241 protein-coding genes, 6 tRNA genes, 2 rRNA genes and 1 pseudogene (1 of these 250 running past the window's edge) are annotated in these 221,719 nt (G+C 51.6%); 126 read left to right on the top strand and 124 right to left on the bottom strand.

Annotation, left to right across the window (positions count from 1 at the left end; translation table 11 throughout):
* Positions 1-27 precede the first annotated feature (27 nt).
* From TON_RS10645 to TON_RS06465, 4 genes are all read left to right on the top strand, one after another.
* A complete protein-coding gene (locus tag TON_RS10645; protein ID WP_012572235.1) occupies positions 28-198 on the top strand; it encodes an endonuclease/exonuclease/phosphatase family protein in 171 nt (56 codons plus the stop codon).
* 84 nt (positions 199-282) lie between these two features.
* Positions 283-1,446, top strand: a complete 1,164-nt coding sequence (locus TON_RS06455) for a M48 family metalloprotease (RefSeq protein ID WP_012572236.1) — start codon at positions 283-285, stop codon at positions 1,444-1,446.
* Between the two features lie 194 nt (positions 1,447-1,640).
* Positions 1,641-2,495: a hypothetical protein gene (locus TON_RS06460; protein WP_012572237.1), complete on the top strand. Its 855-nt coding sequence runs from the start codon at positions 1,641-1,643 to the stop codon at positions 2,493-2,495.
* A 37-nt stretch (positions 2,496-2,532) separates the two neighbouring features.
* A complete protein-coding gene (locus TON_RS06465; RefSeq protein WP_012572238.1) occupies positions 2,533-3,075 on the top strand; it encodes an RNA 2'-phosphotransferase in 543 nt (180 codons plus the stop codon).
* On the opposite strand, the gene TON_RS06470 is transcribed toward TON_RS06465, so the two are convergent.
* The 5 genes from TON_RS06470 to TON_RS06490 all read right to left on the bottom strand — a co-directional run bounded on the left by TON_RS06470 (position 3,059) and on the right by TON_RS06490 (position 9,632).
* Entirely contained in the window at positions 3,059-4,297 is a 1,239-nt protein-coding gene (locus TON_RS06470) for an MFS transporter (protein WP_012572239.1), read from the bottom strand. The genes TON_RS06465 and TON_RS06470 overlap by 17 nt on opposite strands.
* A 173-nt stretch (positions 4,298-4,470) precedes the next feature.
* Positions 4,471-5,532: a galactokinase gene (locus tag TON_RS06475; protein ID WP_012572240.1), complete on the bottom strand. Its 1,062-nt coding sequence runs from the start codon at positions 5,530-5,532 to the stop codon at positions 4,471-4,473.
* A 63-nt stretch (positions 5,533-5,595) separates the two neighbouring features.
* Positions 5,596-6,756 carry an NAD(P)/FAD-dependent oxidoreductase gene (locus TON_RS06480; RefSeq protein ID WP_012572241.1) on the bottom strand — a complete coding sequence of 387 codons (1,161 nt, stop codon included), beginning with the start codon at positions 6,754-6,756 and terminating at the stop codon, positions 5,596-5,598.
* 6 nt (positions 6,757-6,762) lie between these two features.
* Positions 6,763-8,247 carry an FAD-dependent oxidoreductase gene (locus tag TON_RS06485; protein ID WP_012572242.1) on the bottom strand — a complete coding sequence of 495 codons (1,485 nt, stop codon included), beginning with the start codon at positions 8,245-8,247 and terminating at the stop codon, positions 6,763-6,765.
* Between the two features lie 218 nt (positions 8,248-8,465).
* The gene (locus TON_RS06490; RefSeq protein ID WP_012572243.1) at positions 8,466-9,632 is read right to left on the bottom strand and encodes an OBG GTPase family GTP-binding protein; all 1,167 of its coding nucleotides are present in this window, start codon (positions 9,630-9,632) and stop codon (positions 8,466-8,468) included.
* A 118-nt stretch (positions 9,633-9,750) separates the two neighbouring features.
* Here TON_RS06490 and TON_RS06495 point away from each other — a divergent pair, with 118 nt between their 5' ends.
* From TON_RS06495 to TON_RS06520, 6 genes are all read left to right on the top strand, one after another.
* Positions 9,751-10,203 carry an Lrp/AsnC family transcriptional regulator gene (locus tag TON_RS06495; RefSeq protein WP_012572244.1) on the top strand — a complete coding sequence of 151 codons (453 nt, stop codon included), beginning with the start codon at positions 9,751-9,753 and terminating at the stop codon, positions 10,201-10,203.
* Positions 10,204-10,279: 76 nt separating this feature from the next.
* Positions 10,280-10,780 (top strand): deglycase PfpI, encoded by a 501-nt coding sequence (gene pfpI / locus TON_RS06500; protein ID WP_012572245.1) that lies wholly within the window; start codon positions 10,280-10,282, stop codon positions 10,778-10,780.
* 79 nt (positions 10,781-10,859) lie between these two features.
* Positions 10,860-11,585 carry a hypothetical protein gene (locus TON_RS06505; RefSeq protein ID WP_012572246.1) on the top strand — a complete coding sequence of 242 codons (726 nt, stop codon included), beginning with the start codon at positions 10,860-10,862 and terminating at the stop codon, positions 11,583-11,585.
* 44 nt (positions 11,586-11,629) lie between these two features.
* Positions 11,630-12,055 (top strand): PspC domain-containing protein, encoded by a 426-nt coding sequence (locus TON_RS06510; protein WP_238516382.1) that lies wholly within the window; start codon positions 11,630-11,632, stop codon positions 12,053-12,055.
* A gap of 1 nt (position 12,056) precedes the next feature.
* A complete protein-coding gene (locus tag TON_RS06515) occupies positions 12,057-12,284 on the top strand; it encodes a hypothetical protein (protein ID WP_012572248.1) in 228 nt (75 codons plus the stop codon).
* Positions 12,285-13,181 carry a triphosphoribosyl-dephospho-CoA synthase gene (locus TON_RS06520; protein ID WP_012572249.1) on the top strand — a complete coding sequence of 299 codons (897 nt, stop codon included), beginning with the start codon at positions 12,285-12,287 and terminating at the stop codon, positions 13,179-13,181.
* Here TON_RS06520 and TON_RS06525 read toward each other — a convergent pair.
* From TON_RS06525 to TON_RS06535, 3 genes are read right to left on the bottom strand one after another with little or no spacing between them, the layout of a single operon-like run.
* Positions 13,165-13,446, bottom strand: coding sequence for a family 4A encapsulin nanocompartment shell protein (locus TON_RS06525; protein ID WP_012572250.1), 282 nt, complete (start codon positions 13,444-13,446; stop codon positions 13,165-13,167). The genes TON_RS06520 and TON_RS06525 overlap by 17 nt on opposite strands.
* Before the next feature lie 43 nt (positions 13,447-13,489).
* The gene (gene snatA / locus TON_RS06530; RefSeq protein WP_012572251.1) at positions 13,490-14,131 is read right to left on the bottom strand and encodes a neutral amino acid NAAT transporter SnatA; all 642 of its coding nucleotides are present in this window, start codon (positions 14,129-14,131) and stop codon (positions 13,490-13,492) included.
* A gap of 40 nt (positions 14,132-14,171) precedes the next feature.
* A complete protein-coding gene (locus TON_RS06535) occupies positions 14,172-14,579 on the bottom strand; it encodes an OsmC family protein (protein WP_012572252.1) in 408 nt (135 codons plus the stop codon).
* A gap of 58 nt (positions 14,580-14,637) precedes the next feature.
* Here TON_RS06535 and TON_RS06540 point away from each other — a divergent pair, with 58 nt between their 5' ends.
* The gene (locus TON_RS06540; protein ID WP_012572253.1) at positions 14,638-15,480 is read left to right on the top strand and encodes an SPL family radical SAM protein; all 843 of its coding nucleotides are present in this window, start codon (positions 14,638-14,640) and stop codon (positions 15,478-15,480) included.
* Here TON_RS06540 and TON_RS06545 read toward each other — a convergent pair.
* Together TON_RS06545 and TON_RS06550 are read right to left on the bottom strand one after the other, a co-directional pair.
* Positions 15,407-16,240, bottom strand: a complete 834-nt coding sequence (locus TON_RS06545; RefSeq protein WP_012572254.1) for a gamma-glutamyl-gamma-aminobutyrate hydrolase family protein — start codon at positions 16,238-16,240, stop codon at positions 15,407-15,409. The two genes, TON_RS06540 and TON_RS06545, sit on opposite strands and share 74 nt — an antisense overlap.
* Positions 16,241-16,302: 62 nt before the next feature.
* Positions 16,303-17,559, bottom strand: a complete 1,257-nt coding sequence (locus tag TON_RS06550; protein WP_012572256.1) for an aminotransferase-like domain-containing protein — start codon at positions 17,557-17,559, stop codon at positions 16,303-16,305.
* 238 nt (positions 17,560-17,797) lie between these two features.
* On the opposite strand from TON_RS06550, the gene TON_RS06555 reads away from it, so the two are divergent.
* Positions 17,798-18,766 carry a ribose 1,5-bisphosphate isomerase gene (locus tag TON_RS06555; RefSeq protein ID WP_012572257.1) on the top strand — a complete coding sequence of 323 codons (969 nt, stop codon included), beginning with the start codon at positions 17,798-17,800 and terminating at the stop codon, positions 18,764-18,766.
* A 54-nt stretch (positions 18,767-18,820) separates the two neighbouring features.
* Here TON_RS06555 and TON_RS06560 read toward each other — a convergent pair whose 3' ends face one another.
* Positions 18,821-19,603 (bottom strand): hypothetical protein, encoded by a 783-nt coding sequence (locus TON_RS06560; RefSeq protein WP_012572258.1) that lies wholly within the window; start codon positions 19,601-19,603, stop codon positions 18,821-18,823.
* 68 nt (positions 19,604-19,671) lie between these two features.
* Complete coding sequence (locus tag TON_RS06565) at positions 19,672-20,928, bottom strand: hypothetical protein (protein WP_012572259.1); 1,257 nt, start codon at positions 20,926-20,928, stop codon at positions 19,672-19,674.
* 298 nt (positions 20,929-21,226) lie between these two features.
* Here TON_RS06565 and TON_RS06570 point away from each other — a divergent pair, with 298 nt between their 5' ends.
* From TON_RS06570 to TON_RS06590, 5 genes are all read left to right on the top strand, one after another.
* Positions 21,227-22,489 carry a hypothetical protein gene (locus TON_RS06570; RefSeq protein ID WP_012572260.1) on the top strand — a complete coding sequence of 421 codons (1,263 nt, stop codon included), beginning with the start codon at positions 21,227-21,229 and terminating at the stop codon, positions 22,487-22,489.
* A gap of 5 nt (positions 22,490-22,494) precedes the next feature.
* Positions 22,495-23,175: a fibrillarin-like rRNA/tRNA 2'-O-methyltransferase gene (locus TON_RS06575; protein ID WP_012572261.1), complete on the top strand. Its 681-nt coding sequence runs from the start codon at positions 22,495-22,497 to the stop codon at positions 23,173-23,175.
* A 172-nt stretch (positions 23,176-23,347) separates the two neighbouring features.
* Entirely contained in the window at positions 23,348-24,400 is a 1,053-nt protein-coding gene (locus TON_RS06580; RefSeq protein ID WP_012572262.1) for a hydroxymethylglutaryl-CoA synthase, read from the top strand.
* 10 nt (positions 24,401-24,410) lie between these two features.
* Complete coding sequence (locus TON_RS06585) at positions 24,411-25,571, top strand: thiolase domain-containing protein (protein ID WP_012572263.1); 1,161 nt, start codon at positions 24,411-24,413, stop codon at positions 25,569-25,571.
* Between the two features lies 1 nt (position 25,572).
* Positions 25,573-25,977: a Zn-ribbon domain-containing OB-fold protein gene (locus tag TON_RS06590; protein WP_012572264.1), complete on the top strand. Its 405-nt coding sequence runs from the start codon at positions 25,573-25,575 to the stop codon at positions 25,975-25,977.
* A gap of 105 nt (positions 25,978-26,082) precedes the next feature.
* Here TON_RS06590 and TON_RS06595 read toward each other — a convergent pair whose 3' ends face one another.
* Positions 26,083-26,376: a hypothetical protein gene (locus tag TON_RS06595; RefSeq protein ID WP_012572265.1), complete on the bottom strand. Its 294-nt coding sequence runs from the start codon at positions 26,374-26,376 to the stop codon at positions 26,083-26,085.
* Between the two features lie 18 nt (positions 26,377-26,394).
* A complete protein-coding gene (locus TON_RS06600; RefSeq protein ID WP_012572266.1) occupies positions 26,395-26,898 on the bottom strand; it encodes a GNAT family N-acetyltransferase in 504 nt (167 codons plus the stop codon).
* Between the two features lie 70 nt (positions 26,899-26,968).
* On the opposite strand from TON_RS06600, the gene TON_RS06605 reads away from it, so the two are divergent.
* Entirely contained in the window at positions 26,969-27,502 is a 534-nt protein-coding gene (locus TON_RS06605; protein ID WP_012572267.1) for a multiprotein bridging factor aMBF1, read from the top strand.
* Positions 27,503-27,506: 4 nt separating this feature from the next.
* On the opposite strand, the gene TON_RS06610 is transcribed toward TON_RS06605, so the two are convergent.
* Positions 27,507-27,914, bottom strand: a complete 408-nt coding sequence (locus tag TON_RS06610; protein ID WP_012572268.1) for a DUF356 domain-containing protein — start codon at positions 27,912-27,914, stop codon at positions 27,507-27,509.
* Positions 27,915-28,127: 213 nt separating this feature from the next.
* On the opposite strand from TON_RS06610, the gene TON_RS10295 reads away from it, so the two are divergent.
* The 5 genes from TON_RS10295 (at position 28,128) to TON_RS06625 (ending at position 30,736) form a co-directional block, all read left to right on the top strand.
* Positions 28,128-28,667 carry a DUF505 family protein gene (locus TON_RS10295; RefSeq protein WP_012572269.1) on the top strand — a complete coding sequence of 180 codons (540 nt, stop codon included), beginning with the start codon at positions 28,128-28,130 and terminating at the stop codon, positions 28,665-28,667.
* Positions 28,577-28,912: a DUF505 family protein gene (locus TON_RS10675; RefSeq protein WP_012572270.1), complete on the top strand. Its 336-nt coding sequence runs from the start codon at positions 28,577-28,579 to the stop codon at positions 28,910-28,912. Before TON_RS10295 ends, TON_RS10675 begins: the two co-directional genes overlap by 91 nt.
* Positions 28,837-29,025 (top strand): DUF505 family protein, encoded by a 189-nt coding sequence (locus TON_RS10650; protein ID WP_238516384.1) that lies wholly within the window; start codon positions 28,837-28,839, stop codon positions 29,023-29,025. Before TON_RS10675 ends, TON_RS10650 begins: the two co-directional genes overlap by 76 nt.
* Positions 29,026-29,129: 104 nt before the next feature.
* Positions 29,130-29,708, top strand: coding sequence for a TATA-box-binding protein (locus TON_RS06620; RefSeq protein WP_012572271.1), 579 nt, complete (start codon positions 29,130-29,132; stop codon positions 29,706-29,708).
* A complete protein-coding gene (locus TON_RS06625) occupies positions 29,702-30,736 on the top strand; it encodes a histone deacetylase family protein (protein ID WP_048055083.1) in 1,035 nt (344 codons plus the stop codon). Before TON_RS06620 ends, TON_RS06625 begins: the two co-directional genes overlap by 7 nt.
* 14 nt (positions 30,737-30,750) lie before the next feature.
* On the opposite strand, the gene TON_RS06630 is transcribed toward TON_RS06625, so the two are convergent.
* From TON_RS06630 to TON_RS06640, 3 genes are read right to left on the bottom strand one after another with little or no spacing between them, the layout of a single operon-like run.
* Positions 30,751-31,359 (bottom strand): indolepyruvate oxidoreductase subunit beta, encoded by a 609-nt coding sequence (locus tag TON_RS06630; protein ID WP_012572273.1) that lies wholly within the window; start codon positions 31,357-31,359, stop codon positions 30,751-30,753.
* Positions 31,356-33,302, bottom strand: a complete 1,947-nt coding sequence (gene iorA / locus TON_RS06635) for an indolepyruvate ferredoxin oxidoreductase subunit alpha (protein ID WP_012572274.1) — start codon at positions 33,300-33,302, stop codon at positions 31,356-31,358. The genes TON_RS06630 and iorA overlap by 4 nt, the downstream gene beginning before the upstream one ends.
* An 11-nt stretch (positions 33,303-33,313) precedes the next feature.
* Complete coding sequence (locus tag TON_RS06640; protein ID WP_012572275.1) at positions 33,314-34,693, bottom strand: acetate--CoA ligase family protein; 1,380 nt, start codon at positions 34,691-34,693, stop codon at positions 33,314-33,316.
* Between the two features lie 186 nt (positions 34,694-34,879).
* On the opposite strand from TON_RS06640, the gene TON_RS06645 reads away from it, so the two are divergent.
* Positions 34,880-35,554, top strand: a complete 675-nt coding sequence (locus TON_RS06645) for a metal-dependent hydrolase (RefSeq protein ID WP_012572276.1) — start codon at positions 34,880-34,882, stop codon at positions 35,552-35,554.
* Positions 35,555-35,599: 45 nt separating this feature from the next.
* Positions 35,600-36,598, top strand: a complete 999-nt coding sequence (locus TON_RS06650; protein WP_012572277.1) for a cell wall-binding repeat-containing protein — start codon at positions 35,600-35,602, stop codon at positions 36,596-36,598.
* Positions 36,599-36,671: 73 nt separating this feature from the next.
* Here the strand turns inward: TON_RS06650 and TON_RS06655 are convergent, their stop codons facing one another.
* The 9 genes from TON_RS06655 to TON_RS06695 all read right to left on the bottom strand — a co-directional run bounded on the left by TON_RS06655 (position 36,672) and on the right by TON_RS06695 (position 43,751).
* Positions 36,672-36,818 (bottom strand): C2H2-type zinc finger protein, encoded by a 147-nt coding sequence (locus tag TON_RS06655; RefSeq protein ID WP_012572278.1) that lies wholly within the window; start codon positions 36,816-36,818, stop codon positions 36,672-36,674.
* A 48-nt stretch (positions 36,819-36,866) separates the two neighbouring features.
* Positions 36,867-37,679 carry a hypothetical protein gene (locus tag TON_RS06660; RefSeq protein ID WP_012572279.1) on the bottom strand — a complete coding sequence of 271 codons (813 nt, stop codon included), beginning with the start codon at positions 37,677-37,679 and terminating at the stop codon, positions 36,867-36,869.
* Between the two features lie 43 nt (positions 37,680-37,722).
* Positions 37,723-38,364 carry a membrane protein gene (locus TON_RS06665; protein ID WP_012572280.1) on the bottom strand — a complete coding sequence of 214 codons (642 nt, stop codon included), beginning with the start codon at positions 38,362-38,364 and terminating at the stop codon, positions 37,723-37,725.
* Entirely contained in the window at positions 38,364-39,080 is a 717-nt protein-coding gene (locus tag TON_RS06670; RefSeq protein WP_012572281.1) for a creatininase family protein, read from the bottom strand. Before TON_RS06670 ends, TON_RS06665 begins: the two co-directional genes overlap by 1 nt.
* A gap of 10 nt (positions 39,081-39,090) precedes the next feature.
* Positions 39,091-40,233, bottom strand: a complete 1,143-nt coding sequence (locus TON_RS06675; protein WP_012572282.1) for a glycosyltransferase family 4 protein — start codon at positions 40,231-40,233, stop codon at positions 39,091-39,093.
* Entirely contained in the window at positions 40,234-41,022 is a 789-nt protein-coding gene (locus tag TON_RS06680) for a UbiA prenyltransferase family protein (RefSeq protein WP_012572283.1), read from the bottom strand.
* A 42-nt stretch (positions 41,023-41,064) separates the two neighbouring features.
* The gene (speE, locus tag TON_RS06685) at positions 41,065-41,913 is read right to left on the bottom strand and encodes a polyamine aminopropyltransferase (RefSeq protein WP_012572284.1); all 849 of its coding nucleotides are present in this window, start codon (positions 41,911-41,913) and stop codon (positions 41,065-41,067) included.
* A gap of 51 nt (positions 41,914-41,964) precedes the next feature.
* Positions 41,965-42,438: a pyruvoyl-dependent arginine decarboxylase gene (locus TON_RS06690; RefSeq protein ID WP_048055084.1), complete on the bottom strand. Its 474-nt coding sequence runs from the start codon at positions 42,436-42,438 to the stop codon at positions 41,965-41,967.
* A gap of 164 nt (positions 42,439-42,602) precedes the next feature.
* Positions 42,603-43,751, bottom strand: a complete 1,149-nt coding sequence (locus TON_RS06695) for a cation:proton antiporter (RefSeq protein ID WP_012572286.1) — start codon at positions 43,749-43,751, stop codon at positions 42,603-42,605.
* Between the two features lie 78 nt (positions 43,752-43,829).
* On the opposite strand from TON_RS06695, the gene TON_RS06700 reads away from it, so the two are divergent.
* Entirely contained in the window at positions 43,830-44,237 is a 408-nt protein-coding gene (locus TON_RS06700) for an ACT domain-containing protein (protein ID WP_012572287.1), read from the top strand.
* Here the strand turns inward: TON_RS06700 and TON_RS06705 are convergent.
* From TON_RS06705 to TON_RS06740, 8 genes are read right to left on the bottom strand one after another with little or no spacing between them, the layout of a single operon-like run.
* Positions 44,220-45,722: a proton-conducting transporter transmembrane domain-containing protein gene (locus tag TON_RS06705; RefSeq protein ID WP_012572288.1), complete on the bottom strand. Its 1,503-nt coding sequence runs from the start codon at positions 45,720-45,722 to the stop codon at positions 44,220-44,222. The two genes, TON_RS06700 and TON_RS06705, sit on opposite strands and share 18 nt — an antisense overlap.
* Complete coding sequence (locus TON_RS06710; RefSeq protein WP_048055085.1) at positions 45,719-46,009, bottom strand: cation:proton antiporter subunit C; 291 nt, start codon at positions 46,007-46,009, stop codon at positions 45,719-45,721. The genes TON_RS06705 and TON_RS06710 overlap by 4 nt, the downstream gene beginning before the upstream one ends.
* Positions 46,002-46,403, bottom strand: coding sequence for a Na(+)/H(+) antiporter subunit B (locus TON_RS06715; protein ID WP_012572290.1), 402 nt, complete (start codon positions 46,401-46,403; stop codon positions 46,002-46,004). Before TON_RS06715 ends, TON_RS06710 begins: the two co-directional genes overlap by 8 nt.
* Positions 46,400-46,642, bottom strand: a complete 243-nt coding sequence (locus TON_RS06720; RefSeq protein ID WP_012572291.1) for a hypothetical protein — start codon at positions 46,640-46,642, stop codon at positions 46,400-46,402. Before TON_RS06720 ends, TON_RS06715 begins: the two co-directional genes overlap by 4 nt.
* Entirely contained in the window at positions 46,639-46,869 is a 231-nt protein-coding gene (locus TON_RS06725; protein WP_012572292.1) for a hydrogenase subunit MbhD domain-containing protein, read from the bottom strand. Before TON_RS06725 ends, TON_RS06720 begins: the two co-directional genes overlap by 4 nt.
* Positions 46,850-47,164: a monovalent cation/H(+) antiporter subunit G gene (gene mnhG / locus TON_RS06730; RefSeq protein WP_012572293.1), complete on the bottom strand. Its 315-nt coding sequence runs from the start codon at positions 47,162-47,164 to the stop codon at positions 46,850-46,852. The genes TON_RS06725 and mnhG overlap by 20 nt, the downstream gene beginning before the upstream one ends.
* Entirely contained in the window at positions 47,157-47,429 is a 273-nt protein-coding gene (locus TON_RS06735; protein WP_012572294.1) for a monovalent cation/H+ antiporter complex subunit F, read from the bottom strand. Before TON_RS06735 ends, mnhG begins: the two co-directional genes overlap by 8 nt.
* Positions 47,405-48,010, bottom strand: a complete 606-nt coding sequence (locus tag TON_RS06740) for a monovalent cation/H+ antiporter subunit E (RefSeq protein ID WP_012572295.1) — start codon at positions 48,008-48,010, stop codon at positions 47,405-47,407. Before TON_RS06740 ends, TON_RS06735 begins: the two co-directional genes overlap by 25 nt.
* 196 nt (positions 48,011-48,206) lie before the next feature.
* On the opposite strand from TON_RS06740, the gene gcvH reads away from it, so the two are divergent.
* On the top strand, positions 48,207-48,611 hold the full coding sequence (gene gcvH, locus TON_RS06745; protein ID WP_012572296.1) for a glycine cleavage system protein GcvH: 405 nt from the start codon (positions 48,207-48,209) through the stop codon (positions 48,609-48,611).
* 77 nt (positions 48,612-48,688) lie between these two features.
* Positions 48,689-49,027 (top strand): DUF7132 family protein, encoded by a 339-nt coding sequence (locus TON_RS06750; RefSeq protein WP_012572297.1) that lies wholly within the window; start codon positions 48,689-48,691, stop codon positions 49,025-49,027.
* 277 nt (positions 49,028-49,304) lie between these two features.
* On the opposite strand, the gene gltA (TON_RS06755) is transcribed toward TON_RS06750, so the two are convergent.
* Both gltA (TON_RS06755) and TON_RS06760 read right to left on the bottom strand, forming a co-directional pair.
* Positions 49,305-50,756 (bottom strand): NADPH-dependent glutamate synthase, encoded by a 1,452-nt coding sequence (gene gltA, locus TON_RS06755; RefSeq protein WP_012572298.1) that lies wholly within the window; start codon positions 50,754-50,756, stop codon positions 49,305-49,307.
* Positions 50,756-51,622, bottom strand: coding sequence for a sulfide/dihydroorotate dehydrogenase-like FAD/NAD-binding protein (locus TON_RS06760; RefSeq protein ID WP_012572299.1), 867 nt, complete (start codon positions 51,620-51,622; stop codon positions 50,756-50,758). The genes gltA (TON_RS06755) and TON_RS06760 overlap by 1 nt, the downstream gene beginning before the upstream one ends.
* Positions 51,623-51,787: 165 nt before the next feature.
* On the opposite strand from TON_RS06760, the gene TON_RS06765 reads away from it, so the two are divergent.
* Positions 51,788-52,000, top strand: a complete 213-nt coding sequence (locus tag TON_RS06765; RefSeq protein WP_012572300.1) for a hypothetical protein — start codon at positions 51,788-51,790, stop codon at positions 51,998-52,000.
* Here the strand turns inward: TON_RS06765 and TON_RS06770 are convergent.
* On the bottom strand, positions 51,987-52,748 hold the full coding sequence (locus TON_RS06770) for a tRNA (adenine-N1)-methyltransferase (protein WP_012572301.1): 762 nt from the start codon (positions 52,746-52,748) through the stop codon (positions 51,987-51,989). The genes TON_RS06765 and TON_RS06770 overlap by 14 nt on opposite strands.
* A complete protein-coding gene (locus tag TON_RS06775; RefSeq protein WP_012572302.1) occupies positions 52,729-53,367 on the bottom strand; it encodes a DUF257 family protein in 639 nt (212 codons plus the stop codon). Before TON_RS06775 ends, TON_RS06770 begins: the two co-directional genes overlap by 20 nt.
* Positions 53,368-53,424: 57 nt before the next feature.
* On the opposite strand from TON_RS06775, the gene TON_RS06780 reads away from it, so the two are divergent.
* The gene (locus TON_RS06780; protein ID WP_012572303.1) at positions 53,425-53,769 is read left to right on the top strand and encodes a signal recognition particle protein Srp19; all 345 of its coding nucleotides are present in this window, start codon (positions 53,425-53,427) and stop codon (positions 53,767-53,769) included.
* Here the strand turns inward: TON_RS06780 and TON_RS06785 are convergent, their stop codons facing one another.
* Entirely contained in the window at positions 53,770-54,015 is a 246-nt protein-coding gene (locus TON_RS06785) for an Lrp/AsnC family transcriptional regulator (protein ID WP_012572304.1), read from the bottom strand. It abuts the gene before it with no gap.
* Between the two features lie 138 nt (positions 54,016-54,153).
* On the opposite strand from TON_RS06785, the gene TON_RS06790 reads away from it, so the two are divergent.
* Positions 54,154-56,334, top strand: coding sequence for an ATP-dependent DNA helicase (locus TON_RS06790; protein ID WP_012572305.1), 2,181 nt, complete (start codon positions 54,154-54,156; stop codon positions 56,332-56,334).
* A gap of 47 nt (positions 56,335-56,381) precedes the next feature.
* On the top strand, positions 56,382-56,939 hold the full coding sequence (locus TON_RS06795; protein WP_012572306.1) for a dephospho-CoA kinase: 558 nt from the start codon (positions 56,382-56,384) through the stop codon (positions 56,937-56,939).
* Here the strand turns inward: TON_RS06795 and TON_RS06800 are convergent.
* Positions 56,925-57,734, bottom strand: a complete 810-nt coding sequence (locus tag TON_RS06800; protein ID WP_012572307.1) for a ZIP family metal transporter — start codon at positions 57,732-57,734, stop codon at positions 56,925-56,927. The two genes, TON_RS06795 and TON_RS06800, sit on opposite strands and share 15 nt — an antisense overlap.
* Positions 57,735-57,804: 70 nt before the next feature.
* Between TON_RS06800 and TON_RS06805 the strand changes: the two genes are divergently transcribed.
* Positions 57,805-58,212, top strand: a complete 408-nt coding sequence (locus tag TON_RS06805) for an RNA-binding domain-containing protein (RefSeq protein ID WP_012572308.1) — start codon at positions 57,805-57,807, stop codon at positions 58,210-58,212.
* A gap of 10 nt (positions 58,213-58,222) precedes the next feature.
* On the opposite strand, the gene TON_RS06810 is transcribed toward TON_RS06805, so the two are convergent.
* Genes TON_RS06810 through TON_RS06840 form a run of 7 tightly spaced genes read right to left on the bottom strand, consistent with a single transcriptional unit; the run spans position 58,223 to position 61,906 of the window.
* Positions 58,223-59,500, bottom strand: a complete 1,278-nt coding sequence (locus TON_RS06810; RefSeq protein WP_012572309.1) for an ABC transporter permease — start codon at positions 59,498-59,500, stop codon at positions 58,223-58,225.
* A complete protein-coding gene (locus TON_RS06815) occupies positions 59,497-60,255 on the bottom strand; it encodes an ABC transporter ATP-binding protein (protein ID WP_012572310.1) in 759 nt (252 codons plus the stop codon). The genes TON_RS06810 and TON_RS06815 overlap by 4 nt, the downstream gene beginning before the upstream one ends.
* Positions 60,236-60,418, bottom strand: coding sequence for a hypothetical protein (locus TON_RS06820; protein WP_048055086.1), 183 nt, complete (start codon positions 60,416-60,418; stop codon positions 60,236-60,238). The genes TON_RS06815 and TON_RS06820 overlap by 20 nt, the downstream gene beginning before the upstream one ends.
* A complete protein-coding gene (locus tag TON_RS06825; RefSeq protein WP_012572311.1) occupies positions 60,411-60,617 on the bottom strand; it encodes a helix-turn-helix transcriptional regulator in 207 nt (68 codons plus the stop codon). Before TON_RS06825 ends, TON_RS06820 begins: the two co-directional genes overlap by 8 nt.
* An 11-nt stretch (positions 60,618-60,628) precedes the next feature.
* Positions 60,629-60,928 carry a DUF2178 domain-containing protein gene (locus tag TON_RS06830; RefSeq protein ID WP_012572312.1) on the bottom strand — a complete coding sequence of 100 codons (300 nt, stop codon included), beginning with the start codon at positions 60,926-60,928 and terminating at the stop codon, positions 60,629-60,631.
* Positions 60,929-61,297 (bottom strand): hypothetical protein, encoded by a 369-nt coding sequence (locus TON_RS06835; protein WP_012572313.1) that lies wholly within the window; start codon positions 61,295-61,297, stop codon positions 60,929-60,931.
* Complete coding sequence (locus TON_RS06840) at positions 61,298-61,906, bottom strand: hypothetical protein (RefSeq protein ID WP_012572314.1); 609 nt, start codon at positions 61,904-61,906, stop codon at positions 61,298-61,300.
* A 99-nt stretch (positions 61,907-62,005) separates the two neighbouring features.
* Here TON_RS06840 and TON_RS06845 point away from each other — a divergent pair.
* The 5 genes from TON_RS06845 (at position 62,006) to TON_RS06865 (ending at position 69,797) form a co-directional block, all read left to right on the top strand.
* Positions 62,006-62,093 (top strand) — tRNA-Leu (locus TON_RS06845).
* Positions 62,094-62,560: 467 nt separating this feature from the next.
* Complete coding sequence (locus tag TON_RS06850; RefSeq protein ID WP_012572315.1) at positions 62,561-63,688, top strand: tungsten cofactor oxidoreductase radical SAM maturase; 1,128 nt, start codon at positions 62,561-62,563, stop codon at positions 63,686-63,688.
* A 209-nt stretch (positions 63,689-63,897) separates the two neighbouring features.
* Positions 63,898-65,715, top strand: coding sequence for an aldehyde ferredoxin oxidoreductase (gene aor, locus TON_RS06855; protein WP_012572316.1), 1,818 nt, complete (start codon positions 63,898-63,900; stop codon positions 65,713-65,715).
* 310 nt (positions 65,716-66,025) lie between these two features.
* Entirely contained in the window at positions 66,026-67,996 is a 1,971-nt protein-coding gene (locus tag TON_RS06860) for a S8 family serine peptidase (protein ID WP_012572317.1), read from the top strand.
* 40 nt (positions 67,997-68,036) lie between these two features.
* Positions 68,037-69,797, top strand: a complete 1,761-nt coding sequence (locus TON_RS06865; protein WP_012572318.1) for a prenyltransferase/squalene oxidase repeat-containing protein — start codon at positions 68,037-68,039, stop codon at positions 69,795-69,797.
* 1 nt (position 69,798) lies between these two features.
* Here the strand turns inward: TON_RS06865 and TON_RS06870 are convergent, their stop codons facing one another.
* Both TON_RS06870 and bpsA read right to left on the bottom strand, forming a co-directional pair.
* On the bottom strand, positions 69,799-70,470 hold the full coding sequence (locus TON_RS06870; protein ID WP_012572319.1) for a nucleotidyltransferase domain-containing protein: 672 nt from the start codon (positions 70,468-70,470) through the stop codon (positions 69,799-69,801).
* The gene (bpsA, locus tag TON_RS06875; RefSeq protein ID WP_012572320.1) at positions 70,467-71,519 is read right to left on the bottom strand and encodes a N(4)-bis(aminopropyl)spermidine synthase; all 1,053 of its coding nucleotides are present in this window, start codon (positions 71,517-71,519) and stop codon (positions 70,467-70,469) included. Before bpsA ends, TON_RS06870 begins: the two co-directional genes overlap by 4 nt.
* Before the next feature lie 110 nt (positions 71,520-71,629).
* Between bpsA and TON_RS06880 the strand changes: the two genes are divergently transcribed.
* The 3 genes from TON_RS06880 to TON_RS06890 all read left to right on the top strand — a co-directional run bounded on the left by TON_RS06880 (position 71,630) and on the right by TON_RS06890 (position 73,299).
* Positions 71,630-72,370 carry an ATPase gene (locus TON_RS06880; RefSeq protein WP_048055172.1) on the top strand — a complete coding sequence of 247 codons (741 nt, stop codon included), beginning with the start codon at positions 71,630-71,632 and terminating at the stop codon, positions 72,368-72,370.
* 63 nt (positions 72,371-72,433) lie between these two features.
* Positions 72,434-72,964: a metal-sulfur cluster assembly factor gene (locus TON_RS06885; RefSeq protein WP_012572322.1), complete on the top strand. Its 531-nt coding sequence runs from the start codon at positions 72,434-72,436 to the stop codon at positions 72,962-72,964.
* A gap of 131 nt (positions 72,965-73,095) precedes the next feature.
* Positions 73,096-73,299, top strand: a complete 204-nt coding sequence (locus tag TON_RS06890) for a ferredoxin (protein ID WP_012572323.1) — start codon at positions 73,096-73,098, stop codon at positions 73,297-73,299.
* A gap of 184 nt (positions 73,300-73,483) precedes the next feature.
* Here the strand turns inward: TON_RS06890 and TON_RS06895 are convergent, their stop codons facing one another.
* Positions 73,484-74,656, bottom strand: a complete 1,173-nt coding sequence (locus TON_RS06895) for a nicotinate phosphoribosyltransferase (protein WP_012572324.1) — start codon at positions 74,654-74,656, stop codon at positions 73,484-73,486.
* 303 nt (positions 74,657-74,959) lie between these two features.
* Complete coding sequence (locus TON_RS06900) at positions 74,960-75,862, bottom strand: MBL fold metallo-hydrolase (RefSeq protein WP_012572325.1); 903 nt, start codon at positions 75,860-75,862, stop codon at positions 74,960-74,962.
* Between the two features lie 72 nt (positions 75,863-75,934).
* Here TON_RS06900 and cas6 (TON_RS06905) point away from each other — a divergent pair.
* Positions 75,935-76,243, top strand: a pseudogene (gene cas6, locus TON_RS06905) (CRISPR-associated endoribonuclease Cas6); the annotation flags it as partial.
* Here cas6 (TON_RS06905) and TON_RS06910 read toward each other — a convergent pair.
* Positions 76,200-77,108 (bottom strand): MraY family glycosyltransferase, encoded by a 909-nt coding sequence (locus tag TON_RS06910; RefSeq protein WP_012572327.1) that lies wholly within the window; start codon positions 77,106-77,108, stop codon positions 76,200-76,202. The pseudogene cas6 (TON_RS06905) and the gene TON_RS06910 sit on opposite strands and share 44 nt — an antisense overlap.
* A 55-nt stretch (positions 77,109-77,163) precedes the next feature.
* Here TON_RS06910 and TON_RS06915 point away from each other — a divergent pair, with 55 nt between their 5' ends.
* Together TON_RS06915 and TON_RS06920 are read left to right on the top strand one after the other, a co-directional pair.
* A complete protein-coding gene (locus tag TON_RS06915; protein ID WP_012572328.1) occupies positions 77,164-78,486 on the top strand; it encodes an HAD-IA family hydrolase in 1,323 nt (440 codons plus the stop codon).
* Positions 78,487-78,491: 5 nt separating this feature from the next.
* The gene (locus TON_RS06920; RefSeq protein ID WP_012572329.1) at positions 78,492-78,857 is read left to right on the top strand and encodes a DUF2304 domain-containing protein; all 366 of its coding nucleotides are present in this window, start codon (positions 78,492-78,494) and stop codon (positions 78,855-78,857) included.
* Here the strand turns inward: TON_RS06920 and TON_RS06925 are convergent.
* The 3 genes from TON_RS06925 to TON_RS06935 are packed head-to-tail and all read right to left on the bottom strand — an operon-like array spanning position 78,854 to position 80,553.
* Positions 78,854-79,393: a deoxycytidylate deaminase gene (locus TON_RS06925; RefSeq protein ID WP_048055087.1), complete on the bottom strand. Its 540-nt coding sequence runs from the start codon at positions 79,391-79,393 to the stop codon at positions 78,854-78,856. The two genes, TON_RS06920 and TON_RS06925, sit on opposite strands and share 4 nt — an antisense overlap.
* A 5-nt stretch (positions 79,394-79,398) precedes the next feature.
* On the bottom strand, positions 79,399-80,181 hold the full coding sequence (locus TON_RS06930; protein ID WP_012572331.1) for a M48 family metallopeptidase: 783 nt from the start codon (positions 80,179-80,181) through the stop codon (positions 79,399-79,401).
* 6 nt (positions 80,182-80,187) lie between these two features.
* Positions 80,188-80,553 carry a BlaI/MecI/CopY family transcriptional regulator gene (locus tag TON_RS06935; protein ID WP_012572332.1) on the bottom strand — a complete coding sequence of 122 codons (366 nt, stop codon included), beginning with the start codon at positions 80,551-80,553 and terminating at the stop codon, positions 80,188-80,190.
* Positions 80,554-80,707: 154 nt separating this feature from the next.
* On the opposite strand from TON_RS06935, the gene TON_RS06940 reads away from it, so the two are divergent.
* Positions 80,708-80,785: transfer RNA gene (locus TON_RS06940), tRNA-Arg, on the top strand.
* Positions 80,786-81,399: 614 nt separating this feature from the next.
* On the opposite strand, the gene TON_RS06945 is transcribed toward TON_RS06940, so the two are convergent.
* Positions 81,400-81,477: transfer RNA gene (locus TON_RS06945), tRNA-Val, on the bottom strand.
* A gap of 42 nt (positions 81,478-81,519) precedes the next feature.
* Complete coding sequence (gene dph5 / locus TON_RS06950) at positions 81,520-82,314, bottom strand: diphthine synthase (protein ID WP_012572334.1); 795 nt, start codon at positions 82,312-82,314, stop codon at positions 81,520-81,522.
* Positions 82,315-82,671: 357 nt separating this feature from the next.
* On the opposite strand from dph5, the gene TON_RS06955 reads away from it, so the two are divergent.
* A complete protein-coding gene (locus TON_RS06955; protein WP_012572335.1) occupies positions 82,672-83,403 on the top strand; it encodes a helix-turn-helix domain-containing protein in 732 nt (243 codons plus the stop codon).
* Between the two features lie 10 nt (positions 83,404-83,413).
* Here TON_RS06955 and TON_RS06960 read toward each other — a convergent pair whose 3' ends face one another.
* On the bottom strand, positions 83,414-84,199 hold the full coding sequence (locus tag TON_RS06960) for a 4-phosphopantoate--beta-alanine ligase (RefSeq protein ID WP_012572336.1): 786 nt from the start codon (positions 84,197-84,199) through the stop codon (positions 83,414-83,416).
* Between the two features lie 204 nt (positions 84,200-84,403).
* On the opposite strand from TON_RS06960, the gene TON_RS06965 reads away from it, so the two are divergent.
* Both TON_RS06965 and gltA (TON_RS06970) read left to right on the top strand, forming a co-directional pair.
* Positions 84,404-85,252, top strand: coding sequence for a sulfide/dihydroorotate dehydrogenase-like FAD/NAD-binding protein (locus TON_RS06965; RefSeq protein ID WP_012572337.1), 849 nt, complete (start codon positions 84,404-84,406; stop codon positions 85,250-85,252).
* Positions 85,253-86,701, top strand: coding sequence for an NADPH-dependent glutamate synthase (gene gltA / locus TON_RS06970; protein WP_012572338.1), 1,449 nt, complete (start codon positions 85,253-85,255; stop codon positions 86,699-86,701).
* Between the two features lie 15 nt (positions 86,702-86,716).
* Here the strand turns inward: gltA (TON_RS06970) and TON_RS06975 are convergent, their stop codons facing one another.
* The gene (locus TON_RS06975; protein ID WP_012572339.1) at positions 86,717-87,181 is read right to left on the bottom strand and encodes a hypothetical protein; all 465 of its coding nucleotides are present in this window, start codon (positions 87,179-87,181) and stop codon (positions 86,717-86,719) included.
* Between the two features lie 205 nt (positions 87,182-87,386).
* On the opposite strand from TON_RS06975, the gene TON_RS06980 reads away from it, so the two are divergent.
* The 6 genes from TON_RS06980 to TON_RS07010 all read left to right on the top strand — a co-directional run bounded on the left by TON_RS06980 (position 87,387) and on the right by TON_RS07010 (position 94,229).
* Positions 87,387-88,490, top strand: coding sequence for a tyrosine-type recombinase/integrase (locus TON_RS06980; RefSeq protein WP_012572340.1), 1,104 nt, complete (start codon positions 87,387-87,389; stop codon positions 88,488-88,490).
* A gap of 61 nt (positions 88,491-88,551) precedes the next feature.
* Positions 88,552-88,731, top strand: coding sequence for a hypothetical protein (locus tag TON_RS06985; protein WP_048055088.1), 180 nt, complete (start codon positions 88,552-88,554; stop codon positions 88,729-88,731).
* A gap of 6 nt (positions 88,732-88,737) precedes the next feature.
* Positions 88,738-91,140, top strand: a complete 2,403-nt coding sequence (locus TON_RS06990; RefSeq protein WP_012572341.1) for a hypothetical protein — start codon at positions 88,738-88,740, stop codon at positions 91,138-91,140.
* Entirely contained in the window at positions 91,137-92,738 is a 1,602-nt protein-coding gene (locus tag TON_RS06995; protein WP_012572342.1) for a UvrD-helicase domain-containing protein, read from the top strand. The genes TON_RS06990 and TON_RS06995 overlap by 4 nt, the downstream gene beginning before the upstream one ends.
* A 388-nt stretch (positions 92,739-93,126) precedes the next feature.
* Positions 93,127-93,495 carry a hypothetical protein gene (locus TON_RS07005; RefSeq protein WP_048055090.1) on the top strand — a complete coding sequence of 123 codons (369 nt, stop codon included), beginning with the start codon at positions 93,127-93,129 and terminating at the stop codon, positions 93,493-93,495.
* Between the two features lie 407 nt (positions 93,496-93,902).
* Positions 93,903-94,229 (top strand): hypothetical protein, encoded by a 327-nt coding sequence (locus TON_RS07010; RefSeq protein ID WP_048055091.1) that lies wholly within the window; start codon positions 93,903-93,905, stop codon positions 94,227-94,229.
* A 67-nt stretch (positions 94,230-94,296) separates the two neighbouring features.
* Here the strand turns inward: TON_RS07010 and TON_RS07015 are convergent, their stop codons facing one another.
* Positions 94,297-94,704, bottom strand: coding sequence for a hypothetical protein (locus TON_RS07015; RefSeq protein WP_148202373.1), 408 nt, complete (start codon positions 94,702-94,704; stop codon positions 94,297-94,299).
* 155 nt (positions 94,705-94,859) lie between these two features.
* A complete protein-coding gene (locus tag TON_RS07020; RefSeq protein ID WP_187146221.1) occupies positions 94,860-95,561 on the bottom strand; it encodes a recombinase family protein in 702 nt (233 codons plus the stop codon).
* 538 nt (positions 95,562-96,099) lie between these two features.
* On the opposite strand from TON_RS07020, the gene TON_RS07025 reads away from it, so the two are divergent.
* Together TON_RS07025 and TON_RS07030 are read left to right on the top strand one after the other, a co-directional pair.
* A complete protein-coding gene (locus TON_RS07025; RefSeq protein WP_012572344.1) occupies positions 96,100-97,284 on the top strand; it encodes an AccI family restriction endonuclease in 1,185 nt (394 codons plus the stop codon).
* 48 nt (positions 97,285-97,332) lie between these two features.
* Complete coding sequence (locus TON_RS07030) at positions 97,333-98,904, top strand: HsdM family class I SAM-dependent methyltransferase (RefSeq protein ID WP_274378403.1); 1,572 nt, start codon at positions 97,333-97,335, stop codon at positions 98,902-98,904.
* A 230-nt stretch (positions 98,905-99,134) separates the two neighbouring features.
* On the opposite strand, the gene cas6 (TON_RS07035) is transcribed toward TON_RS07030, so the two are convergent.
* Complete coding sequence (gene cas6, locus TON_RS07035) at positions 99,135-99,611, bottom strand: CRISPR-associated endoribonuclease Cas6 (RefSeq protein WP_012572346.1); 477 nt, start codon at positions 99,609-99,611, stop codon at positions 99,135-99,137.
* 233 nt (positions 99,612-99,844) lie between these two features.
* On the opposite strand from cas6 (TON_RS07035), the gene TON_RS07040 reads away from it, so the two are divergent.
* A complete protein-coding gene (locus TON_RS07040; RefSeq protein WP_012572347.1) occupies positions 99,845-101,041 on the top strand; it encodes a proteasome-activating nucleotidase in 1,197 nt (398 codons plus the stop codon).
* Here the strand turns inward: TON_RS07040 and TON_RS07045 are convergent.
* Positions 101,028-102,155, bottom strand: a complete 1,128-nt coding sequence (locus tag TON_RS07045; RefSeq protein WP_012572348.1) for an MFS transporter — start codon at positions 102,153-102,155, stop codon at positions 101,028-101,030. The two genes, TON_RS07040 and TON_RS07045, sit on opposite strands and share 14 nt — an antisense overlap.
* An 83-nt stretch (positions 102,156-102,238) precedes the next feature.
* Here TON_RS07045 and TON_RS07050 point away from each other — a divergent pair, with 83 nt between their 5' ends.
* The 3 genes from TON_RS07050 to TON_RS07060 are packed head-to-tail and all read left to right on the top strand — an operon-like array spanning position 102,239 to position 104,249.
* The gene (locus TON_RS07050) at positions 102,239-102,790 is read left to right on the top strand and encodes a hypothetical protein (RefSeq protein WP_012572349.1); all 552 of its coding nucleotides are present in this window, start codon (positions 102,239-102,241) and stop codon (positions 102,788-102,790) included.
* Positions 102,791-102,832: 42 nt separating this feature from the next.
* Entirely contained in the window at positions 102,833-103,768 is a 936-nt protein-coding gene (locus TON_RS07055) for a serine/threonine-protein kinase RIO2 (RefSeq protein ID WP_012572350.1), read from the top strand.
* Positions 103,758-104,249 (top strand): hypothetical protein, encoded by a 492-nt coding sequence (locus TON_RS07060; RefSeq protein ID WP_012572351.1) that lies wholly within the window; start codon positions 103,758-103,760, stop codon positions 104,247-104,249. The genes TON_RS07055 and TON_RS07060 overlap by 11 nt, the downstream gene beginning before the upstream one ends.
* Here TON_RS07060 and TON_RS07065 read toward each other — a convergent pair.
* The 4 genes from TON_RS07065 to TON_RS07080 all read right to left on the bottom strand — a co-directional run bounded on the left by TON_RS07065 (position 104,239) and on the right by TON_RS07080 (position 108,275).
* A complete protein-coding gene (locus tag TON_RS07065) occupies positions 104,239-105,186 on the bottom strand; it encodes a radical SAM protein (RefSeq protein ID WP_012572352.1) in 948 nt (315 codons plus the stop codon). The two genes, TON_RS07060 and TON_RS07065, sit on opposite strands and share 11 nt — an antisense overlap.
* A 2-nt stretch (positions 105,187-105,188) precedes the next feature.
* Complete coding sequence (locus TON_RS07070; protein ID WP_012572353.1) at positions 105,189-106,373, bottom strand: MFS transporter; 1,185 nt, start codon at positions 106,371-106,373, stop codon at positions 105,189-105,191.
* Complete coding sequence (locus tag TON_RS07075) at positions 106,374-107,294, bottom strand: isoaspartyl peptidase/L-asparaginase family protein (RefSeq protein WP_012572354.1); 921 nt, start codon at positions 107,292-107,294, stop codon at positions 106,374-106,376.
* A gap of 66 nt (positions 107,295-107,360) precedes the next feature.
* The gene (locus tag TON_RS07080) at positions 107,361-108,275 is read right to left on the bottom strand and encodes a phosphate signaling complex PhoU family protein (protein WP_012572355.1); all 915 of its coding nucleotides are present in this window, start codon (positions 108,273-108,275) and stop codon (positions 107,361-107,363) included.
* 89 nt (positions 108,276-108,364) lie between these two features.
* On the opposite strand from TON_RS07080, the gene TON_RS07085 reads away from it, so the two are divergent.
* Positions 108,365-109,531: an MFS transporter gene (locus TON_RS07085; RefSeq protein ID WP_012572356.1), complete on the top strand. Its 1,167-nt coding sequence runs from the start codon at positions 108,365-108,367 to the stop codon at positions 109,529-109,531.
* Between the two features lie 3 nt (positions 109,532-109,534).
* On the opposite strand, the gene TON_RS07090 is transcribed toward TON_RS07085, so the two are convergent.
* Entirely contained in the window at positions 109,535-110,116 is a 582-nt protein-coding gene (locus TON_RS07090) for an indolepyruvate oxidoreductase subunit beta (RefSeq protein ID WP_012572357.1), read from the bottom strand.
* 135 nt (positions 110,117-110,251) lie between these two features.
* On the opposite strand from TON_RS07090, the gene TON_RS07095 reads away from it, so the two are divergent.
* Entirely contained in the window at positions 110,252-110,938 is a 687-nt protein-coding gene (locus TON_RS07095; protein WP_012572358.1) for a class I SAM-dependent methyltransferase, read from the top strand.
* Between the two features lie 5 nt (positions 110,939-110,943).
* On the opposite strand, the gene lysS is transcribed toward TON_RS07095, so the two are convergent.
* Positions 110,944-112,524, bottom strand: a complete 1,581-nt coding sequence (lysS, locus tag TON_RS07100; protein ID WP_012572359.1) for a lysine--tRNA ligase — start codon at positions 112,522-112,524, stop codon at positions 110,944-110,946.
* A 132-nt stretch (positions 112,525-112,656) separates the two neighbouring features.
* Between lysS and TON_RS07105 the strand changes: the two genes are divergently transcribed.
* Together TON_RS07105 and TON_RS07110 are read left to right on the top strand one after the other, a co-directional pair.
* The gene (locus tag TON_RS07105) at positions 112,657-113,532 is read left to right on the top strand and encodes a hypothetical protein (protein WP_012572360.1); all 876 of its coding nucleotides are present in this window, start codon (positions 112,657-112,659) and stop codon (positions 113,530-113,532) included.
* Positions 113,533-113,602: 70 nt separating this feature from the next.
* Complete coding sequence (locus TON_RS07110; RefSeq protein ID WP_012572361.1) at positions 113,603-114,211, top strand: diacylglycerol/polyprenol kinase family protein; 609 nt, start codon at positions 113,603-113,605, stop codon at positions 114,209-114,211.
* On the opposite strand, the gene TON_RS07115 is transcribed toward TON_RS07110, so the two are convergent.
* The 9 genes from TON_RS07115 to TON_RS07160 form a co-directional block, all read right to left on the bottom strand.
* The gene (locus TON_RS07115; protein ID WP_012572362.1) at positions 114,208-114,774 is read right to left on the bottom strand and encodes a DUF366 family protein; all 567 of its coding nucleotides are present in this window, start codon (positions 114,772-114,774) and stop codon (positions 114,208-114,210) included. The genes TON_RS07110 and TON_RS07115 overlap by 4 nt on opposite strands.
* 77 nt (positions 114,775-114,851) lie before the next feature.
* Complete coding sequence (locus TON_RS10375) at positions 114,852-115,163, bottom strand: HAD family hydrolase (RefSeq protein ID WP_337998377.1); 312 nt, start codon at positions 115,161-115,163, stop codon at positions 114,852-114,854.
* A gap of 212 nt (positions 115,164-115,375) precedes the next feature.
* Positions 115,376-118,405: ribosomal RNA gene (locus TON_RS07125) — 23S ribosomal RNA — on the bottom strand.
* 120 nt (positions 118,406-118,525) lie between these two features.
* A tRNA-Ala gene (locus TON_RS07130) sits at positions 118,526-118,602 on the bottom strand.
* A gap of 52 nt (positions 118,603-118,654) precedes the next feature.
* A 16S ribosomal RNA gene (locus TON_RS07135) occupies positions 118,655-120,141 on the bottom strand.
* The 16S and 23S rRNA genes sit together here with 1 tRNA gene alongside, the layout of an rRNA operon.
* Positions 120,142-120,519: 378 nt before the next feature.
* Positions 120,520-120,786 carry a hypothetical protein gene (locus tag TON_RS07140; RefSeq protein WP_012572364.1) on the bottom strand — a complete coding sequence of 89 codons (267 nt, stop codon included), beginning with the start codon at positions 120,784-120,786 and terminating at the stop codon, positions 120,520-120,522.
* Positions 120,787-121,078: 292 nt separating this feature from the next.
* Positions 121,079-121,918, bottom strand: a complete 840-nt coding sequence (locus TON_RS07150) for a ribose-phosphate diphosphokinase (RefSeq protein WP_012572365.1) — start codon at positions 121,916-121,918, stop codon at positions 121,079-121,081.
* 66 nt (positions 121,919-121,984) lie between these two features.
* Positions 121,985-122,689 carry a DUF1614 domain-containing protein gene (locus tag TON_RS07155; protein WP_012572366.1) on the bottom strand — a complete coding sequence of 235 codons (705 nt, stop codon included), beginning with the start codon at positions 122,687-122,689 and terminating at the stop codon, positions 121,985-121,987.
* Entirely contained in the window at positions 122,679-123,059 is a 381-nt protein-coding gene (locus TON_RS07160) for an ASCH domain-containing protein (RefSeq protein WP_048055095.1), read from the bottom strand. The genes TON_RS07155 and TON_RS07160 overlap by 11 nt, the downstream gene beginning before the upstream one ends.
* A 102-nt stretch (positions 123,060-123,161) precedes the next feature.
* Here TON_RS07160 and TON_RS07165 point away from each other — a divergent pair, with 102 nt between their 5' ends.
* Together TON_RS07165 and radB are read left to right on the top strand one after the other, a co-directional pair.
* A complete protein-coding gene (locus tag TON_RS07165) occupies positions 123,162-123,797 on the top strand; it encodes an MBL fold metallo-hydrolase (protein WP_012572368.1) in 636 nt (211 codons plus the stop codon).
* A gap of 11 nt (positions 123,798-123,808) precedes the next feature.
* Complete coding sequence (radB, locus tag TON_RS07170; protein ID WP_012572369.1) at positions 123,809-124,483, top strand: DNA repair and recombination protein RadB; 675 nt, start codon at positions 123,809-123,811, stop codon at positions 124,481-124,483.
* Positions 124,484-124,554: 71 nt separating this feature from the next.
* Here radB and TON_RS07175 read toward each other — a convergent pair whose 3' ends face one another.
* Both TON_RS07175 and TON_RS07180 read right to left on the bottom strand, forming a co-directional pair.
* Entirely contained in the window at positions 124,555-125,970 is a 1,416-nt protein-coding gene (locus tag TON_RS07175; protein ID WP_012572370.1) for an Rne/Rng family ribonuclease, read from the bottom strand.
* On the bottom strand, positions 125,936-126,682 hold the full coding sequence (locus TON_RS07180) for a hypothetical protein (RefSeq protein ID WP_012572371.1): 747 nt from the start codon (positions 126,680-126,682) through the stop codon (positions 125,936-125,938). The genes TON_RS07175 and TON_RS07180 overlap by 35 nt, the downstream gene beginning before the upstream one ends.
* Before the next feature lie 130 nt (positions 126,683-126,812).
* Here TON_RS07180 and moaA point away from each other — a divergent pair, with 130 nt between their 5' ends.
* From moaA to taw22, 3 genes are read left to right on the top strand one after another with little or no spacing between them, the layout of a single operon-like run.
* Complete coding sequence (gene moaA / locus TON_RS07185; RefSeq protein ID WP_187146231.1) at positions 126,813-127,736, top strand: GTP 3',8-cyclase MoaA; 924 nt, start codon at positions 126,813-126,815, stop codon at positions 127,734-127,736.
* A 38-nt stretch (positions 127,737-127,774) separates the two neighbouring features.
* Complete coding sequence (locus TON_RS07190; protein ID WP_012572373.1) at positions 127,775-128,722, top strand: DUF835 domain-containing protein; 948 nt, start codon at positions 127,775-127,777, stop codon at positions 128,720-128,722.
* Positions 128,658-129,671 carry a tRNA (guanine(37)-N1)/4-demethylwyosine(37)-methyltransferase Taw22 gene (taw22, locus tag TON_RS07195; RefSeq protein WP_012572374.1) on the top strand — a complete coding sequence of 338 codons (1,014 nt, stop codon included), beginning with the start codon at positions 128,658-128,660 and terminating at the stop codon, positions 129,669-129,671. Before TON_RS07190 ends, taw22 begins: the two co-directional genes overlap by 65 nt.
* 4 nt (positions 129,672-129,675) lie before the next feature.
* On the opposite strand, the gene TON_RS07200 is transcribed toward taw22, so the two are convergent.
* Positions 129,676-131,178 (bottom strand): replication factor C large subunit, encoded by a 1,503-nt coding sequence (locus TON_RS07200; protein WP_012572375.1) that lies wholly within the window; start codon positions 131,176-131,178, stop codon positions 129,676-129,678.
* On the bottom strand, positions 131,178-132,158 hold the full coding sequence (locus tag TON_RS07205; RefSeq protein ID WP_012572376.1) for a replication factor C small subunit: 981 nt from the start codon (positions 132,156-132,158) through the stop codon (positions 131,178-131,180). Before TON_RS07205 ends, TON_RS07200 begins: the two co-directional genes overlap by 1 nt.
* A gap of 146 nt (positions 132,159-132,304) precedes the next feature.
* On the opposite strand from TON_RS07205, the gene TON_RS07210 reads away from it, so the two are divergent.
* On the top strand, positions 132,305-133,492 hold the full coding sequence (locus TON_RS07210) for a glycine C-acetyltransferase (RefSeq protein ID WP_012572377.1): 1,188 nt from the start codon (positions 132,305-132,307) through the stop codon (positions 133,490-133,492).
* Positions 133,493-133,515: 23 nt separating this feature from the next.
* Here the strand turns inward: TON_RS07210 and TON_RS07215 are convergent, their stop codons facing one another.
* From TON_RS07215 to TON_RS07230, 4 genes are read right to left on the bottom strand one after another with little or no spacing between them, the layout of a single operon-like run.
* The gene (locus tag TON_RS07215; protein WP_012572378.1) at positions 133,516-133,911 is read right to left on the bottom strand and encodes a hypothetical protein; all 396 of its coding nucleotides are present in this window, start codon (positions 133,909-133,911) and stop codon (positions 133,516-133,518) included.
* Complete coding sequence (gene endA, locus TON_RS07220; RefSeq protein ID WP_012572379.1) at positions 133,911-134,426, bottom strand: tRNA-intron lyase; 516 nt, start codon at positions 134,424-134,426, stop codon at positions 133,911-133,913. The genes TON_RS07215 and endA overlap by 1 nt, the downstream gene beginning before the upstream one ends.
* On the bottom strand, positions 134,423-134,926 hold the full coding sequence (gene rimI, locus TON_RS07225; protein WP_012572380.1) for a ribosomal protein S18-alanine N-acetyltransferase: 504 nt from the start codon (positions 134,924-134,926) through the stop codon (positions 134,423-134,425). Before rimI ends, endA begins: the two co-directional genes overlap by 4 nt.
* 37 nt (positions 134,927-134,963) lie before the next feature.
* Positions 134,964-136,532: a Rossmann-fold NAD(P)-binding domain-containing protein gene (locus TON_RS07230; RefSeq protein WP_012572381.1), complete on the bottom strand. Its 1,569-nt coding sequence runs from the start codon at positions 136,530-136,532 to the stop codon at positions 134,964-134,966.
* Positions 136,533-136,788: 256 nt separating this feature from the next.
* On the opposite strand from TON_RS07230, the gene herA reads away from it, so the two are divergent.
* From herA to thrC, 9 genes are read left to right on the top strand one after another with little or no spacing between them, the layout of a single operon-like run.
* On the top strand, positions 136,789-138,549 hold the full coding sequence (gene herA, locus TON_RS07235; protein WP_012572382.1) for a DNA double-strand break repair helicase HerA: 1,761 nt from the start codon (positions 136,789-136,791) through the stop codon (positions 138,547-138,549).
* A 9-nt stretch (positions 138,550-138,558) separates the two neighbouring features.
* Positions 138,559-139,929, top strand: coding sequence for a DNA double-strand break repair protein Mre11 (mre11, locus tag TON_RS07240; RefSeq protein WP_012572383.1), 1,371 nt, complete (start codon positions 138,559-138,561; stop codon positions 139,927-139,929).
* Positions 139,926-142,580: a DNA double-strand break repair ATPase Rad50 gene (rad50, locus tag TON_RS07245; protein ID WP_012572384.1), complete on the top strand. Its 2,655-nt coding sequence runs from the start codon at positions 139,926-139,928 to the stop codon at positions 142,578-142,580. The genes mre11 and rad50 overlap by 4 nt, the downstream gene beginning before the upstream one ends.
* On the top strand, positions 142,573-143,907 hold the full coding sequence (nurA, locus tag TON_RS07250) for a DNA double-strand break repair nuclease NurA (RefSeq protein WP_012572385.1): 1,335 nt from the start codon (positions 142,573-142,575) through the stop codon (positions 143,905-143,907). Before rad50 ends, nurA begins: the two co-directional genes overlap by 8 nt.
* A 40-nt stretch (positions 143,908-143,947) precedes the next feature.
* On the top strand, positions 143,948-144,964 hold the full coding sequence (locus TON_RS07255) for a FecCD family ABC transporter permease (protein ID WP_012572386.1): 1,017 nt from the start codon (positions 143,948-143,950) through the stop codon (positions 144,962-144,964).
* The gene (locus tag TON_RS07260; protein WP_012572387.1) at positions 144,964-145,686 is read left to right on the top strand and encodes an ABC transporter ATP-binding protein; all 723 of its coding nucleotides are present in this window, start codon (positions 144,964-144,966) and stop codon (positions 145,684-145,686) included. The genes TON_RS07255 and TON_RS07260 overlap by 1 nt, the downstream gene beginning before the upstream one ends.
* A gap of 35 nt (positions 145,687-145,721) precedes the next feature.
* Positions 145,722-146,324, top strand: a complete 603-nt coding sequence (psmB, locus tag TON_RS07265; RefSeq protein WP_012572388.1) for an archaeal proteasome endopeptidase complex subunit beta — start codon at positions 145,722-145,724, stop codon at positions 146,322-146,324.
* Between the two features lie 39 nt (positions 146,325-146,363).
* Positions 146,364-147,452, top strand: a complete 1,089-nt coding sequence (locus TON_RS07270; RefSeq protein ID WP_012572389.1) for a hypothetical protein — start codon at positions 146,364-146,366, stop codon at positions 147,450-147,452.
* A 7-nt stretch (positions 147,453-147,459) separates the two neighbouring features.
* Positions 147,460-148,593 carry a threonine synthase gene (gene thrC / locus TON_RS07275; RefSeq protein ID WP_012572390.1) on the top strand — a complete coding sequence of 378 codons (1,134 nt, stop codon included), beginning with the start codon at positions 147,460-147,462 and terminating at the stop codon, positions 148,591-148,593.
* Here the strand turns inward: thrC and TON_RS07280 are convergent.
* Positions 148,577-148,858 carry a hypothetical protein gene (locus tag TON_RS07280; RefSeq protein WP_148202374.1) on the bottom strand — a complete coding sequence of 94 codons (282 nt, stop codon included), beginning with the start codon at positions 148,856-148,858 and terminating at the stop codon, positions 148,577-148,579. The genes thrC and TON_RS07280 overlap by 17 nt on opposite strands.
* A 113-nt stretch (positions 148,859-148,971) precedes the next feature.
* Here TON_RS07280 and TON_RS07285 point away from each other — a divergent pair, with 113 nt between their 5' ends.
* On the top strand, positions 148,972-149,760 hold the full coding sequence (locus TON_RS07285) for a DODA-type extradiol aromatic ring-opening family dioxygenase (protein WP_012572392.1): 789 nt from the start codon (positions 148,972-148,974) through the stop codon (positions 149,758-149,760).
* Positions 149,761-149,819: 59 nt separating this feature from the next.
* Here TON_RS07285 and TON_RS07290 read toward each other — a convergent pair whose 3' ends face one another.
* Positions 149,820-150,275, bottom strand: a complete 456-nt coding sequence (locus TON_RS07290; RefSeq protein ID WP_012572393.1) for an alanyl-tRNA editing protein — start codon at positions 150,273-150,275, stop codon at positions 149,820-149,822.
* Positions 150,276-150,483: 208 nt separating this feature from the next.
* Here TON_RS07290 and TON_RS07295 point away from each other — a divergent pair, with 208 nt between their 5' ends.
* Entirely contained in the window at positions 150,484-151,830 is a 1,347-nt protein-coding gene (locus TON_RS07295; RefSeq protein ID WP_012572394.1) for a cyclic 2,3-diphosphoglycerate synthase, read from the top strand.
* An 89-nt stretch (positions 151,831-151,919) separates the two neighbouring features.
* A complete protein-coding gene (locus TON_RS07300; protein ID WP_012572395.1) occupies positions 151,920-152,162 on the top strand; it encodes a PLDc N-terminal domain-containing protein in 243 nt (80 codons plus the stop codon).
* Positions 152,163-152,353: 191 nt separating this feature from the next.
* Here TON_RS07300 and TON_RS07305 read toward each other — a convergent pair whose 3' ends face one another.
* The 3 genes from TON_RS07305 to TON_RS07315 are packed head-to-tail and all read right to left on the bottom strand — an operon-like array spanning position 152,354 to position 153,934.
* Positions 152,354-152,767 carry a secondary thiamine-phosphate synthase enzyme YjbQ gene (locus TON_RS07305; protein ID WP_012572396.1) on the bottom strand — a complete coding sequence of 138 codons (414 nt, stop codon included), beginning with the start codon at positions 152,765-152,767 and terminating at the stop codon, positions 152,354-152,356.
* Positions 152,754-153,047, bottom strand: a complete 294-nt coding sequence (locus TON_RS07310; protein ID WP_012572397.1) for a VanZ family protein — start codon at positions 153,045-153,047, stop codon at positions 152,754-152,756. Before TON_RS07310 ends, TON_RS07305 begins: the two co-directional genes overlap by 14 nt.
* Positions 153,044-153,934, bottom strand: a complete 891-nt coding sequence (locus TON_RS07315) for a thiamine-phosphate synthase family protein (RefSeq protein ID WP_012572398.1) — start codon at positions 153,932-153,934, stop codon at positions 153,044-153,046. The genes TON_RS07310 and TON_RS07315 overlap by 4 nt, the downstream gene beginning before the upstream one ends.
* Positions 153,935-154,053: 119 nt before the next feature.
* Between TON_RS07315 and pyrB the strand changes: the two genes are divergently transcribed.
* Genes pyrB through TON_RS07330 form a run of 3 tightly spaced genes read left to right on the top strand, consistent with a single transcriptional unit; the run spans position 154,054 to position 157,054 of the window.
* On the top strand, positions 154,054-154,986 hold the full coding sequence (gene pyrB, locus TON_RS07320) for an aspartate carbamoyltransferase (RefSeq protein WP_012572399.1): 933 nt from the start codon (positions 154,054-154,056) through the stop codon (positions 154,984-154,986).
* A 2-nt stretch (positions 154,987-154,988) separates the two neighbouring features.
* On the top strand, positions 154,989-155,444 hold the full coding sequence (pyrI, locus tag TON_RS07325; protein ID WP_012572400.1) for an aspartate carbamoyltransferase regulatory subunit: 456 nt from the start codon (positions 154,989-154,991) through the stop codon (positions 155,442-155,444).
* Positions 155,445-155,491: 47 nt separating this feature from the next.
* Entirely contained in the window at positions 155,492-157,054 is a 1,563-nt protein-coding gene (locus TON_RS07330) for a D-glucuronyl C5-epimerase family protein (RefSeq protein WP_012572401.1), read from the top strand.
* Here the strand turns inward: TON_RS07330 and TON_RS07335 are convergent.
* Positions 157,031-157,624, bottom strand: a complete 594-nt coding sequence (locus tag TON_RS07335; protein WP_012572402.1) for an ECF transporter S component — start codon at positions 157,622-157,624, stop codon at positions 157,031-157,033. The genes TON_RS07330 and TON_RS07335 overlap by 24 nt on opposite strands.
* Before the next feature lie 133 nt (positions 157,625-157,757).
* Here TON_RS07335 and TON_RS07340 point away from each other — a divergent pair, with 133 nt between their 5' ends.
* The 5 genes from TON_RS07340 to TON_RS07360 are packed head-to-tail and all read left to right on the top strand — an operon-like array spanning position 157,758 to position 162,025.
* The gene (locus TON_RS07340) at positions 157,758-158,558 is read left to right on the top strand and encodes a hypothetical protein (RefSeq protein ID WP_012572403.1); all 801 of its coding nucleotides are present in this window, start codon (positions 157,758-157,760) and stop codon (positions 158,556-158,558) included.
* Entirely contained in the window at positions 158,555-159,127 is a 573-nt protein-coding gene (locus TON_RS07345) for an AAA family ATPase (RefSeq protein ID WP_012572404.1), read from the top strand. The genes TON_RS07340 and TON_RS07345 overlap by 4 nt, the downstream gene beginning before the upstream one ends.
* A 26-nt stretch (positions 159,128-159,153) precedes the next feature.
* Complete coding sequence (locus tag TON_RS07350) at positions 159,154-160,893, top strand: tetratricopeptide repeat protein (protein WP_187146222.1); 1,740 nt, start codon at positions 159,154-159,156, stop codon at positions 160,891-160,893.
* Positions 160,850-161,443 carry a hypothetical protein gene (locus tag TON_RS07355; protein ID WP_148202376.1) on the top strand — a complete coding sequence of 198 codons (594 nt, stop codon included), beginning with the start codon at positions 160,850-160,852 and terminating at the stop codon, positions 161,441-161,443. Before TON_RS07350 ends, TON_RS07355 begins: the two co-directional genes overlap by 44 nt.
* A gap of 6 nt (positions 161,444-161,449) precedes the next feature.
* Positions 161,450-162,025, top strand: a complete 576-nt coding sequence (locus TON_RS07360; RefSeq protein ID WP_012572406.1) for a hypothetical protein — start codon at positions 161,450-161,452, stop codon at positions 162,023-162,025.
* Here the strand turns inward: TON_RS07360 and glmM are convergent.
* The 6 genes from glmM to TON_RS07385 all read right to left on the bottom strand — a co-directional run bounded on the left by glmM (position 162,022) and on the right by TON_RS07385 (position 166,990).
* Positions 162,022-163,371 carry a phosphoglucosamine mutase gene (glmM, locus tag TON_RS07365; protein ID WP_012572407.1) on the bottom strand — a complete coding sequence of 450 codons (1,350 nt, stop codon included), beginning with the start codon at positions 163,369-163,371 and terminating at the stop codon, positions 162,022-162,024. The genes TON_RS07360 and glmM overlap by 4 nt on opposite strands.
* Before the next feature lie 58 nt (positions 163,372-163,429).
* On the bottom strand, positions 163,430-163,813 hold the full coding sequence (locus tag TON_RS07370; RefSeq protein ID WP_012572408.1) for a hypothetical protein: 384 nt from the start codon (positions 163,811-163,813) through the stop codon (positions 163,430-163,432).
* Between the two features lie 4 nt (positions 163,814-163,817).
* Positions 163,818-165,521, bottom strand: coding sequence for a CGP-CTERM sorting domain-containing protein (locus tag TON_RS07375; protein ID WP_012572409.1), 1,704 nt, complete (start codon positions 165,519-165,521; stop codon positions 163,818-163,820).
* 39 nt (positions 165,522-165,560) lie between these two features.
* Positions 165,561-165,911 (bottom strand): hypothetical protein, encoded by a 351-nt coding sequence (locus TON_RS07380; protein WP_148202378.1) that lies wholly within the window; start codon positions 165,909-165,911, stop codon positions 165,561-165,563.
* 38 nt (positions 165,912-165,949) lie between these two features.
* Positions 165,950-166,081: a hypothetical protein gene (locus tag TON_RS10680; protein ID WP_274378400.1), complete on the bottom strand. Its 132-nt coding sequence runs from the start codon at positions 166,079-166,081 to the stop codon at positions 165,950-165,952.
* A 123-nt stretch (positions 166,082-166,204) separates the two neighbouring features.
* On the bottom strand, positions 166,205-166,990 hold the full coding sequence (locus tag TON_RS07385) for a BtpA/SgcQ family protein (protein ID WP_012572411.1): 786 nt from the start codon (positions 166,988-166,990) through the stop codon (positions 166,205-166,207).
* A gap of 19 nt (positions 166,991-167,009) precedes the next feature.
* Here TON_RS07385 and TON_RS10485 point away from each other — a divergent pair, with 19 nt between their 5' ends.
* Both TON_RS10485 and TON_RS07390 read left to right on the top strand, forming a co-directional pair.
* On the top strand, positions 167,010-167,147 hold the full coding sequence (locus TON_RS10485; protein ID WP_187146223.1) for a hypothetical protein: 138 nt from the start codon (positions 167,010-167,012) through the stop codon (positions 167,145-167,147).
* Positions 167,148-167,225: 78 nt separating this feature from the next.
* Positions 167,226-167,801 carry a PH domain-containing protein gene (locus TON_RS07390; protein WP_012572412.1) on the top strand — a complete coding sequence of 192 codons (576 nt, stop codon included), beginning with the start codon at positions 167,226-167,228 and terminating at the stop codon, positions 167,799-167,801.
* 33 nt (positions 167,802-167,834) lie between these two features.
* On the opposite strand, the gene TON_RS07395 is transcribed toward TON_RS07390, so the two are convergent.
* Genes TON_RS07395 through TON_RS07410 form a run of 4 tightly spaced genes read right to left on the bottom strand, consistent with a single transcriptional unit; the run spans position 167,835 to position 173,412 of the window.
* Complete coding sequence (locus TON_RS07395) at positions 167,835-169,991, bottom strand: alpha-amylase family glycosyl hydrolase (protein ID WP_012572413.1); 2,157 nt, start codon at positions 169,989-169,991, stop codon at positions 167,835-167,837.
* 40 nt (positions 169,992-170,031) lie between these two features.
* A complete protein-coding gene (locus TON_RS07400; RefSeq protein ID WP_238516385.1) occupies positions 170,032-170,712 on the bottom strand; it encodes a DUF257 family protein in 681 nt (226 codons plus the stop codon).
* Between the two features lie 46 nt (positions 170,713-170,758).
* Positions 170,759-172,054, bottom strand: coding sequence for a TldD/PmbA family protein (locus TON_RS07405; RefSeq protein ID WP_012572415.1), 1,296 nt, complete (start codon positions 172,052-172,054; stop codon positions 170,759-170,761).
* Positions 172,051-173,412: a TldD/PmbA family protein gene (locus TON_RS07410; RefSeq protein ID WP_012572416.1), complete on the bottom strand. Its 1,362-nt coding sequence runs from the start codon at positions 173,410-173,412 to the stop codon at positions 172,051-172,053. The genes TON_RS07405 and TON_RS07410 overlap by 4 nt, the downstream gene beginning before the upstream one ends.
* 82 nt (positions 173,413-173,494) lie before the next feature.
* On the opposite strand from TON_RS07410, the gene TON_RS07415 reads away from it, so the two are divergent.
* Both TON_RS07415 and TON_RS07420 read left to right on the top strand, forming a co-directional pair.
* Positions 173,495-174,004, top strand: a complete 510-nt coding sequence (locus TON_RS07415) for a winged helix-turn-helix transcriptional regulator (protein WP_012572417.1) — start codon at positions 173,495-173,497, stop codon at positions 174,002-174,004.
* On the top strand, positions 174,001-174,255 hold the full coding sequence (locus TON_RS07420) for a hypothetical protein (protein WP_012572418.1): 255 nt from the start codon (positions 174,001-174,003) through the stop codon (positions 174,253-174,255). The genes TON_RS07415 and TON_RS07420 overlap by 4 nt, the downstream gene beginning before the upstream one ends.
* Here TON_RS07420 and TON_RS07425 read toward each other — a convergent pair.
* Genes TON_RS07425 through TON_RS07435 form a run of 3 tightly spaced genes read right to left on the bottom strand, consistent with a single transcriptional unit; the run spans position 174,252 to position 176,537 of the window.
* The gene (locus TON_RS07425) at positions 174,252-174,701 is read right to left on the bottom strand and encodes a universal stress protein (protein WP_012572419.1); all 450 of its coding nucleotides are present in this window, start codon (positions 174,699-174,701) and stop codon (positions 174,252-174,254) included. The genes TON_RS07420 and TON_RS07425 overlap by 4 nt on opposite strands.
* Positions 174,702-174,704: 3 nt before the next feature.
* Positions 174,705-175,982 carry an ArsB/NhaD family transporter gene (locus TON_RS07430; protein ID WP_012572420.1) on the bottom strand — a complete coding sequence of 426 codons (1,278 nt, stop codon included), beginning with the start codon at positions 175,980-175,982 and terminating at the stop codon, positions 174,705-174,707.
* Between the two features lie 9 nt (positions 175,983-175,991).
* Complete coding sequence (locus tag TON_RS07435; RefSeq protein WP_012572421.1) at positions 175,992-176,537, bottom strand: universal stress protein; 546 nt, start codon at positions 176,535-176,537, stop codon at positions 175,992-175,994.
* 117 nt (positions 176,538-176,654) lie between these two features.
* On the opposite strand from TON_RS07435, the gene TON_RS07440 reads away from it, so the two are divergent.
* The gene (locus tag TON_RS07440) at positions 176,655-178,571 is read left to right on the top strand and encodes a S16 family serine protease (protein WP_012572422.1); all 1,917 of its coding nucleotides are present in this window, start codon (positions 176,655-176,657) and stop codon (positions 178,569-178,571) included.
* Here the strand turns inward: TON_RS07440 and TON_RS07445 are convergent.
* The 6 genes from TON_RS07445 to TON_RS07470 form a co-directional block, all read right to left on the bottom strand.
* Positions 178,566-179,843, bottom strand: coding sequence for a phosphoadenosine phosphosulfate reductase domain-containing protein (locus tag TON_RS07445; RefSeq protein WP_012572423.1), 1,278 nt, complete (start codon positions 179,841-179,843; stop codon positions 178,566-178,568). The genes TON_RS07440 and TON_RS07445 overlap by 6 nt on opposite strands.
* A 90-nt stretch (positions 179,844-179,933) precedes the next feature.
* A complete protein-coding gene (locus TON_RS07450) occupies positions 179,934-181,040 on the bottom strand; it encodes a M20 family metallopeptidase (protein ID WP_012572424.1) in 1,107 nt (368 codons plus the stop codon).
* Between the two features lie 342 nt (positions 181,041-181,382).
* Positions 181,383-181,460 (bottom strand) — tRNA-Ala (locus TON_RS07455).
* 107 nt (positions 181,461-181,567) lie between these two features.
* Complete coding sequence (locus tag TON_RS07460; protein WP_012572425.1) at positions 181,568-182,491, bottom strand: hydroxyacid dehydrogenase; 924 nt, start codon at positions 182,489-182,491, stop codon at positions 181,568-181,570.
* A complete protein-coding gene (locus tag TON_RS07465; RefSeq protein ID WP_012572426.1) occupies positions 182,488-183,135 on the bottom strand; it encodes a TIGR00153 family protein in 648 nt (215 codons plus the stop codon). Before TON_RS07465 ends, TON_RS07460 begins: the two co-directional genes overlap by 4 nt.
* Before the next feature lie 34 nt (positions 183,136-183,169).
* Positions 183,170-184,069 (bottom strand): 2-dehydropantoate 2-reductase, encoded by a 900-nt coding sequence (locus tag TON_RS07470; protein ID WP_012572427.1) that lies wholly within the window; start codon positions 184,067-184,069, stop codon positions 183,170-183,172.
* Positions 184,070-184,114: 45 nt separating this feature from the next.
* Here TON_RS07470 and TON_RS07475 point away from each other — a divergent pair, with 45 nt between their 5' ends.
* The 5 genes from TON_RS07475 to TON_RS07495 are packed head-to-tail and all read left to right on the top strand — an operon-like array spanning position 184,115 to position 188,059.
* On the top strand, positions 184,115-184,834 hold the full coding sequence (locus TON_RS07475) for an RNA methyltransferase (protein WP_012572428.1): 720 nt from the start codon (positions 184,115-184,117) through the stop codon (positions 184,832-184,834).
* A complete protein-coding gene (otg, locus tag TON_RS07480; RefSeq protein ID WP_012572429.1) occupies positions 184,821-185,360 on the top strand; it encodes a methylated-DNA--protein-cysteine methyltransferase in 540 nt (179 codons plus the stop codon). The genes TON_RS07475 and otg overlap by 14 nt, the downstream gene beginning before the upstream one ends.
* On the top strand, positions 185,336-186,373 hold the full coding sequence (locus TON_RS07485) for a tetratricopeptide repeat protein (protein ID WP_012572430.1): 1,038 nt from the start codon (positions 185,336-185,338) through the stop codon (positions 186,371-186,373). The genes otg and TON_RS07485 overlap by 25 nt, the downstream gene beginning before the upstream one ends.
* A gap of 33 nt (positions 186,374-186,406) precedes the next feature.
* A complete protein-coding gene (locus TON_RS07490; RefSeq protein WP_012572431.1) occupies positions 186,407-186,886 on the top strand; it encodes a CBS domain-containing protein in 480 nt (159 codons plus the stop codon).
* Between the two features lie 6 nt (positions 186,887-186,892).
* Positions 186,893-188,059, top strand: coding sequence for a cation:proton antiporter (locus TON_RS07495; RefSeq protein WP_012572432.1), 1,167 nt, complete (start codon positions 186,893-186,895; stop codon positions 188,057-188,059).
* A 24-nt stretch (positions 188,060-188,083) separates the two neighbouring features.
* Here the strand turns inward: TON_RS07495 and TON_RS07500 are convergent, their stop codons facing one another.
* Positions 188,084-188,836, bottom strand: coding sequence for a hypothetical protein (locus TON_RS07500; protein WP_012572433.1), 753 nt, complete (start codon positions 188,834-188,836; stop codon positions 188,084-188,086).
* A gap of 106 nt (positions 188,837-188,942) precedes the next feature.
* Here TON_RS07500 and TON_RS07505 point away from each other — a divergent pair, with 106 nt between their 5' ends.
* A complete protein-coding gene (locus TON_RS07505) occupies positions 188,943-189,278 on the top strand; it encodes a nascent polypeptide-associated complex protein (RefSeq protein ID WP_012572434.1) in 336 nt (111 codons plus the stop codon).
* 40 nt (positions 189,279-189,318) lie between these two features.
* Here the strand turns inward: TON_RS07505 and TON_RS07510 are convergent, their stop codons facing one another.
* On the bottom strand, positions 189,319-189,678 hold the full coding sequence (locus TON_RS07510) for a carboxymuconolactone decarboxylase family protein (protein WP_012572435.1): 360 nt from the start codon (positions 189,676-189,678) through the stop codon (positions 189,319-189,321).
* 109 nt (positions 189,679-189,787) lie between these two features.
* Between TON_RS07510 and hflX the strand changes: the two genes are divergently transcribed.
* A complete protein-coding gene (gene hflX, locus TON_RS07515; protein ID WP_048055180.1) occupies positions 189,788-191,074 on the top strand; it encodes a GTPase HflX in 1,287 nt (428 codons plus the stop codon).
* On the opposite strand, the gene TON_RS07520 is transcribed toward hflX, so the two are convergent.
* Positions 191,054-192,016 carry an inorganic phosphate transporter gene (locus tag TON_RS07520; protein ID WP_012572437.1) on the bottom strand — a complete coding sequence of 321 codons (963 nt, stop codon included), beginning with the start codon at positions 192,014-192,016 and terminating at the stop codon, positions 191,054-191,056. The two genes, hflX and TON_RS07520, sit on opposite strands and share 21 nt — an antisense overlap.
* Before the next feature lie 229 nt (positions 192,017-192,245).
* Between TON_RS07520 and TON_RS07525 the strand changes: the two genes are divergently transcribed.
* From TON_RS07525 to TON_RS07565, 9 genes are all read left to right on the top strand, one after another.
* Entirely contained in the window at positions 192,246-192,803 is a 558-nt protein-coding gene (locus TON_RS07525; RefSeq protein WP_048055181.1) for a pyruvate/ketoisovalerate ferredoxin oxidoreductase subunit gamma, read from the top strand.
* A gap of 38 nt (positions 192,804-192,841) precedes the next feature.
* Positions 192,842-193,159, top strand: coding sequence for a 3-methyl-2-oxobutanoate dehydrogenase subunit delta (locus TON_RS07530; protein WP_048055100.1), 318 nt, complete (start codon positions 192,842-192,844; stop codon positions 193,157-193,159).
* Positions 193,160-193,169: 10 nt separating this feature from the next.
* The gene (porA, locus tag TON_RS07535) at positions 193,170-194,357 is read left to right on the top strand and encodes a 2-ketoisovalerate ferredoxin oxidoreductase subunit alpha (protein WP_012572440.1); all 1,188 of its coding nucleotides are present in this window, start codon (positions 193,170-193,172) and stop codon (positions 194,355-194,357) included.
* A 5-nt stretch (positions 194,358-194,362) separates the two neighbouring features.
* Positions 194,363-195,298: a 3-methyl-2-oxobutanoate dehydrogenase subunit beta gene (locus TON_RS07540; RefSeq protein WP_012572441.1), complete on the top strand. Its 936-nt coding sequence runs from the start codon at positions 194,363-194,365 to the stop codon at positions 195,296-195,298.
* Between the two features lie 62 nt (positions 195,299-195,360).
* A complete protein-coding gene (porD, locus tag TON_RS07545) occupies positions 195,361-195,678 on the top strand; it encodes a pyruvate synthase subunit PorD (protein ID WP_012572442.1) in 318 nt (105 codons plus the stop codon).
* An 11-nt stretch (positions 195,679-195,689) separates the two neighbouring features.
* The gene (porA, locus tag TON_RS07550; RefSeq protein ID WP_012572443.1) at positions 195,690-196,874 is read left to right on the top strand and encodes a pyruvate synthase subunit PorA; all 1,185 of its coding nucleotides are present in this window, start codon (positions 195,690-195,692) and stop codon (positions 196,872-196,874) included.
* 10 nt (positions 196,875-196,884) lie between these two features.
* The gene (gene porB, locus TON_RS07555; protein WP_012572444.1) at positions 196,885-197,880 is read left to right on the top strand and encodes a pyruvate synthase subunit PorB; all 996 of its coding nucleotides are present in this window, start codon (positions 196,885-196,887) and stop codon (positions 197,878-197,880) included.
* Between the two features lie 130 nt (positions 197,881-198,010).
* Positions 198,011-198,928, top strand: a complete 918-nt coding sequence (locus TON_RS07560) for an Mrp/NBP35 family ATP-binding protein (RefSeq protein ID WP_012572445.1) — start codon at positions 198,011-198,013, stop codon at positions 198,926-198,928.
* A 127-nt stretch (positions 198,929-199,055) separates the two neighbouring features.
* Positions 199,056-200,423: a hypothetical protein gene (locus TON_RS07565; RefSeq protein ID WP_238516387.1), complete on the top strand. Its 1,368-nt coding sequence runs from the start codon at positions 199,056-199,058 to the stop codon at positions 200,421-200,423.
* Here TON_RS07565 and TON_RS07570 read toward each other — a convergent pair.
* From TON_RS07570 to TON_RS07585, 4 genes are all read right to left on the bottom strand, one after another.
* Positions 200,407-201,141 carry a DUF2110 family protein gene (locus TON_RS07570; RefSeq protein ID WP_012572447.1) on the bottom strand — a complete coding sequence of 245 codons (735 nt, stop codon included), beginning with the start codon at positions 201,139-201,141 and terminating at the stop codon, positions 200,407-200,409. The genes TON_RS07565 and TON_RS07570 overlap by 17 nt on opposite strands.
* A 41-nt stretch (positions 201,142-201,182) precedes the next feature.
* Positions 201,183-201,719, bottom strand: coding sequence for a transcription factor E (tfe, locus tag TON_RS07575; RefSeq protein WP_012572448.1), 537 nt, complete (start codon positions 201,717-201,719; stop codon positions 201,183-201,185).
* Positions 201,720-201,861: 142 nt separating this feature from the next.
* Complete coding sequence (locus tag TON_RS07580) at positions 201,862-202,146, bottom strand: hypothetical protein (protein WP_012572449.1); 285 nt, start codon at positions 202,144-202,146, stop codon at positions 201,862-201,864.
* Between the two features lie 111 nt (positions 202,147-202,257).
* The gene (locus TON_RS07585) at positions 202,258-203,151 is read right to left on the bottom strand and encodes an ADP-dependent ribose-1-phosphate kinase (protein WP_012572450.1); all 894 of its coding nucleotides are present in this window, start codon (positions 203,149-203,151) and stop codon (positions 202,258-202,260) included.
* A 141-nt stretch (positions 203,152-203,292) separates the two neighbouring features.
* Between TON_RS07585 and TON_RS07590 the strand changes: the two genes are divergently transcribed.
* Entirely contained in the window at positions 203,293-203,886 is a 594-nt protein-coding gene (locus TON_RS07590) for a hypothetical protein (protein ID WP_012572451.1), read from the top strand.
* On the opposite strand, the gene TON_RS07595 is transcribed toward TON_RS07590, so the two are convergent.
* Positions 203,876-204,151, bottom strand: coding sequence for an acylphosphatase (locus TON_RS07595; protein WP_012572452.1), 276 nt, complete (start codon positions 204,149-204,151; stop codon positions 203,876-203,878). The two genes, TON_RS07590 and TON_RS07595, sit on opposite strands and share 11 nt — an antisense overlap.
* Positions 204,152-204,224: 73 nt before the next feature.
* On the opposite strand from TON_RS07595, the gene cutA reads away from it, so the two are divergent.
* Positions 204,225-204,539, top strand: a complete 315-nt coding sequence (gene cutA, locus TON_RS07600; RefSeq protein WP_012572453.1) for a divalent-cation tolerance protein CutA — start codon at positions 204,225-204,227, stop codon at positions 204,537-204,539.
* Positions 204,512-205,120: an endonuclease dU gene (locus TON_RS07605; RefSeq protein WP_012572454.1), complete on the top strand. Its 609-nt coding sequence runs from the start codon at positions 204,512-204,514 to the stop codon at positions 205,118-205,120. The genes cutA and TON_RS07605 overlap by 28 nt, the downstream gene beginning before the upstream one ends.
* Positions 205,121-205,213: 93 nt before the next feature.
* Here the strand turns inward: TON_RS07605 and TON_RS07610 are convergent, their stop codons facing one another.
* Positions 205,214-206,050 carry a universal stress protein gene (locus TON_RS07610; protein WP_012572455.1) on the bottom strand — a complete coding sequence of 279 codons (837 nt, stop codon included), beginning with the start codon at positions 206,048-206,050 and terminating at the stop codon, positions 205,214-205,216.
* On the opposite strand from TON_RS07610, the gene TON_RS10770 reads away from it, so the two are divergent.
* The 7 genes from TON_RS10770 (at position 206,000) to gor (ending at position 212,188) form a co-directional block, all read left to right on the top strand.
* Entirely contained in the window at positions 206,000-206,140 is a 141-nt protein-coding gene (locus tag TON_RS10770; protein ID WP_167710906.1) for a hypothetical protein, read from the top strand. The two genes, TON_RS07610 and TON_RS10770, sit on opposite strands and share 51 nt — an antisense overlap.
* 12 nt (positions 206,141-206,152) lie before the next feature.
* Positions 206,153-207,349 carry a glycine cleavage system aminomethyltransferase GcvT gene (gene gcvT, locus TON_RS07615; protein WP_012572456.1) on the top strand — a complete coding sequence of 399 codons (1,197 nt, stop codon included), beginning with the start codon at positions 206,153-206,155 and terminating at the stop codon, positions 207,347-207,349.
* Positions 207,350-207,381: 32 nt separating this feature from the next.
* Positions 207,382-208,209, top strand: coding sequence for a DMT family transporter (locus TON_RS07620; protein ID WP_012572457.1), 828 nt, complete (start codon positions 207,382-207,384; stop codon positions 208,207-208,209).
* Between the two features lie 42 nt (positions 208,210-208,251).
* A tRNA-Trp gene (locus TON_RS07625) sits at positions 208,252-208,392 on the top strand.
* Positions 208,393-208,598: 206 nt separating this feature from the next.
* Positions 208,599-208,835 (top strand): hypothetical protein, encoded by a 237-nt coding sequence (locus TON_RS07630; RefSeq protein ID WP_012572458.1) that lies wholly within the window; start codon positions 208,599-208,601, stop codon positions 208,833-208,835.
* 107 nt (positions 208,836-208,942) lie between these two features.
* Positions 208,943-210,070, top strand: coding sequence for a fructose-1,6-bisphosphate aldolase/phosphatase (gene fbp / locus TON_RS07635; protein ID WP_012572459.1), 1,128 nt, complete (start codon positions 208,943-208,945; stop codon positions 210,068-210,070).
* Between the two features lie 156 nt (positions 210,071-210,226).
* On the top strand, positions 210,227-212,188 hold the full coding sequence (gor, locus tag TON_RS07640; protein ID WP_012572460.1) for a glyceraldehyde-3-phosphate:ferredoxin oxidoreductase: 1,962 nt from the start codon (positions 210,227-210,229) through the stop codon (positions 212,186-212,188).
* Between the two features lie 102 nt (positions 212,189-212,290).
* Here the strand turns inward: gor and TON_RS07645 are convergent, their stop codons facing one another.
* Complete coding sequence (locus TON_RS07645) at positions 212,291-213,955, bottom strand: prenyltransferase/squalene oxidase repeat-containing protein (RefSeq protein ID WP_148202380.1); 1,665 nt, start codon at positions 213,953-213,955, stop codon at positions 212,291-212,293.
* Positions 213,956-213,999: 44 nt separating this feature from the next.
* The gene (locus tag TON_RS07650; RefSeq protein WP_012572462.1) at positions 214,000-214,851 is read right to left on the bottom strand and encodes a hypothetical protein; all 852 of its coding nucleotides are present in this window, start codon (positions 214,849-214,851) and stop codon (positions 214,000-214,002) included.
* Positions 214,852-215,082: 231 nt separating this feature from the next.
* Here TON_RS07650 and TON_RS07655 point away from each other — a divergent pair, with 231 nt between their 5' ends.
* The 5 genes from TON_RS07655 to arcS all read left to right on the top strand — a co-directional run bounded on the left by TON_RS07655 (position 215,083) and on the right by arcS (position 221,070).
* Positions 215,083-216,345: a phytoene desaturase family protein gene (locus TON_RS07655; protein ID WP_012572463.1), complete on the top strand. Its 1,263-nt coding sequence runs from the start codon at positions 215,083-215,085 to the stop codon at positions 216,343-216,345.
* 120 nt (positions 216,346-216,465) lie between these two features.
* Positions 216,466-217,413 (top strand): carbamate kinase, encoded by a 948-nt coding sequence (arcC, locus tag TON_RS07660; RefSeq protein ID WP_012572464.1) that lies wholly within the window; start codon positions 216,466-216,468, stop codon positions 217,411-217,413.
* 47 nt (positions 217,414-217,460) lie between these two features.
* Positions 217,461-218,303, top strand: coding sequence for an SDH family Clp fold serine proteinase (locus TON_RS07665; protein WP_012572465.1), 843 nt, complete (start codon positions 217,461-217,463; stop codon positions 218,301-218,303).
* Between the two features lie 148 nt (positions 218,304-218,451).
* On the top strand, positions 218,452-219,354 hold the full coding sequence (locus TON_RS07670) for a coiled-coil protein (RefSeq protein WP_012572466.1): 903 nt from the start codon (positions 218,452-218,454) through the stop codon (positions 219,352-219,354).
* 9 nt (positions 219,355-219,363) lie between these two features.
* Positions 219,364-221,070, top strand: coding sequence for an archaeosine synthase subunit alpha (arcS, locus tag TON_RS07675; protein WP_012572467.1), 1,707 nt, complete (start codon positions 219,364-219,366; stop codon positions 221,068-221,070).
* Here the strand turns inward: arcS and TON_RS07680 are convergent, their stop codons facing one another.
* Positions 221,071-221,719 carry the end of a Piwi domain-containing protein gene (locus TON_RS07680; RefSeq protein ID WP_012572468.1) on the bottom strand. Its footprint extends 1,652 nt past the window's final position, so the window shows 649 of its 2,301 coding nt (coding positions 1,653-2,301); its start codon lies off the right edge, out of view — the gene reads right to left on this strand; its stop codon occupies positions 221,071-221,073.

The following is a 221,719-nucleotide window of genomic DNA, read 5'->3' on the forward strand; positions in this document are numbered from 1 at the left end:
TACTTACGCGCAACTACTATAACTCCTTTGAGAAGAGGCTGCCATACACTTTCAAACTGGGGCAACATCGACATCGAAAACATCGACCACATCCTGCTCAAGAAGGACTGGCCGGCAAAGGTCAAAGACTACGGATGCCTCTGCGATGTGGAAGTTTCCGACCACAGGCCGATATGGGCCGTCATCGAGCTACCGTGAGGTTTTTACTCTTCCAACCTTTTTTGAAAATTGAACCACAACTCTTAAATTCCAAACCAGACGTATCTCCGCCCGGTGAAAAATATGAAAGAGATTTCATTGGTTCTGGTGTCCATTGCAACCGTTATTATTCCTCCCCTCGTCATGAGACACTGGGGCCGCAAAATCCTGAGAGAAGAGCTACCAAAGAAAGAGAAAAACTATAATCTGCTGAAGGCTGAGGTGGTCTGCATTTTCGGGGCATTCATACTCTACTTGCCTGCGATGATAGCCCTCGGAGCCCTTGACTGGGCCTCTGACGTGGTAGATAAGCTCCCCCTACCTGAGATATTCAGGGTGTTTGCATTTGCAGCAATCCTGATCTTCCCGCTTCTGCTGTCAATCTTCCTCATCATCTACGAGACCGTCAAAGTAGGGATAAATATTACAGAGGAAAAGATTGAAAATCCAAAAAAGGAGGTTCTGAAAGTTCTCGCACTTATTCTTGGTCCAACAGTTGGCTTTGCCTTTATCTGGCTGCTGCTGATGATCTATCTGCCAGAGAGTTTGACCTCAAAGTGGTGGTTTGACCTGCTCATGTACTCAACCCTAATACTCGCTTTCTTTGCGCTCTTTCCACTCATCCTCATTAGAGTTGGGACAAAGAGCGAGCTCGACCCCGAGCTTAAGGCCGAGCTCATGAGGTTCTGTGAGGAGCATGGAGTTAAAGTCAGGGGCATCATCGTTAAAGGAAAGCCCGGTCAAAAGCTCGCAAACGCCATGGTTACGGGTATAATCCCCCGCTACCGCTACGTTGTTTTAACCCGCTATCTGGTTGATAACTTCGAAGAGGACGAGATTAAAGCGGTCTTAGCCCATGAGATTGGGCACATAAAAGGAAAGCACCTCTGGATAAACGCGGCTTTGAGCATCGGTTGGTTCATCTTCTGGATAGGACTCATCTACATCCTCCACAAATTCAACGTTCAGCTGTTCTCATCGCCGTGGGTTTTCTTCGGCGTTTTCTTCTTTGCATTCTACTTCTGGCTCTTTGTTATTGAATCAAGGATAGCCATAAGGAACGAGTTCAAGGCAGATGAGTTCGCGGCGAATGTCGTGGGGCTTGAGCCAACTCTAATGGCACTTAAAAAGCTGGCTGAGCTCAACTTGCTGCCGGAAAAAACAGGGAAATGGTTTAACCTGTTGAACAGACACCCTTCGATTGAAAAGAGGATAGAGCATTTAAAAGAACTGGAGGGTCGGAGATGAAATTGCTTCAGTTTGTTAAAGATGACCCTGGAAGGACGGTGATTATCTGCGGGCTTTTCCTAATGGTTCTGGGACTCCTCTTTCGTGACGGCAGTGCGCTATCTCTGAGCGTGATGTTTCTTTCGACTGGTTTAATCCTTCAGCGGAGGGGATGGCATTGAGACAAAATTATTGATTAAAAAGGAGGAATAAAAATGAAAAAGCTCGGCATCCTGTTGCTGGTCGTTTTTCTGGTTGGGATTGGTGCTGGATGTATATGGGAGAACACGGGGACATCCACTACGCCCGCGGCAACGTCAAACACAGCATCTCCAAAAGTAGTCCTCCAGCCCAAGCACTACCCGACGGAGGAGCTTCTCAAAAACATGGGGAGTATAAAGCAGTTCACCTACCTCGAGAACACAAGCATGATACTTCACGTCAGGATCTCTCAGGGGAACGTTACCCGGGATGGGGGCAACGTTACTGTGATTTACAAACGGAAGGGCTATATCGATCTTGATAGCAAGGAAGCCGACGTCAATACCACGACCAGAACCTTTCCGGGAGGGGCCGCCGTTTTCTCGCGCCAGATTATAAAGGACGACGAAATCTATGTCTTTTCAAGCGGAACATGGCAGAAGATGACGAACGAGACCCTCGGAATTGATCCGGAGACCATTTTAAACCTCACCTGGGAATACAACATCGTGAGCTTCGTGGCAAAGTATCTACAGGAAGAACCATCCAACACAACCATCGAAAACGATACGCAGCTGCTTTACTATCAGATAACAAAGGAAGATCTCGATGCCATGACCCGGCTGTTCATAGGCTCCAATGCGAACATGACGTTCAACGTTACCAACGGCATCCTTGAGGTCAGGTTCAGGGATGGCGTTTTTGTCGGAGGCAGAATAGCCTATCAAATGGAGATCCGTATCTGGGGCAAGGACATCTACGGTCAGGAATTTGAAGTATATGAAAAAGGCCACGTCTACGATGAGTTCGTTGTTAGGGACATAAACGTCAAGAAGCCCGTCAAAAAGCCCGTTTCTTACCGTGCGTAAGGGAAAGCTTTTTGGAGCTTCTTTCCAACTTTTCACGATGTTTCCGGGCAGAAGAAAAGTCAGCAAGCTAATGGCCTACATCCTGCGGCACTCGCCGGAGGAGTTCGGACTGAGGCCTGACGTGGAGGGCTTCGTACCCCTTTCCGAGCTCGTCGAGGCCCTAAAAACTATCTATCCAGACGTTACGGAGGAGTTCGTACGCGAAATAGTCGCCCGCGATGCGAAGGGCCGCTACGAGATTCAAGGAGACAGAATACGCGCCCGCTACGGCCACAGCTTTCCGGTGAGTCTAGACCACGAAGAAGACACCGAGAGCCGCTTCCTCTATCACGGCACGCCGAGGAGGAACCTCGAGAGCATTCTCCGCGAGGGGTTGAAGCCCATGAGGAGGCAGTTCGTCCACCTAAGCACGAGCAAAAGCGAGGCAATCAAAACCGGCAGGCGGCACGGGCGGGACGTGGTTCTTCTGGTAATAGACGCCGAATGCCTCCGAAAGAAAGGCTTGAAGGTTTACAAAGCCGGGAAGAACGTCAGGATAGTCGAGAAAGTCCCACCGGAGTGCATCACTCTGGAAGTCTAAGCGCGAAGAGGAAAGCTACTCCGAGAGGCACGAGCGTGCTCATGAAGTTCAGCTCAAAGCTTATGGCAGAGAGATAGCCTCCGAGTAATGGACCTACGACCCAGCCGAGGCTCATCATAGCGTTGAGCAGGCCCATAGCCTGACCCCTCTCCGTCGCTCTGACCTTCGTGGCAACATAGGTCGAGGAGGCGTTTAGGGTCAGTGACCACTTGACGCCCGAAAAGAGGGCCACGACGATCATCAGGTAGAGATTCTTCGCGAAAGCGTAGCCGAGGAAAGCGATGGCGTAGCCGGCTATCGCCAGCAGGTAGAATTTCTTGGCGCCGTAGCGGTCAATCAGCTTCCCGAGGTAGTATCCGCTCACCGCCGCCGCTAAAGAGTCTATTCCAAAAAGTATCCCTACCCACTCGCTCCCAAAGACCTCCTCAAAGTAAACCGAGACCACTGAATAGACCTGACCTGAAGCTATCATTACGAGCAGAACTGTAAAGTAGAAAAGGCCCAGATGGCCCCTCATGAGCCGCTTGAATGCCGCACCCTGGAAGGTTGCCCTCTCGCTTTCCCGCCCTTCCTGGACGAGTATAAGCTTTCTTGGAGCCCTTTTCGGCCTCGGCCTCTCCCTGAGGAGGAGAACTATCGCAGAGGAAAGGACGAGGAGAGCCCCTGCTATGAGGAAGATTCCCCTGATCCCGACGTATTTTATAAGGAAGCCGCCGATGAAGTTGCCCAGCATGTAGCCCGCGTTCTCAATCGAACCGAAGAGCCCGTAGGCTGAACCAACACGGGTCGAGAGCTCCGCTATCAGCGCCGAATGGGCAGGCATAATGGCTGAGCCGAGTGCTCCCTGGAACGTCCTCAGGGTAAGCAGGGCTAACGGAGTTGAAACGACAGCCATGAGGGCATAGAAGGTCCCCGTAGAGAACAGGCCGAAGGATATGAAAGCCTTCCTGTTCCTAGTCCTATCGGAGAGATAGCCAAAGGGATACTGGAAGACTGTCGAGGTCAGGTTGAAGGCGACACTTAAAAGCCCGACCATCAGCATGCCGCCGCCGAGGAGCTTCATATAGACGCTGAGATATGGAAACGCCATGCCAAAGGCCGCGTTGGCGATGAACATACTCACCGCTAGCAGGACCACGTTCCTGCGCTTGATCCTTATTCTGCGAATCTTCCCTGCCTTCTCGCGCCTCCCCTGCGTTACGACGAGCTCCCTTCTGCTCATCGCTCGCGCCTATGGGAAGCCTCTTATAAAACTTCCTCCAAGGTGATTTTAGGCTGAGGATTTATTATGGCGCTGAAGCATCTCGATGGTTCTCTCTTCAGAACACGACCTTTGAGAGAACTTGGGAAAAGTGCCAATGTTTATGGAGAGATAAAAGATACAAGAGAGACACCCTAAACCCTCCTCACAGCAACACCATCGGTCGGGAGGACAAGATAGTAGTCGGCCTCCCAGTTGAAGGTACGCTGGTACTCCTCTAAGACTGTCCTAGCAATGCTCAGTGCCCTGTCACTATCGACTATCGCTATGGCCGAACCGCCGAAACCTGTTCCCGTGAGCTTCGCGCCGTAGGCGCCGAGCTGGAGGGATCTACGAACGAAGAAGTCCAACTCTTCACAGCTTACATCATAGCTCCTCGCAAGATCCCAGTGAGAAGCTGTAATAAGCTCTCCCAATGTGTCTACATCCCCCTCCCTGAGTGCATCTCTTGCCTCTAGAACGCGCCGGTTTTCTCTAACGATGTAGCCAAAGAGGCGCCTGTAGAGGGAGGGAATGTTTCTCAGCTCTGCCTCCTCAACCTCCTTGGAAGTTCTCTTACCGAGAAGCCCTAAGGTTTCTTCTGCAACCTTCCTACGCTCCGCGTAGGCTGAGTTGGCCAGCTCCCTCTTGACACCGGTATAGAAGACGATCGCCTGAATGTCCCTCGGGAATTTTATGTATTCGTGCCTCAGCGTATCAGTATCAAGGAAAATGACGTGCCCCCTCTTTCCATGGGTCATGGTGAACTGGTCGAGTATTCCACAGGGGACACCCACAAACTCGTTTTCGGTCTTCTGAGCCAGGAGGGCCATTTCTATGGGGAGTAATCTCAGTTTATATGCCTCGTTGAGAAACGCCAGAACGGCAAGCTCAAGACTCGCTGAAGAACCCAAACCCGAGCCTATAGGCAGGTCTCCATTCAGAATTCCCTTCATGCCGCCTACTTCATGCCCTTCTTCCCGGAGAACCCAGAAGATTCCCTTTATGTAGTCCGCCCAGTCCCCACTCCTTCTGATGTCATCGAGCGAGAACTCCTTGACCTCACGGAATATCTGCGAGTAAACCCAGATCTGCTCGTCCTCCCTGGCATGCAGAACCGTGTGGATGTTTATTGCCATCGGCATGGCGTAGCCAAGGGCGTAGTCAGTGTGCTCACCGATAAGATTCACCCGACCGGGAGAATCAACGCGATACATGATTTCACCCACGAAAATTCGGCGAGAAGATATTTAAGGATAGCGAAGGAAAAAGAAAGGACTTCACCCCATCTGGAGGGCTTGGCCCCTGAGCTCACCACGCTCAAATCTGTATGGGTCATACCACTCGACTGGAAGGCTCGTTCTGCCTTTGGTTATCAAATCGGCGACCATCTCCGCAACGGCCGGGGCCATCATGAAGCCGTGGCCGGAAAAGCCGGCGGCAATGTAGTAGTCGTTCAGCTCCTCGATTTTTCCTATAGCAGGGTTGCTATCAGGCGTTTTAGCGTAGTAGCCCGCCCATGTTCTGAGTATAAGAAGCTCCCTCAGGGCCGGGATTATCCTGGTGAAGTAGTAGCTCACCTCGCGCATGAACTCATAGGTCGGATTGAGGTCGTAGGTTGGCCCCAGCTCGTAGCCGACACCGCCAACAACGCCGCCGTGGCTGGTCTGGGTCAGATAAGCGTGGCCGTACTTGAAGGAAATGACCATCGGCTTTATCGCGCCCTTCCTTATCGGCTGCGTTATCACCGCCTGATGTTTGTAAGGCTCTATCGGAATAGGAGTCTTTATTCCGGCCATTGCGTTGATGAGCTTGGCCCACGCGTTGGTGGCGTTAACGACGATGCCCGTCTTGATAACTCCCCTGTTGGTCTTGAGACCCTTTATCTCACCGTTCTCGATGATGAAATCCTTGACCTCCGTGTACTCAACCAGCTTAGCCCCAAAGCGCTCGGCGTTGAGGGCGAATGCAGCGGTCGAGTAGAAGGGATCGACCTTTCCATCAGTGGGGTTCCACGATGCCGCTATGACCTCACTTATGTCAAGGAGCGGGACTATCTCCTTCGCCTCTTCTGGAGTTATGAGCCTCGTCGGGACGCCGAAGCGGTTCTGGATGGCTATGTTCCTCTTGAACTCCTCGACCTCATCATCGTCGTAGAGCAAAAAGAGATAGCCTGTCTGCTCGAAGGAGAAGCCGTACTCTTCACTATAGTGCTTCCAGAGCTCGACGGAGCGCTTCATGACCTGAACGTTGGCCTCGTCGTTGAACTGCTGCCTTATGCCAGTTCCACAACGGAAGGTCGAGCCTGAGCCTACGAAGCGCTTCTCTATGACGGTGACCTCCTCACCGCGTTTAGCTAGCTCGTGGGCAAGGGTCACACCTATTATTCCCCCGCCGATGATAACGATTTCGCTTCTTTCGGGAAGTTCTTTCGTCGGCATAAGCCATCATCCCCCAGCGGCGGTAACCTTCATCTTCACGTTCTTGAGCGGCGGTCTCGCTACCGGCAGGTCAATTTTCGCCATGTCCAGGTTGGCCCTCTGGGAAACCACCACCGCGCCGTTAAAGAGGCAGAAGCGACCTTGGCAGAAGCCCATGGCCAGGTGGGTGAGACGCTTGATTATCTGAAGGTCTGTTATACCACTTCTCACCACATCGTCGACCTTCTTCAGCGAGACGTCGCAGCCACATATCTGGACGTCCTCCAGACTAAAAGCGTCGAACTCTATCTTGTGGATGGTGATAGCCTCAGGCTCGTACTCCCTCAGCTTCTTCTCATAAACACACGGCTGGGCTTCGTAGCCGAACTCTCCAAGGATGTATGCCCCAACGAGTCTGCCTTCAAGGTAGTTGGCATAGTGGGGCTTTATGCTGACGGCGCTTCCAGCGACGTAGATGCCGTCCCTTATTCTGTGCTGGGAGTCGAGAACTGGCATGTAGTAGCCTCTCTTGAAGCGAAGCTTTCCGCCGGCCTGGGTTATCGGGTTTATGTCCGGCCTTCTGCCATCGGAAACTATCACAGCGTCAACCTCGTAAACGTTGCCGTTCATATCTATCAGCTTTTCAACCTTTTCCGTTCCTTCAACGCGCTTCGGGTTTGGGACGACGATGTACTCGATACCCCATCTCTCAAGCTCAGGAACGATGTCCTCCGGCCTGCCCCCGACGACTGCGACTTTTTTGCCGGGAGCGACACCCCAGACGTTCATGACCTCAAGGGCAAAGTCGCGCCTGAAAACGCCCGGAATGTCGTTGTTCTCAAAGAGGAGAATATTGTCAACTGCTCCAACGGCCAAAACAACGCGTCTCGCCATGAGTTCTATAAGCTGGTCTCCCTTAACGATGGGAACCAGGAAGTACTCCCCCTTGTCGAAGATTCCCAACGCTATCGTTTTCCTGAAAACGCGAACGTTGTCGTTGAACTGGGCAACGAGTGACTTTATAACCTCCTTTGGTTCACCATCAAAACCTTCCTGTGGGAGGCCCTTGAGCCACATGTCTCCGCCGAGCCAGCCGCGCTCCTCAATGAGGGCGACCGTCAGATGCTCCTGAAGCTCAAGTGCTGCCCCTATTCCGGCGGGGCCAGCACCTATAACGGCCACATCCACGACCTGTCTAGTTACGGGTTTGCTCTCATCCACTTCAACAGTCTCCTGAAAATCACCGTAGTTCTGACGCTCTATCCTGATGCCATCCTTTACAACCGTTTTTCTGCCGTTGATGTTCTTCACGCCGTTGACGACCATCGGAACGGGGCCGAACGTAAAGGCACCTCTCTTTCTCCCCTCAGTGCTCGTGGTGAGCCAGTAGATGCCGTTAGCCAGAAGGGCAACAGTGAGCTTCTCACCCTCATAGGCCTCGAGGGGTTTCCCCTCAAAGTGAATCGTGATTCTCTTAGAAGGGTCTTTTTCCGTCAGGTCGAGCGGTCTCATGCTCCCACCTCTGGATTTTCTAAAAGCAGGCGTTCTAAGATGATCACCAATGCTTATAAACGTTAGGCTGACCAAAAATGGTTTACAACATTTGGTTAAATTACACCGGAATCCACCGGTGGGAGCAATTATCCTCCACCTGCCTCAGACCATTAAAAACATCCCGATGACTAAAGGAATGACATATAAACAACACACAAGAAAGAAACGAGCTAACATTATCGTGCGTGAATCTCCACTATGTCCCCATCCTCCAGCACGTGGTCGGCCCCAACCCTCTGGCCCGGGAACTTGACGCTCTTACCCCAGACACGGGCATATCGGAAGTTCTTGGCAAAGTCCTTGTGAATTCTTTCCGCCAGATCCATGACCGTTGAGCCCTTCTTGAGCGGCACCGGGGGATAGGCCGGCTCTTCCCCGGGACTCTTCGTGAAGACCCTTATTATTCCAGCCAGCTCATACAGCTCGTCCTTGAGCTTGTCGAGGTTTATCTTCCTCCTCGCGGAGATTGGGATGATTTTGAATCTGTCTCCGTAAGCCTGGACGAGCCTCTCGTAGTTCTCTTTGCTTCCAGGGGCGTCGCCCTTGTTAGCAATGATTATAGCCCTCCTCCAGACGAGGCTCTCGTCTAAAGCGTCGGCGAACTCCTCCAGAGTCACGGGCTCCTTAACGGTTATCTCAGCTGAGTGAATCCTCTCCTCGCGGAGCATCTTCATGACTTCACTTATGTCGCCCTTTATGTTCTCCTGACCGTTGATGATTATTCCACCGCTCGCTGTCCTCTTTATCTCGACCCTTGGACGGCGCTTGTTGAGCTTTATTCCCGCCCTCTCGAACTCTCTCAGGAGGATTTCCATCTGCTTTACGGGATCCTGAGAGAGGTCAACGACGATGGCTATAGCATCGGCGTTCCTTATAACACTCAGGAGCTGAGGCCCCATGCCCTTTCCGAGGGCGGCACCCTCGACGAGGCCGGGCACCTCAACGAGCTGTATCTGAACATCCTTGTGATGCATCATTCCAGGGATAGGTTCGACTGTTGTGAAGGCATAATCAGCCACGTCAATATCAACGTTTGTCAGCGCCTTCATGAGGGAGGACTTTCCTACATTCGGAAGGCCAGCCAGGACTATCTGAGCAGCACCCTCCTTCCTCACGCTGAAGGAGTAGCCGCCACCCTTCTTCTGAACCTGCCTCTGCTTTTCAAGCTCCTTCCTCAGCTCAGCCAGCTTTCGCTTTATCTGGAGCCTGAGCTTCTCCGTCCCCTTGTGCTTGGGAACGGTGGAGTACATTTTCTCAAGGGCCCGAATCTTCTCTGGAATCGTCTTGGCGTTCCGGTATTCCTCCTCAGCTGCTAGGTACTCCGCTGTTACGTTGGTTGGCATGGCTGACCCTCCAGAAGCCTCTGGATTAAAGAGCGGATGGCGTTTTATAAAAGTATGGTTCTCTAAAATCGCCAAGTTTATATAATCATCCGAAAATTTTTTAGGGGTGGTGATGCTCATGCGAATGGGTTTGGACGAAATAGACAAAAAGATTCTCGCCATACTCCAAAAGAACAGCAGAACGCCCCTGCGGGAGATCTCCAAGGAGGTCAATCTGGCCGAATCGACCGTTTACGAGAGGATAAAGAAGCTGAAAGAGAAAGGCATCATAAAGAAATTCACCGTCATTCTCGACCCCGATTCTCTCGGCTTCAGGATTCTCGCGTTTATACTCATAAAGTCCAAGGCCGGCAGGTGTTCCCACGTCGCCCAGGAGCTTACGCAGTACCCGGAGATAGTCGAAATCTATGAAACCACCGGCGACTACGACATGCTCGTGAAGATAAGAACAAGTGGAAGCGAGGAGCTCAACGAGTTCCTCGACACCATCGGTGAAATCGAGGGCGTTGAGGCGACCCACACCATGGTCGTGCTCAAGGTCCACAAAGAGACGACGGAACTTCCGCTATAATGCCCGTTTTTGTCCACAAAAGCTTATAAGTGTCCCATTTCTATTTCTCTCTGAGCGTTAATATGGGGGTGTTCCTATGAAGGTACTGTTTCTGAGCGCGGATGGTTTCGAGGATCTGGAGCTGATATACCCGCTCCATAGGATAAAAGAGGAAGGCCACGAGGTTTATGTCGCCAGCTTTCAGAGGGGCAAGATAACCGGAAAGCACGGGTACAGTGTTAACGTTGATCTGACTTTTGAGGAGGTTGACCCCGACGAGTTCGATGCCCTCGTTCTTCCAGGTGGGAAGGCCCCGGAGATAGTCAGGCTTAACGAGAAGGCAGTTATGATAACCAGAAGGATGTTCGAGGACGACAAGCCGGTCGCGAGCATATGCCATGGGCCGCAGATACTCATCTCCGCCAAAGTCCTTAAAGGCAGGAGGGGAACCAGCACGATAACCATCAGGGACGACGTGATAAACGCAGGGGCAGAATGGATCGACGCAGAGGTCGTCGTCGACGGCAACTGGGTCAGCTCAAGGCACCCAGGCGACCTGTATGCCTGGATGAGGGAGTTTGTGAAGCTCCTCCACTGAGCTCCAACTTTTCTTGTTAACTTCTCTCCGGCATAAGCCTTATACAGAAAAGTGATGAGATCTTTCACAGGTGTAAGCAATGAAAAGGCAAGGCAGGACTCTCGGTGCACTCCTAGCATTAATCCTCGTGGCAGTTCTTGTGGGTGCGGCGGTGACGTTAGCCTTAGCGCTCCACGGCGACATTGAGATCATCAGAGGTATAACCCCAAAAAAGACCGCCGGAGTACTCGTTGAGTTTGGAAAGTTCAGTGCGTCCTCTCTTGTTGTCAGGGGCACCGTGGGAGATGTATACGTGGTCAAGGCGAACGTGAGCGGCATAGTGGTCAAGAGCAACCTTCCAATAAACGTTAGCTTTGAAAACGGCGTCCTCGAAGTGTACTGCCCGATTAAAGAGGGCATTATCGGCAAAAGGAACATCTGCAACGACTACAAGAACGGCACCGTTGTGGTAGAAGTTGGTGGAGAGCTCGAGTACCTGGGCATAAGAGACGCCGTCGGGGAGTTTCTGGTCTCGGCAGGAGTCAAGAGAATAACCGTAAGGCACGTCGTTGGCGATTTCGATGGCCAGAGCTGGGCGGGGTACACGATCGAGAACTCGGTTGGAGATATAACGCTCCACGCCAGCGATCACGTGAGCATCAACAATGTGGTTGGCGATATCATAGTAATCGTCCCGCCGGACTTTGGTGTGGCCCTAAACGCCGAAGATGTTGTGGGAGACGTTAAGAGCACAACGAGCGGGAACAACGGCACGATAGTCGTTTCGATTTCCAATGTGGTCGGTGATGTGAGCATCAAGGGGTGACTTTTTAAGCCCCTTCCCCTTCTTACAACTGGTGAGGAGAAGTGGTGAAGAAACTGATGCGCTCAAAGGAGAACAGGGTCTTTCTCGGGGTTATTGGAGGGATAGCCGAGCACCTTGAAGTAGACCCGACGCTCCTCAGGATTATCTTTGTTGTCCTGCTGGTATTCAACCCCTTCGCGATGGTTCTGCTCTACTTCCTGCTTGCCCTTGTCCTGCCAGAGGAGGGGGACGAGGAGAAGCCCATCGAGGAGAGGCTCAACGAGCTGGCGGACGAGACTGGAAAGAGGATCAACGAGATCTTCTCAGGGAACGATAATACTAAAGCCCTCGCGGTAATACTGATAGTAATCGGCGCGGCCCTTATAGCAAAGCCCCTCTTCCCATTGATAATCGACCCTGTTGGAGGAACGACGCTCCTCGCCGCTACGCTCCTTGTGATAGGCATAATACTGCTGACGAAGGGTGATTAAGATGAGAACGCTCGGAATAATCTTCGTTTTCCTTGGGTTCGTCCTCCTGCTGAAGCAGTTCAATCCAGCTTTCATAGCCTGGCTCCAGCCCTACGCGGGGGCAATAAAGGATGCCTTCTGGGGTGTTACGCTGATAGCCTTCGGCCTTTACATGCTGACAAAGAGAACCGCGAGGAGGATTGTGCTGATCCTCTACCTCATCTATCTGCTCCTCTATCTGGTGGTCTGAATGGAGCGGTGGAGGATCATAAAGGCCTTCACCCTCGGCCCGCTCATTGAAGCCACTATCCCGAAGCCTGGCAACGTAAACCGCTTTAGGGACTTCGAGGATCTGACCTTTTACCACTTCCTCTTCGCTGAAACTGCCGTTATAGACATCTACTACGAGGCCGTTAAGGTCGGCGAGCTTCTCCGGAAAGGAGCCCTCCTACCGAGTGAGGCAGGAATCGGCGAGCTGATTAGGAGGGCGGTTCAGAACGCGAGGGAAGCACAGAACGCCAATCCCAACTTTGGCATAATAACCCTATCCATTCCGCTGATGATTGCCCTATCAATGGGCAGGAACATGCTCGATGCCAGGGAGAAGGTGAAGCTCCTCATCGAGGAATCCATCGTGAGAGATACCATGGAGCTATACCGTGCGATAAGGATAGCCAACCCGAAAGGCATCCCCAGTGGCGTTAAGTACGATGTCTACAGCGACGATTCCTTCAGGGAGCTCTTCCAGGATGGAATAAACCTAGCAAGGCTCGCTGAGATAAGCTGCGAGAGGGAGCTAATATTCTGCGAGTGGCTTAACCAGTACGAGCTGAGTTACAATACCTTCGCGAGGCTTTACGAGCTCGTCAGGAGGAGACCGCTTGAGGAAGCAGTACAAACGGCTTTTCTGGAGCTTTTGGCGAGCAACCTCGACACGCTCATCATCAGAAAAGCTGGCATAGAAGAGGCAAAGCTCGTCCAGAGAAAGGCGGGGGAAGTCCTGGAAGGTAAGCTTACGCTCGAGGAGTTTGACTCATTTATGAGGGAAAAGAAGGACTTAAGGAACCCCGGAAGCCTGGCAGACGTAATGGCAGTAGCGTTGAGTCTCCTTATCTTAAGGGGCTACCGTTTCACTCCAGAACTCTGAACCGCTTTGCCCCGCCGAGACCAAAGCCCAGAACCTTACTGTCAACAACAACCGCGTCCTTTCCGAGTTCATCGAGGATGCGGAGCTTTAATCCTGAAAGCTCGAGGACTTCCTCCTCACCGCCGAACTCCTCGTTCACCTGCCCTTTTATGAATTCGTAAGCTTCGAAGCCGACGAGAACAACATCTGGCTCGTAGCCGTCGAGCTTTAGCTCGTTGGCCTTCTCCTCAATCAGGCTTAGAACCCTGATCAAATCTCCTCTCATACAACCACCGAAAAAAGTTGGAGAAGGAGCTTAAAAGTCTTCCTCAGAGGCCGAAGGCGCCTTTTATGCCGTTTATTATCATCTGAACGGCCATGGACGTTAGTATGAGACCCATCATCCTCGTCATGACCTTGATTCCGACCCTCCCGAGTTTGGTTTTGATCTTGTTAGCCGAGCACAGGACGAGCCATACCGTGAGACCTATTGCCATTATGCTGGCTATGACCGTCACTTTCTCCGGAAGACTAATGCTCTTGGCGGTGTAAATCATCACCGTCGTTATCGCACCCGGACCGGAGATCAGCGGGATGGCAAGGGGGATTATCGCAACCTCCTCAAGGGTCACCACTTCCTCGTCGAACTCCTCTGTTTCTTCCCGGCTTATCTTGATTGAAGAGAGTCTTCCTGAGAGCATGTCCATGGCCATTCGGAAGAGAAGAATGCCGCCGGCTATGGCGAAGGCATCTATACTAGAGCCGAAGAACCGAAATATCCACTGGCCGATGAGGGCAAAGGTTACGAGCGTTACCACTACCGTTATGGTAGTTTTCCTTGCTATCTCTCTTCTCTCGCTCCATGAAAGGTCGTGAGTGACGCCTAGGAAGACTGGCACCGCTCCAACGGGATTCGTTATCGCAAAGAGGCCACCGTAGAGTATGACAAAGTGCTTGAGGAGCTCTATCACTTTACCACCCTCGGCGGCTGAAAGAAAAGAGGTTAAAAAGCTAACTCTTGATAATCTCGAAAGAGTACGTAAGCTCCGCCCCACTGAGCTTTATGTGGGCCGAGGCAGAGCAGTATTTGTCCTGACTCAGCTCTATCGCGCGTTTGGCTTTCTCCTCACTCACGTCACCGTAAATTTTGTAATGGATGTGAACCTTCTTGTATATTCTCGGATGCTCCTCCCTTCTTTCACCGCCGATTTCGACTTCCAGGCCCTCAATCGGCTCGCGCATCTTCTGGAGTATCATAACCACATCATAGGCGGTGCAACCAGCAACGCTCAGAAGGAGAAGCTTCATGGGGCTTATGCCACCCTCACCGAGGATAACGGAGCAGCTATTGTTCTCTATCCTTCCGATGAACTGATAGTCCTTGAACCACTCCACCCGGCCTTTAACCTCGTCCCCCATATTTTTCACCCGTAAAAGTAAACACAATTTCTTTTAAGGCCTTTTCGTAGGCACAAACATGTATATACGGCCCTTTGATCCATGGAAGGCAAAGCTCTGCACATGTCCCTTTAAGTACACGCTGAACGTCTACACCGGCTGCGATCATGCCTGCGTTTACTGCTACATAACGAGCTACATCCCCCATGCCTTTCGTGTGAGGATAAAGGAGGGAATTTTACCGAAGCTTGAAAAAGAACTGAGAAAGTTCAACAGGAGGTACATCATAGCACTCTCCTACTCCTCAGACCCCTATCCAACCATAGAGCGTGAGCTCAGAATAACGAGGAAGGTTCTCGAGCTTTTCAAGAGATACGACGTCCGCTGTTTGCTCCTCACGAAATCGGACGTCTTCGAGCGTGACCTCGATATCCTGAAGGAGATCAAGTGCGCCGTTGGGATAACCGTGACCACCGTAGACGAGAAAAAGGCAAAGCTCCTGGAGCCGAACGCACCCGCACCTAAAGACAGGATTAGAGCCCTCAAAAAGGCTAAGAGTGAGGGAATCCCAGTTTACGCGCGCATAGACCCTATAATCCTGTTTTACACATGGGAGGACTTCGACAAGACCCTTGATGCGCTGAGCTTCGTTGATCACATAACCGTTTCGACGCTCAAGCTGAGGACAGATTCAAAGAGAAGAATGTTTGCGAAGTTTCCGGAGCTCATGGAAAAGCTGTGGCCGCTCTATGAAAAAGGTGAGCGGATAGGAGGATATTACTACCTTCCAAGGGAGCTTAGAATGAAGATCCTTCAAGAGGCGGAGAGAAAAATAACCGAAAAGGGTATTACGTTTGGCTCGTGTCGGGAAGGTTATCGGTCGTATCCGAGCTGCGACGGTTCTCATCTAGTTCCTCTCTGACCTCTGCCTCTATCTCCAGCCTTTCCATCTCCCGCTTTTTGGCACGGTATTCTGCAGCAGCCAGTACAAAAGCCTCGAAAAGCCGCCCCATTTCGGGCAAATGCTCCGCCTGCCACTGGACGCCAATCACAAAGCTCTCCTCTGCCTCAATCGCCTCGATGAGGCCGTCGACGGCGTAGGCAACGGGCTTTATTCCCTCACCAACCCTCTTGATGGCCTGGTGATGGAAGCTGTTGACGCGCAGATAAACCTCATTGGTGCCCTCTATGCTGAGCTCGTCCTTGAGAATCTCATAGAGCTTCGAGCTCATCTTTATCCTTACTCCGTGAACACGCTGGGTCGGACCGATAATGTTCAGATCCCAGTCATGCTTGATGGCTTTAGGAATCTCCGTTAGATCCTGATACAGAGTTCCACCCAGGGCAACGTTTATAACTTGCATTCCACGTCCGATGCCAAGAATCGGCACACCCTTTTCAATAGCTTTTTTTACGAGGCATATCTCAAATTCGTCCCTTTCAACATCCACATACTTGATGGAACTTGATGGATCCTCACCGTAGAAATGGGGATGAACGTCGGGGCCCTCGATGAGGAGGATTCCGTCGGCGTGCTCCAGAACCTCCTCCGGAGAGGAATCCGCAGTGAAAACCGCAGGAATGCCCCCTGCCTTAATCACTTTCTCCAAGTGCATTTTATCGAGAAAAATGCGATTTCTGGAATGGTCTACCTGACCGATTATACCTATCAGAGGCTTCATAGCGACCACCTAGAAAGAAGTTGAGGAAGGAAGTATAAAAAGGTTTACGGAAAAGGATAGAATCAGTCCTTGATAGCCTTTATTTCCTCTTCTATGACTCCTGCAAGCCTCTTAACGCCCTCATGTATCTTTTCCTCTGGGACATATGTAAAGTTCAAGCGCATGGTGTTCTTGACGTCCCTGTGGGCGAAGAACGCCTCACCCGGAACGTAGGCGACACCCTTGGCAACGGCCTTCTCCATCATGAGCTTGGTGTCGATGCCCTCAGGAAGGGTAACCCAGATGAACATTCCTCCGTCTGGCTTGGTCCACTTAACGCCCTCCGGCATGTACTCCTCGAGGGCCTCAAGCATCGCGTCTCTTCTCGGCTTGTAGAACTCTATAACCCTCGGAATGTGCTCGTCGAGGTAGCCGTCGGCAACGTACTTCCAAGCTATGACCTGTCCGAACGGGTTGGCACAGAGGTCAAGGGCCTGCTTGGCTATCTCCATCTTCCTGATGAAGTGCGGGTGGGCCGCTACCCATCCCAGCCTGAAGCCCGGAGCAAATATCTTCGAGAAGGTGCCGAGATAGATAACCCTTCCCTCGTCGTCGAAGTGCTTAATGGGAGGAATTGGCTCTCCGGAGTAGCGGAGCTCGCTGTACGGGCTGTCCTCAACGATGAGGAAGTCGTACTCTTGGGCCAGCTCTACGAGCCTCTTCCGCCTGTCAAGGCTCATCGTAACACCCATCGGGTTCTGGAACGTCGAGACGGTATAGACGAACTTGACCTTCTTTCCTTCGGCCCTGAGCTTTTCTAACTTCTCCTCAAGGAGATCAATCATCATACCGTTGTCGTCCATGGGAATTGAGACGAATTCAGGCTCGTAGTACTTGAAGGCGTTAAGCGCAGCCAGATAGGTCGGACCCTCAACAACGACTATGTCTCCAGGGTTTATGAAGACCCTTCCAATGATGTCAAGGGCCTGCTGGCTTCCAGCGACCATCATTATCTCGACTTTGCTCGTCGGAATACCGTAGCGCTTTTCCATCCAGTCCGCGAGAGCAAGGCGGAGCGGTGTGAAGCCCTTCGTCGTTCCGTACTGGAGTGCCTTGTCTGCATGAGTGTTAAGTATCTCGGCGGTTATCTTCTTGATTGTCTCCACGGGGAATGTCTCCGGGGCGGGAAGGCCGCCGGCGAGCGAGATAACGTCTGATGTCTCGACGAGCTTGAGGAGCTCTCTAATCTCTGAGGCCTTCATTTCCTGAGCCTTGTCAGAGAAGTATACCTCAAAATCCAGTGAACCAGAACTCAGCTTCCGCATGAGTTTTTCCCCCACTTCCGTTCCCCCCATTTAATGAACACTTTTGAGCGCATCACCAATTCTATACATGTGATGGTAGCGGCGATTGGTTATAAATCTTTCTGCAATGGTCGTTAGAGCCCTTTACTTTTGTAAAGGAGCCTTTTTGAGCGTGTTTGTGAACATCAAAGAACATAAGGCTTCACCAGTGAACACGGAAAGTTCTATAAACCCCTTAGATACAATGTGAGTTTACCGGTATGGGGTGATAGAGATGGCGGTAGTGAAGGAAGTGCTCGAAATAGCGGAGAAGATCAAGAACATGGAGATTAGGGGAGCCGGGAAGATAGCCCGCTCAGCTGCCTACGCACTCCAGGTTCAGGCCGAGCAGAGCAAAGCGACCAACGTTGACGAATTCTGGAGCGAGATGAAGCAGGCGGCAAAGATTCTCTTCGAGACGAGGCCGACGGCAGTCTCTCTGCCAAATGCGCTCCGTTACGTCATGCACCGCGGAAAGGTGGCCTACGCAGGAGGAGCCGACCTCGACCAGCTAAAGTTCGTCGTCATCAACGCGGCTAAAGAGTTCATCCACAACTCCGAGAACGCCGTTGTGAGGATTGGAGAGTTCGGTGCCAAGCGCATAGAGGACGGCGACGTCATAATGACCCACTGCCACAGCAAGGCAGCTATAAGCGTCATGAAGACCGCCTGGGAGCAGGGCAAGGACATAAAGGTCATCGTCACGGAGACGAGGCCCAAGTGGCAGGGCAAGATAACGGCTAAGGAGCTTGCCAGCTACGGCATTCCGGTTATATACGTCGTTGATTCCGCGGCGAGACACTACATGAAGATGACGGACAAGGTCGTCATGGGTGCGGACAGCATCACCGTGAACGGTGCGGTTATAAACAAGATTGGAACGGCTCTTATAGCGCTGACTGCCAAGGAGCACAGGGTATGGACGATGATAGCTGCCGAGACCTACAAGTTCCACCCGGAGACCATGCTCGGCCAGTTGGTTGAGATTGAAATGCGTGACCCCTATGAGGTCATTCCAAAGGAAGAACTGGAAACCTGGCCAAAGAACATCGAGGTCTGGAACCCAGCCTTCGATGTTACCCCGCCTGAATACGTGGATGTCATAATAACCGAGCGCGGAGTTATTCCACCGAGCGCGGCAATCGACATCCTCAAGGAGGAGTTCGGCTGGGCCCTCAAGTACACCGAGCCCTGGGAGGACTGAGGTTTTTCCTTGTCTCTTTATTTCTCGTCATTTGATGGTGAAAAATGAAAGGCTTTAACCTCCGACGCTTCCTGCGGTGAACGCTTCGGCATATGCCTTCACGACTTCCTCATCGCCCATTATCATGAGGACTCTGACGAGATCCATGCCCTTCACTTGGGCAAATTCCACGTAGAGGTACTGACTGTCTCTAACGAAAAAAGCTGAATACATGGGTTTTAGCACCTCTGTTTCTAAGATTCCCACATGCTCCTTTTCTTTGAAGCCGGCGGATTTGATTTTCTTAAGGGTGGCCTCTACGATCTCTTCCGGCTTACAGGTACAGGTTCCGTTGAACCAAGTGGAAACGAACCGTCCTCCACCAGTGCTGTTGAACCAGTAAGGGTTCTCCAAGAGCTCACCTGTCTCGATTTTCCAGCTTCCGTTGGATATCGGTATCGTGTAAACTGCTACTCTCACTGAACCCGCGGAGACAGCGGTCTCTTTTCGTTTGTCCACCCTTTTCAAATCGCTCCAAGAGTTCCCGTCGTTTTTGACTCTCCACCGAAGGAATAGACCATAGCCAGCTTTCCCTTCCGCTTCCAGCACTGCCTTTCCTGTAGCCTTGGTGATGTAGCACGGTGGGCTTATCCCCAGTTCCTCAGTCCAGTCTTCGATCACGTAAAAGCCCTTATCTCCATGGGGCCACGGGGTAAAGCTCTCCTCGTACTCTACAACTGACCCGTTTGGTAGATAACGGTGAACAGTTACCACAGGCATCGAGGGCCAGTAGGATACGTTCGAAGTTAGGAGGCAATTCTTTGAACCTTCATCCTGTTCTGTCTCTCGGATGGGCATTTTGGAATACAACACCACCGCAAGAAAAAGTAAAATAATGGAAAGTATGAGCAGTTTTTGTGATAGTTCTACCGTTCAACTGTATCACCCCCGGATAATGGTTCTGGCCCGCTTATGCATGTTGGGTATATTACGTATAAATCCGCGTTTTGCCAGTTCCCTACCAAAATCCAGTCCACGCTTAATGCCTCATAATTTCTTGCTCCCGTGTGGACTTGTAGGTATTCGTACCCGTTGCTGTAAATTCGGTATCCTGTAAAGGACATTACATGAGGCCATGTTATCCATTTACCACTTTCCTCTAAATACGCCTGAAATGTTCTAAATAATCCTGGTCTGTTGTTGTCAACCTCATACTTCAATTTGCCAAACAACCAGGAGGGATCTGGATTCTCGTACCAATAAACTTGATATGAGCAATGTGGAGGATCAGCCAGTTCCCCTTCCCAGTAGCGGCGAATGGCGTCTTGGTAAAATGCTTCAAGACCAGGCCCAATGTCATCGGGGGCAGTGTTCCCATAGTAATCAGTGTGCATAAGGTCATGGAGGATATCTATTATGGCCTCCCGATACCAGTCAGTACGATATTGAGGCTCGTAATAACCCACAACCATAGAACCTGCGATTGGAGCGCATCCGTCGTTATCTCCCCAGGGATCCGGGGCTGGCCCAAGGTTTGAATCTGTATCTGATGCTCCTCCTGGATCTGTATCGGTCCATGCTGGAACGCCGTAGATTATCTTCTCAGACGTTATTGTTGCCAGTGGAGTAATCGGGTATTTCGGTGTTGTAAGTACTATGGATTCTATTGATTTCCACTCTTTTTGGTTCTTGGTGGCCTCAACTTCCAGTGAGAGAGTGTACCTGCTTGGCTTTTTGTACTCCCTCCCCTTTATGTCCATTAATTTGTCTCCTATTAGTAACCCATAGCTTAGCCCTCCAAGGTAGGCAAAGCGGTAGTTTTTCGCTCCTTTCCTCACTGCAAGTTCTTTCATCAAGTCGCTTGGGGTCTTTTCCCCAAAGCCCGCTTCGAGAATTGCCGGCGGCAAATTCCTGTTGGCTGATACTATGATGTAGCCGATGGTTTTTCCATTTTTGACAATTCTAAATTCGTAAGCTACTAATCTACCATCGGGGAAGTAGAGGGGGGTTGGGTTGGTTGGGATTGCTCGGTTGAATTCCGGGAACTTGTGGAGTTCCCTAAGTGCGAGTGCTTTGACTGTGGCTAAGGGCACTGCTTCGGGCTTGTCAAATGGGACTGCCGTCACGACCCCCCCTAACAAGAAAAGTCCGATGAGTAACACCACAGGGGCCTTCCAGTTCATAATCTGCACCTCGAATAGGGGGTCGCGTTACAAAATATGCCGTTAGATTATTTAACTCTTTCTATCATCAGAAGTGAAAACTTGGCTAGAACTAAGTTATATTGGTATAAATCCCAAGTCGTTGCACATACATAAACCTATGCGATGCGGATCGATGACCCTTAAAACCCAAACTGATCTGGTTTATCGACTGCCGGCATGCCTCTATGGGGGGTTAATACTGAACGAATACACGCAAGGGTTTAAAACGCCTAACCCTTTTATACTTCGGAGACAAAAAACTGAGAGGGTGATGATAATGAAAGCGTACCTTGCTGAGAACGTCAGGGGCATCTACGCCTTTGACGAGAGCGGTAATCTCATCGACCAGAAGGTCTTCTCGGGAAAGCCAGAAGTGAGCCTTGACAGGCTTTTAAAGGGCGAGTCGAGCGACGAGCTCCTTTCGTTCCTCAAAGAGCTTGAAAGCAGGGGCTACGACGAGTTCGTGGTCGAGGACTCGGAGCTGAGCAGGGCTTTAAAGGAGCTCGGATACAATGTTACTGCTGAGTTCCCGAACATAGCCGGTGAGAAACTTCGTTCAATCCCGGAAGAGTTTTTGGGCGAGAACTGGTTCGACGAGTACTTCAGCGTCGGTGTGGCCCTGACAAGGCTCCGCATACAGGAGCAGAGCGGTGCGAGAGATAAGATGATAATCCAGGCCATCGAGGCGCTTGATGACATTGACAAAGTCATCAATCTCCTAGTCTCCCGTCTCAGGGAGTGGTACAGCCTCCACTTCCCGGAGCTGGACGAGATTCTGCCCAAGCATCAGCAGTACGTTGCCTTCGTCAAGGCCATAGGACCGAGGGAAAACGTCACCGAGGAGAAGCTCAGGGAGCTTGGCCTTCCCGATGGAAAGATCGAAAAGATAGTCAAGGCCGCCGAGAGCTCCATGGGCGCCCCGCTCGGCAAGTTCGATAGCGACATAATCCAGAAGCTCGCCAGCGAGATAAGCGACCTCTACAAGCTGAGGGAGCAGATAGAGGACTACCTCGAGACTGCCATGGACGAAGTAGCGCCAAACCTCAAGGCCCTCGTTGGTGCGAAGCTCGGTGCCAGGCTGCTCAGCCTCGCTGGAGGCCTCAAGGAGCTCGCCATGATGCCGGCATCGACCATACAGGTTCTCGGTGCCGAGAAGGCGCTCTTCAGGCACCTCAGAACCGGTGCCAAGCCGCCGAAGCACGGTGTCATATTCCAGTACCCAGCCATAAACCGCTCACCATGGTGGCAGAGGGGTAAGATAGCAAGGGCTCTCGCCGGCAAGCTCGCCATAGCTGCCAGGGTTGACTATTTCTCCGGTGAATATATCGCTGAAGAGCTCAAGCAGGAGCTGGAGCAGAGAATAAAGGAAATCAAGGAGAAGTACCCGAACCCGCCCAAGAGGAAGGCCAAGCCAGAGAAGAAAAAGAAGGAGAAGAAGTTCAAGAAGAAGGGCAAGGAGAAGTTCAGGGGCAGGGAAAAGAAGAAAGGAAAAGGCGAGGGTAAAAAGGGTGGAAAGAAGAAAAAGAAAGCCAAGAGGTGATTTGAATGAAGATTAAAAAGCACAAGTTCCCGGGCGTTTACGTCTTCATTGATGAGGACGGGAGCGAGAAGATAGCCACCAAGAACCTCGTCCCCGGCCAGAAGGTCTACGGCGAGAGGCTGATCAAGTTTGAAGGCGAGGAGTACAGGGTCTGGAACCCGAGGAGATCAAAGCTCGGCGCGGCCATACTCAATGGCCTCAAGCACTTCCCGATTAAGCCGGGCTCAACCGTGCTCTACCTCGGTGTGGCGAGCGGAACTACTGCATCCCACGTCAGCGACATAGTCGGCTGGGAGGGCAAGGTCTTTGGAGTGGAGTTCTCGCCGCGCGTTCTCAGGGAGCTCGTTCCGATAGTCGAGGAGAGAAGAAACATAGTCCCGATACTTGGCGATGCAACGAAGCCAGAAGGTTATCGCGCGCTGGTTCCCAAGGTGGACGTCATCTTCGAGGACGTCGCCCAGCCTACGCAGGCGAAGATACTCATCGACAACGCAAAGGTCTTCCTCAAGAGTGGCGGCTACGGAATGATATCCGTCAAGAGCAGGAGCATTGACGTCACCAAGGAACCGGAGCAGGTCTTCAAGGAGGTCGAGAAGGAGCTTGCAACCTACTTCGAGGTCGTCGAGAGGCTTTCGCTTGAGCCCTACGAGAAGGACCACGCGCTCTTCGTGGTCAGGAAACCTTGAGATTTCCTTTTTTGACAAAACTTTTCAACCTCTGTTCTCTGGAGGCAGGAGAGCCATACACTCAACTTTCTCGCCAATCGTCGAAAAAGCCTTTCACTTTCACCGAAAGACTTTTATAACTCCCGTCTCAACCTTAGGCGGAGTTACGTTCAACTTTTGTAGGTGATGCCCCATGAGAAAGCTCCTGAAGCCCGTCAAGGACGTCGGTATCGTCGGCTACGGTGCCTACGTTCCAAAGTATAGAATCAAAGCCGAAGAGATAGGAAGAGTCTGGGGAGTTTCGAGCTTCCCGATCGAGGAGAAAGCCGTTCCAGGTCTTGACGAGGATGCACTCACAATTGGAATTGAGGCAGCGAGAAATGCCCTCAAAAGGGCTAGGATAGATCCAAAGCTCATCAGGGCGGTGTGGTTTGGAAGTGAGAGCAAGCCCTATGCGGTCAAGCCAACCGGAACTGTCATAGCCGAGGCAATCGGTGCGACTCCTGACGTTAGCACCGCTGACTTCGAGTTCGCCTGTAAGGCTGGAACCGAGGCTCTCCAGACTGCCATCGGCTTCGTCGGCTCCGGTATGGCAGATTACGCTATGGCCATCGGCGCCGACACGGCCCAGGGAAGGCCCGGCGACCACCTCGAGTTCACCGCCGGCGCTGGAGGCGCCGCTTTCATAGTTGGCGAGAAGAGCAGCGAGACCGTTGCGTATTTTGAGGGAAGCTACTCCTACGTCACCGACACTCCGGACTTCTGGAGGCGCCAGCACGAGCACTATCCGAGGCACGGAAACAGGTTCACCGGAGAGCCGGCTTACTTCCACCACATAATCAACGCCGCCAAGACCCTGATGGAGGAGCTCGGTTTAACCGTTAACGACTTTGACTATGCTGTTTTCCACCAGCCAAACGTCAAATTCCCGCTTACCGTCGCGAAGATACTTGGAATTCCGAAGGAGAAAGTCCTCCCGGGACTGCTCACTGGAATAATCGGAAATACATACAGCGGCGCCACGATGGTCGGTGTTTCTGCCGTTCTCGACATCGCCAAGCCTGGCGACAGGATTCTGTGGGTATCCTTTGGTTCTGGAGCCGGAAGCGACGCCTTCAGCATCGTTGTACAGGACGCCATAGAAGAGAAGCGCGACCTCGCGCCGAAGACCATGGACTACGTGAACAGGAAGAAGTACATCGACTATGCCCTCTACGCAAAGGCGAGAAGGAAGTATATAATGTGAGGTGGTTGAGATGGAAAAGGCCGTCATAATCGGTGCCGGAATGACTCCCGTTGGGGAACACTGGAAGCTTGCCCTTCGCGATCTGGCCGTTGAGGCGATCCTCAAGGCCATGGAGGACGCTGGAATCGACAGTGTTGATTCCCTCTACGTTGCAAATATGATTTCAGGACCGCTCGTCGAGCAGGAAAACCTTGGTGCGCTCATAGCCGACTGGGCTGGCCTGGGCAACATCCCAGCTGTTAAAATCGAGGCAGCATGTGCCTCCGGCGGTGCTGCAGTACAGGAAGGAGTTAAGGCCGTTCTAAGCGGTCTCGAGGACGTAGTTGTCGTCGTCGGCGTTGAGAAGATGACCGACGCTTGGCCAAGCGATACCACCAGATATCTCGCCTACGCCGCTGACGCCGAGTGGGAGCTCTTCCATGGGGCCAGCTTCGTCGCCCTTAACGCGCTCATCATGCGCTATTACATGAAGACTTACGGCTACACCGAGGAGGATCTGGCCTTATTCGCAGTTAATGCTCACGCCAACGGTGCTAAGAACCCTTACGCAATGTTCAAGAAACCAATAAAGGTTGAGACTGTCCTCAAGAGTCCTTATGTGGCGGACCCGCTCAAGCTCTTTGACGCGTCCCCTGTCTGCGACGGTGCCGCGGCCCTGATAATCACCACGCCTGATAAAGCGAAGGAGCTAGGTGTTCCTAAGGAGAAGTGGGTCGAGGTTGCCGGAATAGGAAGGGCCATCGATACCATAAATCTTGCCAACAGGGAGGATCTGCTCGACCTCAAAGCTGCAAGGGTAGCCGCCCAGAGGGCATACAAGATGGCGGGCGTCGAGCCAAAGGACATAGACTTCTTCGAGGTTCACGATGCATTCACGGTTATGGCCGCTTTAAGCTTGGAAGCCCTCGGAGCCGCAGAGCGTGGTAAGGGTGCCCAGCTCGCAAAGGAGGGCCAGATAGCCATCGACGCAGATTATCCAATACAAACAATGGGTGGGCTAAAGGCCAGGGGACACCCAGTCGGAGCGACCGGCGTTTACCAGACGGTCGAAGCGGTTCTCCAGCTGCGCGGAGAAGCGCCGACTCAGGTGCCTGACGCCGAGATAGGCCTGACCCAGAACATAGGTGGAACAGGTTCGAACATAACTGTTAACATCCTGAGGAGGGTCTGAAATGGCGAGGCCAATGCAGGTTTCGAGGCACTGGAGGCACTTCCGTGAGAAGTACAGACTCATCGGCAGTAAGTGTGAGAACGGCCACGTTCACTTCCCGAAGAGGAGCATCTGTCCAGTCTGCGGCTCGAGGAACATCGAGGAGATTGAGCTCAGCGGCAAGGGTAAGGTCCTAAGCTGGACCATCGTTAGGAACCCGCCGAGCGGCTTCGAGTACTACAAACCCTATCCGCTCGCCCTTATCGAGCTCGAGGAGGGGATAACAGTTCTCGCCCAGCTGACAGACGTCGATCCCGAGGAGATTGACTTCGGCATGGAGGTCGAGGTCGTCACCAAGAAGATAAGGGAGTTCGAGGAGGACGGAATAATCCTCTACGGCTACAAGTTCAGGCCGCCTATTAAGTGAGGAGCACCTTTTTTCACCATTTTTCCTAAACGATCCTTGACATTGATATATGGTGACATCATTATCCAGACAAAGCCAACCAAACAAAAGAAATCGGGAACAGGATCAACTCTTCTCAATCCTCATCTTATCCCCGCTCTCGAACTCCAGCTCAAGTTTGCCTTTCTCCATCTTCACCTTCACACCATCAACAACGGCCTCTAGCTTTCCATCCTTGGCCTCGACGCCGAGCATCTCGGCTATCTCTCCAACGCTCCTCAGCGAGCCGTTCATCGTGGTTTCGAGCTTCTCCCCACCGCTCTCTATCGTAACCTTCAGCTTCCCCCTTCCTTCCCGTATAAAACTCTCCTCGTTCAAGTTTCTCACCCTCTCAGGGTTTGGCGGACGTATGCAGAGCATTCAATCCACCCAATAGTTTTAGCTCTCTCTCTTCCCTTTATCATCCTTTCGAATGTCCTTTACCATTCGAACCCATATCCCGCTCTGCTCTACCCTTCTGAAGCCGCAGTCCTCGTAGAATTTCATGGCCTTCTCGTTCTTCTCGCCCACCCAGAGCTCTATCCTGTCGTTGTACCTGCTCAAGTATTCGAGGCACTTTTCCATCAGCTTGTGCCCGATTCCGTGCCCCTGAAAGCGCTTGTCAACGACGAACTCGTGGATAGCTCCAACGGTCCTCCCCTCGTACTTGCTGTACCAGTCATTGTCACAGACGATAAAGCCGGCTATCTCGTCGCCGACTTTGGCAACAAAGAAGCCGTCCTTGGCTTTGTTCCAGCACCAGCGAAGGTAACGCTTGGCGTAACTCTCACCCTCACCACCGTACTCTCGCATACCCTCGTAGCCGCTCATGTATATCTCTATCAGCCTCTCAAGGGTCTCCTGATCGAGCTTTTGCAGCTTCTCTATCCTTACCTTACTCATCAATATAAGCTCATCGAGGGGTTTAAAAAGGATAGCTCCGAGCTTTAGGTGGAGTCAGAAGGTGATTGAAATGGCGAAGGCTAAGCCGAAGTACTGCGAGATATGCGGCGCGCCCATAAGGGGTCCAGGTCACAGGATAAGGCTCGAAGGAGCCGAGGTTCTCGTCTGCGACCGCTGTTATGAGAAGTATGGAAGGAAAAAGGCAGGCTTCAGCATAATGCCCACGGGCAGGCAGCCAGTCAGGAGGACCTACTCACGGCCAAAACCCAAGCCGGCTCCCAAGCCGAGGACGGAAAGACCTCTTTACACAGAGGAGATAGTCGAGGACTTCGCTGAGAGGGTTTACAGGGCCATACAGCGCTCGGGCAAGAGCTACGAGGAGCTTTCGCATGAAATTGGCCTTTCGATGAAGGACCTGCGCGCGATAGCCCACGGCTACCGTGAGCCCACGATAAAGGAAGCGAAGAAGCTTGAGAAGTACTTCAAGATAACACTCATCGAGAGAGTTGAAGAAGAAGTTAAAGAGAAGGTCACAATTCCAAAGGACTACGAACCGACACTTGGTGATATAGCCAACATCAAGATTCGGAAGAGGAAGAAGTGAGGACTTAGAACTCCTCCAGATCTTCCTCCCTCTTCTTCTTGAGCTTCTCAGCCTTCGTTCTCTTCGGCGGGTGGAAGCCTTTGAGCTTCTCGAAGGTTCCCCACATACGAATTAACTCCTCCCAGACCTCTGTATCGGGGGGAATAACCAGAATGTGAGCAGGTGGATGAATATCCATCAGCCTGCCTATCGCCTTAGCTGGAGGCAAATCTATCTGCGCTATCACGTGGGCCCTGAACTTTTTCCTCGGCTTCTCACCGCTTATCTTCTCAAACGCCCAATCAGAGAGTACGGGAGGTATTATCCTCGGATCCCCCCTTATCTTCATGCCGCCGTAGCGGACGAGGTCGGCCAGTGCTATGCTGGCCTTCTGAAAGTTGTCAGTCCTTACCAATACCATCGTGTTTCTCATATTCTCACCAATTCGTCCTTGTTGTGAGCCTTTTTAAGCCTTCTCAATTTTTAGTTACCGAAGTTTTAAAAAATTCGAGTGAGGAAAAGTGCAGAAAACAACCGGAGGAATGATGATGTTCCTGAAGAGGAGGCACCTGGAGATTCTCAGGGAGATGAAATAATCTAGATACTCAAACTGGCTGTCGAGACCGGCCAGATTCCAGAGGAATGGATGAAGCTCCTCAGGGAGAGGCAACTCGCCGACGAGAACAGTGTCAACGACCTCAGCAGAGAACTTCTCCAGATATACCGCGAGAGCCACCCGATAGTCTACCTCACACCCGAGATAGTCTCCTTCCTGAGAGGGATGCCCAAGATTGGAACACTCGACGAGCTGGTGAACTACAAGAACTCGAAGCTCTACGAGGACAACCTCGTCAATGCACTGCAGGCCACGAGACTGCTCCTGATTTCGCCGGCAACGGAGAGTGGTAGAGCCTTCACCACAACACCGGCTGACAAGCTCGCACTCAGGGCCGCAAGCATGATTCCCGTCTTCGCCGGGACTATAATCCTGAGGAAAGAAGATTTTGAAGCTCTCAAGGCCGGAAAGAGGAGTGAGGGCAGCGATGCCCAGGCTTCACCGATGAGAAAGGAATCACCGAATTCGGTAAGACCGTCATGGAGACCTACGAGGCCATGGGAAGGGTTGAGGAGAAGGTACTGCCCATTTACCTGCTTGCAGACGAGCTCAAAGTTCTCAAGGCGATAGCAGAGATAGAGAAGAAGCACGAGGCCAACCCAGAGATACTGCCCACCTACACCGAGATCGAGAAGCTTGCCAAGGTCGATGATCTCGGAGCCATACTTCACCTGCTCGAATCAAAGGAACTCCTCGAGAGAAAGTTCATGAAGAACAAAGACACCTACTGGTTAACAGAGTGGGGCAGAGAAGCCAAGGAGTTCGGCGTTGTAGATACAAGAAGGACGAGATCGACGTCATTAAGAAGTACCTAAGCCTCAGCGATGAGGAGATAAAGAAAGTCCTAACAATGCTGAGGGCACTTGGATTCCTCGGCGAGAATAGCCTCACAGAGGCTGGAAAGGTGCTTGTCGAGGCTTACCTATGAACCAGTATTCTTTTACTTTTAACACTTGAACGACCTAAACCTTTAAAAACTCCTTGCGTTCATTTATAAAGGGTTTTTAAACCCACCATCTGGAGGTGTAAGCCTTGGTCGACATGAGCAATGTAAAGCTCAGGATTGAGAATATTGTCGCTTCTGTGGACTTATTCACTCAACTCAACCTTGAGAAGGTCATCGAAATATGCCCCAATTCCAAGTACAATCCCGAAGAGTTCCCTGGAATAATATGCCGCTTCGAGGAGCCGAAGGTGGCCCTGCTAATATTCAGCTCCGGCAAGCTCGTCGTCACCGGTGCCAAGAGCGTCGAGGACATCGAGAGGGCTGTCAACAAGCTCATCCAGATGCTCAAGCGTATAGGTGCCAAGTTCCAGCGCGCGCCGCAGATAGACATCCAGAACATGGTCTTCAGCGGCGATATAGGAATGGAGTTCAACCTCGATGCCGTTGCTCTGAGCCTGCCCAACTGTGAGTACGAGCCCGAGCAGTTCCCGGGCGTTATCTACCGCGTTAAGGAGCCAAGAGCCGTTATACTGCTCTTCTCCTCAGGAAAGATAGTCTGCTCTGGAGCCAAGAGCGAGCACGACGCCTGGGAGGCTGTTAGGAAGCTCCTCAGGGAGCTTGAGAAGTACGGGCTCATCGAGGAAGACGAAGAGGAAGAATGGTAAGCCCTTGGAGGACGCGGGCCTTGCCCGCCTATGAAGTTTTGTACTCTCCCATTTTCCGTGAACACAGGCCAAAAGAGTACCATCCCGAAAATCCGAGCAGACTTGAGTACGCAATCGAGGGACTTAAAGAGCACAACCTATGGATCAACGTGAGGGAGCCGGAGGACACGACCATAACCGAACTTCTTAAAGTTCACGGACGCGAACACGTTGAACTCATTAGAAAACTGAGCACAGGTTTTGACTACCTCGATCCCGATACCTACGTTTCCCCTGGAACCTGGGAGGCGGCTTTGAAGGCGTTAGGGGCTTCAAAAGAGGTCGCTCTATCCGCCATGGAGAAGAAAGGCCTTTATCTTGCCCTAGTTAGACCGCCCGGGCACCACGCAGGCAAAGACGGCAGGGCCTTCAACGCCCCTTCTTTAGGCTTCTGCATATTCAACAACGCTGCATTCGCCGCATACACTCTGAAGGAACTCAAAGGAAAGGTCGTTATCGTAGACTTCGATGCCCACCACGGCAACGGCACTCAGGAGATATTCTGGAACGACCCGAACATAATCCACATAGACATTCACGAGCGCGACATCTATCCATGGAGCGGTTACGAGCACGACATCGGCGGCAGAGATGCAAAAGGAACAAAAATAAACATACCCATGCCGCATTACTCTACTGATGACGACTACATCTTCGCCTGGAGAGAGGTCGTACTGCCGATCCTTGAGGAAATCAAACCGGAGGTCGTTTTAGTATCTGCAGGCTTTGATGGCTTTCGCGGCGAGTACCTCACGATGCTCAGACTAACGGAAAGGTTCTTCCGCTATGCGGGCTCAACGCTGTCCAGGTACTCCCTCGCTGTAATCCTCGAGGGTGGCTACAACGTTGGGCTGAAGAAAGGTCTGCCTGCCTTCATAGAGAGCTATTTAAACGAGAAAGACGTCGAAGAAATCGCCCATCCAGGCTACGAAGCAATAAAAACTGTGGAGAGTGTGGTAGAAATACAGAGGGAGTGGTGGGGGATTTAAGAAAAACAGGGGCATCAAAGCCCCAGCATCTCTTTTGCCGCCTGGACTCCGAGGTCGAAGGCCTTCATGTTGACCTCAACGGCTTTCGGCGGGACGCTTACGCGAATGACTTCCTTGACGTGCTCGGCGTCGAGCGGAAAGCCCGGTGTCTGGGTCAGTGCGCCGATGAGGACGACATTCGTGGTGATGACGTTGCCGGCCTTCATGGCGAGCTCTTCGGCGTCGAAAGCCATGAACTTGGCCTCAAAGTCCTCCTCGACGACCTTCTTTATCTCCTCGAGACTCGGGTACTTGGCGAGGCCCATGGAGACCTGAACCGGCGGAATCGGCCTCGCGTTGGTGAAGACCAGGCCACCCTTCTTGAGGTAGTTGATGTAGCGGAGAGCCTCAACCGGCTCGAAGCTTAGGATAACATCGGCCTTTCCTTCAGGAACCATTGCGCCATAAACGTCCTCGCCGAAGCGGACGTAAGCGATAACGCTACCGAAGCGCTGGCTCATGCCGTGAACCTCACCAACTCTCACTTTGTAGCCGGCGTGGAGGGCGGCCCAACCAAGAAGGTTGGCGGCAGTGAGGATACCCTGGCCGCCAACTCCAGTGATAACGATGTTGTACTCCCTCATAGCTCTCCCTCCCTGACCTTCTCAAAGGCATCGAACGGACAGACCTGCGCACATCCGCCACAGCCCCAGCACATGAGCGGATCGACCTTGGCCTTGCCGCTCTCAGCATCCCAGTAGATCGCAGGACAGCCGTAGGCGTTGATACATATCTTACAGCCGGTACACTTCTCCTCGTTGACCTGGTATAGCGGCCACTTGATTCCGGCCCTTCTGAGCTCGCCGATCCTGTGGAGGGCGCAGACCCTTCTCGAAACAACGACGCTCACACCCTCAACCTGGAGGGCCTTCTTGATGGTCTCGGTGGTGGCTTTTATGTCGTAGGGGTCAACGACCGCAACAAAGTCTGCACCGAGTGCCCTGGCGACCTCTTCGATCTTGATCTGCTTACCCGGTCCGTGCGGGGTGTCGCCCGTTCCCGGGTTCGGCTGGTCGCCGGTCATTGCCGTGACGAGGTTGTCCACGACAACTATGACGACGTTGGAGCGGTTGTAGATGGCGTTCGCCAGAGCCGGAAGTCCCGTGTGGAAGAAGGTCGAGTCTCCAATGGTTGCCACGATGACCTTCTTCTCTTTGCCCTCCTTGTGCTCATCCTCAGCGACAGAACCGTTGAGGGCTATGCTGAGACCGTGGGCAACTCCGATCGAACCGCCCATCGCGACGGTTGTATCGACGGCCTTGAGCGGCGGGAGAACACCGAGGGTGTAACAGCCGATGTCGCTCGGGAATATCGCCCTAGGCGTCGCGGCCTTCTTTATGGCGTAGAAGGTGTTCCTGTGAGGACAGGCAGGACAGAGGCTCGGCGGCCTCGGCGGGACCATCTCACTAACTTTCTTATACTTCTCGTCAAGCTCGGCGAAGTCTATGGGCGTCTCAAGGCCGAGGAACTTCGCTATGGCCTCGACGGCCCTCCTCGTGGTCATCTCGTAAATCCTCGGGACGAGATCCTTGCCGTGAATCGGGATGGTGAGGCCCTTGTCGTAGGCCCAGGTCTTGACCTGCTCCTCAACGACGGGCTCGAGTTCCTCAACGATGAGAACCTTCTCAAGGCCGTCAATGAACTTCTCGAGCAGGCCGTAGGGAACAGGGAAGGGCGTTCCAAGCTTGAGGATTTTGACGTCTTCGATGCCGAGCCAGGCAAGGGCTTCTTTAACGTAGGCGTAGCTCAGACCGGGAGCTATGATACCGACCTTGGCGTCTTCCTTACCCTCTATCCAGTTGAATGGGCAGTTGTTAAGCTCCTCGCGGATCTTCTCGATCTTCTCTAGTATCTGCGGGTGGAAGCGTCTGGCGTTGGCTGGAACATCGACGAATCTGCTCGGATCCTTCTTAAACTCACCGAACTTCCTCTTACCGGTCTTTATTTCCTCTGGAAGCTCGCCGAGAACAACATCTCCCCTCGCGTGGGAGCTTCTGGTGGTGGTTCTGAGGATAACGAAATGCTTAAACTTCTCGCTCAGCTCGAAGGCGTACTTCGTCATCTCCTTGGCTTCATGCGGTGAAATCGGCTCGAGAACCGGGACGTTGGCGAACTTAGCGTAAACACGGGTATCCTGCTCGTTCTGGCTGCTCCACATGCTTGGGTCATCCGCCACCATTATGACGAAGCCGCCCTCGACACCCATTCCGACGGCGCTCATGAAGGTGTCAGCAGCGACGTTCAAACCAACGTGCTTCATTGCCGTCATAGCCCTCAATCCAGCCCAGGCGGCGCTCAAAGCGGTCTCAAAGGCAACCTTCTCGTTGGTCGAGTACTCCATGTAAACACCGGCCTTTTTAGCAACCATGGCCATGGTGTCGGTAAGCTCTGAGCTTGGAGTTCCAGGATATGCCGCGAAAACCGCTATGTTGGCCTCAAGTGCTCCTCTGGCTATGGCCTGGTTACCGAGGAGGATAACCTTCTCCCCGGGCTTGTCCCACAACACTATGTCGGTAACCTTCGCCATCCAAAATCACCTCATTTTTCTTCCTTCAAAATTCCAACGTCCTTCGCGAATTCGACAAGGGCATAAGCAGCAGAAGCAACATCTTCCGGCCTCTCGTAGCTTGGAATGCCTGCCTTTTCGAGAACCTCCTTGGCGGGCTCGCTTATGTAGCCGGCCATAAACAGTCCAAGAACTGGCTTGCCGTTGTTGACCTCTTTAACCGCCCTGACGACGCCTTCAGCGTGCTCGGTTGGCGTCATTCCTGCGAAGGTTGGGACAACGCATATCGCTATAAGCATGTCAACGTTCGGGTCCTCGAGGAGGAGCTTCGCAGTTCTGTAGTAGTCCTCGCCTCTCGCGCTCGCTATCATGTCAACAGGGTTCTTCACCGCTGCCATCGGCGGGAGGAAAGAGCGGAGTCCCCCCATCGTCTTCTCCTCGAGGTTTGCAAGCTTGAGGCCGCGCTTATCAATTTCATCCGCAGTGAGGACTCCTGGCCCACCAGCGTTGGTCATTATCGCGACGCGCTTACCCTTCGGCAATGGCTGGGTGAAAGCCCTCGCCATGCTTAGCATGTCATCTATAGTATCAGCCACGATGATGCCGCTCTGCTTGAATGCGGCTTCATATATCTTGTATGAACCTGCAAGAGAACCCGTGTGACTTGAGGCTGCCCTGGCTCCACTCTCGCTCTTTCCGGCCTTGAGGACTATGACCGGCTTCTTCTTGGTGACGCGCTTTGCGACCTCCATGAACTTCCTTCCGTCCTTGATGCCCTCAATGTAGAGTGCTATGGCCTTGCTCTCCGGGTCGTTCGCCAAATACTCCATGAACTCGGCGAAGTCAACATCAGCCATGTTGCCTATGCTGACGAACTTGGAGAACCCTATGCCCTCCTTGATGGTCTTGTAGATGATTCCAGCTCCCAGAGCTCCGCTCTGGCTGATGAAGGCGATGTCCCCCTTCTTGGCGTTGGCTACGAAGGTGGCGTTCATGTCGTTGTGAGTGTTCATTATGCCGACGCAGTTCGGTCCGACGATCCTCATGCCGTATCTGTGGGCTATCTCGACGAGCTCGCGCTCCTCCCTCTTGCCATCCTCGCCAACCTCGCCGAAGCCCGCTGTTATGAGGATTATCCCCTTGACGCCCTTTTCGCCGCAGTCGATTATCGTCTGCTTTACGAACCTCTTCGGGACGACGACAACCGCGAGCTCAACCTCATCTGGGATGTCCTTGACGTTTTTGTAGGCTTTGACGCCCTGAACGACCTCATCCTTGACGTTAACCGGGTAAACCTTGCCGTCCTTGTAATCTTTGAGGTTCTTGAAGACCTCGTAGCCCAGCTTGAGGGGGTCATTAGAAGCTCCAATAACAGCTATGGCCTTGGGTTTAAAGAAGTAATCAAACGTCATCACATCACCGAGCTAGACTCGGCGGAATTCTATATAAGCTTTCCTAAAAAGGACAGTGAGGCAGATATGGGCATGGAAGAGAATAAATAAAGCTCCGATGGGCTAAAAAGACCATCATTGCCCACTTCCAGAGAAGTCGAAAGATTTAAGTAAGTTCTGGTTATTATATCCGTCGGAGGTGATGACATGGTGAAGGTGAGGTTTTTGGGCCACGCTGCTTTCGAGATCGTCGGAAGCAAAAGGATTCTGATAGATCCCTTCCTGACCGGCAATCCTGCAGCTGCCGCAAAGCCTGAAGAGCTCGAAGCAGACCTGATTTTAATAACCCACGCCCACGGTGACCACATTGGTGACGCCGTAGAGATAGCCAAAAGAACTGGTGCCAAGATAGTCGCCATGTACGACATAGCCAATTACCTTGTCGAGAACAACCCTGGTATAACAACTATCGGAATGAACTATGGTCCGACCGAGGTTGATGGGGTCAAGATAGTCCAGGTTCCAGCCTGGCACTCCAGCAGCGATGGTAAGTACAGCATCGGAAACGCCTGCGGCTACGTAATCGAGCTCGATGGAGTCAAGATATATCACGCCGGCGACACCTTCGTGTTCAAGGACATGGAACTCCTCAACGAACTCTACGGGCCGATTGACCTGGCTTTACTCCCGATAGGTGGTCACTTCACGATGGGACCGAAGGAGGCCGCAAAGGCTGTGGAGCTTCTTAAGCCGAGGAAAGTCGTTCCGATGCACTACAACACCTGGCCACCGATCGCCGCGGACCCGGAAGAGTTCAAGAAGCTCGTCGGGGACAAGGCGGAGGTCATCATCCTCAAACCGGGCGAGATCCTGGAACTTTGAAAAACCTTTTAAGGAGCTTTCCCCACTCTTTTTTCAGGTGATAAAATGGTTAAAAGGGCCATTGCCTTGGTGCTCATCCTGTTCATGGTTTCATCCCTCACACTGCCCCTCTCCGCCGCTCAAGAGGAGACCCCAAAATACGACCTGATAATCGTGAGGAATGATGATCTGATAGATTACATCGTGGCGTGGCCCTACGCCAAAATGCTCGGTGTCCCTATTCTGCCTGTCGATCCGAAGGAACTCGATCCTGGAACGCTGGCCCAGCTCCAGTCCTACGCTCAGTTCGGCTGGAGCCATGTACTTATCATAGGAGACTCTCAGGCCGTAAGCAACGAGGTTCAGGACGAACTGCTGAACATAGGCTTTGTGGTCGAAAGGATAGGTGGGGCCGTTAGAACAGAAACCGCCGCAAAGCTGGCCCTCCATTTCTACCCCAACGGCGCGGAGACCGTTGTTGTCGCAAGCTCCAGTGATTACGGTTCGGCTCTGGCGGCAGCAAGATGGGCAATGAACTATGGCGATCCTCTGCTCCTCACACAGGAGGACGCTCTGTCAGACTCAACGGCCAACGCAATACAGAAACTCAACCCAGATCTTGTCATCCTGATCGGTGCAGGAATGTCAAAGGATGTCCAGAAGAAGATAGAGTCCCTGGGCTACGAGACCTACTGGGTGAAGGAGAACATAGAGATAACCGTGCCCAAACCTGAAGAAGGAACTAACTGGGTCATGGTCATCGCTGCGGTGATGTTGTCTCTGGCAGTCGCAGTGCCGGTTTCGCTCTACTACGCCAAGAAGCGCTGGGCGGCAAACAAGGTGCCTATCGAGGTTCTCACCGAGAAAGAGCGTATAGTTGTCAGGGCAATCCTTGAGAGGGGCGGGATTGTCAAGCAGGAAGAGCTTCCGGAGCTTACCGGCTACTCAAGGCCAACGATAAGCAGAATCATCCAGGAACTCGAGAAGAAGGAGCTCGTCACAAGAGAAAAGGTCGGGAAGACGTTCATCGTCAAGCTAACGAAAGAGATAGTAATCAGAGACTAACGGTCAGCAAGCCCGAACCGCTCATCACGGTTCAGACCCTTAATCTTTTCTTCATCCCAGAAAAAGGGAAGAATCAGGCCTTTCTGAAGAGATGGCCGTGCGCTTTGTTGATGTGCCTCACATAGTCCTTGCTCTTGCGGAAGACCATCCCGCACCTGGGGCAGCGGAAGTAGAGCTCTCCGTCCCTGTCCTTGAACTTGATGGCCTTCAACACCGCCATCTCCTCCACCCCCGTCGCTGGTAGGAGATTGAATTTTTAAGCTTTATGTCAGATCCATATCCTGTTGCCCTTCACCTTGAGGTAGCCCAGCGTTTGGAGCTCCTTCAGGAAGTCTTCTATCGCTTCTTCATCAAAGTATATGTTTAGTCTCTCGTGCTTCCCCTCGACCACTATGGGTTCTCTCTCAAGGAGGGTGTCAATGAGCTCGTTCTTCCTTCTGTGCTTTTCAGCGAGATCGAGGATGACGTCAGTCAGGACGGAGCGGGCTATACCGCCGAACATCGCCTCAACGATGCTCTCCTCAGTTGCATAGTCCTCAGCTATCTCGAGTGCAGCCTCAACGAGCTCCCTGTCAACTTCCATGACCTCAACGTAGTAGTGCTTCTCAAGTGTGAACTCTGTCACCATGCTCGTCTCGAAGCGCTCCTCGAGCTCCTCGAGGTACTCGTCAACCTCCTCTATCGGAAAGCGCAGCTCGACCCTCAGGCCATCCAGCAGAGGTTTCTCCATGAGGACGAGCCTCCCATCCTCCTCAACGACCGCACCGGTCTCGATGAGTGATGTGACTATGAGCAGCTTACCCAGGTCAGACTCGTCAAAGAGCTCCTCAAGGGCCTTCCCCTGGTTGACCTCCCAGTTGGCCATGATGTCGTCAAAGGCAGCCCTCAGCTCCTCGAGGCTCTCTTCAAGGGGCTCTATACCCTCCGCCTTCTCAACGAGCTCGGCATAGGTGCCGCTTATGACGATGTAGTGTGCTATCTCGGGCGAAACCTCTTCCTTGGTCCTGTTCATTATCCCAGCCCTGCTCAGCTCCCTCGAGAGGGCGTTCATATCGTCTTTGCTAAGAACCTCGAACCTCAACCGTCTCACCGATTAAAGAGAAAGAAGGAAAGGTTATTAACCTTTAGGCCTCGGCAAGGGCCGAGAGGAGCGCCTTCAGGGGCTTGTTGTGGAGGGACGAGAGAACTTCCTTAAGTTCTCCCTCCATACCCTTCTGATAGGAGGTGTAGAGGTACAGCGCGTAGGCCATGAGCTTCGGGTCGCCCTCGTTCATCCTCTCGACGGCTTCCGCCAGGATAGGATTGGTTAGAAGCTCATCGGCGAGGCTCCTCAAGGCTTCCCTGTCCCCTTCCTCAATGGCCTTCCTAAGCGGACGGTAGAAGAGGGACAAAACAAGTCTGGCGAGCCTCTCCCTCTCCTCTAGCTCATCCATTGGTGTCTTTGGCTCCTCCCGCTTGCTCCACAGCAGGTATATGAGCGGGAAAACTATGGCCGTTAAAGCAACAAAGAGATACGGCAGGAGCGGGATATTGATCTCTCCGGGGAGGCGGTTCCTGATGCTCATGAGGGCGAGGAATCCCACAAGCATCCAGACGCCCATGAGCAGGAGATAGTAGATTGAGTAGTCTTTTCTCCGGAACGCCCTGTACTTGGACGGTGCGCCTATCTCATCAAGGTAGCGAAGTCTGTTCTCCACGAGTTCTATCTCAGCCTCGAGGCGCTTTATACGCTTATCAAGTTCCTCCAGAACTTTCTCATTTTCCATTAATCCTCACCCAGCAGAAGGCGAGCTATCTTCTCGCTGATTACACCCAGTATTGCCTCGCCGTTCTCCCTTGTCGCAGATCCGGGATCGTCGTTGACTCCATCCGGAAACAGTTCCCTCCCTATGTCCTTCCTGATGACCCTAACCCTGCTCGTCCTTTTCTCGCCGACTGCTTTGTCCATCTTCACGAGTTCCGGCCTTATGGCGAGCATCACCGACGTTTCGTCCTGGCCTGCATGGCCCTGGCTGGAGCATATGCTGAGTATGTCCTCCCTGAAGTCGATCCACCAGTTTATGAGCCATATCTCGGCGTTCGGATAGCTCTCCGCAACTTCCTCGGCCGCCTCAATGAGAGGGTAAACGTTGCCCCCATGGCCGTTCATGAGGACTACCCTCTTGAAGCCCTCCTCGACGAACTCCGAGATGACCTCCCTAACGTAGGCTTTGAAGGCATCGGCTCTAACGTCGATGGTCCCGGGATAAACGTTCAGGACGAATGTATGGCCGTACCATATCGGCGGCGCTATTAGAACGTCCTTCCCCGCGTTTCTCACTCTCTCCTCCACGCGCCTGCAGAGCTCTAGAGGGGCAAAAACGTCAGTACCAAGAGGCAGGTGCCTGCCGTGGGCTTCCACACTCCCAACGGGAATAAGAACCGTATCTATTGATTTCTTAGCTTCCTCAAAATCAGGCCAGGTGAGTTCTTCCATCCTCATAATTATCCCCTTACCCCATAAGGAGTGCATCCTCATAAGCCTTTTCTATCTCTGCAGCGACCTTTTTCCACGAGTAACGCTCCTCCACAGCTTTCCTTCCGTTGCTTCCGAACCACTTCGCGAGTTCCTCGTCGTTGAGGAGCTTTTGAATTGCATCCCTAAGCGAAAGCTCGTTGCCTGGTGGAACGAGGAGTCCACTTCTACTCTCCTTAATTATCTCGGGGATTCCCCCAACGTCCGTCGCGACAACGGGGATGCCCGACGCCATCGCTTCGAGAATTACTATACCGAAAGCCTCCGCCGTAATGGATGGAAGGACAAAGACATCCGCCATGCCGAAGAGCTTCGGAAGGAGAGAGCTCTCCACATAGCCAAGGAAGCGCACCCTGTCCTCCATCTTCAGGAACTTAGCCTGCGCCTTCAGGAAGGGAAGCATCTCACCCGAGCCAACCAAGATGAGTGTCGCGTCCTCTATCTTCGAGAAGGCATTGATGAGAACTTGAGGTCCCTTGCGGTAGCTCATCCTGCTGACATACAGGACAACCTTTCCCTCAATACCGAGTTCTGACTTGAGGCGGTCTCTTTCCTTATTACTCAAGGGTTTGAAGATCTCATCGTCTACCCCGTTCGGGATGACCCTCACAGGAACATCCGTGAAGTGGTTGATGAACGCCTCTGCAGCCTTGCTGACAGCTATTATTTCGTGGGGATAGCGGAGATATCTGCTAAAGAGAGGGATAGTCAGTCCGAGAGCTTCCCAGAGCCGCGATTCGTAGGAGAAAGATATGCTGTGGGTTGTCAGCAGGGTCGCCTTCCCGAGGGTTCTACCGGCTTTAACAGCCTTGAGCGCAAGGGGTGTAAAGGCGTGGTGGGAGTGCACGACATCGTAATCCTCCAAAAATTCACCCAGCCCTTCACTCGATGCGAGGGAGTAGCTCATGTTGATCCCAAGTATAGGGCTTACCCTCCCCGGAACCTTAACGAGTTCGATGCCAAGGCTTTCGAGTTCCTCCTCCTTCCCGGTCTCGAGATCGTTGGTAACAATGGCCACTTCATGACCGCGCTCTCCGAGGTGAATTGCAAGGTGGTGCATGTGGCTGGCGACGCCGCCGACCTTGGGGTAGTACCAGTCACTGACGAGGGCGATCTTCATTCACACCACCGTCCCGAGCAGGTGTGTGATGAGCAAAGCGACCACTCCAGCATCCATGAGCCTGTAGTTGTCCTTGAACCCGTAAACGGCCACTCCCAGTGCCCCGAGGGCGAAGTTGAAGGAAGCGAGCAGGAGCACCAGTGAAAGGGCCGAGAAGACCACCACGAGGGTCTCTGAGGCTTCCCTGCCGAGGACTATTGGCGTGGTTTTCAAGCCTGCCCTGAGGTCGCTCTCGTAGTCCTCAAGGTGGTTTCTCAGCTCCAAGGCAAAGGAGTAAAGGAGCACCGCGACGGCTATGGTTATCTCCCCCCGCGTGAGGATACCATCGAAGTAAGCCCCGTAGAGGAAGGGCAGCACCCCGAAGAATATTCCGTGGGAGAGCACGTCGATTATCGGACGGGCCTTGAGCCTCGGTGGGGCTGAGTAAACCGTTGCAAGGGCAACCATTGTAACGTATATCCAGAACTCGCCTCTGCCAAGGGTGCTGGCGAGGAAAATTCCCACGAGGATAATCAATGTGGAGGATATGACTCCAGCACGGAAGCTCAGCTCACCGCTGGCTACCGGGTTCTTATCCCACTTGGCCGGGTTGAGGGAATCGGTATCGGCATCGAAACAGTTGTTTATCGCGAAGGCATATGCAACATACAGGATAAGCGAGACAACCAGTATGAACGCATCATAAACATCGGGATTACTGGAAAAACTCATCGCCAGGCCAAGGAGGCCAATGCCAATGAACGCTCTTCCATCGAGGATTCTGGTGTTTTTGAAGGCTGCCTTGAGCACGGGTTAATCACCTCCAAAAAGGTATTGAAGTAAGGAGAAGGGTCAGACCTTCTCCAGAAGCTCCCTCACGTACTTTGGCATCTGAAAGAGGGTTTCGTGCCTCTCAGGGTCGTAGTAGTAGAGCTTAAGCTCCTTAGCGCGCTGAAGGTCAACCTTTCTGAAGTTAATATCTCCCTTGACTCCGACGAGGAAGCTCCATGGAGATGCGTAGCCTATGACAGGGAAACTGAAGTAGTGGACTTCGTCGAAGACCTTCCCCATATCCCTGTAGGCGTCGAGCAGCTCGTTGGTGAATAGGTACACGCTGCCCGCCTGGGTGATATACAGACCGTTATCGTTGAGCTTCTCGTATGCGTTTCTGAAGAATCCCTCGCTGAAGAGCATCTTTGCCGGTCCAACAGGGTCCGTTGAGTCAACGATGATGACGTCAAACTTCTCGTCCGTGTTTTTGAGGTACTCAACGCCGTCGCTGACTATCAATTCCGCCCTCGGATCCTCGAAGGCGCCCCTCGCGACGTTCATGTAGATCCTGGAGACCTCTATGACCATCTCGTCTATCTCGACCATGATGGCCTTTTCTACAGTTTTGTGCCTCAGCACTTCCCTCAGCGTTCCTCCGTCGCCGCCACCTATGATGAGCACCCTTCTCGGATTAGGGTGAGCGAGCATGACGGGGTGGACGAGGGGCTCGTGGTAGCTTTCCTCACCCATCTCGACGAGCTGAACCGTCCCGTCAAGGACAAGGAGTTTGCCGAAACCTTCGGTTTCGTAGAGCTCAAGCCTCTGATACTTAGTCTGGGTCTCAAAGAGCCTCTCCTTAACCCTGAAGCCCACTCCGTAGCCCCTTGGATACCACTCGATGAATGCATTCTCCTGCTCGTTAAATCCCATAAGTTCCACCTCTAAAAGCTGAAGAAGGGAAAGGGCTTAAAAACTAAACCCTCAGTAGGGGAACATTACGACAGCGGCTATGGCCGCAGCCGGCTTGTCCCTGACGGTTATTTCGGCCGAGGCGACCTTGAACTCCTTCAGCTTCCAGCCCCTGACACGAAAGCCCTCCTCGACCATCTTCCTGACCATTTCCTCGGCCTCTTCCTTGGTGCAGTATCCGGCGTACTCGTAGATTAGTCCGCCTGCATTGCCCTCACTGATGCCAATGCCAAGAGCGGCGCTGATGGTCATCCCGGGCTCGTCGCTCTCGATGTGCGCATAGACTGTCGGCAGGAGCATTCCTATTGGGACGTCGTGGACTTGGTCGATCCACTCGATGTGAGCGGGTATGACGCTACTCAGCTTAACGAGGTTGACATTGCCTATGCCCAACTTGAGGAGGGCGTTATCGAAAGCGTTAAGTTTAGTCCCACCTTCTGCGGTGGCGGCACCTATAAAGGCTCTTTTCGGGGTCGTCCAGCTCATCCCAACTTCCTCCTTTCCTTTCTCACGGATTAGACGGTTATACATCAAAGCAAGGATTCGCTCACTCGCTACTCTGTAGGGGACTTAAAAACGTTTCGCTATATTGGAAAGAACGTCAAAAAATCTTTCTCTTGGGAAAACATTGAGGGACAAGATTTGGGGCATCAATCGACTGTTTCCTGTGGTTTTGCTAGGTAGTGATTCACCACTCTGCCCAGAGTGGCAGAGGTGAATATTCCAAGGACGCTTGCTAGAGAGGCCATGGCATACATGTGTTCGCTTAAAACGCCCGAGACGTAACCGATTTCACCTACAAGAAGGCCAAGGACCCCGAAGCTCGCTATTCCAGCGCCCCTGACAATGGACGTTGGAACATCCTTGTGTCTAACTACGGCTGCCGATAGGATAAGCCTGGCGACGTAGACCACAGCGAAAAACTCCAGTACAAGGAGGGAAAGCTCTGTCTCAAAGTTCAGACCACGCCAGGCAAAGAATATTGGGGCAAAGATACCGTAAGTGACGCCGCTGACTATGGTGGTAAGCCTGTCGTATTGTTTGGTTCCAACGAGGTCGCTGTGCATCATGAGGCCTGCCAAGAACCCACCTATGCTGAAGTGCATACCAATCTCTTCGCTAATGAACGCTAGTGATGTTGAAAACACCATGAACAGTCCAAATACGGCCTCGTCACTCTTAAGCCTCCTCAGGAACCTTATGATGTACACTTTCTGCTTTATGCCTATGATGTAGTTGATGTACATAATGCCTCCAATAAAGACCGCATCCTTGAGGATACTGGTCACAATGGGAGTATAGTTCCCGGGGTTTTCATGTATTCTAACCATTATATAGACTATGAAGAGACTCATGACTTCACTTATGACCGCGTATGAGAGGGCAACGTGAAGGAAATCCTCACCAAAGAAGCGCTTGAGACGGAGCACTATTGGAGCGGACGCTATTGACAGTATCGCCGCTACAATGATGTTGTCCGAACTTATCATCCAGTTCGTGAAGGGCAGGGTCACCACAAACATTGCAATATAAGTGAGCACATAGAGGGGAAGGGTTATTCTGCCGGCGTAGTGGAGCTCCTCCGGCGTCACTTCAAGGCCAGCCGAAATCATCAGGAAAAAGAGACCAAGCTCGGCCATCAGAAGCATCTGATCTCTCGGCATCTCCAGCAGAATGGCGCTGAGTATCATACCCGCGGTTATTTCACCGAGGAAGCCAGGATAGCCCAGTCTCTCGAAGCCTTCAGCTAGAAGCCTCGCAAAGGCTATGATTACAAAGACGTACCCTATGATTTCCATGTTGGTTTCTTATGATGACAGGGGTTAATAATGTTTCTGATGGGCAAGGCTTTTATCAATTAAATGAGAGCTCCAATTATGCGGCACTACGAGATAGTTCGAATAAAGGAGAGAGGAAAGGTTGAGATACCCCTCGATTACGCCTACGAGCTCGGTCTTGTAGAAGGTGCCTACTTCCTCCTGGAGATTGACACGGATCTCAATGAGGTGCACATAGAAAGGATAGCCCTACCAGGGAAGAAGCTTGTGGAAGTTGAACTTATTGTAGATGACAAGCCAGGCGTTCTGGCGAAGATAAGCGGCCTCTTCGGGAAGCACGGAGCAAACATACTCTTCAGCGAGTCCGAGGAGCTTGAAGGCATAGAGCTGGCTGGGATAGTTGCGGTCATAGACGTGAGCGGGATGAGTGGCACGCTGGAAGAACTGAGAGGAGAACTTGAGGCGCTGAAAGAAGTTAAGGAAGTAGTTCTACGCCCCCTGGAGTAAGACCGATGCCAGAATTGCCAGTATAAAAACCGCCGTGAGGACGTTCACTTCCTCCCCTATTTCCCCGAAGCCGACGTGAGCTCTCTTCTTGAAGATATCCGCTGCCTTCAGGAGGAAGAACAGAACCATGGCCAGGACTACATATATGATGTCCTTTGGATCAAAGACGGCTCCTAAATACAGCCCAGAGCCTAAGGTGATGAAGGCGAGGAAGATGGAAGAAAACTTCCAGACAGCCTTAATGTCCTCAGAGGTGCCCCTTAGCAGGTAGTAGTTGAGCTTTGTGAAGGAAATCAGCGTGCCGACGCTTCCGGCGTAGAGGACATACTTCCATGCCCCATCGAGGCCAGAAGAGATCAAACCCTTCGCGTAGGAGCCTATGAAGGGAGAAACGCCGCCTATGGCCAGACTGAGCATGACCACGGAAAGCGCCATGATTGGCACGTTCCTGTAGCCGAACTTCCCCAGCTCCCGAGTTTTTCTTCCTAGAGCACCAACGCTCAGGAAAAGGCCACCCTTGAAGAGTGAATGAGCGAGCGCATAGTATGCCGCCCCGAGGAAGTTGAGACTCGCTATCCCGAGAAGCACATAGCCCATCTGGGAAACTGTGTGGTAAGCGAGCAGCCTCTTCGCGTCCCTTTGTAAGAGCGCCATAGTTATGCCAAAGAAAATGGACACGACTGCCGTACCCATGGCGAGGGTCCTTAAGGTCCCTCCTACAGGAAGGGCTAAGAACATGAGAATCAAGCCGTAGGCAGGAGCTTTAACCACCGCCCCCGAGAGAACCGCGCTGACCGGAGTGGGAGCACTCGAATGGGCATCCGGAAGCCATGAGTGGAGCGGAAAGATGCCTGCCTTCAGGAGCAGCGAGGCGAAGGCTATCCCAACGGCCGCGTTCAACTCTTTTGAGGGGACAGCGTTCTCGGATATAAGGATCAGGTTTAGATAGCCCGTCTCCATGTATATCAGCCCTATAGCGAAGACGAAGAAGTATGAAGCCAGAAGCGAGAGCATGAGGTACTTGAAGGCAGCTCTCCTGGAGTTCGGCTCGCCCGAGAAGGTTATGAGCGCGAAGGCCGAGACAGATGCAATCTCCATGTAGATGTAGAAGTTAAAGAGGTCTCCCGCTATGAACGCTCCCAGAAGGCCGGCGTGGAGAAGCAGTAGCAAAGCTAAAGCCTTGGGTGTTTTCTTGTCCCTGAAGTCGAAGTAGGATATTGAGTAAAGTGCCACAAAGGCAAAGAGTATGAGCTCCCCTACGATGAACGGCAGGTTCAGTTCGCTTATTCCCACCTCTATGCCGCTTATCCGGTTCCAGCCGCCAACTATCTCTCCCTTCGGGATGCCCATGAAGAGAACCGTGGCAGGGAGGATGGCACCGAGCAGGAAGGAAACCTGTATTATATGCCTTTTCACCCTCAGCGTGTCCAACAGGACGATGAAGAAGGCAAAGAGGAGCGGAAACGCCACCACAAGCGAAATCACTGCCCATCCCTCCGCATGCGCATTATAATCGCCAAGGCCAGGGAAGTTATCGCGACATCAACTACAAGGGTGGTGAGCATAAGCGTCGCTGGGAGCGGATCAACAGGGTCCGTGGGCATTATGGGAACGTCCTTTCCCGGCGAATATGCCAGTCCCACGAAGAAGAGAACCAGACCAAGGGAGACGACGTTAATGGAGAGCACTAGCTTTATCGGCTCCTTTTTGGCCATCAGGCCGTAGGTCCCGATGAGCATGATTACTACTCCAGCCTGTTCCGGGCTAATCACTTTCAACCCACCTCAGCAGGATGTAGAATACGAACGTGAACGCCGCACCGACCTCAAGGCCGACGATGACGTTGAACGGAAGGATTATCCCGCCCTCCGTGGGCAGGAAGTTGGCATAGAACGCCCCAAACGCAAGTCCAGTTATTCCCAAGAGTACGAGCATCGCCCCGGCGGAGCTCTCTATGAGGCTTGCCCAGTTGAATTTGAACTTCTTCCTGACTTTTTTGTAGCCGTGGGAAGTGATAAGAAGTATTACCGCCACCGCGAGGATTACACCACCCTGGAAGCCTCCTCCCGGGCTGAGATGGCCGTAGAGCATGAGGTAAGCCGCATAGGTTACGAGGAAGGGGCTGACGAGCTTCGTGGTCGTCCTCACGACGATGCTCATCTTCACTTCTTCTTCCCTCCAATGAGCAAGTAAAAGCCAATGACGGCGGTGAAGAGCAGACTCGCCTCTCCGAGGCTGTCATAGGCCCTCCAGCCAGCTAAGATGGCCGAGACCAGGTTGGGTATCCCTATTTCATCCCAGTTCTCAACGTAGTAGGCATAACTTCCGCCAAAGGAGTGGGAGTAGTCCAGGCTAAGGAGGACGACGGCCAGTGCGAGAGTTATCAGGAGAGCGACCTTCCTCACCTCGTCACCTCCTCTATCGTAAAGAGGAATATCCCTATGACTATCGCGCCGACAACTATGGCTGAGAGGGCAACGTCGGGGGCTCTGAGCTCGAATAAAGCCAAGATGAAGAGCAGGCTGAGGAGGGAGTACTTAACAACTGCACTAACCAAGTTCTTTTCCTCAACAACGGCCACCGCGAGTATTATCATGGCCACAAAGACGACATCAAGGATTGTCCCAAGCATACATGTCCACCACTACTTTGGGCTTTACACCGTACTTATAGGCCCCACGCGCTATGGCATGGGAGACCATGGGGTTTATCATCGCTATCAGGAAGGCCAGCACAAGAAACTTCAGTCTCACCAGGGCCGGAGCGTCCATCATGAGGACGAGCGCTAAGATTATGCTCATCGCGCCACCAGTATCGCACTTCGTTGCCGCGTGGAGGCGGGTGTAAACGTCGGGAAAGCGAAGTATACCCAAAGCGCCAAAGAGCATAACCGCCCCACCGAACAAAAGGAGTATCGTCTCAATCATGAACGGCCCTCCTCTCCAGATATTTGGCCAGAATTAACCCCCCAACGGCGTTCACCATGAGCAGGACTATGGCGAGGTCTATTAGATAGTACTCCTTCCGGATGACCGATACAATGGCTATTATCATCACAACCTTCGTCGTTATCGTGTTGAGCCCCACTATCCTGTCAGGCAGGGTCGGTCCTCTAACCACGCGGTAGGTTATCAATATCGCCGTGAAGACCAGCAGGTAGAAGGTACTCACCAGAAGACTTTCTTGAGCCATTCCTCGATATCCCCCTTTATCTTCTCTCCGGCCTTCTCACGGTTGAGCGTTTCGAGGTCTATCCAGTGGACGTAGAGGTAAGTTTCCCCGAGCTTCTTGCTGACGTCAAGGGTTAGAGTTCCCGGCGTCAGGGTTATGGAGTTCGCCAAGATAGTAACGCCCGTGTCGGAGTGCAGATCAGTCTTTATCTTGACTATGCCCGGATGGATGTCTAAGAAGATCACGTTTTTAGCCACCTTGAGGTTGCTTTCTATGAGCCTGAAGGCCATTATGATGAGATACTGAGGAAGGTAGAGAAAGGTGAAATAGAGAAGTTTCTCCAAAACGTGGCCGGTCCGCCTTATGTCCTCGGTCAGCATGTCCCTCATGAACGAGGCAATTATCAGGGTAACCGTTGCACCCAGAAAGAGATTCCTCGGCTCGAGGTTAGCAGAGATGACCACCCAGAATGCCAGCAGGGGAGCCCAGGTGAGGATTATCCGCTCCCAGACCGGGAGCTTCGACGCCTCAAACCTCTCATGGAGAACCCTTTCTCGGAGGTTCTCGAGCCTCTCTTTGAGGTAGAAGGGGATGCGGCTCATGTTGTAATCTATAGCACGGGAAGTTATAATGTTTTTGTAGATGCAAAGAGAATGCCCAGAAATGTGAAATCCGTTCGGAGAACTCCCCAAAAATAGGGAATTTTTACGCTCAGAGCCCTTCTTGACCGGCCATGAGAGGGTTCCGTCATGGAAAGGTTTAAATCTCGAGCGGTTTTAGAGGAATTTGGTGATGCTCATGATTGAGGTCGGTGAATACAAGGTCAAGGAGGGCCTTTACTACACGAAGGACCACGAGTGGGTCCAGGTTCTTGAGGACGGTACTGTTCTCGTCGGAATAAGCGACTACGCCCAGAAGGAGCTCGGTGACCTTGCCTACGTCGAGCTTCCTGAGGTCGGTAAAGAGGTCAGCAAGGGCGATGTTCTCTGTGAACTCGAGAGCGTCAAGGCCGTTTCTGAGGTCTACGCTCCGGTCAGTGGCGAGATTGTCGAGGTTAACGAGGAGCTTGAGGACAGCCCCGAAGTTCTTAACGAGGATCCCTACGAGAACTGGATAGCCAAGCTCAAGCCGAGCAACCTCGACGAGGAGCTCAAGGAGCTCATGGACGCCGAGGCTTACGCGGAGTATCTCAAGTCCCTTTGATTGCACTCAACTTTTCTCTCCCTTTCGCTTCGGAACGCTTAAGTATCTTACAGCCCTATTCCCTTCGGTGGTTCCCCATGAAGGTTCTGAAGGAATGGGACGTTAAGGTTAGACTCGTGAAGACGAAACGCGGTGCTGTTCTTCACATGATAGAGCTCGAGCCTGGGCATTTCTACCTCGAACAGAACCCGCTGAAGGACTCCAAGTACGGCGTTGCCTACCGGAAGATTAAGGAGAACTTCCCCGAGTTCTACATGTTCTGGGAGATAAAGAACAACCGCTACACGGGCAAGCTCCTCGCTGGAGCGTTCTTGGAGAAGAAAGAAATAGACGAGTTCGTTACACTCCTGACAAAGAGTGAGGACTTCAAGAAGTTCGAGGAGATACTGGAGGAAATCGAGGAGATGGAGGAGTGAGCTCAGCCTTCGGTTTTCATCATCTTTTCGCTGCACGAATCGCAGTTTCAGATACCCTAGAGGTCTTCATCGCTCATTTCATCCTCTTTTCAAGGGGTTAAAAGGCTGACGGCTCGGCCAGTATGCCCTTCATCATGGCATGCCCGATTCAGCCACTCCGGAGCTCGTCATCGCCAGAGTTTCATTCGCCAGGGAATTGATAAAGGTGCCGCAACTTCTATGGCAGAAGCATGAGATAGTAGTCGTAAGAGGAAAGTTGAGAAGAACAGAAAAGAGCTCAGGCATTCTCTCTCTGTTCTTCCCTCTTCTTCGTCAGATACTCATGGATGGCTTTGGCAGCCCTCCTTCCGTCACCCATGGCAAGGATAACCGTTGCTTCGCCCCTTATCGCATCGCCACCGGCGAAGACCCCTGGAATGCTCGTCATGAGGTTCTCGTCGACGACTATCTTACCGCGCTCGACCTTCAGGCCGGGCGTGTTGACGATGAGCCTGTTTGGATGCTTGCCTATGGCTATGATGACCGTGTCGGTCTCGATGGTGACGTACTCGCCGGTGCCGACTATCTTCCTCTTGCCCCTGCTATCGCGCTTATCGAGCGGCCTCATCTTCTCGAACTTAACCGCCTTGAGGTTGCCCTTGCCGTCGCCTATGAACTCGACCGGGTTGAGGAAGAACTCGAACTTGATGCCCTCCTCCTTGGCGTGCTCAACCTCCTCGACACGGGCACTTACATCCTCGGGACCGCGCCTGTAGGCGATGATGACCTCGGCGCCGAAGCGCCTCGCGCTCCTCGCTGCGTCCATTCCGGTGTTTCCGGCACCAATGACTATAACACGCTTGCCGACTTTGACGGGCGTGTCGTACTCCGGGAACTTATAGGCCTTCATGAGGTTGACCCTGGTCAGGAACTCGTTGGCCGAGTAGATGCCGTTGAGGTTAATTCCTGGAGCGTTGATGAACCTCGGCGTTCCAGCTCCGGAGCCAATAAAGACGGCGTCGTACTCCTCGAGCAACTCTTCCATGGTGACGGTCTTTCCGACGATGTGGTCAGTCAGGATTTTCACACCGAGCTTCTTGAGCTTTTCAATCTCGCTCTGGACTATCTCCTTAGGCAGCCTGAACTCTGGAATGCCGTACATAAGGACTCCACCGGCCTCGTGGAGAGCCTCGTAGATTGTGACGTCGTAGCCGAGCTTGGCCAGCTCGCCAGCGGCGGTAAGTCCAGCCGGACCGGCTCCGATGATTGCAACTTTCTGGCCCTTCTTCTCTATCTTGGGTACTATCTCAAAGAGAAGCTCCTCGTCTATGCCGTGCTCCCTCGCGTAGTCGGCGACAAACCTCTCGAGCTTGCCGATGTTTATCTTGTCACCAACTTTGCCCATAACACAGTTCATCTCACACTGATCCTCCTGAGGGCAGACACGACCGGTGGTTGCCGGCAGAGAGTTGCAGGCCCAGATGACGTTGAGAGCCTCCTTAACGGCCTTGTCAGGGTTGTCACGGTACTCAACGAGCTTGCTTATGAATCCTGGAATGTCGATGTGAACAGGACATCCCTTGATACAGGGTGCATAGTTGTATGGACACTGAAGGCAGCGCTCGGCCTCCTTAACGGCCAGCTCGAAGGTATAACCAAGATTGACTTCTTTGAATGAATTTATCCTTTCCCCAACCGGGATCTCGGGAGTCGGAACGCGTTCCTTAATGAGCTTTCTCTTAAGGGCCATCACTGCCCACCTCCCTGGAGGGCTTTCATGTACTCCTGCATGGCCTTCGCCTCCAGGTCAGTATAGTAACCGCTCCTCGCTATGAGCTCGTCCCACGCGACCTGGTAGGCGTCGAACTCTGGACCGTCTATGCAGGCAAACTTAACCTCGCCGCCAACGGTGACGCGGCAGGCTCCGCACATTCCGGTTCCGTCGACCATGATTGGGTGAAGGTCGACCTTCATTGGGACTCCAAACTCCTTGACGACGTTGAAAACCGCTCTCTGGTCGCCCGCCGGGCCGACCATGAAGACCAGGTCAAAGCCCTCCTTCTCCAGCATCTCATGAACCTTCTCAGTGAGCCTCTTGGTGACGTTCCTCATGTTCGCCGGGAAGTCTAGATTTGGATCTATTGGAACGGGTTCAACTATGTGTCTTGAAACTGCCCCCTCAAGCTCCTCTTTGAGAACTACCATCGGTTCAAAGGTAACGTTAAGGGTCGTAACATCGTTTCCAAGTTCCTGCCACGCCTTGGCTATCGGGAAGACCTCCACTATTCCGGTGTAGGCCCCAATTGCGAGGATCTTCCCAAACTTCTTCATTGGAACGGGGTTTCCGAGAGGCCCGGCAATGTTGAGTATCTCGTCGCCTTCCTTGAGCTCAGCGGCCATTCTCATGGTGGTCCTTCCCCTGGTGAAAACCACTAGAACTATCCAGCCATCTTCGCGATCCCACATGACAGGAGTGAGGGGGATTCTCTCTCCGTTCTCGAAGGCCCTAATGATTACGAACTGCCCCGGTTGAACCTTTCTGGCTACATGGGGGGCGTGAACTTTATACCAAGTGTTGCGCATGGCAATCTCCTTTTTCTCTAGGATTTTATACACAATGAACACCTCCGTACACGTGGTCAAACTTGGGCATCTAAAGGTTTGCAATATAAAGTGTTTATAAATATGTTGTCAACCAAAGGTTTAGTTATCGGAAGGATCCTCGGGTGCGTAGGGAAAAGATTAAAAAACGTTCTGCAAAGAGAGGTTAGGAGGACAACTATGGTACGGCTCGTTTATTACCTCTCAACCCTGCTGACGGCTGTGGCCCTCTTCTGGCCGGTCATATACGGCAACGTCCCGGCGCTGAGAGTACTTCCAGGAAACCCCCTGGTTCAGGCCATCGCAGGGCTCGTGATATTTGGGGGATTGGCCTATCTGACCTTTGAGGAAGAGAGCCCGAAGAACAATGAAGAAGGACTCACAGCTTTCTAAGGAATGTTATGTATCCCGTGTGTGCCAGCATCGTTGTTTTTGGTCTCATGCACTCCTTCTTGACCTCGTGCTCCCTGACAAGGACCTCTACAACCCTCGGTTTGTAGAAGTGATCCCTGTACTCCTGAAGGGCCTGGAAGAAGCGATGAACCTGGTTCATGCACGGCGTGTAGGCGACAAAGTAACCCCCGGGCCTGAGGACTTCAACGGCATGCGGGAGAACATTCTCGGGCTGTGGAAGGTCAAGGACAATGTGGTCGGCGTAGTCCTCATCGATGCCCTCGTAAATGTTCTTGAGCTTTATCGTGACCCTGTCAGAGAAACCGGCCAGCTCAACGTTCTTCTGAGCTATCCTGGCGAAGTCTTCCCTTACCTCATAGCTGATAACCTTGCCGGCCGGGCCGACGATGTTCGCTAGGAAAATCGTCAGCGCTCCACTGCCAACGCCGGCCTCTATAACCGTATCTCCCGGTGAGATTCCAGCGTAGGCTATGATTATTCCCGCGTCCTTGGGATGCACTATCTGGGGCCCTCGTTTCATTTTGGCTATTATGTCGTTGATGTCTGGCTTCAGTATCTTGAACTCCTCACCCTTGTGGCTGGTCAGGGTGTCTCCATAGCTCTTATTGAGAAGCTCCCCAAGGTTGATTATACCCAAATCCGTGTGGAACTCCCTATTCGAGACCGTTACGAGGTACCTCTTCCCCCTCCTATCTATCAGCAGTACCTTATCCCCCTCCCGAATCAAATGCCTCACCGCCCTTCTTTACTATCAGGCCATCTTTTGATATGTAGAAAACCATCGAGGCCATCTCCTCGAGCATCGCTACGTGCTCCCTGCTTAAAATGTCGACGTTGATGAAATGGATTCCAACCCACTCCTCCAGAGGGATGGTGCTGATGCTCGTGAGTATTGCTTTCACAGCCTCATCTCCCCCAAAGTGGACGTAGAGGGCAATCCCAAAGGTTACGAAGTACTCCGGCTTGGTGGGGAAGTGCGTCATCTTGTTAATGACCGTGTGGTAGTTCTTCAGGAAGCTGTGAGAGTCATAGACGGGCACAACTTCTTCTATCACCTCGCCGTAACTGGCTGAGCCCGGACCGATCTTGACAATCTTAATTTCCTTGATGAGCTCGATTATCTTTGAGTATCCCTTACCGGACACCTTACGGGTGTATTTCCGGAACATAAGATCACCAATGCCAAAGAAGTCACCTATAACAACCCCACCCCTCTCAACAAGTGCCGGAATCAGGAAACTCCACGAGAACTCCTCTACAGGATATGTTGATGGATACTCCACAAGAATAATGTCTCCTCTGTTGGCCTTACCAAAGAGATATTTCTCAAAGACGGAAGTGTCCATAGGGCTCACCAAAAGGGTTTTTAACCGCTCCTCTTTTAAACCTTTTAGGTGGAAGGGATGAGAAAGTTCGTAGTGTGGCCCAACGAGCTCGATGCAAGGCTTAGCAGGCGATACGGGCGGACCATTGGAAAGGAATTTGCCGTTGATGGGCCAACGATTCAGGAAATCGTTGATGCAGTCGAAAGCCTCGGGATGAAAGTTGTCGAATTGGATGAGAACAAGCTGAATCCAAGGTTAGCCGGCCTCGACGAGGAGTACAGAAGGCGTGGCATGGTCAGGATAGAGAGCAAGCACCCCAAGGGCAAGAGCCTGAAGATGATAGGTCAGAAGATCAGGGAAATCAGAAAAACCCGGGCTAAGGCCAAAGACAAGAAGTCCAAATCCAAGAGGAAAAAGAGGTAATCACTCCTCCTCTTCCATTTCTACGACTATTGCAGTGGTAGTATCGATGACGCCGTCGATGTTGTGTATGTCGTGGAGTATCCTTCTGGTCAGCTCGCCGAGGTCTTTGGCCTCTATATGAACTATGGCATCATAGGGGCCCGTAACTGCGTCGGCCTTGGTAACTCCAGGAATCTGCTTGAGGGCCTCTATGACGCTCTCGACTTTTCCAATCTCAACTGTCAATAAAACGTACGACCTAACCATTTTTCACCACCGCGGAAAGACTTTACGTTTTTATTTAGCCGACCATCTCATTTAAGCTTTTCGTAGGGGCCGAGTGATAGGCTCTCCCGCTAAAACCAAAAACCTATAAAGCGCCCCGCCGATTTTTTCTGGTTGACCATGAGGGTTGAAGAGCTTCCCGTTGACGAGAGGATAAAAAGGATCATCCTGGAAAGGGGCATAGAGGAGCTCTATCCTCCCCAGGCGGAAGCCCTGAGGAGTGGAGTGCTGGAAGGGAAAAACCTAGTCCTGGCCATTCCAACGGCCAGCGGAAAGACCCTCGTTTCCGAGATAGTGATGGTTAACAAACTCCTGCGTGAGGGGGGCAAAGCAGTCTATCTCGTTCCCCTTAAGGCCCTGGCCGAGGAGAAGTACCGTGAATTTAAGGAGTGGGAAGTCCTCGGTCTCCGCGTTGCCGCCACAACCGGCGATTACGACTCCACAGATGAGTGGCTCGGGAGGTATGACATAATCGTCGCGACTGCCGAAAAGTTTGATTCGCTTTTGAGGCACGGCTCGAGCTGGATTAAAGACGTTAAGCTCGTCGTGGCGGATGAAGTCCATCTCATCGGTTCTTACGACAGGGGAGCGACGCTTGAGATGATTCTAAGCCATATGCTTGGCAGGGCTCAGATTCTGGCCCTGAGCGCCACCGTCGGAAACGCTGAAGAACTGGCCGAATGGCTCAACGCCGAGCTCGTCGTGAGCAACTGGCGGCCGGTCCAGCTCAGAAAGGGCGTTTTTGCACAGGGTGAGCTCTTCTGGGAGGACGGAAAGATAGATAGGTATCCAGCCAACTGGGACTCGTTGGCTATTGACGCCGTCAAAAGAGGTAAGCAGGCCCTCATTTTCGTCAACACAAGGCGTTCCGCTGAGAAGGAAGCTGTGAGCCTGGCCCCAAAGATAGCGAGGCTTCTGACTAAGCCGGAACAAAGAGGGCTCAAAGAGCTTGCAGATTCCCTTGAGAGCAATCCCACCAACGAGAAGCTCAAGAAGGCTTTGAGGGGTGGTGTAGCCTTTCACCACGCCGGCTTGAGCAGAACTGAAAGGACGATGATAGAAGATGCCTTCCGTGAAGGTCTGATTAAGGTAATTACGGCAACTCCGACGCTCTCCGCAGGATTAAACCTTCCAGCTTTCCGCGTTATCATAAGAGACACTAAGCGCTACTCCAACTTCGGCTGGGTTGACATCCCAGTTCTCGAGATACAGCAGATGATGGGGCGCGCGGGAAGGCCAAAGTACGACAAGGTTGGAGAGGCTATAATCGTTGCGAGAACCGAGGATCCAAAGAAGCTGATGGACAGATACGTCTTCGGAAAGCCTGAAAAGCTGTTCTCCATGCTCGCCAATGAGTCCGCCTTCAGAGGACAAATTCTAGCCCTAATAACAAACTTCGGAGTGGAAAACTTCCGAGAACTCATAAACTTCCTAGAAAAGACCTTCTACTTCTACCAGAGAAGCGACACCTCCCATCTAGAGTGGAAGGCCAAGGAGATAGTCTACTTCCTCATTGAGAACGAGTTCATAGACATGGACATTGAGGATCGCTTCATAGCCCTTCCCTTCGGCAGGAGGACTTCCCAGCTCTACATAGACCCGCTCACTGCCAAGAAGTTCAAGGACGCCTTCCCGAAGCTCGAAAAGAACCCCAATCCCTTCGGAATCTTCCAGCTCATAGCTTCAACACCCGATATGGGCACGCTGAACGCACGCAGGAAGGAAATGGAGGACTATCTTGACCTGGCCTACGAGATGGAAGAGAAGCTCTACGTCAACATCCCCTACTGGGAGGACTACAGGTTCCAGAGCTTTCTCAATGAGGTCAAGACGGCCAAGATTCTCCTTGACTGGATAAACGAGGTGCCTGAGACGAGAATCTATGATACATACAACATCGACCCCGGCGACCTTTACAGAATCCTTGAGCTCGCTGACTGGCTGATGTACTCGCTCATCGAGCTCTACAAGCTGTTCGAGCCGAAGAAAGACGTTCTGGACTACCTCCGTGACCTGCATCTAAGGCTCAAGCACGGCGTCAGGGAGGAACTTCTTGAACTGGTCAGACTGCCCAACATCGGAAGGAAGAGAGCGAGGGCGCTTTACAACGCGGGCTTTAGAACAACGGAGGACATCATGAGAGCCAAAGTGAGCGAGCTCCTGGCAGTTGAGGGCATAGGTTTGAAAGTCGTAGAGGGATTGTTCATGCACTTTGGCGTCGAGCTCCCAAAAGCCTCAAAGAAAAGCACAGAAGAGAACAGAAAGAGGAGAAAGGGAACCCTGGATGACTTCCTGAAGTGAGCGGATTAAATTTTTAAATCCAGGCCTTTTACTTTGGCGTGGGCACTATGATAATCATCGTGACAGGAATGCCAGGTTCAGGAAAAAGCAAGATCGTTAAAGAGTTCGAGAAGAGAGGTGTCCCGAGCGTTTCTATGGGCGACGTCGTAAGGGAAGAGACTGCCAAGCGTGGCCTCGAGCTCACAAAGGAGAACGTTGCCAAGGTGAGCATTCGCCTGAGGCAGGAACTGGGCCAGAATGCCGTGGCAAAGCTCGCCGTTGAGAAGGTCAGAGAACTGCTCAGAAAGAATAAAGTAGTTGTAATCGACGGCGTCCGCTCTCTTGACGAGGTAGGAACCTTCAGGAGCGCTTTTCCTGGTGAGGAGATCATCATCGTCGCTGTCCATACACCGCCACATATGCGCTTCGAGCGGCTCAAAGCCAGGGGAAGACACGACGACCCGCAGAGCTGGGAGGACTTTGAAGAGCGCGATTGGAAGGAGCTCAAGTTCGGCATCGGAAACGTCATAGCAATGGCCGACTACATGATAGTCAACGACTGCCCGAAGGAAGAATACGAAAGAAGAGTTCAGGAGCTCGTTGAGAAGATTTTAGCCGAGCATTGAGTCGAGGAAGAGCATCACGTAGAATCCAACGAAGAAGCCCAGAGTTACAAGCGTCTCGTTTTCTTCTCTCCTATATATCTCAGGAATCATCTCCTTCACAGTTACGTAGAGCATGGCCCCTCCTGCCAACCCAAGGCCGTAGGGCAGAGACCAAGCAAAGGCCGTGAAAAAGATCGCTCCGAGGATTACCATCGCCATCTCAGCCAACCCGCTCAGAACACCGATCATAATCGGTTGGAGGCGCTTTTTCTGAATGACGGCTAGAGGGAGCGAGACGACAGTCCCTTCAGGGAAGTCCTGGATGCCTATAGCGATGGCCGTAACTAGGCCAACCTCAAGGTTGTAAACTAGAGAAGTACCAACGGCTAATCCCTCTGGCAGGTTGTGGATTATGAGGGCGAGAACGAGGAGCCAGACCTTCCGGAGCCTATCTTTCAAATCGCTTGGGCCTTCGTAGCCCTTGACCATGTGCTCGTGGGGGATGAGGCGGTCTATCACGGAGATCACGAGAATGCCAAGGGCTATTCCAATTCCAGCCGGCCCAAAGCCCCCGGTGCTTTCTATAGCAGGGAGAATTAAGCTGGTGAAGCTCGCGACTATCATAACTCCAGCCGCAAAGCTCAGGCTGAAGTCAACTCCCCTTTCAGGGATGTTCTTGGCGAATATTGCCACCATCGCGCCGAGAGAGGTCATGATAGCCACAAAAAGGCCCGCATAGAAGGAGACCCACAGGATGCTGCCCCCGGAGATCTCGAGCATCCATTCGGCGAGGTTCGAGATGAAGTTGTCTAACACTGTTAGGCCACCCTAATTAATAGGGGGGTTGCCTTTATAAGCTTTGGGTCGAGTGGGTGACGGTGGGAATATGTTCGAGGAAGTTGAAGTTGAGGCTTACGTTTATCCGACGGAGGATATAGAGAAGGTCAAGAGGGCGATGCTGAATCTGATTCCGGATTTGGAGTTCGAGGCATTCGACAGAGGAGACTACATCATCTTGACCGGAAAAACCAGGAGCAAGAAAGCCCTTCAGAGGCTCTACGAGCTTTTCCGCGGCCAGGCAATACTCGACACGGCGCGCTCTTTCCTTGAGGAGGGCTACTTCGGCGAGGAGATAATCATAAAGGTCAACAAACAGGCAGCTTACGCTGGAGTGGTGAACTTCAACGAGGAATCCCCGCTAGGCCCGATAACAATAATCATCCGTACCAAAGATCCGCAGAGGCTCATGAAGTGGCTCGCACCGAGGACAAAAGATGGAGTACCTATAGAATAAAAAGAAAGGCTCACCCCATCTTCTTCCTTCCCCAGCTTATTTTTGCCGTCATAACCTTCTCCGTTGAGAATATCCACGCGGTAACGTAGAGCGTCAGTCCGGCCATTAAGGCAAGATACCCCACGCTAAGAAATACTGAACCGTAGTCACCAAGGAGGATGTAGCGGTAGTCCACTATCGGGTGTGTGAACGGAATCGCCAGCAGGACATACTTGATGGCCACTGGCAGGTCGCTGATGTCAGTGTACATAAGGAGGAACGCAGGAAAGGCAAGGGGCATTATCACTGCGCTCACCACCGTTGTGGCGCTCTGCACGTCTTCCGCGAAGATTGCGAGTATCATCGCCAAGCTGAGGGAGAATATTATGGTCAGGAAGACGACGAGGGCGAAGAGGAGCATCCCCATCGGCGTCACGCTGAGACCAATGTCTTCGAGGGTTATGCCCGTCGCCCCCAGACCGAAGGAGCCGAGGTAGCTGCGCATTCCTATCATGTAGGCTATCGCCGCCATCAGACCCATGACGGCGGTTCCAAAGATCTTGGCACCTACTATCTTTGTTCTGGCAACGGGAAGGGTCAGGAGCGTCTCAAGGGTTTTGTTCTCCTTTTCGGCCGCCATCGCCCCGGCAGCCATCTGGGCGGTGACCATCACCATAAGGAAGACTATCATAGGTATTGAGAAGGCCTGTGAGGCTATGACGTTCGAGACTATGCTCGGCTGGATGTCAACTATCTTACCCCTGATGACAGATTTGCTCTCTGTCTCTATCGGCCGAAGTATCGCGTCTGGATTTCCAGCCCCGAGCTGCTCAATCTTTATCCGGGCTATCCCATCGCTTAGAACTCCGATAACGGCGTTTATCCTGCCCTCACTGACGCTCTCCTTTATACCCGCACCGATTGTCGTGAAGATACCGTAAATTTGAACTGTAGCTTTCTCGTTTTCTTCAAGCCTCGTCGAAAAGTCTGGAGGGATCACTACAAGAACGTTCTGCTTCTCCAGAACTGCCTTCTGAAGGGCTTCATCCAGGGATGTTGCGTTGATGACCGCGACAGTTATGTTTGGAGTTACCTCAAGGGCCTTTATCAGAACTTCACCGTACCCTCCCTCGTCGAAGTCCACTATGGCGACCTTCGTCTCGCCCTGTGCCTGCTCCAGCCCAAGGGTTATTACCTTGCCCATGACCGGGAACAGGATGAGAGGTATAACCACAAGACCGAAGATAAGCTTCCTGTCCCTGAAGAGGTTCCTGAGTTCTTTCTTCGCCATCACCCAGAAGTCGCTCATGAGCCCTCACCCCCAACGGGTTCATTGATTTCCGCCCCCACAGCCCTCATGAAGACCTCTTCGAGGTTCTCAGCGCCGTACTTCTCCTTGAGCTCGGCCGGAGTGCCCATGTCGACTATTCTGCCCTCATTGATGAGAGCAACCCTGTTGCAGAGGTACTCGACTTCGAGCATGTTGTGACTCGAGATAAGAAACGTAACGCCCTCGTTCCTCGCGAACTCCCTGATGGTCTTCCTTATGGTGTAAGCGTTGACTATATCGAGGCCGCTTGCGGGTTCGTCAAGAATTGCCAGCTTGGGCTTCACCATCAGAGCCCTCGCTATGAGGAGCTTCCTCGTCATTCCTTTGGAATACGTCGAAACTTTGTCATAGAGCCTGTCCCCCAAGTCGCTCAGCTTAACACCGAGCTCCAGCATCTCCTCAAAGTTCCTCCCGCCCTTGGCGTAGAGCCTCGCCATGAACTCGAGATATTCGTAACCCGTGAGGTTCTTGTAGGCGCCAGCTTCCTCCGGCAGGTAGCTTATGAACTCTCTGACCTTTGAGGCATCCTTGACAACGTCGTAGCCCGCTATGCTCGCCTTTCCAGCCGTTGGTCTGAGAAGCGTTGAGAGTATCTTTAACGTAGTACTCTTTCCCGCACCGTTAGGCCCGATGAGACCGAAGATTTCACCCTCCTGAATCTCGAAGCTTATTCCCTTGAGGGCCTTCACTTTTCCGTAGTCTTTCTCAAGGCCCTTAACTTCTACCATGACCATTGGCAACCCTCCGGTTGTACTCAAGGAGTGCAACCACCCCAATGCCAAAGAGCAGGGCGAGCCATCCGACCCGCTCAAACCCTGAAAAGCCACCGGCAAATCCCGTTACCAAGGCCCCGATGATGAGAAGCCAAGCAACTTTCCGGTATCTACTCCTAAACATCACTATCACCACCGTAGATGAAAATGTCCTCAATGAGAACTCCAAAAAAGCGCGCTATCTTGAAAGCCAGCTTAAGCGACGGATCATACTTACCCTTTTCTATCGCTATTATCGTCTGCCTTGTGACGCCGAGGGCTTTGGCCAGCTCTTCCTGGGTCAGTCCCCTGGCTTCCCTAAGTTCACGGACGCGGTTCTTCATAAGTCATTCCCTCACATCTTTCTTGAATAGTATGCTCTGAAGGCGAGGTTTCCGAAGAATATCGTAGCGAAGATTAAGCTTGAAAGGTTGGTGCACCGTTCGTCCCTGAGAACCAGCCACGAGTAGTACAGCGAGAGAACCGTTACGAGAAGTACCAACTCCAGCGTTCTCATGGCAGCGAGCTTGGAAATCTCAAGGCCCCTTTCGTCTATGGGAACGCCCGTGTTTTCCACTATTGTCCGCATCATGAAGTATCCAAGAAATCCTCCCCCGATGAGTGCCACCAAGGATACCAAGGCGAGCTCGTTCATTCACATCACCATCTCATAGCGTACCTTTAGAATCATTGCAGTCAGGATCCCGACCATTAGGGGAAGCATAAGCCACTTCACGAACACGGCGGCCGTTTCGTAATCGTGCCCGGCGAGCCAGATGATCTCGTAGCCGAGAACAACAAGGCCGAGGAGCAGGCCGTGGTAGAAGCTCTTCATAGTTATCAGTCTCGTCCTCTCATCCTCCACCGGCCCAACCTTTGCCTCGTAGGCCTTCATCAGGAGCCACGTTCCTGCTATCGTCAGCGTGAAGAAGAACCAGCTCAGGTAGGTGTTCGTCCTTGAGTAGTAGTTCATCAGGAAAATCGTGACGAATAAGAAAACGAAGTGGATGGCCCTAAAGCCCATTCACATCACCTTCCTGTAGTAGAGCTGGCCAGCGAGGTAAGCAAATACCCAAGTCGCGAGGAGGAAGTAAAGAGGCGTCTCATTTAACTCCCAAAGGCCGAAGATGTCTCCGATGAGCACTACCGCGAGGAGCGTTATCATGGCATCGCTCACAAGGGCCTTGCTCCTCAGCTCTATCAGCTCCTCCCTCTCGTCCGTTATCGGTTCTTCAGCCTGGATTTCCTTCGAGTGCCTGCGGGCAAATGTAATCCAGAGGGCCACGCCGAGAAGGAAGACCACGAGAAGGAATGGCCTGGACGTGCTTAACTTCATCGCCGTGGCCATTATTCCTGAGAGGAAGCCAAAGAGAACACTCAGAGTTAGGAGCTGGGGCAGGAAACCTCTCCTCAATATCAAATCCTCTCGGGTTACCGCCGTTAGCAGAAAACCTCCAAAGAAGGCCACGCCAAAGGTGAAGATTCCAACGAAAAGCGGAAACCAGCTCTCCGGAAGCTCGTAGCTCACCATCATCGTCCCGCCACTTTCCACGTAAAGCCAGACGAAGTAGAGAGTATAGGTGAGTGCAAACATCAGGAATAGGCCGGCAACGTTCCTCTTCCACTTCTCCATGCTCCCACCATGTAAAGTTTCCTTTACGTAAAGCTTCCTTTACATCCTTATAAGCTTTGCCCCAAAGTTTTTAAATCTGCCATGACAACTCAAAACCGCGCGGGGGTAGCCGAGCCTGGTCAAAGGCGCGGGATTTAGGGTCCCGTCCCGCAGGGGTTCCGGGGTTCAAATCCCCGCCCCCGCACCAAAACAGCCCTTTGCTGGCGCAAAGCGCTGGCGGAAAGAGTGTGTGCTTTTTTGAAGTGCCAAATTTTCAAGGGGTTTACTCTCTAAATGGCGGTTTTACAGTGTTTGCTCCCCTCGAGGCATCCTTCGGGTGCCAGAACAAAAAGCAAACTGCTTGAAAGGCTCTTCTTGAAGTTAAACCCGCTTTTAGTGGAGGTTTAGAGAGTGCACGCCAATGCTCCTAGCGTTTTATAGGAAGGGCGCTCTTTGATTAAACTTTGCTATGCAAAGTTTATTTGCCCGCGCGAAGTTTGATCAAGGTTCGCATGTCACTCTTAAAGTGGCTGTTCTTAGGTGGGTCTACTTTCCAAAGGCTCCTCCACAGTGTTTCACTGCAAATATCAAACTGCACAAGCAAATCCGTTGCCCAAACTTGTCCACTAAACGTTATAAATATATCCATTTTATTTCGCAGCCAGGTGATCTAAGTTGGAGAACGACGCTCATAAGTTCGACCTTGATGGTGCATTCGTTCTAATCCCCAAGAAGCCCGATTTGAAATATCTCTACATAGAGATAACCAACCGCTGCAACCTCCGCTGTGAGATGTGCTTCAAGCAGTACTGGGAGGACGACGAAGGCGACATGGACTGGGATCTCTTCATCAAGATACTCGATGATGCAGAGGAGCTTCCAGAGCTGGAGATGATTTACTTTGGTGGCATAGGCGAGCCAACTGTTCACCCCCGCTTCATGGACATGGTCAGGGAAGTGAAGAGACGTGGCTTTGCCCTCGGCATAAGCACCAACGGATTCCTCCTTACGGACAAGCGAATAGAGGAGCTTGTGAAGCTTGGGGTTGACTTAATATACTTCTCGATCGATTCCGTACCGACACAGCCAGTCGACATTGGACATATAAAGCCAGACTACACCGGATCCCGCATCAGGAAGATTCAGGAGGTCAAGAAAAAGCTGGGAAGGGACGTTCCCCACATAGGCGTTGAGGTCGTGGCGACAAAGGAGAACTACAAGGAGCTACCCGAGATAGCGCACTACGTTGGCTCTTTGGGTGTTGACACACTACTCATCTCAAACATCATTCCAATAAACAAGGAGCATGCTGATATGATAGTCTACGATGGTAGCGTGGACATGAAACCAATAGTTGACAAACTCCAAGCCATCTACCATGGCTATCTACAGAAGATAGCTGAGTTCTCCCTGAGAACAGAACGGCACTGTGAGTTCATTGATAAGAAAGTGGCCGTAGTAAGGTGGGATGGGGAAGTAGCTCCCTGCTACCGCTTCTTGCACACATATCCTGAGGTCGTCTTCGGCAGAGAAAAAATAGTCACCGCTTACTCCTTTGGCAATGTTCGGGAGAAGAGCCTAGCGGACATTTGGACGAGTAGGGAGTACAGTTGGTTCAGATTCGTCGTTAAGAACTCCCTCTATCCAAGCTGCACTGACTGTCCGCTCAATGAGTCCTGCTCATTTGTCCAGGATACAAACTCCGACTGTTGGGGCAACAGCCCGAGCTGCGCGGACTGTCTATGGTCCAGGCGCATAGTCATCTGCCCGATACCCGAAAAGGGTATGAAGGGCTTTTGGTAGCTTGACTATTTTTAATTTTCTTCGGAGCCAATGTGTGGTTTTCCAACTTAGTTGTTCGGAAATGGTCTCAACTTTTTTTGTTAAACAATTTTTTCTGTTAAACAAATCCACTTGCTTGATATATTTGTGTTTCCCCATTTTGCTTTCGTCAAGTTTATTAGCACTAGTGTACAAAAATGTTTCTGACAACAACTGGGGGGCATTGAAGTATGTTTGCATACTGGGGAAGAATTTTGAGGGTTAACCTAAGCACAGGCAAAATCAGTGAAGAGAAGTTCGACGAAAAGTTTGCCCAGAAGTGGCTTGGAACCAGAGGATTTGGTATCTACTACCTCCTGAAGGAGATAGACCCAACGGTTGACCCATTCAGCCCTGAAAACAAAATAATATACGCCACCGGCCCGTTGACTGGAACCACTGCCCCAACTGGCGGCAGATACATGGTTATAACCAAGAGCCCACTGACTGGCTATATAGCCATGGCCAACTCCGGTGGCTTCTTCGGAGCCGAGCTGAAGTTCGCTGGCTGGGACGCTATAATAGTCGAGGGCAAGGCTGATCACCCGGTTTACATATACATAAACGACGACCAGGTTGAAATCAGGGATGCAAGCCACCTCTGGGGCAAGCTCGTGAGCGAGACCGAAGAGAAACTCAGGGAAGAAGTCGGCGACAAGAGGGTTCGCATCGCCTCAATAGGCCCGGCAGGTGAGAACCTCGTCCGCTTCGCTGCGGTAATGAACGACGAGCACAGGGCAGCCGGAAGAGGTGGCGTTGGAGCCGTCATGGGAAGCAAGAACCTCAAGGCGATAGTCGTTCGCGGCCACAAGAGGGTTGAGATCGCCGACAGGGCCAAGTTCACCAGCGTAGTGAAGGAGAAGATCGACAAGCTGAGGAACGATCCTGTTGCTGGCGGTGGACTGCCCAAGTATGGTACCGCAGTTCTTGTCAATATAATCAACCAGAATGGCCTCTACCCGACCAGGAACTTCCAGGACAGCCAGTTTGAGTACGCCGAAGAGCAGAGCGGTGAGGCCATGACCGCCAAATACCTCATCAGGAATAAGCCCTGTTACGCCTGTCCGATCGGCTGTGGAAGGGTCAACAAGCTTCCAACCGTAGGAGTCACCGAAGGTCCCGAATACGAGAGCATCTGGGCGCTCGGAGCGCACCTCGGAATAAACGACCTGGCAAGCATTATAGAGGCTAACCACATGATAGACGAGCTCGGTATGGACACCATTTCAACCGGTGGAACCCTCGCCACTGCCATGGAGCTCTTCGAGAAGGGCCTAATCAAGCCTGAGGATCTCGGCGAGGAGGCTCCGCCCTTCAGGTGGGGCAACACCGAGGTTCTGCACTACTACATCGAGAAGATAGCCAGGAGAGAGGGCTTCGGTGACAAGCTCGCCGAGGGTGGCTACAGGCTTGCCGAGATGTACAACGGCACCGAGTACTTCATGGGCGTCAAGAAGCAGGAGCTTCCGGCCTACGACCCGAGGGGTGCAGAGGGCCATGGCCTTGGTTACGCTACCAACAACCGTGGCGGCGGCCACATTAAGCAGTACATGATAAGTCCGGAGATACTTGGCTACCCATACAAGATGGATCCACACGACATTAGCGACGAGAAGGTTAAGATGGTCATAATCTTCCAGGATCTTACCGCGTTGATAGACGCCGCGGGTCTGTGTGTATTCACAACCTTCGGACTTGGTGCGGACGACTACCGCGACATGCTTAATGCAGCTCTCGGATGGGACCTCACTACCGAGGAGTACCTCAAGATCGGAGAGCGCATCTGGAACGCAGAGAGGCTCTTCAACCTCAAGGCTGGCCTCGATCCACTCAAGGAGGACACCCTGCCCAAGAGGCTCCTCGAGGAGCCCGTCAAGCAGGGTCCGAATAAGGGAAGGGTCGTCAGGCTCAAGGAGATGCTTCCGAGGTACTATGCACTCCGCGGCTGGACCGAGGATGGAAGAATTCCCGAGGAGAAGCTCGAGGAGCTCGGCCTGAACGAGTTCTGAATTCTCTTGTCTTTTCTTTAATATATTGTTGTTTCTCCAATATTCTGAGGTTCCTACAGGGGCCCGTGCACATCGTGCTACATTGTCCCCTGTTGGGGATTATATGTTAGTTTTCGCCCAATATAACTCACAATCTGTTGTGTTTTAAGTTTACGTAAAATAACTAAAATCGCCCAGTTATACCGACCATATGTAATAATACGCTTTAAAATCGAAAGATTTATACGGTAGATGTCCAGAGAAGTGCCTCGATGACGGGTAGAGTACCCGGATGGTTCAATGCGCTAAAATCCAACAAGGGGGTATATGAATGAAAGGTTGGAAAGCAGCTGTGGTTGCACTCTTTCTTGTTGGTCTAATTGCCGGGACTGCAGCAGCTGTGCCAACAAAGCCAATCGCAGTGAGCCCGGTACAGGAAAAGAACTATGGACTCTTGACTCCGGGACTCTTCAAGAAGATCCAGGGTATGAACTGGAACCAAGATATTAGCACCGTCATAATGTTCAACAGCCCAGCTGACCGCGATAGGGCAGTGCAGATTCTCGAGATAATGGGCGCTGAGATTAAGTACAGCTACAAGATTATACCCGCGGTTGCAGTTAAAATAAAGGTCAAGGATCTCCTTCTCGTTGCGGGAATGATCGACTCAGGCTTCTTTGGAAACAGCAGGCTGTCCGGTGTGAGGTTTATCCAGGAGGACTACAAGGTTCAGGCCGCTGACTCAACGTCAGTTGCTCAGATTCAGGCCGATGCCGTATGGAATCTCGGTTACGATGGCACTGGAATAGTCGTTGCGGTTATCGATACCGGTATCGACGCCAACCACCCTGACCTCCAGGGTAAAGTCATCGCTTGGTACGATGCCGTGAACGGAAAGACCACCCCGTACGATGACAACGGTCATGGAACCCACGTTGCTGGTATTGTCGCAGGAACAGGTGCCGCGAGCAACGGCCAGTACATCGGTGTCGCTCCGGGCGCCAAGCTCGTCGGCGTCAAGGTTCTTGCCGCCGACGGTTCTGGAAGCATATCAGACATTATAGCCGGTGTTGACTGGGTAGTCCAGAACAAGGACGCTTATGGAATTAAGGTCATCAACCTCTCCCTCGGTTCAAGTCAGAGCTCCGATGGTACTGATTCACTCAGCCAGGCGGTCAACGCCGCTTGGGATGCGGGCCTTGTTGTCTGTGTCGCAGCTGGAAACAGCGGTCCTAACACCTACACCGTCGGTTCTCCAGCTGCTGCCAGTAAGGTCATAACCGTGGGTGCCGTTGATAGCACCGACACTATAGCTAGCTTCTCAAGCAGGGGTCCGACCGCCGACGGCAGGCTTAAGCCGGAGGTTGTCGCTCCGGGTGTTGACATCATTGCCCCGAGGGCCGCCGGAACCAGCATGGGAACCCCGATTGACACCTACTACACCAAGGCCTCCGGAACCAGCATGGCCACCCCGCACGTCGCTGGAGTTGCCGCCTTGCTCCTCCAGGCTCACCCGGACTGGACCAACAGCAAGATCAAGACTGCCCTCATTGAGACCGCCGACATAGTGGCCCCAGCTGAAATAGCCGATATCGCATACGGTGCAGGTAGGGTCAATGTCTACAAGGCCATCAACTACGACAACTACGCCAAGCTTGTCTTCACCGGCTCCGTCGCGGATAAGGGAAGCGTCAGTCACACCTTCGACATAAGCGGCGCGACTTTCGTCACCGCTACCCTTTACTGGGACAACAGCGCCAGTGACATTGACCTCTATCTCTACGACCCGAACGGCAACCAGGTCGACTACTCCTACACCTCCTACTACGGATTCGAGAAGGTTGGTTATTACAACCCGACCGCTGGAACCTGGACGGTTAAGGTTGTCAGCTACAGCGGTGCCGCCAACTACCAGGTCGACGTCGTCAGTGATGGAACTCTCAGCCAGTCTACCGGAACCACTCCGACGCCCACTCCTACCCCAACTCCCACCACCGACAGCCAGACCTTCACTGGCTATGTCCACGACTGGTACGACAAGAGCGACAGCTTCACCATGACCGTCAACAGCGGAGCTACCAAGATAGCCGGTGACCTCACCTTCGACACTTCACTCCACGACCTTGACCTCTATCTCTACGATCCGAACGGCAACCTCGTCGACCGCTCCGAGACCTCCACCAGCTACGAGCACGTCGAGTACCTTAACCCGGCTCCTGGAACATGGAAGTTCATAGTCTACGCCTACAACACCTACGGCTGGGCCAGCTACCAGCTTGACGTCGTTGTCTACTACGGTTGATTTTTAAGCCTCTTTTCTCTTTTCATTTGAGGTGATAGCCATGAGAAAAGTTCTCGCAGCAGTGTTCTTTGTTATGATCATCTTATCATCTGTTCCTCTCGCAAACGCTAAAATCGAGCCCTACGTATACAAGCCGACCGTCCCTGACACGGCCTTTTCAGTTCTTGCCCTCTATGAAACTGGTGACTATGCGAAGGTTCTCGAGGGCTGCGAGTGGCTGATGATGCTCAGGACACCTTTTGACTCATGGGGGTTCGCATACGGCGAAGACCACGAAGCCAAGTACACCGCGATGGCGATACTCGCGCTCATAAGGGGCGAGAGGATAGCTAGTGGAAGGTACAACACCACCATAAACAGCGCCGCTTATTGGCTCATCTACAAGCAGAATCCAGACGGCTCCTGGCAGGACTATACCGACACTGCCCTCGCACTTATTGCCCTCAGGGAGTTCCTCAATAGCGGCTATCTCAACGAGAAGCTCCCAGGGTTTAGGAAGCAGGTTCAGGAGGCAATAGACAGGGCCCAGGGTTGGCTTATGGCCGCACAGCCGAAGAACGACGTCGAGAGAGTATTCGGCTATATGGCTCTAGGGAAAAAGGAAGATCTGAAGAAGATGGAAGTTGACGGTGAACTGGCAGCATACCGAGCATTTGCACTCGCCTATATGGGTGAGAGGATTGAGTTGACTGAGGACTTTCAGAGCACGGTAGCAATAGCAATGGCCCTCTACGCTACCGGTAGTGAAAAATACCGCGAGGAACTCCTCAAGAAAGAACACTTCGGCTTCTGGGGAGTTCTTCACTATCGTGTCCTCGACCTGTTGAGCGCTTCGAAGATAAGTGGTTTTGAGGACTTAAAGCCGATAGCCTGCCCTTATATTGACAAGATAACACCCAACGACGACTGGGAGAAGGTGATTCTCGCCGACTACTATATAGCCTGTGGCAAGAAGCCCGAACTCCCTACCAACTACTCGGCTCTGCTCCCATGGCAGATCGCTGAAGTAGCGAGAGTTAAGGCCCTGCTCAGCGAGGATTATGAAGATGCCGTCAGCTACCTCCTCAAGATATCTAAGGATGGCATCTGGAAGGACTTCTACAACACGGAATACGTCGTCTGGGTGCTCAAGAATCTTGGTGTGAACTATGACTATGCTAGGTCTCTAGAATATCTCCAGGAGAACCTCACTTGGATGCTCGAGACGAAAGATTCCAAAACAGGCAACCCGATTTACTACAACACGCCCACCTACTACTTCGCCTACGCGGCCATCGTCTTCAAGGAGTTTGGCCTCGAAAGGCCCCTTAACGAGAGCCTCAGCATCCTCGCAGAAAGACAGTATCCTAACGGCGGCTGGCCATACACTCAGGGTTCGGTGGTAGGGCTGACGTCCACGACCAGGGTTCTGTGGGCCCTTCAGGAGGCAGGGCTTACGGACACCCCAATGTACGAGAAGGGAGTTCAGTTCCTCAGGACCATACTCTACGTTGACATACCAGAGCCCGAGGAAAGCGGGAATGCAGTAAAGCTGGCCAATGCGACGTTCCTTCTCGTGAGAAATGGACTTTACATCGGTAACTCTACGAACAGCGCAGATGTTAGCAGCTTGGACGGCTACGTGGTCATTTATCCCTCTCAGAGTCCACTGATGATTAATGCCTATGAGGTAAATGGCTTCATCGCCAGCGAACCGGCACCAAGTAAAAGGATGGCATACATCTACATAATAGCAGGAGCAGTTCTAATAACACTTGCCGTTGTGGTGTCAAGGTCCTGGAAGAAACGAAATAAAAGGTGATCTAAAGGCCTTTCCTCATTTTTCCTACCCTGAATCTCACGAACTCTTTCAGAAACTCTTCGTCAAAGTATGTTTTTCTTCCATCAAGATATGCCTCGTATATTCTAATCGCATCACCATCGCCGAGATCTTTCAGCGTTTTAAGGACGTCATCCTTCTTCAGGTCAGAGCCATGGATAAATGCCAGTAGCCGAGCCGTTTCTCCAGCAAGGATGTGGAGCATCTTCCTGTTTCCAGAAAATCGCTCAAGGTTCTCCAGAATTCCATCTAACCGGGCAGAAAGTATTTCCCTGAAGTTATACTCGGGGAGAGACTCTACAACATCCTCGCCTAGAACTACTACATGGTTCTCGCGAAAGTCCCGGTGATATATCGTCAGGAACTTGTAGGGATAACCAAGGTTCAGCGGGTCACGGAGGTTGGAATAATATTCCCATGCAATATCAACTTCAACTGACCTGAGAGAGGATGAGCACTCTTCGAGAACGGGCCTTATCTTTGAGAGAATCCCCTCTGGATCAGCGCCATCTTCAAGAACCGCGAAGAAGTCAACGTCGCTCGTTCCGGGAATGAAGTCGCCCCTAACCAGCGAGCCAAAGAGAATTAAAGAGTGGAGGCCGGGAACCCGGCCGAGCTTTTGCCTCACGCATTCTATGAGGCCTTCAACCTTCATGTGGTCGAGGCTTCCTCGTCGTTGTAGATGTCCCAGTTCTCTATTTTTTCCTCGTAGCCCTTTGAGCCTTCCAGGGTCTGAATCCTGAACATGTAGCTCTTGTACCAGTTGTAGGACGGCTTGACCTTAATCGGAAGGAGCTTCCAGGCCCTGGTCTCCTCCTCGTAGCCCCAGTTGACGTACTCGTTGAAGTTCCTGATGATGTCCGTTATGACGACGTTGAACTCGTTGAGGAGAACCCTCTGTATATCGCGCCACTTGTCGAGAGAGCTCTCGCGTCTGGTTATGCCGAAGTAGCCAGCGCAACCAGGGCCCTTGAGGGTGGCGATTCCCCTGCCGACGAAGGCCCTTATGGCATCAACAGTCTCAGGAGGATCGGTGATGAAGGTGTCGAACTTGTGGAGGGCATAGTCGGGAAGCGGCTCCCTGAGGTCAAAGGTGAACATCTCGATGTTGCTGAAGCCTATCTCGTCCGCGACCTTCTCGATGAACTTAACAAGCCTCTCGTCGATGTCGAGGACGGCTATCCTTTTCGGAAGGCCGCTGAGCATCAGGGCAACGCTGGTGAGGTCGTCATCACCCAGGACAAAGACCTCCTTGTTCTCAAGGTCGCCCCTCGTGTGCATCAGGGCAATCCTTGCCACGGTGGTCTCTGGCGTAACGTAGGCCTGATCGAAGTCATGGAGCGGCTGGGGCCTGTCCTTGACGATCTCCTTGAACTGCTCGAGCAGATCGCTGAAGGCGTCGAGCTCGACGGTCTTGCCCTCGCAGTGGGAGCAGGTGTAGTCCTTTCTCGACCCGATTCCATACTTCTCCACCAGCTCCTTTCCCTTGGCGGTGAGCCTCACGCCGTTCTCCTCGAAAGCGATGTAGCCGAGCTCGTGGAGGGCCGTTATCACCGCGACGACCAGCGGAAGAGGCTCCTCACTGAGGTCAACTATGCGCCAGACATCGCTGCTCGCGAGAACCGCGCTCAGAACGTTCTCAATGGTCCTATCATAAACGGGGATGCTCGTCTTCTCCTTAACCCTCTCAACTATCTCCCTCATTTCAAGCACCTCCAGAAGGATTTTGGTTCGTGAACGGGGTTAAGGTGAGGCGCTTTTAAATGTTTTCCACAGTGGTAAAGTTAATAAGTCTCCCAACTTTTGCTTCTCTGATGCTGAGGATTGCTGGAGATGACTTTATCAAGCGCTATCGTCTCGAATACAACCGCGAGGCCCTTGAGCATGTTAGGCCTTACATCGGCGAGAGGGCTTACTCCCGTCTCAGAGCCCTCCTGGAGTACCGCCTAACAGGTAAAGACTTCGACCGCTCACCCGTTGGTGAAAAAATAGTCCTGGCTTTCTCTGCCGGCTCTGACAGTACCTCAACCCTCAAAATCCTCCGCTGGGCTGGCTTCGAGGTTGTACCAGTTACGGCAAAGCTCCCCCAGATGAACGAAGGGGTTATCGAGAAGGCCAAAAGCTACGGCGCGGTTTTTGTTGATATTCCTGGTTATATTGAGGCGATGACTGAGCAGATGAACAAGGGTGCTCCGATCTGTGGCCGCTGCCATTCGATGGTCATAAAGGCCGTTGAGGACTACGCGAGAGAGATAGGTGCCAAAATCGTAGCCAGCGGTGACTTGCTGAGCTCTGGCCTTATTTCCATCTACAAGAACGGAGATCTGATAACGCTTAACTTCCCGGCCTTTCTGGCCCTTGATAAAGCTGAGATAATCGAGCTGATTGGCGGCAAGTACGATCTCAAGTTTGGCTGCCCTCTCCTATGGGAAACCTTCAGAAAAGCCCCAAGTGTGAAGCGCTTCTCGATTCAAAGGGTTCTCCGTGAGCTCAGAGCCAGGGCAATAACCCCAAAAATAGCAGAGGCATTGATATTCGATATCCTATCCCGTTGATTACCCATTTCTGACCCAAAAGGTTTAAATTTGTTATCTTGAACTTCGCTTAGGTGGTGAATTATGGTAACCAAGGAAGAGGTAATGGAGAAGGTTAAAGCGGTAGTTGATGAGAAGTACGTTAAAGGGCTTGAAATCGGTGAGGATGGTTCTGTAACAATTACCCTCTCAAAAGACACTCCGGACATCGACAACGTTCTCATAAGGCTCAACACTGAGCTCCAGAAGATCGAAGGAATTGGCACAATCACGATAAACCGTGAGAGGGACAAGCAGGTCGATGACAACGCCGAAGTAACAAGAGAAATGATACTCGAGAAGCTCAAGGAAGTCATCGACCCAGAAATTGGCGTTGATGTTGTCAATTTGGGCCTTATATACGAGCTGAACATCAGGCCAGACAAGACAGTTTACGTCAAGATGACGATGACCACCCCTGGCTGCCCGCTGACGATGTGGATTCTCAGGGCTGTCGAGGATAAGATACTCGAGATTCCGGGCGTTAAAGACGCCGAAATCGAGCTCACCTTCGATCCACCGTGGACGCCGGACAGGATAAGCGATGAGTACAAAAAGAAACTCGGACTTTATTGACCCATCCTGTCCCTCTCTGTTCATGAGAGTCCAATTTTTCTCCTTCTTCCACGAATTTTCGTCGTTTGGAGTCTTTTTCCTCGACGAAAAGTTTATATTCGCCGAAGTTCATCTAAAAGCGGTGATGTGCCATGGCGTGGAAGGTTATGGTTGACCAGGACACCTGTATTGGAGATGCCATCTGTGCTAGCCTCTGCCCGGACGTCTTCGAGATGAACGACGAGGGCAAGGCTGTTCCGGTTGTGGAGGTTATCGAGGACGAGAACCTCTACAACTGCGCAGTTGAGGCTGCTGAGGCCTGCCCGGTCAGCGCTATCGTCATTGAGGAGGCTTGAAGCCTCTCCTTTTTCATTCTCACTATTCGTCGTTTTCCTTCCCATTGCCCTTCAGTTTTTGGTACTCCTTTAAAATCTACAAGTTCTCAACAGTACCCTAACAACATAATAAAGGAATAAAAACAGCCCATCAGGCTCCCGTCAGCCACGGGATCCATTGGGGCGGCCAATCCAATCTTCTCTGTCAGTCGAGTCCCAGCCCGAACCTCTCCGCTTGCTCAAGCACGTACTCCCTTATCTCCGTCGCCTTTGGAAGTTCTGCCACTATTTCACCGTTTTCAATGAGCGGCTTTAAGAGCGGCTCGACTTTCGCCCCACAGACTGGACATCTTTCCAGCTTTTTATCTGCTGGAACCCTGTGGTAATGGCCGTTCTCACAGCGGTATATCTGCTTCCTTCCGCTGAGCTTGCCACGCTTGGTGAAAGGCTTTCCTTCGATCTCGACTATGTCAAGGGAGAAGTCTATAGGTTTCGCACTGGCTATGGACGAGCCAACGCCAAAAGCATCTGCGATGTCCACTATCTCCCTTATGCTCTCCTCGTTTAGGCCTCCACTGACGAAGATTTTAACGTGCTCGTAACCCCTTAGGTCGAGCTCCCAGCGGACCTCTTCGATTATCCTCCTGAAGTTGCCCCTCCTCGAGCCGGGCGTGTCGAGCCTCACCGCGGTCAGGCGTTCTCCTAAGGCTTCAGCTGCCATCAGAGCCTCAACCTTCTCGTCGCAGATGGTGTCAACCAGCGCTGTCCTTGGCACCTCCGGCTCGACGACCTCGTCGAAGTACTTCCAGGCCTTCACCTGGTCACCTACGGTAAGAATCAGCGCGTGAGGCATCGTTCCAACGGGCTTTTCACCTATCATCTCTGCCCCGAGAACGCCGCTCACCCCGTCGCAGCCGCCTATGAATGCCGAGCGGTCAATCATTGGGGCTATGGCAGGATGCATGTGCCTTATGCCAAAGGAATAGACTGGCTTGAAGTTCGCGGCGATCTTGACCCTCAATGCCGCGGTGGCTATACCGCTCGCCTGACTGAGCATTCCGAGTAAGGCAGTCTCGTAGATGCCGAATTCCTCGTAGTATCCTTCAATCTGAAGAACAGGCTCATAGGGGTGGAATATCGTCCCCTCTGGCATGGCGTAGACGTTCACCGGCAGACCTTCGAGGAGCTTGGCAACTTCTTCGATTCCAGCCAGAACTCCCCACTTCCAGCCCTTTGGAAGTCCCGTCGTGGTTACGTCGGCGAAAACCTTCTTGTGGATGCCCTTTTTCTCAAGGATTTTCTTTGTCCTAATGAAGTAAACGTCAGTGGTCCTTCCGGCTTTTATATCTTCCTCGTGGGCGATATAGAAATCCCTCATTTTCCTCACCTAAAACAACTTTACCCCCCTCGATTTAAGGCTTTCCTCAGTTGAAAGGTCTAAGTAGTACCAAAACTGACCCCGTGGGTAGGTGAAATCATGGTCTGCACAATATACAACACCAAGTGATGCTCGACGGAGAAGGTCGCTCACTGGATGGCGGGGGCGATAAAGGACGTAACGTGAGGTAAAGTGGCCTGGGTCACCGAAAAACCCAATGTTGACGACCACAATCTGGTGATTATATAGGAACTGTCCTTTCACGCACTCGACGAGTGATTATCCCTAGGGACGGCGGCTTCCTCAACTTAGTTTGAACGGTATCTCTGCCTCCCCACCTTTCTCGATTTTGTGAAGTTCCCGCCTGTAAGCCTCCAACGGTCGATCTTCAACCTTCAGGTAGCCCGCGAAGGTCTTTGGTATCTCCTCGAGCTCGTCGAAGAACCTCGGATAGTTCTTATCCCTGATGATATGGTGGTCGAGTATTATCTCCGCTCCTGTTTCGCGGATTATCTCGTTGAGGTTTTTAATGCCAGCCTGCCAGCTTCCCTCAGCGCGCTTACCGAGGTATGTCGGTGGTCCCCCAGTTATGAGCAAATCTGGAACCTTCTCGATTATCCACTCTACAGATTTTCTGTTGAGCATCTGAATATCGCTCGCGTGGATTACTCTCTTAGAGCCGTCATCAATGAGCGTCATCACAACGAAGCCGAGCCTGGAACCTTCGCTTCCATGGGGAACGGCTGGAGAGAACTCCAACTCAACGCCGCCGAGGTCAAAAGATTTGCCGTCCGCGAACTCAATCTTCCCCGCTATCGGTTCGGTGTTTTTGAGGAAGGCCCAAGCGCGCTTCCTCTGGCTGAAGTTTATGTTTTCCCGGGGGTGCTTTATGAAGAGGGGCTTTCCCTCGTATATCTCCCTCGCGTAGCTCTCGCTTGAACTCTCGTACAGACCTTCGAAGAACGGTGTGTGGTGGTCGTAATGATAGTGGGAAATAACGACAACCTCACTCCTCCGCGCGTAGCCCTGAAGCTTCCGTCTCATCTTCTGGAGTACCTCCATCTCGGCCTTAGCCGGTGGAAGGCCGTAGCGCTTCGGCCCGAGGGCGACACCGGGGTCGATGAGGATTTTTATTCCAGAGGCCTCTACGAAGGTGGCTAAGCTCCTCACGCCGAGGCTCTCCGACGCGAGTGGGATGACGCGCATTCCATCACCTAACAAAATGGAGGGCCAAACCTTAATAAGCCCTACCCATTAGTGAGGTTGACCGATGATGAGTGGGATCTCTACCCGAACGAGGAGGCATTCTTCGATAAGCTCCGCAAGGTCATGCTGATGCGCTACTCTGCGATCATGGGTTCCATGCCTGAGGATAGGGATTTCAGCATAGATGTTATCAAGTTCAAGCCCGTCCGGATACTCGTTAAGGACACATACTATCGTGGCTCTCTGATGATATTCCGCTATCGCGGCTCCCTCGAGATAGCTCGCTTCGGCTATGAGAACGGCTTTGGAGAAAAAACCAGATATGGCTTTGGTATGGTCAAAGTGATTGACGAAGAACTAAGACGAGAAGACCAAGAGTAGCCTCTACCAGCCAGACTATCGCGACAAGCTTCGGCTCGTTCACTCTTATTTTTCTCATTATCGTCCCCAAAAAGCTCGGATAAGGTGGTGCTTGGAGCGTCCCGTCCGGGAGGACTTTAGTTTTTCCGTGTCTTCTCACCCCAAAGCGTACACTTGTTGCCTTTATGATGAAGTCCAAAAAGTGTGGAATCAGGAGTATTGCAGTATAAACCTCGACTTTTCCAATAATCCCTATTAATCCTATAAGTGCCCCCATGCTGAGCGTTCCCGTGTCGCCGGGAAAGACTTTCGCTGGATACTTGTTCCAACGCAGGAAGCCGAGAGCCGCGCCGAGACCAGTAAGTGCAAGCAGTTGAGCATTTCCGTCTGTTATCAGTGCTAGGAAAAGAAGTGCTATGGTGGAGGTGCCGATCTCGAGTCCGTTGAATCCAGCAAGCATATTCACCAAGTTGGCTGAACCTGTTACAAAGAGCACGGCAAAGATGGGATAGAGTACCCCGAGATTCAGGTCAAAGCCGAAGATATCGATATGGGATGAAACTCCTATGACGGCAACTGGGATTGATACGAAAAGTGAGAGAATGACCTTGTGAAGCTGCCTCAGATTGGTTAGATCATCAACAACGCCGATAATTCCGAAAAGGAGAAACACCGTTGTCGCCAGGGAAATCTTCTCGGTTAAAAACGGCGAAAGTGCAACTGGCAGGGCCAGGATAAGAGCGATCCCCCCCATCTCCGGCACTTCTGGCTGGTCAAGCTTGTGGATGTCCCTCCCGACAATGCCGGCTCTTCTCATCCTTTCCGCGATGTATGGCGTCATGATGAGTGTCAGAGTTAAACCTATAAGAGGAGCAACGACTATCATATTAGACACCCCTCGGTGTTACAACGGCCCAAAAATAAACCCTTCGGTGAAGACCATGGATATAAGGCTCGTTGTCTTTGACCTCGACGGAACCCTCATCGGGGCACCAAAGCCTTTTGCCCAAGTCAAGGAGGAGCTTAAATCAAGGCTGCTGGAGATGGGAATCCCCCAGGATATCATTGGTGATCTCACTCCAATGTGCGAAAATCTCCATCGGATAGCGAAGGAAACGGGGAGAAGCTTTGAGGAGCTATACTCGATAATGGTCGGGCTCGAGGTGGGACGAATAGCGGAGAGCTTTCTCTTCGATGGCGTTCTCGACGTTCTGGAGTTCCTAAAGGCAAGGGGCATCCCAATGGCGATAATGACAAGGAGTTCCCGCGAGGCAACGATGAAGGCCCTCGAGATGAACGGTATTAAGGACTACTTCTCGTTGATATCCACCCGGGACGATGTTCCGGCCAGGGAAGTCAAGCCGAACGCTGGTCAGCTTGAAAGGATAATTACAGCCTTTGGGGTCGAGCCGAGCAAGGTTCTCGTCGTTGGAGATCACGGCTACGATATAATTCCCGCCCGGGAGCTAGGTGCGCTGAGCGTCATGATCACTGACCACACCGCTGGGAGGATGAGTTTTAGCGTTGAGGCGAAGCCGAACTTCGAGATTGAAACGATTAAAGGCCTCCTTCCGCTGTTGGAGAACCTATTGAGTACATACGTGGTCGTTCCTGCCTACAACGAGGAGAGAACCATTGGGACAGTTCTTGACGATCTCCTGCGCTACTTCCGGGCTGAAGAGATAATCGTCGTCAACGATGGCAGCAGGGACAAAACAGCCGAGGTAGCACGCTCCAGAGGCGTTCACGTCCTTACCCACCTTGTCAACCGAGGCCTCGGTGGGGCCCTTGGGACTGGCATTGCCTATGCCCTCAGGAAGAATGCGAGACTTATACTCACCTTTGATGCCGATGGTCAACACCTAGTGAGTGATGCCCTTCGTGTTATGAAGCCAGTCGCTGAGGGCAAAGCCGACTTTGCAGTTGGTTCGAGGCTCAAGGGCGACACGAGCGAGATGCCCTTCGTCAAGCGCTTTGGTAACTTCGTCCTTGATGCTATAACAGCGGTCTTCGCGCGGAAGTACGTCAGCGACAGCCAGAGTGGACTGAGATGCTTCAGTCAGGAGTGTGCGTCAAAAATAACGATAACCTGCGACCGCTATGCAGTTTCGAGCGAGATAATCATAGAGGCCTCGAGGAACGGTTGCAGGATTGTGGAAGTTCCCATTAAAGCAGTTTATACGGAGTACTCCATGAAGAAGGGCACAAACATCCTGGAGGGGGTTAAGATAGCCCTTAATCTGCTGTTCGATAAACTGAGGTGATGGGTATGTATGCGGTTCAGTACATAACTATAGTTATTGTTCTCGCATTGATGGTCTATGTGCTTGGAAGGTATGGGCGCAAGGAATTTGAGTGGGGAGACTTCCTGTTCTGGGAAGCACTCCTGCTTGGCCTCCTAATAGTCGCAATATTTCCTTTGGAGATAGCCAACGAAATAAAGCACATTCTTGGTCTTGGTAGAGGTCTCGATGCCCTCTTCGTTATAAGTATTGGCCTTGCATACATACTGATGTTCAGGGTTTATCTCGCTGTCGACAAAACCGAGCGCGAGATAACCGAGCTAACAAGGAAAATCGCCATGGAGCTGGAGGAGATAAACAAGCGACTGGAAAAAATAGAGAAGAACCTTTAATCCTCCACAAACTCTCCGAAGAGCTCCTCCAGGAAGAGCTTCACCCTCTCTTTCGGGAGTCTGAACTGCCTTATCTTCACTATTCCTTTCTCCTGTGCTTCCCTGAGGAGTACTTCAGTTGCCTCGTTGGGGTACATTTCCTCGTATACTATCTCCTTTATGCCTGCGTTGATGACTAACTTGAAGCAGGTGTCGCAGGGGAAGTGGGTGACGTAGAGAGTTGCCCCCTCGAGGCTTATGCCCTTTCTGGCTGCCATGGCTATGACGTTCTGCTCCGCGTGAACCGCCCTGTGGCAGTGGCCGTCCACTATGAGGCAGCCTACATCAATACAGTGCTCCATTCCCCTCGGCGCACCGTTGTAGCCTGTTGCAAGTATGTACCCGTCCTTGACGGCAACGGCGCCAACGCGGAGCCTTGGACAGGTTGCTCTAAGGCTCACAAGTTTCGCTATCAGCATAAAGTACTCGTCCTTGGTTGGCCTGATGCGCTTTATGCGCGCTGCCTTTTCCCGGTCTAGGAAGATTTCAACGCTCATAGCCATCACTGCATGCGCCTGTTGAACAGGTTACTACCATTTATTTCAACCAAGATTCTGAATATTCTCTCATCATAACTTGGATGGGTCTCTATTATGGCTGTTTTCTGCTTCCTCTCTATTGCCGGCTCAATGCTCGGCAGCGAGCTCAGCCTGACTCCTATCCTGAGATCCTCGTAGTATTTAAGCTCCTCAAGGGCGCGCTTCAGGCTCATAGGGACGTCTAAGAGTCTGAGTGCGGTTTCGTCCGCCTGGAATTCCCTGTTCTTCAGGAAGCTAGCGCGGGTAACCTCGTAGAGTCCGTATAGTCCGAGTGCTGCTATTGTGACAGTGGGGCTGTGGGCTAGGAAAATCAGCACCGCTGTGAACACAATCATAAGGTACCTGCCGTAGGCTATAATGGGAAACATCTTTGTGTCGCCATTCTTTATGTGGCCGAGTTCATGGGCGGCAACGGCTAGTATTTCGTCTTGGTCAAGAACCTCGAAAAGTCCGAGGGAAAGGACCACCGTGTTCTTAAATGAGTATGCGTTTGGGATGTAGTCGTCAAGGATGTAAACCCTTGGCATTGAGAGGCCTGCCTTCTTTGCCATTCTGGCTATGCCGTCGTAGAGCCAGGGGATCTCACTTCTTTCAAGGGGGATATAGTTACCCTTGATGTCGTGGGTGGAGACCCAGAGATAGAATGCGAAGATGAGGCCAAATGCCGTCAGTGATATCTTGAGGCCCAGTTCTTTTAGGGCCACTACTGCCAGCAGGACCTCTAGGGTTATTATGATGAAGAGCATCTTTCATCACTTCTTAATTTTGGAGAGGTATGCGTAGGTCGCTTCCCTGAAGTTTGTCATGAGGGCGTCGAGGATACTCTTCACTACTTTTTCCTCGAACTCCTCCCTTGTGGTGGTTATTGAGTAGACGTATCTCATACCACCCCTTCCCTTCTCAACGCTTCTTTTGAGCAGACCGCGCTCGCAGAGGCGGTTCATGAGAATGCTTATAGTGGAGCGCCTTATGTCTGGATGCTTCTCCTTCATGTATTCGTAGACCTGGCCGGCGGTGGCCACCTTAACCCTCCACATGTGTTCCATTATCTCTGCTTCGAGGGGTGGGAGAACCGCCTTTATACCTTCTTCGGTGAGCTTGAACTCGTGGGGCTCCATGGGTATCACCTTTTTTCTTCCTTACCTTACTTTATTTTATTTAGGGTGCTTTAGCTAAAAAGTTTTTGTGCTTTTTGGTGCTTCCATGTACTTTTAAGTTCAGTCAATTCTGGAATTAGGTTTTTAAATCTACCTCCCGAGTAGTTATGGGCATGGGCCGGTGGCTTAGCCTGGATAGAGCGTCGGCCTCCGGAGCCGAAGGTCGCGGGTTCGAATCCCGCCCGGCCCGCCAAAAACAAACTTCACCTTCGTGAAGTTTGATCAAGGTTCGTGGTTCTCTTGGAAATATCAATATTGCAGTAAGGATTCCTTTTTTACAAGCCGTGTAGGAATTGAATTCTCCCATTAATGCCTCCCTCAAGGAGTTTCTTTCCTTGACGCCCTTTGGGCGCCGTTAAAAGCAGACCCATATCAAAACCAGTTTGAAAGCGAAAGCACGGGGAGCGAAGCGCGTGAAAAGCACGTATGAACTTTGATGAAACTTTTCACCAGAAAAGTTTTCTCCTGTGGGGCTTTGCCCCACTACGGGGGTTTGAGAGTACAGGAAGCTTTTGGAAAAAGCTTCACCAAAAGTTCGTAGCTCTCCACTTAGAGGGTTGAAGTGAACTAGTTTCAAACTTCCAACGTCCTCCGTTAGGAGAGAACGCTCTAAGACCACCCTTTAAAAGGGGTTTACATTCTTTGACGCCCGGAGGGCGTCTTCTTAAAAGTAGACTCCTCCAAGGAAGCCACCAACAGTGTTCTCACTGAAAACCGCAGTTTAACGCTGAAACTGCCAAAAGATTGGCCTCTTTAAGAAAGAGCTACGAACTTGATCAAACTTCGCGCAGGCGAAGTTTGTAGAACTGGTGGGCCCGCGGGGCTTTGAACCCCGGACCTCCGCCGTGTGAGGGCGGCGTCATAACCAGGCTAGACCACGGGCCCGTCCCGGGAATAGTGGAAGGGAACGAAAATATAAAGCTTTCGCTAGACCTCGTCGAGTATCTTCCTCGGTGCACCGGCGAAGGTCACTAAGTATTCCGCCTCAACAATGTGCAGTCTCCCCGGAACGACCATAACGTGCGGCTGTCTGCCGAAGTCCTCGTTGAGCATGTCCCTAACGTAGCCAGCTTTGAGCGTCGGATTGAGCGAGCCCGCACGCGCAAGAACGACTACCAGCGTATCAGGCGTGAAAACACCTTCCCCCTTCATCTCCTCGACCTGGAGGAGAATCTCCATAGCCTCGTTAGCTGTCATGTAGCGATTCTGATCAGCCTTTATGTCAAGGAAGAGCATCGTGTGAAGCCCCCGCTCTTTGTTCTCTCTTATCACGTCGTAGTGACTCGTTGGAAACCAGTTTTTCTCTGGGTAAGCTACGGTTGCGCTCTTGCCGAACTTGTATACCTGAAGGCCGGTTATTGCTATGGCGGAATAGATGCTTGGCGCGTGGATGACGTAACTCTCGATTCCCATCTCCTTCGCCCTTATGCGGAGGTCGGAGTGAGTGGTTGCCACCATAGGGTCACCCGCGGTTAGAAAGGCGACGTCCTTGCCCTTCGCCTCGCTAAGAACGATTCTCTCAAATTGGAGCTCGACCTCTTCCCTGCTGAGCCTCCTGATGGGCTTCCCTATGAGCTCCTCAATCTTATCAAGCGTCGTCCCGGCCAAAAGCGAGGTGTAGAACTCGGCAAAGACGAGGTCGCATTTTCTGGCCGTCTCCAGGCCCTTGAGCGTGATGTCTTTTTCGTCGTAGAGTCCCAACCCAATGAAGTATATCGCCATTTTCCCCACCGACCGAGCGTAGGAGGGGGGGTTTTTAAGCTTGACCGCCAATGTGGGAAACTCTGAAACTTCATTTAATCTCTCAATTACTGATTAAACCTGGATCCAACTTAAAATGACCCTTTTAACGCGAGTTCACTTTGTTTTGGATGTCCACACGACGTCAGGTTGGAGAGAACTCGCATAAATATTACTGTTCGGTGAATGAACCCATCAACAAGCAAGCCAAATAAGAAGAATGAACTGTAAAACTGCAATCTTGGAAGTTAATTACTTTTGATCAACCTTTTCTCAAGAGAAGTTTGCCTGTTAGGCAATTGCCGAAAGGTTTATAATGATTGACGAATATCATCCACTATGCTTGAAAAGGAGAAAGAAGCTCTTGCCAAGAGGATAGCCGGAGAAATAACCCTCTCCTCCGACCCCGGAAAGACCATGCGCAAATGGAGGGAGATATTCGGCATAAGTCAGACGGAGCTCGCCGAATACCTTGGCGTCTCTTCTTCTGTCATAAGCGACTACGAGGGTGGGAGAAGAAAGAGCCCCGGTGCTTCAACCATCAGGAAGTTCGTTGAGGCTCTCCTGGAGATAGACGAGCGGAGAGGAGGAAACGTCATAAAAGCCTTTAGCAAGACCATTGGAAGTGAGCTTCCGACCAGCGCTATCCTTGATATAAGGGAGTTCGCACTGCCCATCACAATCAAAGATCTCGTTGGAGCCGTCAAGGGTGAAGTTGTTGCAAACATGCACCTTCTGGATAGAAGGATATACGGATATACAGTCGTTGACAGTATAAAGGCGATCCTTGAGATGTCGGCGGAAGAGTTCCTCAAGCTCTACGGCTGGACGACTGAGAGGGCGCTAATATTCACCAAGGTAACGACCGGAAGGAGTCCAATGATAGCCGTCCGCGTTCAGGGGCTCAAGCCGGCAGTAGTCGTCCTTCACGGCATCAAGAAGCTCGATGAGCTTGCGGTAAAACTGGCCGAGCGCGAGAGGGTCCCACTGGTGATTTCCCACGCGGGAAGTGAGGCAGAACTTATAACGGGGCTGAGAAGACTTGTAGAAAAGACAGAGATGGAGCTCTAATGGGCAAACTCTAATCGAGCTGCTTCTTCCGCCATATCCCACCTTCCGCGAGCTTAGTTAGTCTGTCCCTTATGTGGAGAAGTACGTCGTTCAGCGTTTTTCCATTGTCATACTCCTCGATAATTCTGATGAGCTCCCCCCTGCTGTAGTCCTTCATTTCACGAGCGAGCTCTGTCATCCTCGGATAAGCCCTGACGATGTTGTCTACGATGGTTATATCTGCCATCCTCGCTGAACGAGATAATGGGTTCAAATCAATGGTTATCACAAATTTGCCCATCCTAACGAGGGCCTCGGTCCTGTCACCGTCCTCCAGAGGAACGACTACCACGTCGGCCTTCCAGATGCCATTCTCATCGACTTTTCCGCGCTCGTGCTCTAGGCCGGGAATCCTCTTTGTTGGGTTTATACCGAGGAGCTCTATCTCGGGATCGTATTTGCGGAGTTCTTCTGCTATCGCTTTAACACGATCCTCCGTGCGATAGAAGAGGTTTATCTCGAGTTTGGCATTGAGTGCTCTGGCGAGCTCTATTGTCTCCTTCGGCACCAAAGCGGCAACGTTGCCGTTCACAGAGACAACGGGATTCTCCGCAAGGAGGAGCTTCGCGACCGCTGCTCTCATGGCCCTCTCAGCAGGTTCTATCGTCCTTTCGCCGATGAGATAGTCGAAGGCCTCTCCCCTACCGTGGGCGATCAAGCCGGCCTTCGCCGTCATTCCCTTCTCCATTCCCTCGATGATCTTCTCTCTATAGTAGAGGCTCCAGTAGCGTGGATGGCTCTTGGGTATTTTCACCATTTACATCACCTTGTATTGGTTTGGCATGATATGATAAAAAGCCTTCCCAGCAGGATTTATCCTTTTAGCCGTCCCTAATAAAGCCTGCAGAGAACTTTTTGGGGTGGCTCGGGGTTCTGAACCTTTGGTTTAAAAAAGGAATATAAACCTTAGGTTCAAAACCTTAGGTGAACAAATTTGAACACATGCTCAAGGTGGTGCATTATGGGATATAAGATAACAAAAAAGGAGAACCTGAGCGCCATAGACTTCTTCATGGAGGTCGAGGCACCTCACATAGCTCGCTCCTGGAAGGTGGGCCAGTTTGTGGTTTTGATCCCCGATGAGAAGGGCGAAAGAGTCCCGATGTCTGTCTATTATGCTGATGACGGAAGGATAGGTATGTTTCTCAGGCGCCATGGAATCACAACCTTCAAGCTCTGGTATGAGTTTGACGTTGGAGACGAGATTCTCAGTATAACAGGCCCTCTTGGAAAGCCGATTGACGTCAAGTACTACGGCAACGTTGTCTTTGTCTCGGATGCCGTCTGTGCACAGGCCGAGAGCTACGCAACGCTCAAGGCAATGAAAGAAGTTGGAAACTACACTATAGCGATTCAGACCTTTGAGAACGCCGCAAACGTTTATCCAGAGAAGTACCTAGCAAAACCGGTGGCAGACGAGCACTACCTCACAACGGAGGATGGGAGCGTTGGCATAAAGGGCCACTACCTTGATGTCCTCAAGGAACTCATCGAGAAGGACAAGGTGGATATAGTCTTCGGCGGTGGAAAGCTCGGCTCCCTCAAAAAACTCGCTGAGCTAACAAGGCCCTACGGAATCCCCACGATAGTCACGGTCAGGCAGATAATGGTTGACGGAACAGGAATGTGTGGTTCGTGTAGGGTTCTTTACGACGGTGAGATAAAGTTCGCCTGCAGGGACGGGCCGATGATGGATGCTCACAAAATAGACTGGGACGATGCCATAAAGAGGAACGCCCGCTTTGCTGAGCAGGAGAAAATTGCAAGAGAGAGATACCTTGCCAAGCTGAGGGAGAAGGGGGTGATCTGAATGGCGAGAGCCAAACCTAAGCTTATCAAGGAGCGCGTTCCCACTCCGGAAGTGCCAGTGGAGGAGAGGGTGAGGAGCTTCGTCGAGGTTAACCTCGGTTATGACTTTGCTTCGGCCCTAAAGGAAGCGGAGCGCTGCATACAGTGTCCACCCGAGTACGCGCCATGCATCAAAGGATGCCCTGTCCATATAAACATACCAGGATTCATAAGGGCCCTCCGTGAGAACCCTGATAACCCGGATGAAGCCGTCAAGAACGCCCTGCGTGTAATATGGAACGACAATACCTTACCTGCTGTTACGGGAAGGGTCTGCCCGCAAGAGGAGCAGTGTGAGGCTCCCTGTGTGATGGGTAAGGTCGGAGAGCCGATAAACATAGGCAAGCTGGAGAGGTTCGTGGCTGACTACGCGAGGAAGCACGGCATAGAGGAGGCGCTCCTCAGGGAATTCATGGGGGGCAATGGGGGAATGAAGGGAAAGGTCGCAGTGGTCGGAAGCGGGCCTGCTGGCCTGACCTGTGCGGGAGAGCTTGCGAAGATGGGCTACAAGGTTACCATCTTCGAGGCCCTTCACAAGCCAGGTGGAGTACTCATCTATGGAATTCCCGAATTCAGGCTCCCGAAGGAAATACTCGAGAAGGAGATAGCAAAGCTCAGGGAGTTGGGAGTTGAGATAAAGCTAGACTACATCGTCGGGAAGACTGTAACTCTTGAGGAACTCCTTGAAGAGTACGATGCAGTCTTTATCGGCACCGGTGCCGGTACTCCAAAGCTCCTGAACATACCCGGGATCCTTCTCGACAGGATTTACACCGCAAACGAGTTCCTCACGAGGATTAACCTCATGAAGGCCTACCTCTTCCCCGAATATGACGAGCCGATAGCGATAGGAAAGAAGACAATCGTTATTGGGGCTGGAAATACGGCGATGGATGCAGCGCGCTCCGCCCTCAGGCTCGGTACTGAAGTTACGATAGCCTACCGTCGCGGAAGGGAAGACATGACCGCCCGTATCGAAGAGATTCAGCACGCTGAGGAAGAAGGTGTTAAGTTTGAGTTCTTCGTGAACCCGGTCGAGTTCATAGGGGACGAGAACGGTAAAGTGAAGGCAGTGAAGTTCGAGAAGATGAGGCCGCTCGATGAGCGCGATAGCAGAGGTAAGAGGAAGATAGTTGGCACCGGTGAGTACATAACGCTGGAAGCCGACACTGTCATCATCGCCATTGGCCTTGAACCCAACAGAATAATAAGCGAGGAAGCCACCGGTCTCAAAACGAACTCCGATGGAACACTTGTGGTGGACGAGAACCTCATGACGAGCATCCCGGGCGTCTTTGCAGGCGGAGACGCAATAAGGGGAGAAGCGACCGTCATCCTAGCGATGGGTGATGGAAAGAAGGCGGCAAAGGCCATCCACAATTACATACAGGCCAAGAAGGCGAACGCTTGATACCTCTTTTCTTCTCTACCATTGCCTTTTCCTGTCACCGAAGAAGAACTTCATGAAGCCTGAGAAATCCTCGCCTCGAAAGGCCGCGTAGAGGCTCTGCGTTTCCTCCGGGGAGAGCCATTCAATCCTCTCTGGAATGCCTTCCTCAAAGAGGTATAGAATCTCGTCGCCCTTTCTGGCCACATCGAGAGTGTAGATCTTCTTTCCCTGCTCCTGGGCGATTTTTATCTCCCTGACAACGAGGGAGGTGAACTTGCCCACTATGGCTATAGCCACAAATACCTCCGCGTCCTTTATCATGTGATCTGTGCTCTTGAGTCCATAGTCTGAAGGAACTATGAAGTTGTTCGAGCCGAGCTTCTCCTCAAGTAGCTCAAGGATGACCTTCTCTGTGTGGGTGTGGTAAAGTATCGTGGGTTCGCTCAGGTAAACGAGCGGCCCGTATTTCTCCTTTTTCTTTCGTCTCAAAAATCCAAACATGAGACCACCTCAGGTGGGGATAATGTCCTCATCGTCTCCTCGGGAGGGATGACACTCATCACTGGTGGCGTGCACACCTCAGTGCAATGCTACACACAGGTGTTTAAAAACTTTGCGCTCCAGGCGAAAAAGGAGGCAGGATAGGGTAGTTCGCTGAACTAACTTTTAAAAATTCCAAAGTGGCAAATGGAGATGAGGGCACGTGATGTATGTACAAGGTGCCCGGGGTCTTAGGGAAAAAGTGTTGGGAAATGGTGTTGGAACTTGGAGGAACGTCAGGGAGCATAAGAGGAGCATCAGAGTGACATGGGATATGGCAGATGATTTCTTGCGCGAATATAGAGAGAAGTACGAGGCTGGTGTCATAGCATACAGCACCTACCGCAATGTCAGTTTTGCAATAACAAGGTTCTTTGAGTTCCTGGTCGAGGTTGTGGGCGTTCAGGAAGTTTATGAGATTGACAGGGACATACTGCAACACTTCTTTATCTGGGCGGCGAAGAAGGGATACAAGAGAAGGACACTCGAGAAACTGATAACATATGTTGGTAAGTTAATTAGAAGAATAGAGATGCTACAACTGACATTTCTCGGGTTTGAGTTCAATTATAGAGCAGTACTTGGTGGCAAGGGAATCAAAAGATTCGACTCGGACGATTTGGACTGGGATGCCCCGGACGCAGAAGATATACAACATACCCTCGATGAACTACACCACCGCTATGAGCGAGGGGAGCTCTCCGAACTAGTCTATGACAGACTGAGATTAATAGTCCTTCTTGGGGCATACACTGGCGCAAGAGGCACAGAGATGTCCAGGATCAAGGTTAAACACATCTTTTTCGAGGAGGGGCTACTACAGCTCTTCAGGGACAAAATCGAGAACGAGTACGAGAAAATGACTTTAGTCCCAATACACCCTGTGTTGTCTAGATACCTGAAGTATTACATCGGAAAGTACGGACTATCCCGGGGCGATCTATTGTTCGGGAGTAGCGTCAAAACAGGCGGAATAGACATAGACAAGTATCTGTATCGTTACGGGATTTCAAAAATGCTCAGACTGCGTGATATGCGCAAGTTCTTCGCGAACACCCTAATCGAGTCGGGGGCAGTACTGAGTTTCGAGTACCTAATGGGGCACTCGGTGCGTAACAACATCAAAACTATCAGTTTTGTCCACTATATCGCGAGAGCAAAACTCATTCCAATTGTTCGTCAAGAATACTTTACCGCCTTCGCTAACATAAACTTCGACCCCCATCTTGACACAGGATTGGACACCAGTGGACAGGAAGGTGCATCCTGATGGTTCTTTTCTCTTTACTGAGTTTAAACCTTCAAAACTATGTATTGTAGTGGTGAAGTCAATGACCGGTACGAAGTCAAACTTCATCGTGAGAAAACTGAATGTGAGGAAGGACCGCCGTGCAGTGCTGTACCTTCCGCTCGACTACATCATCAGCGACTGGGTTGTCGTGCGGCGCGAGGGTGAGAAGATTGTGATCGAGCCCATAAAAATTACAGGAAAAAACAGCGAAGAGAGGTGATGGCGCATGTGCGCCCAGACAACCCCCATAGTTAGAAATGTTTCTGATGATTTAAACTTTACTCTCAGCAATGCTATAGAATATCTGCAGGAATACTACAGTAGGGCTGACAATGACACATACTTTTTCCTTGCCTATCTCGACAGGGGTGGGCACTTCGTACAAAGGGGTTTCAAGGTCAAGGAACTCTATGAGAATCCATCAGTAATTGAGGAGTTCATCGAGCAGAATCTTGACAAAAACCTCTACTACTCAATAAACACATTCAAGAGTGCGAAAAGGAGTGCACGTGAGGTCGCTAACATTCTCGCACTGCAATTCGACTTCGACCTCAAAAGGCCAGTTACTACCGAGGAACTCGAAAAAATAGTGGAGGTCATCGAGGACTTCGAGAGCGCGACTGGGCTCAGAGTAACAGTCATCAAGAGCGGGGGTGGCGTGCAGGTTCTCATTCTGCCAGATAGGCAAATAACCCTCGGAGATTTTATCTCGACCGAGCAGTTTAATGAACTGTATGGGAAGTATGGTCCTGAGCTCCGCGGCGCGGACGAGGAGTTGTACAGAATTGCAGACAGCAATATGAAGAAGATACTTGGCATACTTGGCGACAGATTTGCCGAGGAGTTCGCAGTAAAAGGGTTAGCCATCGAGGTCGATAGTGCTGTATATGATTTTGCCAGAGTGATGAGACTACCATATACATATAATATGAAATATTCAGAACCAATCAGAACCGAACTTATTCAATATAATATCAATGAATATAGCAAGGTAAAAGAGATGCTCGACTACCTGCTCAGCGAGCTCGGTGTAGCAAATGTTTCCGATGGAGGCAACATATCATCGAATATCATAATCAGTATAGATGATGACCGGGTCAGGAGACTCATCGAGACCATCGAGAAATATGACATTTACCGCGCTGGTATCAGCCGGAGCGCTGTAACTCTTCACCTGGCCGCACTGCTACATAAAAGGACAAACATCACCTATGAGGAGTTCGAGAAGATTCTCGATGCGATACACAACCACTTTAATGTTGAACCAGTGAAGAGAAGAGAAAAGTACGCAGAGGCAAGGGCTGTATTCAATGCTGAGAAAGAAAGGGTTGCCTCACTATACTGGCTAATTCAGGTAACCCCTGCACTTGCGCAGGCCTGGGGCATCAGCGAGGAAGAGGCTATTGAGAAGATCAGGAACTACCACCGCGAGGTCAAGAGAATATTCAATATAGCAGATGTTGATAATCTCTGGAGGCACTTCAAACAACTCGAAGAACAGTCACAGGAACATTACATTATTGGTAGAGTAGTCATCAGCGATAAGGACATCGAGCAACTCAGAAATGTGATCAGGAGTGCAATCGAGATAGTTGATGAGAAGGTAGGGCTAAACAACATCACCTATGAATTAGTTGTCAGACTGGTTATCAGGAAACTGAGAGCCAGTGCCGACATTGATAAGAACATACTGGTCAAACTCTTCAAGGACTTTGAAAATTTCTCGGTCGCGTACGATATCATAGAAGAAGAACTCGCTGGGGACAACACCAACTTCGCAGAGGTTGTCGTGAAATACACAAATTACTTACAAGTAGATTCGGAAAAACTAGCAACCCTGAAGAGGACATTAAGGAGACTAATTCACGATATTGATGCTGTCCTATTGCAACAGACTGCCCAGAAAATTAGAAAGATCACCGTGAAGGAACTAATATCTACCATCAGTGCTGTGTATATTTATAATGATATTATAAGGATTGAACTGCGCGGAATTGGTGACATCGAGTTCGACTACAAGTATAGTATTAAGAAGACAAAGGTCGGCGATGAGGTGCACTATATCGCGAACTTCGATGATAACTTCAGGAAACTCGCGGACACCCTTTACAAGAACTATGGACTGAAGATCGAGCACGCAACCGAGGATGAAGTACGCGAGCTCTTTAGCTACATTGAGAGCATTGCCTACAAGGTGAACATGGACCTCTACAGCATCGATGCGATAACCATACTGTACGACCTGTTAATAACAAACATACACAAATACCAGTACTATCTCGAATTGACCTCAAAGAATGAGGACATCTTCTTCAAGGTAGTGAATGCGCGCGATGGCAGAAAATACATAGCGATTCCCAAACCACTACTTGAGAAAATACTAACTAACAGTGCACTCACCGAGAAGGAGAAGAGCATTGTGCTCCGTGCGAGCGACAAGGTGCAGAAGGCGAATTTTGGAGGCAAGAGGCTACATGCATTTATGTATAATGCAGAGCGGTTCAAAGAAATTGGAGTAGACATAATTGAAGAGTTGAACCGGTTGGCAGAGGAGAGGGCATCAGACTACAGGATGCTACAGGAAGAGGGCCTCATCGACAGCCTCTTCGCAGGGGGTGGTAGTGAATGACCGCCCCCATTCCAACAACATATTCAATATTGGGTGTAGCAGGGGCTGGCAAGACAACACAACTCATTGACCTCCTTAACTACCTTAATTTTGAGAACTCAAGAAATGAGAAAATATGGGAGCGGCACTTCGAGCCAGTCGAACTCAACCGGATCGCATTCATTAGTTTCAGCAACACCGCGATACAGGAAATTGCGAATAGAACTGGAATTGAGATCAAGGCAAGAAAGAAGAGCGCCCCGGGCAGGTACTTCCGCACTGTAACAGGGCTGGCAGAGGTACTGTTGTACGAGAACAACCTGATGACCTTCGAGGAGGTTCGCTCAGTATCAAAACTCGAAGGGTTCAGGATCAAGTGGGCGCGGGAGCACGGTATGTACTACAAACCCCGTGACAATGACATTAGCTACAGCGGAAATGAATTCTTCGCTGAATACAGCAGGCTCGTGAATACCTACTATCACGTGAAGAGTCTCAGTGAAATAATAGAAATGCACTCCAAGTCGCACCTACTACTGGACTATATCCGCGAGAAGGAGAAGTTGGGAATTGTGGACTATGAAGACATACTAATGAGGGCGTACGATTACCGTAATGACATTGTAGTGGATCTTGAATATATGATAATTGATGAGGCCCAGGACAATTCATTGTTAGATTATGCTACACTGCTACCAATAGCGAAGAACAATGCAACCGAGCTCGTTCTTGCAGGCGATGATGCGCAACTCATCTATGATTTCAGAGGCGCGAATTATAAACTATTTCACAAGTTAATCGAGCGCTCAGAGATAATACTGAACCTCACAGAAACTCGCAGGTTCGGTAGTGAGATCGCCAACCTGGCGACAGCGATAATCGATGATATGAACTACATACAAAAGAGAGAGGTCCTGAGTGCCGCCACCCATAGCACAAAGGTTGCCCACATCGACCTCTTCCAGATGATGAGTATATTACAGAATATGGCAACAACAGACCTTACTGTATATATACTGGCGCGGACAAATGCGGTCCTGAACTATGTAGCAAAAGTCCTCGATGAGTATAAGATTCAATATAAGAAGAATGAGAGAATCACAGACTTCGACAGGTTTCTGCTCTCATTGAACCGCCTTATGAGAAATGAATATACCAATGATGATATATATACAATCTACAACTACCTTCGCAACAAGGTCGCGAGGGAGGAAGAACTCAAGGAGAGGCTGTTCCAGCATAAGTTGCACTGGACCGAGAAAGATGTACTCGGTATTCTCCTCCTGGCGTACGAGCAAACTACTGCCAAGAGGATACTAACCACTGCCAAGAACACAAACTTCAAAATCAAACTCAGCACGATACACAGCGCAAAGGGCAGTGAGGCCGATGTGGTCTTTCTGATAAACTCTGTGCCACACAAAACCAAGATGAAAATCCTCGAAAACTATGAGGGCGAGAAGAGGGTCCTATATGTGGCAGTTACAAGAGCAAGGAAATTCCTCTTCATTGTCGATCAGCCGGTCGCCAGAAGGTACGAGCAACTATACTACATAAGGTCATATGAGAGTCGTGCACAGGGTTCACTTGTTAATAGAGTAGCTGTTCCAGTTGCGTGAACACTTTTGTTCATTTTCTTTTCTCCACACTCTTTCTATTTGTCGATAATTGTTTGCTGTCTCTTTATCAATGTAAAGAGATTGAGGGGGGTAGAAGTGCAGAAAAGTTCCAGAAGTTCCCGAAGTTCCGCGAGTTCCAAAAGTTCCAGAAGTACCAAGGTTGTGTCGGGACAAAGTGGTGGGAACTTTTGGAACTTCGGGAACTCCGGGAACTTTGGGAACTCGGGAACTTTTCACCCACACTATATAATGTGAGGGTTTGTAGATGGTGTACGTACACCCTGCTACCCAATACCTTGTTTCAGAAGTGGAGACAAGTAGGTACTTGTACATAAAACCAAAAACTGTGTTCAAGGGTGGTTACGAATCTATATAAGTGGTGATTGCAATGGGAAGGCGGAGATCTGTGAGACTCTATTCCTCACCGCTCCGCCGCATTGATGATGAAAAGGCGCGTGAGGTTATTCTATCGCGCCCGGCTAGCGCCTTAACAGTCGCGGCACATATCTCACTCGCAGAACTTGAAGAGTTCAAAAAGTTCCTAGATGGATTAACTACTGCAACCTGGCACGGCGATATTTTTACTAGCGTGCGCAGAGGAATTATTGACTATATAGACTACTTGAAATCTAGGGATAGAGGTAGGGAGTTAAGGAAATACAATTATAAGGAACTCTTCACGGCAATGATTCTCTTCGCACACACAAAATACAAATGGAAGTACACAAACCTCATTATTGCAAGGTCAAGAAAGTGACTATGTGTGTCACGTGACAACCCCTGTCACTAATAACTCCTCTCTCCTTCCTTCTTTCCCCCAAAATCGCCTTTCTTGTTTGTGTTTTTCACTGACTATTGTGTAGTGGCATAGCAGAACACTAGTAACAAGTGCTGTCACTGCTCTCCGTCCCCTGTTCGACAAAAAATCGCCTCTGAGCGCTGATTTTCAATGCAAATTGCAACCCCCTGCGGACACTCACCCCATACACTAGATATATATATCTTATACATATGGGGTGAACGAGTCGGTGAGTAACAAATCTCTGTCAGAGTTGCTAGCGAAAATTTCGCTGTCAGTTTTGCCGCACAAAAGTTCCGGAACTTTTCTCTGTCACTTCTGACATAGTTTAAGTCGCGTCAGATTATTATACTGATGGTGATGCTATGCTGAGGACAGTTCAGTTCTACATACCCGAGGGTAGCAACCTGACCCCCCTAAACCGTTCCATTATGATTGCGATTGTGATCGCATACCTCGAAATTGATGAGTTTGTTGAGTTCGTGAAGACACATACCCTGCATTGGTATATGTGGAAGACAGCCAAGGTACCGGACGAACTACTCAATAGATTCAAGAGTGATGTTGAAGAACGAGTTGGTAAGAAATTCACGAAGGCTGACATCGTTACCTATGCTCTACAGTTCGTACTTTCTAAGTATCCAAACTTTATGAACATTGTCTCGCTAACATCATCAAGGCAATCAAAATAATGAGGGTGAATATTTGTGCGGAAATCCTCCGGAACAACCACCAAATACCCCCTATATATATAGATAATTACTGTGAACGCTCGGTCTGTTTGATTCTTTTTCTAATTGCAGAGAGCGGGATTGTTACCTTGATGAGCTCTATGTAATCACTACCAAGTCTATCATATGCAAACTCGACTGCCGCCGATACAAGTTCCTTCATTGTAATTCCATATTGTGAAAATCTCTCTTTTGCTAATTCCAACAATGCTGCGTTCAAGTACGTAAGTATGTCATTCTCTCTATCGCCCTGGAATTTTGTGCTATTTTGAATGTGCCTTGCGAACTCATCACTATTGAATAGCGCATACATTAGCGCGACCTCGGTTGCAGTGGTTGGAAACAATTTGACCAGTAGTTTCTCTTTCTCAGACATCGCATCGAGTGCATGATGAGAGAGCCGAACACTTGTTCGTGCTCGTGCCATATCAATCACCATATATAAAAAACATCTTACAAGTTTAAACCCGGATATTCAGTCAATTACCTATATAGGACATTGTCAGTATTGTTAGTGAACTTTTCTCTGTCATTTCTGACATAGATTTTGTTCATATAGATCATAAATAGAATAATAAGGAATAAGAAGAGTCAGGAAGAGATGACCTCTCTAATTTTACCCTCCTCGCGAAGTTTCCTCACCCGCATCATAAATGCCTGATAGGAAATAGTCTCCCTTCTCTTGCGTTCGAGGTCGCTGTTTAGGATTGCCCATATCGCCTTATAACTGAGCCCCTTACTCCTGTACTTCTTTAGGTATTCGAGTAGTTCATCATCGGTAATCTTGACCGGTCTTCCTTTTTGTTTTCCACTAGCCCATGCCAACTCCTGGCGCTCGCGCCTTTTCTTCAATTCGAACTGTGCGAAGAAGGAGAGTGTTTCAAGTAGAATGTTTGCTACCAGTTTGTAGACATCATCAACACTGTCATCAAACAAATAGTTAATCCAGCCCTCGGAATCTGAGAGTGTTATTATCCTTATGTTATTATTTTTGAAATACTCAATCATATTCTTCAGGTCAAGACTATCACGTGCAATCCTGTCAATACTCGTGACTATAACAGCATCAACACTATTTTCATTTATATATTGTAGCAGTTCTGACGCACCCTGTCTGTCGGAGAACTTCTTCAGTCCACTGACGCCTCGGTCCTTGAAGACTTTCATTAGCCGGATATTGTGTCCTCGGCAGTACTTCTCGATTGCCCGGACCTGATTTTCTTCATCTTGTTTGTTCGTGCTGACGCGGACATACCCGACAGCAGTCAAGTTTTTCTCACTCACTTTCTTCACCAATTTATCATAATAAGTTTAGACTTTTAAACACTAATACAAAAACCGGACTTTTTTGACACTCTTCCACAAATTTTATAAACATCTATGAAAACCCCATTATTTTCAAATTCACACTATGGATTATATTACTTTGGCGAAGATTAATTAGATATTTACATACTCTATCCTGTCCAAGGTTACTGTATATAAATGTAATACCCAATATCACAGGTCAAAGGGATAATAGAAGTATAAATTAACAATTTTTGACTTTTGTGGGTTTCTTCACTCTAACTGGATTGAATTATCGCCGCAGGACATTATGTGACATTAATAGATTTTTTGAAAATTCGTTTCTGAAATCTGTTCTGCTCTTTTGAGTATATTCTTTGAGAGTGTCGTATATTTGTAGATAGAGTTTAGCAATGTTTGCAATTAAAATGTGACTATTTGATTGTGATTGTAACATATTTGAGTTCATATCTATAAAGAATTCCCGCAAAAGACTTTTATCATGTTCTTTTAACAATTCTAAAGTGCTATGGGGTGATTGCAGATGCCGAAAGAGTACCGGGATAAGGTAAACTCTTTGCTGGAAAAAATAGAGAGTTGTGGACTAGAAATTCCAGAATTTAGTCCGGGACGTACACCCACGCAGGCATTTTCTCAGTTCTTAATAAATAAAAGGCAGGGAGATTGGGCAGAACGGATTGTATTAAATGCTATCAATGAAACATTTGATGATATAATTGCTGTGAGGTATGGCAGGTCTGAAGATATTATTGCAGGGGAAGAGGGTTTTGAGGAGTTTTACGCTGAATACCAGAGAGAGCTCTCCGAGATTGGAAAACGTCCTGATATCTTAATATTTTACAAAGATGAGTATTTTAAATTGAGATCATTGTATTCGTTGCATGGTAACAAGTACGACATCAGTATGCAATCTCGCGACAAACTTGATAAGATAGTTCCCCATGCAATCGCTGGACTAGAAGTTAGATCAAGTTCATTTTTGGTAGATAAACATAGAACTTACATAGAAACTGAAATACAAAAACTTCTAGAAGAAGCCCTTAAATTAGTTCAGACCATTAGGGAGCGGAAATTGTCATCCTTACCGAGCCCTTGGAAAAAATGGATAGCACACATTAATTCAATTAACGACTTAAGATATGCACTCGCGGAGATTCCCAGATTATCACAAACCAGAGATGCTAAAATACAGGAATTTATGGATACTATCAAAATGATTAAGACCAAATATGACGCATTATCCTCAAAACAATTGAGTTTTACGCCTAAAGTTGAAGACTTAGCAGTAATAAAACAGTGGATTAACACATATGGCGTTCCTCATTATTATGTCCAAGTATTCTTTGATAGGATCTATGCAATATCTTTCACGAGAATTCTTGAGATTGTCTCAAATGGACTGCAACAAATAAAGAGAAGACCTTTGCCTAAGATGGTGAAAAGTGAAAAATTTAAAATTGACAGACAACCAAAAAATCAGTTTAAAATAACTATTTATCTTGATATCAACGAAGGTGTTCATATTGGAGATGTATGTGAAGGGGAATACTGCCCAACGGATGAAAATCATCTTCCCGAACTAGCTGGGAAGTACACAGTTCTAAACGATGGTAGAGTCATCGTAGCTGTGGATTTTGTAGGAGGATATGCAAAAATTTATGAAGACAGGTTTCTCAGCCTTATCGGGTTGAGAAATAATGACGGGTGAAACAATACGACTATCTTATATTTTTCTGATCGACCAGAGAAGGACTATATAAGACGTGTTAGTCGTAAACATAGACGAAAGTACGCACAGTTTTTCACACCGTTCTATATTGCAGAGTTTATGATAAAATGGCTTTATCCTAGTACAAAGAAACAGAATCCTGTTATTGTTGATCCTGCCCTAGGTTTGGGCGTGTTTTTCAGAGCATTAGCTAAAAACAATAAGATTCCCAAAGATACCGTTCTTATAGGATATGAGATTGACAGGAATATTTTGGAAAGAGTCCGTGATCTCTTTTCTCAGCTAAATATATCCGTTGATATAAGAGAGTCCGACTTTTTAGTTAGTGACTGGGAAGAACAATATAATGCTATTATTTGCAATCCCCCTTACCTAAAATTTCATGACTATCCTAATAGGAATGAACTTATCAAATTATTCAAAGAGAATATGGGAATTGAATTATCCGGGCTGACTAACATTTACGCACTCTTTATATTGAAATCAATTAGACAGCTGAAAAAAGGAGGGAGAGCCTCGTTTATTGTGCCGGTGGAATTTCTTAATTCAAATTATGGAATTGCAGTTAAAGAATATATGAAGGAATCAAAAACCCTTAGATATGTTATAATTTTAGATTATCCTGTATTCGAGGATGCAACAACAACAGCGGCAATTCTCTTGTTTTCCAATGATAATCACACTGATAAGGTCTCTTTTGTTACAGTTAAAAACCAAAACCAACTCAAAGAACTTGAAAAGTATATTTTGACATATCCCTTAGCGTCCAGTCCAGTGGGGAAAGTTTATCGCTTATCTGAACTCGACGAGACTAAAAAGTGGAAGATATATTATCAAAAAGAAAACGGTGAAAGTTACAGGAACCTGGTTCCGTTTTCTAAGTTTGCCGTCGTAAAAAGAGGTATTGCTACTGGAGCAAACAACTATTTCCTGTTTTCTATAACCAAAAAAAGAAGATATAAAATACCTGATAAGTATTTTCTGCCCTGTATCCCCCGGGCATCTTATGCAAGGACTCATTTCTTCACAAAACAAAATTTTGAGGAACTGTTGAAAAATGACAAACCAGTTTTGTTACTAAACGTAGTCGATTTGGATGATGAAAACGTCCATAAGTACATAAAAAAAGGAGAGAAAGAGGGGATTCATAAAAGATACTTAACAAGTCATCGCAATCCTTGGTACAAACTTGAAAATCGTCCTCCCTCGCCTATATGGGTAACAGTGTTCCATCGGGAGGGAATTAGATTTGTTAGAAATGAGGCTGGAGTTTACAACCTGACTGCATTTCATTGTGTATATATAAAACCAGAATATGAAGATGAGATAGATTTAATAATGGCATATCTCATTACTGACGTTGCAAAGAAGATCTTGGAGGACAATATGAGAGAATATGGCGAAGGGCTAAAAAAGGTTGAGCCTAAAGACGTCAGTAACGCTCTTGTCGTTGATTTCGACAAGATATCCTCTGATGAAAAGTATGAAATACTGAAGTTATTCCGGGAATTTAGAGAAAGGGAAATTAAAGGCAAAGATACAAAAGATGTCTTAAAGAAGTTGAACGCAATATTTGAAGAAATATTAAGACGAGGCTAAAAATATCACTCAGATTTGTTGGTAGGCTCTAGGTCTCTAATTCTTTAACATGAGCTATTATCTCTTATTTAGCATAGTGGAGATGATTACAATCCATAACCTCCAAAAGACTTATTAAGGAGTTTGTATATAGCGAATACTACCCTATCCTCGTCCATCGGCATGATAGCAGGGATGAAAAATCCGACAGTAGGGATGAAAACAAACTGGCCCTCAGAAGTCTCTAATTGTCAAACAGGGCAAGGAAAAACCCGATGGGGATGACATATCTTCATCCTATTGCTGCTGAGCTTGACTGTTCTTACCATGATAGGACTAAGGGTAGAGAAGAGGGCACTATCCTTTATCTTGGGCTCCTTCAAAATTTTTATATCCTCAGTTATGAAGGTAGCATCGCCTATCTGAAGGATAGGACTGTCGATGAAGCCCTCAACAACGGCCCTTATGAGCTCACTAGAAGAGGAAGAGACGTAGAGAGAGACATCATCAGAGAGAACTCTTATGCCTCTGTCAGGAATGAGCTCGCGCTTCCTCACCATCATGCGGGAAAACGTAAAGTAATCAACGTGGCTCACTTCAGCCTCACGGGCAATCTCGGGAGAAACGATGGCCATCTTCTCTATGAGCTGAGTATAGATATCGTAATTGTAGTTGAAAGGAAGAATCGTGTCCTCCTCTGTGGGTCTAAACTTTATCTCAACCCTCATTCCATCACCCCTTGCTACAGCACCCCTCTGTAATTGGCACTCATAGTTAATAAAAATTTCGCAAAGAAACCCGCTACCCATTACTTCAAAACTAAGTCAAGAAGAGTCCACACATTTGTTACCAAAAATATATAAAGAAACACAAATCAAAACTTATAAGGAAGGACTTATAATGTAAGGATAGAGTTAAAAAGGCCCTTCTACACAAGTTGACCCGTGAGAGGTGAAAGATTATGAGTATTGAAGATGTCGGGATAAAACCCTCCGAAGAGTACGATGATTACATCATGTACCTTAAAAAGAGGATTAGGCAGCTTGAGCTCCAGGTAAGAACCCTTGAGGCAGATAAGGAAAGGCTCGAGAGAGAGCTCTCACGGTTGAGGATGGAGATGTCAAGACTCAGGCAACCACCGGCTTTCGCTGGAACACTGATAGAGCTTCTCGACGAGGACAGAGCGATAGTCCAGAACTACAACGGCCCGCGCTTTGTCGTCAGGATAGCTCCCTGGATCGAAAGGGAGAACTTGAAGCCCGGCGCGAGGGTTGCCCTTGACCAGAGGACAATGGCCATCGTTGAGCTCCTTCCAAGCGAAAAGGATCCAAGTGTCCTTGGCTTCGAGGTCATTGAGAGGCCGACAGTAAGTTACAATGACATAGGCGGTCTGGACAAACAGCTCCAGGAGCTGAGGGAGGCAATAGAACTCCCGCTCAAGCACCCCGAGCTCTTCGAGAAGGTCGGCATAGAGCCCCCCAAGGGTGTTCTCCTCTACGGCCCACCCGGTTGTGGAAAGACCCTCATGGCAAAGGCCCTAGCCCATGAGGTTAACGCAACATTCATCCGCGTCGTTGGAAGCGAACTCGTGAGAAAGTTCATCGGTGAGGGCGCTCGTTTAGTCCACGAACTCTTCGAGCTGGCAAAGGAGAAGGCACCTGCTATCATATTCATTGATGAGATTGACGCCATTGGAGCAAAGAGAATGGACGAGACAACTGGTGGTGAGAGGGAGGTCAACAGAACCCTTATGCAGCTTCTAGCGGAGATGGACGGCTTCGACCCAAGCGGCAATGTCAAGATCATCGCCGCCACCAACAGGCCGGACATCCTCGATCCAGCACTCCTCAGGCCGGGGAGGTTCGACAGGCTCATAGAAGTTCCACTGCCCAACTTCAAGAGCAGGCTCGAGATACTCAAGATCCACACTAAGAGGATGAACCTCAAGGGCGTCGACCTGAGAATAATAGCAGAAATGACTGAGGGAGCGAGCGGTGCAGATCTGAAGGCCATAACCATGGAGGCTGGAATGTTTGCCATAAGGGACAGACGTGAGTACGTGACACAGGAAGACTTCCTCAAAGCTATTGAGAAAGTTCTTGGCTCGGAGCAGAGGCTCTCCCAGCAGATAGCCATGCACGAGGTCATGTACGGCTGAGATCTTCCTTTTCTTCCAGCTTTTCTTCAACTTTGATTATTGCCCAGGCGAGGAGATACATCACAGGAATTGATAAGAAAGCCATCTTGTAGCCAAAGCCATCTATCAGAAGGCCAAGGAAGTAAGGGCCTATCGTTGCCCCGAAGAATCCAACCATATTAACGAAGCCCATGACTGAGCCGAGGTTTTCCCCACTGGCCTTCTCCGAAGTATAAGCTGTGACTATGGCTCCCACGGAGTAAAAGGTGAGACCAAGAGGTACGATGACCAAGGGCGATGCCGTAACTGTTAAAACAAAGGTCAACAAGGCGTTGAGTCCAAATACAACCGTGATGCTCTTCCTTCCGATTCTATCGTAAAGTCCTCCCCCAAAGAGAGAACCCGCTATGCCTATGACAGATAGGAGCGAAAAAAGCAGGGAGGCCATCTCAATGGAAACGCCGGAATTTACAAGAAATGAAACGAGGAATGTGAGAAGGCCGAAAAAGGCAGCTAGAACTATGAAGTTGGCAGCACTCAAGAGGAAAACATTTTTGGGGATTGAAAAGCTCACTCTGCTTGGCTTTGAAACTTCTCCCCTTACCACAAAGGCCAGCGCAAGGCCAACGAGGAGGCTCATAACAGAGAGAACCAAGAAAGCATAGCGCCACTCAAGGTCGAGAGCTATGGGCACGACTATAATGGGTGCTATTCCACTTCCAACCGGCGGACCTATCATGAAGACGCCCAGGGCAGAGCCCTTTCTCTCACGGTAGACCTCGCTTATTAGAGCAGTTGCAGGGGCATAGTAGAGACCAGAAAATAGACCGTAGATGGCCCTAACTGCAAGAAGCTCCCAGTACTCCCGTGCAAAGATTATCAGAGCGGATGAAAGTGAGTAACCTATTATACTGAGCACGAGGAGTCTTTTTCGCCCGATTCTATCGCCGAAATAGCCCGCAGGAACCTGAATGAGAGCGTAAGGAAGGAGCAGGGAGGTCATCAGAAGCCCAGCCTCAGCGTTGTTTATTCCGAGTTCTGCCTTTATCATCGGAATCAGGGGTGGAATCGCCATCCTGTGGGCGTAGTTGAAAATCCAGCCAAGGGATACAAGGAGTAAAAGCCTGCGGCGCATGTTTTCGATAAAAAGTTAAGCGCTTAAAAAATTGTCTGTCCAAAGGCTTAAGAACAATTATAGATAGTAATTTATGGGCAGCTATGACGAAGAAAGAGTTATTCCTAGCTATCGGGATCATTGCAGTGGTCATGATTGGAATGCTATATCTGACAGCTCCAAGGGAACTGACCGTCAAAGAGTATCTAAGTGGGCCTGTGGAGTTTGGTAACTTGACAACCGTATTGCTCTATTACAAGGGGGAGAATCTAGCCCACGTCAGCACTCGAGCAGAGATGAACGGGCATATCCTGATCTCGATCCCCCATTCGGGAGATACAGCCATAACTTCCATCAAAGTGACCATAAAGAGTCCCGGAGACGGAACAGTGTATTTCCTCTTCCCGAGGGGTGGTCCTTGGAAGAGCATTAGGATGGAAAAGCAGTTTGAAGACTACCTCACGATCAACGTGGTGGAACTCAGCGATCTAGGCATTCTAGGAAAAGGAACAATTACACTTGAATATTTAATCGCACCAATTTGTGACTTCACCAATCCAGTTGAAGTTAGCGTAGAAATTCATCTAAGAAATGGATTACAGAGATATTCTGGAAAGGTACATTTCGTCTACAACTTCTGCTCCCAGGCCAACTAACGTTTATAAATATCCAACCCAAAGCGAATTCAGGGAGAGAACATGGTAAGCAAGTTACTTGCATTGGAGGCCTATCCAAAACTGCGAGACCTGGACTTCCGCATACTCAGAGGGATAGAGCTCAATATGCGTCACCACAAGTGGGTCCCTCTGGAGGACATAGCACGCTTTGCGAGGGTTGATATTGAAACAGCCTCGTTCCGCCTCGGAAAGCTCGACGACTGGTCGCTTGTCAAGAGAAAGAGTGACATCGGCTACATCGGTTACCAGCTGACGATACACGGCTATGATGTTTTAGCCATAAGGGCACTGGCGAAAAAAGGCGTTGTAGAAGCGATAAGCACGGCACAGATAGGCGTTGGCAAGGACGCGGATGTTTACATTGGCATAACATCAGGCGGAGAGAAAGTTGCCGTCAAGTTCAACCGCATAGGCGGGAGAACGAGCTCCAGAAAAGCTGGCTACCACGGAGTAGTCTTTCAGGATAAGCACCATACGAGCTGGCTCTACGTTTCGAGGTTGATAGCCAAGAAGGAATATGAGGCACTGACTCTGCTCAGCCCTATAGCCAGAGTTCCTAAGCCAATAGCCTGGAACAGGCATGTTGTGGTGATGGAGTTCGTGGAAGGAACTGAATTAGCGGAGCTCCGTGACACAGATTTAACCCGAGAAGAAGCGGAGCGTATACTTGACCGCGTCCTCGAGGAATATCTCAAGATAGTGCGCTTTGGAATAGTGCACTCCGACATGAGTGAGTTCAATATCGTCTTAACAAGCAATGACGACGTTCTAATAATCGACTGGGCACAGTACCTGACGACAGCCTATCCTGAAAGCTACGAGCTTCTGAAGAGAGACATAACAGTTCTCCTTAACGCCTTCAGGCGAAGGTGGCGCATCGAGAGGAAGTTTGATAATGTGTGGCCGGCCTTTGAGGAGGCCTGGAACGAGAGTAGGGGGGAGGCAAATGGTTATTAAGTACGAACCTCTCAACAGACGGGAGAGAATAGTGAAACTTTTTAGAGAGGCCATAGAGGCCGAGAACGTGAAGGATTTGAATGCCGCCAAGAGGAAGCTCGATAAGATAATGGAGCTCGCTAAGGACAAAGAGCCAGAGTTCTACTTCGAGGCCTGCTTCAGAATGGCAGACGTCTTTGTTCAGGAGGACAACTACCGTGGGGCTGTTAAGTGCGCTATCAGGGGTATATACCGAGCTCCAAGTAGGGACCTTTACAGGCTCGGCATCAAGAGATTAGGGGATCTCCTGTTTATTATGAAGAAAGAAGGCAGGCTCCGTGAACTGGCCGAGAGTATGGAAGTCACGCTTAGCCTCGTAAAGGATGACGAAGAGCTGCACCGTTTCACTCAAGCTCTGGTGAGGCTCGCGAAGGGAGAAAATGTCAAGCCAGACTTCTCGCTGAAGGAATTCAACGAAATTATAGAGGCACTTAAAGAATAGAGTCGAGGACTCTTTTTACGTACTCTTTTTCTGGTCTTAGAGGGAAGTTGTAAGGCTCCTTTTTGGGCCTCTCATTGTAGTAGGGTCTGTTGCAGCCAGGACAGCCGTGGGTTGCAAAAACATCAGGAGGAACTATCTCAACCAGCTCTTCTTTGGGAATCCCAAAGCTTATTAGCGAGCCGTTCACGTCGAACTCGAGATCATCCAGCCCGATAATTCCTTCCCCAAGCAAGTAGTTCGCGAGCTGAATCTTTCTGTAGCGTTCGAGGCTGGGCGGTTGTGCGGTCCCAAGGAGTGTTCCCCTAATTGGAGTGAATGCAAAAAGCGAGACCTGGGCACCCATAGAATAAGCCTTTGCTATGGTTTCAACTGCCTCTCTGTCAGTCTCACCAAGGCCAATTATCAGATGGACAAAAGCCTTACCATCACCAAAAACTTCGATGATATCCTCAGTAAAATCCCACATATCGTCCCACGAGTAAAGAGAGTCCTTAATCTCTGGATAGAGCCTCTCACTAGCCACGTCAAGGCCAACACCGATGTAGTCAACGCCAAGGGCTTTAAACTCTTCCAAGATTTCCCTATCCACTGGTGTTATGGAGACGGAAATGGGCAAGCCCAAAGGCCGGAAAAGTCCGAGGAGTTCAAGAACATCGTCCACTAGCCCTGGATGATCGACCGTCTGAAGGCAAATTCTGGCAAAGTTCCCATCGGAAAGCTTCTCCACGACCCTCTCAACCTCGAAAGTAGGCCACGTCACACGGGAAAGTCTGCTTAGATCCGCCCTGCTCTCCCTTGCCTGGGGACAGAAGGCACAGTTGTTCCTGCAGCGGCCATCGTAATGTGTCATGAGGTAAGCGGTGGTTGGTCTGGCGAGCATCCTAGCATTGATTAGACCCATCGCTATAGCCGTCCCATAGGAGACCCTTATCAGCACCCTCATCCCCCTGTGGAGTTTTTACCATCTTTTAAAAGCCTTGGCAACTGGGCAATGAGAAGGGACAGCGCCATTATGATGGGTAGGAGCGGAAACACAGCGGTGTAGCCTTTGAGCTGGGCGACGTATCCAAGGACTATTGGCCCAGTCAAGTAGCCAAGGTCAAAGAACATCGTATAGACACTGGAACCAAAGGTTCTTATCCTTTTTGGCAGATTCGCCAATGCCATCATCTGTAGGGATGGAACTGCCAAACCGAAGCCGGCTCCAAGTATGGCGGCGCTAGCGTAAGCCCAAGGTGGCTCGGTGTATAGGGCCAGTAGAATATAGGCTATCAGAACACCGCTCAGGCCGACCGTTGCCACCGGCAGGGGGCCCCTCCTGTCAGCCTCCTTCCCACCGAGTACCCTCGTCAGAAGACTGGTCCCGCCCATCACGCTCGCGTAGAGGCCAAAGACGCTCGTTCCAAGGTCGATAGACTTATAGAGGGCCGGAAGGAAAGTACTCATCCCACCGTAGGCAACCGCCATAAAAAATAGGGCGAGCGAAGCGGCCACGAAGAAGGGCTTGAGCAGAGCCCTGTACTGCGGCTTTTCGTGCCTCTCATGGTGCCGAAGTTCAGCCCTACCTTTGACCTTAGAATACGCTAAGAGAACGAAGCCTATAGCTGTTATTGAAAGTAGCACTGTGAGCAGGAAAGCCGCCTGAAAGCCAAGTAAATCTGCCACGAAGCCACCTATGGCAGGCCCCATAAGGTTGCCAAAGGAGAACATCATCCCACGCCATCCAAGGGTCTCTCCAATCCTTCCCTCAGGGGCTAGGTCTATAGCGGAGGAGAGAGAGGATGGAAAGAACAGAGCCATTCCGAAGCCATGAACTGCCCTGCCAATGGCAAAGATCATCAGATTGTCAGTTAGGATCGAGACAACGTAGAGACCACCCGCAAGTGCGCCGAAGAAAGATCCAAGAGCCATCATCTGAAAACGCAGGCCCCTGTCGCCGAGGACTCCCCCCAAGGGCTTGGATACCAACGCCACTATTGAGGCTATCGCCGCAATCATTCCGACGACGAACGGATCAGCGCCGAGGGTCATAGCTAGGGGGGAGATTAGAGGATTGACTACCGCCATTCCAAGGAAGAAGAAAAACGTTGAAGCGTGGAGGAACCAGATATCCCACTTTCCCATTCAGACACCTGCGTGAGGTTCTTCCATTCCTTCTTTCATGAAAGCGTAGCTCATGTGTTTGGTGTTCTTGGCGAAGCCAATGTTTCCGCGGGAATCAACCATTATGATGCCCATGGTATCGGGGCCAAAGTACCTTGTGGCAAGGCTTATCGCGGCCTCGCTGGCAGCCTGAGCATCCATTCCCAAGCGGACGAAGTCGGTCGCGCTCTTGGCCAGAGCCAGCTTTATAGCGACCTCACCGAGGCCAGTACAGGAAGCCCCGGCAACTTCGTTAGCGTAGGTTCCGCCTCCGATTATCGGTGTATCACCAACGCGGCCGAACATCTTGAGGAAAACGCCGCCGGTTGATGTACCAGCCACAACCTCCTCGCCGTCGAAGGCAACCGCACCAACCGTGCTCCTCAGGACTTCGGGATACTCCTTAATCAACTCACTCAGCTTCTTCCAGTGCTTTACTTCTCCAGTTTCAAGGAGCTTCTTCCTGAGCTCTTCCCACTGCTTGAGTCTCTCCTCTGTCCTCGGGTCGTACTCTTCAAAGCCCATCAACCGGGCGAACTTAACAGCACCCTCTCCACTGAGGATAACGTGATCGGTCTTCTCCATTACCTTCCTCGCAACGCTTATGGGGTTCTTAACGCCCCATATCCCGGCAACTGCACCGGCTTCAAGGGTTTTGCCGCGCATTATTGCCGCATCCATCTCGACCTTGCCGTCGAGGGTCAGGACGGAACCAGTTCCGGCGTTGAAGATAGGGTTATCCTCAAGAGCTTTGAGGGCCTCCTCAACGGCATCCAAAGCCGAACCCCTCTTCAGCTCGCGCCAGCCGGCAAGAACAGCCTCTCTAACACCTTCAATAACCTTTGGAATACGTTCCTCCTTCCTTATGGTACCAGCACCACCGTGAACTATTATCGCGACCATGAGAATCACCGTAGGCAATGAATCTCGAATGGTTAAAAGAGTTGTGGAAACGAAAAGATTGGAACTTCAGCTCAGCGCCATGTTGATTATAGTTTCACCTATGTTCTCCAGGTACTCCAGAATCCTGCGGTAGCTCTCGAGGGCTATTGAGCTGCGGTAGTCAATGGAGCGTATTTCCTCCTTGAGCTCGAGCATCAGCCGGTCTATTTTACCCAGATCACGCTCCTCTATCTGTGCCATCATCTGACTGAACTTTTCTTTGAGGTACGGGACGTTTATCTCGCTCGGGTTCTCGGCTATGCGCGTTATGTGGTCACCGATGCGCTCGATGTTCCTGACTATGAACAGTATGCCAAGAAGATCGAATGTCCTCCTGATTATGCCACTCTCCTCTGTGACGCCTCTTTTGGTGAGGAGCCTGTTGACTGCACGAATTATGAGGAAGTAGAATCTGTCGAGCTCATTCTCGAGGTCATTAATGTCACGGAGTATTTCTTCCTCCCCAGGCGCGGCTATAAGCATCTCAAGATCACCGAGCATAGAGATTATCAGTGAGCGTATCCTGTTGAGAAGCTCCGCAAGATTGACCTCCTCCTCATCAAGAAGGCTCTTGGCAACCATTCGCTGAGGCTCGTCGAGAATTATCTCAACACCAGGAAGGCTCTGGAGAACCTTGCGTATTTTGACCTTATATATTGGCATCTCCTCGGCGAGATGTATCTCGAGAACGTCATAGCCCTGAATGTACGCCGAGATGACAAGTCTCACTGCCATGTCTGGTGAGTACTCACGCGAAATCTTGAGAATCTTTCTCTCACTTACCTCCCTCGGCTCCTTTGGAAAAATCGTTATGCTTCCGTCGGGATTTATAGCTAGAGGAACGACGTCGCCCTGCTTCAGGTTGTGCTCCGTAACCCATTTCTTGGGTAGAGAAATTATGTAGGAGCTCCTTCCGGTAAATTGAATCTTCCTGAACTCCATAGATATCACCGTCGGTATATAGCTAACTGGGCATGTATAAAAGGCTTCACTTCGACAATCTTATAAACGCTAAGATTTAGATTGCAAACATGCTTGGAGAGTACACCAAGGACGCCAAGGTGCTCATACTCGCGAATGCCGCTGGACAGCTTTTCCTCCAGTTCTCGATATTCATAATGCCGTTTTACCTGACCGCCCTCGGCTACGACATGGCCCAAATGGGAACGTTCTTTTCAATCCAGACTCTCGTCGGGGGCCTCTTCTTCCTCATAGCAGGCCAGATTTCGTTAAGGATGGGATACAAGAAAACCCTAATACTAAGCGCTCTCTTAGGACTGACTGGAAGACTCCTACAGGTGCTCGCAATTAACGATTACGTCCTTGCCCTCGGCTTCTTCCTGGTGGGCGCAAATATGGGGCTCAGACAGCCCAACTTCTCGGCACTCCTCAGTGAGGAGGTAAAGGAGGAGCAGAGACACCATGCATTCTCGATAAGCTTTGGGCTGGGAACACTGTTCAACGCCCTTGGAGTCCTCATAGCGGGCTTTGCCCCCGAGTTCTTCATAAGCCTTGGACTGACGGAAAGCCTAGCCTACAGGCTTGTCGTTTCGCTCGCGCTCCTTCAGTTCGTCCTGGTTATTCCTGCGCTCCTCATAATCAGCGACGTCCCAGTTAAGAACCCGAAGATAGACTGGAACCGTGAGCTGATAATCAAGATACTCAAATTCTCCCTGCCGAGCGCACTAATAGGTCTCGGCGCGGGGATAACAATACCATACATGAGCCTCTACTTCAAGCTCCAGTTCGGACAAACGCTCGCCGCGATAAGCGGCATCTTCTTCTTTCAGCAGCTCGCGATGGGTCTCGGTTCCTTCGGGCTGCCAAGGCTTGTCGAAAGGATAGGGCCCGTTAAGGTCATAACGTCCTTCCAAAGCTTTGCAGCCTTTCTCTTCCTGATATTCCCATCGATAGAGACGTTTTTGCTGGCGGCGGCGCTCTACATACTCCGCTCCATACTCATGAACATAGTCTGGCCCATAAACGACTCCTTCATGATGGGCTTCTTCAGTACCGAGGAGAAGGCGACCGCGGCCGGAATAAGAAGGGCCTTCTCAACCTTCATGCGTGGCGCTGGAAACTATATAGGTGGTCTCCTCTTCGGCATGTCCTTGAGCTATCCATTTTACACAACGGCGTTCCTCTACATAGTAGCGACGGTGATTTTCTATGCATTTTTCATAAAACACAATAAGTGAAAATCAGCGGGCAAGCTCGATGCCCCTTTCCAGGGCTTTGAAGTTTACCTCCCAGAGCTTTTCGCGGAGGGTGGCCTTTATACCTCCGTAGATGCTCTCCTTCTTGAGGGGAATCAGCCCTTTGCCGTAGGCGTAGCCGAGCATGAGGACGCCCAGCGTTTTTGGGTTTATTTTGTCGGCTTCCTCCTGGAAGTTGAGCATGTCAACGGAGCAGATCCTACCGATGGCATCCTTAATTTCATCGAGATCAGGGTACTTCTCCTTGCCAACAAGGGTTGTTGCCGTGTGAATTGGATAGGCGTTGATTATTGCGTAACTGTTTTTCCCAAGGAAGCGGGCGTTCCTGAGGGCTTCTGCAGGCTCGAGGGCGAGCATAAGGTTCGCTTTTCCCTCCTCGATGAGCGGGGAGTAGACTTCTTCGCCGAAGCGAAGGTAGCTGAGAACGCTCCCATACCTCTGGCTCATTCCAAGAGTTTCACCGATTCTAACGTTGTATCCCTCGGCCATAGCGGCGTTCCCGACTATACGCGAGAGAGTCAAACCACCCTGACCACCGACTCCAGTGATTATGAAATTGAACTCCATGAGCACCACCGTACATACTTAGATCCAGAGAAATAAAAAACCTATTGTCGAGAAAATTCAAAGAATCTCCGTGTCTTTCGAAAGAAATGTACATTCAAGCGGCAAATATTTAAAGAATAATGATAACCTCCAACCATGAGCTTCGAGAAATATTACACAGTCTTCAAAGCCTACAGCGATATATATTCCAATGAATATAAGAAAAGGATCAAGACGCTGGAGCCGCTGCTTCTCAAGCACATGACTCCCAGAGGAAAAGTTCTTGATCTCGCCTGTGGCGTGGGAGGCTTTTCTTTCCTGCTCGAAGATCTCGGGTTTGATGTTGTAGCCCTTGACTCAAGTGAGTCAATGCTAGAAAAAGCCAGGAAGTTCGCAAAGGACAAGATGTCCAGAGTTGAGTTCGTTAAGGGGAACGCAGAGAACCTTCCCTTTGAGGACAATTCATTTGAGTACGTGATCTTTATAGACAGCCTTGTCCACTTTGAACCAGCCGAGTTGAATGTGGTCTTCAAAGAAACTGCAAGGGTACTCAAACCGGGCGGAAAGTTTATCCTCCAGTTCACAGATCTAAGAGAACTTCTCCCGGTTCTAATGAGTGGTCAGGTTGTGGGAACAGAGTACTGGATAAGCAGGGTTCTTCCAGATCCAGAGGAAAAGACCGTCGTTATTGAGTTCCAGAGTGAGAATGACCATTTCCGAATTCGCTTCAACGTGTGGGGAAGAACTGCCGTTGAACTCCTCGCAAAGCTCTATTTCAGACAGCTCCACAGTGAAAAGCTCAACGAGCATAGCTACTTCCAAGTGTACACCCCAAAAAAGTGATAAAATCAGGCCTCCATGCGGAGGCGCTTGATGACGAACTCCCTGTTCATTGAAGCGAGGAGCGGTGCCAGTTTTGGACCTCTGTCTTTACCAATGAAGAGATTGTAGAGCACCTTGAACCATTCTTTGCTCGGAATGCTGCGCTTCTTGGCCGCGTCGAAGATAATATTGTTGAGCTCATCGACGGTGAAGCTTTCGTTGGCCTCGAGCCAGTTGGCCACCTCCTCAATAGCATCCTTTATCTCAGGCGTAAGCTCAACCTTCGGCGGCTTTTCTAGGATACTGAACTTAACGTTGTCTGGCGCGTACTTCTCGATCCAGTTCTTGGCCAATTCAATGCGGAGCCTTATCCTCCCGATGTCCTCCTCACTCAGTTCTCTGGGTATGTGTCCCTGCTCCTTGAGGACTTCAATTATGCCGTCCTCGTCGAGGTGAGGCATCTGAACGAGTGTAACCAGGAACCTGAAAGGTGCCTGAGCGATGAGTCTCTCCGGAACCTTCGGCATCGAGAGCTCATAGGTTCTCTTGAGCTCCTCTTCCTCCTCGGGGTTCTTTGCGTGCTCAAGGCCAAAGTATATCCTCTCGACCTTATCAAACTCATCATAGAGGTTGAGCAGACCGAGGCCGAGGTCTATCTTAAGCTCCTTGTTGGGCCTGTGCTTGGCGTAGATGAAGCGAATTATACCGGGCTCAAGAACCTCGTAGAGGTCGCTGAGAAGAATCACGTTACCCTTGCTTCCACTCATCTTGCCCTTCTCTCCCTTTATGCCGACAAACTCGTACATGAGCGTTAGCGGAGCGGGCTTTCCGAAGACCTTCTCCACTATCTCGCTGCCAGTATCGTAGGAACTACCGGCGGCGAGGTGATCCTTGCCAGCGGGCTCGAAGTCCACACTGAAGTGTGCCCAGCGCATCGGCCAGTCAACACGCCAGCGGAGCTTGACGTTGCCCTCGCGGATGTCTGTTTCTCCCTCGCTTCCGCAGTGGGGACACTTATAGGCTACCTTCCACTCGCCGTCCCAAGAAACGAACTCAGCCTCCCTTCTGCACTTGGGACAGTAAACCATGACAGGCTGCCAGCTCTCTTCGAGAGGCGGCTGCTTGGCCCTCTCGCGGTACTTGTCGAGGATTGCCTTTATCTCGTTGCGCCTCTCCAGAGCAAGCCTGATGTCCTCTGCATACTCTCCCGACTTATAGAGCTCGCTCGCGTAGAGGAAGTCAGCCTCGATGCCAAGCTTGGCAACTTCTTTCTCGAAGAGGCTCATAAAGTGCTCGGCATAGCTATTGTGGCAGCCCCAGGGATCTGGAACCTCACGGACAGGCATGGTGAGGTATTCCTTCCACTCGCTCGGAACGTTCTTGGGAACCTTCCTAAAGCGGTCGTAGTCGTCCCACATGTGAATGTGGCGAACCTTCTTTCCCCTGTCTCTGAGGGCATGACCGACAATATATGCAGTGAAAAACTCCCTGAAGTTGCCTATGTGAACGTAACCACTCGGGGTTATGCCGCTCTCTACCACGTACTCCTCCTTGTCTCCCATTTCCTGGATGATCTTCTCAGCCATGTAGTCAGCCCAGTGCACCATTTTCTTCACCCGAGGTAGCTTGGTGGAGGGGCTTTTAAGTTTAAGCTCACTGACCCAATGACAACTAAAAGACGGAAAAATTTATAAGCATTGATAGTAAACAACTCAAGAGCGTAAAAAGGAGGTCTTCGAATGGAGTTAGAGCTCGAGAGGATGCAGGTATTCTTTCCGGCGTCGCTGGAGATACAGGAGGAGCTCCTTAAGGCGGGCTTTAAGGTACCCTACGACAAGGAAACCGGGAGAAAAACACCGGTCCCCGTTGTTGTCAGCTCAAGAGAGGGAAGAAAGCTTAGGAGGGACAGGCTGCTCAAAGCCAGTGACTTCGAAGAGGATGATAAATTCGCATTTGTGCCCGGAAGAAGGGCACTGGTCGATGTTGAAGCAACAGACAGGGGATTCCTAATACTGAAGCCGAAAGCCATAGAATACCATCTGGAGGACATGAACTTTGTATCAATACCTCCTAGAGTATGGGGAACATGGGCAAGCTTTTCTCTTCCATTCTCAGCCTATGAGGCGCTCATGGATTTTCTGGAGGAGTTCAGGGGTGAGGAGCCGAAGGGATTCTACTTGGCATCAAAGGGTTCGGGGAGGCGAATAGAGGTCTACACGTACAAAGGCAGGAGCAGGAAGGATTTAGGCATACCCGTCTTCGGCTACGCGCTCGGCCTCCATGGGCTAACTTTAGTCGAAGAATACCTAAAAGAAAAAGCCGAGGAGAACGACATCCCGGGGGAGAGACTGCGCTATCTGAAGCTCGGCCTCAGGAAAAGGAGGGAAACAAAAGCCGGACTAAAGGTTGGAATAGTCTGGGAAGATGGGAAGCCTGTAGAGATAACGATGAAGCTCTCCACGACTGCACCCAGAGTCCGGATTCAGGGACTCTACGGCGAGCTAGTGGGAAAATCAAGGGGAGAGCTCGTTAAAACCGATGAGTGGTACTTTGTGGTACACGCCAGCGACCTCTACTGGGGTCTCAGGATAGTCCGGTCGGCTTTCGGCAGCTAGCTAAAAACACTAAGGCATTGAGCGAAAAGCATATTAACATTCTTTCATTTTTAACTTCAGGTGGAATCAAATGGCCTCGTGGCCCATCTACACAATAATCGCCGCGACGTTTATACTCGCCGCTATATGGCTAACACGGCATCTAGGAGAAGACTACGCATGGATCAACAGAAAAATCATTCACTTCAGCATTGTTCCAGCAGTTCTGATGTACTATCAAGGCTTGATCCCAAAGGAGGTCTTCAGTGCTGCAGCCTTTATCTTCGGCGCCTTTCAGCTTTGGCCGCACCTGAAGAACAGCGAGTTTTCGTGGTATCAGATCAAGCACAACTACGGAGAGGTCTTCTTTGCATTCTCTGCTTCAGCTGTTGCGTTTTTCCTGCCTAGAGAGTACGCAACGGCACTGCTTTTGGCCATGGCAGTAAGCGACGGAGTTACAGGGATCATCAGGCATCACTATTTCAAACGGCATGGTTTCAACGTCAAGCTCAAGAAGCACTGGACCGGAAGCCTTGGCTACGTAGTAACTGCCACGATAATAGCCTTCGCACTGCTTGATGGAGCAACAATAATGAAAATAGCATGGGCAGGAATTCTGATGCTTGCAGAGTACCAGCCCTACGTGGATGACAACTTGGCCGTTCCACTCGTGGGAAGCGCCCTCTTTTGGGCGTTTTAGCTCGCCCATCTGACCTTCAGACTGTCTTTCTTTACCTTTTTGAACTCCTCGACGAGGGCCTTTCCGGTTTTCTCCATGAAGCCGCCGATGTCCTCGATGCCGAGCTCCTTAAGGCCAATAGCCTCGACGCCCTCGGGAATTCCCTTTGCCTCGACATTAATGCCTATGTGGATCTTGATGCTGACAGGTGAAACGGTCGCTATTGATATGCTGAGTTTCCTCCCGTTAACGTAGATGTCGTCGCCCTTCCTGATGGTTTTGATACCGTAATCACCAAGAACTTCACAGAGTTTGGCCATGAAAAGCTTCTGAAGGGCCGAGGCAAGCAGGACATTGGGAAAGTCGAAGACCTCGATGATGTAGTGCACCATATCGTCGCTCTTTATCTCCTTGTTCTGCCTCAGATCCTCGATGTCAATCATCTCTTCCACTTTCACATCACACTTACCGCGGAAGACAACGAGTGAGTTGCCAAGTATTCCAAAGTTCCTATAAGTCCAATGGCTCTGGATTGCAGAACCGTCGTAGTCAATACGCTTGTCCTTAACTATGAGCAGCTCCATCACAAACCCTCCAGCAGTTTTTTTTTTCAGCTCGTCTAAACCTTTAACGTCCATCCACATATAAATGAAATGAATCTTTAAAAAGACTTCATCGACATGAGCGTTCTGTCATCTACGTAGATTACTTCCCCGATTTCGTGGCCAATCGATTGGAGCTCTTCGATTGTGCGAAGTATCATGTCGACCTTGTTCGGATGCCCCTCGATTTTAGGGAAGAGGAAGTAGTCCCACAATCCAAAACCCTCAAGAATTGGCCTAACCTTCTCTTCAAGATTCCAGCTAGCTATGCCGAGTATAAAGCGCTCGCTCGCCCACTCAATGAACTCGCGAACTCCTGAAAACAGACGGAGCTCTTCACCGTGGCATCTACGAGGTAATCGTCGTAAAATTCATAGGGTGGAGTAAGGAGTGATGCGTCTTCGTGATCCCAGAGTGTGCCGTCCAAATCGAGAACGAGCAGGCTTCACTGCCATCACCGAAGTTAGAATCCACAGGCAAGTTTTAACAATTGCGATTGAAGTGCACAGAAGCGCGAGAAGTTAAGGGCTTTGAGGACCGTGCATAGGTGGATTGACCTATCAAATGCCCAGCCCCCCTTTCAGAGGCAGAAACCTCGGGCTGTTGGGAGCGGCAGGCTGAACGGGTCGGTTTCCCTTCCCGCTTACACCCCCGCCCCATCAAACGGGTCTTCTTCCCGAGCCCTCGTCCCAGGCAAAGGACCGGTCGCCCGACCCCCTGCGCCTGGGAGTGGCCGCCTATTTTCGGGGACCGCTTCGGCCTTAGATGCTTTCAGGCCTTATCGGACGCGGCGTAGCTGCCCGGCTATGCCCTGTAGGACAACCGGTAGACCAGAGGCCGCGGCTCCCTGTTCCTCTCGTACTGGGGGAGCCTTCCCCTCAGGCGGCCAACACCTCCGGTAGATAGCATCCGACCTGTCTCACGACGGTCTAAACCCAGCTCACGTTCCCCTTTAATGGGTGAACACCCCCACCCTTGGCCCCTGCTGCAGGGCCAGGATGGGAAGAGCCGACAGCGAGGTAGCAAGCCTCGGGGTCGATATGGGCTCTCGCCCGAGACGACTCTGTTATCCCCAGGGTAGCTTTTCTGTCATCCCTGGCCCCCACCGGGGAGGCACAGGGGTTCGCTAGGCCACGCTTTCGCGGCTGGACCCGCCTCTGTTACGGGTCCAGTCAGGCCGGCTTTTGCCCTTGCACTCTACGGCGGATTCCTGACCCGCCTGAGCCGACCTTAGGGCACCCTCGATACCTTTTCGAGGGTGTGCCGCCCCAGCCAAACTGCCCACCTACCGCTGTCCCCCCATCGGGGGTTAGCTGTACGGCAGAGGGTGGGCGGTGTCTCATGGACGGCTCCACCCGCCCCGGAGGACGGGCTTCGACGCCTCCCGCCTACGCTGCGCACCCCCCGCCGTACAGCAACGGCAGGCTGCAGTAAAGCTCCATGGGGTCTTCGCTTCCCACCGGAGGTCCCAGGCATATGCGCCTGGCAGTGGTTTCGCCGGGCCCCAGCCGGGGACAGTGGGGACCTCGTTACGCCATTCATGCAGGTCGGCATTTAACCGACAAGGAATTTCGCTACCTTAAGAGGGTTATAGTTACCCCCGCCGTTTACCGGTGCTTCACCCGGTTGTACCCGGGCTTCACATACCGGCACTGGGCAGGCGTCGGCCCCAGTACAAACCCTTTCGGGCTAGCTGGGACCTGTGTTTTTACTAAACAGTCGGGCCCCCCTAGTCACTGCGACCTGCGGGTTACGCACCCGCAGGCACCCCTTCTCCCGAAGTTACGGGGCCAATTTGCCGAGTTCCCTCGGCTGGGTTTCCCCCGACACGCCTTAGGCTTCTCACCCAGGGGCACCGGTGTCGGTTCTCGGTACGGTCGCGGTGGATCGTTCCCGAGGGGCTTTTCACGGGCCCCAGGGATCGGCGGAACCCCCCTTACGGGGGGCCATTCGCGCTTTCACCCGGTTCTCGCCATTACGGCACTCCCCGGGCTTATACGCTTAGCCGGCCTTGTGGACCGGTCCGCCTACCCCGAGGCGTCACCCCTCGGGCTTGCGTTGCCGCACCTACCACCGCGGTACGGGAATATAAACCCGTTTCCCTTTCGCCAGCGCCGAGTTACGGGCTGGCTTAGGACCGACTAACCCACGGCTGACGAACATTGCCGTGGAACCCTGGCCCCTACGGCGGCCGGGATTCTCACCCGGCTATGCTGCTACTCCCGGCAGGATCCGCAATACCGACGGGTCCACTGGACCTTACGGCCCAGCTTCCGCCCCATCGGCACGCCCGCCTACCCGATCACGGACCAATCGGTCCGTGCGCCGGGGTCTCGGCAGCCGGCTTAAGCCCCGTCCATTTTCGGGGCCCCTGACCTCGACGGGTGAGCTGTTACGCACTCTTTAAAGGATGGCTGCTTCTAAGCCTACCTCCCCGCTGTCTAAGGCCAGGGACACCCTTTGGAGTAACACTTAGCCGGCATTTAGGGGCCTTAACCCCGGTCTGGGTTGTTCCCCTCTCGGGTGACGGCTTACACCGCCCCCCTACTCCGGCCATCTACGGCGGTGGTGGGTTCGGAGTTTGACAGGGAGCCGGGGGATTTCTCCCCCTAAACCCCCAATCAGTGCTCTACCCCACCACCTACCTCCGGCCGGGCTATCCTGAGGGATAATTCGGCGGGAACCAGCTATCGCCGGCCTCGATTGGCCTTTCACCCCTAGCCCGAGGTCACGGGAGCGAATTGCACGTCAGCATCCCTAGCGGGCCTCCATCCCTCTGTTGAGGGACTTCACCCTGCCCCGGGCTAGATCGACCGGCTTCGGGTCTCACGGCCGTGACTCCGGGCGCTTTCACACCCCGTCCCTCGGCGAAGCGCCTGCGGACCTGTCGGTTTCCCTGTGGCTTCGGGGCTCAACCCCCTTAACCTCGCCACGGCCGTGAACTCCCTGCCCCGTGATCCAAGACGGACGGTGCAACCCCGGTCCCCTCCCCTCGTACTCCACGGTCGCCCGTGTTTCCTTCGGGGAGGCTCAACCCTTTCGGGCCGCACCCACCTATCGCCGCCTGGTTTCAGGCTCTTTTCACCCCCTGCCAGGGGTGCTTTTCAGCTTTCCCTCACGGTACTAGTTCGCTATCGGTCTCGGGACGTATTTAGGGTTGGGAGCCGATGCCTCCCAGCTTCCCGCCGGATATCCGACCGACGGTACTCAGGAACCCTGCAGGAGCCTGAGGGCTTACGCCTACGGGGCTTTCACCCTCTACGGCGCCGCGTTCCAGCGGACTTCGGCTTCACCCTCGAGGCTCCGACGCAGGGCCCTACAACACCACATCCCCTCCGGGTTTCCCCGAAGGGTTCAGTTTGCCCTGTGCCGCTTTCGGTCGCCCCTACTCACGGCATCGCTTTTGCTTTCTTTTCCTGCGGGTACTAAGATGTTTCAATTCCCCGCGTTCCCCCTCCCGACTGGGAGTGCGGCAAATGCCGCAGGAGGTCCCATTCGGGAATCCCCGGTTCGACGGCTGCCTGCGCCTCGCCGGGGCTTATCGCAGCTTGCCACGCCCTTCGTCGGCGCCCCGAGCCGAGCCATCCACCAGGCGGCTTAGGTTTTCTGCCCCCTACTCAGGGGGCTGGGCATTTTTTGGGTCAATCCACCTATGCACGGTCCTCATCGTGACCCCTGTTCGGGGCCTAGGACCCTTCCACCCCGAGCCGTGCTCGGGATGTGCACCTCTTCGTGGTGGACCGGCCGGGATTCGAACCCGGGGCCTTCGGCTTGCAAAGCCGACGCTCTCCCAGGCTGAGCTACCGGCCCACGGATGGCAGGCCCGGCACCCCTTAAACCCCCCGGACGGATTTCCGGCGATAGGAGGTGATCGAGCCGTAGGTTCCCCTACGGCTACCTTGTTACGACTTCTCCCCCCTCACGGAGCCCAGGCTCGACCCGACCTCCCCGAGGGGAGATCAGGCCTCACCCGGACCCCGCTCGGGTGGAGTGACGGGCGGTGTGTGCAAGGAGCAGGGACGTATTCGCCGCGCGATGATGACACGCGGGTACTAGGGATTCCAGCTTCACGCGGGCGAGTTGCAGCCCGCGATCCGAACTGAGGGCGGGTTTAGGGGATTCCCTTCCCCTTTCGGGGTCGGATCCCATTGTCCCGCCCATTGTAGCGCGCGTGTAGCCCGGGGGTTTCGGGGCATACTGACCTACCGTCGCCCGCTCCTTCCTCCGGCTTATCGCCGGCGGTCCCCCCAGAGTGCCTCCTCCCCAACGGGGAGGACTGGCAACTGGGGGCGCGGGTCTCGCTCGTTACCACACTTAAGTGGACGCCTCACGGTACGAGCTGACGGCGGCCATGCACCTCCTCTCGGCGTGTCCGGCAAGACCTTCAGCCTGGCCTTCATCCTGCCGTCGCCCCCGGTGAGGTTCCCGGCGTTGAATCCAATTAAACCGCACGCTCCACCCCTTGTAGTGCTCCCCCGCCAATTCCTTTAAGTTTCAGCCTTGCGGCCGTACTCCCCAGGCGGCGGGCTTAACGGCTTCCCTTCGGCACCGGGCGAGCTCGAAGCTCGCCCGACACCTAGCCCGCATCCTTTACAGCCAGGACTACCCGGGTATCTAATCCGGTTCGCTCCCCTGGCCTTCGTCCCTCACCGTCGGACCCGTTCCAGCCGGGCGCCTTCGCCACTGGCGGTCCCCCTGGGATTATAGGATTTCACCCCTACCCCAGGGGTACCCCCGGCCTCTCCCGGTCCCAAGGCCCGCAGTATCCCCAGCAAGCCCCACGGTTGAGCCGTGAGATTTCGCCAGGGACTTACGGGCCCGGCTACGGACGCTTTAGGCCCAATAATAGCGGCCACCACTCGGGCCGCCGGTATTACCGCGGCGGCTGCCACCGGCCTTGCCCAGCCCTTATTCCCGGAGCTTTTTACACTCCGGAAAAGCCGTGGCGATGCCACGGCACTGGGGGTCCCCCCGTCGCGGTTTCCCGCATTGCGGAGGTTTCGCGCCTGCTGCGCCCCGTAGGGCCTGGACCCGTGTCTCAGTGTCCATCTCCGGGCTCCCACTCTCATGGCCCGTACCGATCTTCGGCTTGGTGGGCCGTTACCCCACCAACTACCTAATCGGCCGCCGGCCCATCCTCGGGCGGGCAGAAGCCCCTTTCGGCCTGAGGACCTTCCAGTACCTCAGGCCTATGGGGGATTAGCCCCAGTTTCCCGGGGTTATCCCCCTCCCGAGGGTAGGTTACCGACGTGTTACTGAGCCGTCCGCCGGTGCGCGCAAGGCGCCCCATGACTCGCATGGCTTAGTCGGACCCCCATAGCAGTGGCCTCCGGCAGGATCAACCGGAATTGAGCAAGGAGTACGGCCGGTGGGACTTCCCATGGCGGGAAGTACCAAATTCCGTCCGGGGTTTAGTCGGGGTACCGGGCCTGCCTTACCCCCGAGGGGTCCGCCTTTCGGCGTTTCCTCGGGAGCGCACATTGCTGTGCCCATGGCTGGAGGGCGGGGTTCATCTTGGGCGCTTTGCGCCCTTTCCCCCCGACGCCGCCGTCTTGGCGCCTGGGCTTCGTCGCGCCCTGTTCGGGCGCTCCACCCAATAGGGGGGAACCCCAGCAGTGAAAAATTTTTGCAAAACTTCTCCTCGGCAACCTCCTTAAAAAAGGAACTGTCAAAAAGCACTTTAGAAACGCACATTTTAGACACAAAAAAGTCAAAAATTTTGCAAGGTCAGAGGAAGAAAAAGGACATGGCAATGAACGCAACCACCGAAACCAAAATCCCGACTGTGAGTGATTCCTCACCATCAAGTCCCAAACAGGGAGAGCAGTACCCTGCCACGTAGCCGCCAAGCAGAACCATTGGGAGGGAAACCAGGAACGGAATAAGACGGCCCTTCAGGGGCAGTATCAGGTCTATGAAGAGAACCCACATGAACGAGGCGAGAATGGTCATGATGATAAACGCAAGGATGAAGAAGATAGCCCTAACCTTCATCTCTACACCCCCGCTCTGGGATGAGCCAAGTAAAGCAAAACAGTCGAGAGTATCCCAACGAGAAGGGCCACCCACCTTGCGGTCTCTTCATTGGCCCCAATGCAAACGGCCAAAAGCTTTGTAACGGGTAGCAAGATTGCCAAGGACAGAACCACCGAGAGCCCCCATGTACCTTGAGGGAAGACCTAAGACATCAAAAGCCACCGAGAAGACCAGCATAATCCCCGCCCCTGCAAAGGAGAGAAAAATGACAAGAGAAGCAAGCTTCCCGAATTTCAATGGGAATCCCCCACTAAAGACTCACTATATCCGGCACTATGCTTATCCTCGAAACCGGCGTCGGTATTGTGTTGGTTACGGCGAGCTCATCCACGGCTTTACTAACTCTCTCTATTGCACCCTCAGCGAAGACGCCGTGCGTTGCCGCCACGAATATCTTCTCAGCACCCATCTCCCTGAGCAGGTTCGCGGCTCTAACCATCGTGCCGCCCGTGCTTATGATGTCGTCCACTATAAGCACGTTTTTGCCTTTCACGTCGATATCAACTGGCCACATCTGAACCTCAGTTGGGGAAATCCTCCTCTTCTCGAAGTGGCTGTACTCCAGCCCGAGCTTCTCGGCAACCACTCTAGCCCTCTCCCGGGCACCCTTGTCCGGGGCAAGGATTATACCATCGCCGAGTTTCTCGCCGAAGTACTCAGCTATCGCCCTTGCCGGCGAGAGGTTCACCGCCTTACCTGGGAAGAACCTGAGAGTTTCGGGATTGTGCAGATCAAAGACGTAAAGCTCGTCGTAGTAGAGGCCAAGCGCTCTCATGATAGCCCTAACGCTTACCGGTTCGCCCTCCCTTGTAACCCTGTCCTGCCTGGAATAGGCTAGGTATGGGACAATGGCACTGAGGTTCTCAAAGCCCCTCTCGCGGAGGGCGTCGCCTATGAGGAGCAGCTCGATGAGGTTCTCATCCTGCGGCTTAAATGTCGACTGAACCACAAGGGCCTCATCGCCCGAGCCAAAAACGCGAACATACTTCTCCCCATCCGGGAACTTCTTAATCTCGACGTCGAGAACCTCACCGCCGAGCTTCCTTATCTCGTCCTCCAGGTGCCTCGCACCGCTTCCGACCACTATCATGAGCATCACCCCATAACCGCGGATCTTGCCACTTCCATGTTTAACCCAGGCCTTATAAACCCACCGTTATGCCAGGAGAACGGCAATCAGACCGGCCAGAAAGATACCGTCGAAGGTTCCAGCCCCACCTATGCTCACCATCGGTGCGCCGAGGTTCTTGATTTTGCGCCAGTTCATCAAATCTGCCCCTATGAGAACTCCCATCGTTCCGCTCACGTAGGCCACCAGCGGAGGGTTTCCGTCACCAAGAAGAAGGGCTAGGATCAGAGCCATCAAAGGAGGCAAAAATAGCGGCATTGCTATTCCTAGACCCTTAACCGGCTTCGCTATGGCATGGCTAAAGAGGGCCGCTATCGCAACCGCGAGGAGCGTGTTGAAGAGTAGCCCGAATTGCCCGAGATAGACGAGCCTGAGAAGCTCGTAGATGACGATACTGAGGGGAACCAAAGCGCCGCCAACGTTTATGGCTATTATGACCTTTCTCTCTTCCCAATCAAAATAGGGGACTGGATAGGGGATTCCAAAGAACCGAACCTCCCCCACCCGTATGACCGGCTCGTAGGAGGTTTCCTCAGCTATGGGGATGTTGATGAAGCTGCCGAGCAATGCGAAAAGGAAAAGCGCATAGGCGACCTGCGGAGGGATTCCAAGCTTCGCAAAGGCCGCCATAACTATGCTCGAGAACAGGAGAAAAACGAGGAGAAAGAGGATGAAGATGACTACAAGGACTGGCAGTGAGACCGGCGGAATTATGAGGCGCCTATTGTTCATCCTTCATCACCACGTTCGCCCACACCTGGACTCCCTTGGCAATGTTCACCTTCGCAGGTTTTTCGAACTTCTCCGCGTTGCGGAGAACCCACGCATAGAGGGGCCTTCCATTCGAATAGGCCCTGAGGAACTCGAGATCAGCGAGGTGTTTGTCCCTGTGCTCAGCAAGCTCTTCGGGCGTGAATGGTCCAAGAACCTCGACCAGTTCAGCCTTTCCCAGAGCCTTCCCTCCATTCAGAATCAGGATCTCACCTCTCACCCTCGTGCGGGACTTCCTTATTTCCCAGACCTTTTTACCCTCAACGATGAGCGTCGCGAAGGGCTCTCTCACTATTAGACCCTTCTTTCGGGTTTCAACTTCCACCGCCATCAAAGAGATAATGCACTCCCGACTTATAAAACCAACGTCGGAAAGGAGCAAACAAAAAACTTTAAGTCCACCTCACCGAACCCATGAAAGGAGGTACTACCTATGAGGATTATCTGGTATGGACACGCGTGCTTCTGGGTCGAGACAAAGGGTGTGAGACTGCTCATCGACCCGTATCCCGAGGTTGACGACGACAGAATAGGCGAAGTCGACTACATCCTGATAACCCACGAGCACAGCGACCACTACGGCAAGGTCGAGCTCCTCTCGAGGTTGCGCGATGCAACCGTTATCGGACCGAAGCCAGTATATCTCATGGCTATCAGCGACGGGGTAACAAAAGTCAGGGAAATCGAGGAGGATCAGACCATAGAGCTCGAGAACGGCGTCAAGGTTACCGCAATATACGTTGAGCATCCCTCCAGCCAGTACCCGGTCGGATACCTAATAGAAGGGGACAAAACGTTGTTTCACACGGGGGACACATATTCGACGCCGACCATTCAGAGACTCCGCGGAAAGGTCGACGTTCTGCTGGTGCCCATAAGCGGCCGCTCGACGGCGAACGAACGCGAAGCAGCTCAGATAATCGAGGACATAAGGCCGAGAATGGTCATCCCGATGCACTATGGGGTCTACGGAGGGGGAAGCGTCGAGAAGCTCCTGGAGGAACTCAAGAAGAGGCGCATCTGGACCTTGGTGAAGCCCCTCAAGCTCTACGAGGAGCTCTCGCTTTAGCGGTGGAGGTAATGCTGAGCACGGGAGTCAAATCACTGGATGAACTTCTCGGAGGGGGCATAGCCCCCGAGGTTCTGACCCAAGTTTATGGGAGTTTCGCCACCGGAAAGACCACCCTTGCCGTTCAGATTGGCCTCCTGAGCGGCGGGAAGGTTGCATACGTCGATACAGAGGGCGGCTTTTCTCCCGAGAGGCTCGCCCAGATGGCTGAATCCAGGGGCCTCGACCCTGAGGAAGCCCTCCAGAGATTCATTCTTTTCACTCCAGCAGATTTCAAGGAACAGAGAAGGACAATAGGAAGCCTGAAGAAGATCGTCGATAAGAGTTTCTCCCTCATCGTCGTGGATTCCATAACGGCTCACTACAGGGTTGAAGAGCAGAGGAAGAACCTCACCGCTGAACTCGGGAAGCAGTTGCAGGTTCTCCTGTGGCTCGCAAGGAAGCTCGGTATCCCAGTAATCGTGATAAATCAGGTGCACTTCGACAGCCGCGCCGAGAGAATGAAGCCAGTTGCCGAGCACACCCTCGGATACCGCTGCAAGGACATTCTGAGGTTGGATAAGCTGAACACACCTGGATTGCGCGTGGCCCTTCTGGAGAGGCACAGGTTCAGGCCAGAGGGCGGCATGGTGTACTTCAGGATAACCGAGAAGGGCATAGAGGACGTGCTTGGGAGAGAAGAATAGTCGAGTTTTGCGAGTATTGCCTGCTGAGTACAATCAATAATATTCTGGCCGAGCAAGAGAAAAGAAAAGGTTCAAACCCTCTCAAACACTTCCTGGGTTATCCTGAGCACGGCTTTGTAGAGCTTCTCTGTGATGATGCCCTCTTCGTAGTGCTCGGTGAGCTTGTCCTTGTCGATTATCTCCTTCTTGCCGTCCGGCCACTTGACGATGTCGACCTCAAGGTCAACGTAGCGCGCCCTGTCAGGGTAAATCTCGACGGGAGTGTTGATGTTGTAGTACTCGCCCTTTAGGTTGCCGTCTCTGTCGTAATACCTGTGGACGAACCACCATTTACCTGCCTCTATCTCAGTAATCACATAGTCGCCGAACTCTATCGGAATGTCAAGGCCGTCGTAGAACTTGCCGGGCTTGAGGTGGCGCTTTATGGTAACCTTGAGCGGGTTCATGGAGACCTCAACTATCTCGCCCGGCCCTATCTTTATCCTCTGGCCGTCGGGCTTGTAGTGCTCCAGGCTGAAAAGCCAGCCCTTCTTCGGCCCCCTGTTACTAATCAAAGCCTCCCAGAAGCCCTGCCTCACCTTTCCCCTCTGGCCCGGAACCTTGGCGAGGATTCCCTCGGCTATTTCAACCGCAAAACTGAGCTCTGGGTCATAGGCTTTCAGCTGGTGGTGACCCTCAACGGTGGGAACAACCTTGTTTCTTATCTCGTCGAGCTTCTTCTTTGCCCCTCCACCGAACTCGACCTCGTAGATGTTCCTGCCCTCAATTATGACAGATGGAGCCGTGTAGGAGTCCGCCTTCTTGAGCTTGTCGGCGAGCTTGGAAAGCTTTATTATCTCATCCCTGAGGGTGTTCCAGTCCTTATAGGCTGCGGCAGTCCTCCAGAGTATTCCCCACTCCCCGAGGTCTATGCTGAGTCCGAGGATCCTAAGCCTCTCCCTCTCGCTCTGGTCGCGTATCTTTCTGGATATCTTCACGTGCCTCTGCGCCCCTATCGGCTTTGGAATGAGCACCGCGTAGTCACCGGGAATGGTCAAAGTAACGCTCAGATGCGGCAGGAGGTTGTGCTTCTTGACCTGGACGAGGACTTCGTCGCCTTCCATAGCGTTTGGAAGCTCGTCGGCAACGACTGTGCCTATGGCACTGCCTATGTCGATGTAAACGTAACGCTCGTCTCTCTTGACGATCATTCCCTTGTATATCCCATAGAGCTGGTAGGGAAGCTTTCTAAAGAAAACATCTATCAGCTCGTCCTCAAGGACCTTCCTAACCTCCTCAACCCTCGTCCCAACGAGAACGACACCGTGATGGTTCTTCTTGTCGTAAACATCAACGTCAAACTCGTCGTAGGTCTTTTCGAGGTTGAAGCGCTCGACGATCTTCTGGCTCGGCTGGGAGATGCCAAAGCCCCTGTCGAGGAAGAGCTTCGTGAGGGCCGTGCTGTAGATGCCCCTAACCCGAACTGAAACTCCTGTGTCTGTAGACACTTTCACCACCCCTCATTTTCTTTTCCACCACTCCTATGAGCGTCAGACCTTCGAGTATCTCGCCGGCTCTCCCAACGCCGCTGAGCTTCTCCACGTTCCTCGCCTCGACCCACAACAGGCCCCTTGAATGCCAGTCCTTTAGGGCCTCCTCAACCTTGTGAACGTCGCCAGGGTGAGAGTAAAGCCTGAGCATGAAGGTTTTCACAACCTCAAGCTCAGCCTCAAGCTCTTCAATCTTCCGGAGCTTGTCCATTATACTCACGGGTACCTTTTTCTCCTTTTCGCCCTCGGCCAGAAGGGTGAGTCCCTCAACCTCAGTGGCAAGTTCTTGAATTGCCCTGCTCACAGCGTAATCGTAAACCCGGTGGAAATGAACAAGTCTGTCAAGAGCAGTGTTCAGCCGTAGCCGAGCGTCATAGTCGGTTGCTTTCGCCAGCAGAGACAGGATCTCCTCAAGGCGGAACTTCATCTGGTGCTCGTTCCTGTGGAGCTCCTTGGCAAGTTCCTCAGCTCTTCCACCAATCTGGGCCATCTCCCGGTAGAGAACAGAGGCTATCTCAAGCTTCTCTCTGGAGAGCATGTAAAGTCCCTTGATCCTTGCAAGAAGAGCCTCATAGTCCTTCTCCTCGTAGATGCCAGGAAACTGATGCTCAAATTGAGCGTGGAGCTCCTCGAGACGGGACAGCCTGGCCCTCAGTTCGTCAACGTTCATGCGAAAACCCCCTGAGGGTTATCTAGATTTCTCCCCCTACTTGTAGTTTTCGATAATCGTTGGGTAAACAGAATCACTTACCCAAACCTTTTTTTAAGCCAAAATGTTAATCATCTTGGTGCTTGAAATGGTGCTCTATGACCGCTTTGGCAGGCCGGTGACGAACCTCAGGATTTCAATCACACGGGACTGCAACTACAGATGTTTCTTCTGCCATCGAGAGGGCCAGCACTTCAACGTAAGGTTAGAACTCACTCCAGCAGAAATCGAAAGGCTCGTTAAAGTGGCCTCAAACCTAGGGATAAAGAAGGTCAAGCTAACCGGCGGCGAGCCGACTGTGAGGGACGATATTATCGAGATAGTGAGAAGGATAAAACCCTACCTAAGGGACCTCTCGATGACGACCAACGGAAGTCGTTTAAAAGAGCTAGCAAAACCCCTGGCAAAAGCAGGCCTTGACAGGGTGAACGTCTCGCTCCACAGCCTTAAGCCCGATGTTTATAAGAAAATAACCGGCGTTGACATGCTCGATGTCGTTCTTGATGGCATTGAGGAGGCCGTCAGATACCTCAGCCCGGTCAAGCTCAACATGACAGTGATGAAAGGCCTCAACGACGGCGAGATATGGGATATGATAGGCTTTGCGGCCAAGACCGGCACGATACTCCAGCTGATAGAGCTCGAGGCACCGAGAGAGATGACACAAACGAGCTTTTTCAGGAAATATTTTTACCCGCTCAAGCCCGTTGAGCAGAAGCTCGAAGAGATGGCTGTAGAGACTCGTGAGAGAAGAATGCACAGGCGCAAGAAGTACTTTGTTCCGACAGAGTATGGAATAGCCGAGGTCGAAGTCGTCAGAGCTATGCACAACACGATTTTCTGCGCCAACTGCACTCGCCTTAGGGTCACCTCAGACGGCAAGTTCAAAACCTGTCTGCTGAGAAAGAGAGACCTCATAGACTTTGCAACTGCTCTAAGGAACAATGCCAGCGATGCAGAACTTGTTGATCTCTTCCGGAAGGCAGTCCTGATGAGAGAGCCCTACTGGAAATAGTTTAATACTACTTTGCCCTAAACTACAAGGGTGACTGGATGGGAGTTGACCTCATAACCTTCGAGGGAATTTTGCTATTCATCATTACCACCTACTGGCTCGTCAGGGTTAGACGTTACTATTATCTCGCAAACAGCCACTCCAAAAAGGCTATTATTGGACTCGCAGTCACGCTAACTCTCCTCGGACTCCTCGGCGGGACAGTTATTATCCTCACGGCCTTTGGGAGAAACGTACTATGCCCCATACTCGAGCTTATAACAATCGGAATGTTCTTGCTCCTATCACTTCTGTCACTCAGGTGTCTAGAGCGGGAGATTTGTGAAATATATGCCAGGAAAGAAGAAGGGGAGAGCGGGATAAAAAAGTCTGATGTCTTTCTCGTCGAGAGCACTGAAGAGGCCAAGCTTTTGCTGAAGGCGCTCCACAGAGAGAAAGTGCCGATCCTCGTCATTAGCAGGCGAACATGGGAAGAGTGGGTGCGCGAATTTGGAATAGAGCCGGAGAGATTCCTGTGGCTCAGTGGGGTGTCCCACAGGCATGCCGTCAGCCCCAGCAGTCTGCATATCCTCCGGGAAGAGGCCGTCAAATTCATGAGGAACCACGAGAAAAGTGCAATTTACATCGAGGGAATAGAGTACTTGATGTTCTACTCGGAGTTCAGCGCCATAGCAAAGTTCCTCTTCACTCTCAAGGATTATGCAGTTGTCAGCGGTGCATACATGATAGTCCTCGCCATACCGCAGATTCTAGATGAGAAGCAGTTCAACATCCTGGCCAGGGAATTCAAGAGACCCAACATAAAAGAGATCGAGGAACTGCTTTCCAGCAAGGCATTCTTTGGAACTCTACTGCGCGAGGATTTAGACAAACTGGCAAAGAGAACAAACGTTAAAAGCCGGGAGCAAGAGGGAGAAAACAATGCCAGCAATAAGAGTGCCGAAGGAGAAAGCGGAGCCAGTAAAGAGGAAACTGAAAAAGCTTAACCTATATGATGGAAAGAGGAGGCCAGAGAGGGAAGAAAACCATGTTCTCCTGCCCGTCCTGGACGATCCCATAGTCAAGGAACTCGGCTACGAAGTCCTTGAGGTTGAGCTCCCCCTCAGACCGGAGAGGCAGATTTACAAAAACCTAGAAAGTGTTCTGGCAGAGCGCCTTAGCGAAGAGGAGCTCTCCTATCTGAGGCGCTACGACGTCGTGGGGGACATCGCAATAATCCAGATCCCGCCCGAGCTGGAGCACAGGATCAAGGATATCATCTGGGGCCTGAGGAAGGTTCACCCGTTTCTGAAGGTCATTGCAAAGAAGGGCTTCCATGAGGGAGCATTTAGAATTCGTAATTATTCCATAATCTGGGGCGAGAAGAGGCTGACGACAGTTCACAAGGAGAACGGCGTTAGGATAAAAGTGGACTTAAGCAAAGCCTTCTTCAACCCGAGGATGAAGGGCGAGAGGTATAGATTAGCTCAGCTCGTAAACGATGGTGAGATGGTTCTGATTCCCTTCGCCGGTGTTCTACCGTACGCCCTCGTCATAGCGCGCTATAAACGGGTCAAGATTACCGCCGTCGAGCTGAACGGAGATGCTTACAGGCTCGGCCTTGAGAACATCGAGCTGAACAGGAAAAACCTGAAGGGCGAGATAGAGTTCCTCCACGGCGATGCCTTCAAGGTTCTCCCAGAGCTGCCAGTGTTCGACCGCGTGATAAGCCCCACACCAAGAGGGGTGGATGCCCTGGCCCTAGCCCTGAGCAGGGCCGAGAAATGGCTCCACTACTATGACTTCGTCCACGAGGACGAGATCGAGTCCTTCAGACGGAGAATCCTTGAAGAATGCAGGAGGCAGGGAAAAGATTGCGAGGTTAAAGTAAAAAAGGTGAGCGACTTCAAGCCGCACGTGTTCAAAGTGTGTGCGGACGTGAAAATTTTGAAATAAAGCCTCACTTCTTCAGGAAGTCAAAGAGCGTAGCCTGCTTGCCCTTCTTCTTGGGCTTGTCGATCTTCTCGGCCTTCTTCTCCTTCTCGACGGCTTCCATCTCTTCCTCTGCCTTTTCGAGCTCCTCTTCGCTTATCCCCTCTTCTTCGAGCTCTTCTGCTTCCTCGACTTTTTCTTCGGATTCTTTCACCTCAGCTGTCTCGACTGCTGCCTTAACGTGCTCCTTGAGCTCGCTCCGCTCCTCCTTGAGGCGCTTGTGAATGTTGAGGCTCTTGCCCCATATCGTCTTCGCCTTCTCCTTGTCGCCAACTATGAACTCGACCTCCTTCTCACTCAGGTCGAGGAAGACGACGAAGTGCGCCGCCATGTCGGGATTGTGCTCGAATATAGCCTTGAGGATGTTGAGGGTTTCAAGGGCCTCGAGCTTCGCCATGTGCATCTCGCTCATTATCTTCTTGACCACCGAATCCCTGAGCGAGCGCTCCCCCTTGCTCTCGGTGAGGAGCTTTATCGTCTTCGGCGGGTAAATCCTCACGAAGCCCTTCTTCTTGACGCCAGCCACTGCAACGCCGGCGGTCATCATGTCCGTGGCGTACTTCCAGAGTCCGTAGTTACCCGTCCTCTGGGCCCTGCCGAGGTATATATCAGCTCTGCTAAGCGCTTCGTAGGCCCTCGCTATGTCCTCCGGCTTGTAATAGACGTAAGGCAGGTTCTCGTCTATCCACTGGAGGAGTTCATTGGGGAACATGTCAACGCCGAGAACGGCCAGCTTTGCGCGTTTGGCGTTGTCCGTTGCGAACAGCTGAGCCAATGCCTGGAAGACGCTCTTCTCCACGTCACGGTACGCGAGAACCTCTCTGGCGTCCTCGATTCCACCCGAGACAACAGTCTGAAGGTCGTTTATTGCTGCCCTTAAGTCGCCGTTGGCGCGCTTGGCTATCTCCTGGAGGATTTCCTTCGGAACGGTTACACCCTCTGCCTTTAGGATCCTTATGAGGGCCTTCATTATGTCCCTCTGGCTCAGGCGCTTGTATTCAACTATCTGGGCCTTGTTCCTTATCTCCCTCGGAACCTCCCAGTAGTGGTTGGCTGACATGATTATCGGGTTCCTGGCTTTGTCGATGAGCTTCGCTATCTCTCTCGCTCCGCTTGGTTCTATGTTGTCTGACTCGTCGAGGAATATCAGCTTTCTCCTCTTTCCAAGGATGTCCATCGTGTAGGCTGCCTGGACATAGCGCTCTATCTTCTCGTAGGTCCTCTCGTCGCTCGCGTTGAGCTCGATGACCTCGAAGCCGTACTCCCTGGCCAGGGCATAGATGGTGGTGGTCTTGCCCGTCCCCGGAGATCCAGCTAGGAGGAGAGCCTTCTTCTTCGGCGGATTACCGTGCAGCCATGCCTCTATCCATGCCCTTACCTGCTCCAAAGCCTTGTTCTGGTTCACTATCTCGCTTAGCCTTCTCGGGCGGTACTTCTCAACCCAGGGAACATCGGAGGAGGGCATGGCCATCACTTACCCATTAGGGTGAACTGAGCGAGCAGAGCCTCGAGCTGAATCATCTCGTTCGCTCCCTCAACGAGCCTGAAGTTGTACTCGCCTATCTTGTCCGCCAAAGCGACCTTTCTGTCCTCTGGAATTGTGAGGTTGAACACTTCCTTGTGCATCTGGATGAGAACGTCCTCGCCGCTGAGCCCCTGCTTGAGGAGAATCTCCCTCAGCTTCTCTCTGGCCTTGAGGAAGTTGCCCTCGAGGGCAAGGTTCATCATCTCACGTACATCTTCTGGACGAGCCCTGCTCGCAACGAGGAAGACGTTCTCATCGGTTATCTTTCTGTCGAGCGCAGCAGCTGCCTGAAGGACATTTATTGCCCTCCTGAGGTCGCCTTCAGCGACATAAAGGAGCGCCTGAAGGCCGTCCTCAGTGAGCTCAAGCCCCTCGTTCTCGGCTATGTACTTGATGCGCTTTGCTATGTCATTATCGTTGAGCGGTCTGAAGCGGAAGATGGCACACCTCGACTGTATTGGCTCGATTATCTTGCTACTGTAATTACAGCTGAGTATGAACCTCACGTTGGTCGAGAACATCTCCATTGTTCTCCTAAGCGCCTGCTGGGCGTCCTGGGTTAAAGCGTCCGCCTCGTCGAGGAAGATTATCTTAAAGCTTGCACCACCTATCGGCTTAGTTCTCGCGAACTCCTTCACCTTCTCGCGGATGACGTTTATACCGCGCTCATCGCTCGCGTTGAGCTCGAGGAAGTTGTGCCTCCAGTGCTCGCCGAAGAGCTCCCTCGCCAGGGCTAAAGCGGCCGTGGTCTTTCCGACACCAGGCGGTCCTGCGAAGAGGAGGTGGGGCATCGAACCGGTTTTAACGTAGTGTTTGAGGCGCTTGACTATATGCTCCTGACCGACTATATCTTCCAGCCTCTGCGGCCTGTACTTCTCAACCCACGGCTTTTCAAGGATTTTAACCTCCTGGACTTCCTCTGGCATAGCTATCACCTTTCCTAAAAGGCTTATGCGCCTCCGGGGTATTAAGCCTTTTGCCCTTCCGAACCCCCACTTCTAGGCCCTGATGAACCCAAAGGAGAAGTGCAAAACTTTTATACCTCGGTGTCCAAAAACTTTCGGTGGTTCTCATGGCGAAGCTCGACTGGATTAGGGAAGAGCTCCAGGAGCTTAAGGAAAAGGGCCTCTATGTGACTATTAGAAAGCTCGAGAGCGCCCAGGGGCCCTGGGTTGTGGTTGACGGAAAGCGCGTTCTCAACATGTGTTCGAACAACTATCTCGGACTCGCTGCACATCCCAAGATTAAGGAAGCTGCCATCAGGGCTATTCTCGACTACGGTGTTGGTGCCGGCGCCGTCAGGACCATAGCCGGTACCATGGAGCTCCACGTTGAGCTGGAGGAGAAGCTGGCCAAGTTCAAGAAGAGAGAAGCCGCAATTCTCTTCCAGAGCGGCTACAACGCCAACCTGGGAGCTATAAGTGCGCTCCTCAAGAAGGGTGAGGATGGAGTATTCATTAGCGAGGAGCTCAACCACGCGAGCATAATCGACGGAATGCGCCTCAGCGGCGCCCCAAAGGTCATTTACAAGCATCTCGACATGGAGGATCTCAAGAAGAGGCTGGAGGAGAACAAGGACAAGAAGAAGAAAATCATCGTCAGCGACGGTGTCTTCTCGATGGACGGCGACCTTGCCCCGCTCCCCGAGATGGCGGAGCTCGCCGAGCAGTACGATGCTATACTCTACATCGACGACGCTCATGGTGAAGGTGTCCTCGGAGACAGCGGAAGGGGTATAGTAGACCACTTCAAGCTCCACGACAGGGTTGACTTCGAGATGGGTACGCTGAGCAAGGCCTTCGGCGTCATAGGCGGCTACGTCGCCGGCCCTGAGGAGGCCATCGAGTACCTCCGCCAGAGGGCCAGGCCGTTCCTCTTCTCGAGTGCCCCGAACCCACCTGACGTTGCCGCGGCAATAGCGGCCGTTGAGATACTCCAGAAGAGCGACGAACTTGTCAGGCAGCTCTGGGACAACACTCACTTCCTCCAGAACGGATTGAGAGACCTCGGCTACGACCTCGGCAACACCAAGCACCCGATTACCCCAGTCATGCTCTACGACGAGAAGCTCGCCCAGGAGTTCAGCAGGAGGCTCTACGAGGAGTACAACATCTTCGCGCAGGCAATCGTCTATCCGACTGTCCCGCTCGGAACTGCCAGAATAAGGCTCGAGCCGTCAGCGGCCCACAGCAAGGAGGACCTGCAGTACGTCATCGATGCCTTCGAGGACCTCGGAAAGAAGACTGGGTTCCTGAAGTGAGGGCTTTTTCCCTTTTACTCTTCTCACATGCCTCCCGAGAAGGAACCGAAGACGACGAAGCCAAGAACGTACGAGGCGAAGAGGGCAACAAGCCCAACGCCCATCAGCTCCTGTAGTTTTCCCGGGCTGGCTTCCTCCCTGTAAAAGCCCAGCCCGAGCATGCGCCTGTTGTCCGCTTTCGGAACAATCCAGCTGAGGGCCACCGCCCAGAGAATTAACAAAATGGCCGCCACGTACAGGTTACCACCGAACAGGACTATGAAGTGCAGAAAACCGAGCGCAAAGGAAAGTAGGGACACCACCAGGAACAGCAAAACCGAACCCCGGTCCGGCCAGGAACCGAGGAAGATACGGTGATAGGCGACACGAAGGAGGAACCAGAGAAAAGGCCACAGAAAGAGCGCAATGAGAGGTACCATCAAAACTTCACCCACTCAATCTTATAATACACGACATCGTTGTCCTCATCAACGACCGCCATAACCATGTTCTTCCTGACGCCGTGGGCGACCCTCACTCGGGCCGTTATGTCGTTGGCGCTGAAGCGGAGGTTCTCCGGAACGACCCATATCAGCCACTGGGAGTGCTCGTCCATTCCGCGCCTGTAAACCCTGAAGTGGGAGCCGAACTTAAGGGCCGACTTGACGATATAGCCCCTGTCGCGCAGGTCTTTGTAAACGAGGTATTTGATGTCGAACTGGTCGTCTTTTTTCCGGCCGAGTTCAAAGAGCTCCTCAAAGGAAAGCTCCTTACCACCGTCAAGAACCTTTATCTTGCCCCTCTCCATCAGGTATGCCGCCTCTATGAGCGAAAGAAAGAGCTTTCCGTTGACGACCTCGCCGAAATAGCGCCTGTTGTAGAGCTGGTTTATTGCCTTCTCCCTCTCGCTGAAGGCCCTGTCACCGCTGAGCTTGAACTCTATCGGCTCCTTCAATTCCTTCCACCCCACTCGTCGGCCGGCATAAGCATGTAGTAGGCATCCTCGCCGTCGGCGTAGTAGCCTATTATCCTTTTAACCTTTCTAAAGCCGAAGCGCTCGTAGAGCTTTATGGCATTTTCGTTGCTGACACGAACCTCAAGCCCTATGTAGCGCGCGCCCTTCTTTATCAGTCTTTCTATCGCCTCACTCAATAAAGCAGAGCCTATGCCGTTGCCTCTGTAAGCCGGATCGACGGCGATGCTCATTATGTGGCCCTCCAGGTCGGGCCTCAGGTAGGCCATGATGTAGCCGATAACCCTGCCGTTGTACTCCGCGACAAGAAATGTATCCGGGTTGTTTTCGAGAAAAATGAGAAAGACGCCCCTAGGGTACTGCTCACGAAACGAGGCACGCTCTATCCTAACTATATCTGGAATGTCAAAGAGCTTGGCGGGCCTTATAACCACCATCGAGAGGGGAATCCTTCCCCCCAGTTCCCGGACGGAGACACTCATATTATAACCTACGTGCCAAGGCTTTTAATGTTTAGCCTCAAAAAAGAAAATTAAAGAGAGCCCATTCTTCAGAATACTCTGTGGCCTCAATGCATATCCCAGTATTTGGATCGCATATCGGAATCCAATATGATTCTGGCACGTATATGTCCGCATACATAGAACCAAGGTAGTATCCCTGGCCGTTATAGTCAAACCTCACCGGACTGCGATAGAAAGTAGCCCGGAATGTCTTATCTTTGTCAGTAGGCAGGACTGTTATACCAACAAGGGCATATTCCCGACGGTCTTCAGTTAGCCCAATTCCAACTGAAAGCAGCAGAGGGTAGAGAACAACGCCCTCTGGCAGTGAAAGAGCCGGTAAAACTGCCGCCGAAGCGCTAAGCAGCGGAATAGTCGAGACATCGCGTGCAACAACAATGTTGTTCACATCGAGGTAGTTTGTATTTACAGTACCTCCAGGTTCCCAGTATTTCTGTGTATAGTACATGATTCTTGATAATGTGCCACCATACGGAGAAGGATATCCATACTCCTTCAAGGAAACAGCCTGGAGTTGATTATAATTTACGACTGGCTGGGCCATGAGAATATATGCAGTTGGATCGAGTTCTACATCTACCGCACCAACCAAGTGCAAACGATATTTCGTTATGGCAGCATCACCTTTAATACCGACCCCAACTATGGTGGGATTACTAATTTCATCATTATGTATCCATTCTGAATACAAAAGCCAAATATTGTCCCCCCCTAGTGTGTAAACCGTTCCTACAACACTGCCCTCGTAACTTGAACCGGTTCCCGTTTTGTCAACCGCAGCGACGGCAGAGAAGGTTATTTCAATGCCATAGCTTGTGGAAGATTCAAACTGCTCTCTGAGAACAATGTCATCTATATCATTAACGTCCCCATGGACATACGCCACTGCCAAAGGAATCTCAGTGTCTCTTTCAATATCAATAACCTCCTCAAGCTCCCATACATAGCAATATGGATAATACGGATCAGAATAACACTCCTCTAAAAACCAATCCGGAGGAAAGCTCTCCACACTAACATCTTGACTTGTTGAATCGGAGCTAACATTTAGTTCAAGTTTTTGAAGTTGTTCCCTAGAAAGCAACTTTTGGAATCTCTTGGTTACTTGGATTTCTACGGTGTTACCTTCACGGAATTTTCCGATATCAAGTGGAACCCCACCGATGAAGTAGTAGAGCCCATCGTCTTCATAGCTCGTGCCAAGAAGAATTATTCCCGGTCTTACCCAAGAAGGATTCGTGCCAGAGGCCTTCAACTGCAGTTCCCAGTTTTCTGCATACTCCTTAAGTCTATTATAGTCAAGTTTAATTTCATTTCTCCCGGAATAAACTCCCAAACTCAATGGAGTCCCATCTGGAAGCATTGCAATAACTGTCACTGTTTTAAGACCCTTGCCCTGCAGTATTACCCTAACCACCGGCTCTTTTAGCGGAGGACTCTTGTAGTAAACAACTTTGACTCCAGCATAGTCGCTCGCCTCAACAGGTGTGCTGAAAATTGCCCAAAGAATAGGCAATATTACCAGTGAGCTAAAAGCCAACGCAACAATTTTTCTACGTCTCATTCACACCGCCGCCGACAATAAACTATTTGAAGTATAAAAGATTTTCGATTACTAAGTTATAAATCACGCGTCAAAGCTTTTAAGGCTTGAGGGAACTCTAAGCGGGGTGGCCACCCCGGCGTGATGAGCACTCTCGAACCTGACCCAGGGATGATGACCGGATTCCTGGCTGATTGCCGCCGTTTTCTTCACTCCCACTATCCCGTTGAGTAAAACTTATAGCCCGGAAAAACCAACCTACTCGACAGGTGGTGTTATGCGAATTAAAGAGGAAGCCGTTGGAATAGTAACCGGTGAAGCCACCGTCAGCTCATTTCAGTTCTACGCTCAGCCCGATGTAGATCTGAAGTTCGGCGACTTCGTCGTCGCCAAGCTCTGCAAGGAGGCAAAAGTGAGAGACTGCCGCTGGAGTGACGACGTCGAGTGGGTAATAGGCACGATTAGAGGCCTCAAAAACATAAACTGGCTCCTTAGCGAGGGGAAGAGCACTTTCCACTCCCTCCAGCTCGACATAAAGGAGTACGGTGAGAGCATAGGCGAGAACGAGGCTTTGATAGTGAACGTCCGCGTGCTCGGTAAGGTCCTCCTTAACGGCGAGAAGGCTGAGATAGTGCCCAACCGAGTGCCGGTTCCAAACGGCAACGCCGTCTATAAGGCCAGCTCGGAGCTGCTCAAGGCGATTTATTACGGTGGAGAGGGATTCATTGAGGTGGGAACACTCCTACTGAGAGAGGACGTGCCGATTTACCTCGACGCCGATGAGCTGGTTTCAAGGCACTTTGCGGTTCTAGCCGTTACGGGAGCGGGCAAGTCCAACACGGTTGCTGTTCTAATAGGGGGCATAGTCAACGATCTGAGGGGAACGGTGATAGTCCTCGATCCTCACGGCGACTACGTCAAGCTAAAGCTTCCGGGAACCGGGAAGGACTACGTCAAGCTCATCGAGGCAAAGATAATGCCGGAAGAAATGGACAGCGAAGAGTTGGCCGACCTCATAGAGGTCGCCAGCAACGCTACGATACAGAGGGAGTTCCTGGCCAAGGCATGGGAGACGGTTAAGTACGAAAACCCAGATTTAGGTGGAAGGGAGCTCATGGAAGCTCTGATGAACACGCTCAACGACTGGATAGCCAACAGAACTGCCTACTTCTGGGATGAGGGCAAAGGGGCCTATATCACGGAAGAGTTAAAGAGCGAGAGGATCGAAACGCTTCGCGGAGTGGTCTACAGGATTAGGCGTTTCCTGAGGAACTACGGCTCTCTCCTCACGAGCGAAGATTTAATAGCCCAGATAGAGCCCGGCAAGGCCAACGTGATCGACCTCGGTCCTCTTGACGAGGGTCAGATGAAGGTCGTTGTGGGCAAGCTTCTTGGAAAGGTCTTCGAGGCTCGCGTTGACTACGAACAGGCGAGAAAGAACCTCTTCAGGCTGAGGGAGGAGCTGAAAGAGAGACCGAACTCGAAGACAGCCGAAGAGATAGAGAAGTTCGAGAAGGTAATGCGCGAAATCGAGAGGAGGAGCCCAGCTTTAGCGGAGCCCGTGCTGATAATAGTCGAGGAGGCCCATATCTTTGCACCTCAGGGGGAGCACAACGACGCTGTCAGGATTCTGAGCAGGATAGCGCGCGAGGGAAGGAAGTTCGGCGTTGGTCTTGGCATAGTCTCTCAGAGGCCCAACAAGCTCAACGAAGACGTATTGAGCCAGACCAACACAAAAATCATCCTCAGGATAGTCAATCCCAAGGACCAAGACTACGTTCTCAAGGCGAGCGAGCAGTTGAGCTCCGATCTGCTTGGAGACATAGCAGCACTCGGCAAGGGTGAGGCGGTCATAGTCGGCCAGGCTATAAGCCTGCCCGCACTTGTCAAGATACACAACTTCAAGGCATTGGGAGGAGACTACGGCGGCGAAGACATAGGTGTAGTCGCTCGCTGGCGCGAAAGGGCACTTCGGGAGAAGGAGGAGCTGGAGAAACAGGCCTTATACGAGGAGGAGGACATAGAGATAGATCTCTGAGGTGTTAGGATGAGGTTCGCGCACCTGGCAGACATCCATCTGGGCTTCGAACAGTACAGGTTGCCGTACAGGGCTGAAGAGTTCGCCCAGGCCTTCAGAAAGACAATAGAGAAAGTCGTCGAGGAAAAAGTCGATTTCATACTCATCGCCGGCGACCTCTTCCACCAGAGCAGGCCAAGCCCCGAGACCATAAAGGAAGCCATTGAAATCTTAAGCATTCCAAAAGAGAATGGCATTCCCGTCTTCGCCATAGAGGGCAACCACGACAGAACTCAGAGGAGGATTTCAGCCTATCACCTCATCGAAAGCCTCGACCTCCTTTACCTCGTCGGCCTGAGGGAGGAGAAGGTCGAGAACGAGTACCTAACGAGCGAGAAGATAGGCGGGAAGTACCTCGTCAAGGGTGTCTTTGAGAGAGGAGGAAAAAGCGTCGAGATTCACGGACTCAAGTACATGAGCGCCGCCTGGTTAGAGCGCAATAGGTTGAGTGATATCTTCAAGCCAGAGAGCGATGCAATCCTCATGCTCCACCAGGGCATCAAGGAGCTCATAGAAAGGATGATGGGTGTCATTCCCGAGAGCCAGCGCGACTACTTCGAGCTGAAGATGGAGGACTTACCGAAGGGCTACGTCTACTATGCCCTCGGCCACATCCACAGGAGGTTCGAGACCAACTACGACATCGGGAAGGTCGTCTATCCCGGCTCCCTCCAGCGCTGGGACTTTGGCGACTACGAGCTCAGATACCGCTGGGACGGTAGAGCCTTCAAGCCGAAGGCCGGAATCGAAAAGGGCTTTTACATCGTGGAGGACTTCGAACCGCGTTTCGTTGAGCTTAAAGTTCGGCCATTCGTGGACATCAGAATAGAGGCAGATGAAGAAACCGCTAAGAGAGAGATTAAACGCTTGAGCACAAAAATCCCGAGCGAGGCCTTTGTGAGGCTCGACCTCAAGTGGGAGAGGCCCTTCGATGTCTCGACATTTCGTGATCTCCTGGACGTTAAGTATCTCTACATCAGGACGCGCTTCGAGAGGAAGCTGAAGACGGCTAAAGGTGGTGAACTGCCCAGGCCAAGCGAGTACTTCCTCCCGGTCGAGCTGAAAGCTATAGAGCTGACGGGCGAGAAAAAGTTTGAGGCTGTTGATGCCGTCGTTGAGCTCTTCCTCGGCGAGGGCTGGGACGAGAAACCCAAGAACAAACCGAGAGAAAAGCCCGAAGAGAAGCTGAAAGACGAAGAAAAACCGACAGAGAAAGATGAAATTTCAGAGAAAAGAGAAGCCAAAAAGCTCGAAAAAGTGGAGAAGAAAGAGGAGACCAAAGCAAAAGTCAAGCCTAAGAAGGGTTCTGACCTCTTAGCCTGGCTCGGTGGTGAGAGATGAAGATAGAGAAGCTCATAATCAAGGACTTCCGCTCCCACAAGCTCACGAAGGTAACCTTCACGAGTGGGATAAACCTCATAATTGGCCAGAACGGGAGCGGAAAGAGCTCCCTGTTGGACGCACTCCTGATAGGCCTCTACTGGCCGAGCAAGCCGAAGGACTTGAAGAAGGATGACTTCCTGAGGATAGGCGGCACCACGACTGAAATCACAGTCTTCTTCGAGAAGGACGGCGTCAAGTACCAGATACACCGCAACATAACGCGCGGACTTTCTTTCGTCAAGTACCACGACGGAAGCAGCTGGAGGGGATTGGAGAGCGGCCAGAAGCAGGTAAGGGACTGGATGGAGAAGCTCGTCCCCTACGACGTCTTCCTCAACGCGATTTACATAAGACAGGGTGAGATAGACGCCATCCTAGAGAGCGACGAGAGCAGGGAGAAAGTTGTCAGGCAGGTTCTTGGCCTCGACAGGTACGAGAACGCCTACAAGAACCTGCTCGAGGTAAGAAAGGAGATAGACGCAAGGATAAGGGCGATAGAGGACTACCTCAAGAGCACGGAGAACATAGACGAACTGATTGGAAACATGGAGAAGGAGCTGGCCGAGACCCTCAAGGTCATAAATGAGCTCTCGCCCGAGATTCCAAAGCTGATAAAGGAGCTGGAAGGCGTTGAAAAGAGGCTCAGAGATCTCGACGCCCTCGCCGAAGAAATTAACGCTCTCCAACTCGAGACCAGGAAGAGGGAAGGGAATGTAAAGGCCCTCGAAGCAAAGCTCCAGGAGCTGGAGAAGAGAATCGAAGAGAGCCGGAGCCACCTTAGGGAGCTGGAAGAGAAGGTTAGGGAGTCCAACAAGCTTAAGGGAAGCGCCGAGCTCTATCTCAAGCTGGTGGAGTTCAGGAAACAGTATGTTGATGAAAAGGCAAATGGAGAGAAGCTCGCCGAGAACTACAGGGCGCAGATTTCAGGCATAGAAGAGCGCCTGGCCGAACTCAGTGATATGAAGAATCGCATCGGAGAGCTGGAGAAGAAGAGGGAAGAGCTCAAGAAAAAGCTCGCTGAACTCGAGGAGAGCGTTAAGGCCTACGAAGAGGCCAGAGCCCTGAAGACTAACCTAGATAGGCTGAGAAAGAGGCTTAAGTTCGAACCGGAAGAGATTGAGAGGCTAGCCGCAGAGATTGAGGCCGCCAAAAAGAGGAAGGAAGAAATCCAGAGGGAGCTCGAGGAGATAAACGAGAAGAGGGGAGAGCTGAAGAACAGGGTCAGCGAGAGGAACAAGGCCATCATAGAGCTCAAAAAGGCCAAAGGCAAGTGTCCGGTCTGCAACAGGGAGCTGACGGAGGAGCACAGGAAGGGGCTGATGGAGAGGTACCTAGCCGAGGTTAAGGATGTCTCCAAGGAGATTAAGGAACTCGACTCGCAGGAGAGAAAGCTCAGACGGGAGCTCGTGAAAGTCGAGGGGGTTCTCAAGGGGGAGCGCGAGCTGATAACCCAGAGGGAGCTCCTCGAGCAGATAAAGGAGCTCGAGGAGAAGCTCAAGTCCTACGACCTCAAGAAGCTCGAGAAAAAGGCAGAAGACTACGAGAACCTGAAGGGGAAGCTTGGAAAGATCGAAGGTGAGCTCAAAAGCCTGAAGGACGAGCTTGAAAAGGCCAAAGCCCTCGAGAAAAAGAAGGCAGTTCTCGAGAAGAAGCTGAAGAGCATCGAAGAAAAGCTCGCCGAACTCGAGAATGAACTCGGAGAACTCGGCTTCTCTGACATCAAGGAACTCGACGAGAAGCTCTCGGAGCTTGAGCCGGCATACAGGAGGTACCTGGAGCTTAAAGGGGCTGAAAGTGAGCTTGAGAGAGAAAAGAAGCGCCTCAAACGAACGGAAGAAGAGCTGGAAGAGACAAGAGAGAAGCTCCAGGGAGAGTTCTCTTCCCTCGAGGAGCTGAGGAAGAGGCTTAATGAGAAGGAGAAGCTCTACAGTCCGGAGGAGCACGCCGGGATCAGAGAGAGGTTCACCTCATTGAGAGAGGAGCTTGCAGGGAAGAGGGCTCAGCTCGAAGCCCTGGAGAAGAAGCGGGAGGAAACCATGGAGAACCTCAAGAAGCTCAAGGAGGAAAAAGAGGAGAGGAAAGAAAAAATCAAAGAGCTCGAGAACCTAAAGAAGGCCCGGGAGAGAGTGCAGAACCTCAGGGAGAAAGTGAGACGCTACAAGGCCATGCTGAAGGAGGGGGCCTTGGCCAAGGTCGGTGAGCTGGCAAGCGAGATATTCGAAGAGCTGACGGAGGAGAAGTACTCCGGAGTTACCGTCAAGGCCGAGGAGAACAAGGTGAAGCTGGGCGTCATCTACAATGGAAAGGAATACGGCCTCGGCTTCCTCAGCGGCGGCGAGAGGATTGCCTTAGGTCTGGCGTTCAGACTTGCACTCTCACTCTACCTGGCCGGAGAAATAAGCCTGCTTATACTCGACGAGCCAACGCCCTACCTCGACGACGAGAGGAGAAGAAGGCTCGTTGACATAATGCAGCGTTACCTCAGAAAGATTCCGCAGGTTATCGTGGTTTCTCACGATGAAGAGCTGAAGGACGCGGCCGACAGGGTGATACGGGTAAGCCTCGAGAACGGCGTTTCGAGCGTGAGGGAGGTGGAGCTAAGTGTATAGGCTCATAGACAGGGCGAGCGTCGACAGGATAAAGGCGATGCTCCAGAGGAGCTACGTGGAGGCACAGAGCAAGTTGAAGGATATAGAGTGGCGTGAGCTTCCAGAGGAGCGGGTCAATAGCAGGGTTTATGCCGTCGACGGAAGCCAGGGAAAGCAGAGGCTCAGCGGGACGATATTCTACGCCGTTTCTTCTTATGCATTCGGAAACGGTCCGGCATACAGACTCGTCTATACCAACGCGATGCTATACAACCAGGGCATATCGGACCAGATTATCCGCCTCCAGATGGAAACCCTTGAGAACAAGCTCGGCTACCTCGCGGCGAAGATTGGAAACGTTGACTACGTCATGATGGACGGTACGCTTACCGGCTCGCTCACGAGGCCTCCGGTTTATCCGGAGAGTGTGAAGGGGATAACTACGATAAGGGGCGCTCTCGAGGAGGAAGGCCTCGAAGACCTCGTGAAGAAGTTCATAGAGATGCTTGACGAGCACTATTCGGAGCTCAAAGAGGGGCTGGAGGACGGCGGGAAAATCAACGGGAGAGTGATTCTCGCCGATGAGAGGCTTGATGACTTTGAGGAGTTCTACAAGGCGATGGAGGGATTTCCGGTTAGAGACCTAGCGGCAACCCTGCCTAACAGAGGGGTCAGAATATCCGGAAAGACCCTCGATGCATACCTCAAGGGTGAGAAGAGCGCCGAAGAAATATTCCGGGAGATTCTGAATGAGTACGGAGAGGAGAAAAAGCTGTCCCTCGACGATGCACGGAACGCCGTCCACGTCGTCCTCGGATACCTTGAGTACCTCTACTCCCTCGAGAAGCTGCTCAAGAAGAATCTCGTCTACATCGCCAAGAGCTTCTATAACAGGAAAATAACTCAAAAGCTCGGCATAGACATCGTGGACGTCCCCTATCTCGACGCCTACCTCAGGAGCCGCTTTGGAGAGGAGCGGGCAGGATACTACGTCATAACGCAGGGAGGAAAGGCGATAAGCCACAGGATGCCAAAGGTTCTGAGGAAGCACTTCCCCACCGTCGAGCACTACATCGAGAACGGTGTGGCAATGGCCTACATCAGAACCATGAAGGGCGGCGTTATATACCTGCTCCAGAGCAACAGGGAAATTAACGATGAGCTTTTGAGCGAAATCCTCTGGCACGAGAGCAACGGCTACTTCAGACCCCTTCAGAGAGCGCATGAAGGAGTAAAGATAGAGAAGAAGGCCTTCGAGGCCGAGCTCGCGGCCCTGCTCAACATAATAAAGAGGGAATCGCCCGAGCTGAGGGTCTTCCTGAAGTACGGAAGGAGCCCGCTGGAGTGATACCAAAATCTTTAAACGGGTGGACAAATAATCCACGGCCATGAAGAAGTGGCTCCCCGCGCTGATAACCCTCTCCATTATCGCCTGCTTCCTGGGCGTTTACATCGGCTCTGTAAACGTGAGTCCTTCCGACGTCACTGGGAGCATATATTACGGGATAAAATCTGTCCTCGCACGATTATTCCCTTCGATTGAGACGGGAGAGGAGCCAAAGTACTTCATCATCATCTGGAAGCTCCGCCTGCCCAGGGTTCTGCTGGCTTACCTCGTCGGGATGAGCCTGGCCTCGGCTGGAGTCGCTTCTCAGGCACTTTTCAAGAACCCGCTAGCTGACCCGTACATAATAGGCGTAAGTGCTGGTGCCGGAATAGGGGCCGCGCTTGCCGCCATATACGCACCTGCGCATATGGGAGCTTTTGCACTGGTTTTTGCTATCATCTCTGTCTTCGTCGTTTATTCTGTTTCCAAAGTTGACGGTCACATCCCGGTCGATACGCTTCTCCTGGCTGGCATAGCTTACGGCTTCTTAGCGAGTGCGATAACATGGTACCTCGTCATAAGTCAGGGGGAAAAGGCCCACGTGACGTGGATGTGGCTCATGGGGACCTTCAATGGCTCTGACTGGGACGACGTGGGAGAGATGTTCATCATCGCCTTGTTTGGGGTTGGATTTCTCCTCTCGAGGTGGCGCGAGCTGAATCTAATACTCTTCGGCGAGGAAAGCATAGCGCTCGGTCTGGACGTGCACCTTTACAGAAAGCTGTTCATTGGAGTTATAGCACTTCTAACTGCCTTTGCCGTCTCCACTGCCGGAATAATCGGCTTCGTCGGCCTCGTCAGCCCCCACATAGTACGTCTCATTCTCGGCCCCAACCACAGGGAACTCACTCCGGCGTCGGCGCTCTTCGGTGGGGTCCTCCTGGTGATGGCTGACCTTCTCGCGAGAACCGTGGCGAAGCCAACCGAGCTTCCGGTGGGAATAATCACCGCCCTGATGGGGGCACCATTCTTCCTCTACCTCCTGATGAAGCACAAGAAGGGGGAGCTGTACTCATGATGGATGTGAGCGTTTCCTTCTCCTACGGCGAGAGGCAGATACTGAAGAGGGTCGAGTTTAGTGCAGATAAGGGCGAGCTGCTCGCGATAATCGGTCCCAACGGGGCGGGAAAATCAACGCTCCTGAAGTCCCTGGTGGGAATACTCAAGCCCATCGGCCACGTAAAGCTCAACGGGATTGACGTCCTCTCCCTCAAGCCCAAGGAAAGAGCGAAGCTGATAACCTACGTGCCGCAGAGCTCCTATCCGGAGTTTACCTTCACGATAGAGGAGTTCGTCGAACTCGGAACCTACGCAACCAGGGGCGACGTCAAGGGAGCTTTGAAGAAGGTGGGCCTGTGGGGACGCAGAAAGGAGCAGATAACTAACCTAAGCGGTGGTGAGTACCAGCTCGCCTTGATAGCGAGGGCCCTAGCTCAGGGCAGCGACGTCATCCTCCTCGACGAACCGACTTCCCACCTCGATATCAATCATGCACTCCAGGTAATGGAACTGCTCCGCGAGCTTAGCAATGAGAAAATTGTGATAGCGGTTCTCCACGACCTGAATTTAGCGCTCCGCTACGCGGACAGACTGATTCTCCTCCACAGAGGAGAGAAGCGCTGGGAGGGAAGGCCCGAAGAGCTGAGCCCGAGAGTTCTGGGGGAAGTTTACGGCGTGAAAGCCAAAATAGTCGAGGTAAGCGGCCACAGGATAGTTCTTCCTGAGCTCGCAAAAGTTTAAAACGTCCGGTGAGAATATGAAGCAGAGGTGAGAGAATGGAAACGAAGAAGACCGGCACCACCACTGTGGGAATAAAGGCCAAGGACGGTATCGTCCTCGCGGCCGATACTCAGGCCTCGCTCGGCCACATGGTCGAAACGCTCAACATCAGGAAGATAATCCCGATCACCGACAGGATAGCCATAACAACCGCCGGGAGCGTCGGCGACGTTCAGGCCTTGGCGAGAATGCTCGAGGCAGAGGCACGCTATTACCAGTTCACGTGGGGCAAACCAATGAGCACGAAGGCAATGGCCAACCTGCTTAGCAACATCCTCAACGGGAACAAATGGTTCCCATACCTGGTTCAGATAATCCTCGGCGGCTACGTTGAGGAACCAACTTTAGCCAACCTCGACCCACTTGGCGGACTGATATTCGACGACTATACGGCAACGGGTTCAGGAAGCCCCTTCGCGATAGCCGTCCTCGAAGACGGCTACAAAAAGGACATGAGCATTGAAGAAGCCAAGGAGCTTGCCGTTAGAGCGGTAAGAACCGCCGGAAAGAGGGACGTTTACACGGGAAGCAGGAAAATCCAGATCGTTGCCATAACAAAGGAAGGCATAACGGAGGAGTTCGTCGAGTTCAATGATTGAACCAAAGCTCTTTTTAATTCCCTTTTTCGAGCTGGTCATATGAAAGATGGGACTCAACAGCTTGTATCAATAACACTCATCCTGCTCCTCATTCTTGCACTCTACGGGGCCGAAAGGGTGACTGTTACTCCCAACATCGTTCTTGAGCAGGTAAATGAAATCCTCGACCAGGTTCAGGAGATAAGGAACCTCACCTTCAAGGAGATGCCCCAGATAATAGTGATCACCGAAAGCGAGGCCCTCGCTATGTGGAAACCCTCAAAAGCCGACGTGGGGAGGATGAAAATCGAGGAGCTCACCTACAAGATGACATTGATGCTCCCTCCAGATTACCAGTACATCAAGGAAGAGACCGAAAGGAGAGCCAACTGGATAGCGGCAACGATGGGAGACAGGATATATATCATTCAGGAGAACTTCATGGCCAGTCTCGACGTCGCAAAGAGAACGATAGCCCACGAGTCGGTTCATGTCCTCCAGAAGCAGTGGTTCGACGCCAAATACAGTGCCGACACTTTTGATGCGACTCTAGCTGTACGGGCGCTCGTTGAGGGCGACGCTGATCTTGTGGCGGATCTCTACTGCGAGAGGAACGGGATTCCAATCCACAAGATACGCTCCCTGAGCGAGAATCCGCTCACGGACATCAACATATTCTCCTACTTCTTTGGTGACAGGTTTGTGAGGTACCTCTACGAGAAAGGTAACTGGGAGCTTGTGAATGAAGCCTACAGCCGCTATCCTATCTCAACCCAGCAGGTTATGCACCCTGAGCTTTACCTTGAGAACATTGCGCCGGTAAACGTCACGCTGAGCATTCCGGAGAGCTCTCGGGTCCTGAAGGACGACAGGATGGGCGAGTTCTACGTTTACATCCTCCTGAGAGACCACGGCTACGACAACAAGACTGCGTGGAGTATTTCCTCGGCCTGGCGTGGCGACAGACTGCTTTTGACTCAAAACGCAAGCGGCTATCTTCTCCAGTGGAAGGTAGTCTTCTCCAACGAAGAGAGCGCGAAAGCCTTTGGAGAGGCCCTCGAGAAGCTGGCCAAAGGCAACACCTACGCGAACTACACGATAAGGATTGAGGGGGATTCCGTTCTCCTCATCGCCGAGAGGAGGGAGTAGTGTGAAGATGAAGTGCCCAATGTGTGGGAAGGAGTACACCGAACCCATTCAGAGGTGTGAGTGCGGCGAGCCCGTTGAGTTCGAGCTCTTCCATGGCGAGCCGTACATAGCAAAGAGTGTCTGGGAGCGCTTTTACGACTTCTGGCCGGTCGAGCCAAACCTCGAGCTGAGCCTCGGTGAGGGGGACACTCCACTGATTAGGTCAAGGCTCGGCAAAGAGCTCGGCGTAAAGCTCTACCTCAAGAACGAGACAGCCAATCCAACGTGGAGCTTCAAGGACAGGGGGACATTTTTGGCGATGAGCTACGCGGTTAAGGTCGGCTACAAAGCCGTTGGGACTGTATCGACCGGCAACATGGCGGCGAGCGTTGCAGCCTACGCCGCAAGAGCGGGCCTGAAAGCCAAGATACTCGTCTCAGGGAGCGCGAGCGATGAGAAGCTCAAGGCCGTATCCATCTACGGAGCCGACGTGATAAGAGTAATGGGCGACTACGGAAGGCTCTACTTCGAGAGTCTGGAACTCGGAGAAGAGCTCGGCATCTATTTCATGAACTCGGACAACCCCTTCAGAGTGGAGGGGTATAAGAGCATCGCCTTCGAAATCGCCGAGGAGCTAACGCCCGACTACGTTCTGATTCCGACCTCATCTGGCGGACTTTTCAGAGGAATAGCAAAGGGCTTTCTCGAGCTCTTCGCGAGCGGGCTGATTGACAAGATCCCAACGCTCATAGCGGTTCAAGCAGAGGGCTGCTCGCCTATATGCAGGGCTTTCTCTGAAGGGAAAGGGAGGATAGAGCGCTTTGAGACTCCACGGACGATAGCCCATGCCATAGAGAATCCTTATCCCCCAAGCGGGAACGTCGTCCTTAAGCTCCTCCGTGAGCTGGGCGGAAAGTGCGTGACTGTTAGCGACGAAGAGATTTTAGAGGCACAAAAGAGACTCGCCGAAGAAGGCTTCTTCGTCCAGCCCTCAAGCGCGACAGGAATAGCCGCCCTCAAAAAGCTCAACATCCCCGAGGAAGCGAAAGTTGTCTCAATCCTCACCGGTTCCGGCCTGAAAACCATTTCCCAGATAGAAGGGAGAAGCGTTAGGGAGTGCGAGCTTGAAAAGCTTGAGGGATGTCTCAAAAGCGATTCATAAAGAATTTCCTGCCCCTCTCCCTGTTCAGCTCGTTCTCACTCTCCATTTTCCTAGGATTCTCAGCGAAGAGGAACAGGTAGAGCTTCGCCATGCCGGCCATCAGAAAGGCATACACTCCCACGAGTAGAGGGGCTATTCCACCGGTGAAATAGCCCCAAAACGCGAAGAGACCAGCTATTATCCCAAACGCCGATAGAATCATGACACGAAGGAGAATCTCGTAGCCGTAGCGCTCCATGAAGAGCGCGAAATCCATCGGCAACACCACTTTTACTTTCAAGTAAAAGTTTAAAAAGCTTTTGAACAAGGACACTAGGGCACATCAATATGCAGTAAGGCCTATAAATCGACCAGGATACTTCGAAACCGGTGGTGGCAATGCTCAGCGGAGTCGCCATGATGCCCCACGGCAACGACGTTCTTGACCCGAAGGATAAAAAGACGAAAAAGCTCGCCGAGACGCTGAAGGAAATCGGAAGGACATTCTCTGGAGCGGAAGCTTACGTTCTGGTCAGCCCGCACAACGTCAGAATGAGCGACCATCTCGGCATTATAATGACCGAACACCTCGTTTCGTGGCTCGGTTTTGCGGGCGTTGAGCTTCCAGGAGAATACGACACTGACCGCGAGTTGGCGGGAAGGATCTACGAGAAGGCTAAAGCCAAAGGCATTCCGGTGGTTGACATCAACTTCGCTGCCCTGAGCGGCGAGTATTCCCGCTTCCCGCTGACGTGGGGAGAACTAATACCACTCCACTTTCTCGAAAAGAGGCCGCTTGTCCTCGTAACGCCGGCGAGGAAAGTGCCGAGGGAAACCCTAGTCCGCTTCGGCGAGGTTCTTGCCGAGGTTCTCGAAGACTACGAGAAGAAGGTCGCCCTTATAATCAGCGCCGACCATGGGCACGCTCACGATCCAAACGGCCCCTATGGATACGCCCCCGAATCGAAGGAGTATGACGAACTCATTATGGGGCTCATTCGCGAGGACAGACTGGAAGAGCTTCTGAACATCGACGATGAGCTCATAAGAAAGGCCCTGCCCGACAGCTACTGGCAGCTGTTGATAATGCTCGGCTCGCTGAGGAAGGTTCCAATGGAGCTCAAAATCACCGCCTACGCCTGCCCGAGCTACTTCGGTATGGGGGCGGCGCTCTACGTGAGACCCTGAGTTTGTGCATTTCAAATACACAGCCCTTTATATACGCTTGGAAGTAGCAGTACACAGACTCAGAGCACATCAAAGCTTATCTCCAAAAGCTCCTTGCTCTTCCTAAAGCGAACCTTCCTTATCTTTATCCTCCCTATTTCGCCCGTCGTTGCCGTGTGTTCCTCCTTGCAAGCATTTACGTTCCAGTCCTCGATGACGGCAACCTTGAGCGTTTTGACCTCCGGCAGTATCGGAAAGAGGTCGTACATATCCTCACCAAATCTTTTTTCGGCCTCATTCCTCGGAAGCTCATAGATGTGAATTGGAACGTTTTCTTTTACCTTCTTGTTGGCGAGGCGCTCAATCTCTGCTACTTCCTCGGGAGTTAGTTTCCTGTCGAACTTGACGGTTAACCTTCCATGGTTCCCACCAACATAAACGCTCGCCGTCCACTTAGCACCCTCGCCAAGAACTTTAACGACCGCACCCTTGACCACGTGGAGGGCAGTGTGAGCTCTAACCTCAACTGGCTCCATAAGGCACCCTAATAGGTTGGAATATATGTTTATTAAAGCTACGGGTAAACTGAAACAGGGATTATTCAGTCTGATTTGAATGTTTTTCAGTTCATAAATGCCCCCATCGAATAATTCCCGCAAGGAACTTGCATTATTCAACAAAAACCGTTATAACTGTCAAGAACGATACATCAGTGCCAACCTAAAAACTTTTGAGGTGGTTAACATGGCTGAAAAGAAGAGAAAAAGGGTACTCATTCTCGGTGCCGCCGGAAGGGACTTCCACAACTTCAACGTCTTCTTCAGGGACAACCCCGAGTACGAAGTCGTTGCTTTCACCGCAACCCAGATTCCCGACATAGAGGGTAGACTCTACCCACCCGAGCTTGCCGGCGAGCTCTACCCGAACGGAATACCGATATGGAGCGAGGACGACCTTGAGAAGATAATCAAGGAGCACAACATTGATATCGTTGTCTTCGCCTACTCAGACGTCTCCCACGAGCACGTCATGCATCTAGCCTCTCGCGCTCACTCCGCTGGCGCCGACTTCTGGCTCCTCGGTCCAAAGAGCACCATGCTCAAGTCCAGCAAGCCGGTCATAGCGGTTACCGCCGTCAGAACCGGCTGTGGAAAGAGCCAGACCAGCAGAAAGGTTGCCCAAATACTTCAGGAGATGGGATACAAGGTCGTCGCTATAAGACACCCGATGCCCTACGGCGACCTTAGGAAGCAGGTCGTCCAGCGCTTCGCCAGCTACGAGGACCTCGACAAGCACGAGTGCACCATCGAGGAGAGGGAAGAGTACGAGCCATACATCGACAGGGGCATGGTTGTCTACGCAGGTGTTGATTACGAGAAGATACTCCGCGAGGCCGAGAAGGAGGCCGACATAATCCTCTGGGACGGCGGAAACAACGACTTCCCGTTCTACGAGCCAGACCTCTGGATAGTCGTCACCGACCCGCACAGGCCCGGCCACGAGCTCAAGTACCACCCAGGTGAGACCAACTTCAGGGCCGCTGACGTCATAATCATCAACAAGATAGACACCGCCAACAGGGACGACATCCAGAAGGTCAGAGAGAGCATTGAGAAGGTTAACCCGAACGCCATCGTCATCGATGGAGCTTCACCCCTCTACGTGGACAAGCCGGAGCTCATCAAGGGCAAGCGCGTTCTCGTCGTTGAGGACGGTCCGACCCTCACCCACGGCGGCATGAAGTACGGTGCCGGTTACATCGCCGCCAAGAAGTACGGCGCGGCCGAGATAGTCGACCCGAGGCCCTACGCCGTCGGTTCAATCGTTGACACCTACAAGAAGTACAGCCACCTTGACGTTATCCTGCCGGCCATGGGCTACGGTGCCAAGCAGATCAAGGAGCTCGAGGAGACCATCAACAGGGCCGATGCTGACGTCGTCATCATGGGTACCCCCATCGACCTCCGCCGCGTCATGAAGCTCAACAAGCCGGCCGTCAGGGTCAGGTACGAGCTTGAGGAGATCGGCGAGCCGAAGCTCAAGGATGTTCTCAAGGAGTTCGTCGAGAAGTGCGAGAAGCTCAAGAAGTGAGCTTCTTAATCTCCCGTTTTCTTTTCCATACTATTAGCCAAAAGTAATCTTTTTATAAAAAGAGACCCACTCAATCTTTGGTGAATGCCATGATAGGATCAGGAATATTTTTTGCACTATGGGGATTTGGATGGATTTTGGGCATTTTAGGCCTTGTCGCGATTGTGTGGGTGATCTACGACGTGCTGGTTAACCAGAAACGTATGCCCGACGTTGAGAAGGTTGTATGGATCATTGTAGCACTCTTCCTCGGAATAATAGGCGCGATAATCTACTACGTTATCGTTAAGTCCAGCCACAAGTACGAGGAGCCGAGGGAGGAAAGTCCATAATCCAACGATGACATTCCGGTTTACTGACCGGAAGCCTTTTAGGTATGACGACCAACTACCTCTGCCCGGGGAGTACCGCCGAAGGCGGAGTCAATGAACTTGGGCGGGTTATTACCCCCTTATAAACTGTGAAAACGGTTTTTCTCAAGGTTTATAAATGGTTGAAAAGATGAGTTCTCAGCCTTTATAAATCACTCACCCAAGACCTGAACTATCACCCTTCTCCTCCTTGGCCTCACGTCGAGCTCAACGAAAAATATTTGCTGCCACGTTCCCCGGAGGAGCCTGCCGTCAGCGACGGGGAAGCACTCGCTCGCGCCGAGCAGGGTTGCCCTCAGGTGAGAGTGAGCGTTGTCGTCGATTCTGTCATGGAGGTAGTCTTTACCTTTGGGTACCAGCTCCCTCAGGGCCCTCCTGAAGTCCTCCAAGAGACCTGACTCGTGCTCTATCGTCACTATTGCCCCAGTTGCACCAGGAACAAAGACAAGAACCTGGCCGTTCTTTATTCCTGACTCCTCGACAATTCTCTCGACATCATGAGTTATGTCAATGAGATCAATTTCACCCTTCGTTGAGAAACGGAGCTCTTTCTTAACGACCTTCATACCACCACCCAAAGAGAACTCCAAGGGCAAAGCCTATTAGGTTTGCGGCCATGTCGTAGGGCGAGAAAGTCCTGCCCGGGACGAATAGCTGGAGAAACTCAAGGAGAAATGGCAGGGGAGTGAGGTAACGCCAGAGGGGCCAGCCCAGAAAACCTAGAATTAGGAACTCGGCAAAGTGTGCGAGCTTGTCGCCATTTTCAACCGGAGCGGAAGGAATCCTAGGGGTTAGATTGAGGAAGATGAGCAGAAGTATATAAAAAGCAAGGAGTTTTCGCCTCAAAGGAGTCCCACCAGCCTTTTGAGCTTCTCTACAACCTCGACGGGGTCTTTCCCGAAGAAGTAAACGACGGGCTCGACACCGAAGCCACCCTCGTCGATGACAGCCTCGTAGACTCCATCCTTGAAAACCGCTGCGATCCTCTTAACAGCCTCATCCTCACTCAGTCCACCGGTTTTAACCCTTGCAACCTTAAAGCCAGCCTTTTTGAGGGCATTCTCCACATCCTCACCGTACCTTATGTTCAGGACGCTCCTGATTTCAGGCCGTATTTTTCCAAGTTCAACGAGTATCCCGGCTGTAAAGCTGCTTGCACCGAACTCTGGGGGCAGTGCGAAGGCTTTCCCTTTGACGGAGGTTATCCTACCCGGGATAGCAGCAACGTCCTCCGAGCCTCTTGGGTTGGGAAGAGCATAGGCGAAGTTGCTCCTAACCTCAGGAATCAGCGAGGGGAACGTCTCATCTCTAAGCAATTCGTTGAGGGCCAGACTGAGCATTTCAAGGATTTCTCCCCTAGCGGGCTGGGCCGAGAAGAGCGAGCGGCAGGATTCCTCACTTACTCCTGCATACTCAGCATAGAACCTGCACAGAAGGCCATTCTGGAAGAGCTCGAAGAGCCTGCGGGAGGTGAGAACTATGGCGTCTTCTCTGCTTCCCCCGAAGAGTATGAGCTTTGACACTTCTGAGGCCAGCTTTTCAAGCTCGCCCGCGACTTCCTTTGGCGGGACTTTGTACTTACTGGCAAGATACTTGCTCACCATCGCCTGAGTTATACCGAGGTACTCGGCAATCTGAACCTGCTTCATGCCGCTTTTGTACAGGCTTTCAGCTATCTTGGCCCTGAGGAACGGCATGAGTTCCTCGGCAATATAGAGGCTCGGCGTCCTCATGCTACCACCCTAAAACCCGGTTATTGAAAATTCGAACCAGAGTTTAAAGCATTACTGTCAACAAATTTATGTCAAAAAATGTTTAAAAACTCATCAATTTTTACATCAGAAGGGCACTTATGGAATGGAAAGGGCGCGACGTGATAAGCGTTAGGGACTTCTCCAAGGAAGACATCGAGTTTGTTTTGAAGATTGCCGAAAGGCTTGAAGAGAGACTTAACAAGAAAGGCCATCTTGAGTACGCGAGGGGCAAGATTTTAGCCACGCTCTTCTTCGAGCCATCGACGAGGACGAGGCTGAGCTTCGAGAGCGCAATGCATCGCCTCGGAGGCTCTGTGATAGGATTCTCCTCCGCGGCAAGCACGAGCGTCAAAAAGGGAGAGAGTTTAGCCGACACCATAAAAACAGTTGAGCAGTACAGCGACGTAATAGTTATACGCCACCCGATGGAGGGTGCGGCAAGACTCGCCGCCGAAGTGGCTGAAATCCCCGTCATCAATGCCGGCGATGGAAGCAACCAGCACCCCACGCAGACTCTCCTCGACCTCTACACTATAAAGCGCGCCTTCGGGAGGATAGACGGCCTCAGAATAGGCCTTCTCGGTGATTTGAAGTACGGGAGAACAGTGCATAGTCTGGCGGAGGCTTTAGCTTTCTACGACGTCGAGCTTTACCTCATCTCACCGGAACTCCTCAGAATGCCCAAGCATATAGTCGAGGAGCTACGCGAGAAGGGCGTTAAGGTCCATGAGACGACAGACCTAGAGGGAACGGTTCCCGAGCTGGACGTCCTATACGTGACGAGGATCCAGAGGGAGCGCTTCCCCGACGAACAGGAGTACCTCAAGGTCAAGGGGAGCTATCAGGTGAACTGCGCCGTTCTGAAGAACGCAAAGGAGAGCCTCAAGATAATGCACCCGCTCCCAAGGGTCGACGAGATACATCCAGAGGTTGACAGGACACCCCACGCCCTCTACTTCCGCCAGGTCTTCTCGGGCGTTCCGGTTAGAATGGCTTTGCTCGGACTCACTCTTGGAGTTCTGGAGGGATAAAGATGGCCGAGCTCAAGGTCACCGCTATTAAGGAAGGAACCGTTATAGACCATATTCCGGCCGGAAAGGGCCTCAAGGTCATCGAGATACTCCACCTAAGCAGGCCTAACGGGGGAGTTTTGCTCCTTGCCTCGAATGTCCACAGCAAGAAGCTAGGCAAGAAGGACATCGTTAAAATCGAGGGCAAGTTCCTGAGCGAGGAAGAGGTCAACAAGATATCGCTTATCGCGCCAACCGCCACGGTTAACATCGTGAGGGACTATGGGGTGGCGGAGAAGTTCAACGTGGAGATTCCGGACGAAATAGTGGGAATCCTCCGCTGCGCCAATCCCAACTGCGTCAGCAACCACGAATACGTCACTTCGAAGTTCTACGTCGTCTCAAGGGAGCCTCTGAAGGTGCGCTGCCATTACTGCGAGAGGACGATGGAGGAAAGTGAGATTCTGAGCAACCTCTGAGAAAGGCTTATAATCCATGTCCCCTTTATTTTTTAATTGTGAGTGGTATGAAAAGAGCCATCGCCGCGTTAGTAATTGCGTTCATTCTCATCGTGAGCATAGTAGGATTCGTTTACAGGGGGAGCCCATCAAAGACAGGCCCCCTCGGAACCCAGATCACAAAAAACGATGGAGATATTAGGATATACGCAATGATCGAAAACAAAAACGCCGCCTTTGAGATGGCCCTTTTTAATATTGAGATCGGTGATGCAAAGATAAACGAGACCAACGTTCCGATGCTGGCATACACTGGAGCGCCCGGAAGGGTTGTGTTCAAGATTAAAGGATGGGCGATCAACTGGAACGGCATTGAATTTGATGTCAGTGGAGAAGTAACCGTAAGCACAGAGGCCGGAAAGACCTACCTGATAACGCTGGAGCCCGTTCACGAGCCGGGCATCTTTGTTATGAGGCTCGACGAAAAGCTCAGCGGCGTCATCGGCCGGGACGTGCCGACCACCATATTTCTCGAGGATTCTACAGCTGTAGGGGATACCCTCGCGCGGGCAGGCTTTCCTACCGAGCTCATGGTCAACAAAGAGCTGAGGGAGAAGTACTTTAACTTATGGAAGGAAACCGGGAACCTGAGCTACCTCCAGGCATACAGGGATTTAAGCTACCACATCAAAACACTTGGCCAGATGGCCAAGCTTGGCAGCCTCGATGGGCCCGCAGTCAGAACTCTAGTTCTGGGCCTCAGGGCCACGGATTATTACTATTCCCACTGGAGCGAGCCGGGAAGGAAAGACATGATCCTTGTTTTCTTCAATGACTCCCCCTACTATGGTGCACTCAAAGTCCATGACGGCCCGATTTGGAGCAGGCTGCCCTTCATCTACTACACCGCGAGGGGCTTCAACTTATACCCGGTCTCGGCACTCCACTGGACGGAGATATACTACAAGAGAGGCGATTACGAGGCCATGCTCGAAATCCTAGACGAGCTTCTTCCGTTCGCCACCTACGGAAGGTACAGCGGCACCGAATACGCTGTCTTCCACATCTATTTCCACTTCCAGAACGCGAGCGTCCCGTGGGTTTCAGGCTATGTCCAGGGCATGGCGGCAGGGCTTTATGCACTGGCATACAACCTCACCGGAAACGAAACTTATCTCGAAACCGCAAGGCTCTTCCTGAACTCATTCGACCTCCCGCTCGATCAGAACGGCTTCGTTGTCCAGACGAAATATGGCCCCTGGTACTTGGAGTACAACTACCACCCGGAGCAACTCGTTCTGAACGGCCATATAATAGCTCTCCAGGGGCTGTACCACTACTGGAAAGTCACCGGCGACGAGAGGGCTTACAATCTCTTCTGGGAGGGTGCAATGAGCGTCAAAAAAGCCCTGCCTGATTTTGACACCGGGGACTGGAGCAGGTACGCGAGCATCTACGACTCCTCGAGCGAGTTCTACCACAGGCTGCACATAAAGCTCCTCATCTGGCTCTACATGAAAACAGGCGACGAGACCTTCCTGGAGTACGCGAAGAAGTGGAACGAATATCTAAAAGAAAGAGGACTAGAGCCAGAGAACATTCCCCGGCTACTCAAGGAGATGGGGAAGTGACCTCAACACGGGCAGCGTTGCCGCCAGACCAACGAAAACGTCAATGGCGCTCTGTACCGCGTTTGGAAGCCCTATCGCAACCCAGAAGGGAACACCCGTCCACTCCTCAACGGTGCTTATCACTGCCTCCCTCGGAACGCCGAGCCATATGGGGAGGGCGTAGTAGTAGTTGAGAGCCACCATGAGAGGTATCCTGATGGCTATTCCGGCGAGAAAGCCGACGATGGCTAAGAGGACAATTCTGTTTGGGGATGCACTCTCGATGTCAAAGCGCGTTGCTCTCTTCGCTATTTCAAGGCCAACCAGAACCGCCAGGGTCGCGGTGGCCTTCATACTGGCTCCGAGCCAGCTTGACGGGGAAATTATACTCAGCCCAACGAAGAGCAGGAAAAGCGCTATCAGTCCTCCGGTGAAACCCACGAGGAGGTAGACCATAACTATCGGGACTGCAACGAGGTCTATCTTCATGCCCCATATGGTGGGCATCTCTATTGGCATGACCTCAAGCATCAGCGAAAGACCGAGCATAATTCCTATTACCGCTATCTCCTTGGGCTTGAGACTCCTCATCCTCATCACCAGCCCGAAGTTTGTTCCACAATTTATAAATTTTTGTTCCCAATATGAAACACTCGCGAGGACAACCTCCAAAAGAATCCTTAAAAACCGGCCGGCCAAAATAGGGACGCTAAAAGGTGGTTCGATGATAGGCGTTGAAGAGATAACTAAGCTCGTGAGAGGAATCAGGTTAGAAAATGGATTTCCCGACAGCCCATTCAGGATAGACGAAGTTCGCTACGACCCCGAAGGAGACAAGCTTTTCATTATAGCCCACGATAGAACCGACAAGAGCGTCGTCATAGGCAACAGCTTCGTCATCGGAAAGCTGAAGGAAAGGCTCGGCGTCAGGCAGGTAACCGTTTACTCAAATCTTGACCTCGAGATAAAGCGGAGGAAGCTGAGGAAAAACGTGGAGCTCGTCAAAGGGACTGCTCTTGAGTTTCTCCTACCAATAATCGAGGCCGAGCTAAACTTCCCGCCGAGAAAGTGGCCCGAAGTTGAAGGAGACCTAAAAACGCTCGTTTTCCTCAGCTTCAACGCAAAGGCTTTGCTCGGCTTCGCAGAGAGGCTCAACCTCCCATACGAGGCCGTCGGAATACGCTACGCGTTCCCGAAGATGAAATACGAGCCAATTGAGGGCGAACCAATCGAAGTTCTCTTCCCTGACGAGGAAAAGCTCCTGAACCTCGCGAAGGAGAGAAAAGCAAAGCTTGTTCTGGCCGATTTTCCATTTGATCTGAAGTTTAAAGACGGAATAGCACTCCTCAATCCCTTCCGCTTCCTACACATAGGCTTCTTCGAGCTGAAGTACCTGTTTGGCTTCGAGAAGCCCGTGGTGTACGATAAAAAGGCCCTCGTGGATTTTGTAATAGGCCTGACCTATGAGGGCCTGATGGAATCAACGGACGGTGCTAACTTAATCTGGAGGATGTGGCGGCGATGATAGTCGGCGTGGTTGGCAAGATAGCGGCCGGGAAGACAACGGTGGCGAAGTTCTTTGAGGAGAGGGGCTTCTGTAGAGTCAGCTGCAGTGACCCGCTTATAGACTTGCTCGCCCACAACGTCGAGGACTACTCGTGGATTCCGGAGCTGCCAGAGCAGGCCGAGCCCACAAGGGAGAAGCTGATAGAGTTCGGTAAGTATCTTAAAGACAAATACGGCGGCGATATACTCATCAGGCTCGCCATAGACAAGAAGAGGCACTGCAAGAATATAATCATAGATGGCGTCCGCTCTCGGGAGGAAATCGAGGCGATAAAGCGCTTTGGGGGAAAGGTCATCTACGTCGAGGCAAAGCCTGAGATAAGGTTCGAGAGACTGGTAAGGAGGAAGGCAGGAAAGGATAAGAGCATCAAAAGCTTCGAGGACTTTAAGAGGATGGATGACGCCGAAGAGGAGCTGTACCAGACTTCAAAGCTGAAGGACATGGCGGATTACGTGGTGGTGAACGAGGGAACTCTGGAAGAGCTCCGTCGAAGGGTCGAGAAGATCCTAGAGAGACTAAAGATTTAAATCCCAGAATATTTCCTTTTCTTATGATGAGAATCCTCGAACAACAATTTGGGGATAAGTTTATTGGAAGAACCGAAGAGCTAAGGAGACTTACCAAGATTATTCACAACAGAGATAAGAACATTATTTTAGTTACTGGAGAGAGGGGAATAGGGAAGACAAATTTTCTTAAAGTTGCAGCTAAGCAATTTGAAGAGCAACAATATAAGGTAGAGTATTTTCATGGAGGATTAATCCAGGAAGAAGTAGAAGAACATTGGTTTGGATCATTCATAAAACGATTAACCTCCCTTTCACTGCCGGTAATTGGAGGCGGTCTTGGATGGGAAGAAAAGCCTACAACTGGAAAAATTTATTCTTATCTTTCCAAGCTAAAAAAACGAACAGTAATATTCATTGAGGATGCTCATAAGTTAGATAGACAATTTTTAGAGTTAATCCAAATAATTAGTGAAATCAACCCTAGTATTTTCTTCGTATTGGAGGGACCAATAGAATGGAGCAAGAAGATAAATTTCAAACCGGGGGGATATTCTGTAATTCGTCTAAGAAGGCTAACCCAAGAACAAATACAAGAGCTTGTTACTAAAATATTCCCTCAGCTCCCTCCAAACATCGTGTCAATAATTACAAACTTGTCTGAAGGCATCCCATACGTTGCAAGAGTTCTGGCATATATATGCAACAAAAAGAACTCGGAAGAAGAGATGATAAAGTTCCTACTCACCCTAGAAGATCCTGAAACTCGAACTAGCCTTGATAAAATTCACCAAGAAATTTTAGATAGCCTCTCAATTGAAGCTCGCGAATTGCTCAAAAGACTGGCATTTGCCCCTGAACACCTAACGCTTAAGCTAATAAATGCTTTTGGAAGAGGTATCGAAAATTTAGATGATGCTTTTCGTGAATTAAGGGAGAGGGGAATCCTCATCCAAGAAGAGTTACAATTTGATCTAGAGGTCTACCGCATATATCACTCCCTTTTTGAAGTATTCATCCGAGACCAGTACCCTCTCACTTCCAAAGCGATAGCTGAGACGTACAGAAAAGCAACTAAGTATCTAAATTCAGAATATAGCTTGGATGAGATTTATTTTGAAAATTTGATGTTAATTTTAGGAATCATGGAGCTCGAAATAACGAAAAAAATAGGATATGAAAAAATACTCACTCATATAATGGCCGAAATAAAGGATCCCTCTGTTCTCTTAAGAACTGCCAAGGAATATTGGCTACAAGGATATCCAGACAAAAGCTTAGGAATTTTGTCTAAGTTACTAGAAATAATAGACGAAAAGGAGGATCCAATACTACACATACTCATGTTACAACATATGGGCGTTGCTTATCGCCTCATTGGAGAGATAGATAAAGCACTAACTGCTCACAAAGAAGCCCTAAGAATAAGCCGTAGTCTCAGAAAGAGGAATAAAGAAAAAGATAAAGACAAAGAAATTGAAATGTTAATTTCCCAACAGTACATAAACATTGGAAACATATACTTAATGAAGAAGGAACTAGACAAAGCTGAAGAATCCTTTAGAAAAGCCCTTGAAATCAGTGAAAAAATTGAGGATGAAGAGAGACAAGTTTCAGCCATTTTATCTTTAGGAAACATACAGAAGGCAAAAGGAAACATTAAGAAACAATTGGAATTGTACTTAAAAGGCCTTAAGTTGCTCAATAATCTAGAAAGGAATCCTTCTACATACCTAGATCTTGATGAGATACAGAGAAAAAAAGGGAATAGCATACTTGGGAATTAGTGAAGCATACCATTATATGGGTAACAAAGACAAAAGTGTGGAATACATGATTCTAGCACTTAATGAACTTAAAGAAAATGGGTATGCCGAAGGACTCTTCCAAGCTATACTCACCTTGGGGAACATGTTTAGACAGGAAGGAAATTTTGTGTTATCAATAGCATGTTACAAGTTTTTGATTAATATTTCACAGCAATTCAACATAAAATCTCCTACGATGACTCTAGCATCCGAAATATTTCTAGAAATGATCGAAACTGCAATTTTACGTAAGGTTATTACGATTGATATAAAAAATTACATCATGAGTAATGTTTTTTCTGTTCTGGATACATCACTTCTTGGTTTTAACTTATTAGATGAGTACGAGTTAATAATAGAAGAGACTTTAAATCGTATTTCCAACTTGCCATATCTTGAATACAGTGAGAGATTAGCAGAGGACATTATGGATGCTTATTTAGAAGTAGAAGAGAATCCTGAAATTGTATCGGTAATCTCCCACATTTGGGCAAATCCCAGTGAATTAGCAAAATTGTTAATGTGGTGATGCTCCATGAATCTCCTCATCATTGCTCCCTGTTTGCTCAGCCCGTTTTACGTCTATAGGGGCCCAAAGGAGAAGGAGTACAAGACGGCGGAGGAACTGAGAAAGCTTTTCGCTCAGCTTGGCGATGAGTGGCAGGTTCTGGCCTACCCATGCCCCGAATACGAGCTGATAGGCTGGCCAAGACCGCCCATGAGCAGGGAAGCTTACATGCACCTCGGCATGGTAGAGAAGGCAAAAACGATAGCCGATTTCATAGGCCGGGTTCTGACTGAGGAGATGCCCGAGAAAGTGGTTTTTCTTGGGGTTAGGGGTTCCCCAACGTGCGGCGTCTTCCACACGAGCTCGAGTGACCCGGAGAGCTATCCCTACAAGGCTGTCCAGGAGTTCTTCTACCTGAGCAAGGAGGAGAGGCTGAAGCGCTCGAAGGAGCTGGTGATGGAGCAGAACTTCAGGCTCGTCCAGATGCCCGGAATACTGTTTGAAATCCTAATGGCGAGGTTCCCGGAGGCGGTTTACGTCGAGTTTGATAAGGAGGATATCGAGGATAGTATTGAAAGGGTAAAAGAAGCCCTTTGGAACTAAGCCCTCGCTATCGCCTCCTTCACCAGCCTCTCGGCCTTCTCCATCAGTTCTTTCGCCTTCTCCTCGGTGTGGGCCTCGAGGGTTATCCTCATTATCGGCTCCGTTCCGCTCGGTCTAAAGAGAATCCACCAGTCACCGTTCTCAATCCTGACGCCGTCGATGTCTATAAGTCGCTCGTAGTCGAAGGACTTCAGCGCCTCGTGAGCGATTATCTCCATGGCCCTTGCCTTCTTTCCGTTGGGACACGGAATCTTGGCCCTGAGTGTCACGTAGCGAGGCACTTCCTTGGCGAGTTCACTTATCGGGCCGAGCCTATCTATCATCTCAAGAACGAGAGCTCCTGCGAAGATACCATCGGGGGTGAGGTTCCACTGGGGAATGATCCAGGTTCCGCTCGGCTCGCCGCCGAAAATTCCGCCGTGTTTGGCAAGCTCATCGGCCACCGCAACGTCACCGACGCGCGTCCTCAGAACCTCACCGCCAAGGGGCTTGATGTAGTCATCTAGGGCAAAGCCGGCATCGACGGTTGTAACTACCTTACCCTTCCCGAACTTCCTGAGCATGTAGCCCGCGATAAGCGAGAGCATCACCTCATATTCAACGAAGTTGCCCTGGTCATCAACAACGCCTATTCTATCCGCGTCACCGTCGTGGGCGATTCCAACGTCGGCTTTCATGGCTTTGACTGTCTTAGCGAGCATGGCCAAGCTCTTCGCGTTCGGCTCAAGCTCCCTCACGAAGAAACCGCTTGGGTGAGAGTTAAGGCTGATAACCTTGTTCCCAAGCTCGCGCTGGAGGTAGGGACTGAGGATTGAACCGGCACCGTTGCCAGAATCAATTACAACGGTGTAAGAATTATCAAGGTGCACTATCCTCAGCGCTTCTCTAAGGTATTCCTCCTTAGGGTCGGCCGTTCTAACCTTCCCAATTTCGTTCCACGCGGCCTTTCTGAAGTTCCCGGAATCAATTATCGCCTCAAGCTGGTTCTCCATCTCTGGCGTGTATGCCATCCCGTTGGGCTGCCAGACCTTTATGCCGTTGTACTGGGAAGGGTTGTGGGAGGCGGTTATTGTAACCCCTGCGTCAGCCCCGTAGAGCTTGATGGCAAAACCGGTGAGCGGGGTAGGTGCGAGGCCTATGTCGATGACGTCAACACCAGTTGATAGAAGTCCGCTTATTAACGCCCGTTTGAGCATCCCGCCGCTCGTCCTCGTGTCCCTGCCGACGACAACGGTTCCGCCGCCGAGGTAGGTGCCCAGCGCCCTTCCGACGTTCAGAGCAAGCTCTGGAGTCAGCTTTTCGTTGACGATCTCCCTGATGCCGCTTGTGCCGAAGTACTTCCCCATGAGAACCACCCGTGAAAATGATGGAGAAAAGTAGAATGGGCAAAATATAACCCTTTCGTCACTTCTTCACGAGCCTGTATATGGCCACCTTGACCTCGTAGCTATCGACATTCATAGGAGCCTTGTAGTCCACCCTAACCTGGAAGGGCTGGCTTGAGCCGTAGATCATGCTCTCCATTTCAGATTCAGTCAGAACGTTGCCGTTCTCGTCGAGTATCACTATCTTCTCAACGGTCCCCTCGCTTTCAGCAGTGATGTAGTACTTGCCCGGCTCGAGGACGTTCGAAAGGTAGAAGACGTCTCCAGAGACCATTTCGGTCTTGCCCTCAACCAAGACCTGGTCGTAGGCGTTGAGGTAGTAGTACTGCATGCCGAAGACCGCGACTATGCCTATGACTATGAGCAGGAAGAAGCCAACGATCAGCTTTTTGATCAGTCCCATATCATCACCTCCTCCGAGTTATTGCAATCACCAGCAGCGCGAGCAGGGCCATTATCCCTGGCCCGCAGGTCACGTCTACCGAAACTCCCCCGTCAGTGCCTGTTCCCTCGCTGCTGGAGCCGCTGGATGGGCTTGGGCTTGTGAAGCCGGAACCTTCAGATGTGGTGGCTGGCGAGTGAACCGATGTGGCAGGGCCGGCAGAGTCCTCAGTTCCCCCCTCGGATGAACCCGTCTGGTTGCAGGCTTCCTCAACGTGGAAGTACTCGCTTGGGTGGTCGTGAACCCAAACATCCACCGGGGCAACCCTGTACCACTCCCACGTCGGGAGGTCGTCGAACTCAAAGGTTCCTTCAAAGCTGGCCTCAGAGTAGAGGGGGACCTTCACGAACTTCACGTCGTCCTTTCCCAGGTCCACGAAGTTCGGAACCCACGCGGTCAGTTCGCCTCCCTTCTCGACATGGTGGACGTCACAGCCAGCAAAGCTCATGTTGGAGTCCAGCTTCAGGAGCCTGTCAGGAAGAAGGAAGATAGCAAAGCCGTTTCTGGCGCGGGCTATATACCAGCTGTGGGGCTGGACGTCGTAGTAAACTCTGAGAACATCTCCGGAGGGGGACATCTTAACGAGCGGGTCGAAGAAAACGTAGTTCCCGTCATCGGCGAGGGCAAAGCCGGCAGGGGATTCTCCATTGTAGAGGGTCGTGTTCCAGAAGCCGCTCCAGAGGATGTTGCCCTTCTTGTCAAGCTTTACCCAGATTGAGGCACCGCCGTCGTACTTCCCGGGAAGGCCGTTGGTGTAGAGCCATCCGTCGGGGACGCTGTAGAGCATCGGTCTTCCACCAGAGAGAGTGTTGAAGCGCCCCATCTTCCAGAGCTCACCGCCGTCTACCGCCTGCTTGTACTCCCTGACCCACTCAGGTTTTCCGGTTTCGGGGTCTATTGCCAGGAATCCGAGGTCCGGACCGCCGAGGGAGGAAGAGAATGCTATGGCAACTTCACTCCCGTCGAAGCCCACTGCGTTCACGTACTCGTGGATGCTCTCCCTGCCGTAGATGTGGATCCACTCCAGGTTTCCGGAGGAGTCGAACTTTATCGCCCCTATGTCGAGGGCCGAGGCTATGCCTTCCCAATCATATGGATCGTCCGGGTTTTTATGATGCATGTGCGCGTAGACGGGGGCCACAACAATGGCCCCATCGCCCGTGGGCTGAACCCTGATGCCCGAATAACCACCTTTTGAGTTCTTGAAGGCCTTGGCCCAGACCGGGTTTCCTGAGAAGTCGAACTTGACCAGCGTGAAGAGCGGGTCCCCCTTGATCCAGTCATCCGGTGCCGAGACGTTGAGGACGCCGTTCGTTCTTAAGACAACATAGATGCCATCATTTCCTACGGCGATGTCCGATACAACCTGATACTGCCCGTAGGGGAGGTTGAGGGGAAGTTCCTGGCTGAGGCTGAGATTCTTGACCCAGAGTACCTCCCCCATCGGCGAGAGGTGTATCAGAACCGCTAATCCGGCCCCGTGGCTTCCGAGGAGGTAGTAGTCCCCCGCGTTCCCCGGAACGAATGCCATGGGGTTGTAGACGCTGTCGAACATCGTTTTATCGCGCTGGACGCCGTAAACAACCTCCCACGCGCTGGAGGGACTTGTAAGGGGCAGGAAAAGGCCCACAACAAGGAAAAATGCAACGAAGATGCCGGATTTTCTCATTTTCCACACTCCCTCATGGTTTTCTGATTTTAACAACGCTTATCGAGTTCGCGAACTCCTCTGCCGAGAGCTCCCCGGAGAGGCCTTCAGTAGGTCGCCGCTGGAAACAGAAACGTTGACGTTCCTCCCCCAGAGGTAGACTATCTCCACTCTGCTTACCCAGGGCGCGTCTTCAAGAACAGCGAGGCTCATCTTGGCGTAGTCCCTCCAGAAGGAGTCCTCCCCAGCTAAATACTCGAGGGAAACGCTCGCGGTATCGTTCGTAACCCTCACGTCGTGCACGATGCCGTCGAAGAGGCCCAGGTCGTTCTCAATCCTGAACTCCGGGCGGCGGATGTCCTCGAAGACGGGGTTGTCGGAGTCCCCGTTTTTGACCGTCAGAGCCGACAACAGAACAACGCCTAGAAAAAGGGCCAGTTTTTTGAACATCATACCAACCTCCGAAGGAGCCCCAGGAACCACCTCGCGAGCAGGAGGAAAACTATAACTGCCCCAAGGATCAGAAAAAGCCCGATCAGCGGACCGAGAATGTGGAAGCCCGTGAGGGGTTCCGAACTCATATACTCACTTCCGCAACAAACCCATCTCGTGGAAAAGAAAAGCGGGACAGGGCTTGCATTTCTACAAATTACGCAGTTATGGGTAATAAGGCTTTTGGAAAAGAAAATTCGAAATTGGAAAATTCAGAACAAGCTTTCCCGAAGATTTTTCACAAGTTCAACCAGTTTTCTGGCCCTCTCAAGCGAGACCTCGTTCTCGACTTTCCCCCCGCGCTTTATCCACGTGCCAATTATGAAGCCATCCGCATGCTTCCAGAGCAGAGGAAGGTTGTCATAGGAAGTTCCAGAACCAACTACGACCGGCACGGGGGAGATTTTCTTCGCCAGGGCGAGCTTTTCTAGGTCAACAGGCTTTCCTGTTGCCCTCCCACTAACCACGACTGCATCGGCAAGACCTCTCTCTACGGTGTCCAGCAAGGCGTCCTCGAAGTCCCCGAAATGAACCGCGTGTTTGACGTGGACGTCAGCAAAGATCTTGATTTTGCTCGGAAGCAGCTTCTTGATCCGGGCGAGTTCGTGGGCTATGCCCTCTATTATTCCTTGGTCGGTGTAGGCCACTCCACTCAGGACGTTCACTCTGATGAAATCGGCCTTTACGGCGTAGGCAATCGAATAGGCTGCAACTCCGTCGTTCCTGAGGACGTTTATCCCGAGGGGAATTGAAACCTCCTCACGTATGGCCCTGGCAACGACCGCCAGAGACGCGACTGTAGTTTTGTCAACATACTTCGGGAAGGGCACGTCCCCGAAGTTTTCCACCATGATCGCGTCGAAGCCAGCTTCCTCAATCGTTCTCGCGTCCGCTATGGCCCGCTCAATGAGGGAATCAAAGTCACCATCGTAGAGGTATGAACCCGGCAGGGGCTTGAGGTGCACCATCCCGATAAGGAGCTTTTTCTCAAAGTCCATGGAATACCACCAGTTAGGGTTGGAAGGAGAGATATTAAACTTTGCCCAGGTGGAACGTATCAGGATAGAAGCAGAGCTGAAAGAGAGACCTAAGGAAGTCTTTCTGAAGATGGGAGAGAAGAGAAAGCCCCTCAAACCCCCTCATAGAAAGTGTTGATAGGGAGATGCCCTTTCTCCTGTATCGCAAGGAAAGTTAATATAACACGAACACCACAAGAACTGGCGGTGAGTTAACGTGGAGAAAGAACTACCCAAGGCCGTACTCAGGCACCTTGAGCACGGTGAGGAGGTGCTCTTTTCAATAAGGAAGAAGATCAGTCTGGAGAAGCCCAAGTGGCTTCTCGTGACTGACAGGAGGATAATATACCTCGACGAGAAGATCCTCGGAAGATACGAGATGAAAGCTATCCCTTACCAGAAGCTGGAGCAGATAACGGTGAAGCTTGGAGTAATGTCCTCGGAGTTCATAATCCAGGGAGAGGAGAACATCACCCTCAGACTCGGCTGGATGAACAAGGAAGAGGCGAGAAAGGCCATAAACGCTATAAAGGACGCCCTCAACGCTATAGCCGTCGAACCGGTTTCCATCGACGTGAAGAAGGGCCTGACTAGCGAGACGTGGACGTTAAAGAAGCCTAAGGAGTTCATAACGAGAACCGTGCCTGCGGAAGCCATCGTCCAGCACCCGCCTGCCAAAAAAGAAGAGGATCCGCTCGAAAAGCTCAAGAAGCTCAAGGAGCTCTACGATATGGGCGTTATTACTCAGGAGGAGTACGAGGAAAAGAGAAAGAAGCTGTTGGAGCAGATTTAGTTTTTCCCCTAATCTCCCCAAAAGGGAGAAAAATCAAAGCCTGCCCTTTCTAAAGGCCAACAGGAGCAGGAGTGCCCCAATTGTCACAAGGGCCACGTAGGGGATCCAGTCCGGGGATTTGCCCGGCATTTCTGGGGACGTTGTGGTCAATCTTTCCGTCGGAATTTCTGTGAGTTCCGTGCTAAGGAGAACCGTTGAGTTTGTCCTCCCGTAGAGGGTGATGTTGAGCGGCTCAAGTTCATCCCATGGCAGACCCCTGTAGAGCTCGACCGAGAAAATCGTCCCGTTGGGGAGCGGCACGACTGTAAAGTAGTAGCCCGTGCTCGACTTTATCAGCGGCCTCGGCTCGGCCAACTCCGGAAGGCTTCCTTTAATCCAAAGGGAGCCCGTCAGGTTGCTGCCATTGACGACTATCAGTGAAGGGACGTCCCCGCTGGAATAGTAGTGCAGCTTTACGGTGTTACTCTTTCCGTAACTCGTCTCAACGTAGACGGAAATCCACGAGTCCTCAGTTTCCACCTCAGGGACCTCAACGAGTATCTGGTCGTCCTCCCACGAGAGCACCTTCGCCTTCTCGCCGCCGATGAATACCTCTCCATCGTTTCCAAAGCCCGCTCCGGCTACGAGAACCCTCTGGCCCGGTTGAGCCGTGTAAGGCGTGAGCGAGCCTATGAGAGGTTCTTTCTGCTCGCCCTCCACGTGGAAGATGTAGATGGAATTGCGCGGGAGTGTCACGCTTGCTCTACCATTTTCAACCACCATTTCGGCCCCGTGGAGGGCATCGACGTATCTCCCATCGCTCCAGTCGAGCGAAAGCGTGAGGTTTTTGTCCGGGCCCTTGTTCATGACCACAAGGAGTCTATGAGCCCCGAAGGCTCTCTCAAATGCCCAGACGTTGTAGTCAGCGTAGAGGGTTCTGAAGTCGCCGAAGGCTAAAGCGTCGTTGGTCTTCCTCAGCTCCGCAAGGGTTCTGATTATCCGCGCCGCCTCCGTTGTGTTGTTGAAGACCATCATGGGCCTGTTGTAGGGGTCGCCCTTTCCGTCCTTGCTAACCAGATAGCTCTCGTCGCCGTAGTAGATAACCGGAATGCCAGGAAGAGTCATTGTCAGTGCTAGCGCCATGTGGTAGCGATCCAGACGATGGTTCTCGTTGAGGAAGCGAACGAGGTCGTGGCTGTCGAGGAAGTTTACCTGTTTGTTGGGATAAACAAAGAGTGAATAATAATCCTCGAGCTCCCTCGCGAGATCCTTCATGCTTCCTCCGTAGGCGAAGGTTCTCACGATGTCGTTCCTTATCGGTATACCGAGCAAGGGGGAGACGTTCGAGTAGAGGTAGAAGTAGTACATATCGTCGGTTTTCTGGGGGCTGAGGGAGTAGTACTCACCGTAGATGAAGAGCGGCCTTTCAGAGCTCGAGTAGAGGTCCAGGTAGAAGCTCTCCAGCCATCCCAGATCCATATGCTTTACTGCGTCGATCCTGAAGCCGCAGGCGCCGGCCTCGACGAAGAGCCTCGCACCGTCCTTCAGGTATGAATCCACCCAGGGGTTGAGCTGATTGAAGTCGGCTAAGCCAAAGAGGTTAGCGTATTTGAGCTGAAAGCCAAACCAGTCGCCTATGTCCCCATTGTGGTGATATATTAACTCCTTACTGCCGGTGTAGGGGTTCACCGTTGCATTTTTGGCGTCGTAATAGTAGTTCGTCACGAGCGTTCCGTTGTCGTAGAGCGAGCCGAGTTCACCGTCCGTCGCAGGGTTCGAATGATTGGGAACGTAGTCAACGATGATGCAGATTCCCCTCTTTTCTGCATCTTCAACGAGCCTCTTGAAGGTTTTCCAGTCACCGAAGTGCTCCTCTATGCGTTTATAGTCGTGCGTCCAGTAGCCATGGTAGGGAGCGCTTCCACCGGCCATCCTGTTGATGTTGTCGTTCAGGGGCGAGAGCCATATCATCGAGACACCGAGGCTCTGGATGTAGTCGAGCTTCTCTATAAGACCCTCCAGATCGCCGCCCCAGTAGAGGCGGTAGTTGGTGTGCATTGGATCGTAGAAGGGTTCGTTGTTGCTCTGGTTACCGTCGTAGAACCTGTCCACCATGACCTGATAGATGACCCCGCGCTCGGGGACGCTGTACGCCTCCACTGAGGGCAGGATGAGAAGGAGTATGAAAACCAGCACGAGTGCTCGCTTCATTATATCACCAGAAGTGATAAGGGAAAGGGCTTAAAAAAGTTCATATTCCGGCTATGTCTCTGAAGCGCAGGGAGATGTTGGAACCCATTATCTCATCGTTCGCAGCCTTGAGGGTCCTGAGCCTGTACTTGCCCTTGTCAGCGTTCCATTGGAGCACAGTGCTGGCAGTCTCCTCAAGGAGATCCAGGAGCTCAGGTACTTTCTTCTCCATGACATCCCTGTTAATGAAGTAGAGCGCGAAGCGGCTCTTCTTCCCAACAAACATCGAGATATTACGGACGAGCCTTATAACTTCCTGCCTTTCAAGGGCCACGAAAAGCTTGTAAATGCCTAAGACGGGATTGCAAATGACCTCTTTTGGTACGACTTTCTCGTAAATTTTTTCATAATACTTGAAATCCAGGGAGTACTTATCAACCCCAACCTTTCCAAGAACATTTCCTACCTCGCGATTTCCACCAATTTTTATTACTGGAACCTTCAGAAGATCGTCAGTATTCAGACCCATAAGATCAAGTCTAACAACGTATTCAGCGAAGGTGTCAGAGATGTCGTCGATTAAAATAGGACGACCTCTTTCCATGCACCTGCGGCACATAAGATACAAAAGAAGCTCGGGTGAGGACACTGAACTGTATTCAACCAGCACGGTCTCTCCTGGCCTGAGTTTAAAGAGTATCGAGTCAATTCCATGACCGACCATGCTTGTACCACCCAGCATATTTTTGACTACCGAAGTATAAAAGCTTACCGAGGGGATACAGGTTTCATATTATTTTGCCAATTGCTAGAACCCTGGGCGAGTAAAAGGAGCCTCTTCTGATGAGCTCTTTTCCAACGGCCCTTATTGAGTCCAGTAACTCAAAGACGTTGCCGACGAGCATGTTATCCTTGAAAGGCTCAACCTTACCATCTCTGACTACATATCCAAGCTCAACCGTCAGGGAAAAATCGCCGCTTATCGGGTTTGCAGTGTGCTCGCCAAAGACCTTCTTGATTACAATTCCCTCAAAGTCTTCCAGACTTTCCTTTCCCGGCTCAACCACCACGTTGCTCGTCCCTATGTGGGGGACGGTTCTAAAGTCCCTCACTGCATTACCTGTGCTTTCCATGCCCAAAAGCCATCCATAGGTTTCGTCAAGGAGAAATCCCCTCAAGAAACCTTCCTCAACAAGCACCGTTTTCCTTCCCGGATTACCCTCGCCATCAAAGGGATAGCTCCCAATCCCGTTATCAATTGTGGCATCGTCAGTTATCGTCAGCTTCTCGCTGGCAACTCTCTTCCCAAGATCAACAAAGCGCGAGCGGCCGTAGTGGACATTGTCTCCGAAGAGGTTCTCTAGAAAGATACCCACTATGGCCCTGAAAGCCGGGGGCTCGAGAAGAAGCTCGCCCTCGTACGGCCGAAACCTTTCCGCATCCCAGCTCATATCCGCCTCCTCAATCGCCAGTTTTATTGCCCTTTCCAGCTCTTCAAACGGCTGGAGCGAGCGGTAGGACTGGTAGTATGAGCCGCTCCCGGTTCTGGTTCCCTTCTTAACCGCGTATGTGCTCACGCTCATTCCGGTGCTTTTATCCTCCAGGAAAATTCCGTTGGAGTTCGCTATGCCATAGAAGTTCACTCCGAATGCTAAGGAGCCGGAGAGAGTGTACTCTCCTCTCCCCGCTTTCAGTTCGATCATTCTTTCGGCGAAGTTTTGCGCCATGGCATGGGCGTCCTCAAAAGGTATCTCGTCTATACGCTTATCATATAGACCCCTAATCTTGGCAGGCTTTTTCTCGGACGGGAAGCCCCTGAAGGGAACCTCACTGACCCTGGCGAGCTTTATCGTTCTCTTCACAAAGTTCTCAAGGGTCTCTATATCATGGCCGATGCCTGTTATATAGGAAAACCCAAGCCTGCCTTTATAACCGACCCTGAGACCTATTCCTGAGTGGAACTTCCTCTGGGAGCGCTCGAGCTTCTCGTTCTCTATCTTAAAGGAACCGCCACGACCTCTCTCCCAGTAAATCTCCCACTCAACGTTTTCCCGCTCCAGGATTCTGATGAGTCTCTCGATCATCTTAATCCCCCAACAACAGCCCTCGTTAGAACGTGCGGCCCACCATCGTCAACCGGAACCCACTGGCCCTTGCCGCAGTAGCCGGGGAACTCAACGACCAGGTCGCTCCCTATGGCACGTATATTCTTCAGGACGTCAAGTATCTTGCCGGATAGAGCGACGTCACGAACCTGCTCCTTTATCTCGCCGTTCTCGATTATGTAGCCCTCTTTAGCTCCAAAGGTGAACGTCCCGTTGGCGGTATCAACCTCACCGCCCTTGTCGCCTATCATGTAGAGGCCACGCTTAACCTCGCTCAGCATCTCCTCAAAGCTCCAGTCCCGGGGTTCAACGTAGGTGTTGGACATCCTCACGAGGGGCTGGTAGCTGTAGCCCTGAGCCCTGCCGTGACCGTTAGGCTCCAAGCCCAAAACTGCCGCTGTCTCTCTGTCGTTGAGGTAGTTGAGGAGAACGCCGTTCTTGATTATCTCCACGCGCTTCGCCCTGATCCCCTCGTCGTCGTAGATATAGGAGCCGAACTTGCCGGGCAGAGTTGGGTCGTCAACGACGGTAAGCTCCTCCACGGCTATTCTCTCACCGAGCCTCCCCGTCAGGATGCTCTCGCCCGTCTTTATAGCATCTGCCTCGGCCGCATGACCCAGAGCCTCGTGGATGAAGACGCCTGTAAGCTCAGGATCCATTATCACGTCAAACTCCCCGGAGGGAGGGGACTTCGCGCTGAGCAGGGAGATGGCCTTCCTCCTCACAAAGGCTGTCCAGTGAGTCAGATCAACCCCTTCAACCAACTCCCAGCCGGCTGCTCCCCCGAAGCTCCTCCAGTACTGCTGCATCTCACCGTTGCCTTTGGCCGTGACCGAAAAGCTCAGCCTTATCCTCGGAACTACCGTCTCTATCTCGCTCCCGAGGGAGTTGAAGTAGAGCTGTTCCTTTAGACCGTCCCCATAGGAAACGCTCCTGTTTGAAATGGAATCCCCTTTAAGGAGTGAATCAACCTCCTTGACAAGAGAAAGCTTGTCCTCGATGTCGACGTCCAAAAAAGATTGCTTGACCTTTATCTCCGCCCTGTCCTTCACGGGATCGCCAAGGTATATCCTCGAGTCACCCTTCGAGAGCTTCGCTATCTTCATGGCCGTTTCTATCGCCCTCTCCGCCCTGCTCATGTCATTGGCGCTTGAGAAGCCCCAGGCCCCATTGAAGGCCCTTACGCCTATACCGATTTCGGTGTTAAGAGCAAGCTCCTCAAGCTGAGAGTTCTGCATGGTGAGGTGTGAAGCGGTGACCTTGGTTATCCGTATTTCATAATATGATATACCGTAACGTCTCGCCAGCTCCTCAGCTTTTCTCATCAATCTCTCCATACCCTCACCAGAGGACATAAAAGGGAGAGCATTTATATTCGTTCCTATAGAGAGGTGAACCACAAGAGTTTAAGTGTTGGACATGGAGAGGCGTAATGAAATCCTCCACCGCATCCAAAGCAAACCCGGGATAACCTTCAGAGAGCTGGCAAGAGAGCTGGGAGTAGGCATAGGCGACCTGCAATACCACCTCTACAGGCTGGAGAAGGAAGGCAGGATTTTTTCAAAAAAGCTCGGCAAGAGGCGCTACATCTTCCCCAGGGGCTTCGAGAAGGAGTACCAGAAGCTTGTCATAGCGATATCAACGGAAACGAGAAGGAAGATCCTGCTCCTCCTCATGGAGGGGCCCATGGGACAAAGCGAGATAGCAAAGCGCCTGAATCTCAGCCAGCCGACGGTGAGCTACCACATGGGAGAGCTGGTGAAGCTTGGAATAGTTGAGGCAAGACGAGAGGGAAAGAACGTGATATACACCCTCACCTACGACCCCGCGATAATAGCACGCGTAATAAGGGACTACCGCCCGAGCCTCTGGGAGAAGCTTGCCGACAGCCTGATAGACTTGCTCACAAGCGTGGGTGATGAGGAATGATTGAGACCGTCCTAGCAATTGTAGCAATAATCCTTGCCCTGGCTTTAGCCGGAGTGTCGCTCATAGCCTACAGAAAGAGCCACCTCCGCGCGGCGCTCTACCTTATAATCGCCTTCCTCCTGATGGCGATAAAGAAAATACTGGAGGCACTTCACTTGGCCGCGTGGATAGAGAGAGACATAAGCATAGCCGTGGGCGGACTGGAGGTAATCGTCCTGCTCCTCTTCGTCCTGGCACTATGGAAGCGTTAGCGGACGATCATGACGGGCGGCTCTATGGAGCCCACGACCTCCTCAAGCAGGCTTCCTATTCTCGTCTTTCCGCTCCTTCCGTAGGCCCCCATGACAACAAGGCCATACTTCCCGGAGTTCGCCTCCTCAAGGATTTTCTCCTTCGCGTTCCCCTCTACTATCCTGAATGAGCAATTTACCTCTTCCTGGTGGCAGAGCTCAAGGAGGTTCGTCATTATGTCCCTTATGCTCTTCTTCATTTCCCTCCAGATCTCCTCCTCGAACTTCTGGACGTTTTTCAAATCCTGGCTCAGCATGCCCATATTGAAAGCAAGGGCCTTCGCCTCCCTTCTGTCGAGAACCGAGAAGAGGGTGACCTTACCCTTCTTTTTCTTGGCCATCGAGATAGCATGAAGCGCCGCCTTCTGACTCCACTTTGAGCCATCAACGAGCACGAGTATCCTCATCGTTCACACCCCTATGTACCTAATCCAGAGCAGGCCCATGCCAGCAGCAACCGTTGTGAACATTATGACCAGGCCTATCTTCAGGAAGTCCATGAAGGTGATTTTCACTCCCTCGCGGGAGGCTATACCAAGGACAACTATGTTGGCGGAGGCACCTATGGCCGTGCCATTGCCTCCGAGACACGCACCCAAGCTTAAAGCCCACCAAAGGGGATACACGTCCATTGAGGTTCCCATCGACTTTATGAGCGGTATCATGGCGGCCGTTAGCGGAATGTTGTCCACTATGGCCGACGCTATCGCCGAGAACCAGGTCACCATCACGAGCGCCTGGCCGGTTGTGTGAACGTAGCCTAAAAGCCACTGGGCGACATCATCGATAACGCCGGTTTCCACGAGGGAGCCGACTATTATGAACAGCCCCATGAAGAAGAATATCGCCGTCCACTCGATCTTTTCGAGTATCTCCGTGGGCTCCATCCTGCTCCACATGAGCAGAACCGAGGCTCCGGTAAGGGCGACGACGGCCGGCGGTATCTCCAGCCTGTCGTGGACGAAAAAGAGCAGGACAACGCCGATTATCACGGTTACAGACTTTTTGAAAAGGGTGTAGTCCCTTATGGCCTCGTCCTCCCTTAGCCTCTCAATGGTGGAAAGAATCCTCTCCCTCTTCGCCTTGCTGGTCTTCATCTCATTCCTGTAGGCGAGGTAGATTATTCCAAGTGCGATGGCCAGATCGATGGCAGCTATTGGCCCCATGTTCAGGAGGAACTCGGTAAAACTCAGCCCCGCAGCAGAGCCTATCATTATGTTCGGGGGGTCTCCGATGAGAGTCGCCGTTCCGCCTATGTTGGAGGCGAATATCTCCGCCAGGAGGAACGGGATTGGGTTAACGTCCATGAGGCGTGTTATGTAGAGGAGCATCGGGGTGAGCAGCAAAACCGTCGTGACGTTATCGAGGACAGAGCTTACAAGAGCTGTGACAAATGAAAACATGATCAGGACTTTCATCGGACTTCCTTTTGCAAACTTGGCTGTTTTTATCGCTATGAACTCGAAGAGACCGCTCGCCTTGGCAGTGTTGACGATTATCATCATACCTATGAGGAGGAGAAGCGTTCCAAGGTCAAGGTACTCCGGGAGCATCTCCCATGGGACAATGCCCAGAAAAAGTACTATCGATGCCCCAAAGAGAGCCGCTACAGTTCTGTGAACTCTCTCGCTGATTATGAGCGCATATGTAAAGAGGAACACTGCAACCGCTATGATCACCTGCTCCATCGGCATCACCTAATAAATTATCGTTGGCTTAACCACGTGCTGGACTATCTTAAGGACGACCGGGCTGAGCGGGGACATCTTGGTTATCTCCGAGCCGTAGCCCCGTGAGATCACGAGGAGGTCAAACTCTTCGGCGAGTTTGATAACGACGTCACTCTTGCTCCCGAATATGTGCCTCTTGCTTACCCTCAGACCGATATCATTCAGGCTAGACGCTATTTCCGTGAGCATCTTCTCCCCCAACGCCCTTTCAGCGATCTTCAGTTTTTCGGCCTCAAGCTTTCCGAGGGTCTGCTCAATCATTCTGAATGCCATGCTCTCGGAGACGTAAACAAGTGTAACTGACGCCCCGGCGTAGGCCTCAAGCGTTTCGTAGAGCTCGGATGGAATCCCGTGGGCAAAGCGGTCAATGGGAATCAGAATCGAGTTTATCTCTGGAAGAACGAACTCCTCAGGAAGGAGAAGGAACTCCCGATAGCGCTTCGTTATCTCTTCGTACCTGTCGCCCGCGATGTTCTTGAACTTCTTCGCGATGAGTTTGCTGAAGATGTCCATAACCACCCCCAACCTGGGAGGATAAAGAGATGATTTAAGCTTTTTGCCGCCCATTTTAGAGGGTTGAACCACAAACGCTTTATTATGCCTTAACGAGCTAAAATCGGGGTGAGAAAAATGAAAAAGGCAGTAGTCTCGCTGCTGATACTCATGCTTCTGCTGCCGTTCGCGTCCTTCACAGCAGCTCAATGTCCCAGTGAAGGGCACACGGTAGTTCTCAAAGCTCCAGCCGTTTCAAGAACTGCCGAAGGAGAGCTCGTTGGCGTTGCCACGGACTTCGTCATAACAGTCGCCCCGGGAAGCGGACACGTCTACGTCGAGACGTGGCCGTTGGCGGAGGTGGACATGCAGGCGAGCGCGAGACTTGCGGCGCAGATAGCCGGAAAGGTTCTCGGCGTCGACATGAGCAAGTACGACGTTTTCATCCAGATAAAGGCGGATTCTCCAATCATAGGCGGTCCCTCAGCTGGAGGAACTATGACCGTTGGAATAATCGCGGCCCTTGAGGGCTGGCAGGTCAACCCGAAGGTCATGATGACGGGCATGATAAACCCCGACGGAACCATAGGGCCCGTTGGCGGGATACTTGAAAAGGCCGCCGCAGCCCATGATGTAGGTGCGGAGGTATTTCTCATTCCCCAGGGCCAGAGGATTCAGTACGTTGAAGAGACCCAGAAGAGAGAAATCGGGGGAATAGTTGAGATAAACACCCAGACCAAGAAGGTCGACGTCGTCGAGTACGCCAAGGAGCGCTGGGGTCTTCAGGTAATCGAGATTAAAGACATCTACGATGCCGTTTACTACTTCACCGGCCACAGAATTCCGAGGCCAGAGGCTCCGGCCTACGTCAAGATAGACACCTCATTCCTCAGGGATGACGCTCTGAAGGATTACCAGAACACAACTGCCTACTACCAGGAGACCCTCGAGAAGCTGAAGAAGAGCGACGTGAACTACGCGACTTACACGACCCTTATGGAGGCCCTCAACGAGGCCGCTGGAATTCTGAACCAGTCAAAGAGCGCCCTCGACGACGGAAGGTACTACACCACCCTCAGCAAGGACTTCCAGGCGAGGATAATAATCCGCCACGTGGACTGGTACCTGGGTGTTGAGGGTCCCGAGGACGTCCAGAAGATTCTGAAAACCGTGGAGTCTCAGATAAACGCCTCTGAGAAAATAGTCTCCAACGTCACGATAAGGGGTACTACGATGCTCCAGGCGGTGGCCGCCGCCGAGGAGAGGGTTGAGCAGGCAAAGAGCATACTCGACGAGGCCTGGAAGTACTACTACAGCAACGACTACTGGAACGCCGTTGGGGATGCCGCCTTTGCGTATGAGAGGGCAAAGACGGCCATATTCTGGGCCCGGCTCGGCGAAAGATTTGCCGGGGGCGATGTTATAAGCAGTGAAGTCGTCAAAGCCGTTGCGAGGGACTACATCGATGAGTCCAACCTTATAGTCACATACATAGAGTCAATGTACGGGACAGTCGGAGGAGACCTGAGTCAGAGCATAGTACAGGCGGAGCAGTACTACGAGGACGGCAAGTACTCTGCGGCACTGTTTACGGCAATGGAAGCCCGCGTACAGGCACAGGTATTCCTCGACACCCTCGGAATAGACAACCAGACCGTCCTCCTAGACAAGCTCAAGCGCATGAAGGAGGACGCCAAAGTTGCCATAGCCCTTGCCCAGAGCCAGGGCATAACGCCCGTGCTGGCGATGGCCTACTACGAGTTCGCCGAGAGTTACGAGGAGAATGGAAGCCCCGAGGACATTCAAACGGCTATGATATTCTACATGTACGCAAAGGAAACCGCTGGGCTCTTCCTCAGCACACTACCGACACCAGTGAACGTTCTGCGGGACAACACCACGGGCATTCCCCAGATAGTGATTCCAACCTCAACGGACTCCAAAACTGCAACGAACTCAGCAACGTCAACATCAAAGGCTCTAAGCGACGGACTGATAATAGCGCTCCTCGTTGGATCGTTCATCGTCGGAGCGGCCGTTGGTAAAAAGCTATGAATAGCCCGAGGGGAGAACCTTCACTCCCCTCTTCTTTAACAGTTTGACCTCCCATTCTGCAAGGCTCGGACAGACTGTGCAGCCCAGACGGTAGAAGCCTTCGTAATACAGTGGGTGCAGTTCGAAACCGCGCATGATAATGAAGAGCTGAACCATCATTCCGCTCCAAAACTTGATGGGCATGACTTCAAGGAACTTTCCAAGAATATCGTTCTTCCTCTCGATGACCGGAGGTTTAAGCCTCCTCCTTGCACTCTCCCCATCGCGGTCGCCGACCACTAAAAGCGGCCTCTCAAACTCACCCGCCGCTTTGTAGAGCGCCTCCACCTTCTGCCTCGTGCACCAGCGGTTCCTGTGGATCGGCATGCCAAACTCATCGAGCGGCATCGGGACATCCACGCGGACTAAGTTGATTTTAAGTTTTCTGGCGAGCTTCTCAACGTATTCATCCGTGAGCAGCATCTCGTATTCCATTCTGACGTAGATAGCCGTGACGTCCTTGAAGACCTCGCTGGCCAGTATCAGTGTGGCAGTCGAGTCTTTTCCACCGCTCCATGGGACAATGATGTCATAATCCTCAAACTGCCGCAGGAAGGCCTTGCTCGCCTCTGCAAAGGCATCGATGTAATCTTGGTTGAGCTCTATCAGACTCTCAAAGGAAACGTCCTCAGGACATGGGCACCTCCAGAGAACCTCAGTCGGAACGCCGAGCTTTTTGCTGACCTCGGCAACTTTGTTCGGACCGGAGAAGTAAACCTCTTGATTCATAAGCTTTCTAAGAACGAGGGAGTTTTCTCCCAGCTCAACGTCGAGAATACCTTTCATCGCCTTTCTGAAGTCCTCGCCGAGAGCCAGGTAGATGTCATAGTCGGGGTTTATCTCGATGCCGAAGGGATTATCCGGATTGAGCCTGTAAGCGCCACTCCACTCGATTCCAAGTCTGAATCTGGCCTTTATCTCCTCCAGGTGGCCGTAGAGCTCATCGACGCGCATGTTTCTGACGCGCTTGGTTCTCAAGAGCCGAACGTAGAAGGGCTTTCCAGTCTCGCGAAGGACCGGCAAAACATCTTCCATCAAATCCTTCTCCTTCTCGCCGAAGAGCAGAATAGGAATGTAGGGATCCCTCAGGAGTTCTTTGAGGACATCCTCAACCTCCCCAAAAGTCCTTCCGCCGCCGAGGCCCGAAACCTTTAGAAAACCCCCGTAGTTGCGCTCGTTTATATACTGAAGGGCTTTGGCGTCTTTCCTTGCCCTGGCCATCACGTGGAACATAGAAAAAGATTTTAGGGGAAGCTTAAAACCTTTGCCGCCGATGACGAGAACTCCCTGGACTGAGCCGTGATGAAGACCGGTTTCCTGAGGCTATGCCAGAGCCTTCAGGTACTCTACGTAGACCTTCTTAACCCTCCTCAGTGACTCTACACTCACCCACTCATCGGCGGAGTGCCAGTTCCCTCCGATGGGCCCGTAAACGATTGTTGGCTTGCCCAGATATGTTCCGAAGTAGTTGAAGTCCCCGACGCTCCTGCCGTAAGTTATCTCCAGCCCCCTTCCGAAGAGCGAGCCGCGGACCTTTTTGAAAAGGTTCACAAAGCGGTCGTTTTCCCTTACAGTGTAGGGCAGCATCTCGGGCGTTGGCCTCGGGAACCTCTCTATTTTGAGTTCGACCTTCAGATCGAGCCTCTCAGCAAGTTTTAGGAGCTCGCCCCTGACTTTTTCCCAGTCCTCACCAACGACAACGTGCCTGTCTATTATCGCCTTCGCATAGTCGGGAACGCTCAGGCCGTCGGCGGTTCCTTCGATGTGGAGCGTGCAGTATGAGCCCGTGCCGAGCTTCCTGTGCCTCTTAAAACGTATCCTTGAGAGGTTTCCAACGAGTTTCCCAAGCTCCTCAACGGCATTGATTCCAAACTCCGGCCGGGCTGCGTGGGCCTTTCTTCCAAAGGCCTCGACTTGGATCACGAATCGTCCCCTCGCGCCGAGCATCAGCTTCTCGTTAGTGGGCTCGGCAACGAGCACGATGTCGGCATCACTAAGTTTTCCACTCTCTATGAGCCTCCAGGTTCCCCGGGAATAGCCCTCCTCGTCGGAGACTGCGGTGAATATGATGTTCGGCCGCTCTCTTCTCGGAAGCTCAGCTATCTCAATGAAGGCAGCCATGATAGCGGCAAGACCTGCTTTCATGTCCGCACTGCCGAGGCCGTAAAATCTATCGCCATCGAGCTCGCCCCAGGGATTCCTTGTCCAGCCCTTCGAGAGATTCACGGTGTCCATGTGGCCGTTCAGAACAACGGTGTGGCCCTTACCAGGGAGATAGACAATCACGTCGTCGCCAAAGCCTTCAACCGGGAGGAGCTCCACCCTAAAGCCGTGCTCTTCAAGAAACGAGGCAATAAAACGGGAGATTTCTCCTTCTTCGCCAAAGGGAGAGCGAATGGAGACGAGCTTCTTGAGGAGTTCGAACTCCATGAGGATCACCAAAGACTAGAAATGGCAAGCATCTTAAAGCCCTTTCCCAAACACTTTTGCTTGTGCAGGCAAACTTTGTGGGACAAAGTCTGATCAAAGGATAAACTTCTCACTAAACGGGCAGGAAATGAGTTTGCATCTTTTTTAAGCTTGCCAATTTAAAGTGAGTTTAATTCAAAAAGCTGGCAAGTTAAGAGGTTTCCCCCTTAATGCCCAGAGGGGCATTATTTTGATGCGTAAACCCTGAAGAGTGACAATTTAAATGTAAACTCGCTTAGAAGTGGGCAACTTAGAATGAGATGCCAACTTTGATCAAACTTTTCGACAGAAAAGTTTGTTTTTTGGTGGACCGGGCGGGATTTGAACCCGCGGCCTCCGCCTTGCGAGGGCGGCGCTCATACCAGGCTGAGCTACCGGCCCACTCCCGGTTATAGTGAACCTGACCCAGCTTTAAAAAGTTTTGGTTATATTTCGGGCATTCCATAGACACAACGTAGATGAAAAATAGACGGTAGAAGGAAAGGCCATCACTTCTTTAGAATCTCAACTATCTGCTCGGCGACCTGGACGCCGGCCCTCATCTGGGCCTCGACGGTCGAGGCGCCGATGTGCGGGGTGAGGACAACGTTGTCGAACTTCGTAAGCGGATGACCCTCAGGCAGGGGCTCCTCCTCGAAGACGTCCAAGCCAGCTCCAGCAATCCAGCCCTCCCCGAGGGCCTTGACAAGGGCTTCGGTGTCTATAACGGCTCCCCTGGCCGCGTTGATAAGGATGGCGGTCGGCTTCATCAGCTTCAGCCGCTCCTCGTTTATCATGTGGTAGGTGGCATCGATAAGCGGGACGTGAAGCGTAACAACATCGCTCTCCTTGAGAAGCTCCTCCAGGCTGACGAACTTTCCTCCAACTTCTTTGGCCCTTTCCTCATCTGGATATGGGTCGTAGAGGAGGACGTTCATGCCAAGAGCCTTTGCTAGCTTGGCCACGTTGTAGCCTATTCTGCCGAAACCGACTACGCCTATGGTCTTTCCTTCGAGCTCGATCCCCATACACTGCTTCTTGGCCCAAACGCCCCCGCGCATCTTCCTGTCGGCGAAGGCTATCTTTCTGGCAACGGCAAACATGAGGGCGACGACAAGCTCAGCGACGCTCCTGCTTGATGCTCCAGGGCTGTTAACGACCTTTATGCCCCTCTCCTTGGCGGCATCAAGGTCGATGTTGTCGAGGCCGACGCCAGCCCTTCCGATAACCTTGAGCTTTGGAGCCGCCTCAATAACCTTCCGGGTCACCTTAGGCTTGCTCCTGACTATAATCGCCTCAACATCCTTGGCAAGCTCTATCAGTTTATCCTCATCTGGATACTCCTCACAAACTACCTCAAACCCAGCGTTCTTCAAAACCTCTATTGCCTTCTCGTGAAGCGGTGCGGCAACCAAAACCTTGACCACATTCATCCCCTCCTCTTTATTGCCATGAGCATGACCTGATCGGAGGTGTCCTCAGCGCGGTCGGCTATGTCTCCAATTTTCGTCAGTATCTGGTTCCATACAAGTTTTGCATAGGTTGTGACAGTCTCACTTTCAAAAACCTTGCCCTTAATGTCGTACTCAACTTCGTCAGCTTTCTCCTCGGCATCTTCAACGACCTTTGCGAGTTCTATGGCCCTGTCAACGTCGGAGTTGAGTGCATTGACAGCCTCGACAAGAACCTTGTACGTCTCGATGGCGGAATCCACAAGCTTCATGAGCTCATCCTTGAGCTCAAGCGGAACTTTCGGCTTAGCCAAGATGAGCGTGTGGGCAGCGCTTTCGGCAGCGTCTGCCACCTGGTCAACCAGCTCTGAAAGCCTGACGTAGTCACCCCGGTTGGCAGGAAGGAAAGCCCCCTCATAGAGCATCGTCTCTATGCTCCTCCTGAGCTTGTCAGCCTTGCTTTCCAGCTGATCCACTTCCCTCTCGAAGGCCTTAGCCCTTTCAAGATCTCCATCCAAGTAAGCAACCATAAGCTCCCTAAAGGCAACGAGGGACTCGTTGACAACCTCAAGGTGCTTTTCAATAGTATCAAAAACCCCACTTTCTTTTCCGCCAAATATGGGCATTTTTCATCCCCCACAATAACCTCGATTGGTGGGTTTATCTACTTTGCTCCTCCTTGGCCTTAATGAGCGCCCAGAGAAGCTCGTTCCTTGGAGCTTCAAGCCCCACACTCCTCGCGTACTCCACTATCTTTCCGTGAATGTAGTCAACCTCTGTCCTCTTTCTTCTCTTTATGTCTTGAAGGGTTGAGTTGTAGTTCTCACGGGTTTTCTCTATTGTGTCCCAGAGAAGCTCCAGTGGGTGGATCTCAAACTCTATCCCCAGCTGCCGCGCCACCGTGCATCCTTCGCGCGCTATATCCACAGAGATGCCCTCGAGGTAGGGATCATCCTTCAGAAAGCCGTTTTTCACTTCGAGAACAGTTCCAAGTCCATTGATGACGGAGTTGACTATGGCCTTCGCCCACTTCCAGCCGATAACGTTCTCGGTTGTGTGCGTTTCTATTCCGGCCCCGTTAAAAGTCTCCGCGACCTCTTCCACGAAGGGATGGGTTCCGGTAGGATACTTTCCTACGACCGTTATTCCCCTGCCGGTCCACTTCACTCTGCCCCACCCAACCAGCATGGCCCCATTGGTTGTTATTCCCCCCATGACGTTTGGAGTTATCTTCAAAGCTAACTCCTCGTTCCCGAGGCCGTTCTGTATACTCAGCACCCAAGTTTCCGGGCCGATGCAGTTCCTTGCGCACTCCAGGGCAGTTTTAGTTGAATACGACTTTGTGGCCAGTATGAGAAGATCGGGGGGCTCTTCAGGAGCATAGAGGCTTGCATTGGGATAAACTGTGAACTCCTCAACGCCAAGGACGTGAAGACCGTTCTCATTTATCGCCCTCACCTGATCCTCCCTGCCGATGAGCGTTACATCGTTTCCAGCCCTCGTCAGAAGGGCACCGAAAAGTGAACCTATTGAACCCGCACCGAGGATGTAAATCTTCATCTCACCACCGCAATCATTTAAAGCCTCCCCCTTAAAGCCTTACCGATGAAGCTCAATGTGATTCTGGTCGAACCTGAGGGGCCTGCAAACATAGGCATGATAGCAAGAACGATGAAGAACTTCGGCTTCAATGAGCTAGTCCTGATCAATCCCAACATCACTGAGGAGAGCTATCTCTATGCAGTCCACGCGCGGGACGTTCTAGAGAGGGCCGCCATCGTCGAGACCTTCGAGGAAGCACTGGGACTCGTGGATCTGGCTGTGGGCACTACCGGGAAGCCAGGGAAGCGCTACATCCCAGACAGGGCACCCATGATGCCCTGGGAATTGGCAGAAGCACTCCAGGGTTATTCAGGTAGGATTGGCATCTTCTTCGGGCGCGAGAGCATCGGCCTGAAGAACGAGGAGCTTGAGAGGATGGATCTAACGGTCACCATCCCGACAAGCGAGATTTACCCAGTCATGAACCTCAGCCAGGCCGTTGCGGTAATACTCTACGAGCTGGCCAAGGGCAGAAGGAAAGCCATCCACCCCTCGCTCGAACCGGCAACGCGGGAGGAGAAGGAGGCCCTCATCAGAACCTGGGGGAGGCTTTTGGACGTTCTGGATTACCCGAAGGACCCCGAGAGGAGAGAGGTTTTTGTCAAGATTTTCCGGCGCTTTGTGGGGCGAACCATCCTCTACGGAAGGGAGGTTCACACGCTCATCGGACCCTTGAGAAAAGCGGCGTTAAGACTGGAGGAATGTGGAGATGCTGAGCGTTGAGCGCTTTGATATTGCGAGGAAAGAAGTCTGGATCGCGGTGATTTTCGACGAGAAAATTCAAGGGATTACCTTCTCCCTAGATGGGGAGGGATTTCTGAGGGAGAGAATCGCCAACATGGCGTTCTTCCTCAAGAAAAGGGGTGTCAATGTCGAATTAACCCTGCTTGAGTCAGACTATCCCAGACTCGTCCGCGACGTCATTCTTGGAAAACTCGAGAACGAGGAGCTCCTTCCGGAGCTGGGTTTTCTGGGTGTAACATCCTTTGAGCGCCGTGTTTACGAATGGCTAACAAAAAGGGTTAAAAGAGGAAGCGTTGTAACGTATGGAGAGCTGGCAAAGACCCTTGGAACTTCCCCGAGGGCCATTGGAGGGGCGATGAAGAGGAACCCCTACCCCATAGTCGTTCCCTGTCACAGAGTCGTGGCCTGGGACGGACCCGGCTATTACACGCCAAAGCTCGAGTACAAGGCCTTCCTGCTGAAGCTTGAGGGGGTGGAAGAATGGACAAGCTCAAAGCGTACCTGATAGGATTCTTAATTGCCGTCATAGTGATAGCCGCCGGCATAGTCTGGTACGGTGGCTGGAAGCTGCTACTCCAGGTGGTTTTAGCCCTTGGATTCCTCAGCGTCACGCTGATGCTGCTCTTCTTCACCGCGCTGACGTTCTACGCCGAGAGCTGGAAGTACGGAGGGATACTGGCGATTTTCACCGTCATCAGCAGCTATGGTCTCTACTTAAGTGCCACTTGGAATCGCACCGATTGGCAGCATCTTTACCCCGTTGGTTGGATAATAGTATTCTTCGTTGCAATTCTTGCCTTCGGCATATGGTACATCAGCGAGCCCGATCTGGGCCTGGCCGACCGCTTCCGCTCGGCCGAGAAGCTCGAGAGGGTGGGCAAGTACAAGGCAGCAGCCAGAAAGTACGAGAAGGCCGGCAACTATCTGAAGGCCGCCGAGATGTACGAGAGGCTCGGCTGGATGGAGAGCGCAGCCTGGGCCTACGAGAAGGCCAAGAAGTACGAGAAAGCGGCTGAGATATACGAAGCCCTCTATGAGAAGGAGAAGGACACCTACTACCTCAAGGAGGCCCACGAGTACTGGAAGAAGGCTGGGAACATGGACAGGGCAGCTAAGGCCCTTGAGAAGTACGCCGAGGAGGAGCCCTGGTTCTGGGAAGATGTCGCTAAGCTCTACGAGGAGCTGGGCAACGAGGAGAAAGCTAGGGAGGCATGGGAAAAGGCCCTGGATTACTACACCAAGGAAGCACAGGAGGAAGGCGTCTTCTGGGAGGACGTCGGAAACATAGCAAGAAAGCTCGGAAGGGAGGAACTCGCCAGGGAAGCCTACAAGAAGTTCCTCGAGTACTGCCTCAAGGAGGCCGAAGAAGACCCGATGTGGTGGAAGCACGTCGCTGAGGCCTATGAGTACCTCGGCGAGAAGGAGAAGGCCGAAGAGGCAAAGAAGAGGTACGAGGAGTACAGGACGAAGATAATAAAGGCGAACGAGGAGACATCGAAGTTCCCAGAGGAAAGGTGATTCTCCACTCTTTCTTTTTCCGGGGGTGAGAAATTGTCAAGAGATAGACCCCCAAAGGAGAGGCCAAAGCTTAATATCCTCAAGCTGTCAAAGATGCCCATAAGGCTCGTGATGGAGAAAAACTTCCTCAGGCTCTCTCCCGATGATAAAATAGAGAAGCTCATAAAGGAGCTCGAGCATCAAACCTGCGCTGTCGTCACTGATGACGATGGAAAGCTTCTTGGATTAATTTCGATCGACGAGATAATAAACCTCGTAATCCCTCCTTCTGACTACATCCTCGTAGGACTTGACGCGATTAAGGAGGCACATTTCGACTGGGATAGACCCGTAAGTGACATAATGAACCCCCGACCAATAATCCTCAGTCCGAACGACAGTCTCGGCTATGCCCTCGAAATGATGCTTGAAACCGGTATCAAGCAGTTTCCAGTTGTTGATAAGAAAAAGACCGTCCTAGGAACGTTTTCCGCCCAAAGTATTGTGAGGATTCTCAGGGTATTTGTCAGGTGAGTCCCTATGGAACTCGAGCTGATACTCTACCTAGCTCTCATGCTCGCAGTTGCCGAGACCTTTGGATGGATATTCGCAAGGATAGAGCAACCCGTCGTCCTAGGCCAGATTATCGGCGGCATACTGCTCGGCATGTTCTTTCCCCCAACCACAGAAGTGAAGGATATTTCAATGCTCGGCGTCCTGCTCCTCCTCTTCCTTGCAGGTCTGGAAAGTAGCGTTGATGAGCTAAAGGAAGCCGGTAAAGCTGGACTCTCTGTGGCAGTGGTTGGAGTTGCAATTGCCTTCCTAATGGGTTTCGGCATTGTGTATCCCTTCAAGGGCTTTGAACAGGCTCTCCTATACGGTGCCCTGATGACCCCAACGAGCGTGAGCCTGACGGTTAGGGTTCTCATGGAGCTTGACGCGCTCAAGACTGTTGAGGGCAATACCATACTGACGGCCGCTATAGTCGATGATATTCTCGGCATAGTCATCCTGAGTATTGTCATTTCCATGCTTGTCCAGGGAAGCATTAATCCAATTGGGATAGGACTCATCTTTGCCAAGGTTATCGTCTTCATACTGGCCGCAATTTACGTTGTCCCGCCTGCGATAGACAGACTGCTGAGAAAGGTCGTCCACCTGGGCTTTGCAGATTCGACGATAACCCTATCGATGGCGACTCTCTTCGCTTTTGCCTATTTAGCGGAGCACATGAATTTAGCCTCTATCCTTGGAGCCTACCTCTTCGGTCTCAGTCTAAGCGAGACTGAATTCAGAAGGCCAATATTCGAGCACACAAGGATCCTGGCCCACTCTATGTTCATCCCGTTGTTCTTCGTTGACGTTGGCATGAACATCCCGCTCAGAAGCATCTCCGAGGTAGGGATCTTCGCACTGGTTTTCAGCCTCGGAGCGATAGCCAGCAAGGTTATAGGATGTGGCCTCGGAGCTCTCCTGGCCGGACTTGACCGCAGACAGTCGCTTAGGGTTGGAATAGGCATGATTCCAAGAATGGGCGTTGAGCTCGCGATGCTCGCCATAGCTATGAACGCTGGTATAGTCGGTGAGGATGCCTACGTGGTCATCGTGCTGATGATATTCCTGAGCACGCTTGTCACGCCGCCTCTCCTTAAGATGGCATTCAAAGAGGAAGCCTCATCGGAATACTCTCCCAACCTTTTGAGCTAGGGATTTTCCTCAGGTTGCAGCATGTCATTTCCTGTCCTTCTTGTATTTCTTCAGGTTTCCACGCCATAATGGATCTTTCCGCTTTCTCCATTCCCAAATGAGGAGCAAAACAACAAATGTAATCAAAAGAAGAACCCCAAAGGTTTTCTGCCTCTCAACGTAGAGTATTCTGTATATGGTTGGGTGACGCCAGAACAGTTTGGATTCAAAAGAGTCATCGCAGGGGTCTGGACATAAACCAAAGACCCAGCAAGGATCAATCAGAACCCGTTGCTGGTACCCCCTTACGCTTTCGTTCTCTTCCGCAAGAGTGCCGTAACTCTCATCGTAACAACCAAGGGAGACTCCGCATTCTTCATAACACGCCTTTATTTTTGTCGTGAACATTGCATTGTACGCTGTAATCGAAGCCTGCCACCCCCGAGAAGAAAATGTTATGTCCCTGGGAAGAATGTCAAGAGACTTGTTTTTGATAAGGCTAAAGTTGTATTTGTTCAACCTAAAAGGATCCAAAGATGACGCAGGAGAAAGTTTCGCCGTAAGACTGTCCTTAGTTGCAAGTATTATCTGGTCATGAGTCTCGTTATATGGAATTCTCACAATGATTTTATCCCCAGTCAGGTCAAAAATCTCGCTAGCGGTGCAATTCCAACATTCTATACTAACCGACCTAACGGTTTCATCAGGGCTCACAACCTCGAAGAGGTTAACCGTGGCCACCTGCGGCAGAAGGAACAGGAACACCAGAAAGACCGCAAGTCCCCGTTTCATAGGCATCTAAGAAAATATGGGAGAAAGAACTTAAACATTACGCTCATAAATCGTCATCGAAACTCGCCAACCTTTTTAAAATCCAGCCCAGATTTTTCTCAAGGTGATAGCGATGATGGGAATGAACCCAAGGCAGATGAAGAAGCTCATGCGCCAGATGGGCATCAAGATGGAGGAGCTTGAAAACGTTGAGGAGGTCGTTATAAAGCTCCCAGACAGGGAGATAATCCTTCGTGACGTTTCAGCTATGGTGATAACCGCTCAGGGCGAGAAGAGCTACCAGATAGTTGCTGGCAGGGAGGAAGTAAGGCCAATCCTCAAGATTTCCGAGGAGGATATCCAACTCGTCATGGAGCAGGCGGGCGTTGACTACGAGACGGCAAAGAAGGCGCTGGAAGAGGCAAAGGGCGACCTCGCGGAGGCCATCCTCAAGCTCACTGAGGGCTGAGAAATTTTCCTTATTATTAAATACAAAGTAGAAAGAGAAATCACTCCGTTCCATGCTCTTTTTCAAAGGTCTCTATGGCCTTCATGAGCGGTATAAGGTGCATAAGCGCTGGACCGCCGGCCATGAGAACCGCGACGAGACCGGCCTCGATGAGCTCTTCTTTCTTAGCGCCCGCTTCGAGTGCCTTCTGGGTGTGGAGATAGATGCACCACTCACAGCCCTGAGCTATACCGAGGGCAAGGGCAATAAGCTCCTTCTCCCTCGTTGTGAGGGCCTTGTTGTCAACAACCTCTCGGAGGAACCTAGAAAAGGCGGATATCTCTTTCGGGTGCTCCTTACCGAGTTTGTCAAGGAGCTCCCCTATTTCCTTCAACTTAACCTGGACGTCCTCACAGTCCATGGGGATCACCGTATAAAGATTGCATTCCAAGTTTAAAGGCCTATCCTAAACTTTGGGTTGAGAACTACCGCTCCAAAAGGATATAAAGGGAGAAACCGAGGCTCTGATGATGAGAGCAATAGGGGTCATCAGAAAATCCAGGCGCGAGAGGATAAGCCGGGAAGAGTTCGAGGAGCTGTTAAGGAGTGCCGGCTACGAGGTAGTGGCGATTCTCGAACAGAACCGTGAAGAGCATCCTAAGTACAACATCGGAAAGGGAAAGCTAGAGGAGCTCAAAGAGCTCGTAAGGGAGCTTCAGCCGGATAAGGTCATCTTCGCCAACAAGCTCACGCCAAGCCAGGCCTACAACCTTTGGAAGGAGCTGAGGGTGGAAATAATAGACAAGTGGCAGCTGGTTCTTGAAATATTCGAGAGGCGCGCGCATTCAAAAGAGGCAAAGCTCCAGGTGGAGCTAGCGAGCCTGCAGTACGAGGTTCCCCTCGTGAAGGAGGCCATCAGGAGAATAAAGCTCGGCGATAGGGCAGGATTCAAGGGAATGGGTGAGTATCAGACCCAGCAGTACCTTAAGCACATCCGCTACCGCATGGGTAAGATAAGGAAGGAGCTGGAAAGGGTAAAGGCAGACCGAGAGGTTAAAAGGAAGCGCAGGGAAGAGGTTGGCTTCATCCTGCTCGCCTTAGCGGGCTACACGAACGCCGGAAAGTCAACACTCCTCAACACCCTCGCGGGGGAGGAGATAGAGGCGAGAGACCAGATGTTCACCACCCTGGACACGACGACGAGGCGCTTCAAGCTCGGCGGTAAGAGGGTTCTCGTCACCGACACGGTCGGCTTCATTGACGGCCTCCCGCCGTTTATCGTTGAAGCCTTCCACTCCACGCTGGAGGAGATAGTTAAGGCCGATATAGTCCTGCTCGTTCTCGATGTGAGCGAGCCCTGGCCAGAAATACGGAGGAAGTTCCTAGCATCGCTCAACGTCTTGAGGGAGCTTAAGGCCCTGGATAAGCCCATGGTAGTCGTCCTCAACAAGAGGGACCTGACGAGCGAGGAGGACGTTAAAGATAAGGCTGAGAGGATAATAGAGATAGTCGAGGAGAGGGGGATAAACGTCTCCCGTGTCGTTTCCATCTCGGCCAAGTTCGGTCAGTTGGAGGAGCTTTATGGGGCGCTGGAAGAGGTGGTACTAACCCTGCCCAAGTACGGGGCCTTTGAGATAACCGTGAGGGAGCCTGAGAAAGTTCCTCAGGTCATGGCTCTGATAAATGCTATTGGTGAGGTTTTGTCCGTTGAGTACGGTGAGGAGACGAAAATAGAAGCCTACATCCAGACGGGAATGATAAAGGAGCTGACGAGGCTGGGGGTCGAGATAAAGCGGCTAAACCAGCCCCACCAATGAGAAAGCCTTGAAGATTCCAAGGGCAATGAATATCGCCGTCAGCGGCGTCGCTACCCAGCCGAAGACTATGTCCTTTATGACGGACTTATCAACGCCCTCTCCCGCGATGAGACCGACTCCTATGACTCCACCGACTATGGACTGGCTGGAGCTCACCGGGAGACCGAAGATATTGGCAAGGCTCACAGCTATTGCCGAACCGAACTGTGCTGCGAAGGCCGAGATCGGGCCGAGGGCGGTTATCTTCTTTCCAACAGTGTGCATCACCGCGTAGCTAAAAGTTAGAGCGCCTATCGAGAGCGCTATCGCGCCAAAAATTCCGGCAATCTTCGGCTCCACGAAGCCGGCACCGACCAGAGGTCCAGATGCATTGGCGACCTCGTTGGTGCCGAAGTTAAAGGCCATGTACGAGCCGCCGAGTATAGCGAGAGCCTTGTAGAGGGCCTCAATCGTAGAGACGCTTTTTATGCTCGAAATAACCTTGGAATAGAACTTGTACAGGATTATCGCCAGAATCCCAGACAGTATGGGCGAGACAACCCACGCAGATGCTATTTTAACGAGCGTATACCAGTTGATTGGAGCATCGACAGCAAGACCAACTCCTATAACACCGCCAACTATGGCCTGAGTCGTGGAAACCGGAAGGCCCTTGACGGTGGCTATCGTGACCCAGACACCAGCGGCGAGAAGTGCTATTACCGCCATCTCCATCGTGAGGTAGCCTTCGGGGACGATGCCCTTGCCGACGGTTTTCATAACTTTGTATCCCTTCAGATAGGCACCCATCAGGACGAATATCGCTATGGTGAGGGTTGCTTGCCGGAAGCTGAGTATTCCTGCACCTACTGCCGTCCCCATAGCGTTGGCTGAGTCGTTCGAACCTATGTTCCAAGCTATGTAGAATGCCACTGCTATTGCTGCTATCACTAGCCCGTCCATAAGGATCACCTATATAGTCTATATATCTCCCTTTAGACTGTGGCTTAAAAAATTTTGCCAATGACTGTACGAACTTTTTTCGAGAAATGATGCCATAATTGTTCCATTGACGACTGACAAAGTTCATGCCTACCCAAAGACATCTGCCGAAGGCTGCTTAACCCAATACCGAAACTTAAATAAATGCAATAGATGAATAAGTTTTGACAAATTTAAGGAGGCAGGAATGATGATAGAGATTCGTTTTCACGGTAGGGGTGGACAGGGTGCAGTTACGGCTGCCAACATATTAGCTTCAGCCGCTTTCCTTGAGGGCAAATACGTCCAGGCGTTCCCGTTCTTCGGAGTTGAGAGGCGTGGAGCACCTGTTACGGCATTCACCAGGATCGACGAGAAGCCCATCAGGATTAAGACCCAGATCTACGAACCTGACATAGTCGTCGTCCTTGATCCGTCCCTCCTCGACACTGTCGATGTCACCGCAGGTCTCAAGGACGGTGGAATCGTTATCGTCAACACCGAGAAAAGCAAGGAAGAAGTCCTCGAGAAGCTCAAGAAGAAGCCCGCCAAGCTTGCTCTGGTCGACGCCACCACCATAGCCCTTGAGATACTCGGCCTCCCGATCACTAACACCGCCATTCTCGGTGCCGTCGCCAAGGCCACTGGCGTTGTCAGCCTTGAGCACGTCCAGAAGGCCATCCAGGACGTCTTCTCCGGAGCCCTCGGCGAAAAGAATGCCAAGGCTGCAGAAGAGGCCTTCAACAAGACTGTCATTTACGAACTCTGATTCTCTTTCCTTATAATCCTTACAAGGGGTGAAGAGGGTTGAACACGTTGTTTGGTGAAAAGAAAGAAGGGGCCACCAAAATCGTCCTCAAATCCGTGGACGAGTATCCAGAGGCCCCTATAACCCTGGGAACGACCCTCATCAACTTCACTGGTGACTGGAGGACGTTCATACCAGTCGTTGATGATAACAAGTGCGTCAAGTGTTACATCTGCTGGAAGTTCTGCCCCGAGCCAGCAATATACATCCGCGAGGACGGCTACGTCGGCATCGACTATGACTACTGTAAGGGCTGCGGTATCTGTGCGAACGAATGCCCAACCAAGGCCATAACGATGGAGAAAGAAGAGAAGTGAGGTGTTGAGCATGGAGTACAAGCCAATTAGAAAGGTTGTGAGCGGCAACTACGCGGCCGCTTACGCCGCCAAGCACGCCCGCGTTGAGGTTGTGGCTGCTTATCCAATCACCCCTCAGACGAGCATCATCGAGAAGATAGCGGAGTTCATAGCCAACGGTGAGGTTGAGAACCTTCAGTACGTGGCTGTTGAGAGTGAGCACTCTGCCATGGCCGCATGTATAGGAGCTTCAGCAGCTGGAGCGAGGGCCTTTACGGCAACCTCTGCCCAGGGTCTTGCTTTGATGCACGAGATGCTCCACTGGGCGAGCGGCGCGAGGTTGCCGATAGTTATGGTCGACGTCAACAGGGCTATGGCCCCGCCGTGGAGCGTCTGGGACGACCAGACCGACTCCCTAGCCCAGCGCGATACGGGCTGGATGCAGTTCTACGCCGAAAACAATCAGGAGGTTTATGACGGCGTTCTGATGGCCTTTAAGGTTGCTGAGACCGTCAATCTGCCAGCGATGGTCGTTGAGAGCGCATTCATCCTGAGTCATACCTACGACATCGTTGAAATGATCCCCCAAGAACTCGTCGATGAGTTCCTCCCGCCGAGGAAGCCGCTCTACACGCTCACCGACTTCGACAACCCAGTCTCTGTTGGAGCCCTCGGAACTCCCGCTGACTACTACGAGTTCCGTTACAAGATAGAAAAGGCCATGGAGAAGGCTAGAAAGGTCATCAAGGAAGTCGGCAAGGAGTTCGGCGAGATGTTTGGAAGGGACTACAGCCAGATGATAGAGCTCTACAGGACTGACGATGCTGACTTCGTCTTCATGGGCATGGGTTCACTTATGGGAACCGTTAAGCAGGCCGTTGACATTCTCCGTGAGGAGGGCTACAAGGTCGGAGCAGCCAAGGTCCGCTGGTTCAGGCCATTCCCGAAGGACGAGCTCTACGAACTGGCCAAGAATGTGGAGGGAATAGCCGTCCTCGACAGGAACTTCTCATTTGGCCAGGAGGGCATACTCTTCAACGAGGCCAAGGGTGTGCTCTACAACACCGACGCAAGACCGATCATAAAGAACTACATCGTCGGCCTTGGAGGCAGAGACTTCACTGTGAGCGATGTCAAGAAGATAGCAGAGAACATGAAGGCAGTCATCGAGAAAGGAGAACTAGATGTAGAGGTGGACTGGTACCACCTTAAGAGGTGAGAATGATGGAGATTCCAGAGAACGTTAAGAAGAGGTTGAGCATTCCCGCGGAGGAGCACTTTTACGCGGGCCACACTGCCTGCCAGGGCTGTGGTGCCTCACTCGGCCTTAGGTACGTCCTTAAGGCCTATGGGAAGAAGACAATATTCGCAATTCCAGCATGCTGTTCAACCATCATCGCTGGTCCCTGGCCATACAGCGCACTCGACGCGAACCTGTTCCACACCGCGTTCGAGACTACCGGTGCCGTCATAAGCGGAATCGAGGCTGCTCTGAAAGCCAAGGGCTACAAGGTTAAGGGTGAGGACGGCATAATGGTCGTCGGCTGGGCAGGCGATGGTGGAACCGCCGACATAGGACTCCAGGCCCTCTCGGGCTTCCTTGAGAGGGGCCACGATGCGGTCTACATCATGTACGACAACGAGGCCTACATGAACACCGGAATCCAGAGGTCGGGTTCAACACCCTACGGTGCCTGGACCACCAACACCCCCGGTGGAAAGGAGCACTTCCTCGAGAAGAGGCACAAGAAGAAGGTCATCGACATCGTCATTGCTCATGAGATACCCTATGCGGCTACCGCAAGCGTTGCCTACCCAGAAGACTTCATAAGGAAGCTCAAGAAGGCCCAGAAGACCCCAGGGCCAAGCTTCATCCAGCTCTTCGCGCCGTGTCCAACTGGCTGGCGCTCACCGACCGACAAGAGCATCGAGCTAGCCAGGTTGGCAGTCCAGACCGCCTACTTCCCGCTCTTCGAGTACGAGAACGGCAAGTACAAGATCAACATGCCGAGCACCAAGAAGGATCCCAAGCCCATTGAGGAGTTCCTCAAGCTCCAGGGCAGGTTCAAGTACATGACCAAGGAGGATATCGATATCCTCCAGCAGTGGGTCCTCCACGAGTGGGAGAAGCTCAAGAAGCTCGCCGAGATCTTCGGCTGAGCTTTCCATCTTTACCCTAAAGGTTTAAGTGTCAAGTTGACAACTCACCCGAGGTGATATACATGGCCGAGAGTCCGTTTAAGGCCGACATTGAGAGGGTTCAGAAGGAGTATAGCGAAAAGATGACCCCGGGAGCGATTGTCTACCTCCCGGGAAGCAGCGTCGTGAACAAGACCGGAAGCTGGAGAGTTTTCATGCCGGAGTTCAACAGGGACAAGTGCGTTAGGTGCTATCTCTGCTACATCTACTGTCCGGAGCCAGCCATATATCTCGACGATGAGAACTATCCGGTCTTCGACTACGACTACTGTAAGGGCTGTGGAATTTGTGCGAACGAGTGCCCGACAGAGGCAATAGTTATGGTTAGGGAGACCAAGTGAGGTGATGAAAGATGCCGATTAGGAAGGTTATGAAGGCTAACGAGGCTGCTGCCTGGGCGGCCAAGCTGGCCAAGCCAAAGGTTATCGCAGCGTTCCCAATTACGCCCTCCACTCTCGTTCCTGAGAAAATAAGTGAGTTCGTAGCCGATGGAGAGCTTGACGCAGAGTTCATCAAGGTCGAGAGCGAGCACTCAGCAATTTCTGCTTGTGTCGGTGCTTCGGCGGCAGGTGTTAGGACCTTTACCGCGACCGCTTCCCAGGGTCTCGCTTTGATGCACGAGATACTCTTCATCGCAGCAGGAATGAGGCTTCCGATAGTCATTGCCGTTGGAAACCGTGCTCTCTCAGCTCCGATCAACATCTGGAACGACTGGCAGGACACAATCAGCGAGCGCGACACCGGCTGGCTCCAGTTCTACGCCGAAAACAATCAGGAAGCCCTTGACCTCATCCTGATAGCCTTCAAGGTCGCCGAAGACGAAAGGGTTCTCCTTCCTGCAATGGTAGGCTTTGACGCGTTCATCCTGACCCACACCGTCGAGCCGGTTGAGATCCCAGACCAAGAGCTCGTCGACGAGTTCCTCGGCGAGTACATGCCAAAGCACGCCTATCTCGATCCGGCCAAGCCGATAACCCAGGGTGCACTCGGATTCCCAGCCCACTACATGGAGGCCCGCTATGGAGTCTGGGAAGCTAACGAGAACGCTAAGAAGGTCATCGATGAGGTCTTCGCCGAGTTCGAGAAGAAGTTCGGAAGGAAGTACCAGAAAATTGAAGAGTACAGGACCGAAGATGCCGACATAATCTTCGTCACCATGGGCTCCCTCGCCGGAACCCTCAAGGAGTATGTCGACATGCTCCGCGAGAAGGGCGTTAAGGTCGGTGCCGCCAAGATCACCGTTTACAGGCCATTCCCAACCGAAGAAGTCAGGGAGCTCGCAAAGAAGACAAAGGTTCTCGCGCTTCTCGAGAAGAACGTCACTTTCAGCGTCGGTGGAGCCTTATTCCAGGACTTCAGCAGGGCCTTGGTCAACGAGAGTGAGAAGCCAAAGATAGTTGACTTCATCCTCGGCCTTGGAGGCAGGGACGTCACCTTCAAGGACCTTGATGAGGCTCTAGCAATAGCGCAGAAGGCCCTCACTGGGGAGGAGTTTGAGGAAGTCAACTGGATAGGACTTAGAAAGGAGATACTGTGAGGTGAGGAAGATGGCCGTTAGGAAGCCCCCAATTACCACTCGCGAGTACTGGGCACCTGGTCACGCCGCCTGTGCTGGTTGCGGCTGTGCAGCTGCTCTCAGGCTTGCCACAAAGGCCTTCAGCGAGGCCATGGAGGAGAAGTACGGTGATCCAAACGCCTTCGCTATAGCCCAAGCCACAGGATGTATGGAAGTCGTCAGCGCCGTCTTCCCGTACACCGCCTGGAAGGCCCCGTGGATCCACGTCGCTTTCGAGAACGCCGCCGCAGTTGCGAGTGGTGTCGAGGCCGCCTGGAAGAAGGTCGGCAGGAAGGGTAAGATCCTCGCTATCGGTGGAGATGGTGGTACGGCAGACATCGGTATGCAGGCCCTCAGCGGTATGCTCGAGCGCTGGCACAACGTCGTCTACCTCATGTACGACAACGAGGCCTACATGAACACCGGAATCCAGAGGTCGAGCTCAACTCCCTACGGTGCCTGGACGACCACCTCACCGCCAGGAAAGCTCTCCATCGGTGAGGACAAGCCCAAGAAGTGGGTTGCCCTCATCGCTGCCGCCCACCAGATCCCGTACGTGGCAACCGCCAGCGTCGCTAACCCCTATGACTTCATCAAGAAGATGAAGAAGGCCGCTAAGGTCGACGGCCCGGCCTTCGTCCAGGTCCAGTGTACTTGTGTCCCAGGCTGGCGCGCCCCGCCGGAGAAGAGCATTGAGATCACTAGGCTCGCCATCGAGACCGGTGTTTGGCCGCTCTTTGAGATCGAGAACGGTGACTTCCACAACATCAAGATACAGGCACCGGGAGGAGGCGCCAAGGTCAAGCGCGAGGGTGGCAGGATCGTTGCCATCGAGTTCAAGAAGCCCATCGAAGAGTACCTCAAGCTCCAGGGCAGGTTCAAGCACCTCTTCAAGCAGCCCGAGGCCATCGACATAATGCGCGAGCAGATCAAGGCCATGTGGAAGGTTCTTGGCGTCGATGTCATCCTCCCGAAGCCGGAGGAGTGACCTCCCTCTTTCTTCTTCTACCAATTTCTGCTTTCACCTGATGATTGTTCTACAAAAATGACCCATAAGGGTCTCTTTTATAACAAAGCTTTTAAGCTCTTAGGAAAACCTAATCCGGAGGTGGTTAAAGATGACTATCAAAACTCCCCCCACCCTGAACATAGCGGGGCTGGGTGCTGACCCACTCACTCAGAGGATAAGCGAGAAGCAGAAAAAGTGGAAGTACAAAATAGCCGTTCTCAGCGGCAAGGGTGGTGTCGGGAAGAGCACCGTTGCTGTCAACCTCGCCGCCGCCCTTGCAAAGAAGGGTTACTTCGTCGGAATCCTCGACGCGGATATACACGGGCCGAACGTGGCAAAGATGCTAGGTGTCGAGAAGGCCGACGTCCTCGCTGAGAGGATGGAAGATGGCAGGTTCGAGATGATACCCCCGATGAATGACTTTCTCGGCCAGACCACGCCTATAAAGGTCATGAGCATGGGCTTCCTCGTCCCAGAGGACCAGCCGATCATCTGGCGCGGAAGCCTCGTTACCAAGGCGATTAAGCAGCTCCTCGGAGACGTCAAGTGGGGCGAGCTGGACTTCATGATAATAGACTTCCCACCGGGAACGGGCGATCAGATACTCACGGTCACCCAGACCCTCCAGCTCGACGCGGCGATAATCGTCACCACACCGCAGGAGGTCGCTTTGCTGGACACGGGCAAGGCCGTCAACATGATGAAGAAGATGGAAGTGCCTTACATAGCCGTCGTCGAGAACATGAGCTACCTCATTTGCCCGCATTGCGGCAACGAGATAGATCTCTTCGGTAAGGGTGGTGGAAGAAAGCTCGCCGAAAAAGAGGGCGTTGACTTCCTCGGGGAGATACCAATAGACCTCAAGGCAAGGGAAGCCAGTGACACTGGCATACCGATAGTCCTTTACGAGGACACCATGGCCGCCAAGGCCTTCACGGAGATAGTTGACAAGCTTATCGCCAAGCTCGAAGAGATGAAGGGCGAAGAGACCAAAGAAGAGGGCAGCGAGGAATCTAAGGACGAGTAAAGCCTTTAAGACCTTTTTCCCTATTCTTTATCGCGGCCGAGGCCGGCAGACGCCGTTGCCGTGAGGCCGCGCTGGGCCAGGCTACATTAACTTTTTAACCATGTTTGGGTATCTCCCTGGGAGGGATATGATGAAGCGAACCCTTGTTCTAATAACCCTCATCATCCTTATGGCTCCCCTCGTTTCTGCCGGTGAGCTGACATACTATCCAAATCAGGGAGCTTTTCAGGCTTTTCTGGACTCAAACTCGACTTACACTGTGATTGCCGGAAACGAGACCTGGGCAAAGGCCTGGGCGTATTACGTCGATGAGAAGCTTTCAACTGTAAAGCAACACGGAAACGAGACGCTAGTCCTTATTGGGAATGTTTATAACAACCCCATGATTATGATCCTCTGGCCCCAGACCGGCCTTCCCGAAAACCAGTCGCTTCTGCCCGGAATCATCGTTCTCAACCACTCCGTTATCATAACCGGCTCCGAGGACAACATCTACCTGACGGAGCGTGCTTTTGAGAAGCTTTGGAATCCTCCACTCGAATCAAAGGTCGGCTTTGTGGTACTGCTCGTCATTATAGCCTGGGTCTTCTTGCTCACTCTCCGCAACGATAAAAGCCATGCCGGCAGCTTCTACAGCCTGACCCTCTCCCTATTCATGCTGTGGTATCTCACTTCCCCTATTCCAAAGATGAGTGAAGTTTTTCTCGAATACTTCTTCCAGGGACTCAAATTTGCCGTTGGGGGCTCCGTGGATTCTCCGTTAGGAGCAATGTTGGGTGTACTATTCAAGATAGTTCCACCCATCGAGGAGAATCTTGTTTTTGCCCACTGGGTGCTTATCCTTCTGCTGATATCATTCTCCTTTTATATCTCGCCAAAGCGCGCCCGCGAGTTGGGCTTCATAGTCTTCGGCCTCACCTTTGCCTCGCCAATGTTCAGGGAGCATCTCCACCACATTGACTGGAGCGTCCTCGGCCTGACATCTTTCCTCATCACGCTGGCAATAATAAGCAACGTGACTTTCTCGCCGGAGATAGTAAAGGCACTGTTACAAACGCTAGTTCTGTCTCTGTTCACCCTGCTCACGATAGCAATAAATCCGTATCTCCTCCCAATTCCCGCCATCTTTGCACTGGCCTTCCCAAAAAGGCATCTAAGAAACTATGCCTACTTACTTATGAGCGCACTCGGCGTGGCCCTCATATATACCCAATTCGGCTTTCCCGTAAACATACCCAGCCACATGACTCCAGAGTGCTGGGACTACATAGCCAAGTTCTTTTTCAATACGGCCCTGGCGATCCTGGCTATAACCTACGCAGTAATTTACAGAGAAAAAAGCATGAAAATGAGGGGCCAGACGCCCTTTCTCGCGATGTTGGCGGTCTTTTACATTCCCCTTGCGCTGTTCATCCCGGAGATACTGCCCTACTGCTTCGTAATCCTCGCATCCCTCACGGCGAGGATGCTCTATGGGCTCACTCCTCAAACTTGATGGCACCTATTACAGCACCCTTAAGGTGCGGGCCGATTTCCTTGATTATTCCCGGTGCCTGAGTGCCCTTCTTGAGTATCAGGAGTGTCTCCATCAATCCGAGCTCCTCCATGCGCTTAACATCCCTGCTGTGCCCTGTCCTTATAAGGGCCTTTTCGACGTTTTCGCTTATTGTCCCTGTCACGAAGAGCTTGTCGTAGCCGTCGCTCAGCCAGGATTTTATGCGCTTGAGCTGAGCATCGCTGAAGGCAAGCTCAACCTCTCTCGCGCCGAACTCGACTCTAGTGACCGTAACCTCAACGGGAAGGTTGTCAACCCAACCGAACTTCCTTATCATTTCCCTGACCGGCATCTTTCCAAAGGTCTCCTTGAGGTAATAGAGCGGTAGAAGGGCATCCTTAGGCTTTGGAGTGAATATTCCAATGTCAACGTAAGCCCCGTAGCCAACTTTTCCCAGGTCTATGAACCTTCCCCGGTAGGTTTTGCCTTCTTCAACTGCCTTAAGCCTGTAGGGAATCTCGCCGAACTCCTCCCTTACGAGGTTTGCTGAGATTTCCTCGTCCTCACCGTTGAGACTTACCTTGACCCACTGCTTCTTAACCGCTGAGAGCCTCCATTCAACTTCCAGATCACCGAGGAGGGCCTTGAGCTTTTTATCAAGCTTCAAAAAGCCGCTCCTGTCCCCGTAAACCTTCTCCAGAATAACTACTTCCTGCATTCTCACCATCCCCGAAGTTCATCAAACCAAACCATTCAAATCTACTTTTTCGACTTCCTCGGTTTCTTCCTAAGGCCGAGCTCGATCTCGAGCTCCTCTATGCGCCTCTTGAGCTCCTCGACGACGACGGTATTATCGTACTGCATGAGCATATTACCACATATCGGACACTGGAACTCGTACTCCATGGCCTCATCGAAGGTGAGCTTCGGATGGCCTGGAGTGCCACAGTGGTAGTAGATCTCACTTGTCTCTTCCTCGAGCATCTCCTTGAGTCTCTTAAGCTCGGCCATCTTTTTGGAGCGGATTATCTCCGGAAGTCTCTTGGTTTCGAGACGCCAGTAGTAGTAATACCAGCCGGTCTCTTTGTCCCTTATGCGCTTGAACTCTGCCAAACCCTGGTCGTAGAGCATGTAGAGGACTTTCCTGACGGTGTTGACCCGGATGCCAGTCATTTCCGCGAGCTCCTCATCCGTGGATTCCTTTTTCTTCTCGAGAGCCTTAATTACCTCAACAGCTTCCTCTCCACCCAGGTCCATAGCGAGTTCCAGGAGCTCCTTGTTCTTTCTCCTTGTCACAATAACGACCTCCAGAGAATATTTGACCACCCTGAGTTTAATCCCCAATGTTTGTCCAATAATAGACTATATGGCCTGGAGTATATATAGGTTTTTGTCATATTTCCAACGCCGATGAACAGAAAAGAACGTTGGATAAGAATCAATCGGTAAAGTACTCATCAAGCAGCTCCTTAGCGGAGGGCTTGTAAAGCTCTATTACCTCAATGTCCTCGATGACGTTGCCTTCCCTGAGTTTAAGCCTGACTTTACCACCGTAAACCTGGAGATCATCGAGCATGCCGTATATCGCGTCCTCAGCTTCCAGCGGACTTTTAAACTTCATGATATATTCTCCGCTCTGGTCAATGAGTTTAACCCAGTACTCGTTCTTCCTCTTGAATGGCCGGGTAATCTTTGGTTTAAAGTTGTCCACTACGATTTCCAAACTGAGTCACCTCCGAAATCGGGGTTCACTGCTCTCTTAACCATTTGGGGTTCAATCTTTTAAGGGTTTCTAAAAAACTTAGGTCAGGGCTAAGGCCCAGACTCGGAGGATTCACTGGACTCGAAATGGCAGCTCAAGGCCAAGTTCTTCAGCAACCTTGGCAACCTTTTCCAGAGGAATTATGGCCGTTCTTGCACCAACTTTCTGAACAGTTAGATAAGCAAGCAACATCCCCAGTTTGGCAGCATCATTCAGCTTCCATCCATTGAGAACGCCGTATATCAACCCAGCGTCGAAGGAATCACCTGCACCGGTAGAATCGACGACCTCTGCGCTCAGCCCCTTGACTTCGCAGATCTCTCCGTTTTCATTCCTAATCAATGCACCCCCTCCGTTGAGAGTTACGATAACATTTTCCGCTCGAGCTTTAGAGAGGTCGAGCTCGCCGAACTTCCTCCTGAACTCGTCTTCGTTCATTAGGAGGTAATCAACCTTCTCCTCGATTTCCCCAGGAAGATGTGCTTCCCCTATGTCCAGAGAAACTGTTATGTCCCTCTCATGTGCGAAATTAACTACCTTAACTATGACTTCAGGGGGATTTGAAGAGAGATGGATGTGCCTTGTCCTAGCAAGGTAGTCAAAATCGACCTCCTTCATGAGGTTGGCGCCGGGGTACTTCACTATCCTCTTGTCCTCTCCGTGTATCATGGCAACTGCTATCCCCGATGGAGCATCGACGACTCGTATACCACCCGTGTCGACACCTATCCGTCTGAAGTAAGAAAGGTGCGCCTCACCTATCTCGTCCCTTCCAATGGCACCGAGAAAGCCCGTTTTCAGCCCAAAGTGGGCCAGCCAGGAGATCGTGTTGGCTGCTGCTCCACCCAGACCGAAAAAGGCCTTCTCGGCACTTACCTTCTCATGAAACTCCGGAAAACGCTCGACGAGCATTATGATATCGTAGTTAAGGTTGCCGATTCCTATCACGTCGAACCCATCGTCCATCACACTCACCTCTGAAAAGTAGGATATGGGTGTCCCCGTTAATAACCTTGCGGTACTCTAAGAAAGAAAATTCATAGTCCTTATGAAGGAAAAGATTTAAATATCCATTCCTACCCACATGTGAGTAAGAGGTGAACAAAAATGATGCTCATACTCGAGGCCTATTTCAAGAACTATCCTGCCAGAAGGAAGGTTGCAGAGTTCCTTTTCGAGAACGGCCTCAGCATAAAGAACGGGAAGATATACCTCAGAGACGTTGAGGTGCCAATAAGCGAGCTGGCAAGAATCATTGGCGTCAACAGGAAGATAGTCTATCACACAATAGAGTACATCGAAAAGACCTATCCACTCAAGCTTATATTCGAAAAGCTCAATCCACTGCCAAGCCTCATAGACGTCGCTCCGCTGATGGGCTGGGAAGTGCTCGAGATAGAGCTGGAAAAGGACGCTTATTTAACTGGATTTTCAAAGGTTCTAAAGTTACTAGCGGAGAACAAAGTCCCAGTAATGGAGGTCTTCAGCAGGAACCTCCGCGAGGAGCCGAGCAAGCTCTACATAGTCATCGACGGAACGCTACCCGTAGAGGTCTTCATGAAGGTCAAGGAAATGGAGGGCTTCAAGAAACTCATCCTCCACACGCCGGAAAAGGACAAGGAAAAGTTCGTCTGCAACTACTGTGAGGTCAAGTACTGTCCCAAGAGAGTGCTCCTCGAGAGAGTCGAGGTCAGCCAGTGACCTCGAAGCCTTCCAGCCCTTCAGGTTCTTCCCATTTTACCTCCACTCTGGTTACCCTCGCCAGAGAGGGTCCCTGGTGGGCCCAGCCTATTAGAGCCTCAACCCTCTCGGGATCGCCCTCCACCACAGCCTCCACGGTTCCATCGGGCAGATTCCTAACCCACCCACTCACGCCCAGCTTTCTCGCTTCCCTCTGCATGCTCCATCTAAAACCAACTCCTTGAACGCGGCCGTAGATTTTAAGGTGTGCCCGCACCCGCTCCATACCACATCCCAACGATACTAACCCCACAACTGATTTAAGCTTATCCGTCGAAAGTTCACTAGGAGGTGAGATAATGGAAATGATACTCGTTTACACTACATTTCCGGATTGGGAGAGCGCCGAAAAGACTGTTAAAACTTTACTCGAGAAGAAGCTCATTGCCTGTGCCAATCTTAGGGAGCACAAAGCATTTTACTGGTGGGAAGGAAAAATCGAAGAAGATAATGAAGTCGGCGCGCTCCTCAAGACGGACGTGAGCAAGTGGAAAGAGCTACGGGAGACGATAAAGGAACTCCACCCCTACACCGTGCCGCTAATAGCAAGGATAGACGTCGACAAGGTGAACGGGGAGTACGCGAAATGGCTCGAAGAAGTTCTGGGGCAATAAGGAAGGTGAAGCCCCAGATTAGGGTTGTAGGTTTTGACGACGGAACTTTCTCCTTTTCTTCAAAATTAGAGAGGGAAAAGACGATTCTAATCGGCATCGTCATGAAGGGCTCTCAGGAGGTAGTCGGCGTTCTCTCGCGCTGGATAACCGTCGATGGGCGAGATGCAACGAACGCAATGATAGACGCCGTTAAGAGCTCACGCTTCAGGGATTTGAGGGTCATCATGCTCAAGGGGATAACCTACGCGGGCTTTAACGTTGTGGATTTGGAGATGCTCCACCGGAAGACGGGACTTCCAGTGATAGTTGTCGTCAGGAAGAAGCCAGACTTGAGAGCCATGGAGAAAGCTCTAAGGAAGCACTTTTCTGATGCTGGGGAGAGGATAACCCTACTAAGAAAAGCGCCACCTCTGGTGGAACTAATCCCCGGAAGGCTCTATCTCCAGGCGGTCGGCCTTGACTACGAAAGGGCTGCTGAGGTAGTCAGAGTAGCCACGAAAACCGGGCTCACTCCAGAGCCCCTTAGACTGGCCCACATGATAGCCAGTGCCGTGATGAGGGGCGAGAGTACAAGGGAGTAGGTTTATAAGCCGGGAGGAAAAGGAAAAATCGACCGATGATGGCAACAGGGTAGCTACCGAAACTTGATGTGGAAGCCGTTCCAGTCTGAGGTCTCATTCGCACGGAACCAGGAGCACCGGGATTTTTGAATCTCTTATAACCCTCTCCGCCGTGCTCCCAAGGAGTAGATCCTTTATGAAGCTCCTTCCCTTCTTGCCAATAACTATAAGTGTGGCCCCCTTTGCCAGGGAGGTTCCTATTATGGCCTGAGAGGCAGGACCCACGAGAACCTCAAGTTCAAACGGCGCCTTTATTCCCTTGGCCAACTTCTCGAGGTTCTTCTTGGCAACATCTATGTTGTGTTCGAGCTCTTCGACCTTACCGTAATCAACGGAGTGAAGGAGTATACCCTTATCCACGAGTTCCTCGAACCCCTTGACGATCTTTATTATCCTTATTGAGCACTTGGAGAAGTCCAGCGAAACGAGGGGACGCTTAAAGATTTCGGTACAGTCGACGGACAGCTCGAATTTATCGTCGCTCTTCAGGTACTTAAGGAGGAGAACTGGTCTTTTGGTGGCTCTGGCGAGGTTCGATGCAGTGCTGCCAACGAACATTGTTCTCCAGATATTCTCGCCCATGCTCGGAATAACTACGAGATCAATATCGTTCTCCTCGGCCACCTCCGCGATCTCTATCGAGGGAATACTTATCCTCACAATTGGATTTACCTTCACCCCTTTCGTCTCCAGCTCTCTAGCGAGCCCCTCCAGCTTTTCGCGGTAAATGTCTTCCAGCTCGAAGGCCTCAAACTCGGCAACAGTTATGTCAACGACATGAATTAAGTGGAGCTCCCTGACTCCCAAAGGGAGCAGCCTGGGAATACAGTTCCGCAGAGCGTGGAGCGAAACGTCGGAAAAATCCGTTGGGTACAGAATCTTCTCAAACATTTAGGTCACCTTAGTATCATATTGTTCATCAATGTTTATTACAGTTGCTCATGGATTGGAAAGGATTATAACGCTCAGAGCGAATTTTGAGCGGTGATACTCATGGCCAAGAGAGTCCACATCTTTGACTGGCATAAGAAAAATGCTAAGAAGGTTGAGGAATTCGCCGGATGGGAGATGCCTATCTGGTACTCGAGCATAAAGGATGAACACCTCGCCGTCAGAAATGGCGTTGCCATCTTCGATGTCTCGCACATGGGGGAGTTCATTTTCAAGGGTAAGGACGCGCTGGAGTTCCTCCAGTACGTTACTACCAATGACATAAGCAAGCCCCCCGCGATAAGTGGAACCTACACCCTCGTCCTTAACGAGCGCGGAGCTGTGAAAGACGAGACCCTTGTCTTCAACATGGGGAATGACACCTATATGATGGTCTGTGACAGCGATGCATTCGAGAAGCTCGAAGCCTGGTTCAACGCGATAAAGCGCGGAATAGAGAAGTTCGGGGAGCTCGATCTTGAGATTGAGAACAAGACCTACGACATGGCAATGTTCTCCATTCAGGGACCAAAGGCAAGGGATCTGGCAAAGGATCTCTTCGACATCGACATCAACGACCTCTGGTGGTTCCAGGCCAAGGAAGTCGAACTCGACGGCATAAAGATGCTCCTCTCAAGGAGTGGCTACACCGGCGAAAACGGCTTTGAAGTCTACTTCGAGGACGCCAATCCATACCACCCCGATCCAGAGAGGAGAGGCGAGCCCGAGAAGGCCCTCCACGTCTGGAAGACAATACTCGAAGCCGGCGAGAAGTACGGCATTAAGCCTGCCGGACTCGGCGCCCGTGACACTCTCAGGCTTGAGGCTGGCTACACACTGTACGGCAACGAGACCAAGGAGCTTCAGCTCCTCAGTACCGACATCGACGAAGTTACCCCACTCCAGGCAAACCTTGACTTCGCCATATTCTGGGACAAGGAGTTCATCGGAAAGGAGGCTCTGCTCAAGCAGAGGGAGCGCGGCATTCCGAGGAAGCTCGTCCACTTCAAGATGATCGACAAGGGCATCCCAAGGGAGGGCTACAAGGTCTACGCCAACGGCGAGCTTATCGGCGAGGTCACGAGCGGAACCAGCTCACCTCTCCTCGGCATTGGAATAGGCATTGCCTTCGTTAAGACGGAGTATGCCAAACCTGGCGTCGAAATAGAGGTTGAGATAAGGGGCAAGCCCAAGAAAGCCGTAACCGTTGCTCCCCCGTTCTATGACCCCAAGAAGTACGGCGCCTTCAGGGAGGAGTGAGGTTTTTATTCCCTTTTCCCACATCTTTCCCCATGTCTAAAAAGCACGCGATCGGAGCCGTTCTCCTCTGGTCAACGGTTGCATCTGCCTTCAAGCTCTCGCTCGGGTATCTAACTCCACTTCAGCTGGTCTTCTACGCCTCGCTAACTTCATTGTTCGTCTTTGGCGTTCTCTATGCCAAAAATTTCTCACCGAGGAGGGAGAACCTTCGTTCGGCCTATCTCGGGCTGATTAATCCACTTATTTACTACACGGTACTCTTCTCGGCCTACGACCGCCTGTCGGCCCAGGAGGCACAGGCCTTTAACTACACCTGGCCGCTGATGCTGGTTGTCCTCTCTATCCCCATCCTCGGAAAGAGGCCCAGTGCTAGGGCAATAGCTGGCTTGTTCCTCGGCTTCCTCGGGGTCCTCGTCGTTGCAACTAAAGGGAACCTGGCCGAACTGAACTTCACAGACCCGGTAGGTGTTGCATTGGGCCTCTGGAGCGCTGTGATATGGGCATCTTACTGGATACTGAACCTCCGCGACGAGAGGTCCCCAGTTGAGAAGATGTTCTGGAACTTCCTTTTCGGCTTCATCTATGTAGCGACAGCAACTTTCCTCACCGGAAGCCTCGCCCTCCCAGAACCAAAGGCTCTGGCTGGAGCTATTTACGTCGGCCTCTTCGAGATGGGCCTGACCTTCCTGCTCTGGTACAGAGCCGTGGAGAACGACATGGCCTTTGCCTCAAACCTGGCCCATATTGTCCCCTTCCTCTCGTTAGTCTTCATATCGGTGGTCGTGGGCGAGAGCATAGCTCCATCAACGGTTGTGGGACTGGCGATGATAGTTGGCGGAATCGTTATTGGAAGAGAATAGCACAAAACTTATAAACCTCCCCTAGCTAAGGTTAAGCCGGATGGGGGCGTGGTGTAGCCTGGTCCATCATCGCGGGCTCCAGAGGTATGAGGACTTGCGGGTTTGCTGATTTGGGGATGAGCCTTTGGAGCTCTGACCCGGAGAAACCCGCGGACCGGGGTTCAAATCCCCGCGCCCCCACCATTTCTGGAAAACTTCTTCCGAGAGTCTAACGCACACTGTCTCTTTTGATAAATCCTTGCGTTTGTGAGCCCTTGCCTTTTTATAGACATAGCACGGAGAAGTGACTGATGGAGATGCTCTGAAGCAGCTAGTAACCCCGACAGCTAGCTAGTACCAACGGAAGTTTTATTAACTTTGACTTACAAAAACATGATTAAGGTGATGCTATGGAGGAATCGATTCTCATCGGAAAGGACAAGTTCAAGATAAGCGAAGACGAGACTGCCAGGAGAGAACTCAGGGTTGTTAAGGTTCACGACGATGCCATCCAGATCCAGGAGGAAGTCCATGGCATCATAGCCCTCGTTGGCGCGAGCTCCAGCGTCAACATCAAGAAGGAAGAGCTCAAAAACCTCATCAAAGTCGCCAAAGAGAAGTTTGGCTGGACCGACATCTGCGAATGAAAGCTCTTCTTTTTTCATTACCCTTTTGCCGAGTTCTTGTGTATCATCGACGGTGATATTAACGTTTTATAAGCATAAAAGTGATTAAAGCCATCGAGGTGGTTGCCATGGCCATTGGAGAGAAAATAACGATCAGTGTTATAAAGGCCGACATAGGTGGATGGCCTGGACATTCCAGGGTTCATCCTCAGCTTATTGAAGCGGCTGAAGAAGTTCTGGCGAAGGCAAAAGAAGAAGGCACTATAATCGACTTCTACGTGGCTTACGCTGGTGATGATCTCCAGCTCATCATGACTCACAAGAAGGGTGTCGACAGCCCGGATATACACGGGCTCGCATGGAAGGCTTTCGAGGAGGCCACCGAGATCGCCAAGGAGTTCGGCCTTTACGGTGCCGGCCAAGACCTTCTCAAGGACGCTTTCAGCGGCAACATCAGAGGAATGGGTCCTGGCATTGCCGAGATGGAGATTACGCTTAGGAAGAGCGAGCCGATAGTTACATTCCACATGGACAAAACCGAGCCCGGTGCGTTTAACCTGCCGATATTCAGGATGTTTGCAGATCCGTTCAACACCGCGGGCCTTGTCATAGACCCCAACATGCACATGGGCTTCAGGTTTGAAGTCTGGGACATTAAGGAGCACAAGCGTGTTATCCTTAACACTCCAGAGGAAATTTACGACCTCTTAGCTCTCATCGGCGCCAAGAGCCGCTACGTCATCAAGAGGGTCTACCCGAAAGAGGGCCACAAGATAAGCAAGGACGAACCGGTAGCTGTTATCAGCACGGAGAAGCTCTACGAGATAGCCGGCGAGTACGTCGGCAAGGATGACCCAGTTGCCATTGTCAGGGCCCAGAGCGGACTTCCGGCCCTTGGAGAGGTCCTCGAGCCCTTTGCCTTCCCGCACCTCGTCAGCGGCTGGATGCGCGGAAGCCACAACGGACCGATAATGCCAGTCCCAATGCATCAGGCCAATCCGACTAGGTTTGACGGTCCACCAAGGGTTGTTGCCCTTGGCTGGCAGATAAGCCCAGAAGGAAAGCTCGTCGGCCCGGTTGACCTCTTCGACGACCCGGCCTTTGACTACGCCAGGCAGAAGGCTCTCGAGATAACCGAGTACATACGCAGGCACGGGCCTTTCGAGCCCCACAGGCTGCCGCTCGAAGATATGGAGTATACTACTCTTCCGGGAGTCCTCAAGAAGCTTGAGGAGCGCTTTGAGGACATTGAGTGAGCTTTTCTTCTATTATCTCTTCTAAATTTACTACAAAAACCCCCAGCGAACAGTTTTTATACCCCAAACATTCTACTTTCTTGATAGGGTTGGCGGAAGCCTTAAATATTCCCCATATCAAAACTAACACTCAGAGTGATACAAAGAGGTGAGAGTATGAAGTTCACGGTTCTCAGGCTTAACCTGAGTGAAAATAAAGTGGAGAGCGAGGAGCTGGAAAAAGAAGGAATCTATGGAGTTATCGACTATGGACTCGAGCTCCACGAGAGCCTTAGAACTTATGGGCTCAAGCCATATGACCCAGAAAATGTTGTCGTGATGGGAATGGGACCCTTTGCAGGCTCGACACTTCCCGGATCTCACAGGCTAATGTTCTTCTTCCGTTCACCGCTCTATGGAACACTCTTTCCTTCGGCCATGGGTGGAGCGGCCTACGCCTTCAAGAACGTTGGGGTCGACTTCGTCACCTTCGAAGGCAAAGCAGAGAAGCCCGTTGTGGTACTCCTCTACAACGACGGCAAAAACGTCAAAGTCGAGCTTCACGAGATCGAGATTGATAAGGTCATCGAAATCTGGCGCGGCTACAATGAAGAAGAGGGTGTCTATGCTCTCACCCAGTATCTCATTGACACCTTCGGAGAGAGGTTTCAGGACATGGAGTACAGAATAGCAGTCGTCGGTCCAGCGGCTCTGAACACCAACTACGGCGCTATATTCTCTCAAGCGTTGAGGAACGGTAAGAGACTCGTTGGAAGCGAGGACTGGGCCGCCCGCGGTGGTTCTGGAAGCGTTCTCCTCAGGGCACACAACGTGGTCGGCATAATCTTCGGAGGAAAGCCAAAGAAGAAGGCCTTCCCAGAAGAAGACATCTCCAACTTCAAGACCGCCAAGACCATCGTTGAGGGCGTCCACAAGAAGCCATACAACGAGATTATCGGCGAGAAAACAACGAAGTACCGCTTTAACCCGAAGCTCAACACCGGTGGAACCTTCGGTGGAAACTATCCTGCAGAAGGCGACTTCGTCCCGATACTCAACTGGCAGATGCCGTACATACCAAAAGAGGAGCGCATAAGGATCCATGAAAACATCATGAAGCACTACTGGGAGCCCTTTAACGAGGAAGCCATCAAGCCTAAGAACTGGACGACCTGTGGTGAGCCGTGCCCGGTGGTGTGTAAGAAGCACAGAAGGGGCCACCACGTCGAATACGAGCCCTACGAAGCCAACGGCCCGCTCAGCGGAAGCATAAGCCTGAGAGCAAGCGACATAAGCGTCCACGCCGTTGATGCCATGGGCTTCGACGCGATTGAGTTCGGCGGGACTGCAGCGTGGGTCCTTGAACTGGTTCACCGCGGCCTGCTCAAGCCAGAGGAAGTCGGTCTCAGCGGAAAGCCCGAGTTCACCAAGGAGGCCCTTCTTGAGCGCCCGGTCGAGGCGAGTGAGGTCAATGCCAAGCTCGTGGCCGAGTTAGCGCACCGCGTTGCCTTTGCCGAAAACGAGTTAGCGAGGATAATTGGCTTCGGCAAGAGAAAGGCAAGCAAGATACTTGACGAGAAGTTCAAGGACAGGCTCAAGTACGGTGAGAGCTTCAGGGACTACGCGGTCTTCACACCGCTCGGCGAGGACGGTGAGATGACTCCGACAATGTACTGGGCCATAGGCAACTACATCCCGCTGCCGATTCAGGGAAGATACTGGACGTTCTACCAGTTCGGCGTCTTCCTTGAGCCTGAGGAGCTGGCGAACAAGATAATAGCGAGCGCACTCTGGGAGTTCTGGTACGACAACGTTGGCTGGTGCCGCTTCCACAGGGGATGGATGAAGCCCGTCCTCAAGGCACTCTTCATGGACGCCTACGGAGAGAACGTCAACATGGAGGAGCACGCGAAAAAGCAGATAAAGCGCCTCATTGAGTTCGCAAAGAAGGCCGGATACATTCCAGTATTCTGGGACAGCATGCGCGTCATTGACTTGGTCGCTGCTGGCAGTGAGGAGTTCGGCAACGAGAAGTGGGCGAAAAAGTTTAAGATAGATAAGGTTGGCACGGCGAAGGAATACCTTGAAAAAGTGCTCAATGCGTACAGCGAGATGCTTGGTGTGGAGTGGAGGCTCTGACCTTTCATTTTCATCTATTTGTGAAGAAAGACGATTGTCAGCCTTCTATCCCTGTAAACAGGTTTAAATCCAAAAATGTTGGAAAAACAAAAACGTGGGTGGCTAACTATAACCGAGAAGCCTAAGGATATCGAGCGCTAAAAACGTTGCTATCGGATCCCCCTGCTTGGGATTCTCGTAGGGAGCGTAGGAGAAAAAACCGTAGGGACACTTTCTCCGCTCAAGGGCCTTTACTATCTCTTCTTTGCCTTCAACTTTGGCCCCCATTGAATTTAGAGCCAGCAGCGCGTATCTAGTTATTGGCAGAGACCACCACAAGGCGCCGTTTCTGTTGGATTCAATAAACTTCACTGTCTTTCCATCCCTGTAACCGTACCCAAGCTCGTTGAGGATTAAAACTGAGTAAAGCGTTGTTTCGAGCCTAACAATTTTTATTTTGGATATTTTGCTGCCAAATCCACCATCATCATCCCTCAAGTCCAAAACGAAGGAGGTTACAGTTTCTTTCCATGATTCGTCGATTTCAATGCCCAGTTCCCTACTCGTTACAAGCAGATAGTATACATCCTTGAGGAGATAGTGGTTGTGATAAACAGCGGACAGATTCAGGTTGGTGATGAAGTTCTGCAAGCGGGGCTTTACAATCTTCTTAAGATTCTCATTGGGGACACCTAATACCCGTAAGGCTCTGTACTCTGCCCATATTGCACTCGGTTTGTCTTCGTCTGAAAGCTCTGAGAGCAGGTAGTCCTTGACTTTCTCCTCTCTTGGCACTGTAGAGTTCAGAAGTCCAAGGGTCATCACCGAGAAAGCTGTGTCCAACGGGTTCGGTATTATACTGTACGGAATCTCTATGAAACCTCCCAAGGGACTCTCCAAAGACCGCAAGTAACGCACCGTGTCTGTCCCGACTTCTCCCCCAAGATATGTTATCGCTTCCACTGCCCAGTGGGTAGTGTCGATGTACCCCCTTTTGGCCCCATTCGTATCGGAGTACGAACCATCTGAGCACTTGTATTTGGAAATATCGGCCAATATTTCTCTCCTGAGTGTCTCGTTTTTGATGTTTTCTTCCTTCATAAAGCGCGCAAGAGTGTGAAGATCATAAAAGCCAAGGTTATTTACCTCACGGGATGCATCATCAAACACTGTTCTCGCCAGCTCATGCATTCTGGTGTAATTTGGTATCTCCGCAGGGGAATAGCCGGACATCACGAGAAGCTCCCTGAGCTGAAGAAAGTTCCACACAAAATTTAAGGAGTGCTCCGGCTTCAGGGAGAGCCAGAGGGACATGGAAACGTTCTTCGCAAGGGGGGAGTTCAGTAAAATAAGGCTTTTTGCATGCAAGAAAGTCTCGTTTGACTTCTTCATATCTTCAAGGATGAAGTTTTCAATGGTTTCCCTGCTTCCCAGACTCAAATTAAACTCCTTGAGGAGCGTTAACAGGTAATAGACATCAACAACGGAAAAATAATCCTGCCTGTTGTAGATCTCCCCCTCGTAGTCCTTCAAAAATTCCCGGGTTTTCTGGGGATGCGCAGGGCTCAGGTTCAGTAGAGCCAACGTCAGAACCCCGTGGTACGTCGCGTACAGGGTGGGGAGTATCGTAAAAGACACGTCACCGTCCCAGCCGCCCGTAACCGGATCCTGGGCAAGTTCAAGGCGTCTTACCGTCCAGTTCCCCCAGGAAGGGCTTATCACTCCCTGAGCGGTCGGTTTTTCAGTGTGGGGGACTTTTGTTAAGGCCACAATAGCCGCGACGCTCAATAAAATCAAGAGAGAGGAGAGAATTTTTTTCTCATTGTCTCACCTCAAAACGCAGAGGAGTCTACTGCCACGGATGTACTCGTATCGAGACTTCTAAATACACCCTTTTTGACCTCAAATGTTGCTATAGGCTTAGAGCTTACCCTATAAATCCGCACCTTGAAATAATCATAAACCGTTAGTGTCCCGTCGTATGGATGGGATATTGAGTCGTAATTACTGACACTGTCTTCTCCAAAAGAACCATCTATTGAAACCCATGAACTACCGCCGGACACTTGAATCGATAGTCCCGGTGGAAGCGAGATAGTAACCCCTATGCTCCAACCGTCAGTGTATGTTTCTCCGTAGAACGACAATTTGTTGATCAACTTGATGCTCTTACAGTTGTATTGGTAGGTAATGTAAGGTGGATATTCCATGATTGCTGTACTATAGGCATAGTGATACACGCTAAAGTCTACAGTTTCCACTGGATCGTAATAGTCTATTCTAAATCTAGCAGAGAGTGCTGCACCTACCGATAGTTTTATTTTCTTGTTATCGTTTAGTTTAAGAGTTGTAACCCTGTAATTATAGTCAGATTTAGTTATGACATTTCCATAGTTACTCTCTATTGTCACGTCATTCCATTTGTTCAAAACGCGCTTTACCATCAGTTGATTGACTTTTTCTAATATATCACCCCTACCCACTTCCGAAGTTTGCCCTATAATTATCATTCCGTTGCTCATCTTTCTCAGTGGAACATTCACTCCATCAACCGTAATTTTCTCGTTGGTACTAATCTTTTCTGAAGCCTCTGGCGCTGGATACTGCTCTGCGTATACTGCCCTTCCTAAGGTTCCAACCATCAGCAGTCCAATTAGGACTGCTAGTAATGGCTTCCATCGCAAGTTGCTCACCTCATATAAGTTTCTGCATTACCACTTAAACAACTTGTCTTTATAAGTTTTTCCTTTTACTATAAGTAAATTTTCTTTGTTTTTTTTCGAGTACAAATTTTTTCAGACTCAATTTTTACTCTTAGAATGAACGAAAAGAAAGCAGAGTAAAGGGGTTGCATAGTCATGCAATAGCTAAACCCTTATATTCTCCCTCTTCCTCAGCTTTTCAGGTGAGATAGAATGAGGGCAGTGGTTATAGGCTCCGGAATCGGCGGACTACTAACCGCATCATTCCTGGCTAAAAACGGTTACGAAGTTACCCTTCTTGAAAAAGCACCCTACATCGGGGGGAGATGTACAAACCTAAACTACAAAGGCTTCGGTCTCTCAACCGGAGCGTTCCACATGATACCCCACGGCGAAGATGGTCCTCTGGCCCATCTCCTTAAGCTCCTCGGTGCAGATGTTCAAATCGTGAACTCCAATCCAAAGGGCATGATCTTCTACGAGGGGAGAACCTTCTCCTACCGTGATGGCTGGAAATATCTCAGCCTCACTGAGAAGGCTAAAGCGACAAAGCTCCTGCTTGACATCAAGCGCGGGAAGCTGCCCCATAGAGAAGAAGCCGAGATGAGCGGCCGCGAGTGGATACGCGAGAGGGTTGGTGACAACGAGTTCGTTGACCTCTTCATCAAAAGCTTCCTCGGCTGGGCCGACAGCGTTCTGGACGTTCCAGCGATAGAGCTTGCCAAGGAGATAAAGGCCGCTTTGAGATGGGGCGGGCCTGGCTTAGTCAAGGGCGGCTGTAAGTCAATACCTGAGGCCCTCTCCGCGATAATCCGCATGAACGGCGGAAGGATACTCACAAAGAAGAAGGCGATCGAGGTTGACCACGAGGCCAAGAAAGTAATCACCGCCGATAACGAAGAGCTTACCTACGACGTGCTCATCTCCAACGTCGGGATAAAGGAGACGGTAAGCCTCATCGGAAGGGATGCCTTCGATAAAGACTACCTCAAGCGGGTCGATTCTCTCAAGCCCAGCGAGGGAATAAAGTACAACGTCGCTTTGAAGGGAGAGACCAGGATTGGAAACACTGTCGTCTTCACCCTCGACACAGAGAGGATAAACGGCTACAACGAGCCGAGCTCGATAAATCCAGAGCTCGCTAAAGATGGCCACACCCTGATAATGCTCCACCACGCTTTGCAGAGCAGAAACGTCAAGGCCGAGCAGAAGAAGGGCATCGAGGACATCCACAGAATCTTTCCGAACCTTGACAAGGAGGGCGAGATACTGCTCGTTCAGACCTACCTCGGCGGGAACCCCGTGAACCGCGTAGCGAGTGGCCAGCTCGTCGAAGACTTCCCTATAAGAGATATTTACGTCGTCGGTGACGCCTACAAGATGCCAGGTGGAATAGAGGTTGACGGCATAGCCCTAGGGGTCATGAGGACGCTCGAAAAGCTCGGCCTCGAAAGCTTCTCCGAGTGGTATCTGTGAGCTTTCTTTCATTTTGTAAACATTTCCTAGAAAGTTCCGAAGCTTTTTCTAATGCACAAGGCTGAAGACTAAGGAACGCTTTTATTCCTTGAGACAAAGTTATGCATGGAGGTGAGGCCTATGAAGAGGGTAGTTATAGCTCTCGGCGGGAACGCGATTCTTCAGCGAGGTCAAAAGGGCACTTACGAGGAACAGATGACGAACGTCATGAAGACCGCAAAGCAAATCGTCGATATAATCCTCGATGGCGATTATGAGGTTGTAATCACCCATGGAAACGGCCCCCAGATTGGTGCCCTTCTCCTCCATATGGATGCTGGACAGCAGATTCACGGTATCCCAGCCCAGCCCATGGACGTTGCCGGAGCGATGACTCAGGGCCAGATAGGATACATGATCCAGCAGGCGATAAGAAACGAGCTAAAGAGGAGGGGCGTGGAGAGGCCCGTCGCCACCATAGTCACCCAGACGCTCGTTGACAAAAACGACCCGGCTTTCCAGAACCCGAGCAAGCCAGTCGGTCCGTTCTACGATGAGGAGACGGCAAAGAGGCTTGCAAAGGAGAAGGGCTGGACGGTCATCGAAGATTCCGGAAGGGGCTGGAGGCGCGTTGTGCCGAGTCCGGACCCGATAGGTCACGTCGAGACCCCTGTGATTCAGGATCTAGTTGAGAAGGGATTCATAGTCATAGCCAGCGGCGGCGGTGGCGTTCCCGTTATCGAGGAGGATGGAATGCTCAAGGGAGTTGAGGCCGTCATAGACAAAGACCTTGCCGGAGAGAAGCTCGCAGAAGAGGTAAACGCCGACATCTTCATGATTCTAACCGACGTGAACGGTGCGGCGATAAACTACGGAAAGCCCGACGAGAAGTGGCTCGGAAGAGTTACCGTCGAAGAGCTCAAGCGCTACTATAATGAGGGCCACTTCAAGAAGGGCAGCATGGGGCCAAAGGTTCTCGCCGCTATACGCTTCGTCGAGTGGGGCGGCGAGAGGGCGGTTATAGCCGCGCTGGATAAGGCCGTGGAAGCGCTTGAAGGCAAAACCGGGACTCAGGTCATAAAGGGCTGAACCAAAGCCTATAAATATCTCTTCTTCCTTCTCTATTCGGTGGTAACATGGCTGATGCAACAACTGGATTCTTCGGCTCGCTCCTGTGGTGGCTGTTCTTTCTCTACCTGCTCCTCTGGCCCCAGATGCAGTACAGGGGGCTGCAGATGGCAAGGGCTAGAATACTGCAGAGGCTCTCCAGAAAACGCGGCTCAACGGTCATAACGATGATACACAGACAGGAGAGCGTTGGGCTCTTCGGAATCCCGTTCTACAAGTTCATAAGCATCGAGGACAGCGAGGAAATTCTCAGGGCCATTAGGATGGCGCCGAAGGACAAGCCAATTGATCTGATAATCCACACCCCAGGAGGCCTCGTGCTAGCGGCAACCCAGATAGCCAGAGCATTGAAGGATCATCCAGCGGAGACGAGGGTCATAGTACCCCACTATGCTATGAGCGGAGGAACACTCATAGCGCTCGCGGCTGACAAAATAATAATGGATCCGCACGCGGTTCTTGGACCTGTTGACCCACAGCTTGGCCAATATCCAGGGCCGAGCATAGTTAGAGCCGTCGAGAAGAAAGGCCCCGACAAGGTGGATGATCAGACCCTGATTCTGGCGGATGTGGCTGAAAAGGCCATAAAGCAGGTCAGAGACCTTGTCTTCGACCTCTTGAAAGACCGCTATGGAGAGGAAAAGGCTAAAGAACTCGCCCAAATACTGACCGAGGGCAGGTGGACTCATGACTATCCGATAACATACGAACATGCCAAGGAACTCGGTCTCCACGTCGAGACAGGCGTCCCTGAGGAAGTGTATGCTCTTATGGAGCTCTATAAGCAGCCAATGAAGCAGCGGGGTACTGTTGAGTTTATGCCGTACACCCAAAAGGGTGAGAACCCCTAAAGGCTTCATTTTTCCTTTACTTCCATTCCTTTTTTGAACCAGTCTCAAAGTTTTAGCCAAAAAGTTTTTATTTACTCTCGCCGTTCACCTACCAGATGTCTTGGAGTAAGTTTACAGACTGTTCTAAAAAGAGGGAAGGGGAAGAGAGATGCAAGTGAAAGTGGACCCAGAGGAAATTAAGAGGATCAAGAGGGAGATTGAGGCCCTGGAAAAGGAGAGAAACGAGATAAGGGCCAAACTTGAGGAACTCGAAAAAGAGCTTCAAATCTGGATTCAAAAACGAGATGAGAAGAATAACGAGGTAAAAGGGCTCCGCCAAAAAGGCAGGGAGTATAAAGCCAAGAGGGATGAAATCAACCAGCAGATTCAGGAGCTGAAGAAGAACCGCGAGGAAATCAACGCGAAGCTCGACCTCCTCTACCAGGAGATACTCGAGTACAGGACCAAGAGGGACGAGTACAACCAGCTCAGAAGACTCAAGATGCCACCCGAGAAGATACAGGAGCGCATAGAGAAGCTTGAATGGGAGCTCCAGACCAACCCGAACATAACCCCAGAGCGCGAGAAGCAGATCGTCGACCAGATTCAGGTTCTCGCAACCGAGCTCGAGATAATACAGCAGGCTGGGAGGTTCCACAACAAGCTCGTCGAGACTAGGAAGAAGGTCGACCAGCTCAAGAAGGCAAGGAGAGCCATCAGCATGGAGATCCAGAAGCTAGCCAATCAGAGCCAGCAGTTCCACGAGCAGATGATAAAGGCCTTCAACCAGGCTGACGAGGTCAAGAAGGAGGCCGACGAGTACCACCAGAAGGTCGTCGAGCTCCGCGAAAAGATCAAGGAAGTCAGGAAGGAGCTCCGCGAGATCGAGAGGAAGATAAGGGAGTACGACGAGAAGCACAAGGAGCTCATTGCCTACAGACTCGTCGCCAGGATGCGCGCCAAGAAGGACGCCAGCTTCGAGAAGGCGGTTGAGGCACTCGAGAAGTTCAAGCGCGGCGAGAAGCTCACGCTGGACGAGCTGCTGCTCCTCCAGAGGTACAACCTCGTCTGAGGCCTGACCATGGAGGTACTCAGGCACGAAGGCCCTGGAAGGCTGGGTCTCGTAAGGCTGGGAGAGTACTCCTTCAGAACTCCAGCTTTGGCAGGGGTAGATTTTACCCTCTCCCCGTTCAATTCCTTCTTCCACCCCAAAGAGCCGGGTGATTATGACTTCAACCTTGCTCCGGCAATACCTCTCGGCTTCTACACGCCGGACGAGGTTATCCAGAAGGCCATAGGAAGGCTCTGGAGCATAAATTATGAAGGATTCAACGCATTCTATCTGCCCGCACTCCGCCGGATGGAATACCTCCCCGAGTTCTTCAAAATAATCGAGCGCTATGGCTTTGAGGCAGTTTACCTCGGCAACTCGAAGATTCTTATCAGGGAATACCGCTACTTCGTGAGAATTTTAAGGGAAATCCGCGAGAGGTTTCCCAACATCATGATAATCGCCGATTTGGAACCATTCTTCTATCCACTGGCGGTTTATCTCGGTGTTGATGCCTTCGACACCCGTTCGCTCAAGCTCTACGACTTTGCGGGCAAGGCCTTCACCCAGTACAGCCCCTTCATCTGGAAGGAAGGCGGGAACTCCCTTGACTTCGCCCGTGAGACAATCCTTCTCGTCAGAAAGGCCCTCGAAGAAGGCAAGCTCCGCTATCTGGTTGAGAACTTCTTCCCGACGCAGTACAACGCGGGCATTCTCAGAATAGCCGATCTGGAGCACGGCGATTACCTCGAAAAATACACACCGATCCAGAAGGAGACGGTCTACTTCATCAGCGACGCCTCGATAAGGAGGCCTGAGGTAAAGCGCTGGCACTCCCGCGTGGTTGAGCGCTTCGTCCCGCCGAAAAACACCGAGATACTTCTCCTCTTCCCCTGCTCGGCCAAGAAGCCCTATTCATTCTCGCGCTCCCACACGCTCTACCGCAAAGCTGTGAAAGAGGCGCTCGGCTCTGGCATTGCCAAAGTCCACGAGCTTATCCTTACCTCACCCTTCGGCGTCGTCCCGAGGGAGTGGGAGTGGCTGGCCAAGTACGACATAGTCGTCACCGGCCACTGGAGTGAGGAAGAGATCAAACCAGCGGCAGAGCTCCTCGCGAAGACGCTGGAGAAGTACCCGAAGGACGTTCCGATAATAGCCCACCTCGACGAGGCCTACGTCGAGATAGCCAAGATGGCCGCTGAAATGACAGGCAGGGAGATAATCTTCACCCGTGTTGAGAACGGGACCACGAGCAAGGAAAGTCTCAGGTCACTGACTGAAACCCTTAGAGAGTTCGAGCTTGAGGGAACAAAGGAGGACAGGACATACCGCTACTTCGAGGGCATAAGGAAGGTCTTTGACTTCTATTTTGGTATTGGCGCTGGAGAGGCCGTCCTGCCGGATAAAGGCCAGGTTAAGGGCTCCAAGATGCTTCGCCTCTTCGTCGACGGCCAGCAGACGGGAACTTATAAGGATGGCGTGATAAGCGTGACGCCCTTCGGCATGCAGAGGGTTTATGATGCAACCAAGTCCTACTGGGTGAAAATAGACTTTGACCTTCGCGGTGATGTCTTCGCAGTGGGTGTTGGCGAGGCCGATGAGAGGATCCGCCCAGGTGATATAGTAGGTATTGTCAGGGACGAGAAAGTCGTCGGTGTCGGCAAGGCCGTCCTCAGTGGCGAGGAGATGGTCAGGGCCAAGAAGGGCGTTGCCGTGAAGGTAAGGAAGAGGGCCTGATTAAAGGAAATAAAGAGCACCCTCTTTTAGGAATTCATAACGATTAAATTTGAGTTCTCTTCGTTCATAGTTTATGAGTCTGTGAGATAAATGCACAGGAGCAGGTAATTTCATTTTATCTGGGTTCTCTGGCTGTGAATAGTTCAATTTTGTGAGTTTTGTTATTGTCATTATGTCCTCCCGAGAAATGACATTTTTAGATATCTTTCCTCGTGCTACGAAATACGTGTTTCCAAGTTTCAATGGGACTTTAAGATAATTTGTGAAATAGTGGGCAGTTAGATAATAGGTATCACCAATCTTAAAGTAGTAATTATGGCGTGGACTCTTGACAGTGTGTTCTTTATAGTTTTCCCAGAAAAAGCGCACTAATGGTCTTTTTAAGATTTCAATTATCGTGAACCTATAGTTGTATTTTCGAGAAATCTCCTTAAATTGTTCAAGTTCTCCTCCTGGGACTTTTCCATCTCTTAAGAACAATATGTCGGCGTATCCTTTCCTATTTAATATTGCTGCGGCTTCTTGTTGAATATTTCCGATGAGATAGTTAATATTGGCTGTTTCGCTACTGGACTGTGGAGAAGTTATTGGTATAATCTTGAGAACTTGTCCATTTTTATTTTGTACTACTGCAGCCCCAGAAATACCG

It is taken from the genome of Thermococcus onnurineus NA1 (genome assembly GCF_000018365.1).
GTDB lineage: Archaea > Methanobacteriota_B > Thermococci > Thermococcales > Thermococcaceae > Thermococcus > Thermococcus onnurineus.

What these genes read in the sequence shown, in the direction of transcription:
- TON_RS07150 (WP_012572365.1), bottom strand. Translation starts at nt 121,918, where the DNA reads ATGATAGTGGTCGGAAGCGGTGCGAGGCACCTGGAGGACGAGATAAGG.
- TON_RS07290 (WP_012572393.1), bottom strand. Translation starts at nt 150,275, where the DNA reads ATGGAGCCAGTTGAGGTTAGAGCTCACACTGCCCTCCACGTGGTCAAG.
- TON_RS06895 (WP_012572324.1), bottom strand. Translation starts at nt 74,656, where the DNA reads ATGAGGGATTTCTATATCGCCCACGAGGAAGATATAAAAGCCGGAAGG.
- TON_RS07210 (WP_012572377.1), top strand. Translation starts at nt 132,305, where the DNA reads ATGGCGAAGCTCGACTGGATTAGGGAAGAGCTCCAGGAGCTTAAGGAA.
- TON_RS06930 (WP_012572331.1), bottom strand. Translation starts at nt 80,181, where the DNA reads ATGCTCTTCATCATAATAACCCTAGAGGTCCTGCTGGCAGTAGTGGCC.
- TON_RS06835 (WP_012572313.1), bottom strand. Translation starts at nt 61,297, where the DNA reads ATGGGCTTTAGGGCCATCCACTTCGTTTTCTTATTCGTCACGATTTTC.
- rimI (WP_012572380.1), bottom strand. Translation starts at nt 134,926, where the DNA reads ATGAGTGTCTCCGTCCGGGAACTGGGGGGAAGGATTCCCCTCTCGATG.
- TON_RS07070 (WP_012572353.1), bottom strand. Translation starts at nt 106,373, where the DNA reads ATGGGAAAGTGGGATATCTGGTTCCTCCACGCTTCAACGTTTTTCTTC.
- TON_RS07470 (WP_012572427.1), bottom strand. Translation starts at nt 184,069, where the DNA reads ATGAAGATTTACATCCTCGGTGCGGGTTCAATAGGTTCACTTTTCGGT.
- gcvH (WP_012572296.1), top strand. Translation starts at nt 48,207, where the DNA reads ATGATTGAGGTCGGTGAATACAAGGTCAAGGAGGGCCTTTACTACACG.
- TON_RS06980 (WP_012572340.1), top strand. Translation starts at nt 87,387, where the DNA reads ATGTATGTACAAGGTGCCCGGGGTCTTAGGGAAAAAGTGTTGGGAAAT.
- thrC (WP_012572390.1), top strand. Translation starts at nt 147,460, where the DNA reads ATGAAGTGCCCAATGTGTGGGAAGGAGTACACCGAACCCATTCAGAGG.
- TON_RS07465 (WP_012572426.1), bottom strand. Translation starts at nt 183,135, where the DNA reads ATGCCCATATTTGGCGGAAAAGAAAGTGGGGTTTTTGATACTATTGAA.
- TON_RS07215 (WP_012572378.1), bottom strand. Translation starts at nt 133,911, where the DNA reads ATGGTACCTCTCATTGCGCTCTTTCTGTGGCCTTTTCTCTGGTTCCTC.
- TON_RS06565 (WP_012572259.1), bottom strand. Translation starts at nt 20,928, where the DNA reads ATGAACTGGAAGGCCCCTGTGGTGTTACTCATCGGACTTTTCTTGTTA.
- gor (WP_012572460.1), top strand. Translation starts at nt 210,227, where the DNA reads ATGAAGTTCACGGTTCTCAGGCTTAACCTGAGTGAAAATAAAGTGGAG.
- TON_RS07495 (WP_012572432.1), top strand. Translation starts at nt 186,893, where the DNA reads ATGGAACTCGAGCTGATACTCTACCTAGCTCTCATGCTCGCAGTTGCC.
- gltA (WP_012572338.1), top strand. Translation starts at nt 85,253, where the DNA reads ATGGCGAGAGCCAAACCTAAGCTTATCAAGGAGCGCGTTCCCACTCCG.
- TON_RS07080 (WP_012572355.1), bottom strand. Translation starts at nt 108,275, where the DNA reads ATGGAGTTCAGGAAGATTCAATTTACCGGAAGGAGCTCCTACATAATT.
- bpsA (WP_012572320.1), bottom strand. Translation starts at nt 71,519, where the DNA reads ATGAGGGAGATAGTTGAGAGGGTTAAGGAGAAGACGAGCATCCCCGTT.
- TON_RS06670 (WP_012572281.1), bottom strand. Translation starts at nt 39,080, where the DNA reads ATGAGGATGGAAGAACTCACCTGGCCTGATTTTGAGGAAGCTAAGAAA.
- TON_RS06460 (WP_012572237.1), top strand. Translation starts at nt 1,641, where the DNA reads ATGAAAAAGCTCGGCATCCTGTTGCTGGTCGTTTTTCTGGTTGGGATT.
- porA (WP_012572443.1), top strand. Translation starts at nt 195,690, where the DNA reads ATGCCGATTAGGAAGGTTATGAAGGCTAACGAGGCTGCTGCCTGGGCG.
- arcC (WP_012572464.1), top strand. Translation starts at nt 216,466, where the DNA reads ATGAAGAGGGTAGTTATAGCTCTCGGCGGGAACGCGATTCTTCAGCGA.
- TON_RS07140 (WP_012572364.1), bottom strand. Translation starts at nt 120,786, where the DNA reads ATGAAGGTTAGGGCTATCTTCTTCATCCTTGCGTTTATCATCATGACC.
- TON_RS07395 (WP_012572413.1), bottom strand. Translation starts at nt 169,991, where the DNA reads ATGAAGCGAGCACTCGTGCTGGTTTTCATACTCCTTCTCATCCTGCCC.
- lysS (WP_012572359.1), bottom strand. Translation starts at nt 112,524, where the DNA reads ATGGTGCACTGGGCTGACTACATGGCTGAGAAGATCATCCAGGAAATG.
- TON_RS07585 (WP_012572450.1), bottom strand. Translation starts at nt 203,151, where the DNA reads ATGGACGATGGGTTCGACGTGATAGGAATCGGCAACCTTAACTACGAT.
- TON_RS06820 (WP_048055086.1), bottom strand. Translation starts at nt 60,418, where the DNA reads ATGTTTAGGAGTAGATACCGGAAAGTTGCTTGGCTTCTCATCATCGGG.
- TON_RS07345 (WP_012572404.1), top strand. Translation starts at nt 158,555, where the DNA reads ATGATAGTCGGCGTGGTTGGCAAGATAGCGGCCGGGAAGACAACGGTG.
- TON_RS07400 (WP_238516385.1), bottom strand. Translation starts at nt 170,712, where the DNA reads ATGCTGGGTGGTACAAGCATGGTCGGTCATGGAATTGACTCGATACTC.
- mre11 (WP_012572383.1), top strand. Translation starts at nt 138,559, where the DNA reads ATGAGGTTCGCGCACCTGGCAGACATCCATCTGGGCTTCGAACAGTAC.
- TON_RS07620 (WP_012572457.1), top strand. Translation starts at nt 207,382, where the DNA reads ATGTCTAAAAAGCACGCGATCGGAGCCGTTCTCCTCTGGTCAACGGTT.
- TON_RS07610 (WP_012572455.1), bottom strand. Translation starts at nt 206,050, where the DNA reads ATGTTTGAGAAGATTCTGTACCCAACGGATTTTTCCGACGTTTCGCTC.
- TON_RS06675 (WP_012572282.1), bottom strand. Translation starts at nt 40,233, where the DNA reads ATGAAGATCGCCCTCGTCAGTGACTGGTACTACCCCAAGGTCGGCGGC.
- dph5 (WP_012572334.1), bottom strand. Translation starts at nt 82,314, where the DNA reads ATGGCGATATACTTCATTGGGTTGGGACTCTACGACGAAAAAGACATC.
- TON_RS06960 (WP_012572336.1), bottom strand. Translation starts at nt 84,199, where the DNA reads ATGGTGAAAATACCCAAGAGCCATCCACGCTACTGGAGCCTCTACTAT.
- TON_RS06590 (WP_012572264.1), top strand. Translation starts at nt 25,573, where the DNA reads ATGGCGAGGCCAATGCAGGTTTCGAGGCACTGGAGGCACTTCCGTGAG.
- TON_RS07565 (WP_238516387.1), top strand. Translation starts at nt 199,056, where the DNA reads ATGATGAAGCGAACCCTTGTTCTAATAACCCTCATCATCCTTATGGCT.
- TON_RS06840 (WP_012572314.1), bottom strand. Translation starts at nt 61,906, where the DNA reads ATGGAGAAGTGGAAGAGGAACGTTGCCGGCCTATTCCTGATGTTTGCA.
- TON_RS06610 (WP_012572268.1), bottom strand. Translation starts at nt 27,914, where the DNA reads ATGAGAAACACGATGGTATTGGTAAGGACTGACAACTTTCAGAAGGCC.
- TON_RS06765 (WP_012572300.1), top strand. Translation starts at nt 51,788, where the DNA reads ATGGTACGGCTCGTTTATTACCTCTCAACCCTGCTGACGGCTGTGGCC.
- porB (WP_012572444.1), top strand. Translation starts at nt 196,885, where the DNA reads ATGGCCGTTAGGAAGCCCCCAATTACCACTCGCGAGTACTGGGCACCT.
- TON_RS06985 (WP_048055088.1), top strand. Translation starts at nt 88,552, where the DNA reads ATGACCGGTACGAAGTCAAACTTCATCGTGAGAAAACTGAATGTGAGG.
- TON_RS07300 (WP_012572395.1), top strand. Translation starts at nt 151,920, where the DNA reads ATGATAGGATCAGGAATATTTTTTGCACTATGGGGATTTGGATGGATT.
- TON_RS06645 (WP_012572276.1), top strand. Translation starts at nt 34,880, where the DNA reads ATGGTGAAGGTGAGGTTTTTGGGCCACGCTGCTTTCGAGATCGTCGGA.
- TON_RS07075 (WP_012572354.1), bottom strand. Translation starts at nt 107,294, where the DNA reads ATGGTCGCGATAATAGTTCACGGTGGTGCTGGTACCATAAGGAAGGAG.
- TON_RS10680 (WP_274378400.1), bottom strand. Translation starts at nt 166,081, where the DNA reads ATGAGTTCGGAACCCCTCACGGGCTTCCACATTCTCGGTCCGCTGATC.
- TON_RS06560 (WP_012572258.1), bottom strand. Translation starts at nt 19,603, where the DNA reads ATGCCCATCCGAGAGACAGAACAGGATGAAGGTTCAAAGAATTGCCTC.
- TON_RS07005 (WP_048055090.1), top strand. Translation starts at nt 93,127, where the DNA reads ATGGGAAGGCGGAGATCTGTGAGACTCTATTCCTCACCGCTCCGCCGC.
- TON_RS07060 (WP_012572351.1), top strand. Translation starts at nt 103,758, where the DNA reads ATGGTTATTAAGTACGAACCTCTCAACAGACGGGAGAGAATAGTGAAA.
- TON_RS07230 (WP_012572381.1), bottom strand. Translation starts at nt 136,532, where the DNA reads ATGAGACGTAGAAAAATTGTTGCGTTGGCTTTTAGCTCACTGGTAATA.
- TON_RS06520 (WP_012572249.1), top strand. Translation starts at nt 12,285, where the DNA reads ATGGAGCGGTGGAGGATCATAAAGGCCTTCACCCTCGGCCCGCTCATT.
- TON_RS07085 (WP_012572356.1), top strand. Translation starts at nt 108,365, where the DNA reads ATGCTTGGAGAGTACACCAAGGACGCCAAGGTGCTCATACTCGCGAAT.
- TON_RS06640 (WP_012572275.1), bottom strand. Translation starts at nt 34,693, where the DNA reads ATGACGTTTGATTACTTCTTTAAACCCAAGGCCATAGCTGTTATTGGA.
- TON_RS07115 (WP_012572362.1), bottom strand. Translation starts at nt 114,774, where the DNA reads ATGGAGCTGCTCATAGTTAAGGACAAGCGTATTGACTACGACGGTTCT.
- TON_RS07630 (WP_012572458.1), top strand. Translation starts at nt 208,599, where the DNA reads ATGGAGGAATCGATTCTCATCGGAAAGGACAAGTTCAAGATAAGCGAA.
- TON_RS06865 (WP_012572318.1), top strand. Translation starts at nt 68,037, where the DNA reads ATGAGAAAAGTTCTCGCAGCAGTGTTCTTTGTTATGATCATCTTATCA.
- TON_RS07045 (WP_012572348.1), bottom strand. Translation starts at nt 102,155, where the DNA reads ATGCGCCGCAGGCTTTTACTCCTTGTATCCCTTGGCTGGATTTTCAAC.
- TON_RS06580 (WP_012572262.1), top strand. Translation starts at nt 23,348, where the DNA reads ATGAGAAAGCTCCTGAAGCCCGTCAAGGACGTCGGTATCGTCGGCTAC.
- otg (WP_012572429.1), top strand. Translation starts at nt 184,821, where the DNA reads ATGCTGAGCGTTGAGCGCTTTGATATTGCGAGGAAAGAAGTCTGGATC.
- TON_RS07350 (WP_187146222.1), top strand. Translation starts at nt 159,154, where the DNA reads ATGAGAATCCTCGAACAACAATTTGGGGATAAGTTTATTGGAAGAACC.
- TON_RS06915 (WP_012572328.1), top strand. Translation starts at nt 77,164, where the DNA reads ATGGATATAAGGCTCGTTGTCTTTGACCTCGACGGAACCCTCATCGGG.
- TON_RS06955 (WP_012572335.1), top strand. Translation starts at nt 82,672, where the DNA reads ATGCTTGAAAAGGAGAAAGAAGCTCTTGCCAAGAGGATAGCCGGAGAA.
- TON_RS07370 (WP_012572408.1), bottom strand. Translation starts at nt 163,813, where the DNA reads ATGGGACTGATCAAAAAGCTGATCGTTGGCTTCTTCCTGCTCATAGTC.
- TON_RS07190 (WP_012572373.1), top strand. Translation starts at nt 127,775, where the DNA reads ATGGGAGTTGACCTCATAACCTTCGAGGGAATTTTGCTATTCATCATT.
- TON_RS06535 (WP_012572252.1), bottom strand. Translation starts at nt 14,579, where the DNA reads ATGGGGGACGAGGTTAAAGGCCGGGTGGAGTGGTTCAAGGACTATCAG.
- TON_RS06655 (WP_012572278.1), bottom strand. Translation starts at nt 36,818, where the DNA reads ATGGCGGTGTTGAAGGCCATCAAGTTCAAGGACAGGGACGGAGAGCTC.
- TON_RS06700 (WP_012572287.1), top strand. Translation starts at nt 43,830, where the DNA reads ATGCGGCACTACGAGATAGTTCGAATAAAGGAGAGAGGAAAGGTTGAG.
- TON_RS06965 (WP_012572337.1), top strand. Translation starts at nt 84,404, where the DNA reads ATGGGATATAAGATAACAAAAAAGGAGAACCTGAGCGCCATAGACTTC.
- TON_RS06455 (WP_012572236.1), top strand. Translation starts at nt 283, where the DNA reads ATGAAAGAGATTTCATTGGTTCTGGTGTCCATTGCAACCGTTATTATT.
- TON_RS06990 (WP_012572341.1), top strand. Translation starts at nt 88,738, where the DNA reads ATGTGCGCCCAGACAACCCCCATAGTTAGAAATGTTTCTGATGATTTA.
- TON_RS07435 (WP_012572421.1), bottom strand. Translation starts at nt 176,537, where the DNA reads ATGGACATCTTCAGCAAACTCATCGCGAAGAAGTTCAAGAACATCGCG.
- pyrB (WP_012572399.1), top strand. Translation starts at nt 154,054, where the DNA reads ATGGAATGGAAAGGGCGCGACGTGATAAGCGTTAGGGACTTCTCCAAG.
- TON_RS06485 (WP_012572242.1), bottom strand. Translation starts at nt 8,247, where the DNA reads ATGAGACCGCTCGACCTGACGGAAAAAGACCCTTCTAAGAGAATCACG.
- TON_RS06625 (WP_048055083.1), top strand. Translation starts at nt 29,702, where the DNA reads ATGGTAAGCCCTTGGAGGACGCGGGCCTTGCCCGCCTATGAAGTTTTG.
- TON_RS07285 (WP_012572392.1), top strand. Translation starts at nt 148,972, where the DNA reads ATGCTCAGCGGAGTCGCCATGATGCCCCACGGCAACGACGTTCTTGAC.
- TON_RS06555 (WP_012572257.1), top strand. Translation starts at nt 17,798, where the DNA reads ATGGCGGTAGTGAAGGAAGTGCTCGAAATAGCGGAGAAGATCAAGAAC.
- TON_RS06795 (WP_012572306.1), top strand. Translation starts at nt 56,382, where the DNA reads ATGATAATCATCGTGACAGGAATGCCAGGTTCAGGAAAAAGCAAGATC.
- TON_RS07525 (WP_048055181.1), top strand. Translation starts at nt 192,246, where the DNA reads ATGATAGAGATTCGTTTTCACGGTAGGGGTGGACAGGGTGCAGTTACG.
- pyrI (WP_012572400.1), top strand. Translation starts at nt 154,989, where the DNA reads ATGGCCGAGCTCAAGGTCACCGCTATTAAGGAAGGAACCGTTATAGAC.
- radB (WP_012572369.1), top strand. Translation starts at nt 123,809, where the DNA reads ATGCTGAGCACGGGAGTCAAATCACTGGATGAACTTCTCGGAGGGGGC.
- cutA (WP_012572453.1), top strand. Translation starts at nt 204,225, where the DNA reads ATGGAAATGATACTCGTTTACACTACATTTCCGGATTGGGAGAGCGCC.
- TON_RS07180 (WP_012572371.1), bottom strand. Translation starts at nt 126,682, where the DNA reads ATGAACGTTGACGAACTGAGGGCCAGGCTGTCCCGTCTCGAGGAGCTC.
- TON_RS07505 (WP_012572434.1), top strand. Translation starts at nt 188,943, where the DNA reads ATGATGGGAATGAACCCAAGGCAGATGAAGAAGCTCATGCGCCAGATG.
- TON_RS06480 (WP_012572241.1), bottom strand. Translation starts at nt 6,756, where the DNA reads ATGCCGACGAAAGAACTTCCCGAAAGAAGCGAAATCGTTATCATCGGC.
- TON_RS06470 (WP_012572239.1), bottom strand. Translation starts at nt 4,297, where the DNA reads ATGAGCAGAAGGGAGCTCGTCGTAACGCAGGGGAGGCGCGAGAAGGCA.
- TON_RS07055 (WP_012572350.1), top strand. Translation starts at nt 102,833, where the DNA reads ATGGTAAGCAAGTTACTTGCATTGGAGGCCTATCCAAAACTGCGAGAC.
- TON_RS06900 (WP_012572325.1), bottom strand. Translation starts at nt 75,862, where the DNA reads ATGCGCGTCATCCCACTCGCGTCGGAGAGCCTCGGCGTGAGGAGCTTA.
- TON_RS07255 (WP_012572386.1), top strand. Translation starts at nt 143,948, where the DNA reads ATGAAGAAGTGGCTCCCCGCGCTGATAACCCTCTCCATTATCGCCTGC.
- speE (WP_012572284.1), bottom strand. Translation starts at nt 41,913, where the DNA reads ATGGGATTTAACGAGCAGGAGAATGCATTCATCGAGTGGTATCCAAGG.
- TON_RS06740 (WP_012572295.1), bottom strand. Translation starts at nt 48,010, where the DNA reads ATGAGCCGCATCCCCTTCTACCTCAAAGAGAGGCTCGAGAACCTCCGA.
- TON_RS07155 (WP_012572366.1), bottom strand. Translation starts at nt 122,689, where the DNA reads ATGAACAATAGGCGCCTCATAATTCCGCCGGTCTCACTGCCAGTCCTT.
- TON_RS07340 (WP_012572403.1), top strand. Translation starts at nt 157,758, where the DNA reads ATGATAGGCGTTGAAGAGATAACTAAGCTCGTGAGAGGAATCAGGTTA.
- herA (WP_012572382.1), top strand. Translation starts at nt 136,789, where the DNA reads ATGCGAATTAAAGAGGAAGCCGTTGGAATAGTAACCGGTGAAGCCACC.
- glmM (WP_012572407.1), bottom strand. Translation starts at nt 163,371, where the DNA reads ATGGGGAAGTACTTCGGCACAAGCGGCATCAGGGAGATCGTCAACGAA.
- TON_RS07090 (WP_012572357.1), bottom strand. Translation starts at nt 110,116, where the DNA reads ATGGAGTTCAATTTCATAATCACTGGAGTCGGTGGTCAGGGTGGTTTG.
- TON_RS06935 (WP_012572332.1), bottom strand. Translation starts at nt 80,553, where the DNA reads ATGGAGCCCCACGAGTTCAAGCTCACCGAAGAAGGTATAAAGGCGGTT.
- TON_RS07440 (WP_012572422.1), top strand. Translation starts at nt 176,655, where the DNA reads ATGAAAAAGGCAGTAGTCTCGCTGCTGATACTCATGCTTCTGCTGCCG.
- mnhG (WP_012572293.1), bottom strand. Translation starts at nt 47,164, where the DNA reads ATGATTGAGACGATACTCCTTTTGTTCGGTGGGGCGGTTATGCTCTTT.
- cas6 (WP_012572346.1), bottom strand. Translation starts at nt 99,611, where the DNA reads ATGAGGGTTGAGATAAAGTTTAGACCCACAGAGGAGGACACGATTCTT.
- taw22 (WP_012572374.1), top strand. Translation starts at nt 128,658, where the DNA reads ATGCCAGCAATAAGAGTGCCGAAGGAGAAAGCGGAGCCAGTAAAGAGG.
- TON_RS07200 (WP_012572375.1), bottom strand. Translation starts at nt 131,178, where the DNA reads ATGGCCATGCCCTCCTCCGATGTTCCCTGGGTTGAGAAGTACCGCCCG.
- TON_RS07305 (WP_012572396.1), bottom strand. Translation starts at nt 152,767, where the DNA reads ATGAAGGTCGTTAAGAAAGAGCTCCGTTTCTCAACGAAGGGTGAAATT.
- TON_RS07010 (WP_048055091.1), top strand. Translation starts at nt 93,903, where the DNA reads ATGCTGAGGACAGTTCAGTTCTACATACCCGAGGGTAGCAACCTGACC.
- gltA (WP_012572298.1), bottom strand. Translation starts at nt 50,756, where the DNA reads ATGGCCCTTAAGAGAAAGCTCATTAAGGAACGCGTTCCGACTCCCGAG.
- TON_RS06785 (WP_012572304.1), bottom strand. Translation starts at nt 54,015, where the DNA reads ATGGTTAGGTCGTACGTTTTATTGACAGTTGAGATTGGAAAAGTCGAG.
- aor (WP_012572316.1), top strand. Translation starts at nt 63,898, where the DNA reads ATGTTTGCATACTGGGGAAGAATTTTGAGGGTTAACCTAAGCACAGGC.
- TON_RS06995 (WP_012572342.1), top strand. Translation starts at nt 91,137, where the DNA reads ATGACCGCCCCCATTCCAACAACATATTCAATATTGGGTGTAGCAGGG.
- pfpI (WP_012572245.1), top strand. Translation starts at nt 10,280, where the DNA reads ATGAAGGTACTGTTTCTGAGCGCGGATGGTTTCGAGGATCTGGAGCTG.
- TON_RS07430 (WP_012572420.1), bottom strand. Translation starts at nt 175,982, where the DNA reads ATGGAGCAGGTGATCATAGCGGTTGCAGTGTTCCTCTTTACATATGCG.
- TON_RS07050 (WP_012572349.1), top strand. Translation starts at nt 102,239, where the DNA reads ATGACGAAGAAAGAGTTATTCCTAGCTATCGGGATCATTGCAGTGGTC.
- TON_RS07260 (WP_012572387.1), top strand. Translation starts at nt 144,964, where the DNA reads ATGGATGTGAGCGTTTCCTTCTCCTACGGCGAGAGGCAGATACTGAAG.
- TON_RS07595 (WP_012572452.1), bottom strand. Translation starts at nt 204,151, where the DNA reads ATGGAGCGGGTGCGGGCACACCTTAAAATCTACGGCCGCGTTCAAGGA.
- TON_RS06575 (WP_012572261.1), top strand. Translation starts at nt 22,495, where the DNA reads ATGAAGATTAAAAAGCACAAGTTCCCGGGCGTTTACGTCTTCATTGAT.
- TON_RS07570 (WP_012572447.1), bottom strand. Translation starts at nt 201,141, where the DNA reads ATGCAGGAAGTAGTTATTCTGGAGAAGGTTTACGGGGACAGGAGCGGC.
- TON_RS07670 (WP_012572466.1), top strand. Translation starts at nt 218,452, where the DNA reads ATGCAAGTGAAAGTGGACCCAGAGGAAATTAAGAGGATCAAGAGGGAG.
- TON_RS06540 (WP_012572253.1), top strand. Translation starts at nt 14,638, where the DNA reads ATGTATATACGGCCCTTTGATCCATGGAAGGCAAAGCTCTGCACATGT.
- porD (WP_012572442.1), top strand. Translation starts at nt 195,361, where the DNA reads ATGGCCGAGAGTCCGTTTAAGGCCGACATTGAGAGGGTTCAGAAGGAG.
- iorA (WP_012572274.1), bottom strand. Translation starts at nt 33,302, where the DNA reads ATGGCGAAGGTTACCGACATAGTGTTGTGGGACAAGCCCGGGGAGAAG.
- TON_RS07405 (WP_012572415.1), bottom strand. Translation starts at nt 172,054, where the DNA reads ATGATCGAGAGACTCATCAGAATCCTGGAGCGGGAAAACGTTGAGTGG.
- TON_RS07315 (WP_012572398.1), bottom strand. Translation starts at nt 153,934, where the DNA reads ATGAGGACGCCGAGCCTCTATATTGCCGAGGAACTCATGCCGTTCCTC.
- TON_RS06830 (WP_012572312.1), bottom strand. Translation starts at nt 60,928, where the DNA reads ATGAACGAGCTCGCCTTGGTATCCTTGGTGGCACTCATCGGGGGAGGA.
- TON_RS06975 (WP_012572339.1), bottom strand. Translation starts at nt 87,181, where the DNA reads ATGTTTGGATTTTTGAGACGAAAGAAAAAGGAGAAATACGGGCCGCTC.
- TON_RS07335 (WP_012572402.1), bottom strand. Translation starts at nt 157,624, where the DNA reads ATGAGGAGTCTCAAGCCCAAGGAGATAGCGGTAATAGGAATTATGCTC.
- TON_RS06885 (WP_012572322.1), top strand. Translation starts at nt 72,434, where the DNA reads ATGGTAACCAAGGAAGAGGTAATGGAGAAGGTTAAAGCGGTAGTTGAT.
- TON_RS06585 (WP_012572263.1), top strand. Translation starts at nt 24,411, where the DNA reads ATGGAAAAGGCCGTCATAATCGGTGCCGGAATGACTCCCGTTGGGGAA.
- TON_RS06775 (WP_012572302.1), bottom strand. Translation starts at nt 53,367, where the DNA reads ATGGACACTTCCGTCTTTGAGAAATATCTCTTTGGTAAGGCCAACAGA.
- TON_RS06505 (WP_012572246.1), top strand. Translation starts at nt 10,860, where the DNA reads ATGAAAAGGCAAGGCAGGACTCTCGGTGCACTCCTAGCATTAATCCTC.
- TON_RS06780 (WP_012572303.1), top strand. Translation starts at nt 53,425, where the DNA reads ATGAGAAAGTTCGTAGTGTGGCCCAACGAGCTCGATGCAAGGCTTAGC.
- TON_RS07205 (WP_012572376.1), bottom strand. Translation starts at nt 132,158, where the DNA reads ATGCCAGAGGAAGTCCAGGAGGTTAAAATCCTTGAAAAGCCGTGGGTT.
- hflX (WP_048055180.1), top strand. Translation starts at nt 189,788, where the DNA reads ATGAGAGCAATAGGGGTCATCAGAAAATCCAGGCGCGAGAGGATAAGC.
- TON_RS07520 (WP_012572437.1), bottom strand. Translation starts at nt 192,016, where the DNA reads ATGGACGGGCTAGTGATAGCAGCAATAGCAGTGGCATTCTACATAGCT.
- TON_RS07360 (WP_012572406.1), top strand. Translation starts at nt 161,450, where the DNA reads ATGAATCTCCTCATCATTGCTCCCTGTTTGCTCAGCCCGTTTTACGTC.
- TON_RS07105 (WP_012572360.1), top strand. Translation starts at nt 112,657, where the DNA reads ATGGAGTTAGAGCTCGAGAGGATGCAGGTATTCTTTCCGGCGTCGCTG.
- TON_RS06815 (WP_012572310.1), bottom strand. Translation starts at nt 60,255, where the DNA reads ATGGTCATGGTAGAAGTTAAGGGCCTTGAGAAAGACTACGGAAAAGTG.
- TON_RS06650 (WP_012572277.1), top strand. Translation starts at nt 35,600, where the DNA reads ATGGTTAAAAGGGCCATTGCCTTGGTGCTCATCCTGTTCATGGTTTCA.
- TON_RS07460 (WP_012572425.1), bottom strand. Translation starts at nt 182,491, where the DNA reads ATGAATGTGGTCAAGGTTTTGGTTGCCGCACCGCTTCACGAGAAGGCA.
- TON_RS10675 (WP_012572270.1), top strand. Translation starts at nt 28,577, where the DNA reads ATGGAGACCTACGAGGCCATGGGAAGGGTTGAGGAGAAGGTACTGCCC.
- TON_RS06790 (WP_012572305.1), top strand. Translation starts at nt 54,154, where the DNA reads ATGAGGGTTGAAGAGCTTCCCGTTGACGAGAGGATAAAAAGGATCATC.
- TON_RS06725 (WP_012572292.1), bottom strand. Translation starts at nt 46,869, where the DNA reads ATGCTTGGGACAATCCTTGATGTCGTCTTTGTGGCCATGATAATACTC.
- TON_RS06570 (WP_012572260.1), top strand. Translation starts at nt 21,227, where the DNA reads ATGAAAGCGTACCTTGCTGAGAACGTCAGGGGCATCTACGCCTTTGAC.
- arcS (WP_012572467.1), top strand. Translation starts at nt 219,364, where the DNA reads ATGGAGGTACTCAGGCACGAAGGCCCTGGAAGGCTGGGTCTCGTAAGG.
- TON_RS07655 (WP_012572463.1), top strand. Translation starts at nt 215,083, where the DNA reads ATGAGGGCAGTGGTTATAGGCTCCGGAATCGGCGGACTACTAACCGCA.
- TON_RS07295 (WP_012572394.1), top strand. Translation starts at nt 150,484, where the DNA reads ATGGCTGAAAAGAAGAGAAAAAGGGTACTCATTCTCGGTGCCGCCGGA.
- TON_RS06870 (WP_012572319.1), bottom strand. Translation starts at nt 70,470, where the DNA reads ATGAAGGTTGAAGGCCTCATAGAATGCGTGAGGCAAAAGCTCGGCCGG.
- TON_RS07025 (WP_012572344.1), top strand. Translation starts at nt 96,100, where the DNA reads ATGCCGAAAGAGTACCGGGATAAGGTAAACTCTTTGCTGGAAAAAATA.
- gcvT (WP_012572456.1), top strand. Translation starts at nt 206,153, where the DNA reads ATGGCCAAGAGAGTCCACATCTTTGACTGGCATAAGAAAAATGCTAAG.
- TON_RS06600 (WP_012572266.1), bottom strand. Translation starts at nt 26,898, where the DNA reads ATGAGTAAGGTAAGGATAGAGAAGCTGCAAAAGCTCGATCAGGAGACC.
- TON_RS07375 (WP_012572409.1), bottom strand. Translation starts at nt 165,521, where the DNA reads ATGAGAAAATCCGGCATCTTCGTTGCATTTTTCCTTGTTGTGGGCCTT.
- TON_RS07510 (WP_012572435.1), bottom strand. Translation starts at nt 189,678, where the DNA reads ATGGACTGTGAGGACGTCCAGGTTAAGTTGAAGGAAATAGGGGAGCTC.
- TON_RS07475 (WP_012572428.1), top strand. Translation starts at nt 184,115, where the DNA reads ATGAAGCTCAATGTGATTCTGGTCGAACCTGAGGGGCCTGCAAACATA.
- TON_RS07450 (WP_012572424.1), bottom strand. Translation starts at nt 181,040, where the DNA reads ATGGAGTTCGAACTCCTCAAGAAGCTCGTCTCCATTCGCTCTCCCTTT.
- TON_RS06525 (WP_012572250.1), bottom strand. Translation starts at nt 13,446, where the DNA reads ATGAGAGGAGATTTGATCAGGGTTCTAAGCCTGATTGAGGAGAAGGCC.
- TON_RS07270 (WP_012572389.1), top strand. Translation starts at nt 146,364, where the DNA reads ATGAAAGATGGGACTCAACAGCTTGTATCAATAACACTCATCCTGCTC.
- fbp (WP_012572459.1), top strand. Translation starts at nt 208,943, where the DNA reads ATGGCCATTGGAGAGAAAATAACGATCAGTGTTATAAAGGCCGACATA.
- TON_RS07590 (WP_012572451.1), top strand. Translation starts at nt 203,293, where the DNA reads ATGATGCTCATACTCGAGGCCTATTTCAAGAACTATCCTGCCAGAAGG.
- TON_RS07040 (WP_012572347.1), top strand. Translation starts at nt 99,845, where the DNA reads ATGAGTATTGAAGATGTCGGGATAAAACCCTCCGAAGAGTACGATGAT.
- TON_RS06890 (WP_012572323.1), top strand. Translation starts at nt 73,096, where the DNA reads ATGGCGTGGAAGGTTATGGTTGACCAGGACACCTGTATTGGAGATGCC.
- TON_RS07165 (WP_012572368.1), top strand. Translation starts at nt 123,162, where the DNA reads ATGAGGATTATCTGGTATGGACACGCGTGCTTCTGGGTCGAGACAAAG.
- TON_RS06465 (WP_012572238.1), top strand. Translation starts at nt 2,533, where the DNA reads ATGTTTCCGGGCAGAAGAAAAGTCAGCAAGCTAATGGCCTACATCCTG.
- TON_RS10295 (WP_012572269.1), top strand. Translation starts at nt 28,128, where the DNA reads ATGAAGCTCCTCAGGGAGAGGCAACTCGCCGACGAGAACAGTGTCAAC.
- TON_RS07385 (WP_012572411.1), bottom strand. Translation starts at nt 166,990, where the DNA reads ATGGACTTTGAGAAAAAGCTCCTTATCGGGATGGTGCACCTCAAGCCC.
- TON_RS06750 (WP_012572297.1), top strand. Translation starts at nt 48,689, where the DNA reads ATGAAGGTTCTGAAGGAATGGGACGTTAAGGTTAGACTCGTGAAGACG.
- TON_RS06925 (WP_048055087.1), bottom strand. Translation starts at nt 79,393, where the DNA reads ATGAGCGTTGAAATCTTCCTAGACCGGGAAAAGGCAGCGCGCATAAAG.
- TON_RS06595 (WP_012572265.1), bottom strand. Translation starts at nt 26,376, where the DNA reads ATGCTCTGCATACGTCCGCCAAACCCTGAGAGGGTGAGAAACTTGAAC.
- TON_RS07665 (WP_012572465.1), top strand. Translation starts at nt 217,461, where the DNA reads ATGGCTGATGCAACAACTGGATTCTTCGGCTCGCTCCTGTGGTGGCTG.
- TON_RS06690 (WP_048055084.1), bottom strand. Translation starts at nt 42,438, where the DNA reads ATGAGCTGGACGACCCCGAAAAGAGCCTTTATAGGTGCCGCCACCGCA.
- TON_RS07540 (WP_012572441.1), top strand. Translation starts at nt 194,363, where the DNA reads ATGGAGATTCCAGAGAACGTTAAGAAGAGGTTGAGCATTCCCGCGGAG.
- TON_RS06515 (WP_012572248.1), top strand. Translation starts at nt 12,057, where the DNA reads ATGAGAACGCTCGGAATAATCTTCGTTTTCCTTGGGTTCGTCCTCCTG.
- TON_RS06880 (WP_048055172.1), top strand. Translation starts at nt 71,630, where the DNA reads ATGCTGAGGATTGCTGGAGATGACTTTATCAAGCGCTATCGTCTCGAA.
- TON_RS06735 (WP_012572294.1), bottom strand. Translation starts at nt 47,429, where the DNA reads ATGGCTCAAGAAAGTCTTCTGGTGAGTACCTTCTACCTGCTGGTCTTC.
- porA (WP_012572440.1), top strand. Translation starts at nt 193,170, where the DNA reads ATGGAGTACAAGCCAATTAGAAAGGTTGTGAGCGGCAACTACGCGGCC.
- TON_RS06495 (WP_012572244.1), top strand. Translation starts at nt 9,751, where the DNA reads ATGCGAATGGGTTTGGACGAAATAGACAAAAAGATTCTCGCCATACTC.
- TON_RS06490 (WP_012572243.1), bottom strand. Translation starts at nt 9,632, where the DNA reads ATGCCAACCAACGTAACAGCGGAGTACCTAGCAGCTGAGGAGGAATAC.
- TON_RS07425 (WP_012572419.1), bottom strand. Translation starts at nt 174,701, where the DNA reads ATGAGGATACTCGTGCTCGTTGATGGCTCAAAGTGGAGTCAGAAGGCG.
- TON_RS07415 (WP_012572417.1), top strand. Translation starts at nt 173,495, where the DNA reads ATGGAGAGGCGTAATGAAATCCTCCACCGCATCCAAAGCAAACCCGGG.
- TON_RS07355 (WP_148202376.1), top strand. Translation starts at nt 160,850, where the DNA reads ATGAGATACAGAGAAAAAAAGGGAATAGCATACTTGGGAATTAGTGAA.
- TON_RS07330 (WP_012572401.1), top strand. Translation starts at nt 155,492, where the DNA reads ATGAAAAGAGCCATCGCCGCGTTAGTAATTGCGTTCATTCTCATCGTG.
- TON_RS06860 (WP_012572317.1), top strand. Translation starts at nt 66,026, where the DNA reads ATGAAAGGTTGGAAAGCAGCTGTGGTTGCACTCTTTCTTGTTGGTCTA.
- TON_RS06545 (WP_012572254.1), bottom strand. Translation starts at nt 16,240, where the DNA reads ATGAAGCCTCTGATAGGTATAATCGGTCAGGTAGACCATTCCAGAAAT.
- TON_RS07605 (WP_012572454.1), top strand. Translation starts at nt 204,512, where the DNA reads ATGGCTCGAAGAAGTTCTGGGGCAATAAGGAAGGTGAAGCCCCAGATT.
- TON_RS07410 (WP_012572416.1), bottom strand. Translation starts at nt 173,412, where the DNA reads ATGGAGAGATTGATGAGAAAAGCTGAGGAGCTGGCGAGACGTTACGGT.
- TON_RS07420 (WP_012572418.1), top strand. Translation starts at nt 174,001, where the DNA reads ATGATTGAGACCGTCCTAGCAATTGTAGCAATAATCCTTGCCCTGGCT.
- TON_RS07110 (WP_012572361.1), top strand. Translation starts at nt 113,603, where the DNA reads ATGGCCTCGTGGCCCATCTACACAATAATCGCCGCGACGTTTATACTC.
- TON_RS07445 (WP_012572423.1), bottom strand. Translation starts at nt 179,843, where the DNA reads ATGTTCCACGTGATGGCCAGGGCAAGGAAAGACGCCAAAGCCCTTCAG.
- TON_RS06810 (WP_012572309.1), bottom strand. Translation starts at nt 59,500, where the DNA reads ATGAGCGACTTCTGGGTGATGGCGAAGAAAGAACTCAGGAACCTCTTC.
- TON_RS06920 (WP_012572329.1), top strand. Translation starts at nt 78,492, where the DNA reads ATGTATGCGGTTCAGTACATAACTATAGTTATTGTTCTCGCATTGATG.
- TON_RS06665 (WP_012572280.1), bottom strand. Translation starts at nt 38,364, where the DNA reads ATGGAAAATGAGAAAGTTCTGGAGGAACTTGATAAGCGTATAAAGCGC.
- TON_RS06475 (WP_012572240.1), bottom strand. Translation starts at nt 5,532, where the DNA reads ATGTATCGCGTTGATTCTCCCGGTCGGGTGAATCTTATCGGTGAGCAC.
- rad50 (WP_012572384.1), top strand. Translation starts at nt 139,926, where the DNA reads ATGAAGATAGAGAAGCTCATAATCAAGGACTTCCGCTCCCACAAGCTC.
- TON_RS07485 (WP_012572430.1), top strand. Translation starts at nt 185,336, where the DNA reads ATGGACAAGCTCAAAGCGTACCTGATAGGATTCTTAATTGCCGTCATA.
- TON_RS07560 (WP_012572445.1), top strand. Translation starts at nt 198,011, where the DNA reads ATGACTATCAAAACTCCCCCCACCCTGAACATAGCGGGGCTGGGTGCT.
- TON_RS06805 (WP_012572308.1), top strand. Translation starts at nt 57,805, where the DNA reads ATGTTCGAGGAAGTTGAAGTTGAGGCTTACGTTTATCCGACGGAGGAT.
- TON_RS07095 (WP_012572358.1), top strand. Translation starts at nt 110,252, where the DNA reads ATGAGCTTCGAGAAATATTACACAGTCTTCAAAGCCTACAGCGATATA.
- psmB (WP_012572388.1), top strand. Translation starts at nt 145,722, where the DNA reads ATGGAAACGAAGAAGACCGGCACCACCACTGTGGGAATAAAGGCCAAG.
- TON_RS07500 (WP_012572433.1), bottom strand. Translation starts at nt 188,836, where the DNA reads ATGCCTATGAAACGGGGACTTGCGGTCTTTCTGGTGTTCCTGTTCCTT.
- TON_RS06695 (WP_012572286.1), bottom strand. Translation starts at nt 43,751, where the DNA reads ATGGAAATCATAGGGTACGTCTTTGTAATCATAGCCTTTGCGAGGCTT.
- TON_RS07160 (WP_048055095.1), bottom strand. Translation starts at nt 123,059, where the DNA reads ATGGCGGTGGAAGTTGAAACCCGAAAGAAGGGTCTAATAGTGAGAGAG.
- TON_RS06630 (WP_012572273.1), bottom strand. Translation starts at nt 31,359, where the DNA reads ATGAGGGAGTACAACATCGTTATCACTGGAGTTGGCGGCCAGGGTATC.
- TON_RS06910 (WP_012572327.1), bottom strand. Translation starts at nt 77,108, where the DNA reads ATGATAGTCGTTGCTCCTCTTATAGGTTTAACTCTGACACTCATCATG.
- TON_RS06605 (WP_012572267.1), top strand. Translation starts at nt 26,969, where the DNA reads ATGGCGAAGGCTAAGCCGAAGTACTGCGAGATATGCGGCGCGCCCATA.
- TON_RS06825 (WP_012572311.1), bottom strand. Translation starts at nt 60,617, where the DNA reads ATGAAGAACCGCGTCCGTGAACTTAGGGAAGCCAGGGGACTGACCCAG.